The following is a 230,686-nucleotide window of genomic DNA, read 5'->3' as shown; positions in this document are numbered from 1 at the left end:
AATAATTCTCATTATTTAAAGGGGACGGGTTAACCTATGAATGAAGAAGGAATAGAGAAGGCTGTCTCGCCTAGCCAATTTTATCGATTATGTGGAATATGCGATATGAAAATTGCCCCCTTACAGCAGCATAAAGCGTTGAAGAATGAAAACTATCAAATGATAGTGATCATATCCGGTAAAGGGAGACTCCTTCTTGGCAAATCAGGCTATCCTCTGGAACGCGGCAAATGCTTTATCGCCGAGCCAGGACTAACGATTGCAAGCGAAGCGGGCGATCAGGGATTGGAATGGTATAAGTTGACTTTTGAGGTACTTCATATTGGAAACCTCAGATCACCTAGTGAGGAACTTCAGTCACCTGCTGTGTTTCCTTGTATTGGGGAAGTCGAATGTGGTCCTTTCTCTCACTGGCTGGAATGGGTTGAAGGGCTTTATCATCATTATCAATCGGAAACGAACGACGAGTTAGGCTTATTAGATCAGCATATACGTTTTCAAGAGCTGCTTCGTCATATATTTAAGCATAATCTCTCAGATTCTCTTGTTGCAAACAGCCGTCAAGCTGTGGAGGCTACGATCGAGCAGCTGCACTACAATTATGGCGACTTATGGACAGTGGATCGTATGGCGGCAGCTGCTAACATCGGTCGCTGGCAGTACACGCGTCTATTCAAAGAAATTACAGGTGAAGTTCCGCTGCAGTACTTGTCAGGTATCCGAATCAATCAGGCTAAGCATCTGCTGCAAGCAACGGATGACCGTTTGTACGATATTGCCCAGAATATCGGGTTTGGCAATGAATATTATTTCAATCGCCGTTTTAAGCAAACAGTCGGGCTCTCACCTGGGCAGTATCGTCGTCATTATCGCGAGGAAATTCGTGTTTTTGCTCCTTTTTTGGAGGATTTTCTCTTGGCACTCGGCATAATGCCGGCACTACAGGTTTCGTTCTCTAAATGGGGGACACAATCCTATTTGGGGCTCGATCATATTCCTGCTGTCGTACTTACGAATGAACCTCAAGCTCCTTTGGCCTGCAAGTTGGATTTTATTATGGTGGAATACGGTTTTCCTGCAAAATGGAATTGTGATCTCTTTGAGAAGAAGGTACCGCAATACATAATGCCCGATCTTGGCGAGAGTTGGCAGGAAACTTTACGAACAGTGGCGGATTTAATCGGAATAGGCAGCAGCACCAAGGTAACTGAGGTGATTGATCATTATGAACGAAAAGCAGATTTAGCCCGAAAGAAGCTTTATGCAATTCGACATCAAACGGTTGCTTTTCTGCGGATAAGTTCGGAGGCCATTATATTATATGCGGGTCCAGACAAAGGCTATACAGGTCCAATTCTATATAAAGATCTAGAGCTGACGCCACACCCACTCGTAGAGCAAGTAACGAGCGGTGTCCGAAGAGCGGAGCTGACCCCAGAATTGCTCGCGCAGCTGGATGCTGACCATTTGTTCGTGACCTTCGAAGTATCAGAGCAGGCGAAGAAGGAGCTATGTATGACTTCTATCTGGCAGTCGCTGCCTGCAGTCGTTCATAACCGCGTTTATGAGGTTGATTATCTCAGTTGGATGAATTACGGTATCCTCTCCCACGGTAAGAAAATTGATGATGTGCTGCGTGTGCTTGCTTAAGGGGTGATTGTGTTATATCGTCATGAATGCTAAACATAAGGATAGATATAGTTCCAAGGGTGTAACGATATATGCGCAGGCAGTGGTCGTATTCACCAGTGTTAATCTGGTGGAAACGGATACATAATTTCATTATTTACTGTTTTTTACATCAATCATCAGGTAAACTAAGTATACAGGACAACAGAGAAAGGGATGATGAATACCTTGCATGTGTTATTAGAGAAGTTAAAAGAAGTCTTTTACGCGGTACTACCCATTACCTTAATCGTTATTATTTTGCATTTTACCTTGTCACCGCTTGATCCCATGGTACTATACAGATTTCTTATTGGAGCCGTTTTCATTATTATTGGGCTCTCAGTCTTTCTGTTCGGTGTCGAAATTGGAATTACGCCTATGGGAAGTAAAATGGGCGCAGCCATAGCAAAGTCGAATAAGATTTGGATTGTCTTAATAGCTGGTGTCTCACTTGGCTTCTTTATTTCGATTGCAGAACCGGATTTACATATTCTTGCGGGTCAAATCGAACTTGTAACCTCTGGAGATATATCTAAGATAGGCATCGTGGTTATTGTATCCATTGGTATTGCGGTACTCCTCTCCGTTGGTCTGGCGAGAATCGTATACAATATTCCGCTTTATAAATTATTAACCGTGCTGTATTTCATCATTTTTGGACTAGCTTTATTCACTTCACCGGAGTTTCTAGCAATCTCCTTCGATTCTTCAGGAGCAACGACTGGCGCCTTAACGGTACCGTTCATGCTAGCTCTCGCCTTAGGTGTATCTTCATTGAAAAAAGATAGCATGGCCTCTGAGAAGGACAGCTTCGGTCTTGTTGCAGTCGTCTCTGCTGGCGCAATAATAGCTGTAATGATTATGAGCATCGTTACTAGACAAGACAAGGCATCTGGTAGTCTTGGGCATCACGAATCTTCTGCTGGCTCTTTAATGGGTCCATTCTTTCACAAGCTGCCTATCATTGCAGGTGAAATTACGTTGGCCTTGCTGCCGATCCTGATCATTTTTATTATTTTCAACAAAATCTCATTTAATTTGTCTAAGTTTGCTTTTCGAAAAATAATTATCGGTGTTCTCTTCACCTTTTGTGGTCTTGTTCTATTTCTTGTGGGAGTAAACGCAGGTTTTATGGATGCTGGCAGCTTAGTGGGATTCACATTGGCCGCCCTTGATAATAAGGCATATATTATTATTGTCTCGCTTTTAATAGGTCTAGTTGTAGTACTTGCAGAGCCTGCAGTATACGTACTGACTCAGCAAGTTGAAGATGTGACAAGCGGTTATGTAAGTCGTAGAATCTTACTCTTGACTCTCTCAATTGGAGTAGGCGCTGCTGTTGCGCTGTCGATGGTTCGGATCATCGTTCCTGAAGTTGAATTATGGCATTATCTACTGCCTGGCTACCTGATCTCGATTGCGCTTATGTATATTGTTCCTAAGTTGTTCGTGGGCATGGCATTTGACGCTGGAGGTGTTGCATCGGGTCCAATGACAGCGACATTTATTTTGGCCTTCGCGCAAGGGGCGGCCGAGTCCATCGATGGTGCAGATGTGCTGGTAGACGGTTTCGGAATAATCGCAATGGTCGCAATGACACCAATTATTTCCTTACAAATTCTAGGATTAATCTTTAAGATAAAATCTAAAAAAGGAGGGCTAGAACAAAAATGACTGAGCATACCGAATTAGAGAATATTGAGTTGCTTTGTATTATCGTCAACATTGGATTAGGAAACAAAGTTCTCCATGTTTCAAAGCAATGCGGGATTAAAGGTGGAACTATCTTTTTGGCCAGAGGCACTGTTAATAACCGTATTCTAAAAATGCTTGCACTCTCTGATGTTAAGAAAGAAGTCGTGCTCATGGTCTCTAATAAGAATGCAGTCGAACAGCTCGTGCAACTACTCGATCATGATTTTAATTTTGAAAAACCGAATCACGGAATTGCATTTACTACATCCATAACGAACATTTTCGGTGTTAGCAGCCTTAAAAGTGAAAAATCTGTAGAATGTAAGGGAGGAGATCTGCCGATGTATCATTCGATCACTGTGGTGGTGGATAAAGGGAAAGCCGAAGATGTCATTGATGCTGCAACCAAGGCGGGTTCTAGAGGCGGTACAATTATTAATGCTAGAGGCGCAGGCATCCATGAAACAAGTAAAGTATTCTCGATGGAGATCGTTCCAGAGAAAGAAATGGTATTGATTCTCTCTGAAGGTGAAAAAACCGATGCCATTGTTGACTCGATTAGAACTGCACTCAAGTTGGATGATCCAGGTAATGGAATGATTTACATTCAAGAAGTAAACAAAACTTATGGTCTGTATAAGTAGATGGGAACTATAGATCCTTGTTATTGTTGAGAAGGGCAAACAGAAGATCAATCCTGGACCAGAAGATAAACTGATGGTGGGAATGACAGTTGTTATAGCTGGAGAGAGAATACAAATTAAGCTGCTGCATGATTTGCTGCTAGAAGGATAACACAGGTTATGCTGTACATTATAAGGGGCATAGAATCAGTTTGAAGATTCTATGCCCCTTTTGTTGCCAACATGTCGGAAGACTGAAGGGAATGCAGCGCGGGGGACTATGCGATCGGCTAACACCGTAGTAATATCTTAGAGGGCCTACTAAGAGATTACATTAGAATATCGGAACTTCCCCACCTAAAGGGAAAGAATCCTCCCACCACGGTAGAAGGACTGCTTTTTATAAATGTTGTTCCGTCATTTCGCCGAAGGGTATTTCGATTTTTTGTCACTAGATATAGTGACAAAAGCCAGCTCATCGAGCCATTCCGGAATGAGATTGCTTTCAAGCCCTTCAGATTCATGTAAAGCGATACAATTGCTCGGCTTGCCGCTTCCTCAATCGCTTGACAGGCCCCTTGCCCCATATTTGGCGTAATTGCGTGCGCCGCATCGCCGATGAAAGCAATGCGATCAGCATAAAATTGTTCCATGGGTTCGATATCCACAACATCGCGATGAATCATTCGATTGCCTAGCGTGCTCTCCAGTAGACTTGGAATGGGTTCGTGGTAATTTCGGAACCGTTCGTACAAGTCCTGAGGCGAATAGGCCGCCAATACGGGATCATTGGCCTCCGCGTTCACCAGCGCATACCTGTACCTATTTTCAGAATAAATCGACTTGCGGATTGGGGAATGAATACCGTCAGCCGCGATTAAGAGCGCACCTTCCACAGCACTGTGATCGTGAAAGTGAACCTTTACACATTCATTGCCGTGTTCAATCTGATCGCATATCTTTCCCCATTTTACTGTTCCTGGCTTGAGTGCTTCTAATAAATGCCGATGAAGCTCGCTCCGATGAATGGCATACATCGATTGGAAACCGTTTGGAACGAGCATCTTTGTGATAAAACTCCCTTGATCCGTCAGCATATGAAATCCGTTGCTCTCGTAGCCTTCATCCATAATTTTCTCCGCGACCCCGAATGGGCCCAGCGCTTGTAAGGCGTTAGGAGCGATAATAATCCCCGCTCCAACGACAGTAGGATCTGGATTCCTTTCATAAACAATTGCCTCAAGCCCCAGCTTCTGCAGCGCAATGCCCGCACACAGCCCGGCAATTCCTCCGCCTACGATGATAATCGGTTTAGCTATGGCTCACCCTCCAATTGGAATTGAAGCAAGAAATGCTAGGGACAGAACAGCGCATAATGGTACGTACAGGTAGGTATCCATTTTTGCGAAAGCCGTTTCACGCTTTTTCTTAAAAATGCCGAAAAAATCAAACTCTCCGATCACCCTAAGCGCAAATATGGCCGCACACACCCATGCGCCCGAACGAACGATAAAAGAAGGGAGGAGCGCAGTCATAAGACCGGCTTCCATAAGCAGCAGTAGAGCTGCCGAAGCAACCAATATTGCCACAAGCACTGTTGCGGCAATTCCTGGAGCAATGGCGCGGCTCCCCTCCTGCTCCGGGAGAACGGCTTTCAATCCCCGCTTGCCGCCGAATGCCCAATAGATATGCCATAGGCTGATGACGAATAAAAGACAAGCAGCAATTACTACGAATACGATCGGCATGACTAAACCTCCGCTTTACAGCAGATGCCATTCCAGACGATATCCAGATGTTTCTCGAATCGATCGACGATGTTTGGGCTATCAGCGTCAAGCAGGGTCCATGTCATCAATGTATGAAAATAGGCACCGACCACTGCAGAAGCAATAAGCTCCGTCTCCAGTTTGCTGTGCAGCATTCCGGTTTGCTTCGCTTCGTTGATCATGTCCATCAGCATATGCTGCAGTTTCCTGACGCTATTGGATTCCAACTCCGCGAGGAATGCCGAGCGAACGAGTTCGCCGACGACCAGTCTCATCAGATCACCCCCCTCGCTGTATCGCTTGAGCAATCCACCGAGCAGAGCACTAATTTTTGTTTTCGGATCTTCGATCTCGCGATACCTCTCCAAGCTCTGATCCAGTAGTTGGAGCTGCGATTCGCCGAGATATAATAAGAGTTCTTCCTTTTTCGAAAAATAATTAAAAAACGTTCCTTTCGCAATTCCGCAAGCTGCCGCTATCTCTTGGACGGTAACCCCCTCATAGCCTTTCTCCTTAAACAACTGGATCGCCCGCATAAAAATATGTTCCTTTGTATCTTGTTTTCGAGCCTCTCTGAGCATGGACTCACTCCTTCAAGTATGACTTTAATTGTAAAATGACCATGGTCATTTTGTGACTATGGTCATTATAATATATTGGAGCGGTCGCCGTCTATCCAATGGAAGACAGTGAACAGAAAAAGAATTGTCATTGGAGATTGATATACGATTAACAAATACTAAGGCATCCAAGGGGTGCCTTATTAAATTGCCTATAATGGCTATTTGGTAATTATACATCCTTAACTAAAAATCCCCACATTCATGGAATGTCGATCAATTTGCTAATTATCCCTGTATTTGTGTAGACTATTCAGCTGATTATTATGACATTGCAAGTTTGTATGCCTCAGCGCCTTTTTGAAGGAAATCCGTGTTCTATAGCGCGCCACGCTACTAGCAGCGCAAGGATCAGTAGAATAAACAATGCCCACGGGAAGGAGCCGACGCCAAGTGTTTCGATCAGAATACCGCCTATCAGACCGCCGCCGCCGATGGCCAGATTCCATGACGTCACCAGCATCGACTGAGCCACATCTGCACTCTCACCGCTGGCTTCAGCAACTGCTGTCTGTAGCAAAGTCGCCGCTCCACCGAACGTCAACCCCCACACAGCAACCACTAGATAGATCACGATGGGCTGATTGCCACTTATGCCTAGTGCGACGGACGCCAAGGAGAAAGCAGTGAGGCTGATCAGAACCAATGGCCGCAATTTGCGGTCGATTAAAACACCGATGACCCAGATTCCAATAAGCGCTGTAATGCCGAAAATAAGAAGGACCAAGTCAACGTGCTGGGTAAGCCCAGCTTGGGCAAGATACGGTGCAATATAGGTATACAGGATGTTATGTGCCAGTACCCAAGCCAGAACGACAAATAGTATTGGCCGTACCCCTGGGGTGAGGAAGACTTTTCGGAGAGGAAGCCGTTTGTCTGCGGCCTCACCTGGATAGTCGGGCAGCTTCCAAAGCACCCAGGCAACCAGCATTAGAGCCAGCAACGACATGATTCCGAAGACAGAGCGCCAGCCTACAAGGTCACCGAGTAGTGTTCCAGCAGGGACACCGAGCGCCAGGGCGAGAGGCGTCCCGACCATCGCCACCGCCATTGCTCGTCCCTTAAGTGATTCCGGCACCATCCGGCGGGCATAGCCTGCTAGCATACCCCATAAGACACCAGCGGATACGCCCGCGAAGAACCGAGCTACTAGCGTCAATATATAGTTGAAAGAAAATGTAGTGAAGGTGTTGAATACGAGAAAACCAAGGATACATATGAGCAGCAGTGGTCGCCGCCGCCACCCGCGCGTCGCGGTGGTCAAGGGAATCGCGGCCAATAGTGAGCCTAGGGCGTACAGGGTGACGAGTTGACCCGCAAGGGCCTCTGAGACTCCAAGACCCTCACCAATCTGGAGCAGCAAGCCGGCCGGAATTGTTTCTGTAAGAATACAGATAAATCCCGTCATAGCTAGGGCGAGTAATCCAGCCCATGGGAGACGTTCAGAAGAGGGAATGTTGGAGACACTTTGTGTGGTAGAAGTTGTGTTTTGGCTCATTTCAGAAGCACCTTTCTTGTATAAGTTGCAGATTATATGATGCACGGCATAGCGATTAATCGGCTAATAGAATGAAGTGACGTATTAATGTTGTAATGTTATTTCTCTATGATCGTTTTCTATTTCTTAATTCTTTCATAAACGGCTTCACAAAGGTCAATGGTAAACTGACCTGACATGCCTTCCAGTGCGGTATTGGTGAACGCCACGACGCTGAGCCGCTGCTTAGGATCAACGAACCACGAATGACCATAGGTCCCCCCCATGCGCCATGTACCTGGGGATTCCGGGGTGTCTGCGGCGACAGGATTCTTTAGCAGCGTAATACCGAGGCCGAAGCCTCGCCCTGGCCAAAAGGCCATGGGTAGATCACCGATCTGGTTGGTAGTCATTTCGCGAACCAGGGACTCCGGCAGCAGGGGCGCTCCACCCTTGCGTAATGTTTCCAGCAGTTGCAAAAAGTCTCCGGCGCTGCCGACCATACCAGCCCCTCCAGAAGGATAGGCAGTTCCGTCAAATGCCCGCCCGGGGGCAAGTCGGAAGCCTGCCGTGTTCTCCACAAAGGCAACGCTGTCGGGATCATGTAAAGGTCGTGGTTCTGGAAAAGCATTGGCATAGGCAGTGGTCAGTCGTGCAGGGTTGACTGCGATAAAACAAGTGTCGTTCATACCAAGTGGCTTAGTCACCAGCGAGTGTATGGCTTCGCTGAGTGATGTTTCTGTTACCTTTGCAATTACTGCTCCCAACACATCAGTCGCGATGGAATATTTCCATTCAGTGCCTGGCGTATAGAGGAGCTGTACAGAGGCTAGACGACGCAGGTTCTCTTCCAATGTGATGCCGGACTGATCCATGCCATCCGATACCCCGGCTCGCTGATAGGAACCATCTTCTTCTTGGAGAAATCCGTAAGACAGACCCGCGGTATGCGTCATCAAGTGACGAATCGTCAATGTCGCGAACTCGCCGTTCTGCAAACGTGGCCGAAACTCTGGAAGCCAATGATCAACGCGGTCGTCCAGCTGTAAGCGACCTTGAGCAACTAATACTAGTGCAGCCGTTGAAACGATTGGTTTGGTAACCGAGGCGAGTCGGAATAAGTCATCTTCTTGCATGTGCAGGTTCATCTCACGGTCGGCAAGACCGGCAGCACGGCTATAAACCAGGACCCCATCTATCGCCACTTTAATAACAGCGCCGACCAAACGCTTGTCGGCAAGCGTTCGATCTATTACGTCATCAATGCGGCCTGGTAAACATTCTGAATTAATCTTGTTTGAATACAACATACTCAATATATTCATCCTTTCGGAATAGTTAAAGCATTGAATACTTTACTATTGTAATTATATTATATAAACTTAGTTACCTTGATTACATAAGGCAACTAAGTTAAATTAGCCTTTTAACAAGTAAAGACAAGTTAGTTCGAAGGGAAAACCTTAAATTTAAAGGAGGTGGTTTTGATGGACCACGTTGATAAGAAAATCCTTTTTCACCTTCAAAGCCAAGCGAGAATTTCTATGACGGAACTAGGGAAATGTGTTGGCCTATCACAACCCGCAGTAACAGAAAGAGTTAAGCGTATGGAAGAGAAGGGGATCATCAGCGAGTATCGCACCATTGTTTCCCCTGAAAAAATTGGAAAACATGCTGCTGCTTATATGCTGATTCATTCGAGGGATTGTAACGCATTTCTTGATTTCTGCCGCTCAACTCCCGATGTTGTCGAATGTCACCGTATTAGTGGGGAACATAACTACTTATTAAAAGTAATGACAGACTCCACAAAAGCCCTCGAGGAGTTCGGAAATCAATGTGATAAATACGGGACCTATACGATTCTAATCGTGATGTCATCGCCAATCGATCATAAATTTCTTATACCTTCACTTGAAGAAGCAAACTTAAACCTGCTGGGTTAGATGAACATAGTAAACAACGAAACGTTAGGGAATCGGTATCTAACGGTCAAGAAGCAATTAAAAAGACATTATGATTATAATCAGACAAGTTTTCTCTTAGGAGAGAGCTTGTCTTCTTTTTTTATCTGTGAGGAGAACGAAAGTATACCTGAATTCGACTAAGTTGCTACGTTCGGATAGTAGAATGTGCGAAAGCAAGAGGGGAATCTTAATTATGTAAGAAACGTGTTATCGAGATTAAAAAACTTAATTTACTGGAGGAATAATAACAATGTCCAATGAGAACGAATCAAAAGATTTCAAGATTGAAGATTTGGAGAAGCCGTTGACGGAAATGGAAATGAAAGAAACAACCGGCGGTGCGGGGAAATAGGGGCAGGAGGACAAGTTATCACCGTTGCTTCGATGGATGAGGTGATGGCGGCCGCCATGCTTGCAGGAGCCGACGAATTCATCATGACATTTCCGAATGGCTACGACACAAAGGTAGGAGAGCGGGGGGCAAGCCTATCCGGCGGGCAGCGCCAACGCATCTCCATAGCGCGGGCACTGATTGGAAATCCGCGAATTCTGATCTTCGATGAAGCGACGAGTGCGCTCGACAATGAATCCGAGAAGACGATTCAGCGGAATATGAGTACGATACTGAAAGATCGCACAACTCTCATCATCGAGCATCGACTGAGCACCATTCGGCATGCAGATCGCATTCTCGTTCTGGATCAAGGGGTTATCGCAGAGTCAGGTACTCATGAGCAGCTCATGATGGATAAAGGCCTTTATCATATGCTGGTTAGTCAGCCGTAAGAGTAGGTTTTAAAAAATATACACTATCGCAAGGAGGCAGGCTTTCTGTTTCCGGGAGAGCTGGTCTTCTTTTCTTTGCTTCTCTGAAGGCATGCCGACTTGGCATCCTCCGCCAAATTAGACGAATGAATCTTTGAAAGTTTCTTTCTTATGAATAGTCAGATCAGGCTTGATAGCTCGATCTTGGCGGGTTGTGCTTCTCTGATAGGCATTGTTTCGTATTAGTGCAAAGATAATGAGCAGTGTCCCGAAAAATTCATAAACACTGATATTGTAGCCTTGAAAAGCCATAATGATAAACGTGGTAATCGGAACGAAATTGATAAACAATATGCCATTCAGCGGCGATAATAACTTGATCCCTAAATTCCAGCTGAGCAAGGCCACTAGCCCTGGCAATAGGATCATAAAGGACATTTCGTATTTGATCGAGAGTATCGTTTGCCAGGTTGGAACAGGAAGCAGATTCGCGGAGGATGCGATTGCAACAATGACAAAAGAAACGGCGCTTCCTAGCAAGCAGGTTAAAGTAGAATAGCGCAATATCGACCAATCTCTAAACCGACTTCCCCCCATGGAATAGATTACCCACCCGACAACTCCTGCGAAAATGAGCATTAGCGGAAAAAGATGCTGCCCTGCCATCATGAAAAAAGTCATTTTTCCATTAGTGATGACTAGCAACGCTCCAGCTAATGCGATAGCTGTACTCGTAAACATGTATTTTTTTGGAGTGGTTTTATAAGTAATCCACAAGACCATGATGGATATTATGGGCATAAGCACTTCCATAATCGAGGCGGCTATCGTACCTGACTCCCCCATGAGCTGCTGTCCGAGAAAGACTGACATATTATAGACCGTAAATGCCATCGTTCCATAAAACAATAAAGCTTTGCCCCTTCCTTCCAAGCGAAATGCCGACTTTCCCTCTTTAAACCAAAGCAGCACACTGAGGATGATACCAACAATGAAGTAGCGGATAAACGAGAAATAGAACGGATCAATTTGTTGTAAAGCAAGATGTGCAACAGGAAACATTGCTCCCCAAGACATACTTGCGATGAGGCATAGCACTGACCCAATGATGATTTTTTTCGTAAGCATGAATACTCTCTCTCCCTAGCTGAAATTTGCCGTGTTATGGTGTAAGACTAATGATAGGGAGTTATAATGCTTTAGTAAAATGATTGTAAATAAAGTTTATCATCATTTATAATGATAGAAAGAAACGGAGATCATCATATCGGAGTGCGGGGGAGGGATCGTATTGGAGTTTAATGATTTGAAAATATTTCAGACTGTTGCAGCACATGGCAGTGTCAGCAAAGCTGCATTAGAGCTGAATTACGTTCAATCGAATGTAACAGCAAGAATTAAGCTGCTGGAGAAAGAGCTTCAGACGTCACTGTTTTATCGGCACAAGCGCGGGATGATCTTAAACACGGAAGGAAAACGGTTGCTGGAGCATACGAGAGACATATTATCAAAAATGGAGAAGATGAAGAGCAGCTTTTTAGATAAATCCTCCCCTTCCGGTGTACTCGAAATTGGTATCGTGGAGACGGTGGCTGCTTTGCCCAATATTTTATCCTCCTATCATAGCAAGTATCCAAATGTTGAAATATCATTAAAAGCAGGAGTAACAGATTTTCTACTGGATAAGGTCGTTGATATGAAGCTCGACGGAGCGTTTGTTTCAGGTCCCATCAAGCATCCGTTAATTGAACAGATTGAGGTTATTCAAGAAAAGCTGGTAATCGTCACTAAAGGAAGCAGTTTTTCTACGGAGGATATAAGAACTAAGCCTTTGTTGTTATACAATAAAGGCTGTGGTTATCGCGAAAGGCTGGAGGGCTGGCTAAAGGCGGAAGGTATTATTCCTAAGCAGATTATGGAGTTTGGAACGTTTGGGACGATTATAGGCAGCGTAGCTGCTGGCATAGGCATAACGATTATTCCGGAATCATCCATTGCCGATCTGGCTGCTAGTGGTACCGTATTTTGTCATCCTGTGGCCGAGCCCTATCGTGAAATCACGACGATTTTTATACGGCGCAAAGACTCGTATTTAACCAGCACTGTCAGCTGCTTTATAGATGAAATTATTGCTCGAGCTAGACTTTCCATTCCTAGTACCTGATGCTTCCGCTGCTTGACGGTAAGGGGCGAATACCCCAGATCATATTGAATCCTGACGCGGCTGTTCGGGATACGGGAAGAAGTGGCTGCGATATGACAATTAGGGCGGAAAGTTTCCGCCCTAATTGCATACAAAACGAGTAAATGAGCCTACATAGGCGAGGAAGTATAGAGGAATGTTCTTAAAATGAAGCGAAGACGGCCTATTTCATCAACGAAGAATAGTTTACAAATATCTTCGCAGCTTGTGCACGAGTCGTCGGGTCATTTGGCATAAACTTACCGTCTGTTCCACTTATAATTTCAAATTCATGAAGCATCGAGATGGCAGTTTGCGTTTCTGTATCTAAGCTTGCAATATCGGAGTAAGGAGCAAGTGCAGCTGCAGAGTAGAGCTCGCCTTTGGCAAGTTCATAAGAACGCTTTACCATAAGCGCTAGATGAGCACGCTTAATTGGTTCGTTTGGCTTAAAGAATCCGTCATTTTCTTTAACAATCCCGAACTGATAAGCGGCAGCAATTTCAGCTTGAGTATTTGAATTAAATTGTTGTATATCTTTAAATGGAGAAGCTTGGTCTGTTTTCAGACCGAATGCACGTACCAAAAGCGATGTAGCTTCTGCGCGTGTCAATACTTTTTCTGGTTTGAATGTGCCATCCGAGTAACCGAATACAATTCCTGCTTCTACTGCTTGTTCAATAAAGGGTTTCGCCCAATGTTGATCGATATCTGAGAATTGTGGAGTGGGTACATCACCTTCAGATGATCCTGAATTGTCAGCTAGCAGCTGTTTGCCAAATGCTTCTGCCACTGCTTTATATCCAGCTTCGCTCAGATGAATATTAGAGCTGTTTGGCAAGTAGGTTGGATAATCCTTCGAGATGATATCCATTGTGGGCACATAAATAGCTGTAGTGCCTTTCATACCAGCCTGTATAGCTCCATTTAGGCCATCCAGCAGTTGTCCAAGTTGTGGCTGGTATTCTGCAGCAAGATAAGGGAATGAATTATAATAGCCCATCACATAGATTTGAACAGTGGGATTAATCGTATAAATGCCTTGTAAAATCTGACTGTAGTTTACTCCTACATTCTGAATCGCAGCAGTGATATCTGCTAAATTAAAAGTCGGGGTTCCAGATGCTGGATCAATTTTAATGTTAGGCAATACATCATTTGAACCAATACTAATGGTAATAAGGTTAGCTTCGGCAATGGAATGATGAAGTTCAGCTTGTTGATTTTGGTGACCGATTCCAAGAATAGGTTTGGATACATTTTCTTTTAAGTCTTTTAAAATATCTGCTGTCGCATATCCAGGATAGGAGAAGCCTTTATTAGACGATTGTAAAAGATTTAAGGATTGTAATGAAGCTGCTAGAAAATCAGGGTAGCCATTTCCAGGCTGTCCTTCTGGAGTTATGCCGAAAGCCAGCGAATCACCGAGTGCCAGATAGTTAATCGTTGTAACTTTAGTCGGGGTTGCCGACTCGGCACCATCCGCCATAGCAAGCGTAGGGACAGCTACAAAAAGCAATAAAAGTGCCAGTGTGAAGATCGTACGAAATTTAAACATGAATTTCAAATTCCTCCTATTTTGGTTTGAATTTTTTAGCTCACTGCTGCTTCTATTATACAGGATGCTAGAGTGGCATTGACTATAGTCTATCAAATAAATCCAAAAGATTCTGTAATCTCAGTTACAGAATCAGATGAATGAGTCATTAAGTTTCGAATGTACTTCTTTAATCCAAAGCCGCACGCTGAGGATGATACTACGGTGTTTACTGACCGATTCGTTTCCATTCGTATTGCTTGGTCCTCCAATAACGCCGTCCTTTCCCCATCAAATGAAAACAACCGAACCCAATCAAACTACCGATGGCATATAAAATGACATCATCGATGTCTGCGACTCCAAGCCGAGTTATCAGTTGAACGCCTTCAAGCAATACAGCTGCGACGACTGATAGGCAGAGAAATCGAGACAGAGTAATTTTTTTCTTTGCCAATAAAGGAAGCAGCAATCCAAAAGGAACAAACAATAGCATATTTCCAACTAGATTATTAAAAATGATATCGGGATTATACTGGGTAAAATTCATAATATAATTAGCTGTCGATTTAAAGGGAATAATGTTTAGAGTGCCTCCATATCTCTTGCCAAATTGAAGCGTAATTCCATTGTTTATGAATTCTCCATACATCAACCTAGTAACCGTTCCAATAAATAAAATTTTAATTACGGTAAGGATGTAAATAACTGCAGCCGACCAGGCTAGTCCCTTAAATAACCGTTGGAGGGGATTTATAGCTGCCACCAGCTTATTCCGCAGCTCCTTCTCTTCACCAAAATCGTAGATTGCACATTTTTCTGCATCCTCTACACGATAGCCTATGTTTAAGTATTGTTTCTTGAGCTGCTGCAGATGATCGAATATTTCATCAAATAGTTCATCTTCTTCCTTTTCGGATACCCCATGACCTTTAACAATCCTTTTAGCATACAGTTCCAGCCGCTTCATGCCATTCCCCCCGTTACAGTTCCAATTAGCTTCGTGATTGTCTTCCACTCCTGCAGCTTATGCTCAAGCACCGTTTGCCCATGTTCCATTATCCGATAAAACTTGCGACGCCCGCCTTCATCGGACTCTCCCCAGTATGATTGAAGATAGCCTTTCCCTTCGAGCCGTTTTAATGCGGGATAAAGTGTACCTTCACTCATACTGTAATCGTCGTCACTATTTCTTTTTATTTGCTGTATAATCGCATATCCGTAGGTATCCTGTCTTGAGATCACGGACAATATCAGAATATCGATGCTGCCTTTCATTAGTTCCTTATCCATTTCAAATGCACCTCCATTAATTGACATTGTATAACACACTACCTCGTTATACAAGTTTTGAAGCAGGAAATTTAGATTTAAAAGAAGGAAGCACCGAAAGCAATGGATAAAATTGAACGTAATCAGTTGACATCTATATAAGTTGAACTAAACATTTACGTTTTGGTCGCTGCGCGAGTAGATCATTTCACCATACTTTCTCTATATTTCTCCGGAATGAAACGCGCTGGCGCCGCCGAAGGACGGCGATAGCCGTTTCACCTTGGTTCAAGGTATATCGTTTAATGAGAAGCAGCCTAGCCTGCACTTTGTACACTAGAAACCTCACATGAGAGCCGTTTCAGATGGCTACATTGTAATTATGCAGTAGAATTAACTCCAAACCAACGAATATCGCCCTAGAATAGGCCATCTATTGCACAAACTACAGTGTACGTATCGAGTCAGGCAAGTAACGTCGATTACATTATACAAACTGCAGCGTAGCCTCGTCCTATCGCGCTATTTCCTAAACGAACTAACCCAACTCTATCAGTTGAACCAAAGAAATCGGCGATGTCCTTGACTGATTTTCCTTTAAGATCTACATACAACGCTTGATAATGTTCATACCTGCCTGTTCAAATTAATTTCTTTCTTATTCGACATGCAGGTCGTTATTTCCCTACCATAGGTTTCTAAAACTTAAGTTCAACTTATATAGCCAGAGACAGGAAGAAAAAGCACAGGTGAAAGAACCTGTACTAGCTTTGATAGAAAGGCTGTAAGGAATGAATCGTTTAATGAGAATCAGCCAATGTCTGGACACTCAATAAGATGTGTTAAGTAAAAAGAAGATGGCTCCTGAATTCGTCAGGAGCCATCTTCTTTCATTCCCATTGATAGCGAGATTCACTGAGTATAGACGTAAATGTTAACTTTGCTAAGGGTTTTTGGGTGACAGCTAGGGGTCAGTCCACATTGATGGCTGCTGCGGCACCTCTCTTTGTAGCAGGAGAAAGGGAGGTCAGCAAAGCCATATAGCTGTCTATTCCATAGTACCGGCAATCTCTAGTGATCGATGCTTAATACGTGATTTTTCAACTGCGGATCCTAGCAAGTCTGCTACTTCAGTAGGTTTTCTTATATTGAGAAGCTTAAATTCGGAATGGCTTGTATCGGATGAAAATACCGTGATATCTCCTATTCTGAGGATCCGTTCCCATAAGCTTCGTTTTGAAGTAATATCTCTGATCCGGTAGAGGCGGATTTCATCACGTCTCTTTGTTAAGATTCCCTTTTCCACTATAATTCTTGATTCTGTAATCTGATATTTTGTAAAGCTAGGAAATCCAAAATTGAAGGGCTTTCCTTCCCACAATACTTCGTCCATTTTGTTCCTCCTACCGCTATAAACTCCAATAGTGAATTTAATTAATCATATTTTACCATAATATATGAATCTAGCGGCAATGAATATTATTTTCAAAATACTGCTGATCTTCCTGCCAGCCCCTGACCTGACTCATCATCCAACGTAGCGAGTAGCGATGATTAAACTCGCGCTCAATAAAAGCGGCAATGATTTCAAGTGTCCAGCTCTTAGAATGGTCGTACTAGTTCGATGGGTTCAGTGCTATAGGAAGAGGCTACGCTGCAGTTTGTACAACGTAATCGACGTTACTAGCCTAACAAGGAACGAATACTGTAGTTTTTACAATAGATTGTCTATTCTAGGGCGATATTTGTTGGTTTGGAGCTCATTCTCCTGCAAAATTACAATGTAGAGTTCTGAATCAGCTCTCATGTGAGGTTTTCATTGTACGAAGTGCAGTGTAGACGCTTCTCCTTCATCTAGCGGAAGCTTTAGTGCATGATCTAGCGAGTTCCGGGTCGTACACGGCTAAGGATGCTGCAAGGATAGCTGCGCATTGGAGTTTAGATGATCTACTCGCGCAGCGCCCAAAACGCAAATGATTAATTGGGGTGATCCCCCAGCCCTTTTTTTAATTTCGTATATAACCCCCTTTTCTTTCATAATTCTTTCATAGCGTTTTGTTATGCTTCCATTGGAGGGATTTCGTATTAATAATGAATATGGATGAAGGAGCGGGTGAAAAATTGTTATCTATTAAATGGAGAAAGACTGTTCGCCGTTCTTTGGTGTTTGTATTGTTGTTCAGCTTGATCGTTCCATTCAATCTCTATACGGCAGATGCAGCTCAGATAGTGACTGAGAGTCGGCAAATGGTACGGATCTCTGCGGGAGGTTTTCATTCGCTCGCATTAAAAGCGGATGGCACTGTTGTTGTATGGGGTGACAATAGTCTTGGTCAAACGACCGTGCCAGAAGGATTGTCAGATGTAGCCTCGATTGCCGCGGGATACAATCATTCACTCGCTTTAAAAGCAGATGGTACTGTTGTCGCATGGGGAGAAAACAATCACGGTCAAACGACCGTGCCGGCAGGATTGTCCGACGTGGCGTCGGTCGCCGCGGGATACGGTCATTCACTGGCGCTAAAATCGGACGGAACTATAATCGCATGGGGTCTCAATGATTATGGTCAAACGAGTATTCCAGCTGGACTGTCGAATGTGGTGGCAATCGCTGGGGGAGGATATCATTCGCTGGCTCTAAAATCGGACGGCACCGTCGTCGCATGGGGTTACAACGATTTTAGCCAATCGAGCGTGCCGATTGGACTAACCGGAGTGGTGTCAATCGCCGCGGGAGAGGCTCATTCGCTCGCATTCAAATCAGACGGCACTGTTGTCGGATGGGGGCTCAACGGTAATGGTCAAACGAGCGTTCCGGTAGGACTAACCGGAGTGACGTCGATCGCTGGGGGAGGACTTCATTCTCTCGCACTAATATCGAATGGAACCTTAGTCGGATGGGGCCTCAATGGTAATGGTCAAACGAGCATTCCGGCAGGACTAACCGGAGTGATGTCGATCGCGGGAGGAGAAAAACATTCGCTGGTGCTAAAAGTGGATGGCACGATCCTTGCGTTTGGAGATAACAGTAAAGGTCAAACATCCGTACCAACAGGGCTGGATTTGCCTGTGAAAGGTAACCGGATCGTCGCTGGAGGAAGCTTCTCCCTAGCGATAAAAGCGGACAGCACTGTCGTTGGATGGGGAAGGAATGCGTCTGGAGAAAGAGAACTACCGGTAGGCTTGAGCGGCGTCGTATCGATCGCCGCCGGTGACTATCATACTCTGGTGCTAAAATCGGACGGTACTGTGGTTGGGTGGGGAAACAACGATTATAATCAAACAATCATGCCGGCTGGAATAACCAAAGTGGTATCGATCGCCGCTGGAGCACTTCATTCGCTCGTGCTGAAATCGGACGGTACTGTCATCGGATGGGGACATGATTTATATGGTCAAAGCAGCGTACCTGCGGGCTTAAGCGATGTCGTATCGATTGCTGCAGGTTATTTTCATTCAATGGCATTAAAATCGAACGGTACGGTGGTGACATGGGGTAGCACTATTTATGGTGATACGACCGTACCAGCAGGATTAACCGATGTGGTATCGATCGCTGCAGGCGAATTTCATTCGCTTGCGCTGAAGGTAGACGGCACTATAGTCGGATGGGGAAATAATGTTTATGGTCAAAGCAGCGTCCCTGCGGGATTAAGTGATGTCGTAGCGATTGCTGCGGGAGCAAACCATTCACTTGCACTAAAGTCGGACGGCACGTTGGTTGCATGGGGACTAAATAATTATAATCAGCGCAGCGTACCGGACGGCTTAAATGATGTCGTATCGATTGCTGGGGGGAATTATCATTCGCTCGCATTACAAGCGGATGGAACGGTCATCGCTTGGGGGCGGAATTCCGACGGCGAAACGACCGTACCCGGTAATACCAATTTGAGCAGCTTAATGTTGCAGGAAGGGGGATTCACGCAGTCCTTTGATCCTACCGTGACAGCCTACACCTATTATTATGACGGACAATCGCTGCCTAGTATCCATGTGACACCGACACTTGAGGATACGACCTACTCGCAGTTGTATGTGAATAATGAGCTGGTGACGAGCGGCAGTACGAAGGCGATCAACATTGCGGGAGTGATCTCGGACATGGATGTACTTGTCCGAGTCGAACCATATTTACAGCTGAGTAAAACCTATACGATTACGCTATCGATTGATTCAACGGCTCCGGTCGTGCAATTCAGCACCAATGGCGGTGCGGCGGCATCGACGTCCGCAGCTAGTTTGGTGACGGTGAGCGATACGCAGAGCGGCATCGACTCTGCTTCCTTGAAATATGCGTGGACACAAAGCACCACTGTCCCTTCCAGCGGATGGACGGACTTCAGTGATGGAGATACGCTAAGTCAAGCCAGTGGTACTGGCAATTGGTATTTACACATTCGAGCCACAGACAAAGTCGGCAATGTGGTCGATAAGGTTTCCAATCCTTTTGTTCTGGATAACACTGCCCCGACTGCAGTCGTTTCCAGCTCGTCAGGCAGTACGGTCAACGCTTCTTTCCCTGTGACAATCTCCTTTAGTGAACCTATCCATGGCTTCACAGAGAATGATATGGTGATTGAGAATGGAACCGTATCGGATTTAGTTGCCGTGACCTCCTCGACGTATAAGGCTACCGTTAGCCCGACGACTAGCGGACAAGCTGTGAAGATAACGGTGGCTGCCGGAACTGTAACGGATGCGGCAGGCAATCTTAATACGATATCCAATACGCTGCTGTTACAATATGATACAACCAAGCCGGTTGTCACATTTGGAAACTTTACAGATAAACAACGGTTTATTGTTCAACCTACAGAGGTTACGGTTTCGGTTTCCGAAGCGGTATATTGGATTGCCGGTGGAGCCCAGTTACATGGAGGGGATGCACTGCAGCTCATCAGCATGCAGAAGGATGGAGAGGTATTCTCAGCCTATACAACAAGCTATGATGAGCTCTCACACACTTTTACCTTAAGTTTTAATGACCTGTTGAAAGATGGGGATTATGAGTTGCATGTTGCTGGAAATGTGGTCAGAAACGCCAATCATAATGAGCTGGACGCAGCAAGTGCGAGCTTTACCGTGGATGTGCCTGTGATCACGGGTATTTCCGCTCATCCAGCCAGCGTGGAAAGTTCGGGAGGCAGCATTATAGCTACAATAGCAGGCAGCAATCTGATCGGTCAGACCATCCAGATCTATGTAGATGGAGTCGAAACTGCTGCGGCCAATGTGGGAAGTGAGACGAGCGCGGAAGCCACGGTAACACTTCCATCAAACACGACTCAAGCGGTTAAAACCCATCTATTAACGATTTATCTAAACGGAGTAGAGGTGGCAGGCCAATCCGCTGCGGTTAGTGTGTTGTACAAGGTATCATCATCAACGGAATCAAGTAATGGATCAAGTAATGCCGATTTAGCTGCATTAAAGGTAATTGTAGCTGGCAAGGAACTCATTTTATCGTCTGCCTTCACGCCTGGGATTAAGGAATATAACGTAGAGACAGACGTGGACCAAGTAGAACTGCAATTGACTTCTTCTGATTCTAAGGCAATTGTCAAACTGAATGGCAATCGCATTAGTGAGACGACAAACGTGCAGTTGGCGCTGGGAGCCAATGTGCTTAGGATTATAGTCCAAGCCCAGAATGGTGCCTCTAGAACTTATACCGTATCGATTAATCGTATTGCGAATAAGGATACAGGCTCAACTGATTTTGCATGTCTATTTACAGATGTTGAGAATCACTGGGCAAAATCTGATATTTGTGAAGCGGCAAGCCTGGGAATCGTTGAGGGAGTTTCAGTACATTCCTTTGTGTCCGATCACTACGTTACAAGAACGGAGTTTGCGGCTATGCTGATGCGGACCCTCCAAATCAATATCAGTAATGATAAAAAGGATTTGCCGTTCAGCGACAAGGACAGTATACCTGAATGGGCGCGATTGATGATTCCGACAGCAGTAGATGAAGGAATCCTAGAGGGGTATTCCGACGGTAAGTTACGGCCAATGCAATCGGTAAACCGGTCAGAAATGGCTGCGATGATCTCAAGGTCAATGAAATGGAATGCTGGCAGTACAGAAAGTCCATTCTTCTCTGATGATGCAAGCATCCCAGCCTGGGCTAAGGCTGATATAGAAGCTGTCAGTGAGCACGGAATTCTAGTAGGACGAAGCGGCAATCAATTTGTACCGTATGGATTAACTACGAGAGCTGAAGCTGCTGTCGCACTTGTACGGCTTTGGAAAGTTCTTCATTAGTACTCAAACCAAGCAATGCATATGAAGTGTAAAACCCTCCACAGAGTTTTCTGTGGAGGGTTATTTGGATTTTCGTTCTATAAACGCTGTGGACAGGTGGATTTTTATAGGTTGCAAAAAAGTCGTCTTAACCTTGAATTTTGACCGCTTACGGTAAATGCATTTCTAAATCTTAAGCCATCGATTAGATTAATGTATGACAAGTACATGAAGCGAAAGGTGGTTCATATGAAAAAAGGAATTAAAATATTGCTTGGCGCAATCATCGTAGTTGTAATTGGATTTGGATTATTAACCTTTATCAATAGGCCAATATCTGAAGCGGCAGTTAATGAAAAAATTAAAACACACTTAACAAAAGTACTGAAAAAAAATGATTCGTTATCTAGCGTATTGTTGACCATTTACTCTAACCAGTCAGGGTACTTTGAACAATTTGCAGTAGGTACTAAAAATCAAATCTCAGATCAACCTGTTCAAACGGATAGTCAATATCATGCAGCCAGCATTGGTAAAACCATGTGTGCTGCCGTTTATGGCATATTAGTAGACGAAGGTAAAATCAGCTATGACGATAAGATTAGTTCTTGGCTAGACGAGGACATCCTTAAGGGATTATTTGTAATAGACAGCATAGATTATCGTGATCAGATAACATTAAGACACTTACTGAGTCATACATCAGGAGTGGGGGATTATTTTGAAGGGCCAGTAAAAAGCGGGAAACCTATAATAGAAATGATTTCATCTCATCCGGATCTTTCATTTACTCCAGATCAGTTGATTGCGTTTACTAGAGAAAACCAGAATCCTATAGGAAAACCAGGACAGCAATTTTATTATTCGGATACGGGGTATATTTTGCTTGGACTTATTCTGGAGGCGATCGAGGAAAAGCCATATTCGGATATTTTAGCAGAAAAAATATTTGAGCCTTTGGGTATGAATGATAGTTATTTAATGTTTTATAATGATGCACCGGCTGATATTGTTGGGGTTTATTTGAATGGCATTGATTATAGCGACAAAAACGCATTATCGATCGACTGGTCAGGCGGTGGTGTTGTGACTACTATGAATGATTTGTTAAATTTCATGAGGGCTTTAGAAAATGGGGTTTTACTGTCTGATGAAGTTTATAGACAGATGACTGACTTTAAGCATCGCTATGAAAAGGGTATTTATTACGGTATGGGCATGATGTATTTTGACTTTAGTGAGTTGTCATTCCTGCTTGGCTCAATGACAGACGTTTATGGTGGTGTCGGAGCAACAGGGACTTATATCTTATATGATAAGGAAAAGGATACCTTTTTTATTGCTAATTTTGGTTCACTTGATTTTGCGGAAAAAGGGATAGAAGAATTAGTAAAAATAAGAATGATTTATGATAGGATGATAGTTGAATAGTAGTTTAATAATGGTCATTAGGAGATATGATGGTTCAATTATTGTGTTCAACTAAAGTTTATGAAAAATTGAAACAAGAATTATCCAAATACCAAATAGAAATTAAGCAAGACAGTGAGTTGGTGCTCGTTGAAAAAGGATATGATATACCAAGTGGAAAGCTGAGTGTTGTATTTGATGCTATTGATTACATGGATGTAATCAAGCTATTGGTTTCTGGCGTTCGAGAAAACGTGCATTTTATGAATACTCTTACAGGGTTAAGCGATAATAAGTTTGCTGTTATTGAACCACGGGATGTGTTATATCTAGAAGCAGGTCCAGAAGGAATGATGGCCTATACAAAGTCTAATCACTATAGCATCAAAGAAACCTTGCAATATTATGAGAACATATGGGCAGCAAAAGGATTTATACGAATTAATAAATCACAACTCGTCAATTTGCTGCATGTAAAAGAAATTATTCCTTGGTTTAACTCCCGATATGTACTTAGAATGGATAATCACGCTGAATTAGAAGTATCAAAAATGTTCTCAAAAAAGCTGAGAAATACACTCAAGATGTAGGAGCACCATAATGGAAAATGTTAATTTGGAAAATATTATAAAATCCTTTTTTCTCGGTATCTTCATGGGCATTATACTACAGTTTTATGACAATGCAGATGGGCTATTCAGCTATAAGGTTTTAACGGTATTAGCCAGCGGAAGCATAGGGTTCTTTATTGGTTTTATTACAGAATGGCTAACATCAATACTCCCGATTAGTATGGCAAATGCTCGGATGTACTTCTTTATCAACAACCTTATTGCATTATTAGTTACTACATTCATTATGGCAGCCTTATTAATGATGACAAGCAGTGAGATGAAGAAAGAGCAGCAGTTTATGCCGATATTATTGATCGTGCTGGGCATTATATGTATAGCAAATCTAGTTGATTATATGATGTATCGACGAGCTCAAGCTAAATTGAAAACCTTTAAGGAAATAATTAAAGATAAATAAGTATTTCGTCGTTGGAGTGACACGGTTAACCGTATCCTAAGCGGTGGCAAGTTTTTTTGGGGAATCTTAATTCACTCGTGGGGTTTGGCGGAAATATCAAAATCAACATCTTCAATGAATTCGATAATTTCCCCATTGGGACTATGAATGATCGCGTTTTTTATTAGAAGAGGCGGTTCGCCAAGAGAAAGGTAATCCGGTTCTATAAAAGCCTTTGCTCCATGAGCAAGGGCTTTTCGATACATTTCATCTACATTATCCACGTAGAAGGCTAAATGCAATAACGCGCCGTGAGCTATATCTTCTTCAGATAATGCTTTCTTCCCTTGAGCGGGAATGACTGCATCGTTGTCAAAGATTTCAATGCAGGTTCTTTGGTCAGGTGAAATCAGCATGCAGGCTTCTTTGATTTGAAATAATGGTAGACTCCAATGATGGCCTAGCTTGAACCCTAAAACCTCAATATAAAATGTAATCGTTGCTTCATAATCTCTGGCTTGGATCGCTACATGTGATAGACCTTTTACACTCATTTATAATCGCTCCCTTATTAATAATATATATTTATTATAGTTGCATTAAAATGTAAAATACATATATAAAGTAAGGGTTTTAACGTAATATAGTTATTGAATATAAGGTATTTAAGTCGAATTGGTTTCATTAATTAAATTGGGTCAGGGGGCTTTTTAATATGGAATATCATATGGATGATATTGATAAAAAGATCATGGCATTACTTCAGTACAATGCACGAATGTCCATTGCTCAAATCAGTAAAGAGGTTTCGATGTCACAACCATCCGTAAAAGAAAGAATGATCAAATTGGAAGAAAAAAACATCATTTCTGGGTATAATACTGCTTTTAATTTACGGGATCTGAATCGAGGTACGACCACTTTTATTCTATTAAAAACAGAACATTGCCAAGAGATCACTGATTTTTGTCAGAACGCTATGGAAGTAACTGATTTATTTCGCATTAGTGGGGAATACAATTATCTCATTAAGGTGCAAACCGCTTCTATTGAGGAACTTGCTGAATTTCAAGATTCTCTTATAAAGTTCGGGCCTTCAAAGTCACATATTAGTTTGAAAAATATACTGGAAAATAGGGTTTTGCTATAAATTCCGTTATGGAATAGGATCTGTCGGAATTTGGCATATTACGTCTTGCACCCTATGCTTTCATATACTATATTCAATGGAGAGGAACGAATAAAGCTAGTCATCTTCTTACGTCAAACATAAAGGAAATTGTCATGAATGCCACAGTAGAGCTTGTCTTGATGATTGCTTCAGTCATCATGACGGGCATCATTTTATTCTTTGTATATGGGTTTAGAAAAGAACGCGGAGTAGGTTATCTCATCGGCTTGATCGTGTGCCGGATGATTTACTCAAGCAGTATCATTTTGGAGAAAAGCAGCCATTTATTAATGGAAAAGATGATTTTTCGCAATATTCAGAGTACAGCGCTTAATTTAATCGTACCTTTCTTTCTCCTATTCGTATATCAGTTGATCGGTCGCGACAAATTGCTAAGGCTTCGATGGAAGATCATGTTGCTCACGGTATTCGCGCTTTGGTCGCTGCTGTCGTGGTTCAATCCCGTGCTTCATATGATCTATCGAACGATAGAGCTTAATAACGGATATTTAATGACGTCGAGGACCATCTATTCAATAGCTTTCTCGGTCATTTGTTACTGTATTATGGCTGCATGTCTTTATTTTCTCTTTCAGTATATTCGGAACATCCGTAACGATTTTCGTAAGCCGGGGATGTGGATTCTTTTTCTCAGTTCATTTCCGCTTGTTCTTGAAATTATCAAACTTATGAATCCTGAATGGTCGTCTTGGTTGCTTCCATTATCGGTTTATTGTGGATTTACAGGTACATTGATGCTGGTTATTACATTCCGGATTAAATTTTTCTCAACGGTTCCGATTGCAAGGAATATTGTGCTTGATACGCTTCAGGAAAGTATTGTGATAGCGAATGCTTCAGGTAAGATCATTGACAGCAATAAACAGGCATCCAAATGGTTTTCGGAGATGGGTTATGCGGCTATTCATGGTCGGAATATGGCGGAACTATTGGAGCCTTGGCCGGAATGGCACGAGCTATGCAAGTCTATGCAACTGGGCCGTGCAGAAATTGCTATCTGGCTGGGTGGAGAAAGAAAAATATACAGCGTGAATGTCTATCCGTTGCATATACTGCGTAAACAGGGACAGGGCAGCATATCTCTTATCGTTGACATTACGGAGAAGGAGCAGCATCTGGAGCAGATTGCACAGCTGAGCCGATTGAAGGATCAGTTGTTTACGATCGTGTCGCACGATATTCGCAGTCCACTGGCATTGCAGTATCAGCTCGTTGAATTACTGGAAGAAGACAGGCACAGCTTCGATCCTGAGCATCGGGAGATCATTGAGACGCTTGGTGACCAAATTCGCAATACACTCGGGATGGCGAATAATCTATTAGAGTGGTTCCGCAGCCAGCGGGATGATATGGTACTTCGTCCACAGGTAATCGAGCTTTCTGAGGTTGTAGAGGATTGCTGTCATATGCTGCATATTACAAGCGAGGCCAAACATATAAGTGTAAATCATACGATTGCTTTAGGCACCCGGGTGTATGCTGACCGAGAAGCACTTGGACTAATTATCCGTAATTTATTATCCAACGCGATCAAGTTTACGGGACTGGGCGGGTCAGTCCAGGTGGATGCCCAGCTATCCGGCGATATGGTGATCGTTTCCGTTCGCGATAACGGGTTGGGTATGGAAGAGGAGCAGGTTCATCAGTTATTTGCTGAGAAACAGCTCAATTCATCGTCAGGCACACTCGGAGAGAAGGGATCGGGTCTTGGACTGCTTGTCAGCCGACAGTTCATACAACTGAGCGGCGGGAGAATATGGGTGGAAAGCATAGCAGGGCAAGGAAGCACAGTTCACTTCACCATGAGAGACGGAACAGCGGGATGAAAATTCTTAATGTATCAAGGCTCATATTTCATGTCGGACTTTTGGTGTACTGTGCTCGAGTTGGAATCATACGTGTTTTTCCAAGGTTGATCTTTGGCGGGTTTGCGTGTCTGCGCAGAACTCGCTTTTTTTTGTTTGTAACAATATTATTCGCGTTAAAGGATTGACAATGTAAAATCCTGTATAGTATACTCGCAACTAATAGTAATCATTACGATTTATGGAGGTTCATTATGGCACATCTTTTAATGATTGAGAGCTGGGTTGGAGCAAGCGGTAATCTGCTGCCTCCGCTCCTGAAGTCACTAGGTCACACGTACACCTTTGTTACACGTAAGCTTGAGCATTACCAGAGTGCGATACGTCCGGAGAAACATCCAGTGGTGCAGCATGCAGATTCTGTTCTGGTTACGGAAACAAATGATTATGCCAGCTTAATCGAGTTTCTACGGCCTTACTCTTTTGACGGGGTTATTACCGTTTGTGATTACTATATTGACGCCGTGAGAGAGGTTGCCAAAGCGTTTGATCTGCCTTGTCCGTTTCCGGAGACTGTAAACACTGTGCGGCATAAACATCTCATGCGGCAGGCGTTGGACCGTGCGGGACTAGCCAATCCGAAATATCGACTCGCACGCAGCTTGGAGGCTGCGGAGCTGGCTGCAGAGGAAATCGGTTATCCATTGGTGATCAAGCCGGTCGATCTGGCATCCAGTGCCTTTGTGAGCTTCATTCAAAATAAAAATGAATTGCAGGACGCTTATCAGGCTCTTGAAGACTTTCCGCTTAATTTCCGGGATCAGGAAAGAGACAGCATATGTCTTATTGAAGAGTTCATCGAAGGCGATGAGGTTAGCGTAGAGAGCGTCTCATTTAATGGCGAAATCACGATATTGGGCATTACAGATAAATCGATTACCGGGACTCCTTTTTTCATAGAAAATGGCCATATGTTCCCGGCAAAGCTAAGTGAAGAAACGCAATCTGAAGTCACTCAATTTGTTAGAGAAGCGCTGGGAGCTGTAGGCTACGACCACGGCATTGCTCATACGGAAGTGAAAATTACGGCTAATGGTCCGCGTTTAATTGAAATTAATCCAAGAACGGCCGGCAATTACATCGTAGAGCTCATCCAACGGGTGACAGACATTGATTTGCTCCATGCTTTTATCGATCTCTCCTTAGGGATCAAGCCTGTGCTTGTTTCTAAGGATAACGGAATTGTCAGTGCTGCCGTGATGTTCCTCGTTCCTTCTCAAGGAGGTACGATTACCCAACTGAAGGGGCTGGGGTCACTAGAAACGGATAGACACGTCGCCCGATACAAGCTTGAGAGCTGTGAGGGGCAATATGTTTCGCCTCCTATTGATAACGCCTGCTACCTTGGCTACGTTATCACTGAGGATACGGTAGGACAACAAGCCAGATGGTATGCAGAAGAAGCGCTTAAGCGCATTATCGTTAGCTTCGATAACCATGAGGCAACGGTATGATCCAAACGAAACAAAATGATTTTAGCTCGGTGGCTGAATTGTTGGATGGCATATTGGAAGGAAATCTGGGTCCTAAGCCAGAAACACTGATCGTCACAGGGGCATCCAATGTCTATCAAACGACGCAGTTCCCGTCCTCTACGACCAAATATCATAATTATTATTTGTTATTAAGAGTGGAAGCGTCCTTCGGTGCATGCTCACATACATCTGATCAATTGAATATGGAATCTGGAGCCGAGTTCTCAGGACTTCCTCTGGATGAGGTGCTGCGGGATAAACGGCTGCCTGTGCAAATTGCCGCCATGGATGCTTATCTCGGTGCTGTTTTTCCGCATCCGGAGTGCTGCTCCAGCATCATCGAAGTGGCTGGGGGCACTCCCATTCAGAAAGCGAAGCAGCGTGATATGTTGATTGCGAATACTGCAACTATTCAAGCAGGAGAGAAGGTTGCTTTAATTGGTGTAGTCAATCCATTAGTGGAAGCGATCAAACAAAGCGGAGGAACTTGTCTGCCTTGTGATTTGCACCTTAAAGAAACCCAGTGGGGAGAAACGGTGGAGAAGGATATGGACATCGTGCTTGATCAAGCGAATCGTGTCATTTGCACAGGTATGACTTTGAGTAATGGAAGCTTTGATCATATTTTATCGAGAGTCAGGGAAAGAAAGATTCCTTTAACCGTTTATGCCCAAACAGGTAGTGCGGTTATTGCCCAATTTGTGAAGCAGGGCGTCACTTCGCTAGTTGCGGAGCCATTCCCGTTCACCCAATTTAGTGCAACCGCATCACAGCTCTATTGCTATTCAAGCAGAGAGGAGCAGCAGCATGTCAATGAATATAAAGCTGGATACAGATAATTTTCTGCATACCAATCCCTCACTCTACTTGGCATTTAACGGGGAGCATGACCAGAGCATGGCTCAGTTCATACATAAGCTGTTTATTGAATACAACGTTGGCCAAAATGTGCTGGACGTAGGTTCGGGTCCGGGCCGCGAAGCGGCTTATCTAACCGAGAGGGGCTATGCGGTCACTGGTCTGGACAATTCTAAGGAAATGCTGTCATGGGCGAAAGAGCATTATCCTGAACTGCCATTTGTGTATGGGGATCAATCCGATTTTTCGATAAATCAACGATTTGATGCGGTGTATTGTGCAGGCAGCACGTTCTTATACAACTTTTCCAATGAAGCAGTTCTCTCCAGCTTGCAGTGCTTTCGCAAACATCTTCAAAGCGGCGGGCTTCTCTATCTGGATATGCGAAATGCTGCTTTCTTCCTGACAAAAGAGGGACAGCGCTGGCTTACGGAAGAACTGGTTGAACAGAGAATCGTTAATGAAACGGTCATTTCTCTTCAGACGCGATTTAGTATTGACTTGGCTAATCAACTATTGGAGCGGGATTATTGCTGGACAGTCAAAGGTATGAAGCCGGTAGTCGAACATTTAAAGCACCGTCTACTATTTCCGCAGGAGCTGGCTCATTATCTTGCTTTAAGTGGTTTTCGGCTTCTGCAGCTGTTCGATAAGCCAGCTCCTCATGTTCACAAATATGATCTGCAGGATTCTCTGATTTATAGCCATGACCTGCTCGGCACACGCATGCAGGTTATTGCACAAGCCATATAGGTATAGGAAAAAAAAGAACAAATCAAATCCAATCATTGGATATCGTGAAAAATGGGGGCCAATCATGAAGAAGTTAATTTTCTTAATCACCTTTTTATTCGTAATCATCATGGCAGCAGGCTGTGGAAACAACGCGGCTACAACGAATGTGCAATCAGACAGCATAGAAGATCAAGAGCTCGTTATTGTAGGGCAAGAAATTGCCGCAAGTTTAGATCCAGTCCAGCCTCTTACTTCCAGTTATTTAAGAAATAGCGGGGCAGCGGAAGCGCTATTTAAAGTCAACGCAGAAGGGAAAGTAGAGCCGGATTTGGCGGAAAGCGTCAAGGAAGTAGATTCAACGACATGGGAAATTAAGTTAAGGGCTAATGCGACCTTTTGGAGCGGCAAGGCCATTGATGCTAGCGCGGTAATCGCCTCTTTGGAGCGTTCCAGAGAGAAGGATCTGCAAGCTCAGCCATTTTTAGCTGATCTGGCATTCACTAAGCTCGATGATTATACGCTTCAAGTCAAAACAAGCAGCGAACATCTGCCAGTGCCTTTAAACCTTTCCTATTATCAGACCGTTATCCATAATGCCGATGCCAAGCAGGATGCTGTGGACACGATGGATCTCACGGGCATGTATAAAATGGTTGAGTTTGTTCCCAAACAAAAAATGGTATTGGAAAGCAATGAGAGCTACTGGGGTTCGAAACCAAAAATTAAAAGGGTAGTGTATGAAGAAATTACGGACGGACAGACACGAGTGCTTTCGGTATTAAGTGGACGAAGCCAAATTGCATTAAATATACCTGTAACAAGCTTGGAGCAATTTAAAGACAGCAAAGTGGCCAGATTGTCTGCTGCGCCGGTTGCAAACACACAAACGATTTATATGAATCAGCGCAGACCCCAATTGGAAGATGCCAGAGTAAGGCAAGCGCTATCTTGGGCACTTGACCGTGAGGAGCTGGTCGTTCTAGCGGCAGAAGGGCAGAGCATCCCCGTCTCTACCTGGCTCGGCTCTAACCCCGAATTTGCTGAAGCAAGAAATGCCGTATATACCAAGGCTGATCAAGCTAAAGCCAATCAGCTATTAGATGAAGCAGGATGGATAAAGGGTGATGATGATATTCGGTACAAGGATGGAACGCCGTTAACGCTTCGATTGATGACTTGGGGCGGCGAGAAAGCATTGGGGGAAGCTCTTCAAAACCAATGGACGCAAATTGGGGTGAAGGTGGAGGTTCAGCATGGTGATTACAGCTTAATTGAGGTTGCCCGTGAAAAAGGGGATTGGGATGCCTTGATCGAAGCATGGAACACCTTCGGTGACACATTCACCTTATTATCAGGCCAGTTTTCACCGGAAGGAAGCGCAAATTATGGCGGTTTTAACGATGAAGAAACCAATCAGCTGCTTGCACGCATGAAAGGGGAGTCCGACGCTGAGGCACGCCATGAACTGGCTCTTCAAATAAATGAGAGGGTTGCACAGCAAGCACCAATCATTTCTTTATTCCCACGTCCGCAAATTACTGCGGTAAGCGCAGAGCTGCAAGGATTTGAAGAGCATTTTAGACAATTTGAAAATACAGTGAATGCGGACTTGTCATTCAGCGCAGCCGGACAGAAATAGGAACATGTCATGTATAAGGCCATCCTCCGTAAAGGACTCGAAACGTTTATTACGTTATTTTGCGCGACACTTATTATATTTGTATTGACGCATTTGGCTCCTGGTGATCCTGTTCAAATGCTGCTAAACAAACAGATCGAAGTTGCCAGGAGTGATTCAGAGGCTTATCAGGTGAAGGCGGCAGAGCTGCGCGAGCAATGGGGCCTTGATCAAAACATCGTCGTGCAGTATGGATATTGGATCAACCGACTCCTTCACTTTGACTTAGGAAGCTCTATTCATACTGGCAGACTCGTCAGCTCCGAAATTGCGGAAAGGCTTCCGGCAACCATCATGCTGTCAATAGCAGCGCTCTTCATTCAAATCGTACTGGGATTATGGCTTGGAACAGTCTCTGCACTCCGTGCAGGAAAGGTTTCCGATAATATCATTAGGTTCATCTGTGTAGCGCTGGCTTCCATTCCGGGATTTGTAATCGGCTTGGTCTTGCTATCCTTGTTCGCAGTAAAGTTCAACGCCTATGAGATTAGCAGTCATGCAGGCCTGACAAGGCTGTGGCTTCCCGCTGTAACATTAGGCTTAATAGGTGCACCGCAAATTATACGAGTTGTCAGAGCTAATATGCTATCGGAATTTGGTCAAATCTATGTGACGGCTGCGCTCTCAAGAGGCTTGGCGATCAAGCTTATCGTCAAGCATGTAATCAGAAATGTTCTGCTTCCCGTCGTTACCATGGTAGCTCTATCTTTTACGACGCTCATTAGCGGGGCAGTAGTCATCGAAAGTATTTTTTCTTGGCCTGGCATTGGGAAGTATGCCCTCGATAGTATTTTGCTTAAGGATTATCCAGTCATTCAAGGCTACGCTTTTGTCATGGTGTCGGTCGTCGTGTTCACGAACTTAGTTATTGATGCAGTGTATGCGGCAATGGATCCCCGAATCCGCAGTAAAGGAGAAGCATGAGTTGAATAGGATACGCCAAACTAAACTTTCGATCAGCTTTGTGGCCGGTATCGCCATTTTTAGTATCATTGCCGTTCTCATCCTAGGTGCGCCATTATTTACTTCTTATGATCCGTTGGAGCAGAAGTCATCCGAGCGTTTGGAGAAACCAAGCGCTAAGCATCCGCTGGGCACAGATCGATTCGGAAGGGATGTTCTCTCACGAACGCTCCATGGAGGGAAAACGACATTGCTATCGTCCATTCTTGCTCTGAGCACAGCTCTGTTTATTGGACTTTTAGCTGGATTATTGGCTGGCATGTTTCATAAATCTATATTTGATGTTATCTTGATGCGTCTCATTGATGTGCTGTTGGCTTTTCCTGTTATGGTATTTGCAATGGTCATTGCAGGGCTATTCGGCACAGGCTTTATCCATCTGCTCATTGCTATCGTCTCTGTTTGGTGGGTATCCTTTGCGCGCTTAACCCGCAGTGTAGTCTTGCAAGCGAAGCACGAATCCTCTTTTGCTGCAGCAAAAGTATTGGGGGCGAAGAGCAGTGTAATGATGGTACGAGAGCTGCTTCCAAAAGCGCTGAGCCCTGTGCTCATCTTAGCGACTTTCGAGCTGGGCAGCTTAATTCTGTCTATCTCAGCCCTCTCGTTCCTTGGTTTAGGCGCGCAGCCTCCCAATCCTGAATGGGGCAGTATGCTAGCGGATGGGCGAGATCACTTTCTGCAGGCTCCGCACATTTTGTTGGGACCTACGGTATGTATTGTTTTGACCGTATTAGCGTTTAATTTGATTGGTGAGGGACTACGGGACCGGCTTGATCCTTATGAAATGACAGGACTTTAGGAGAATGCAGGATGCGGACTAAGAAAAGCGACAAGGTGCTGGAAGTCAAAGACTTGCAGGTGAAATATAAGCAAAATAACAGCTCAGCCATCATCCTGAAAAACCTTGCTTTTGAGATGAAGAAGGGTGAAATCGTTGCTTTGTTAGGGGAAAGCGGCTCTGGAAAGTCAACCATTGCAAAGGCGATTACTGGACTTTTGCCCCCCTCTGCTCATATAGGGAGTGGAATCCTGCAGCTTGGCTCAGGTTTTACTGCTGATCTTGCCGGAAAAGGTATCGAATGGAACCTCGTGAGAGGAAAGCAGCTTGCCTTGCTCTTCCAAGATGCGCAGCTGGCCTTAAATCCCGTGCTGAAAATAAAAGAGAATTTTAAAGAAGTTCTTCTTTATCACAACATGGCGTCTGCTGAGGAAGTTATGCCGATAACGAACAAATTGCTGAGCATGCTCAATTTTTCGGATACGGAAAGCGTTTTAGAACGTTATCCTTATCAACTCAGTGGAGGCATGTGTCAGCGTATTTGTCTTGCGCTAGCGTTGTGTCTCAAACCAGCGGTGCTGATTGCTGATGAGCCAACATCGGCATTAGATACGGTGAGTCAGCGAGAGGTGCTTGATTTGCTTAAAAGAATGCAGGAAGAGTTTGGATTGACAGTTCTTCTGATTACCCATGATATTGCCGTAGCGAACGCCATAAGCAATAGAGTCATTGTATTAAACAGAGGCGCGATTGAAGAAGAGGGGGATACCAAGCAGGTATTCTCCGATCCACAAGCTGCCTATACGCGTCATTTGCTTGCTTCCCGCTCTCGATTAACCCAAACCTCACCGACAGATCGAGTGCTGCCTCGTAATCAGCCTTTGCTTGAAATTAGCGGACTGAAGAAAACGTTTAAGGAAAGGTCTGTTTTACAGGATGTAAATCTTACATTAGCAGAAGGGGAGATCGTAGGGATTCTTGGGCAAAGCGGCTGCGGAAAATCCACATTAGCCCGGTGTCTTACCGGTTTGGAGAAACCCAGCGGAGGTCGTATTCTGTATCGCGGTACAGAAATTAGCCGTTTGCGTGGGAAGGCCAGACGCGAAATATGTAAGCATATTCAATTCGTGTTCCAAGATGCCAGAGCAAGTCTTAACCCCCGGCGTACAGCTTTGCAATTGGTCCAAGAGCCGCTTCAATATTTGCAGATTGGAGAGAGTAAGGAGCGGGAGATGCGGGCGAGATTTTATCTCCGTGAGGTAGGAATCCATGACGAAGCGCAGCATAGGAGACCACCTCAGCTTAGCTCGGGGCAATGTCAACGAATAGCGATTGCGAGAGCACTGGTGCTGGAGCCCGATATTCTAATTTGTGATGAAGCAGTATCAGCCTTGGATATGAGCGTTCAAGCACAAATATTGCACTTGCTGCAGCGTCTAAATAAACAATTTGGGTTTTCGATCCTCATGATTTCGCACGATATTAGAGTACTGCATTCCTTTTGCCATCAAATTGCGGTTATGCACAATGGAAGCTTTTGTGAAATTAAGCCCGTGGCGCACCTCTATGAAAGCGAGCAGCCTTATACGCAGTTGCTGCTCCAATGCGCGAACGATATGGAAGAGGGGTTATTGGAACAAAGCCGAGTACACTATGTTACAGCGGGAGGAACGGGTACCTATGATAGCTAGCATACTAGAGACCATCGGCAATACGCCGCTCATTACGATACCGAATAGCAACAGGGCAAATGAAGGGCAAGTTTTGTTTAAATATGAACGATACAATCCTGGAGGAAGCATTAAGGACCGCGCTGCTATTTACCTCGTTGAGGAAGCGGAGCGTAGAGGTTTACTTAAGCCGGGAGGCACAATTATTGAATCTTCAAGCGGAAACTTCGGCATCTCCCTGGCGATGATCGGTGCGGCCAAAGGCTATCGAGTCATCATTTTAGTAGATCCTAAAACGACCAGCGCGAATTTGGCGCTCTTAAAATGTTTTGGGGCAGAGGTTATTGTGGTGACGGAAAAAGACGATTGCGGCAGCTATCATAAAACAAGAATTTCGTTAGCCAACAAGCTAGCGCAGGAGATTGATAACTCGTACCGCCCAGACCAGTGCTTTAATCTGCTGAATAGTGAAGCTCATTATAAAAGCACGGCCCGCGAGATCATGGCAGATTGCTCCAACAAAATTACGGTCTTCATAACTGCAGTTAGTACCGGCGGACAGCTGGGTGGCATCTCCAAGTATTTAAAAACCTTTGCGCCGGAGGTGCAGATTATCGGTGTGGATGCTGTAGGCTCTGCTATATTTGGAGGACAATCGGATTCCTATCGCATACCCGGCATTGGCCTCGGCTGGACGCCTTCTAATTTGAATATGGCTCATGTCGACCGTGCCTATAAAATATCAGACGAGCAAGCCTTCCTCACTGCGAGGGCGTTTGCCCGTAATGAAGGTATATTGATGGGGCCCTCAAGCGGGGCATGTGCGCTGGTTGCTCTCAAATTAGCGCAAGCGCTTCAACCGGAGGAACGAATTGTTTGCATGGTTGCCGACGGTGGTGAACGCTATATTCCAACCTTATTCAATGATGAATGGATGGAGCAGCAGGGCTTTCCCACGAATATAGATATGGAGGCCATTCGGGGGATGGCACGACAGCTCCAGCCCTGGAGCGTTTGTCCCTCTACTACAGCGAATTATAGAACGGATCTAACCCAGAGCTTGGAAGTGCCAGAATCTACGCTGCGTATGAACTCCGAGTTGCTGGCCCGAGATTTTGTTGAACAAAACAGTTCCATTTTTATGGATTAAGCATTATGTTTTCGGGAGTTGTCTGCATTTGGGTACTCAACAAGCCACTTCATGGCCATTTATCCGTCTTTATACGCTTGCGTTTCTCTTCTTTAGTGCAAATTCCATCTTGAATGTGATCATACCGCTTAGAAGTGAAGCGATGGGTGCGAGCAATACGATGATCGGTTTGATTATGGGCACCTATATGCTGACTTGCATGTTTTTTCGTCCGTGGGCAGGTCATTACGTGTATAAGTATGGCCCTGTCAAGGTACTGCGCGTCTTGCTAATCGTGAATGGGATTGCGCTATTGCTTTATACCGTTACAGCATGGGAAGGCTTCTTTGTTGCCCGGTTAATGCAAGGCATATGCACCGCATTTTTCTCCATGGCACTGCAAATGGGGATCATTGATTCTCTATCAGAGAAGGAGCGATCTCAGGGTGTCTCATTGTACTCTCTTTTCACCTATATGCCCTCAATCGTGGGGCCGTTAATTGCTTTTGGAATTTGGGACTGGGGAGGAATGAATTCCTTCACGGCAGTGGTTATCGGAATCGTAATCATTACGGGTCTATTTGGATACAGTACGTCCATACAGAACGTTTCTCAAGAGAAAGGGGAGGAGCAGCATGCTAAAGGGATGTCAAAAAATATACGTCAAATGGTGTCGCATCCTTCCTTTCTCCTCTGTAGTGTAGTTATGCTTGCTGCTTCAGTTGTTTTTGGTTCGGTGGTCGTTTTTATTCCGCTGTATGCCAATCATATTGAATACGGGAATGCAGGCGTTTATTTAATGATCCAAGCTGCCGTGATCGTTTTGGCGCGGTTCTTGCTTCGCAAGCGGGTTCCTTCAGACGGAAAATGGCACTCTCTATTTATTATCGGTGTTTTGCTATTGGCCGCTGCCGCATCACTGCTGCTGTCATTTTCTGAATCCAAAGGGGCTCTATTGTTATATGCAGCTGCTATTTTAATGGGTATTGCCCAGGCGCTGTTATATCCAACCTTGATGACCTATTTAACTTTTGTTCTGCCTAGTTCTTCGCGCAATGTGTTAATCGGTCTATTTATTGCATCAGCTGATCTCGGCATCTCGTTGGGCGGCATTGCAATGGGGCCGATCGCCGATCAAATCTCTTACTCTGGGGTTTATACGGTATGTGCAGCCTTAGTTTTGATGACGGCCTGCTTTGTTGTCGTTTATCAAAAGCGATTAACTCTCGGAGAGGGTCGATCAAAATGGAGGAGTGAAGCAAGGAGCTGAACCTATGCTAAACTAGCAGGTACTTTAGTTCATGATACTTGGAGGTTAACCAGTTAAGTCTGGTTAACCTTATTTTGAAATATAGGAGAGTATAAGTTTCACATTCATCTCCGCCAAAAGACGGCGACAGCCGTTTCACCTTGATGCAGCCAACTTCATATTGAACATGTAGAGCATTCGCTTCATAGGCTTAGCTGCAGACAGGATTTCAAAAGAAGAGTCTCTTTTTCGAAAATAAAAATCAATTTTCAATTTTGGTGAAAATATTTTTCATAATTTAAAAAAATGGAGAAAACAATTCACAACATCTAAAATATATGTTATGTTGTTTTTGCCTAATACTGCAGAGCTCAAGAGGGATTGTCGCAATGGACGCGACGGCTCGTAACGAGGCCAAGGAATATAATAAAAAATTTGTAGAGGTTGTTGAATAACCTATGAGTATCAACATTTTAGCCGTAGATATCGGCGGTACAAACACGAAGATGGGCATCTGCGACAAACAGGGAAATATCGATCAATTTAAGGAATATTCAACTGAAGCGAATTTAGGTGGACCTCATCTAATGGATAGATTAATGGCCCAGATGGAAGCGTATAATAATTTCGATGCGATTGCAATCAGTACAGCCGGTCAAGTGAATGCGGAGGAAGGTTATATTTCTTATGCTAATGAGAATATTCCAAACTACACTGGAATGAACATTAGGGGGATACTGGAGAAAAGATTTCAAAGGCCTGTTCAGGTTGAGAACGATGTTAATGCGGCTGCGCTAGGAGAAGCCTACTTCGGTGCAGCCGCAGCGTATCATGATTTCTTATGTCTTACCTTTGGTACAGGGATCGGCGGCGCTATCGTAATCAATCATAAGATCTATCGAGGAGCTAATGGTTCGGCGGCCGAATTCGGTCATATCTTTACCCATTCGCTATCGCAGATGAATAGTGGATCGAGAACGCCTTACTATGAAACCTTTGCCTCGACGACAGCATTGGTCCGGATGGCTCAACAAGCTGATCCGGAAGTTGTGGATGGGAAAGTTTTTTTTGATAAAGTAGGCATAGGAAACGATAAACTGAGTCAAGTTCTGCATTCATGGGTTACTGAAGTATCAGCAGGGTTGGCTTCGCTCATTCATATTTTCAACCCGCCGGCTGTCATTGTAGGGGGCGGAGTAATGGAGCGGGATGATTTAGTTGAGTTAGTCAGGAAACAGACAAAGGATTTGATTATGCCAAGCTTTGCGGATGTGAAAATTCTTAAAGCAGCCCTTGGGAATAAAGCAGGTCTATTAGGCGCGGCATCTTTATTTTTACGCGGAACGGATTGAATAAGTGGAGGTGATGAGTTGCGTGCAATGAATATTTTTACAACCATTCATTCCAAGTACAATAACCTGACTAATGCAGAAGTAAAAGTAGCCAACTATGTTCTGGATAACGCGAAAGATGTCGTATACATGTCGATTACCGACCTTGCAGATGTTTGTGATGTAGGAGAATCTAGCATATTCAGGTTTTGCAAAGCGTTGAGCTACAAGGGGTACCAGGATTTTAAGATTGCACTGGCGCATAGCATTACGGTAGAGAATGAAATACCGCAGCTCACAGACAAGATTCTGATGAATGATACGATGGATCAAGTAACTTCCAAAGTGCTGGCGTCGAACATCAGTGCGTTGAACGAAACGTTTAATTTAATCGATCATGACAAAATGGATCAAGCGATTGACTATTTTGTTCAAGCAGAACGAGTCATATTTTTTGGCGTGGGTTCTTCATTAATGACAGCTATGGAAGCAAAAAATAAATTTATGCGTATCACGAACAAAACAGAATGTACGATTGATTCTCATCTCCAGATGATGTCCGCGGCTCTGATGACAAATCGGGATGTCGCAGTCATAATTTCTTATTCAGGCTCGACTAAGGATACGATTGAAGTGGCAAAGAAAGCAAAAGAATGTGGAGCTGCCGTCATTTCAATTACCCGATTCGTAAAGTCGCCACTTACCTCATATTCTGATCTTACGCTGCTTTGCGGTGCTAATGAAGGCCCTTTGCAGGGCGGTTCATTATCTGCGAAGATATCACAGCTCTATTTGCTGGATGTGTTATATGTTGAATATTTTAAAAGAACTTATCAAGAATCTATAACGAATAAGGAGCAAACCGCGGCATCGGTTACTGTAAAAATGCTTTAAGCTTTGCGACTGTTGAACTGTCTTCTGAAATAAGAGATACGATTCGAAAGCTGATTCCAGGCTGGCCTAGAATGTCATTCTTAATGACTTCATGGGTCAGTCTTTTTTGTCGAAATCTGAGATGTCTTGTCTTGCACACTATAGCTTCGTAGACTATTATGAAGAGAAACAAGTAAAAGGCTAATCTATTTTTTAGAGAGGCGGAATAGAGTAATGAAAGTTCTCATCGTAGATGATGAGCCTGCTATGCTGCTCGCTATGAAGCGGCTGCTTTCAAATATGGAAGATGTGGAGCTTGTCGGAAGCTTCCGAAATGCAGCAGAGGCTCTAGACTTCGTTCGGGACAGGGAAGTAGATCTCGCATTTTTAGATATTAAAATCGCTAAGGACGATGGATTAGAGCTAGCACGCAGCTTGCGCTTGATTCGTTCTAAACTTGACATCGTGTTTACAACCTCCCATTCAGAATTTGCGATGGATGCTTATGATGTTTATCCACTCGACTATATGGTTAAGCCGATTTCCAGAAAGCGTCTTGCCCAGACCATTACTAGAGCGGCTAGTAGACACAGTGCAACTGCTGAAGCTGCTGTTGCTGTTGCTGTTGATCTCACACCTAATAAACTGACAGTTAGGGCGCTTGGCTGTTTCGAAGCTAGCAGCATGCAAGCGGGTACGGTGAAATGGATATCCAAAAAAAGTAAGGAGTTATTCGCCTATTTGCTTTTTAATCGAGGACGCAGTGTAGCCAAAATTCGAATTTTGGAGGATATTTTCCCGGACATGCCTCTCAAGAATGCGGAAACCTACCTTAATACGGCGGTGTATCAGCTTAGGAAAGCGTTGTCACTGCATGGGTTTAAGGAGATGGTCATTTCATCGCAAGAGCAGTATCGGGTAGATTTAGATCAAGTAGATGTCGATTTCATTCATTTTGAACAAGGAGTGGAGGAGTTATCCGAAATCGACGCAGCAAATGAAGCAAGGGCAATCGATTTGGAGAAAACATTTTCTGGCGAGCTATTCGAGGAAAAATCTTTTGTATGGGCAACAGCGGAACGAGAGTTTTTAGCGATTTTATACGATATCTTTGCCAAAAGACTTGCAAGTTGGCTTCTTGCTCAGAAGCGATTTAGAGAAGCAGTACAAATTGCGACAAGAATTGTATCCCGTAATGAATTTGAAGAAGAGTCGAATCTGCTTCTGCTGAATATATTAGGTGCGATGGGTGATCGACAATCTCTACATAACTATTACGAGCACTATACGCAATCGCTGCTTCAAGAGCTCGGTCTCCAGCCTACGCCGAATTTTCATCAGATATATGAACAATATCGGTGATTGTTATTTAGAGGTGCAAAAGGCTAACTAGCAGATTAGTTTAATCATGATACGCTGAACTAAAAATGTGAATAATGTGATAGAATTGTTAAATTAAAGCATATTATCAACGGAAGGTGGTATATATATGAATATATTTATCGACCAAGTCGGTAATTCTAAGGTCGCAATTGTAGATAGCTCTGACATCATAATACATGATGTTCAAGATGCACTGGATTTAATGGCTTCTATTAGCTACAACTACAATGGATGCTATAAAATAATGATTAACAAATCGAACATAACTAAGGATTTCTTCGAGCTAAAAACCAGACTTGCAGGTGATGTACTGCAGAAATATGCGAACTACAATGTTAAGCTCGCTATTGTTGGAGATTTCGTTGAGCATAACAGCAAGAGTTTGAAGGATTTTATTTATGAGTGCAACAACGGCAAGCAGGTATTCTTTTTAGCAGATAAACAGGATGCACTTCACGCTCTTCACAGTATCAATTAATTCCGATTAATAATAGTGAACCATATCATTTGTCATTACGCTAACAGATTATGTTAGCTCAATAAAACAGCGACAGTCTATAATTTTATTTTCATCATACAGATATTCGATGCTAATGAAAGGGCACCCAATTGGGTGCCCTTAAATTACTTTATTAGGTATCGTCATCATTTCAAATGATTCAGTCAGCCGCCAACATCAGTTTCTCCAAAGCTAGCGGTTCAATGTAGACTCCGTCCTTGTATGCTCTCATATTACCGCCAGAAATTTCATCAATAAGTACAACCTGTCCATCTTTATTAATCCGGCCAAATTCCAATTTAATATCATAAAGCTCGATACCCTTCTTAGCGAGCTCGTCCTTCACGACCTGACTAATTTCCTTCGTTAGCTTCTCAAGCGTAGCATACTCCTCTGCTGACAATATACCCAGCATCTCAAGGGCAGACTTACTAATTGGCGGATCAAGTCGATCGTCGTCCTTAAGCGTCACTTCTACGAATGCATCCAACGATTGTCCTTCTTGTGCATATAAGCCATATCGACGTAGGAAGCTGCCTACTGCCCGATAACGACATATGACTTCAAGGCCTTTTCCGAATACAGTAGCAGGAGCTACAGTCATGGTTGCTTCCTCAATATTAGCATCTATGTAATGAGTGGGAATACCCGCAGTCTTCAGCTTCTCGAAAAAGAACTTCGTTAAGCTTAGTCCCGCACGGCCAGCACCTTCCATCACTAAACCGACTGTGTTAGCGCCTGGATCAAATACACCATTCTCTCCTGTAACATCATCCTTAAACTTCAGCAGGTAATCGCCATTTTCCAGCTCATATACATCTTTTGTTTTTCCTGAATAAATAAGATTCATGTTTTTAATCCCCTTTGAGCAATTATTAAATAGACTTAACATTTCATATTATAGCATTATCTTGGTTTACTCGCAGAAAGCTAATTTTGTTCATGTTAATTTAAATGTTCTTTTTTATCAATTAGTCAAGAGGTGTTAGTCTTGCTTCAATTTCTGCACGCCGTTCTTCTAAAAACGGTGGCAAATCCAGTGCTTTACCGAGCTCCTCGACCGTTGAATCTGCTGTAAAGCCAGGGCCATCTGTCGCTATTTCAAATAAAATACCGTTTGACTCACGGAAATATAAGCTTTGAAAGTAAAACCGCTCCACAATCCCTGTGGAGTGAAAGCCATGTTTTTTTACTGCTTCATCCCAATAGCGCAGCTCGGTTTCGTTTTTAACACGGATTGCTAAATGATGAATACTGCCTTTTCCTGGCTTCTCATTAGGACCTTCCTCTTGCTTGATGACAATCTCCCCAAATGACTGTCCGGCAACGGACTGATAAATGGCTTCTTTATCCGTGCGGGAAGCTTCTACATAACCAAACATATCTTTTAGCGTATTCGCTAAGCTCTCTAAAGAGTGAACGGTCATTTCGACTGGACCCATTCCTAGTATTCGGTGCTTTTGCGGAGCAGTGGATTGTTCCCAAGCTGACCAGTTTTCAGGAACCACGTCACCGTTATTATTTAACAGAATCATTCGCAAGCCTTCGGAGTCTTCAAAGTGCAAAGCATCCCGGTCGGCATAACTTGTGAGTTCATCATGCTTTACATCTAATGCCTCAAAGCGTTTTTTCCAATAGGTGAGACTTTCTATGGACGGAACTAGCAAACCAATTTGTGTAATTGCATTTGTGCCGCGAACGGTACTTCCTGCCATAGGCATTTCAAAAAAAGAAAGCTCTGTTCCTGCGCTGCCCGTTAAATCCCCGTAAAAGAGGTGATACATGAAAGGATTATCTTGATTGACCGTCTTTTTCACTCTACGCAGCCCTAGTATTTGTTGATAAAAATGATTGTTTATTTGAGCATTTTTTGTAAGCATCGAAATGTGATGGTGTCCAGAAATGATAGGCATGATATTTCCTCCTCTTTATAACTTGATTAGTCAAATGATAGAAGAACAAAATCACCTTACAGGTGAGTGGAAATCGCAGACGCGTTAGGAGATAATATAATGTTTGCTGTTCTTCATTATTTAATACCTCTGATATTACACCTCGATATCATTTATCGTCTATAAAGACAATTATGATTCGTACAAAAAGTAAGAGGTAAACGGTGAATTTTCGCAGGAAAAAACGGTGAAGTATTATAGTGATTTCTGTTAAAATACGTAATAGATACATATTGTAAACATACGGAGCTGATTCTTGTGATTTTAAGCACCAAACTTCACATCCCACAAGCTCGCATCTCCTTAGTTTCGCGGCCTAGTTTGATTGAAAAGTTTAATGCAGGTTTGAAGGCTAAATTGACATTTATTTCTGCGCAGGCTGGTTACGGAAAGACAACGGCGTTAAGTGAATGGGTGAAACAAAGCAGCGTACCTGCTGCTTGGATTTCGATAGATCAGCTGGATAATGATTGGGTTCAGTTTTGGAGTTACGTAACAGCATCCATTGAGCAGAAGATACCTGATTTCGGAAAATCGGTCTGGCTTGAACTAGAGAAGGGGCACTCGGTTTCTTCAGTACCCACACTTATAGCGCTGCTTAACGAATTAAATGCGATAACCAGCGAACTGGTAATCATTCTTGACGATTATCAGTTCATTGAGCTGCCTGCTATACATCGTTCGTTGGTTTATCTGTTGGAGCATTTGCCTGTACATATTCATATTTATATAGCCAGCCGTACTGATCTATCGATACCGACGACTAGGCTTTTGGCAAAAGGGGAATTACATACAATCGTTATGCAGGATTTGCAATTTCAATTGGAAGAGGGACTTGTCTTTTTCCGAGATACGACAAATTTATTGCTAACGAAGGAACAAGTGAAACAGCTGATCAATCAGACAGAAGGCTGGATTAGCGGGCTGCAGCTTGCAGCGATTTCTCTAAAGCACAGTTATAATATTACCGAATCCATCAATCAATTTAATGGACATCAGCATCATTTATCCGATTATTTATTGGATGAAGTGTTCCATCATTTATCGGACGAAAAGCGCGCTTTTTTATTGGAAACGTCTATTTTAGGTCGTATGAACGATTCCTTGTGCAACGCCGTAACAGGGAAAATGAACGGTCAAGAACAATTAGAGAAGCTAGAGCAGCTGAATCTGTTTATTATCCCTTTGGATAGCCAAAGGAATTGGTATCGATATCATCATTTGCTCTCTGGTTTTTTGCAAAAAATGTTTAGAAAAGATTCGGAAAAATGGGAGCAAGCACATATAAAGGCAGCGCTTTGGCTTGAGAATAGTGGATTTGATGTCGAAGCGGTGGAGCATTATATAGAGGGGAAACAGTACGGAGATGCTGTTCGTTTAATCGAGAAAAATCTCTTTATTTTGATGCAATCAAGGAGTGCTGCCCTGAACAGATGGTTGTCTGTTTTACCGGAAGCGACCTTTGCCGATAAACCTAACATTGAAATTTTTTATTCCGCAGTATTACTTGGTATCGGGGAATGGAAAGCGTCTTTTAGTCGTATGGAGCAAGCGGAAATGCGGTTTCAAGCGCTGCAAGGAAAAATGGCAGACAGAGACTGGAATCAAGTCATGGGCAATATTCATTTTTTTAATGCGGTTAAAGCCTATCTTCAAAAAAACCTTCACCAAACGAACGAATACTTCGAATTGGTTGAACAATATATGCCGGAAGGAAGCTTCTTCCAAACAATGGGACGAAACCGCTATCAAGGATATAGCTCGTTCGATGATCACCTAGCTTTTATCAACAATCTTCATGAAGCCGGCAAGTTCTTGTTGAAATGGATAAAAGCATGGGGAAATAAAAAGGAATACCCTTTTGTCGGTTATTTTTATGCCTCTTATAGTCAATTGCTGTTTGAATGGAACCGCTTGGAGGAGGCAGAGCTTTATGTGAGTCAGGGACTGGCCCGGGACGATGTAAAGCCCTTTGCGCGGATATTGATTCGTATTGTCATTAGTGCTTCTCGCATTCAACAGGCGGCTGGCCATCCGCGCCGAGCAGCAGAGCTGCTGGAGCAGTTGAAATGGCAAATAAATTCCCCAGATCAAGAACAATTTATGCTAGAAATTGAAGGACAGCAAGCTTGTTTATCTTTGCAGCAGGGCTCCACTAGTGGTGCTATGGATTGGCTGCAAAAGTTCGGACTGTCTCACACAGATGCGGTTTCACTCAATCGTATGGCAGATTATCTCGTTTTGGCAAGAGTGCTTATTGCATGTGAACAGCTGGAAGAAGCGCTGTATCTATTAGAGAAGCTCTACCTTTTACTAGTTAAGGAAGATCATCTTAGGGATCGCATTAAGGTATTAATTTTGCAAAGTATGGCGATGCAGCGCTTGGGTCAATTAGAGGCAGCTCTCGTTCCATTGGAGACTGCATTAATGTTAGGGGAGCCAGAAGGGTATATTCGCAGTTTCATTGACGAAGGAAGCTTGATGCAGGAGCTGTTAACCGCTTATTTGAAGTCTAAGCAAGGTAGTTATAGTTATGCGAGTAGTACTTCTGCGGTTTCTATCGTTTATGTTAAGCAGCTGCTTCAAGCTTGGAGTACGACACCAGATCAAACTTTGTTGTTTGAAATCCTCCTGACCGAGCAAGAAACTAGAGTACTGCAATTGATTAATCAGGGAATGTCGAATAAGGAAATTGCCTTTCAATTCCACATCTCGGGAGAAACCGTAAAGTCCCATATTAAAAGTATATATCGAAAGCTTGGAGTGAACAATCGCGTAAAAGTTCTACAGCGAGCTAAAGAATTTGAGCTTTTAATATAAATAGGGGGGTAATCCCCATACATCTATATCCCCCAAATGGGGGATGTTTTTGTTTTTGAAATAGGATTATAGTAGTGAATGTCATGAAAAAAGTCGAATGATAGGTTTAATTGGTATAAATTCGACAAATAAAACGATTAAGAGGAGTGAAAGAAGTACTATGCATGCAACAAGTATAAAGGTACTACTGCAGAAAAAGGTTTTCATTAGTTTATTATTGGGTTTGATGGTTTTTACCTCGTTTTCGTTTTCCACATCTGTATCAGCCATGCAAGAGGATATTACGCCTCCTGCCTATGTTGGATCAAGCTCTTATAGTGGAAATAACGTGAGATTGAATTTTGATGAAGCTATCACGATTAATTCAGGTGATGTAGATGCTAATACTTATTTGAGAAGTCAAATGAGTATTGCGACAGATGGCATTAATTTTATACCTTTATATGGTCGGGGTGCTATACAACTAAGTTATTCGAAACAAATATATCTCACTTACTATGATGAATTGAAAGTCATATCAGGAACGAAAACACTTATAAAAATCGCAAGCGGTACATTAAAGGATGCTGCTGGGAACCTCAATGAGGAAATGATTTTAGATGTAACGCCCCCAGTATTACAGAGTACTGAAATAAGCAATGACAATCACGATGTGACGATTACCTTCCACGAGGAGGTCATTGAGATTACAGGTAATGAATTAAAGGATTACATTTATTTACTGAAAAATAATGATCAAGTAAATTGGGCTGAGGGAGATACGGTTTCCATTGAGTCAGGAAAGCTTATCCTCCATTTTGAAAAGGCTCTCACAGGAGCGAATAATCGAGTCATTATCGATGGATGGGCCTTTACGGACAGTTACGGGAATATCGAAGGAAACTCAGTTTCAACTCCGTTTATTCTAATTAACTCAGGAGACGAAGAACCTATTCCGACTGATAATACTGCTCCTATATTTCTAGACTCTTATCTTTCAAATAACAACCAGGATATCGTAGTTGTTTTTGATGAAGAGGTGCTTAGCAATAAGGATACAGAAGAGAGTTTGAAGGCTCACATAAAATATATTAATCCAGCTACTTACTACTGGGAGAACATTCCTGTAGATTCAACAGTTACCTTCTCGGGGAAAAAAATCATTATTCATTTTAATTCACCACTGTTCACTGGAAATAATCAACAAACTAGGGTTAGTTTTGAAGGGAATACCATTAAAGATTCATCAGGCAATGTTATTCAATCGGATGTTTATGTAGACTATATGTATCGGATTGAACAACTTGATTTTGAATCTGGATACTTTTCTCATAGCGGTCAGTGGTTGAATCTGGATTTCAACAAAAAAATTGCAGATAATACTCTTGTTGATGGGATTTCTAATTTGAAAGAGAAGATTATGATTTCACTTAATAGAGGAATAACTTACTCCGCGCTAGGTGAACAGGATGTTGTGTACATTTCTGGAAAGCGATTAGTCGTTCAATTTCATGATCCGGTGAAGAGCGGTACTGTTAAGGTGAAAATTGAAGCTGACGCATTAAGTGATTTATATAAAACTATTACAAATAAAGTATTCGAACGAGAGTTTGCTTACAATACACCTGATATTACAGGATATTTCTTAAGCAATACGGCAAGTGAGTTTTTGTTCAAAGATAATGAGGACTGGAGAAGTAAAGTAAATGAAGTTCTCGTTTGGAATGAGGTAAGCGGTCAGAGACCATTGAATAATACTGAATACACACTAACTGCAGGTAAGCTTACGATTAATTCAGGTGTTTTTCAAAAAAATAAATACAATGAAATCTTTATTAATGCAGAAGGCTATAGCAGTAAGTATATAGAAGGAATAGCTAAAGCATCCTCTGAACTATTTTATATGACTACGCCGGTATTAACGAAAGAAAACGGAATTAATGCATCTATAAGCGTATTGAAACCATACACAAATTATAATGATGAATATTATAATAATTTGACAGGCAACCAAACGGTTCTATTTCAATTAATGAATGGAACAACACCTGTGAGTATAGTAACGGCTAATTTAAAAATAGGTACAGGAACGTATTCCGCTCATTTCAATGTTTCGGACGCGGCTACAAATGCTAATTATACGGTTAAGGCATTTATTATTAATAAATTCAATATGGATTTTACAAATGTAGGAATTAATATGGCGACACAAGTGACTCAAGCAGAATTCGATTTGAAACAAATTGAGTCGGATTATAGAAAAGATCAGGATGATAGATAATAGTTGAGAATCGTAGGAAAGCTTAAAATGTACAACTGAAAGTGAGGAATGTCAAAGTGAAATTTCGCAAGTTAAGTATGATGTTAATATTCGCGATTTGTTTGTCGCTGGTGCCGATAAGTGCATTTGCTGCTAATCCGGCTGTTATATTGAATCAGGTGGCTTCCATCAAGCAGGGCGGTTCTGTAACCATTTCGGGCACATCTACTTTAGATGAAGTAATTATTCAAGTGCTGCGTCCTGGTAATACCAGTACGGTTTATTATGACATTACGAAGGTAGTTGGCGGTGAATTCTCAAGCTCATTTTCTTTACTGAGCTCAGAGGCTGCAGGAACCTATAAGATTATTGCCGGTCAAGGCACTATTGTGGATACGAAGGATCTGGTTGTTACGCAATCCGATGTTATCGTACCGCCAGCTCCACCTATTGATTCTGTTATTACTCCACCTATTGATTCTGTTATTACTGCACCAAATGAAACGGCAGTGGAAGCAAACAATCTAGTAACTCCACCGCAAACGAATGCGAATATTGTGAATGTGGATGCAAGCAAGAATACAGTAACGCAGGGGGCAGCAGCGAATGGTCACGTGACAAATAATGTTACGCCAGATGCGAACGCACTTGCCGAAGCATTAGCGAAAGCAGCAGGTCAAGATAACCAAGGTGCTGCTCCCATCATAGCTCTTTCCTTCAGTAATAAGGCCGGAGAAGGCGTAACGTTTAATCTACCTGCCTCAGTTCTAGCCGATGCAGCGAAACTAGCGCCTAACACAATCATCTCACTTCAAACGAATGATGGCCAGTATTCCTTGCCCATTAGTCTAATCAATTTTGCTGTACTTGCAGAGAGCTTAGCAACAGGCGAGGCCAACATCAGCATCCAAATCAATATCTCGACCGTAGATATAGACCTGAACGCTAAGATCCAAGAAAGTGCGAAAGGAATTAACACCTCCCAAGCAGGCAGTGCGATTGTATATTTGATTTCTGCTGCAGGGAATGGGAAGTCGGTCGAGATTAATAACTTTGGGACAACCTATGTTGAAAGATCGATCATCCGAACGCTTCAATCAGGTGCCGACACATCGACTGTCGTCCTTTATGACCCGACTACAGGAGCATTCTCATTCGTACCTGCTGTATTCAATAAACAAGCAGACGGGACTTACAAAATTACATTCAAACGAAACGGGAATAGTATTTATACCGTACTAAACTCAGTCAAAACGTTTACGGATGTAAGTACGCATTGGGCTAAAGAAGAGATTGAGCTGTTAGCTTCCAAGCAAATCGTCACGGGAGCTACTAGTGATACATTTGTACCCAATAGTAATATTACTCGCGCCGAATTCGCAGCTTTGTTAGTTCGTTCTTTAGGCTTAAATGTGGATGCGGCTTCCGCATCCTTCACAGATGTCAAATCAACCGACTGGTATGCAGGAGCGGTTGGAGCAGCTGTGAAAGCGGATCTGGTTACAGGCTATCAGGACAACAGTTTTAAGCCGAATGCTACAATTACGCGTGAGCAGATGGCGGTTATGGTTGCCAGAGCGATTAGTGCAGCAGGCAAAACAACGAATTCTGCTGCAGCTAGCGGCGTTTTGGCTAAGTTTTCCGATCTTGCATTGATCAGCAGCTGGGCACAGGACGCTGTAGCAGAGGCCGTTGAGGGCGGCATTATTAACGGGAAAACGGATACGACCTTTGCTCCTTCAGAGAATGCAACCAGAGCACAAGCAGCGGTTATGCTGAAACGATTGCTGCAGTATACGAGCTTTATCAATTAAACAATAATGGATAATAAAAAAGCTGGAGGCATCTAATGCTTCCAGCTTTTTTTCTGTGTTTCAGGACGGGTAAGCCTCCTTTTTTAAGAAAGGTGAACATAGAAGGTGGTAGATTCCCCGACCACGCTTTTGGCGTAAATTCTCCCTTTATGCTGCTCTATAATGGACTTTGCGATGGCTAGGCCCAGGCCATAGCCGCCTTGCTTGCGTGTTCTGGAAGCATCCGTTCGGTAGAAACGGTCAAATATTCTTGTTAGATGCTCTGGATTAATGCCTTCGCCGGTATTTGAAACGGATAACACCGTATCATTATGCTGCTTTTTTAGTGAAATAGTTACGGAGCCCTTAGCATTCGTATATTTCACTGCATTGTCCAAGAGGATCATGACCACTTGTTTGATTTGTTCACTGCTGCCCTGTACAGTCAAATCAGGTTCAATGTCATAGTCAAGTGAAACATGCTTTTCAAACATAATGGCTTCCATCGTTAAAATGATATTTTCGACAGCTTCGCTAACATTAAATTTTGTAAAAACCATGCTTTCTCTGGAATCATCCATTTGGGTTAAGTACAGCAAGTCATTGGTCAGCCGTGTCATTCTTTCCGTTTCTGACTTAATATAGTGAAGCCACTTCGACTGATTGTGAATGGTGTCCTCGCTATTGGATAAGAGAACATCCGCATTGGTGTTAATTATAGTCAGCGGAGTTTTCAGTTCATGGGAGGCATCAGCAATAAATTGTTTCTGTTTATCAAAAGCTTCCTTCACCGGTGTAATCGACCGATTGGCGAAGAAGCGGCTCGCGAAGAACAGAATAATAAGCATCACCACCCCCACTACAGCGAACGTATAGATTAAATTGGACAAAATGTTTTGCTGGGCCGTAATATCCAAAAATACAAGCATAAATCCTTCATATGTTGGCTGCGTATTAAAGATCCAGTGACTCCCATCCATTGTGAATTGCCCAATATTCTTATTCATCGAGACGGCTTTCTGCAGCGCAAGCTCATATAAATCTTCATCCATACCGAATTGAGAGGTGGTAGTTGTAAGATTCCACTCTTTATCCGTTTGCACCATGAATGAAACAGAACGCTTCTGAGGTCCATTCCCATCGTCCATAGGTTTATTTTCTCCCGGTGCTGAAGGGGAGACTGGCTCAATAGAGCCTTTTCGCCCGGAATTACCTTGTGATTTCTGATAGGAATCCGAGATTCTGTGAAGATCCATGTTAATATCATTTTGCACATTTCGATAGGTAATGACATAAATAGAGGCGAAAGCCACTAGCATCATAATGGAGATGGTAACCAGATTAACAACAAGAAACCGGTTTCTGAGCCTTGTGAACATTAGGTTGTCACCTCTAATACGTATCCAACGCTTCTGATCGTGCTAATGCGGACAGTCGAGCCGAGGAAGGTTAGTTTTTTTCTTAGAAAAGAAATGTATACCTCGACATTATTATGTTCAGCCTCCGAATCAAAGCCCCATAGCTTCTCAATTATCTGTTCTTTGGAGGTTACTGCCTGTTTCCTCAATATAAGGAGCTCCAATAATTCACTTTCCTTTAAGTTCAGCTTGATCTCTTTTCCATTGACCGTGAGTCTAGGGTTCGCTGTGTTCAATTCAATATCCCCGAACTTTATAGCATCCTCCGGTATGACCTCGCCTTTACGTCTTAAAGCTGCTCTTATTCTTGCCAATAGTTCTTCCGATGAAAAGGGTTTGGCTATATAATCATCGGCACCATGGTCGAGCCCTGTCACCATATCTGTAATTTCTCCCTTCGCGGTAAGCAAAATAACAGGAGTAGATACGCCTTTTTGGCGAAGGGTCTTGAGCACAGCGATTCCATCCATTTCTGGCATCATAATATCGAGCAGCAGTAAATCATAAATCCCGCTTAGAGCATAATCTAGACCCGATCTGCCATCATGGACAGCGTCTACAGAATAATGATGCTTCTTTAATATTTGGGTTAAGGCCTCCGCAAGATGAAGCTCGTCTTCTACAATTAATATTCTCATAGGTTTGACATCCTCTGCATAAATTATGTGCTTGTTTTCTTCCTTCATTATAGCAACATTACCTTTAATCAACCTTAACTAATGAAATGATTGCGCGCAGATTAAGAATAGTTAAGGGATTGTAAAAAAAGATAGGGAATGTAATTGTATTTAAGATTCGTTAAAGGTTTGGGGGCTAAGATACATTCATAAGTACACGACACATTGATAACAGAAAGGATCTGAACCCATATGGCTATTGAAGTGTTCAATCGGTATGAGAACAAATACTTACTAGACAGCGAGGCCTACTACAAATTTTATAATCGATTACTTGAATATATGGAATTGGACGATTACAACAAGCAGCATGAGTTCTATTCCATAACTAATTTGTATTATGATACCCCGCATAATGCTCTAATTCGGAACAGTCTAGCAAAACCAAAGTATAAGGAAAAGCTGCGATTAAGAGCTTACGGTATTCCGAATCAAGATGCAAAAGTATATTTGGAAATAAAGAAGAAAGTGTTCGGTCTAGTCAATAAAAGAAGAACGTCACTCAAATTAAATGAAGCTTATGAATTTGTTCGCACGGGAATGGAGCCGGAATTCAAAGACTACATGAATAAGCAGGTTATCGAAGAAATCAAATACTTTTTAACTCGGTATGATTTACAGCCCAAAGTGTATCTGTCTTATGAACGAAAAGCGATGTTCTGTAAAAATAACCGCGATTTGAGAATCACATTTGACACCAATATAAGAAGCCGCCGCTACGATCTTAAGCTGGAAGACGGTACTTATGGCGAGCCACTGCTCGAACCGGGCCAATGGCTCATGGAAGTTAAGGCCGAGAAGACCATACCAGTCTGGTTGGCGAAAATGCTCTCGGAGCATCAAATGTACCGAACCAGCTTCTCCAAATACGGCAATGAATACAAAAAAATGCTGAAGAACAGCAAAACAGGACAGGAGAGTATCCAATATGCTTGATTCTTTATTTTCGACAGATTTGACAAGTACAACCTTAACCTTTACTAACGCACTGTTAACCATTTTTTTATCGATAGTACTCGGTGGAATCATTAGCTATACCTATATGAAGACTAATCCAAATGGCTATTCACAAAGCTTCACGTTAACGATGGTATTGCTGCCAGTCATTGTGGCGATCATTATTTTGCTCATTGGCAGCAATATAGCCAGAGCCTTCAGCCTTGCCGGAGCGTTCTCCATTATTCGGTTCAGAAGCGCGCCAGGCGACCCGAAAGATATTACCTTTGTCTTGTTCACCATGGCAGCCGGACTCGCCTGCGGAGTCGGTTCATTCGGCTACGCCGCATTGTTTACGATTATTCTGTGTGTGCTTATGTTTATCCTTAACCGTACTAACTTTGGCGTAAGAAAAACATTGCAGAAAACACTGAAAGTAACTATTCCGGAAAGCTTGGGATATGAGGATGCTTTCGCTGAAGTCTTTGCCAAATTTAAAGTCGGATATGAGCTTAAAAAGATTAGAACGACCGAACTTGGCAGTTTATATGAGCTGGTCTACACGGTCACGCTTGATGAATCCGCAAATCAGAAGGAATTTCTTGATGCAATTCGCTGCCGCAATGGCAATCTGGATCTTTCGTTAACGATGAGTCCAACCGTAGCTGACTATTAAAATAAGGAGGGAACGATGAGATATGAAAAATTTATTAACAGGCTTTAAGATAGGTATGGCGCTGCTGGTTGCTGCTGCCATGACGGCTTGCAGCACGAATACCGGAACAAAAGCAGATGAGGTAACTACATCAACGATAACGACGGTACAGAGTGAAACAGGAACTACTTCTACTGTACAGCTAGCCAGCATTAAGCTGTCCGATCTAGTAAAGTTTGACGAAGATGACTCTGCTACAGCTTGGAGCGTGGACAATTCAACAGCGATTGAACTGAACGGAACGAACGCGACGGTTAGCGGTTCCGGCGCTGAAGCAACAAATGGGACGGTGTCGATTACAGCAGCAGGAACCTATGTCCTTAGCGGGACGCTCAGCGATGGGCAGATAGTGGTCGATGAACAGGCTGAAGGGACCGTCCAATTGGTGCTGAACGGCGTGAATATTCATGACAATGACAGTGCAGCGATTTACATTAAAGAAGCGGGAAAAGTGATCATTACTTTGCAAGAAGGAACGGAAAACTTCGTATCAGATGGAGACAAGTATATTTTCGCTGATGCTTCTACCGATGAACCGAGTGCAGCGATCTTTAGCAAAGCTGATCTGACGATCAATGGAACCGGCAAGTTATCGGTTACTGGTAACTATAATGATGGAATAACAAGTAAAGATGACTTGAAAGTGATGAGCGGTACTTTTGAGATTCAAGCAGCTGATGACGGATTGATCGGAAAAGATTTGGTTGCTGTTCAAGACGGGAAGTTCACCATTGTAGCTGGAGGTGACGGAATTAAATCGACCAACGACACTGATGAAGGTAAAGGATTTATCGCCATTGCGGAAGGCGAGTTTGACATCCAAGCTGGAAGTGACGGCATTCAGTCCGAGAACGCACTGGTGGTTGATGGAGGGATTTACACAATAGTTACAGGCGGAGGCAGTGAGAATGGTGAAGTGAAAATGGGTGAGATGGGACAAAATCCGCGAGGCAACAGTGCTTCCGAAACCAGCAATTCAGCCGATGATACCGAAACAACAAGCGCTAAAGGACTGAAGGCCGGAGGGAATATTAACATTAATAACGGAACGTTCACGATCGATGCTGCAGATGATGCCATTCACAGTAACAGCAATGTTGGTGTAGCAAATGGAGAGTTCAATATCATGTCTGGTGACGATGGCATTCATGCAGATTCCTTAGTATCAATAGACGGTGGAACGATCAATATTACGAAGAGCTATGAAGGAATTGAAGGAGCCAATATCACGATTACAGACGGAGAAGTGCATGTTGTTTCTTCTGATGACGGAGTAAATGTTGCGGGAGGCAATGACGAAGCTACTGCAGCTGGCCGTCAGGATCAGTTTAGCGAGTCTGCGACCAACCTGCTTACCATTAGTGGAGGAACACTAACCATTGATGCGTCAGGTGACGGATTGGATTCAAATGGATCAATTGTGATGACGGGCGGTACCGTCATTGTGAATGGCCCAACGACTAGCGGCAATGGACCATTGGATTATGACGGAAGCTTTGAGCAGAGCGGCGGAATATTAGTGGCCGCTGGTAGCTCCGGAATGGCTCAAGCTCCATCTGATAATTCGAGCCAATTCTCGGTCAGCATGACTTTTCCTCAGACACAGCAGGCTGGCACGATCGTTCATTTGGCAGACAGCGAAGGCAATACGATTATGACCGCTGCTCCATCCAAGAATTATCAATCCGTGGTGATTAGCTCGCCGGATCTGAAAGAGGGTAGCTCTTACACGCTTTACTCAGGAGGAACATCGACAGGTGCTGGAGTGAACGGGCTTTACACGGATGGAGAATATACGGGAGGAACAAAGGTAACGGAGTTTGAGATTTCAAGCAGCGTAACTTGGTTGAACGAATCGGGGGTAACGACCGGCAATGCTAATCAAGGCCCAGGTGGAGGGGGAACTAGACCCCAAGGCGGAGGCAGAAGGTAAAAAGGTATTGAAATAAGCTGATGTACTATACAAAGAGATCACTCCTAACTTTGGAGTGGTCTTTTTTTCTTTGATGTATTTTGAAAAAATAATCGAGGCGGATCACAAGAATCTATCACAAAACAACCATTCAAGCTCTTAATGAAAGCACCACGCACGAAGAAAGTGCCTTTTATTTATATCGAGTTTTAAAGACAATATCCTTTATCGATTAAATAATGGCTGCGGATACTATGATAGCTTGACTGAGAGAAATTTAATAGAAAAAGATGAAGTGGGTATCCAAAAAGGTCATTGCTCAAGACTGGATAGCCACTTATGAGGTGGAATTATCGGCGAGAGATGGTCACATCGTGCGGATAAGCACACATATGGTCTTATGAGGTGGAATTATCGGCGAAAGATGGTCATATCGTGCGGATAAGCACACATAGGTGCTTAATGCCACGTAGCAGCAGGCATTCTTGCGCGATAAGCAGGTAACAAAGGAAAATGGCGCTGCAGGAATCGACTTTGAACTGCGCCCCGTCAAGTAGACAGTACAAAAAATAAAAGTTAGTTAAGCGGCCTTTGTCCTGAATTCCATGGGACTGAGGCCGTTTAGTTTTGCCTGAAACCGTTCATTATTGTAAAAGTGAATGTAGTCATCGATATCCTTCTTTAGTTCCTCATATGTGTGATAGGTATGCAAATAATACTTTTCACATTTCAGGGTCCCCCAGAAAGATTCCATCGGACCGTTATCAATGCAACGGCCCACTCGGGACATACTCTGCGTCATTTCAGCCTTGTCCAGCATTTCTTTAAACCGCAGTGACGTGTACTGGTAACCACGGTCGCTATGAATCATAGGTTTGCTATGAGGTGCTGCCTGCAAAGCCAACTCCAACGTTTGAAAGACGAGAGGATTATTATTCGAGTGACCGAGTACATAGGAAACAATCGATTTATCATGAAGATCGAGGATGGCGCTTAAATAAGCCTTCTGGCTATGGCCAAACTTAAACTCCGTGACATCCGTAACCCACTTTTCATTCGGCGCTTCCGCTTGAAAGTTGCGGTTAAGCACGTTTTCAGCTACTTGCTGCGGCGTAGAACGATTATACTTCTTTTTCTTTCTGCGGATGACAGACTGGATCCCCTTAATTCTCATCAGTCTTTGCACTCGCTTATGATTAATCGGATGTGGCCATTCTCGACGCATATGCAACGTTAATTGTCGGTAACCAAAGGTACCCTCAACCTTCTCGTACAAAGACATCATTATCTCCGTCAGCTCTCTGTTCTCCACCTCACGTGTACTAGGTGTTCGATTAAGCCACTTGTAATAGCTCGACCTCGGAATCCCAGCAACGCTGCATAAGAGCTGTATGGTTATTGACTCCGTTTGCTGGATGGCTTGAATGGCAAGGTAGATGTTCTCTTGTCGGTGTTGGCTTAAGGTCGCCCCCTTTCGAACTCCTGTAACTTTTTTAAGAAAGCATTCTCAGCCCGGAGTCGCTCGATTTCGTACCCCAGCTTCTTCATCGCGAGCTTTTGCTCATCAACTTCGGTTAACTCTTCAGGCGTCTTGGTACGCCCTCTACCATCTTGCAAAGCATCCTGGCCGCCCTCTGTATACTTTCTCATCCATCCGTACACTTGCTGGTAAGATACCTGGAAATACTTTGCTGTCTTCGTGTAGTCTTGTCCATTCGCAAGGCAGTACAGTACAATGTCGATCCTCTCCTGCCATGTTGTCTTGCGTCCCGTGGTCATAGCTGTTGTTCCCCCTGTATAGGTTTTTAAGCTGCTATGACCATTATACTTATTAATCCAATGAAAGAGAGCTGCTCGACTAGCGATCCTGTACTTATCTATGACTTGGTTCTGCGACAACCCCCCGTTTAGATAATCCATAACCGCTTGATGCTTAATTTCTTTGGAATAACTACGATTGTGTGTGCGGATCTCTAATCCCTCGTAACCGTATAACCGATAACGACGTTGCCAATTTGCAAGCGTAGACATGGCACAGCCATACTTCTTAGTAGCTGCCCTTACTCCAATGTGACCAGCTTCGATCTCTTGAAGGATAGCCAATTTTTCCGAGGCGTTCAGTTTATTTCTAGGCATAAAAAAATGCTCCCCTACAGTAAACAGGCTTTAATTATTTCACCTGTCTACCGTATGGGGAGCATATCACTTCTGCACCGCCATCTTCTTTAAATTCCACTTCTCTCCACTAACAGCGAGCTTATCACTTTTCATTATTTCGGCAGCAAAGCGGCATATTGCTTGCGCATGGCGTGAAGCTGCTTAAGCTTGTCCATCGCAGCCTCGCCACGCTGCCCGGCTAGAGATACGGATAGACTTTCCACTATGGCCATGGGAGCGACAAGGGAATGGAATGCGTCTCTGTCACCCCGGTCTACTTGAATAACAATATCGCTTTCGTTGATCATGTCCGAGAGCAGAAGATCAGTAATTAGTATGGTCGTATATCCGGATTCGGAGGCTTGTTCCAAGATAACAGTAGCCTCAGGTGATTTGCGAACAAAGCCGAAGAAAAGAACAACATCCTGCGGGCCAGCGTGGACGAGACTCTCTAGTAATTCATGTCCGCTCTGAGGCATAATCCTAATTTCTATTCCAATTCGATTCAGTCGGAACCGCAGCAAATCAGTTAAACAGGAGGTAGAGCCTGGCCCGTGAACGAATATTTTATTCGCCGTGTTTAGTGTATCGACTGCTCTATCGAACGCTTGAAGGGAAATTCGTTTTGCAGTTTCCTCCAAATTGACCGCAGCGGAGGAAATCATCTGAACGACGACCTCACGCTCGGTTTTTTCCAATACATGCTGCATTTTACGAGCAGGGGTCGAATGCTGTGTTTCCTGTAAATATTTTTTGAATGATTTTAAATTGTCATAACCGATCGATTTCCAAAATCGTGATACGGTGGCGATACTAACGCCTGCCTTGATCGCGATATCCTCTTCGGTATAGAAGGGAATGCGTTCAGGTGACTTTACGATAAAATCAGCAATTTTTTGTTGGCTTTTGGACATTTGATTGAATGGAATTTCGAATTTGAGCTGGTTCATGGGTATCCTCCCACCGTGTATGCAATCAACGAGGATGATCGCGAAAGTAATACTCCTATTGTATCTTTTTTAGCACCTATTTCCAATCTGGTTATTTCACAATGACATTTCCACTCTGCTTCAAAATTTTCTTTACCCACGTAGCTGCTTTAACCTTCGTCTCCAAGCAAGGAGATACTTTAATATGATAACGCCCTTCTTTGATGCATGCAGCTAATTCAGCGACAGTATTATAATCATGATCAAATTGGTTCATGATGCTTCCGAACTGAAGCGGGTGATGCGTATCGCTGCCTGCTACAACTGGTATGCCGATGGCATGAGCCAAGTCTGCGACAGCGTTTTTCATATCTGGACCGTAAGTATACATATCTTTGGCGTTGAGATCGAAAGCATCGAGCCGCCTTAAAAGCGAATCATCATGTTGGGTGAGGGGATTACTCTCGCGATGAGGATGTGCGCCGATTCTAAGCAAAGACAATTCATCACACCAATCGAGCAGCTGTTCAAAGGGTACAAATGCATCCGCCTTGGTGTGGGGCTCCAGCCTTGAACGAAGCTCCAATACAGAAGCTCTCATACCGATCACTAGAATATGGCCTCCGAACTTGACATCAACCTCCATTCCCGGGAACAACTTGAATCCCTCTACGTCGTAATAGTCCTCTTTGTAAGTGTAATGACGGTCTAATTGTTCATAGATGTCATAAAATCGGTGGGTATTAAAATGTTCAGTCATGGCAATGGCGTTCAGGCCGTTAAGTCTAGCCTCTTGGATGGACTCTTGGAAATATTCAATCGTAAACTCTGTTTTTTTGGACAGTTTAATATGGGAGTGAAGATCTATTTTCATTAAATATGTCTCCTGTCGTTATAATTTGAATTGGCTGCCGATCCAGAACAATAAGGCTACATAGATAGCGGAAATCGCTAAAAATGCATAATCACGAGGCATAATCTTTAAATAGGCTAGCTTTATCCGTTTAACCTTCGGGTCATTGATAGCATAAGTAAATCCTTTTACTTCTAACGCCTCGACGGTTGTCCGTGTGCGTTTTGCCGTATTTAGAATAAGCGGGTAAAAGGCCAATATCGATATTTTCCCCATATAGACAATCGTTCGCCATCCTAACAGCCCTTTGCTGAGGGGAGCACGTCCTCGGAGCCTGTAAGAGTAAAGAAGATTGTTGTACTCTTCGATAAGAATGGGCAGCATGCGATAGCCGTAAGCTACGCCGAAGCTAAACTGTGCCGGCATCCCGAGGCTAAGCAGCGCATCGCTTAGCTTCTCGGGATCCATGCTGGAGAATACCGCAATGCTCGCAAGCGCGATGACAAGAAGCTTTAATGTAAGAGTAGAAAGCGCCCATGCGGCAGCGAGTCCACCGCCGAAGGCGAGTGAGACGATCAGCATATAAGCGGTGTCTGAGACAAGGCCAAGAGCCAGCACGATAAGCACGAGAACACTTGGCTTCGAGGTGTAGGTAAGGATCGTAATGGCAAGGAGCATGCCGATAAGCACGGTCTTGTTATGAATGAACCAAGGAGCGATTGCAAAGAAGGAATACCATCCAATGAGCATTCGCGGATCAAACTTCGAGAGAAACGTCATGGAGTGGCCAAAGGCTGTTCTCAGCAGCTCAATCTTGATTCGCTCCACGCTCAGTTTTTCCCAAAGTGTTGGTTTAGGGGCTTGTTCAGCTAATTCCATAAGAAAACTCCTCACTTGGCATATGCTGCTGGATATGACTCACAAATTCATCTACAGATAAACACGGTGGTTCAATGCCCAGACGGCCGCATAATTGTACGATCTGTGGCGCAATTAAAGCTGCTTTCTCAAGTGCGCCTGCATGCTGAAATACCGTTCGGCTGTCTGTGTCGAGGAGAATCTGGCCCTCGTTCATCACGATAACCCGAGTAGCCCAATCAGCGACAAGCTGCATGTCATGCGTAGCTACAACGACAGCCTTGACATGATCGCGAAGCTGATCGAACAGCATCGTCATTTCTCTGCGGCTGGCGATGTCGAGGCTGGCGGTCGGCTCGTCAAGCAGCATAATGGTGGGGCGCATCGCCATGCCAATCGCGAGTGTTGCGCGGCGCTGTTGTCCTCCGCTAAGCAGGCGGCCATCTCGTGCTTGCAAATCCGTCAGCTTGAATCTTTGAAGCACATCATCGACAAAGGTATCGATACCCTGCAGCTTTCTAGCCTTCAGGAAAAAAGCTACGTCCTCACGAATGTTATCTGCGATGAACATTTCCTCAGGATTTTGAAAGAGAAAGGATACTTGGTCAGACAGCTGCTCTGGCGTCGTTTTTTGTGTGTCCGTTCCACAGACGATTACTTTGCCTTCCCATGGGCGGCGAAGCCCTGAGATTAATCGCAATAATGTGGATTTACCAGCCCCGTTATTGCCAATCAGCGCAATGCGATCACCTTCGTTAATACATAAATCAATTCCTCGAAGGATCGGCTTCTTCTTGCGGTCTATTCCTTGATAGCCGCTTGTCACACCTTCGAAGCGGACGAGAGGTTCACGGGGCGATCCATAAATAGGCTGCTCTTGAATGACAGAAAGCCGAGAGATGCGAAGATCAAGTGGTGCAAAATGAGCGACAGCTTCCTCAATGGTCGTCGGATAGACGATTCCTTGCTCTGCTGCTCGTCTGCCAAGCAGAGCATGAACCGCTTGGGTTACTTGCGGTGGCTGAATATTCATCTCCACCAGCTCAGACACCGCTGACAATCCTTCAGAGACGGATTTTACCCAGCGAACCTGTCCGCCAGCTTCCATCAGGACGATTTTGCGGCAATAATCGGCAATGAATTCGGTATGATGCTCAATAACGATGATTGTTTTTCCATATTTTTCATTTAGTAATTTGAGCTTTTCATAAATAACCCGTGCGTGGGCGGGATCAAGCTGAGCAACGGGTTCATCCACTACGATGACATCAGGGTTAAGAGCCAAGGCTGCGGCTAATGCAGTCATATGCTTCTGTCCTCCGCTTAGCTGCCATATCCACTCCTTCTGCAGATGCTCAATTTCAAGCATCTGCAGTGCGAGCATGCCTCGTTCCTTGTAATCCTCGTAACCGAAATTAAGCGGTGCGAAGCAGACCTCATCATATACGGTAGGACGAACCAGTTGATTCTCGAAGTCCTGGAATACGTAGGCGACAAGCTTAGAAAGCTCAGCAACGCTCCGATCGGATGTGAGATTGCCGTCAATTCGAATTGTGCCTTCCAAATCACCTGAATAATAGGTTGGAATTAGCCCGTTAAAGCATTTGCATAATGTAGACTTTCCACTCCCGTTACTGCCTGCGATTGCTATGAAATCACCGCGGTTTATCGTTAAATTCACCTGATTCAGAGAATTGACTTGTGCGCCTGGATAACGGAAGGTTACGTCGCTGAGCTGGATAATCGGCTGATCTTTCGTTAGTTGGTCCTCCGGTGATTGATTCGTCATTAAGCGGCTTCTCCTTTCCGTTTGCTTGCTCTACGATTCACGGCCCATACTATCGTAATGATGAAAATAACTGCCGCTACGCTCATACTGATCCAAATAGCTCCATTTCCCATTTCGGCTATAAATTCGGATTCCCAGTCAATAAAGTTAATGTCTGATTCAGCCAAAAATTCTGCAGCGCCTGCAAACACAAACAATAAAATAGCGATAAGGAGCAATCTTGGCCCTACAAAGTCGGTTAGAGAGGTTGCTGCACGGCCATCACGTGGTTTCATTCCCAGCAGCGGTTCCACTTTGCCATATAGACGGGGAACCAGATATAACGTTGGAAGCAAAGCGAACAATGTTCCGGAAATAACCATCGCATTCAGAAAAGCAACACCTTCAATAACTAGTATGCTTTCAGGAAGGCCGGAAACCGCTTCGAATTCTTCAATTCCAAAATATACTTTGCCGATATCGACTATAGTGCCAAGAAGCTGATCAATCCCTATTGCAACATAAGCTGCAATGGCCAGCTGACGTTTATTAGAAGGGTCCTTAACAAGCATGCCAGCGATAAAGATAGCGAGTGCAAATTCGATGAACTTCTCCAGCTCGCCTAATCCTCCGAATTGACCCAGCAGCAGCTCGCCGAAAATAACCTCACCTACACAAGCGCCTAGAGCGGCATAAAGCGGATTAAATAGAATGGCGAATAGAAGTGGGATGAAAATAAAATATTCGACCTTTAGCTCAATGGGACCGAACTTAAATTCCGGTATGAGCTCCGTAATCATGTTGGAAATTCCGTACAGTGACATAGACAATATGAAAATCATAAGCTTTTGCTGCGAGGTTAGCTCCCAGCGTTTGGACGTTAATCCCTTGTTCATTTTCGTTCCTCCTCATATTCTTCGTCTTCTTTAACAGAATAGAATGAATTTGTTATCAGATCGTTAACGCAATGTACATTTTGTGTTAATTTTTTTCAAAATGTTTTACATGAAAATAAATTATCAATATAATAAGCTTATCAATCATACGCGTTTGGAGTAAAGGAGCCGTTATATTATGAAAATTGATTTACACACACATGCAAAGTGGTCCAAAAATATTGAGTTTTCCTATGATTATTATCGAGGGATGATGGATGGAGCGAGTAAGTATTTAGATGCTGTAGCGTTGACAGAGCATTTTAACACATGTAATTTTCAAGATATCTATAATACTTTAGATCAGCATTGCCCATATAAAGGAGACTATTATATGGTTGAAGGGGTGAAGGTATTTCCTGGAATTGAGGTGGATGTGCGTGAAAAGGGCCATATTCTTCTAATTGGTGCGAGGGAGAGCATTATTGCGCTGCGTTCAAGGCTGGAAAACCATACGCTGGAAGGTGAATATGTAGAATTGGAGCATTTATTAGACCTGAGTGAGGAATATGATTGTCTTCGTATTGGAGCACATCCGTTTCGCGAGGCAAACCCGCTATATCAAGTAAAGCCGGAGCTTCTTGCAAGATTAGATGCCTTCGATTTGAACGGTAGAGATTTGCACCATTACGGACAGGAGATGGAGGAGAGAGTGAAAGGTCTGGCAGAGCTCATCGCCTTGCCAGTCATTGCAGGCAGTGACACCCACCAGCCGCTTCAGTTCGGAAGTGTGTATAATCGGTTTGAGCAGAGCTGCGATACGATTGAGCAGCTGCGAGATGTCATTCGAAGAGGGGCATACGATTATCAGATTTCACAGCATTTTCATCAGAAGGTACAATTAGCAGAAGTAGAGCAGGCTCGATACAAAAGAAATAGGATAGTCAATCCATACTGAGGTTGTAATAATTGCAGCAAAGGATAGATGAAAAAGAGATTATTCTAAAGGGCAGTTAAATGAGCTGCCTATAGAATAATCTCTTATTTAAAATATAGGAAAGTATATCATTTCGCCATACCTTGATTTATATAATCAATCCGTCCTTCATCGTAATCGTATGATCAGCATAGGAGAGCATTTCTTCATCATGGGTTACGAGCAGGGTCGTAATATTTAATGTTTTTGTCAAATTTCTGATGAGTGTCATGACATCTTTAGATCTTGTCGAGTCCAGACTAGCCGTCGGCTCATCCGCAAATAGTATTTTGGGCTTGTGGATGATTGCGCGAGCGATGGCAACCCGCTGTTTCTCCCCTCCTGATAAGGAAGAGGGGTAGGCATCCTTTCGATGCTCCATGCCTACGAGTCTGAGTATCTTTAGTACTTCCTCTTTTTGCTTCAGTTTATTCATTTTTGATTCGGAGACGTCAAGCATCAGCAGCAGCTGATCTTCTACAGAAAGGAAAGGAACGAGATGTGAGGATTGAAAAATAAATCCATATTTTTTGGCGCGGATTTTCCGGATATCCTCCTGCGTCATTTCGGACATGTTTTTCCCTTCGAAAATGATCTTTCCGCTAGTTGCCCCTTGAAGGCCAGCAGCGATGGTGAGGAGTGTGCTTTTTCCAGATCCAGAGGCGCCTACGAGAGCTGTTATTTCTCCTTCTTGCAAGGTGAGATTAATCCCGTTCAATACCTGCTCGTTAACCTCGCCGCTCGTGAATGTTTTTTTGACGTCATGTATGGTGAATGCTGTCATATTAGTTGTCTCCTTGTTGTATGGCTTGTAGAGGCTCGACTTTTTTAATTTGAATGCCAGAGAGTGTCGCGCCGACAAATCCAATGACTAAGAACAGAACAGATAATTGAACGGTTGTTGCAAGTGTTAGGCTGTAAGGCATCCCTTCCGGTGCGATTATATTAAAGCCCTGACTGAGCGCAATGGATATGACGAGGGCAATCGTTGTGATGAACAGCATTTGAGACCACATCATACGGAATAATGTGCTTGTTTTTACACCGATCGCTTTTAAGATACCGTATAATCCGATTTTTTGAACATTCATCATGTAGAAGAATATAGCAAACAGCATCCCGCTGATGGCGACTAAAAACCAAATAATCATATTGAGAGACAGCTGTTCCGCGCTATAGCTTGCAATCGTGTTAAGAAACTCTTTTTTTGAAAATGATTGCAAGCCGTCAATGGTCATTGCTTGATCCTGTCCTGGAATGAACACTAATTGCATATCATTTACACGGTAAATTTCTTTATAGTTATCCATATGGATATAAGCGACGGGAGCATGGCTATATTTTTTTTGATCCACAAATCCGCTAACTTTGAATTCGCCATTGAATTGATTGTTCGTTAATACATCGCCAACCTGAATCCCTTCTTTTTCAAGAGTACGGTCTAATATGATTTCACCTGGACTGACCTTCTCAAACCATTCGGAATCCGTTGAAGTCACAAAAGCTACGCTATGCTGCTTGTCTTCGTCATCGTTGACAAAGCCCATCTGAATCGAAAGCGCTGCTGCAGCCTTCTGTTCTTGTAGGAGGGTAGTTTGTACTGCAGGATCTATTTTTGAAAAGCTATACTTTTCATCCGCATCGGCATTCATATAGAAATGGCCAGCAGGCAAGTCCTTGATTAAAGCGGCATTATCTTGTGATAAGCCATTGGCCAAACCCGATATAATAAAGGTTAAAAAACTAACTAGAAAAATAATTGATCCTAAAATAATAAACCTCGCTTTACTCCTCTTAATTTCCTTCCATGCCATATTCATCATAGCGCCTCCGTTTCTTTGGTACAGCTTGAGTATATTGCTGCACTATGAACGGACCATGAACGGACAATTACAAATGAGGTCCCGCTATAATTTTATTCGTATGAGTTCCTAACGTTTGAATGCTGTAGGCCATGCAGTACTGAGCGGTGTAATAGGTAGTCATAATGAGTACGCCTGAGAAAGCTACGTCGGATACAAAGAGGTTCCAAGACAGGATAGAATCTGAAATGGTGAATAAAATACTTCCGATAATCGCCCATTTGTGACCGGTCATAATGGCAGACCAGGTCATGAGTGAAATGACGAGTATGTAGAGTAGAACCGGAATAATCAAATCATCTTTGCCGTTCCTAATTAAGGCATGAATAAGCTCCGAGCCCATAAATAAGCCGAATACGGCAATTGGAGCTAGCGTTGCGAAGCGAATTTTCGAGAAGCGCCAATTGCCGAAAAAGCTGGTCATATAAAACAGGTGACCGATGAGGAAAGCAGATAACCCAACAACAAACCATTCGAGCAAACCATCGCCCAGCATGCAGAAAAATAAGCCGGTTAATAGAATCCAATGATTTCTACGTCTAGGGGCTGGAATATGGAGGTATGCATACGCCAGGATAAGCCACATGGGGAGTAGCTTGAACAGAAGCTTGACAACATGAGGATCAGACGGAATAATAAAAATGTAGAGTAGGCTCATCAACAGTATAAGTGCGGGTAATAGATACTTCTTCAAAGAAATTGCCCCTTTATCAGTAGAATAATCTTGCAGGCACCACGGTGAATATTATGTTAAACCTAGCGTGTATAATACTAGAAAAAGGAGTGTGTTAAATGGCTATTGATGTATATCTGAACTTTAATGGAAATTGTCGAGAAGCGGCTGAATTTTATGCAGAAGTGTTTAAAGTAGAAAAACCGCAAATTATGACTTTTGGTGAAGCACCGCAAAGTCCTGATTACGAATTGCCTGAGGCGGCAAAAGATTTAGTCATGCATACGAGGCTTAACATTCTTGGCAGCAATGTCATGTTCTCTGATGTTTTTCCAGGGTCTCCTTTTATTTTGGGCAATAATATAAGTCTTGCAGTCGTTTCGCGGGATGAAAAACAAATTAGAGATGCCTATGAAGGATTAAAAGAAGGCGGCCATGTAAACATGGAGCTTCAAGAAACATTTTGGACCAAATGTTATGGCAGTTTAAAGGACAAGTTCGGTATCGAATGGCAATTTAGCGTAGAAAACGTAGAAGCATAGGTGATCGTGTAAGGTGAATGTGATCATAAATCGGTAGAGGCAAACTAGGAAACAACTCATGCAGTCATGAGTTGTTTTTTGTTGTTGTATAGGAAACTAGGGATTCTCCTCTCCGAACCTGTTAATAATGATGCTGCACGAGCAGCCGGAGAGGGGATAAGGAAAGCTAACGGAAACCAGAGACGCTAAAGTGCCATTTTTGGTTAGCGTCACATTTTAACGGAAGTGGGAGACGCTATTACGCAGAAATGAAGCGATATCGTGTATCTTTTGTACAAATAGAGGCCTGTGTTTCCGTTACAATCTTGAAACGACATATATAGGCGATTTAGCGTCTCTGGTTTCCGTTAGAGGTCCGAGCTGACGCGTCTGCGATGTGCAATCACCTGTAAGGGTGATTTTGTTTCGTTGCTCCCTAGGTTTAACGCTTGTTGTGAAAATCAAGCTAGTGGAGCATACGCTAGAGCATTCTTGATTAGTGAAGCAGTTCATAATGATGCTAACCTATTAAGATTAAAATATAGCTATCCTGCACTTTTGCAGGATAGCAGCTGTTTTAACGCCCTCTCGGGTGACTATGTTGTACGCGCGCATTATAGACGCCCCTATTGGAGCTAATTTAGCTGAAACCTGCCTATTCTATTGCATATGTGCAGGATAGCCACCTCTAGGTTACTCAAAAGCGCGAAGTTAGTGCATATGTGCAGGATAGCTTGCGTATGGCGGGAATCGGCCTGCAGCAGAAAACTGGAGTTAGTGCTTCCTCATCTACATTAAGGGGTACACTTCAAATGACTAGATGCGAGCATTGACGCTAACATTTAAGTCTCAAACAATATTTCCCCCGTGCGGGACAGGTCATAGCCGGCAATATTTTGAAGCTCGTTTTTGAATTCCTTGGATCTAAGAATTTGCAGCAACGAATGAATCCATGCTTGGTTTTGTGCGGTTTTGAGCATGACAAGGTCATAGCGCTCTTGAATGAGCGGAATAAAATCAATTTGACCGACAATCGAGGCGGCTTTCTCGATACCAACGCCAACATCGGCTTCACCTGATGCCACTTGGGATGCGACGCCTAGATGGTTGCTTTGTTCAAGCTCATAGCCAGCAAGCTGCTCCGCTTTAATACCATGAAGACGGAGCTGTTCATCAAGCAATACTCGGGCGCCTGATCCCTTCTCGCGATTCGCAAGCCGAAGACCTTGGCGGGCGAAGTCACTCCAGCCTTTAATGGAAAGGGGGTTGCCTTGCTTAACGTACAACCCCGCATTTCTCGACAGCATATTAACGACCATATAAGTGGAGCCGACGAGCAGCTTCTTAATATAAGGAAGATTGTATTCTCCCGTGTCTCCATCGAGCAGATGGGTGCTGACGATATCTGACTCACCGCGATACATAGAGATTAAGCTATCAAGGCTTCCGACATAGGAGCGAAGCGGTCTTATCCCCGAAATGTTTTTCTCCATATGCTTAGCTAAAATATCCAGGCTGAGATCCTGTCCTGTAATAACAATCGGACGAGGACTATGAAAATTGGCTGCTGGAGGGGCGAGGGGAGAGGGAGTTGAATGTTCTTTGATCTGCATCCCCTTTGCTCGCTGCTTGTAAGCTTCCAAGTCTGCGGGATCTACGCGCATTTGTTTGCCTACACGATAAGAGGCAAGCTCGCCTTTTTTTATAAGATCGTATACGGTCAGTTTGGATATTTTTAATAGCTTGGCTATTTCTTCCGTGGTGTAAGAGATGTCGGCGGACATGGGACTCCTCCTTGCTAGTGTTTATGACTGATTTATTCTAAATCTAATTGTATCATATTTAAATGGGAAGGTTATGTTAATTAAGTTTACAAAACGAATGATTGCTATGTATAATTATAATCAAATCTATCTATTTATAACTAGATATAACTTAGGAGGAGAAACATTGTTTAAAAAGATTAAGAGTTATGTGATTTTGTGTGCTTTGATTTCTATTGTATTAGTAATTGCGGGATGCGGGGCTAAGCAAAATACAAGTCAAAACGATAGCAATGGAACGAAAGCGACTAGTACGACCGAACAAACGCAGCAGCCTGCAGAAGCAGTGGAACTTATTGTATCAGCGGCGGCAAGCATGACCGATGCCTTGACAGAGATTGAGAAGGCCTATGAAGCTAATCATCCTAATATCGAGCTAAGCTTCAATTTCGGTGCATCTGGAGCGCTTCAGCAGCAAATCGAACAGGGGGCACCTGCCGATTTATTTTTATCCGCAGCAGTTAAGAATATGACAGCACTTGTAGATAAAGAGCTCATTGATACGAACCAACAGATCAATCTACTGGCCAATGAGCTTGTTGTTGTTGTTCCAGCAGATGGGGCTTTAGCCATTGAGAACGTTTCTGATCTTGCCAAAGCCGAAGTAAAGACGGTTGCGATCGGCATTCCAGAGAGCGTGCCTGCCGGCAGCTACGCCAAAGAAGTATTGACAAGCGCTAATCTGTGGGACGCTTTGCAGTCGAAATCGGTGCAGGCGAAGGATGTTAGACAAGTGCTGCAATATGTAGAAACTGGAAATGCAGACGCTGGCTTCGTATACAAAACGGATGCATTAACCTCAGACAAAGTAAAGGTCGCCTTTGCAGTTAATGCTGCATCCTATAAAGCGATTCAATATCCAATTGGAATAGTAAAGGCAACGAAGCACAGCAAGGAAGCAGAGGAGTTTTACACGTACTTGCAATCACAAGAATCACTGGATGTATTTATTAAATATGGCTTTTCAGTTCCTAATTAAATATGATGTTTTTGAACTGGCATGAATTTTGGCTGCCGATTAAATTATCTTTGCAGGTAGCTTTATTATCAAGTGTAGTGGTTATTACTATTGGAACAGGCGTGGCATGGTGGATGTCACGGCGTACTTTTAAAGGAAAGACAGCTCTTGAAACGGCATTTATGCTGCCGCTAGTCCTTCCTCCAACGGTTGTTGGTTTCTTGCTTCTCATCATGCTGGGTCGCAGAAGCTGGTTCGGCGAGGTAATCGAGTGGCTGTTTAATGCTCCTATTATATTTTCATGGTGGGCAGCCGTAGTTGCTTCCATCGTAGTGTCATTCCCACTGGTCTACCAAACGATGAAAGTAGGCTTTGCTTCTGTCGATCGTGATTTGGAGGATGCTGGACGCTCCATTGGCGCCACCGAGTGGGAGGTATTTAGGTTCATTACGCTGCCGCTCGCATTCCGTTCACTCAGTACCGCGTATATTCTTGGATTTGCACGCGGTTTGGGTGAATTCGGAGCGACATTAATGATTGCGGGCAATATTCCGGGTCGCACTCAGACGATTCCAACAGCCATTTATGTCGCGGTAGATTCAGGGAATACAGCAATGGCATGGGCCTGGACGATCGCGATAATTATCATTTCATTTATGCTGCTAATGCTTACGGGACGCAAAAGCGCATAGCATAGCTTATGCAAACAAGCCTTTCCTGCTTTTTGAGGGAGGGCTTGTTTTGTTGTTGGACAGTATGTCCTGCTGTGTTACGCTATCTTTAAGAAGCATTGGGCCATTTCTTAAAAATGGCTGAAAGAGGTGGCAAGCAATGATGTGGCGGCGATTACGAATAGGAGCAGCGGTATGGGAGAAGAGGATACGCTATCTGAGGCGGAAGCTGCAAAACGTTATGCAATTCAGCATAAGGTAAATGAAGAGGATATTATTATGGAGGAGGAGTCAAGCATCACCGAGCAAAACCTTAGCAATGCGTACGCAATTGCGCAGCGGCAACACATTAATTCGTTTACGATAGTTAGCGATCCGCTTCATATGAAACGGGCTCTTACAATGGCAAAGGACCTCGGGATGGATGCCTATGCATCGCCAACCCAAACTTCTGCTTACCAAAGCATAAGGACCAAGCTTCCATTTCTGCTGCGAGAAATTTTCTTCCTCATCGGCTATCAAGCCAAAACACTACTTTAATTAGTCGGTACGTTCCGCGTACGGCTGTGCGTGAAATAGGTTCAATTAACATGCAACGGCGGTGCTGGGTACATAGGATACGAAGCTTTGACAGGAGAATTATCCTGTCAAAGCTTCGTAGTATTTGTTTACTTCACAAGTCCTTTTTCTTGCTTGAACTTATCCCACTGCGCCTCGGCTTCCTTTTCGATTTTCTCTTGGCCGGAGGCAATCATTTTATCACGATATTTCGGAAGCTCCTTGGCTGGATCAACAGAGCCTGATTCCAGAGCAGCCTGATATTCGTTGTTAACGGCTGTTACATTGGCAATCTCGGCTTTAATATTCTCTTCGTTTACACCAAAACCGTTTGTAGCAGGGACGATAGCACTATCGTTCAGCTCAATGGTTCTCTCCCACGTGTCCGCTGCCTGACCAGGCTTAAGGTAAGCGTTGAACTGATTGCCGAATACCCAGTCACCATTCGGGGCATAGCCGGAATCCTTGATAGGCTCGATATAGTTACCGTCAGTTTTATTGTAATGCTTGCCTTCAATCCCATTACAGATCAGGTTGTAAAGATAGGAATCCGTGTTAAGCAGGTTGATCAGCATCAACGTACGCTCCGGATTTTTGGAGCCTTTGTTAATGACATGCATAGCGCCGGCAATTCCGGTGAAGTAGCTATCGGAAATCGGGGCATAGACGACCTCATTACCGCCGTTAACCGCTAATTCTCCAACCTCGCCGCCGGGCTTCGATGTAAATTCAAGTCCGACAGCCACATTGCCCTTGCTCTTGAGATCGTTGATGTTCTGAATGATAGGCGCATCATCATTGATATAGCCGGCTTGGTACCAGCTGCGCATCGTATCGAAATACTCCTTCTTCTCCTCCAGCCCTTGCAGATAGCCGATGTACTTGAGCGAAGGATCATCCTTCTTATAGCTAAGGACAAGGCCCTCGCCGACCTTTGTACGATCTGTATATAAGCCCCATGAGTTCTGAGCGAGTCCAAGAGGAATGATGCCAGGCTCATTATCCTTCAACGTTTTTAGGAATGGCTCAATGTCCTTATAGGATTGGATCTTGCTGATATCCAAATTATATTTTTCAACAAAACGTTTTTGAATGACTAGACTCTTTGATTTCGCAGCTACCTGATAGATCGGGAATCCGTATACTTTTCCATCAACTGCCAGCATGTCTGGCCAAAATTTATCAGGAATATTGGCGCGGGCTTCTGCTGCATATTGGCTGATCATATCCTCTGTAATTTCCAAATACGCTCCTCTATCAATATAAGGCTGATAATTGCCTAGCCAGCCCTTAGAGCTCCAGGCTAGGTCAAAGTCTTCCCCTGCTGCAAGCATAGCATTAAGTTTAGGCTCGTATTCATCGAAGGTGAGCGGTTTAAGCTCGACGGTTGCGTTAATTTTATCTTTCAAATATTTGTTGATCTCATCGTTGACAAGCTTCTGGTCCGGTCCGGGATTAGCGGAAACGGGATAGATGAAGGTGAGCTTAGCTTCAGGAAGTGAAGGCGCCTCTGAAGCAGGTGTGTCCGGCGTTTTTTCACCTGCGTTGCTAGGAGTATTGGTTGAGCTAGCGGTGTTGCCGTTGTTCGAGCATGCAGCGATGATCGCAAGGCATAGAATGATTGCAAACCATTTGACCATTAGGGATGCTTTTGTTTTTCTCACTTAAGAACCCTCCATTTATGATTTATTTTATATCTGGCACAATAGTCATTCCTTATCCTTTCAAGGAACCTACTGTAATACCCTTCACGAAATACTTCTGGAAGAAAGGAAATATAATCAGCATCGGTCCGCCTGCAAGAATTGCCATTGCCATCCTGACGGACAGGGTTGGAAAATTCGCATACGCCAGCTTATCAGCCACTTGGGCAAGCGGGGAGTTTGCTAAAAACTCAATTTGAGACAGAATGCGAACAAGGAGCAGCTGAAGCGGAATATATTTATCATTGTCTATGAACAGCAGCGCGTAGAACCATTCGTTCCAATAGCCAAAGGCGATGAATAATCCAAGCGTTGCAAGAGCAGGGGTGGACAGCGGCAAAATAATTCCAAAAAAAATTCGGAATTCCTTCGCGCCATCTACCTTTGCGGATTCAATAATTTCCTTCGAAATTTTGTCCATGAAGCCTTTCATAATCATGATGTTGAATGGACTGAGCAGTGTCGGAATAATTAAAGCAAGCAGAGAGTTTTTCAAATGCAAATACTGCGTCATCATGATGTAGAATGGAATAAGGCCGCCATTGAACAGCATGGTAAAGAAAATATAGAAGGTAATCGGTCTGTTGTACCGAAAGTCGAGGCGAGAAATGGGATAGGCCGTCATCGCAGTCAGAAGAAGCGATATGACGGTGCCGACAACGGTAATCAGAATCGTCACTAGGTAACCCTTGAGCAGCGGATCAGGTTTTTGAAATACAATTCGGTAAGCCTCCCAGCTCCATTCCTTTGGAATGAATTGATAGCCATTCATTACAAGGCTATTCTCAGAGGTTAGAGAGATAATGACAACGAGAACGAACGGCAGGGCGATCATTATGCATAAGATGGCTAAGAAAACGATGATGAAACCATTCATAAGGTTAAAGCCTTTTGTATTGGGCATAAAAGAACTCCTCCATTTTTTAGAACAGCGCGTTATCCTTATCTGCTTTGCGAACAAGATAGTTGGCGGATACAACGGTAATGAGACCGACCACCGATTGCAGGAAACCGACTGCTGCCGCGGAATTAATGTCACCTAGCTTCGTCAGTGAACGATATACGTACGTATCGATGATATCTGTTGTTGGAAAGTTTGGTCCTACGTTGTTTGGCACGAAATAATGCAAGCCAAAATCGCCGCGGAATATATTGCCGAGCCCTAGTATGAATAGAATAATGACAAGCGGCTTGAGGAGCGGAAGCGTAATGCGCCACATCATCTGAATACGGGAAGCACCGTCTAGTCTGGCGGCTTCATAAAAATCGGTATTAATTCCAGTAATGCCTGCGTAATAGACCAGAGTAGAGAAGCCAATTCCTTTCCATAAAGCGACAAGCGGAAGGATGAAGATCCATGGGGTGGTCTCTAGGTACCACTTATGCGGCTCGAATCCAAACCAGCTGATAATTGTATTGAGAAATCCGCCCTTATGATCGAGGAAGGCGTTCGTAATATAGCCGACAAGCACGAATGAGATGAAATAGGGCAAAAACATCGTTGTTTGATAGATCTTGATTAATCGCCCGCTAAGCTCATTAAGCAGCAGTGCAAGGAGCAAGGCAGTTATTGTACCCAGCACAATGTAGGACATGTTATAGAGCAGAGTGTTGCGGATAATACGGAGGGCATCCTGTGCTTTAAATAGAAACTCAAAGTTGTTGAAACCAACCCATTTGCTGCCGAAGATGCCTTGGTCATATCTGAAGTACTTAAAGGCTAGAATAAGCCCGATCATAGGGATGTAGGCGATGACAAATTTGAATAATATGCCGGGCATTGCGAGCAGCAGCAGTTCTCGATTTTTGTTAAGATGCTTCCATTCCTTGCTTAGCAAGCCAGGCAATGACTTACTTTTCTTCGTCTTCATGTCGGGTGCTTCGAGCTGTGTATTGGCCACTCATGATCTCCTCCATCTGAAGTATTCCTGTTCTGATGCCCATCATGCCATGGAGAAATGATGATGAATAGAATAGGTTTTGCGAATTACTGTAATTCGCTAGTGTAAAATAATCGATTTAGTGAATATTTGCTGATATGCAGGCATGAGAGAGGCCCTTCGCTCACTGGAAGCAGTGAACGAAGGGCCTTATGGCCTTTATAATGGGGCTTAGGATATTGATTTTTTCATGCGGTACTCCTTTGGTGTACTGCCAACCTTGCCTTTGAAAAGGCGGAAGAAGTAGCTTTGGTTGGCATATCCGCATCTATCCATAATTTCTGTAATCGTATAGTTGTCCTGCTCCAGCAGTATTTGAGCATGTTTCAGTCGAACTTCATTGATATATTCCGTTATAGACATTTTATAATTTTCCTTAAACAGCTTGCCGATATAAGCGGAGGATAGCTTTACGGTCATGGCAATGGATTGCTGGCTAAGATTAATATCAGAAAATTTCTGTTCAATCAGCTCCTTTACCGTCTCCAGCATCATTTCATTTCGCTCCATATTCGCTGGACGCTGGCCCTCGCATATTTTCGCACAAAGCGATAGGAGAGAGAGGTACATTTCCTCAAGCGTTTCTTTCTCCTTTGCAATCTGATGTATATAATCGATATCAACGGAAAAGGAAACAATCCGATTATCGCTAATATCGCTGGCTGCTTTTCTTATTATCCAAGCCAGATTCGATACGGTGCGGATCATATCATCATAATTAAAGCTGGCGATTAGAGAGAAGGCTTTCTCAAGCTCGGTACCAACATTGGTCAGCTGGCCTTTCTTCAGTGCTTCAGCAAGCCTTCGCTCTACGATGTCCGGAAGCGACATTTGCTTGCTCGCTAAATTTTCTTTAATATCCTCTGATCTAATGATCGCCTTGCGTCCTTTCACGATCATATATTGACTTAAGCGAAGCGCTTGTGTGTAGGCTGTCGATAGAAACGGATATTGTGTAATGATGTCACTAATACCGCAGGACAGAGAGATGCTGTAATAGCGTTCGATTGTGTCTTGAATCTCTTGAAGCAGCGGAGCAACTTGCTCGAACAGCAGCGTCTGATCATACACACTTCTTGAGAGAATAAGCACGACATGATCTCCCCTGATCTCAACAGCCTCACAAGGATAGTGCCTACTCATAATTTCCTGTGAAATATTTACGATTGCAAAATTGTACAGCTTTTTGGAGGCACCTGTCATCATGTTATCGTAAGCGGCAAAGTTATCGATTTTCATGACACAGACGAGCATCTCTTCTTTGACGGATATATTCAGCTCATGCTTCTCGATCAGATGCTGCATATCATGATGCGAGAACAGCTGGCTGTCAGTCAGAAACCTTCGAATATAATATTTGCTCACAATCTGCTCGGAGCTGATTTCATTAAGCCTTTCTGTCAGCTTCATGTAGTTGTCTCCCATCATGCCTAGCTCATCCACCGTGTTGATGCCACTATCCCTCTCGTTTGGAAGATGCGGCCGGATACGCTTAAGCATGTTTTCAATCGGATTGTAAAGCTTGTAGGACAACCATATAGATATCCCGATAGCAAGGAGCAGGAATAAGCCGGATAGGAGCAGCGATTGGTTGCGTGTTTTGGTGACTTCCTCCATTAGCTTTTCGTAGGATTGGATATAAAGAATGGTCCAGGAGCCAAGCCCATCGTCCATATAGGTAACCATTTCCTTTTGATTAGATAGATGATCAATGACGAAACCAGACGTGTGGCTGCCGGCAGCTTTATCCGTAAGGACGAGATCCTTGATATGCGCCTGATCAAGATCGCTCATAAAGAAACTGTTTGGATTGGAGGATAATAATTGACCATTTTGCGTTTGAATGTAGATTTCACCCTGATCCCGATTGCTTGCAACATTCATTTTCCTTAAGCTGTCGAACACCCACTCCGATTTAATGAACAAGATAATAGCAGACTGACTGCCTGTAAACGATTTCAAAGAATCTGTTACAATAAAGGCGAATGTATCGATTCGACCGTCTTCCTTCTCAAGGCTCATCGGTATTAGACGATTGGTAGGCTGGGGGTGGCTGGGATCAAGCAGCACGCTTCTGATCTTATCCTTCGTAACACCACCATCGAGCAGAAGACTGCTGCTTGTGCCGTACAGTTCTGATTGGGATTTATTATAGATGACCATAGAGTGAAGGAAGGAGGAGCTTTCCATAATATTAGACATTTGGCGATGGCCGCGGATCAAGTCCATTTTGGGCAGGTCATCATTGAACATTAGCGGAATTAGAAAATGATCGCGATAAACAAAATTAGAAAGCCTTGTAATAATGTCGTTCATATAAGACAGATTATATTGAATTTGAGAGAGGACTTTCAGGTTGGATTCCTCTTGGATGCTTTTTACAGACTTTTCAAGAATATACGTATTGGACACAGAGGATGCGATTAGAACAATCACCATGGAAGCCATAATGGAGAACATGACTCGTTGCAAATATTTTTTGGATTTGTAAAATCCGAATACTTTCATCCGATCCAAGCCCCCTAGTTGTGTATCAATTTATTTTGGCCCTATCCGTGCGAGCTCGATGTCAGACCACCCTAATGAATAAGCGGGTGATTCAGGATGAAGCTGGTAATCCCCTGATTCTGGCTGCATAAACAGCGGGTCGGCATGAAGGGTACGTCCATCGTATTTGCCGCTTGCTAGCATTCGCCATTGCTCCCAGCTGTATTCGCACCTCTCAAGCAGATCGTTTCCGCTTGAAATCAGAGGCAGGCATCCCGCAACCTTGCAAGGCTCCTCGTTTCTCCAGTAGAGATTGCGGTCAGCAGCCGTGAAACGTTCCTCGCTATAATTAACAAAATAATATAGATATCCAGAATTGTAAACGATATTGCAAGCAATATCGATATGTTTATTCTCCTCGTTTGCCATTTCCTGTGAGCCAATCGCAGCAATGGCATCGGGATTAGACACCAGCAGGTTGTTATGAATACGATTGCCGATCCCCTTTGAGAAAATAAGCATCCACAGCTTGCCTTCACCTGTGCTGTATAGATTTCTAATCACATTGTTTGACACTGTGAAATCATCTGCTGCATCATCTAAGTAAATCCCGAAGCCGAAGGAGAAATGAATTCCACTATCATGCAGGAGATTAGCGTGAATCACATTTCCTCTTCCAACACCCCACGCTTCGATTAGTCCGCCATCCTGGCTATCCGTCATCACACCTGAAATGTCGTTGTAGGCAATGTAATTATGACTGCTGTGCAGAAAATCCCAATGGTTATCCCAAGTTACCGGAATGCCATAGAGCTCTGCTGGCATTGCTTTATGTCTTAATCCCTTCATGGAAATCCCATAGCGCGGCATATCGGCGATGTAATTGTGCGAAATATCGTTGTTTCCGCTTTGGTAGAGCAATATTCCGCAGCCGTGACCGACCAGCTCGCCTCCATGTTTGATTCGGTTATTCGTTATGCTGTTGCAGCAGTTTGTATAGGAAGCGGATGGGTCTGTGAAAGGACCTGCTCCTGGAGCGAATCCGTTCAAGCTGATACCGATGTAGCCGAGGTTTTGAATGAGGTTGCTGTCTATGACGATATGCTTCGAATAATGATCAAGATAAATGCCGCAGCTGCCCGATTGCTGAAGCGTACAGTTCTTAATATGAATATGCTCCGCATGATTGATGTAGATGAGGCCTTCGCGGTGCTCCAGCTGCTCAACGTTGTCGTCCATCATTCGATACTCCCGAAAAAAATCGGTACATGCAAAGAATAAGTTCGAGAAGCTTAGATTACATACAGGCTGCTGCGGGTTCAATCCGCTAATATCCAGCAGCCGTTTAACTGTAGGAGCAATGATAAGCTGTTCATTAGGATTCACCGTTTCATCTGCTGGCCAATAATAGACGATACCCGCGGATGAATCCAAATGGAATTGTCCTGGAGACTGGAGAAAGTCCAATGAGCCTTGGATATAAAAACGGGAGCCAGACTCGATCGGCCAAGTGGAAGGGCTCTCGAATTGTAAGTATCGATTCTCTCGATGAATGGACGCCACTGGTTTCGTCTCTGAGAACCAGTTCCATTCACCTTTTCCTGGCCAGACGAATACCTGTGCTCCTGTCAGATTGGAAGCAGACGGAAAGTCTTCTGAGCGAACGGTTATGCCTTGCTGTCTTGAATGCTTCACCTCAAAGTGAGAATCATCTGTCATATAGTAGCCTACAGCAGGCAAGCGAGCCTGTTTAACGCGTACTCCATCCGCATACAGCGTATGAAAGCATATGCCCTTTTTCAACTTCGTTTGCCAAATATTACGGTTATAAGGAGTCCAGCCCGTCAAACGTTTGCCGCCTATAATAGACGCTTCTTCGCCGGGAAGTCCGCTGTAGCGGACTTGAAACCCATCTCGTCCTGAATCTCTATTATCGAAGCGAAGCGAGGTTTCAAGCTCGTATAGACCGCCACGCACATACACAGCTGCGTCTTGATTCATGCCATTCTCGATATGTTTGCGTACTTCCTGCTGCGCTCTTTGAAGTGTACGGAAGGGGGCCTCCATACTGCCGCATTGTTCGTCGTTCCCATTGGTTGCAACATAATAAACGGTATTCATTTTGAAAACCTCCTCTTTCGTTCGATAAGAAATGAACTCTACATTATAGTTATAAAGCTGATCAATAAAAGGGTGCAAGTGCTTTCAAATAAAGTACACTTAATCGTTTTTTTCACAGTAGGCTGCTCACTGGCGGAAGGGATACATCGATAAGGAGGCGGTTTGTCCCCTACAAGCGATAATTAAAGTGGAGTTGTCACAGTAAAAAAGCAGAGTCTTCCAAAGGCTCTGCTTTTTCTGTATGAATTTTATCTGTTCACGATATATATTTGAGAAGGGCGGGGGATATTAATTACTTTTGTTTGATTTCGATATAGACTTCATTGACAATTTCTTTTTGAGTGTAGCTGTCTAGTGAAAGCTCGTTGGCAATGAAAGAGTGAACCTCGCGCTGCTCGATAGCATACATCACTTCAATTTCCTTTGAAAATAAACGAATTTCCTGATCAAGTAGGCTGGCTAACGGAGGCACGGGTCTGCTTTGAACCTGATCAACTTCCATCCCCAGCGCTTGTGCCTCTCCGCAAACACCCGTTTCGATATCACAAATTATATTATTTCTGCTCATTTCTGTGATCCTTGCCTCATTAGATATCTTTGTACTGCTGAGCCCATCTTTGAACCGGCTCAAGCGCTGCTGCTAGAGCTTTTCCCTTTTCCGTTAGCTCATAGATGACGATAACCGGCATTGCTGCCGTAACCTTCTTCTCGATTAAGCCAGAATCGATCAGCTCTGTAAGCTTCAAGGATAAGGCTCTCGGTGTAATGTTTGTGAGACTGCCTTTCATTTCTGAGAAATGAGACGCATCTCCCGGACATAGCGAAAGATAGTGCAGTATTAATCCGTTCCACTTCTTGCCTAATATTGAGAATGAAAATTCTAAATAAGGACAAATGTCCATAAGCAGCACCAACCTTTATATAAATAATATATAAGATGTAAAAAATATATCAAGCGGTTTGGCGATTTTGCTTATATAACAAGATTTTTTTAGTCGATTCAAGAGAATTGCAAGTATTTTTTAATGAGTTCAAGCTGCACGGGATCTATAGTAAGGGTTAGTTGCTGAGCATTGACTAAGCAAGCAGCAGATAGAGGAGTGACTAACCATTGAAAGTGAATGTAGAGAGTAAGTATGCAGTGAAGGAAGCAATGAGCTTGCGGATTCGATTAAAAAACAAACTATTGTCTGAAGGCAAGCTTCTCAGAAGAGATTTGTTTCTATATCTATTAGTATTTCCCGGGCTATTGTATTTCCTTGTATTTAAGTACATACCCATGTGGGGCGTACTCATTGCCTTTCAGAACTATTCGCCTTACTTAGGCTTTTTGCACAGTGAGTGGGTCGGGCTTGAGCATTTCCAACGATTGTTTTCGAATGCTGAATTTTACAGAATATTCAGAAACACGATGGCTATTAATCTGCTGAGCCTTATATTCTTCTTTCCACTACCGATTATTCTCTCTTTAATGATGAATGAATTGAGGCTGCAATGGTTTAAGAAAACGATTCAATCCATCGTGTATTTGCCACATTTTCTATCGTGGGTTGTTATTGTGGGAATGAGCTTTTTGATGCTTTCCCAATCGGAGGGGGTCATTAACCAGCTGCTCGTCGCGTTCGGATTTGAAAAAATCGATTTTCTTACGAATCCTGATTATTTTTGGCTGCTGTTAACTCTTCAATCGATCTGGAAAGAGGTCGGTTGGGGGACGGTGCTCTTCCTTGCTGCAATTGCGAGTGTCGATACGCAGCAGTATGAAGCGGCAAAGCTGGACGGAGCAGGCAGACTGCGCCAGATGTGGCATGTAACGCTGCCGGCTATTCGAAATGTCATTATCATTCTTCTTATTTTGAGAATCGGGCACATCATGGATGTTGGCTTCGAGCAGGTGTACTTAATGATGAATGGAGCCGTATCAGAGGTGGCTGAGGTTTTCGATACGTATGTTTACCGTGTCGGCATATTGCAGGCGCAGTTTAGCTATAGTACGGCTGTTGGTTTGTTCAAGTCGGTGATCGGCGTAGCTTTAGTCGTTTTTGCGAACTGGCTTGCGAAAAAATTTGGAGAGGACGGTGTTTATTGATGCGTGAGAGCTCTGTGTCGACAATAAAAGAAAGTCGATTGGATCGACTATTTGGCGCATTAAACGTTACGGTTTTGCTGTTCGTTGGGGCGATATGTCTATTTCCTTTCTATTATGTATTCGTGATTTCATTTACGACGCCGGAGGAATACCGCCAGGGAGGACTGCTGCTGTTTCCTGAAACGTGGACACTCGTTTCCTATAAGTATCTGCTATCGACTTCAACCTTTCTAAGAGCATCTGGAGTAAGTGCCTTTCTAGCGATTGTTGGAACCTTGTGCAGCTTGCTTATTACGTCATCCCTGTCCTATGGACTCTCTCGCAAACGGATGAGAGGCAGAAAGCAGCTGATGTTTTTAATTTTATTAACAACATTATTTAATCCAGGCATTATTCCAGGCTATTTGGTCGTCAAAGAGCTGGGGATGATTGATAGTTTGTGGTCGCTTATTATTCCGGTCATGACGAGCGGTTGGTATGTTCTTCTGATGAAAGGGTTCTTCGATTCCATTCCTGTTGGGTTGGAGGAGGCGGCTCGAATCGATGGCTGTAATGATATGAGCGTATGGTTTCGCATTATTTTACCTCTTTCATTGCCATCGCTTGCAGCATTTGGCCTGTTCTATGCCGTCTCCTATTGGAACACGTTTTTTAACGCGGTGCTGTTTATTAATGATACAGCGAAGTGGCCGCTCCAAATTTTGCTGCAAAATATGCTGATTGATTCTTCTACGTCCATGGGCGGGGCAGCAGCAAGCGATACAAGTATGGGAAGCATTCCGTCAGAAACCAAAAAAATGGCGGCTGTCATCATTTCCACCATACCTATTCTTCTGGTATATCCATTCCTGCAAAAACATTTTGCAAAAGGGGCTATGGTTGGCTCTGTAAAGGAATGAGAGATATAATAAAAAGAATCATCAGGGAGGCAAAAAGCATGACTAGAAAGAAAGCTAGGTTGGGTTGGTTTACAGCTATTTTGGCAATAACGGTTCTGATTGTAGGCTGCGGAGGCAATAACGATGCAGTGAACAAAGGTGCCGCAGGTGCAGAATCGGAACAAGGTCCAACGGACATCAGTGTGTTGACGATTTATTATCAGAAGGAGCCGCCAGCACCAGACAACCGGATATTGAAGGAAGTAGAGAAACGGACCAATACGAAGCTGGATGTTACTTGGGTAACACCTAACAACTTTAATGAGAAAGTCAACGTGACACTTGCTTCTGGGCAGCTTCCAGATTTGATGCTTGTAACGGATACAGGAAATGCTGCATTCCAAAACATGGCTAAGCAAGGCGCGTTTTGGGACCTTGGTGAGATGATTAAGGACTATCCTAATTTAATGAAATTTCCTGATATTACTTTTACAAATAACTTAGTTGAGGGTAAACTTTACGGGGTGCCGCGCGTAAGACCAACAGAGGGGAACGCCCAGCCGCTTATTCGTACGGATTGGCTCGAGAAGCTGAACCTTGCTGTGCCGACAACGATGGACGAGCTGTATGCGGTTATGAAAGCATTCAAAGAAAATGCGCCTGATGGACAAAAGGGTACCGTGGGCTTGTCAGGTTACGTGAATCAATCGGATATGGGCCAATTCACCTTTGTTCAAGAAGCATTCACTGGGACAGGCGGTAAATATAAAGTTGTTGACGGGAAGCTTGTGGATACTACATTTGATCCGTCGATGAGGAAATCACTGGAATGGCTGAACAATGCTTACGAAGAGGGCTTGATTCCTCAGGATTTTGCACTTCTTAAGCATGATCAAGCGAAGGATATGGTGTATGCGGGCAAGGCAGGTATTTTTCCAGATAAGCCGAACCAAATTCCAACGATGGTAAAAGAGCTTCAAGCTGCGGGCAAGGCGGATGCTGATCTGGAATGGACGCCTTATTTGGAAAGTGAAAACGGGAAATACGCATCTAAGGGGACAGGTCACTTCGGAATGTTCGTCATCATGAAGAGCGTGAAAGAGGAGAAGGTAAGAAAGCTGCTCGAATTTCTAGATTATGGCGCGTCAGATGAAGGGCATGAGCTTGCTGCCTATGGTATTGAGGGTGAGGATTTTACAAAGGACGGCGACAATTATGTACTAACGGAGTCGGCTTCTAATGATCTAAGCTTTCAATTTATGCAAAATATATTTATGAAGTATGACAAATACGGGAATTTGGGCACAGGCATCGCTGCTGAAAAGCTTAAGCATGAAAGAGGGCTAATTGATCAAGCAGCGGAAGTGAGTGTATCCAATCCTGCTTCTGGACTTATTACGGAGACGGGCTCCAAGCTTGGCAGCGATTATGATAAAAGAATTCAGGATTTGAAGACAAAAATCATTATGAGCAAGGCTGCACTTGAGGACTGGGACAAGCTGGTTGCAGAGCTTCAGACAGATCCAAACTACCAAAAAATAATTACTGAAATCAATGAGGCATATCAAGCGAGAAACAGCGCGCAATAATCAAGGACACCCTCATCAACTCTTAGGAGAAGGTGAGGGTATATTGGCTTCTGGATTGTTTCTCCACTAATTCGCAACTGTTCGGGGGTATTTGGTTGAGACAGAAATGGTCTATTTGGCCTAAAACAGGAATGCTGCGAGGAGAATACTTCCGAAGGAGCCTGGTGCTCGTACTTATCATTACAAGTATTCCATCCTTTATTATAGCAGTTAGCAATTATATGATTGGCGTTAATCAAATTGAGAAGCAGGTGTTCAAGACGCATGCGCTTCGCATCGAGCAATTCTCTGATATGATGAACAGCCAGTTCGATCAAATCTCCTTGCTGATGAGCAGATGGTCTAATAATCCAATGTTCGGCACTTATTTGGAAAACTATGATTTTCTAAGCCATGTCAGCGAGATACAGGAGCTTATGCAAACGATGACCGTTGTTGGCGGGTCTAGCTTATTAGTGAGTGACGCTTATTTATTTTTAAGCGAACAGCAGGCGCTTTTATCAGCTGACGGCATTGAATACTTGAATGAATCCAGTATGAAGGCATATCAAGCCAGCTTGGACAGCAAATCAGGTTTATTTCTGTATTATAAGCTGCCGATCAATAACAAGGGAAACCGTTCACCGGTATCGATTGTATTTAAGCTGCCTTGGCATTCTCAAAATCCGTTCGGCGCTTTTGTACTTACGATCAGTCCGGCTGAAATGAATAGAAATATCGCTTATTTGCAGGCTGGGGAGAAGGGGACCTCTTTCCTGCTTCAAAGCTCAGGAGAATTTGTGCTGGAGCCGGCGGCTATTGAAGCGGAGTTGTCGGCTGCATTAAGACAGTATCTGCTTGCCAATAGCCAAACAGAAAAAACCTTTCCGTTTCAGTGGAAGGGTGATGCGTATATCGTATCGCTCGGCAATGTGTCGCTTGCAGGCTGGACCTATGTAACAGCAACGCCGCTATCCGAGCTGACTAGGCCGGTGGCCGTATCCTCTCGGTGGATTTTAGCATGCAGTCTGGGAGGCTTATTGATCGCTTTATTACTGTCATGGTACGCATCACTACGCCTATATAAACCAATTGGCCGTTTACTCGCGCTGCTTGGAGCAGATCGAAGCAATACTCAAGCTGCTGTCAAGCATGAGATGGCGTTCATAGAGCAGAAGTGGATGACGGTCACAAATGAAACGAGAACCTTAAAGGAGAGGCTGCAGCAAGCTGTTCCATCCTTGCGTGAGGGCTTTCTGCTCCAGCTTGTTCAAGGACATTTGTATGCTAGCAATGAAGCGAGTCTGCGCCTAAGAATGGAAAGCCTGGGCTGGCAAACGGACAATAGGCAGTTCTCGCTGTTGATCATTCAGCTGTCTGGTCTTGCTGAGAATAGATCGAATTTCAAAGAGGATGATCGTCAGTTGATTTCCTTTGCAGCCGGAAATATCTCAGAGGAGCTGGCAGTAAACCACAATATCGAAGCGCATTTAATTAACTTTCAAGATATGTCTGTTGGTTTATTGTGTACGGCAAGCATAGATAGCAGCGCCAAGGACAGGCGAGAATTACTTTATGATTTGTCGCAGGAGCTCATATCCACTTTATCCAGCGTGCTCCGGCTGCATGTGACTGTTATTATTTGCAGGTGGACAGAGAAAATTGGCCATATTCCAGAATTATTGGAGCAAACGCGTCATGCAATAAGCTATCGTGAGCTTCAGGAAACTCATCAAATCATTGATATGGAAGACAAAAATCCGATGCAAACGGATAGTATCCAATATCCATTTGTTCAGGAGAAGGAACTGCTGCATGTGATGCGGCTCGGTCTAACAGAGGAAACGGAGCTTCGTTTCACGGAATACATGGTCGAGCTTGAACGGATCAGCATGCGAGAGATGGCTGTTCGTCAAGCGCTGCTTCAACTGCTTGGCAGTGTACGTCATATGCTGATTGAGCTTGGTTTTGTGCAGCATCCTTTATTTAAGGAAGGCAATGTTTACGGTGATTTGTTAGGGCTTCCCGATGTTTCGGCCATGCGCTCTTGGTTTAGAGACAAAATTATTGGACCTTATCTTGATGAGTTCAATAAAGCTCAGAACATCGGTGCACGGCGAATTGTAGAGGAAGCTTCCCTGCTGCTGAACAAGGAATATATGCGAGATATCGCGTTGGAGGAATGTGCAGAGCGATGCCGAACAAGTCCTTATATGCTGAGCAGATCGTTCAAACAGGTGACCGGAATTAATTATGTGGATTATATTATGAGGCTAAGGATCGACAAGGCAAAGGAGCTTATTTCCTCCACACCCATGAAGATTAGTGAAATCGCAGAGGCGGTTGGCTACCAGCATTCGTATTTTAATAAAATTTTTAAAGGTGAGACAGGAATGACACCAACAGAATACAGAAAAAAATTCAGTAACTATGAATAGGAGGAAAGCAAATGACTCGATTGTTTCAGACGAATGAGCTTCGGAAGGTGCAGCTGCTGGATGGCAGTTGGGATTTTACAGCTATAGAAGGAAATGAGCCTAATCTTGAGCAGCTTACTTATTCCTATAAGCTGACAGTTCCAGGCTGCTGGGAAATGCATCCTGATTTTCTGACGTATAGAGGGAGCGGGGCTTATAGGAAGCGAGTAACGGTAAAGGAAAAAACAGCGCTTCGTTTTGTATTCAAAGGCGTGAGTCATACGGCCAAAGTCTATTTTGACGGAAAGCTCGTTGCTGAGCATTATAATGCGTATACGGCCTTTCATGCTATCGTGAATGAGGCTGAGCCTGGGGAGCATGAGCTTGTTGTGCTTGTAGACAATAGCTTTGGCGAATTCTCGGCACTGCATATTCCAAATGATTATTATACATACGGAGGAATTAATCGGTCTGTCTACATGGAGGAAGTCAAAGCTCTCTTCGTGGAACGAATTGCGTTTACGCCTGTTTGGGAGAATGGCGGATGGAAAGCTTCGGTTAATGCTTATATTCATCAATTGAGTCAAGATGTGCTGAGCTATCGTTTGATCTTTGAGCTGGATGGAAACGTTTTGGAATTAGGTGCAGGCAAAGCTGCGGGGAGTGGGGTATCTGTGCTGAGCGGCGTAATTGATTTTGCTGAGGCTCAGGCATGGTCGCCGGAGAATCCTGTTCTGTACCAGCTAAAAGCACGTCTGCTCGTAGACAATGTGGAGGTCGATGATTTAATCGAACGAGTGGGCTTTCGCGTTTTAACGACTAATGATGGAAAAATACAGCTGAACGGTCAGGACATTGTATTTAAAGGTGTAAACCGTCATGAGGATCATCCGATGGTAGGCTCCGCGATTCCGCTGCAATTAATGGCGCTGGATATAGACTTAATAAGTGATATGGGCTGTAACGCTGTTCGGACAAGCCATTATCCAAATGATGAGCTCTTCCTTGACCTATGTGATGAGAGAGGTATTCTTGTATGGGAGGAGAACCATGCGCGAGGACTTAGCCTGGATCAAATGCGCAATCCGAATTTCCGCTGGCAGTGCGAGCAGGTGAATCGTGAAATGGTTGAGCAGCATTTTAATCATCCCTCCATTGTGATATGGGCGATTTTGAACGAATGCGCTAGCGATACAACAGAGGGCAGAGAGATGTACAAGGAACAGCTTGAGCAAATCAGAGCACTTGATGCGAGTCGACCGTTGACGTTTGCTTCACACCACAGAGAGAGGGAGCTTTGCTTCGATCTAGCGGATATTGTCTCGTTTAATTTGTATCCAGGCTGGTATGGTGATGAGGATCCAGGGCAGCTCAGTGATTTGGCAAGAGGGTGGGCAGATACAAGCGGAGGTCTAGGAAAACCGATGATTATGAGCGAGTTTGGCGGTGACGGTTATTATGGACATCGGGATGCGAGCAGAGTGCGGGGAACAGAGGAGCGGCAAGCTGATATTATTGAAGCCAATCTGTCGGCTTATACGTCAAGGCCATTCATCTCTGGCATGTTTATATGGCAATATTGTGATTGCAGAGTGACGGAAGGAACGGATTGGCTTATTACGAGAGCAGGTACGCAGAACAGTAAAGGGATCGTTGATCGGTATCGGAGACCAAAGCTGGCGTATGCAACAGTACAGCGTTATTTTAAAGACTAGTCTCGCAGTAAAAGTCGTGTCCATCCGGATGCGGCTTTTATTTTGTGACTAGTTATATAAAAGCCGTTTTTGGGAAAAACTGCTCCTAAATTAGAGCGGAGATTACATTTCATAGAAAATAATGGGTTGAAAATACGTTAAATCGCAGTAACGGTGCAGATCAAATGTATGTATGGTATTATATGAATAACGAAAAACAAGCCTGAAGTAAAGCTGCCAAAATGAAGGAGTTTTTATTTTGAATGATGCGATGATCATGTTGAAGAAAACGAGCCGTACCTTTTATATTCCTATTAGTCGCTTGAAAGATGGATTAAAAGATGCGGTAGCGGCTGCCTATTTGTGTATGCGAGCAATTGATGAAATTGAAGATCATGAAACGTTATCCGATGATTTGAAAGCGAAGCTATTGCTTGGTATTCATGATGCGTTTGAATCTTCAAATGTCGTCGATAATTCTCGGAAGCTGCTTGCACCTTATCAGGATGTACTGCCGGAAGTTACGATGAAGATTGATGAATGGGCTCTTCTTTGTCCGCCTACTGCTGCTGGAGTCGTATATCGCAATACGGCTAAGATGTCTAAGCAAATGGCAGAGTGGGTTCATGAAAGCTGGAATATTCGCACGGAAGATGATTTGGATCGATATACTTATAGTGTTGCAGGCATGGTCGGAGAAATGCTCTCTGAGCTATGGCTCTGGTTTGATGGAACAAAAACCGATTCATCGAAAGCGATTGCTTTCGGCAGAGGGCTGCAGGCAGTCAATATTTTGCGTAATCAGAAAGAGGATATGGAACGAGGCGTGAACTTTTTCCCAGACGGCTGGGGCCCGAAGGAAATGATTAAATATACGCGCCGCAATCTAAAGATCGCTGATGAGTATCTTATGGAACTAAAGGGCGGTCCAGCATTAGAATTTTGCAAAATACCATTGACGCTGGCGCATGCTACCGTTAATTTAATCGCTGCAGGCGGCAATAAGCTTACAAGAGATGCGGTTATGAAGCTTGTGGGCAGCATTAATTAAATAGCAGTTGAACAACAAATAAAACGCAAAGCCTATGATTCTCTTGGCTTTGCGTTTTATTTGTTTGCGGGCATGAGCGGTTGATATTTTCACCTGAGCCGTTAGGCTTGTACCACATTTGATCCGCTCATGGAAGACGGGAGCAGCGAGTAGACATTTTGAAGAATCAGCAGCTTTGGGCTTAGCTTAAACTTTGAACCTGCAAACGTGCAGCGATCATAGTTGAAGCTTAGCGATTGGATATGAATAGTACAGTTCGTGAAGGAGCATCCGATATAGTGCGACCCGTCAAAATAAACTTCTTCATCTTTATATTGTTTGTTCAATATATATTCCATTGTATAGTTCCTCCTTCTATTAAAAGCAAATCTATTAAATCATATGCCTCAAACTTATTTTTAATGTCTATAACCTCTTCTCTAGCATTTGAAACATTTCTGCTACATGCTCTGCTGTATTGCTGTCATATGCCGGAAGGCGAGTGCAAGCTTTAATTGCAGAAGATGATCGGTGTTTTTGAAATCCAATCGAAGCAGCTCGCTAATCTTCTCCATGCGATACAGCACCGTATTGCGATGAATGAACAAATCCTTTGCAGTTTCATTAATATGGCCATGATGAGCGAAATAAGCTTCTAGCGTTCTTAGCATCTCAGCAGCATATTCCTCCTCCTTCTGTAGAAGAGGGCGCAGGATGTGGTCCCCGAACCTTGTTCTAATTTCTGATGGAATATGACGAAGCAAATAGACGAATTCCAAGTCGGGAAAAAAGATAGTCGGCAATCCAAAATCGAGCTGCTCACTGATTCGCTGCGCCTCCAAGCATTCGCGATAGCCCTCCAGCAGCTCATCTGCTCCATGCTTGATTTTACTAATGAAGCAGCTGGCTTTGCCTGTGACTGTAACGACGGAAGCAGTTATATCGCCATAGGCTTGTGCAGCTTGCCGAGCGAGTATGCGGTTTTTGGCTATTTCTTCTGATAAAGGGAACAGGGAGAGCAGAGTGTCTGCAACAAAAAAATGATGTGATTTTATATCAGTAGTATTCGGATGCTCACTCAGGCGGCTGTGTAGGTCGCGAAGCGTTTTGAAGCGCCGATCGAGATCTCCGCTATGAATCGTTAAATCAGATACAATACAAATATAGGCTCCGTCGAAAATAGGACTGCCTATGCCGCTCGCGACCTCGCGGAGCGGTTGCTGCAATGCTTTTCCCTCTAATATGAACTCTATTGTCTTGCCAAGCCGATTTTCTGCTGCCGCATATTCCTGATCTTCTATTTGCTCAAGATGATAGGAGAGAATGACTGCAGCCTGATGGAAGATGCCTTCCTTCTCAGTAGCCTCAGCCAAATTAGCGGAGCTGACGATAAGATATCCGTAGGATCTTCCATTTTTCAGCAGCGGAATGCACGATAGAATAGATCCGCCCACATTCAGCAGCACTTCCTCATCCTCCCAGGGCCATCCCTTAAGCAGCTGCTCCTCTGTACAAACCGTCGTGTTGTGAAGCAAATGCCCAGATCTGCCGACGACAGCAAGCGAATGATCTAAAATCGATGCGATGGTTTGAAAATAAGGTGTGTATTCATCGGCGCGCATAGCAAAATCAACGAGTTTTTTTTGTGTTTCGAGTAAATCATTCAATCGCTGAGTGCCTCGTCTAAATTCATTTTGAAACAATGCAGTAATTTGCTCAGAGAAGGTGAAAGCAAAGGGCAGCTCGATGAGCGGCAGATGTAGTCGGTCTGCCTCTTGAAGCACAACGTCAGGAATTTCTCTCCAGTAGCGTCCAAGCTTAATGCCAAGCCCTGCTGATTTTTTTTGATTCAGCTTTTGCAGCAATTGAATGAATTCTTCCTCTGAATCTTTAATCGCATAGGCGGTCGTCAGAAGGAGCTCGCCTTCCTTCATCCAGTTAATAATATCCGGAGCATCCATTAAATTGATCGCTGTGATCATCCGTGATATACCCAGTTTGCCGGCTACCAGCTTGCCCTCCGATAATGGATATATACTCAGTGCTTCTTTTACGGACAATTCCATCCTCAACAGCTCCTATTTCTTGATGAATTTAAGCAATCCTTTGTATTTAGCTCTAATGGCTAAACGGAACAAATTAGATGAACTATGGATGAATCTTAATGAAATTGCATTATCATGTTATATAATATAACACACAATCCGATATTTTTGTATTTAAAACCAAAACAAACCCATTTACATTGGTTTCACAACTGATTTTGTGTTAGGTTTATTTACATTGTTCAAATATGCGTTTATGATAGGAAACAACTTCACATCACGCTACCGTGATTGAATTCAAGAAGAAGGGAAGCGATCGAAATGCTATTAACCCAAAACGGCGCCACACCATTGTCTACAGAGCGGAATACAGGGTCAATGCTATCGTTAAAGGATGTTGGCAAAATATATCCTAACGGTACGGTTGCTGTACAGCATGCGGATTTGCAGGTGCAGGAAGGCGAGTTTTTATGCTTTGTTGGACCATCTGGCTGCGGTAAATCGACGATCTTTAACATGATTGCTGGGCTTACATCACCTACCTCAGGAGAAATGTCCGTACTCGGCACATCGCCGAAGGACGCCCGGAAGCAAAATGATATTGCCTTTGTATTCCAAGAACATACGCTGCTTCCATGGTCGAAGCTGATTGATAATGTAACACTTCCCTTGACGCTTCGAGGGGTGCCGAAGAAAGAACGAATAGCAGAAGGTGAGCGTGTGCTGGAGCTAGTGGGATTAAAGGATTATATGAAGGTGCTGCCTAGAGAGCTATCAGGTGGAATGAAAATGAGGGTATCCATTGCAAGAGCGCTCATTTCAAGACCAAAGCTGCTGCTAATGGACGAGCCATTTGGAGCACTGGATGAAATTACACGTCAAACCTTGCAGGATGAGCTGTTAAATATATGGCAGCAGGATCAGAGGATGTCGGTGTTGTTTATTACGCACAACGTTTTCGAAGCCGTATTTCTCTCCACTCGTGTTGTAGTCATGACCTCTCGGCCTGGGAAAATATCAAATATTATGGATATTCCAGCTGGGTTTCCGAGAGAGGAAGAATTTAGAACTCAGCCTGAATTCGGAGAGTATGTAAGAACAATTTCCAGCATTCTTAAACATTAATATCAGAAAGGGAGAGGGGATGGATGAAATGATGAACAAAGTAGCAGTCAACGGCACTTCAGGCACATCAGTATCGGCGAATGCAGCTTTAATGAAGAAGGAAGGTGTTAATGTATCAGAGCAAGCAAGTAGGCTTTTGAACAAAATTATGCCGCCGCTTGTCGTATTCATTCTTTTTGTTGGAGGCTGGGAGCTAATCGTCAGGCTGATCGGTACACCGGCCTATATTTTGCCTAAACCATCGGATATCGCCCAATCGGCAGTGAACAATTGGTCTAATCTTGTATCCTCAGTATCGACGACCATTGTAGAGGCTCTGATCGGTTTTGCACTCAGCGTAGTGCTCGGCATCGGAACAGCCATTATTCTGGCATTGTCTAAAACGGTCGAGAAAAGTGTGTACCCATACGCCATCATTCTACAGACGATTCCAGTTGTTGCCGTCGCACCGATCATCGTCATCTGGTTCGGAGCTGGAATCAATGCCATCGTTATTATATCGTTCTTGATCAGCTTTTTCCCTATTCTTTCAAATACTTTAATAGGTCTCAATTCGACAGATCAAAATACGAAAAACCTCTTTTATCTTTACAATGCAGGAAAGCTGCAAACGATTTGGAAGCTGCGCTTTCCAGCAGCCCTTCCTTATATTATGGCTGGCTTGAAAATTTCCTGCTCCAGCGCTGTTGTAGGAGCCATCGTAGGGGAATATATAGCTGGAATCGGAGGCGGGAAAGGCGGGTTAGGCTACGGCATTACCGTTGCGGCGAATCGTCTGCAGACCCCTTATCTATTCGCTTGTGGACTTGCGGCATCACTGCTTGGCATTGTGTTTTTCTTGATCATAAATTATTTTTCTAACAAGCTGCTGCAATCGTGGCATGAATCGGCCATGAAATAAGCTAACGATCTATACAAGTTGAACTAAACATTTACGTTGTGGTCGCTGCGCGAGAAGATCATTCTTACGATCGCTGTTGCAGCCAGATTCTTTGATTTCCTAAGACATTTAAGGGTAAGAATCCGGCTGCAAAGGCGAACACTTCGTTTCTCCAGAACGATTTTCTCGCTTCGCTTACACTTCATTTTTAAGTTCAACTTATTAAATCAATTAATTACAAAAAAACGATGAATTATGGGGGAGATTTTAATGATGAAGAATACGAAAACTTGGTTTGCCGCAGGTTTGGTTGCCATGACGATGACTGTTGCAGCTTGTGGGAATAACGCTAGTGAGCCAGCTTCTGGTAGCGACGCGGCTGATGCTGGAAATACGAGCGTCAAGCTTTTAGAAGGCTGGTTCTCCAAAGGTGAGGATGGCGGTTATTTTGCAGCACTTCAACAAGACTACTACAAGGAAAGCGGCATTGACATGACGATTCAGCCGGGCGGACCGGAAGTTTCGGCGATGCAATTGGTCGCTTCAGGCAAAGCAGACTTTGGTATATCCTATGCGGATGAAATTTTGAAGGCGAGAGAGCAAGGGATTCCGGTAGTGGGCATTTTGGCTGGCTTTCAGTATACGCCGCAAGTGCTGATCTATCATAAGGGTGAGGAAATTAACGGATTCGAGGATTTGGATGATAAAACAGTTTACATGGGCACAGCAGTTCCATATTGGGAATATATTAAAAACAAATACGAGCTGTCGACTGTGCAAGAAATGAAATACACAGGTCAATTGGTTAACTTCATTAATGATAAGAATGCATTGAATCAAGGATATATAACGAATGAGCCGTATGTCCTTGCACAGCAAGGCGTGGATGTTGATGTTCTTAAAATTGCGGATTCGGGTTATGCCAACTATGCTGACGTTCTATTCACGACGGAGGACTATATTAAGAAGCATCCTGAAGTCGTCAAGGCAGTTGTACAAGCAAGCCAAAAGGGCTGGAGCTATTACTTGGATAACTATAAAACGGTTAATCCGCTTATTCAAACGTACAATCCAGATGTGACACTAGAAGCATTGGATTATGAGGCTGAGCATCAGAAGGAATTTATTTCGACAGATGAAACGACAACGAACGGAATTGGTTTTATGACTAACGAGCGGTGGACGGAATTGCTCGAGCAAATGCTGGATGCCAAAGGTTTGTCGAAGGAGCAGGATGTGTCCAAAGCATTTACAACCGAATTTTTGGCTAAACCCTAATTTCATAGAGAAGAGGAGAGCCTATGAATCGTATTGGAAACAAGAAGAACCATTGGAGAGTATCTGAGACCAGAGCTGATCTGCGGCGTTTACAGCAGCCTGTTCATTCCATCGCAATGCAGGCTAAGCCGCAGGAAGTCATGATTGATCTTGAACGAACAGCGATTATTGTTATCGATATGCAAAATGATTTTTGCTCGCCAGGCGGCTGGCTCGACTCTATTGGAGTCGAGACCTCCGGGCTGCTAAAGCCGGTAACACGCTTGAATAAGCTGCTGCCTGAGCTGCGCAAAGCGGAAGTGCCGGTGCTATGGCTGAACTGGGGAAATCGTGAGGACCAGATGAATTTGCCGCCCTCCGTGCTCCATGTATACAACATCGACGGCAAGAGTAACGGCATTGGAATGCCGCTTCCGGGCAATGGCTCCAAGGTGCTTGAGAAAGGAAGCTGGGGTTCAGCGTTGATCAATGGGCTAGAGGCTGCGGCAGGCGATATTCATATCGATAAATACCGCATGAGCGGATTTTGGGACACGCCGCTGGATAGTATTTTACGCAACTTGAACATTCAAACGCTGCTTTTTGCCGGGGTGAATCTGGATCAATGTGTGATGCACACGCTGCAGGACGCCATCAGTCATGGCTACGATGGCATTCTGCTCCAGGATTGCTGTGCCACAAGCTCCCCGAAGTATTGTGTGGAAGCAACGATATACAATATTCAGCAATGCTATGGCTTCGTTGCAGATTCGGAGCAGCTTACTGAGCAGCTATTAACGAAGACAACCGAACGTAGCACAGCTAACGTATAAAATGAGAACAAAAGGTGGGAGTCTAATGTTTCAACGGTATGAAGGAACAGCATGGGAAAAGAGATTTTTACCGAGATTGACGAGCAAGCAGATCCATGAGCTGCCAAAGGAGCACGCACTAGTCATTTTACCGATTGGAGCTGTTGAACAGCATGGCCCGCATCTCCCTGTGTTTACGGATACGCTGATCGGTGAAGCGACACTTACACAGACGCTTGAACAAGTGAAGTCTGACAAAGAAATATGGGTACTGCCGCCAATTCCATACGGAAAAAGCAATGAGCATATCGGCCTTCCAGGTACGATGTCTCTCTCGGCCAATACACTTCACGGCATCATTATGGATTTGGCCAAAAGCGTGCAAGCAAGCGGCTTCCGCCGATTGCTGCTGTTCAACACCCATGGAGGGAATGTGGATCTGCTCAATACTGTAGCCCGCGAAATACGAATCGATACAGGTCTTATGGTTTTCTACTTAATGCCAGGCAGCTTAAATGATGTTACTGATATTATTTCTCCTGCAGAGATGGAATACGGCATTCATGGAGGAGATTATGAAACATCCATTGTTTTATCCGTAAAACCGGATTGGGTACAGATGGAGCTTGCACCAGATGAAGTGCCGGATATGTCACGTTATCAATTTCTAACGCTTGAAGGGAAAATTCGCTTCGCTTGGAAAATGGCTGATATTTCAGCAAGCGGAGTAGCGGGTAATGCTAGCGTGGCTAACGTGGGCAAAGGCGAGATTATTCAGAGCAGAGTGGCAAATGTGCTAAGCGAGGCGCTGGAAGAGCTGTGTGACTTTGAAATTACAGATGTGAGAAAAAAAGGCAGAGAGGCTGATGTAGGATGATTCCAGGCTTGGTAGCAGGAAATTTCGAGGATTGTCCCGTATATAAAATTGCTGAGAAAGACACGAATAAATTTGTTCTGCTCTGTGATCGGGAGCAGGTTCCGTTCACGTCGTTTGTAGAAATATTTGAACCCGGCGGTCGCACGCCTTCGAATGAGCATCGTGAGGCTTATGAATACTTTTATGTGCTGAGGGGTGAGGGGGTTGCGAAGGTAGGAGATTTCACGACTGAAATCAAGCAAGGCTCGTTTATTATCGTTCCTCCAGGCAATCATCACGATATTATTAATACTGGAGCCGAGCGGCTCTACTGCCTGACGACGATGATTCCGGATGAGAATTTCTCGGACTTGATTAAATCAGGACCAAGAGCGAGCTTGGATGAGGAAGACCTGAAAGTGCTGAAAGCTCTCCTGCCTTTGCGGTAATCGATTGATGCGTAGGTAACAAAGCGTTGTCCTGTTGGTTATCCAGCCGCAGAGACGACGCTTTTTTTTCGTTACTTATAGAATAAATTGATTAGTGAAAATATCTGGCCCGTGCTAGAATTTGTAGTTACTTAGATGCGTGTTTACTTGCGAATTACCATTACTTGAGTATAAGGAGAGAATGAAATGAGCACACCATTATTAGTTATTATAGGTGCAGGGCCGGGGGTAAGCGCGGGTGTTGCAAGGCGGTTTGGGAAGGAAGGCTTTCGCATCGTATTGGCAGCAAGACGAGCTGAAGCCCTGGAGATATACACGAAGGAGCTTACGGAACTTGGTATTGAGGCTTATCCTATAACAGCCGATGCCGCAGACCCAGCTTCATTAATTGCAGCTTTTGAAACGATTAAGCAGAAGTATGGAGCGCCCGATGTTCTCGTTTATAATGCAGCGGTCATTTCAATGGTTAAGCCAACGGATTTGACGGAGTCGCAGCTGCTGGATGAGTTTAAAGTTAATGTTGTCGGCGCGTTAACGAGTGCGAAGCAAGTTATACCGGATATGCTTACACGTAAGCAGGGTACGCTGTTATTTACGGGTGGTGGACTGGCACTTGCTCCTTCAGCAGCCGTATCGTCCTTATCCATCGGAAAAGCAGGCATTCGCTCGCTTGCATTTACATTAGCGGAGGAGCTTAGGCCGCATGGTATTTATGTCGGTACGGTCACGATCGCTGGCTATGTAGCGAAAGACAGCTATTATGATCCAGATGCGATTGCAGAGCAATACTGGTTACTGCATACGAACGGAAATGAGACAGAGTTTTTATATTCGCAAGTCTAATTTGTCATCGTAAGAAGCATTCTTGAGCTCATAAAGCTCGGAATGCTTCTTTTTTTTTTACAAAGTTATAGTTGCTTTAGTACTAAAGTTATTGTAATATCATAAAATAGGTTGGTAACCTAACTAAAATAAATGATAGTTCAGTCGCCAATTGGTAATAATAATTTAAAATGTTTGGGAGTGCAGAGCTTATGGAGAATTTAACACAAAAGAAGAAAGTTACTATTATGGTTGCTCTGATGGCAGCTATGTTCTTCGCAGCTATCAATCAGACAATCGTAAGCACGGCAATGCCGCGCATTATTGCTATGCTCGGAGGTATCGAATATTATACTTGGGTCATTACCATTTATATGCTTACCTCCACGATTGCTACTGTTCTCGTAGGAAAGCTGTCGGATATATATGGACGTAAGCCGTTTTTGCTATTTGGAATTATAATATTTAGTATCGGTGCCTTTCTTTGCGGGACATCGACCTCTATTTTTCAGCTTATTACTTACCGAGGCATTCAAGGTATTGGGGGCGGTATTCTAATGTCCGCTACCGTTACAGCTGTAGGCGATTTGTTCGCTCCGAGGGAAAGGGCTAAATGGACGGGTATTATGATGGCAATATTCGGTTTCTCAAGCGTAATTGGACCAACATTAGGCGGATTCATGGTCGATCATATTGCTTGGAAGTGGATTTTCTGGATTTTCCTTCCTTTAGGTGTTGTAGCATTCATTATGATCTCAATGATGTTTCCGAAAACCGCTCGTAAAACGACAGAATCGATTGATTATGCAGGCTCCTTGCTTCTTTCGCTGGGACTTATCGCATTATTGCTGGGCTTCTCGTGGGCAGGTACAAAATATGCTTGGGACTCTGGGCAAACCATCGGTTTGTTCGGAGCAGCGGTCGTGCTGCTTGTCGTATTCATTCTTGTTGAACGTACCGCAAAAAGTCCAGTTCTGCCTTTGTCGATGTTTAAGAACAGCATCGTTACGGTTTCAAATTCAATCGGCTTCCTAATGAATGCAGGTATGATGGGGGCAATGATGTATCTGCCGTTTTTCGTACAGGGTGTATTAGGTATCTCACCAACCGCTTCTGGATTTGTTAATATGCCGATGTCGATTGCAATGATCTTCTTAAGTGCATTATCTGGACGCTGGATTTCGAAATCAGGCAAATACAAACGGTATGCGCTTATAGGTATGCCATTTATGGTCATTGGCATGCTCATGATGGCCTTTATGACCAATGTTGGTGTCGCTGTTGCGGCAATGATCGTTTTTGGTATCGGACTTGGTATTTCAATGCCAGTTTTTACATTAACTGTACAAAATGCAGTTGCTCCTACAGAGCTTGGGGTTGCAACGGCAACAGCTACATTGTTCCGTAATCTTGGCGGTACGATTGGTATCGCAGTTATGGGTACAGTAATGAACTCTACCTTATCAAGCAAGCTGAAGGACGCCGTGCAATCAGGCAAGGGTCCAGATTTATCGACAGTTGATCCAGAAACAGCAACGCAATTGTCCAGCTTTCTAAATCCACAAATGCTGCTTGACCAACCGAAGCTGGAGCAGCTGCATGAGACGCTGCCGGCAGATGTTCAGCCGTTGTTTACGCACATTATTGAGCTCGTGCGCTCTGTATTGAGCGATTCTTTAACGGTAGTATTCCTGTTCGGGATGGCGCTCCTAGTCATTGCTTCTGTTCTCGTACTATTCTTGAAAGAAATTCCGCTTCGTACATCGAATGATATGAAAGCTAAGCAAGGCGAAGAGCCGGCAGACCTATTAAAAAAAGAGCCAGCTCTTAGTTAGTAAATAAGAACGGCTCATAGAAAAGGGATTCCGCCTGCTGCAGTTGCTGCGCTCAGTGGAATCCCCTTTCTTCATTGATAGTCATTTTTTTGAGCGGCATCGAGATAGATGAAAACCTCGTTTAACAGTTCTATCAGCTGATCACTTTGCTCCTTGCCCAAGTGGTCGATTAATCCCTTGAAGATCGTACGATGTCTCTCAAGAGCTTTTTGGGCGATGAGATCGCCTTTTTCGGTTAAAGACACTTCTGTTATTCTGCGGTCGTTCTGGTCGGTAGTTCGAATCATATACCCGGAAGCAATTAAACTATTGAGCATTTGAGTCACAGTAGGTGAAGTGACCTGCAGCATTTTGCTAATATCGGATACGTTTGTACCGGTAATTCCTTTGTCAATGTTTTGCTGAACACATACGAGCATTCTAACTTCACTGGGCTTTAGCCCGTCCCACATCGACTTTTTGCGCCAGTCTGCTTTGGCAAACTGCTGGAACACTGCTGCAAGAGCGGCAACATTTTCATACTTATCTACGCTCATTTGATTCACCTCGGTGAATTTATTTTATAATTAATTAGGTTACCAACGTAATTATAGTAATTTCTACGCAAAGAAGTCAATAAAGAAAGAGAAATGAGGTGCGGCATGAAAGAATATGACGAATGGCAGGAATTATTTCCTCTTCTCAAGAGTGTTTACAAAAAAATGAAAATAGAATGGCATAAAGGCACTGACTGCAGCTTTTCTATGAATCAAACGAGAATGATATTATACTTGAATAATCAAAGTCCGATGATGTCTACAGAGCTGGCTGAATTGCTCTTCATTACAGCTGGCGGTGTAACGCTTATGGCGGACAAGTTGATTGATAGAGGTTTAATAAGTAGAATTAGAGGTGAAGCTGATAGGCGCGTCGTTTATCTTGCCATTACAGATGAAGGCAAAAAATATATTGATGCTTTCATCAAAAATGACGCGGCGATTATTCGGTATATGAACGAGCGGATCTCTACAGAGGATCTAATGCAATTGAGAAGAATATTTACTTTGCTAAATGATTAGTTAGCAGCAGCATTTGGAAGGGGAACAAGAACTAATGGCTATGGATCAAATGCAGAAAATGAAGGAAATGAAGCAGCAAATTACACGATTTTTAATGATGTACAAATTTGCGATTCAAGAATTAGAGACAAAGATTGACATTTTGAAAGAGGAATTTCATTTATTGCATGATTACAATCCGATCGAGCATACAAGCTCACGTTTGAAGTCTCCTAAGAGCATCCTAGAGAAGCTGCATCGGAAACAAATTGAGCTTAGCATTTCCAGCATTCGCAACAATATTAAGGATATAGCGGGGATTAGAATAACCTGCGCCTTTATATCGGATATTTATCGCATTAAAGAAATGCTTTGCAATCAGAGTGACTTGAACGTAATTGAGATCAAGGATTACATCAAGCATCCCAAGCCTAATGGCTATCAAAGTCTTCATTTGCTCATTGAGGTGCCCGTATTTATATCGGATCGCCGTGAAAATGTATGCGTGGAAATTCAAATTCGAACGATTGCGATGGACTTTTGGGCCAGCCTTGAACACAAAATATTTTATAAATATCAGAAGACGATACCTCCTCAGTTGATTGCTGAGCTGAAGGAGGCGGCGGACTCCGCGTCTGCGCTGGATCAGAAGATGGAACGTCTTCATAATGAAATTGCTGCGATCAAAGTAGAAAATGAATATGATATTGCAGATGAAATGATCCAGCTCGTTATGAACAATCAGCGCGTTTCCATTCCAACGATGCTTATGGATTTGTTCGATGATGATCAGATGAAATAGTAGTCGTGAACCTTCATTTAGCGTCATAAAGTGAAAGTAGTGCAATCATTGCTACTGAGCAAAATGCGCTCGTGAAGGGTGGTCCTGCGGCGATGGTCATTGCTAGCTTTCAAGCATTTATTGAAGTATTTGGCTTATCGATTTCGATGAGCCTGGTGGGCGGATTAATCGGACATTTTGTGAAAAATGGGATTATCGAGCTGCCGAAGCTCGTTATAGAATATGATGAAGAGGATTTAACGCTTTCCTCGAACTGGTTGATGAAGTGGATGCAGCGCTTGTATTATTTTGTGATTTTTGTAATTGGATTTAGGGATCATCGCAATGCAAAAAAGAAGATCTTTTTTGATCTTGGTTTTTTAGGTGATTTATTGATTGCGATTGGGACGGGGATACTCGCGAAGACAGCACTCTCCATGGCGAATACAACGGACAATTTTGCAGTAGTAAGCAGCTCCTTGCTTGCAGGTTATGCGGGCTTATCCTATTTGAAGAGCAAACAAAATAAAGAGTTCGCAGATTTGTTTCCTGAGGAAATGGATGATCCAAATCCGCGAACGCCTTCAAAATAACATGCAAGTTTGCTTTAGTTTTGCGTATAATGACCGTAGAACATAAACGGAGACTTACGATAGCAGCTATTTATCCGAAATGAATGCTAAGGAGGATCGAGCTTGTGGGGAAAAAAACGGTCAAAGTGACTACTGAAGAAATGCAGGAGCTTAAGATGTTAGCTGAGATTGTCAAAAACCCTCGTCTTCCAATGTCTGATCGTCGTATAGCCAAGACACAGTACGAATCCATCATTAATTATGCAAAGAACAGCAAACGCGGGTCCATCACATCATCAGTTTAATGCTAAGTCAAGCCTAGTTAAGCCGCTCTCGGCGAGAGCGGCTTTTTTTTTATGACTGACAGCCTTCGATACCGCTTAACGTTTCTATAATTTGTTGTCGGCCCAAGGGTGTCCAGCTCATGGCATACCAATTGGGAATGAAGCGAATTCGATTATGGCGTACAGCCTCATGCTGCATCCAGAAAGGGCTGGAATGAACTCGTGTCATGATGTCAGCACCATTCGCTCCGAAAAATCGATTCTGAATAAACAAAAAATCCGACTGCATGGAGAAGGATGACAGCTGATCCGGAGAAAGCTCAATCTTGCTTGTAATGGCAGGTGTCATACTTCCTGCGGAAACATCCAGCTCCGTGAACAATAAATCATTCAGCGGGTGCTCAGGACTGCCTACAATTCGAATAGCATCAGGCGTGATCCGTATTAGTGACAGACTGCCGTCGCCCAGCGTGCTGCGGATTTTTCTTCTCGACTGATGTACGGAGGCTTCGAGTTGGTTTATTACATGTTCGGCTTTATTTTCACGGCCGAGTATTTCTGCGAGTTTCCTATAGGTTACTTTCCAATCCAAATCATAATCGAGGCAGATGGTAGGAGCAATATGCTTCAGCCGGTCATACATGTCTAGATGATAACGATCAATAATAATTAAGTGGGGTTTCTTTAAGGCTAAGGTATGAAAATGAATCGCTAAATTGCGCTGATGCTCCTGTTCATTCATTCCTGGGTAGCGAAAGCAATTTACACTGACAACGGGTTCTACGTCCAGTGAGCGAAGGCTGTCGCTGTAGCTATTGCAAGCGACGGTCGCAATGGATAACTGATGTCGTTTAATATATAGTGCGGGCGCGATGCCTACTGTTTCCTTAAATACTTTGCTGAAATAAAACTCATTGTTGAAGCCTACTTTTGCAGCTATCTCTTTAACATTAGCCCTTCCGCCAGTCAGTCGTTTTTTTGCTTCGTCCATCCGTATGCGATTAACGTATTCCAGAGGTGTTTCGCCAATAATTTGTTTGAATTTACGTGAGTAGGATGTGGGAGTGAGCTTGGCGATGGAAGACAAGGTTTGCAAATTTATTTTTTGCTGGATATGAGCATGGATATACTGAATGCTTTCTTGCAAGCTTTCATCCGAAGATTGCGTATGTTCAACTATGCTGAGCTCCTGAACGAGCGTGCCATATACTTGCTGAAACATGGCTTGAATGAATAGATCATCAGCGTCATGGATTCTTTCAAGCGCTGCGCGATGAAGTCGCTCAAGCTGCTCTATTATGTTTTTTTCCTTGTGAAGCGAAATACCGTACTGCAGAAGGAGGGGAGGCAGGTCAGCCTGCGCTGAAAGCTGCCATTGCTGCTGTTTATTTACCGTGACCACATCAAGCAGCAACAGATAATAGTCGACCTCCTCGCTTTCGGATAAGAAGCTTACGGTCATGCCGGGTGTCAGAATGAAAAATTGCAGTGCCTCTATCGAATAAATGGTGTCGTTGATAATAAGGCGCCCTCTGCCCTTGGTGATGAATCCCATAAAATAGGCTGGAATACGTCTATTCAGGCTGGAATATTGGTTTGTCCTTCGATATGAGCGAATGGAAGAAAGAAATAACATCGTCCTTTTCATTGTAGGTGCTCCAGTCAATCAGTTTGTATGTTTATACTAAATGAAAATGATTCTCACTGTCAAATGAAAAGGGAAATAACAGCATCGCAAGACAAGGCTGGGCAATACAGAGATAAAATAATATATGAAAGAGGGTAAAATCATAGATGTACAAAGGTTAGGAAACAAACTATTATTTTAGTGAGAATAGTTCTCAAGAAGTCGGAGGCTTATTGCCGATAAATAAACGCAGGGGGTTTTTGTATGTTAAGGTTAATTTCACAAAAAACAGCAATGCTGATGCTCATCGTATTGCTGATTGGTGTAATCGCGGGATGCGGTTCAAACGGGGCGGAGCCAAAGACTTCTAATTTGGCTTCTGAGGCGCCTGCAGCAACAAATGCGGTAACTGAGGAAACACAATGGCAGACGATTAAACATGCAAGCGGGGAAACGGAGATTCCTGTTCATCCTCTTAAGGTTGTAGTACTTGATAATGGTGCTCTTGATAATCTGTTAGCTTTAGGCGTTAAGCCAGTAGGCGCTCCCTCAATTATTGCAGTAGAGGACGGTTTTGCAAAGTATTTAACGAATACAGATGGTATCGTTAATATTGGTACAGTAGAGCAGCCAAGCTTGGAAACCATTGCTTCGTTGAAGCCAGATTTAATTATTGGAATTAAGGATACACAGGAAGCCGTGTATAAACAGCTTGAGCAAATAGCACCTACCGTATTCACAGAGGTTGGCGGTGCGGATTGGGAAAATAATTTGAGCTTCCATGCAAAGGTTGTCGGAAAAGAGGAAGAAGGCAAGAAGCTGATCGAGCAGCTTGATCTTCGGATCGCGGATTTGAACGAGGAGCTGGGGGACCGTATCCAATCAACTGAAGTATCGCTGCTTCGTCCAAGAAAGGATCGAGTGTCCATTTATTTAAAGCCGTCGTTCACAGGCGGTGTTGCAGAGCGTATCGGAGTTAAGCGTCCAGCAGCACAGGATCTGGATGATGATTTTAATTATAATGTGACGGATGAGCAAATCGCCGAGTTGGACGGTGATGTTATTATTTTGTTCGGTCGTGAAAGTGAGCAGCAATATTTTAATGATAAGATCAAGGGCAATCCGCTTTGGAATACGTTAGAGGGCGTTAAGCAAAATCGAGTATATACGGCAAGTTGGGAAGTATGGCTGAGCGGACACGGCATACAGGCTGTCAATAAGATGCTTGATGATCTTTCTGCATTTTTAGCTAACTAAATGCTAAGCAGGGAAATGGAGCGGAATCTTCTTCGTTTTCCTGCTTCATTGTTATAGGTACGGGAGGTTTGGCTTTGAAAATAAGGCTTTTGGGTTTGTTGATCGGATGTATGGTAGTTGCTGCATGCTTTGCCGTCAGCATTTCCATAGGGAAAACGACAATTCCGCTGCGCATAGTGATAGAGGCTTTTATATCCTTTGATGGTTCAAGAGAGCATCTCATAATTCGTTCTGTTAGGCTGCCTCGGGCAATGATTGCGGTACTAGTAGGCTGTTCACTATCCGTGGCTGGCAGTGTCATGCAGGCGATCAGCCGCAATATGCTTGCTGGGCCGGAAATTCTTGCAAGCAACAATGGGGCCGCGATGCTGCTTGTCATTTGGCTGTTTCTATTTGGCTACACCTCTTCGATTACACAATTATGGGTTGCTCTAATTGGTGCAGGTGCAGCCAGCATGATCGTTTTTCTACTGGGCTCGCTAGGTCGCGGTGGACTGAGTTCCGTGAAGCTTATTTTGGCAGGCGCTACGATAAATCTGCTGTTGTCAGCCTTGGTTCAGGGCGTTCTTATATTCAGTGAACAATCCTTGGACGAAATGCGTTTTTGGCTCGCAGGTTCGTTAACAGGCGGCAGTTTGGAAATGCTATCTCATGTATGGCCCTATATGGGATTGGGGCTGGCTGGAGCGATTGTGTTCAGCAGGCAAATTAATTTACTTAGTCTGGGCGAGGAGATTGCTCAAGGATTAGGCCTAAGAACAAGCTGGATCAAGCTAGGAGCGCTGGCCATCATCATGTGTTTATCCGGAGCTTCCGTAGCTCTTGCTGGACCTATCGGTTTTATTGGTTTAGCGATTCCGCATTTAGCAAGATTTTTGGTAGGCATGGATTATCGATGGATTATTCCCTACTCGGCTTTACTAGGGGCAGCGATATTATTGCTTGCGGATATTGGCGCGAGATTTATTTATCCTCCGCAGGAGTTAGCCGCTGGTGTTGTTACTGCTTTATTGGGAGCTCCTTTCCTCATTTATTTGGCACAAAGGAGGAAGATCTGATTTGACATTACGAACAGCGAATATACGCTTCTTAGCCGTTATTTTCGGATTAGCAGCAGCCAATCTTGCAGTGCTTCTACTGACGATTATGATGGGCGAGTATTCAGTCCCCATAGCAGAAGTGTGGATGGCTTTAATCGGACGGGGCCAAGCGGAGTATAACTTTGTAATTAATGAGCTGCGTTTTCCAAGAGGTCTTGTTGCTTTCTTAGTAGGCTGCGGCTTAGCGCTGTCTGGCGCTATTCTACAAGGGATTACACGTAATTTGCTTGCTGCGCCAGGTGTAATGGGCATTAATGCAGGAGCTGCGCTTATGGCAGTCACGATTATCATTGTACTGCCTGCTGTTCCAATAGGCGTACTGCCCTTTGTAGCTTTTTTTGGCGCACTTGCAGCAGCGGGGCTTACGTATATGCTTGCATGGCGAAGAGGAGTCTCTCCCCTACGGCTGCTGCTGGTTGGTGTGGGAATATCCGCGATGGCCAATGCGTATATCACCTTCCTACTGACCACACGTCAAATAGAAAATGTAAAGCAGGCTTTGTTATGGATGACTGGCAGCGCTTATGGGCGCAGCTGGGAGCATTTCTGGCCCTTGCTTCCTTGGCTTTTTGTACTATTTCCATGCGCATTGTTTATGTCCCGCAAGCTGGACATATTACAGCTGGGTGATGAACTTGCTATTGGTTTAGGGGCTCGTATAGAGCGAGTTCGAGGCATTTTGCTGTTGATTAGTGTCAGCTTGGCGGGTGCCTCGGTTGCGATGGCAGGCACGATTGGCTTTGTCGGACTCATGGGGCCGCATATCGCAAGGCAGCTTGTAGGAGGGACGAGCCGTATGCTGCTAACGGCATCAGCACTAGTTGGAGGATTAATTGTCATGCTCGCCGATTTAATTGGAAGAACGATTTTTCCGCCTATTGAAATTCCATGTGGGATCATTACCGCTGCAGTAGGAGCACCATATTTGGTCTTTTTGTTGTATCGTAACCGGAACAAGCCATAAGAGGAACGAATTCCCGACGAGAGGGTGACCCCAAATTGAAAATTGAAAAACCAGCAAGCATGGCTGCTCTAATTCAAGAGAGGCGCAGCGTCAGATTGTTTAAGCCAAAACCAGTATCGATTGGGCAGCTTACTGCATTGCTCGATGTTGCGGTATGGGCACCGAATCATAACTTGAGAGAGCCTTGGCGTTTTATCGCTTATCATGGGGCTGGTCGCGAGTTGTTTGCCAATGCAATGATCGATACGTATACGAAGGAAGAGAAGGAGAAATACGAAGAGCAGAGACGGAAGGAATATAGGAATACTCCGATAATTTTGATCGTTGCATTAACAGAAGATCCTAGACAGAAGCAGTGGGATGAGAATTTCGCTGCGGTATGCTGTCTCATTCAAAACTTCCAGCTGGCAGCATGGGAGCAGGGAATCGGCATGGTGTGGAAATCGAATCCATACATGTACAATCCAAGCTTTCGCAAAGCGGTTGGTGTACAATCAGGTGAAAAAATCGTAGCCGTGCTTCATATCGGCTATCCGCGTATTATTCCGCCAGCCGCACCCCGGACAGCGGCGGTGGAGCTTCTGTCCGTTATAGATGGCAGGCCGCAAGGGCAGACCTTCTGATAGGGGAATTATCCATATATCCAAAAAATGGGAATTAAACAGGGCTGGCACCGCCAAAGGACGGCGACAGCCCTGCTTCACCTTGAGTTCAGCTTATCTAGATGGAATTTCTCCCTCTATTTTAAGGGATTTTAGCTTGTTTTGGCATTTAGATGGAATTCCTCCCTCTAATTCCAAGGAATCAGCCGAATTCATGAGAAATAGTAAAATTAACGGGAGAAATTCCATCTATTTTATCTGCCAAGCGAAAAACGCTATTTTAGCGGGAGAAATTCCATCTAAATTCAAGGCATGTATACATGTGAAGGTAAAACGAAGCGAGTAGCCTATTCCTTGCGATCGCGGTTGCAGCCAGATGCTTTGATTTCCTTAGACCTTTTCCAATCTATTGCACAAAGTACACTTTACGCGGGTTGACCTTAATTTTCAGCAGATTTGATTGTACAAAGTGCACTGCAGAAGCAACACGGTCTGCTCATCAGTATCTAGAACCTCATCAGCATGTCATACAACGCAAGGACTCGAATCCGGTTTTCACTCGATGTACAGAAAAAAGGCTGACTTAAAAGGATAATATCTCTATCCCTTTAAGACAGCCTCGTTTTTTAATAGATAAGAATTGATAAGTTTTTAATTTATATAGGCTGATCTATCACTGCGAAACGGGCTTTGCCCTTGAAAGGACGGCGACAGCCGTTTCACCTTTTTATGGCAATTCAATCGTTACTTCTCGCTTGCTTGCTGCGGAACGGAGAACACCGTCAATAATAGCTTGATTGTACAATATTTCAGCTCCAGGAATAGGCGCAGGACGATTATCAGTAATCGCAGCTACAAAATCTCTTACCTTCTCATCAAACAAATTTAAACCGTGCTCAATAACGGGAATGTTGGATTGGGTGTGCTGATTAACGACGTCATGATAAAGAGTCATACTGCCCACGCTGCCATCCCATACTCCGCTCCAAGGTCCGATTCCTGCTGGCGTAACTTTGAGACCGCCATCTGTACCAAGAAACATCGTTGCCCCTAGCGAATCCATATGCATTGCCCAGCTAATTTTGTAATTGAGTACGATATCGCCTTCCAAACGAATCATCGCTACGCCAAAATCCTCAACGTCAAAATTGGACGCTTCTTTATGATAAAGAGGATTGGTTCCAAAATGGTTCGAGGTATATGCCGATACGGTGAGCGGCTTAGGGTAGCCCAGCGCATTAAGCGCCATATCAAGGGAATAGCAGCCGATATCAGCCATCGCGCCTGCACCCGCAAGCTCCTTGCGAATAAAGGTGCCGCCTGGCATGCCGCGCCGTCTGCCGCCGCCCGTTTCGACAAAATAAACTTTGCCGAGCTTACCCGATTGCACGATTTCTTGAATCAACGACATATTCGGGTCGTACCTTGGCTGAAAGCCTACGGTGAGCATTTTTCCGCTGCGCTCCGCAGCTTCAACCATATCAATGGACTGTTGAAGCGTCACGGACATTGGCTTCTCAACGAGCACATGCTTGCCGGCATTTAGCGCGTTTACAGAGGTTTCGTGATGGGCGAAGTTGGGAGTGCAAATGCTGACGCCGTCTAAGTCCAGCTCCAGCAGCTTTCTATGATCCTCAAACGCGAGAGCATTGGGAAGCTCCTCCTGCTCTATAAAAGCTTGTGCTCTTCCCGGCAAGCTGTCGGCTACGGCAACGATTTCCACTTGATAAGGCATTTTCTTATAGGCAGAAGCATGAGCTCTTGCAATGCCGCCGCTTCCGATAATTCCGATTCGAATTGTTTTAGTCATCTTGTTCCCTCTTTTCACTGTGTTGCTTTTACTTTAGCATAGCTCTGCGGCGCATGATATTGCGAGAAAAGGACATGGAAACTACAAAATTATGACATCGATATCATTTTTCAAGAGGGTTTCTTTTTGTACAAAAAAATGCTCACGTTTGTCCATTGCTCTATACCGTAATTTTGCTATACGATAAGGTGGATGTAAATGATAACGATTTTCATTACACTTATATTATTGATGAAAGAGGAAGGAAGTTGGTTATGCTGCGCCGTTTTTTTGCTTATTACAAGCCTTACAAAAAGCTGTTCATTTTGGATTTTTCTTGTGCGATTTTAGCTGCATTGCTGGAGCTGGCATTTCCGCTGGCCGTTAATCGTGTCGTCGATGATTTGCTGCCAAGCGGAAATTGGAAGTGGATTTTATATGCTTGCATTGCTCTGCTGGTTATTTACATATTTAGCTCTGCTTTGCATTATGTGGTTACGTATTGGGGACACAAGCTGGGTATCAATATAGAATCGGATATGCGCAAGCAGCTGTTTGATCGTGTACAGAAGCTAAGCTTCCGATTTTTCGATAATAACAAGACAGGACATCTCGTATCAAGGATGACGAATGATCTGATGGACATTGGCGAAATTGCCCATCACGGACCGGAGGATTTAGTCATTGCCATTATGACACTTGCCGGGGCGTTCGGGATCATGCTGAGCATTAATTGGCAGCTTGCGCTAATGACCTTTGTTATTATTCCGCTTATGATTTATTTATCACTCTATTTCAGCCGTAAAATGTCAGCGGCGTTTAATCGGATGTTTTCCGATATTGCAGATTACAATGCTCGTGTAGAAAATAACGTAAGCGGCATTCGCGTAGTTCAAGCATTTGCTAATGAAAAGCATGAGATGGCTCGTTTTGCTGAAAATAACGGCCGTTTCCGCTTGACCAAGCTGATCGCTTATCGCGTGATGGCATGGAATTCTTCGATTAGTTTTATTTTGATGAGACTGATATCGTTGTTCGTTCTGGTATGCGGCACGTGGTTTGTTATTCAAGGGCAAATGAGCTACGGCGAATTTATTGCATTCGTTATGCTCTCTAACGTATTTTTAAGTCCGATCAAGCAGATTAATTCCGTTATTGAGACGTATCCGAAAGGAATCGCGGGCTTCAAGCGTTATCTGGAGTTGCTGGAAACAGCGCCTGATATCGACGATGCGCCAGATGCAGTAACGATGAGCAATCTTAAAGGTGATATTCAGTTTACAAATGTTACGTTTGGCTATGAGAATAAAGACAAGGTGCTGCAAGGCTTGAATTTATCGATTCGTGCCGGCGAAACGGTAGCGCTGGTTGGTCCATCAGGTGCGGGTAAAACGACGCTTTGCAGTCTGCTGCCGCGTTTTTACGATGTGGAAGAAGGCTCAATCGCAATAGATAAGATGGATATCCGTCAAATGACGCTTGAATCGCTGCGCTCGAACATTGGGATTGTGCAGCAGGATGTATTCCTCTTTGATGGCAGCATCCGTGAAAATATTGCATATGGAAAGCTTGGGGCTTCGGATGAAGAGGTGATGCGCGCAGCCCGTCAAGCACAGCTCGAGGAGCTGGTGCTATCACAGCCGGAAGGGCTTGATACCCTTATTGGTGAAAGAGGCGTGAAGCTCTCAGGTGGTCAAAAGCAGCGGCTCTCGATTGCTCGTATGTTTCTGAAAAATCCGCCGATACTTATTTTGGACGAAGCGACCTCCGCTCTGGATACTGAAACGGAAGCTGCCATTCAGCTTGCGCTTGCGGAGCTGTCTCGCGGTCGTACGACGCTTGTCATTGCGCATCGGCTAGCAACGATTAGAAATGCTGACCGTATTATAGTTGTTGCAGAGCAGGGGATTGCCGAGCAGGGCAAGCATGAAGAACTGCTTGCTGCTCGGGGTGCTTATAGTCGTCTTCATCAAGCTCAGTTTGGCACATAAGGATACTTAGGAGGATTGGATGAGCAGCTCAGGCAGCATGGAGAGCAGCTTGTCCCGGGAGGAGGCATCCTCGTAGTTCCATTCCTGCTCATCAAGCAGGTAGCTAAACCCATTTTGGACAGCGGGCAGGCTATTCCAAATCGAGCCGCGCATTAATTCCTCCATAGCCTCTCTGGACACAGCGTCCTTAGGCAGCATCATAAACACGCGGTCGCCAGCATATTGATGAATGGTTTTGGCTGTAATTTCTTTATAAGGTCTGCCAGATTTCAAAATGTCCCCTACCTTGCCTGTGGGACGGAAGCCATTAGGATGATAAAGGGTCGATGCTAAACCAATATTGCCCATGACAAATAAACGTTTTCCCCGATGGAAGACGAAGACAGACGCGGTTTCATCTTTACGGATAAGAGCCTGAAGCTGCTGCCACATCAACAATGTATTGCTATGATGAAGAAGAAGCCAATTCTCGGCTTCTTTTTTTTTACCGAACCAATTACCAAGCATAAGCAGCCGCTTATCAAGCGTTCCTCGCGAATTATATGCAAGTGTTGGGGCGATCTGAGATATTTGCGTATAAAGACCCTCGTCTTTATGGTCAAAAATAATCAAGTCAGGCTTAAGATTGGATGCATGCGCTAAGTTATAGGTGGTATCTTTGCCGAGCAGATCTTTGCCGACTAGCGGAATGCCTAACGTCTTAATATCGCCAGTGGATTCTCCATAATAATAAATACGGTTTGGCCGCGCCGGGATACTGATCTCATGATTGTTCCAATCCTTAACGAGAATATTTTGACGCATAGAAATCGCATATTGTCTTGGCGAGTAGCCAGTCATCAGACGAAAGCGGCGACTGAAATAGTACTCATCGGTAAAGCCAACACGCTCTGCAATATCACGGAGTGGATTTTCTGTATGAAGCAGCCATTCCTTCGAACGATTAATTCGCAGCTCAGTCAAATAATCCAGCGGTTTCTTCCCCGTTAACTCCTTGAAGATTGAAGTGAATTGCCAAGCGGGAACATTGGCCATGTGAGCAAGCTGTTTAACGGTAATGTTGTCTTGGAAATTGGTTTGCATATATTGAATCGTTTGTTCAACGGTTTGCGTAGAGCTTGGCATACGATCGACTTGTAAATTATGCTCAAACAGAAATCCAATGAGCTTCTGGAACTGGAGCTGCTGACGATGAGCTTCAATGTCGTTAGGGCTGGTATTTCCAATGTAAAGCTGATTCAGCAAATCGATCCATTGAGCAAGGGGGTAGACACGAAGCTCCTGACGATCAGGAAATAAATCCTTGTCATAATGTAGGGCAGCACCCTCTTGCAGTTGAAACACCTGAAAGGAGATTTGGTAGTATTCCATTTTGCTGTCGTCCGTACTTTCGAATTGATAGACGGTGTTTGGCGGAAGAAGATAGGTACTGTATGATGAGAAATGCGAGCAGCGCTCCTCGGCAAAGAGTGTTCCGCTGCCGCTCTTAAAAATAAGCAGCATATAGTTTACTGTCATTTCTTCGGCTAACACTGCGCCAGCCGAATGCTTGAACAGCTCCATGTTTGAAAAATGAAAGAGCAAGGATCGAAGCGGTAAAGCAGGAAGTGTGGGATCAGACATGGCCAAGCCTCATTTCGCTATTGAGAATTATTATCATTTGAATTCATTATAGTCAAAAAGAAGAAGCTTTTCAACCTTAGTTGAAGAGCTTCTTCTTAATTATCGACATATAGGAAAGTTTTATTTATTCAAAAGTATTTTTGGCAGCTCATCAACAAGCCATTCTCTACTCGTAGCGTCGCTGGATGCCTTCAAGATGTCAATATTGTACACCTGACCCTTCTGAACAGCAGGGAGCTTAAGCCATATTTCGCTCTTCATTAAATCATTGCTTGACTGAACGGCAGCTGGATCAACAGGGTTAAGGATGAAAATACGATCAGCGGCATATTCAGGCAATAGCTCTGCGGAGATTTCAACAAAGCCGATTTCTTGATCAATAATATCTTGAATGATTTTGGTAGGCTTAAATCCGCCTTCCTCATATAAGAACTGTGGTAGACCAGCACCAGCCATAATGAATAGGCGATTGCCCGGGTACATGGTGAAAACAGAAGCAGTTTCGCCCTCAGCTATACCGTTTTCATTCAGATTTTTCCACATGGCGGCTGTATTAGCTGCGTGAGCGGCCAACCAGTCCTCAGCTTCTTGTTTTTTGTTTAACAAGTCGCCAAGTGTACGCATTCTCTCGGAAATGCTAGCGAAGGTGTTGAAGGTTACCGTTGGAGCTACTTTGGATATGGTTTCGTATTGCTGCTCATCTGCATTGCCGAAAATAATAAGATCAGGCTGAAGCGTTAGCGATTTCTCGACACTAAGCGGGAAGCCAACATCCTCCACATCGGCTAGCTGCTGTTCGAGCACAGTTCCAGAAGTCTGACTTTTTATGATCCCAATGGGCTTGACGCCAAGGGCGAGCAAATCTCCCGTTGTTTCACCATGAAAAATAATACGCTGTGGATTAACGGGTACTTCGACGTTATGATTCGTCCAGTCGGTGAAGACGCGGCTAGTTTCTTCGGCCTGTGCGGTAGCAGTTGGTGCAGGTGCTTCTGTTGCAGCAGCGTTGGAACTAACTGCGTTGCTGTTCTTATCTGCGTTGCTGCCGCAGCCTAGCAATAATCCCCCGATTAATGCGAATGTAGCCAAAAGAGCAGCTGGTTTTGTAGCTTGATACATGATGGTTCTCCTCCGATAAATAGTATGATTTAGATAATGAGAATCATTATCAATTTATTCTATCGTAATGGATTTTAAGTCGCGACTCAATGGACAAATTAAAGCAGCTTATTTTGATTTGTCCAAATGAGTCAGATGCCCTATATGCCGTATAGCTTGCGATATACGGTTGGTGTCATGCCCTCATGCTCCATGAATCGTTTGTTGAAATAGCTAACGCTTGGGTACCCTGCATCGCTGGCAATTTGCCCGATATTAACCTCTTTGCGCTCAAGCAGCCATTGCTTGGCCATTTGCAGACGGGTGCGTGTAATAAAATCCATAGGTGTCATCTCCATAACACTGCGAAACAGCTTGCAAAAATAATGGGGGCTGACGCCGGCTTGCTCAGCCCAGTACTCAAGAATGAATGGCTGCGCGGCCTCCTGCTGCAAGAGCGGAAGCAGCTCTAAAATACGGTTGCCGGCATTGCTGGCCTTACTTCCTGATATGGGTACGGCTTGCTCGACAAACACAGCAAGTATGGCGAACGTCAGTGAGGCAAGCTTTGTTGGATGCAGCATACGATAGCTCTCTGCTTCAACAAGCAGCTCTTCATGCACTTGCTCCCAAGCGGCTGGCTGGCGAATCGTCCACAGCTGACTTTTGTGAAAGCCTCTTTCAATCATATAATCCTGAAGCCCCGTGCCATAAAAATGAACCCAACGAATATCCCACGGATCATCCTCGCTGCTATAGTAATGCTGACGCTGCAAGGGGAAATACAGCACAGCTTCTCCTGCTTCAAGCGTATGGACGACGCCGTCCCATTCTACATACCCTTTGCCGGACACAACAAAATGAATGTTGAAGTTATTTAATGAATCTGCAAGCCGCAAGGTGTGATGATCGGGCTGATCCCAGTAATTTCCGACCGATTCGGGGAAAATAAAGAACGGATTTTGCGGCAATGTGAGCAGATGGCTTTGTCGCTGCATTTCATTCACCTCGATGACAATATTGTTTTAACGTATGACAAAATAATATCATTTTATTTTCAAGTCATCTACCTTAAACTATAAATAGAAACGTTAATTCCTATGTTATCTACTTGCATGAGCATATGTGATCAGCAGGGATGAAGTGCGTTTGAGATAGCTCTATCTTTTTTCTTATCACAATATAATAATAAAAACAGGTTGGAGTGACGATGTTATGACGAAGTCAAAGCTGAAATGGGGCATTATGGGCTGTGCAGGAATTGCCAAACGGGCAATGATCCCCGGCCTTCATCTTTCTGAATTGAACGAGGTGGCGGCGATTGCAAGCCGCAATGTTGACAATGCGAAGAAGACAGCAGAAGAGCTCGATATTCCAGTCGCTTATGGCAGCTATGAAGAGCTGCTGGCGGATTCTTCTATTGATGTCGTATACATTCCGCTTCCAAACCATCTGCATAGGGAATGGGCGATTCGGGCAGCTGAGGCAGGCAAGCATATTTTATGCGAGAAGCCTCTGGCTTTGACGGCGAGCGAGGCGGCTGAGATGGAGGAGGCTGCTGCGAAAGCAGGCGTTCTGTTATCCGAAGCGTTTATGTATCGCTATCATCCTAGATATGACTTGATTAAGAAGTTGATTGATTCAGGAGAAATAGGTGAGGTTCGCGGCATTCGCAGCGCATTCACATTCAATAATGCTGGGCATAAAGAAAATGTTAGATACCGCAAGGAGTGGGGCGGCGGCTCGATTTATGATGTCGGCTGCTATCCGATTAACGCGGCTAGGTTGCTTCTTGGCAAAGAGCCGGAAGCGGTGACTGTACAGGCATTGTTTTCGCCGGAGCATGATCATGTTGATATGATGGCATCTGGATTGGTGGAGTTCGAGGGAGCTGTGTCGCTTACCTTTGATTGTGGGATGTGGGCAGCGTTCCGCAATCCGCTTGAGGTGCTGGGCACCGAGGGTGTGATTGAGGTTCCATCCGCATTTGTGACTAACGAGCTTGGAAGCGGCAATTTCTTCGTAAGCAATAAGGGAGAACGCCGCGAAATTGAAGTGCCGCATGTGAATGCGTATACAGCACAGGCCGATCATTTGGCGCGTGCCATACAAGGCGAAACGCCTCTGCAGTTCGGAGGAGCTGATGCGGTGAAAAATATGAAGGTAGTCGATGCTTGTCTGCAGTCTGCTCATGAACGTACGAGAATTGTGCTATAACAAAAAGATCATTTGAGGAGGATACTACAATGGAATATATTCAAATTCAAGGTTCACCAAAGCCGGTTTCGCGTTTAATGAAAGGCTCGGATTATTTCTTTCATCATAGCTTTGAAAAAGCGGCTGCTAATCTCGATGCATTCTTAGCGATCGGCGGCAATTCAATTGATACGGCACATATTTATTGCGGCGGGCAGAGCGAGGAGGTCATCGGCCGCTACATGCAGGAGCGAGGCAATCGTGAGCAAATCGTTATTTTAACGAAAGGTGCACATCATGATCAAAACGGACCGCGAGTGAGCAAGGAAGCGATTCAAGCAGATCTCGAGGTTAGTCTTGCACGCTTGCAAACCGATTATATCGATCTGTATGCGCTGCACCGGGATGATCCAGCTGTTCCAGCAGGAGAGGTTATCGAGATTTTGAATGAGCATGTGCGGGCGGGCAGCGTTAGAGCGATTGGCGTATCGAACTGGACTTGGCAGCGGATCAAGGAAGCGAATGAGTATGCTGAAGCTAATGGGCTTGTAGGCTTCTCTTTCAATAGTCCGAACCTTAGTCTTGCTAAAGCAAATGAGCCGTTCTGGGCGGGCTGTGTTTCTGCTGATGAAGAGACTTGTGCATGGCATGAGGATCAGCAATTCCCACTCCTTTCCTGGTCCTCGCAGGCGAGAGGGTTCTTCACGGGCAGATTCTCCCCTGAGGTTCGCGACAATGCCGATTTAGTGAGAGTGTTTTATAGCGATGACAACTGGGAAAGGCTGGAGCGCGCGAAGCAGCTTGCAGAGAAGAAAAACGTTAGTGCTATCCAAATCGCACTAGCCTACGTGCTTAATCAGCCGTTTCCAACCTGTGCATTAATTGGAGCACAATCGGCGGAGGAGCTTCACTCCTGCGATGCGGGCTCGCTTATTCAGTTAACTAAGGAAGAAATGGATTGGCTCGATCTTGCTGTGCAAAAGGTTTAATTCATTTATTACTAGCGATATTAATATGGGGCTGTCCACAAGTAGCTAAAGCTGCTTGTAGGATAGCCCTATTTTTGCTGTTAGCAATCCTATCCAAAGTAAGGTTGAGCAGCAATTAGGCATACATTATAGCAGAATACCGATAGTTTTCAGCAGTAATCATTCTTTCTAAGACATAGTGAAAATCGTATGATGATGTCAAGAAGAACGAATAACTCTGCAAAGGAGCAGCCTGCTATGACGAATCCAATAAAAGTATTAAGCGAAGAGCAAATGAATCATTTTCGTACAGAAGGCTATTTAATTGTAAAAGGATTATTTTCTGAGGAGGATGTCCGCATCATTGAAGATAAGTTTGAGGAAATCAGTCATCAGGTGATTCCTGGCCTGTTCGAGCCGGTGCTTGATGGAAGCACAGATGATCCTCTAAAGCGATATCCACGTGTGATGCATCCACATCGATTTGACGAGACGGCTAAACAATATTTGCTCCATAAACCCGTAATGGAGGTGTTAGCCGATTTATATGGTGAAGAGGCGCTGGCAGCCCAAAGCATGTTTTATTACAAGCCGCCGGGCTCGCGAGGCCAAGCCTTGCATCAGGACAATTTTTATTTGCAGGTAGAGCCAGGCAACTGTATCGCAGCATGGACGGCAATCGATGCCGCAAATGAAGAAAATGGCGGTTTGTTAGTCGTTCCAAAAACGAGCGAGTTCGAGCTTAGCTGTCCAGAGCTGGCTGATTCCAATGAATCCTTCACGACGCATTATGTAAAACCGCCGAAGGATCAGAAGGCTAAGCCAGTCATTATGGATAAGGGAGATGTGCTGTTTTTTAACGGGAATCTCATTCACGGCTCCTATAGGAACAAAACGAAGGATCAATTCCGCCGTGCCTTCATTTGTCACTATGCGAATATGTCGGCTACTCATATTAATATGCATTACCGCCCGCTGTTCAAGCAGGATGGAACGATCGTTGATTTGGAAGCTAATTCAGCTGGAGGCCCTTGCGGAATTGATTTCGAGATGGCTTATCCGCATTAAAGGATGGGCGATATGAACAGTAAGCTACAGGTTGAAATGTCTTGGTGGGGAATGAACGGCTTGCAGGGAACGGCTGGGCACGCTGAGGAAACAAGTGAGAAGATTAGGCTCATTGCAGAGAACGGCTTCGATGGCATCAACGCTTTTGTGCCTGCACCAGAGGAGCGCGGGCTATGGAAGGAATTGCTTGAGCAATACGGCTTGTCCTTTAGCGTTAATGCGTATCCGGCCTCTCTAACGGAAATGTCTGACTTTTTGGAGGAAGCTGCGGCGTTTGGCAAGGTTAGCTATATTAATGCGCAGGTGATGAGGCCGTTTCTTACTGGTGAATCCGCAATTGAGCTGCTCTCTGGCATAGACGCGCTTTCACGGGAAGCGGGCATTCCGGTCTATATAGAGACACATCGCGGGACGATTACACAGGACTTGATCCGGATGCAGCAATTTTTGCAGTCGCTGCCAGAGCTTAGGCTTACGATCGATTATTCCCATTATGTCGTTGCAGGCGAGCTGCATACCATATCTCCTGAGGCAGAGCAGCTGCTGCAAGCTTTGCTCCCGAACGCTTCCAGTATTCATACACGCATATCAAATGGGGAGCAGATTCAGATTGATGCGGGGCCTGAGGGCAATCATCCGATGCTGCCTCATTTTGCGGGATGGTGGGAAAGCGCGATGAGACATTGGCGAATGGCATCCAAGGCAGAGAATAGAAATTTCCCCGTGGTCATAGAGCTTGGACCAGCCCCTTATGCAATAACTGTCGATGAGGCTGCTTCCAGACAAGTAGAGATTAGTAACCGCTGGAGTCAGTCGCTTTATTTGAAGGGGCTCGTACAGCAGCTATGGGAAAAATCAAGCTTTTAGAAAAAAATCGGCCTAGACATTGAACAAATGTCTAGGCCGATTTTTTTCTATATAATTTCTATATAGGTTGAACTAAAGTTTTAGAAACCTATGGTAAGGAAATAAAGACCTACATGTCGAATAAGAAAGCAAATAATTCGAATAAGCAGATATGAACGTTATCAAGCGTTATATTTATATCTTAAGGGAGAAGCAGTCTAGGACACCGCCAATATCTTTGGTTCAACTGATATAGTTGGGTTAGTTCGTTTAGGGAATAGCGCTATGGGACGAGGCTACGCTGCAGTTTGTGCAACGTAATTGACGTTACTTGCTTGACTCGATACGTACATTGCAGTTTGTGCAATAGAATGCCTATTCTAGGGCGATATTCGTTGGTTTGGAGCTCATTCTCCTGCAAAACTACAATGTAGCCAGCAGAAACCGCTCTCATGTGAGGTTTCTGTTGTAATAAGTGCAGTCTAAGCTGCTTCTCCTTAAACGATACAAGTTGAACCGAGGTGAAATGGCTGTCGCCGTCCTTTGGCGGTGCTGCGCGTTTTATTCCGGAGAAACGAAGTGTTCGCCTTTGCAGGTGGTTTAAAATAGTCCAATAAAAACGTTTAATATTATCCAATAATACCTATACATGGTCAGGATATAATGATTAAAGCGTTTACAAAAAAATATGATTGCAGTAAGGAATCGAATGGAAACCGCAGCATAGCGACTAACGCCAGCTTTATTAGGGGCGTTAGTTTTTTTGCGCCCGACTCGGTTATGCTATAAGTAGAAAGAGAAAAGGGAGGTGCACAGCAGCTATGTTGGCCAAGCTTATACGTAAACTGATCGATCCTTTTCGGCGTAGCATTCGCAATAAATTGATTTTTACGATGATTATATTATCCGTCATGCCGATCGTCGCAGTAACGTTGCTTGCAGCTGAGAATAATCGCAAATCGATGGAGGCGGAAGTGATCGGTACCAACCTCTCCAATATGAAATGGACAGGCGTTTATTTGGAAGATCAATTCACTCTATTAAACAATTTGATTTACACCGTGTTAATCAGCCCGCATATCAATGATTACCTGCTCAGTGTAGAAGGATCGACCATCTATAATCAATTCGCGGCGCAAAAAAATGTTTTGGACACGCTTAGTAATTTATTTTATTCCGCAGGCAATCAGGTTATCGGTGCAGAGCTTTATTTAAGCGAGCCGAACAAATTATTTACGATAAGTTCTTCGCAATATGATCTCGAAACTCCGCAAAGAGTACCAGCACCCTATGATAAGCTATTTGAGCAGCAGAAGGATTTTGTTATCCAGTCCAACGTGGAAAATGGACAATTCCAGCTTATTCGCAGCATTAATCGGTTTGAAAACCGGGAGAAGCTCGGCGGCATTTCCTTGAATATTCAGTGGTCGATGCTTGATCAAACGCTTGATTTAATTGGCAGAGGCGAGGAGCATAAAGTATTGATCGCTGGTGAAGACGGAAGCATTATGTACCAGCCCTTTGGGGAAGAGCCCTCTCAGGAAATAATGTCGCGAGTGCAGCAGATGGAGGATGGACAAGGCTATTTCAAAACACCAATGGAATATGTCTTCTATAATACGATCGATCCAGTGGGCTTAAAGCTGGTGACCATAATACCGACAAGTTTTATTAACAAAAGCGCACAGTCTACGATGCATTTTGGACTTATTGTCGGAGCCATATCTATTATATTGTCCATCTTGATCGCTATTTGGCTGGCATGGCGTACAGCGACGCCGATCGTAACACTAGCAAGATCGATGCAAGGGCTTGGCATTATCAAAGATACAGAGCTGGTGCAAACCAATCGTGTAGACGAGATAGGCCTGCTTGAATCGAAGCTGTATAACATGTCCTATCGCATAAGGGAGCATATTAAAACGGAATACAGTATGAATCTGGAGAAGAAGACAGCAGAGCTAAAGGCGCTTCAAGCGCAAATTAATCCGCATTTTTTGCAAAATACACTTCAAATGATAGGCAGCATGCTGTTTACGAAAAAACCGATCGAGAGCTATGAAATTATTCGCTCGCTTAGTGATATGTTTCGATATATCATTCGAGATCCGAATGATCTTGCAACCTTAAAGGCGGAGATGGATCATCTCAACAATTATTTGCTCATTCAGAAGCAGCGGTTTTCTTCTAAGCTGATCTACACCATTAGCGTGGATGATTATGCAATGAACAGTCCCATTCCGAAGCTGACGCTGCAGCCAATAGTTGAAAACTCTTTTATCCACGGTTTAGAAAACAAATCAGGCGAGTGGCAAGTCCATTTAGCAGTAGCTTGTGTGCAAAATACGATTCGTATTCAAATCAGAGATAACGGTGCAGGAATAAGTGCATCCAAGCTTAGTGAATTGCAGAGACGTTTGAACAATCAAAATGGTCAATTATGGACGCATGGCAATCGAATCGGTATCCAAAACGTAGCTTCTCGCATCCAGATGCATTTTGGCTTGGCATTCGGTGTTTCCATTGAAAGCGAGCTAGGAGCAGGAACGACAGTAACGGTAACCATTCCGATGGAATCAGGAGGCGGCTCAGTATGATTAATGTATTAATTGTGGATGATGAAAGCTGGACAAGAGATATTATAAGAGCGTTTGGTGAATGGCAGGAGCTTGGGATGCACATTATAGGAGAAGCAGAGGACGGGAAGGAGGCGCTTAGACTAACCGAGGAATTACAGCCGCAAATTGTTATTACGGATATGCGGATGCCTGGGCTCGATGGGGTACAGCTGCTGCAGCAGCTGAATGAACGGCATAGTCAAATCCTGACGATTGTCATTAGCGGCTATGATGACTTTGAGTATGCCAAGCATGCGCTTCGCAATAAAGCGATTGATTATTTGCTTAAGCCAGTTGACCCGAAGGAGCTGAACGCAGCTCTACTAAATTGCAAAAAAATACTGGAGACAGCCCTTATTGAGCGCAGTCCATTATCTTTGGATCTCTCTTATGCGTTGTCTACCTATAAGCAGTTGCTTAAGTCTCACTATAATGACCTCAACCTAGAAGGTGTAACCACTACGTTAGGTCATATGATGAGGGAGCTTGAGACTAAGGAAGCAATTAATTCCGCGATGAGAGAACAGGTTGTGCAGGAGCTGCTTCTGCTGCTGAAGGAGCTTATGAACGCGAACTCACAGGATAGTGAAAGTCTGTCCGCGCTATATGCCCAAGAAGCAGTGGAATCGAGCTCGAATACAAAGCAATTTCTCACTCAGCAATATGTCTATGTATTAGAGCAGCTAATTCAGCGACGGAAGTTTAAAAATAAGCTGAACTTGGATGAGGTTAGACACTTTATGGAGGAGCATTACACGGAATCGGTCACGTTAGAGCAGCTTGCAAGAGCCTTTTTCGTAAGCAAGGAATATTTGAGTAAGATGTTCAAGCAGGAATTTGGCCGTAATGTAACGGACTATCTGCTGCATTTGCGTATGGTGAAAGCGAAGGAGTGGCTGCTCGATGAGAGCATCCCGATCAAAACGATTGCGGAAATGGCAGGGTATGAGGATTTAACTTATTTTTACCGCGTATTCAAAAAACATTTTGGCATCGCTCCGGGTGAGATGAGAAAAAATAGCGAGGTTTAAAATTATCCATAAAAAGAGTCTAATTCTGTCCAATAAAACGCTTTCAAATTTTAGATACAATGAAAGCGTAAACAAAACAAGCTTCTGGGGGGTCAAATGAAATGAAAAAAATGATTAAAGGTCTACTGATCACGGTACTTGCAACAACCTTGCTGGCTGGCTGCGGAAATAACGCAAACAACTCGGGCGATGCAGAAGGAGCACCAAACGTCGGAGAGGCGAAAAGCGTCAAGCTCAAAATGTTTATCGCTCAGCCAAGGTTTAAGGAGCACTACGATAAATATGTGAATGATTTTATTGCCAAAGAGAAAGCAGAAAAAAATATCGATGTTTCGATTCAGCTAGAGATGCCGACAGCAGACAACGCAGCGCAAATTTTAAAAACGAGATTGGCTTCAAACGATGCGCCGGATATTTTCGCACTGCATGCGATAAACGAAATTCCATCCTACTATAAGGCGGGATACCTGGAAGATTTATCGGATCAGCCGTTTGTTGGCAAGCTTTTGGATAGCGTAAAACCATCCGTCACAACGACAGACGGTAAAGTAGTTGCCGTTCCTTTGGAAACCTTATCGTGGGGATACCTCTACAACAAAAAGATGTTTTCGGATCTCGAACTCACACCGCCGACAACGTTGACTGAAATGAAAGCGGTTGTCGAGAAGCTGAAAGCGAACAATATCTCGCCATTTGTACTGTCGTACAAAGAATCATGGATACCGCAGCTTGTCCTGCCGCTTGCTGCAGGCGCAATAATCAATACGGAAAACGCTGATTTTATTGACCGCATGAATAAGGATGAAGGCTCTTTTACAGAAATGAAAGCGATGTTCGATATCTTTGATCTAATTAATGCAAACGGTACTGATAAAGCTACTGAGGTCGGTGGCGATGACGGTGCGGCAGCGTTCGCTACGGGCAAAGGAGCGATGTGGCTGCAAGGCCCATGGTATGCGGAAACGATTCTCAAATCAAATCCAGATCTTGATTTTGGAGTAGCGGCATTGCCTATCAATGACAATCCAGAAGCGACATTAATTAATCTAAGTGCTTCAACATCTTTGGCTGTATCGAAGAGCACCAAAAACAAAGAGGTTGCACTCGATTTTATCAATTATGTACTGGATGACACCGCTTCAAATGACTTTTTCCAAGCACTCAAGTTTAATCCAATCTCGGCGGTTCACACGTATGACAGCTATCCATGGGTAAATGATGCAATGGTCTATGTAAAAGAAGGGAAATCTTATCAAGATCCTGCTATTCCACAATCCGTGAAGGATGAGGTTGGCAAAGGATTACAAGCGTATTATGCGGGTCAATTAACGCAGGACGATGTAATCAAAGCGCTTGACAAAGCTTGGAAGTCGTACAACAAAGTAAATAAATAATGACCTTTGGCTTGGGATGAAGTGGAGAAGAACATCCATCTTCGCTTCATCCCTTTACTTAGTAGAGACAAATAGGAGAGGGGCGGATACTATGCCGGTCAAGAGCTACAAAAAGTATATCTCATTATTAATGTTTGTTGGACCTGCATTCATTTTGTATGCCATCTTCTTGCTAATTCCAACGCTCGGAGGCATGTTTTACAGCTTTACCGATTGGAATGGCTTAAATAGGGATTATGACTTCATTGGCTTTGGAAACTTTGTCGAGGCGCTTGCCGAAGATCCCGATTTTGTAGGCTCCTTGTTTTTCACTCTGAAGTATGTCGTATTTATGGTTGTTCTACAAAATCTATTTGCTTTGCTGCTGGCTGTTTTTATAGAATCCCGCCGCAAAAGCAAAGGCTTTTTCCGTACTATATTTTTTATGCCGAACATGATAAGCACCATCATTAGCGCATTTATGTGGACGTTTGTATTCGCTCAAGTATTGCCTCAGATAGCTGAGAAGACAGCGTTTGCTTTCTTGGATCAAGCATGGATTGGGGATCCAAAGGTTAGCTTTTTCTCCATTCTGATCGTATCGCTTTGGAATGGTGTCGGATATATGATGATTATTTATTTGGCAGGCTTGCAGGGCGTTCCGCAAAGCTTAAAGGAAGCTGCAATGATTGATGGAGCATCTCCATTCCAAACGTTTCGCAATGTCACGCTGCCGATGATTACACATGCGATTACGATTTGTTTCTTCCTTACACTTAACGGTGCTTTTAAAGTATTTGAGGTTGTATACGGCTTGACTGGCGGAGGTCCAGGACGAAGCACGCAGGTCATCACGATGAATATATTCGAAGAAGCGTTCTCGAACAATTTCCGTTACGGCTACGCGAGTGCCAAGTCGGTCATTCTATTTCTCGTTATTTTAATTTTCACCTTTATCCAAATTCAAGTTATGAAGAGAAAAGAGGTGGAAGCATGAATAATAAAAAATCTAGCTCCTTTCTCATTACCATTATACTTTCAATCTGTGCCGCCATTTCCTTTTTCCCAATTTACTTAGCGGTTATTAATTCGTTCAAGACGCAAGGAGAGATGTTCAGCTCGTTCTTATCGCTGCCTACAAAAATTAATTTCAACAATTATGTCGATGCGTTCAAGGCAATTAATTTGTTGAACAGCACGCTTAATTCGATCATTATCTCCGTGCTTGGCATTGGAGGAATCGTATTATGTGCTTCATTGGCTGGTTATAAGCTTTCTCGCACTACCGGAAGGTTGAGCAATCTCATTTTCTTCTTATTTATCGCATCAATGCTCGTTCCGTTTCATTCGATTATGATCCCATTGACTAGAATGGCCAAAACGATGTCGGTACAAGGCAGCACGTATGGGCTTGCAATCATATATATTGGCCTTGGCGTCAATATGGCGATTTTCTTATACCATGGTTTTGTGAAGTCGATCCCGAGAGAGCTGGAGGAAGCTGCACAAATCGACGGCTGTAATGAATATCAAACCTTCTTCAAAATTATATTCCCGCTGCTTGTGCCGATCACGGTCACGATCGCGATTCTTGATTTTTTATGGATATGGAATGATTTCTTGCTGCCGCTGCTCATGCTGACGGATACAAGCAACTATACGCTTATCTTGTCTACAAACACATTGTTTGGTGAGTACAACAAGGAATGGTCGCTCATCCTGGCAGCACTTGTGCTGACCGCAATCCCTGTCATTATTATTTATTCTTTCTTTCAAAAATTTATTATGCACGGTATAGCTGAAGGGGCTATTAAAGGCTAGCTCCAAGTAGGGTGCGAATGCAAATTATCGAATTAAAGAAGGGGTTTATCTCATGAACAAATTGATGTATGGCGTTGCTTATTACGATGAATATATGCCTTATGAGCGTCTCGATGAAGATATCCGAATGATGAAGGAGGCTGGCATCAACGTCGTTCGAATTGCAGAATCAACGTGGAGCACACATGAGCCGCAAAACGGCGTATTTGATTTCTCTTCTGTTGATAAGGTGCTGGATGCGATGCACCAGGCAGAAATAGCGGTGATCGTAGGAACCCCCACCTATGCAGTGCCGGCTTGGATGATCAAGGAGCATCCAGATGTGCTTGCGGTTACACCTAGAGGTCCAGGGAAGTATGGGGCTCGTCAAATTATGGACATTACCAATCCGGCCTATCTTTATTATTCGGAGAGAATTATTCGCAAGCTAATTAGCCGCGTAAGCAAGCATCCAGCTGTAATTGGCTATCAGACGGATAATGAGACGAAGCATTATGATACGGCAGGGCCCAATGTTCAGCTGCAATTCGTCAAGTATATGCGAGAAACGTATGAAACGTTAGAGCGTGTAAATCGGATGTTCGGTCTGGATTACTGGAGCAACCGAATCAATAGCTGGGAGGAATTCCCGTCTGTAGTCGGTACAATTAACGGCAGCCTTGGTGCTGAGTTCGCTAAATTTCAGCGAAAGCTCGTCAACAACTTCTTATCCTGGCAAGTGGGTCTTGTAAATGAATATAAGCAGCCTGGACAATTCGTAACGCAAAACTTTGATTTTGAATGGCGAGGTTATTCATTCGGTGTTCAGCCTTCTGTAGATCATTTTGCAGCTTCAGAGCCTTTCGACATTGCAGGTGTAGATATTTATCATCCCTCGCAGGATGATTTAACCGGCATTGAAATATCATTTGGGGGCGATATGACGCGGTCGTTGAAACATGACAATTATTTGGTGCTTGAGACGCAAGCACAGGCTTTCCCGAATTGGACGCCGTATCCCGGTCAATTGCGGCTGCAAGCCTTCAGTCATATTGCATCGGGAGCGAACATGGTTGCTTATTGGCACTGGCATTCGATTCATAATTCATTCGAAACGTATTGGAAGGGATTGCTTAGCCATGACTTTATGCCGAACCCCGTTTATAACGAGGCCAAAACGATCGGTGCTGATTTCGCTAAACTGAGCAGCAAGCTTGTTGGTCTGCGGAAAACGAATCAAGTTGCCGTAATGGTCAGCAATGAAGCACTTTCTGCGATGGAATGGTTTAAGCTGCCTGATGGCAAAACGTACAATGATGTGGTCCGATCACTATATGATGAATTGTATGGATTGAATGTTGAAGTTGATTTCATTCAGCCGTCGTATAAGACGCTGAATGATTACAAGCTCATCATCGTCCCTGCATTGTACTCCGCTGCTTCCGAGCATCTGGAACGATTAAATGAATATGTTCGCGCAGGCGGACATGTCGTATACACCTTCAAGAGCGGCTTCACGGACGAGGTCGTTAAGGTTCGAGACTCGGTGCAGCCAGGTATCATTCATGAGGCATGCGGCATATCCTACAACATGTTCATAAAGCCAAATCAGGTTGGACTCAAAGGCAAGCTGATCGCTGAAAATGGTATGGATGCTCAGGTTGAATCCTGGATGGAGTTGATTATACCGACGACTGCGGAGGTGCTTGCCTATTACGATCATTCGCAATGGGGCGAATATGCAGCAATCACACATAATCAATATGGTGAAGGTACTGCAACCTATATAGGCTGCATGCCGGGAGCAGCTGTAGTTCGTGAGGCGCTGAGCCGCGTGTTGCGAGTTGCAGGGCTTTGGGAAGTGAATCAAGAACTAGCCTTTCCAATGATCACTAAGACAGGTGTGAACAGGAGCGGGAAGCGCATACGTTATTATTTTAACTATTCGAATGCGGCTGTCACACTCGTATATCAGCATCAAGGGGGCCTAGAGCTGCTTACGGAAAGCCCAGTTGAAACCGGTCAGCAATTGAACCTTGCACCATGGGGCATACTTATTATAGAAGAGTAGAATACAAAATAAGGCTGAAACAAGCGAGACTTGTTTCAGCCTTATTTGCGTACGCTAAATAGGGGATAAGCAACCAATTTCTGACCGTTTAACTTGACGTAACTTAATAACTTATGTAATATTACTTACGTAAAGTAACTAAGTGTTTCGGATAAAGACGTCATACGTCTTTCGATATAAATCGACGAAAGCGGTGTTTGTCATCAAAGAGGAAACAACGATTAATGGTCTAAAAACGAAGGAGCATATAGAAGAATTCGAATTTGGCATTTATACATTAGGCGATCTTAGCACTGATCCAGTAAATGGTACTTCTCTGAGCCCGAGAGACCGTATGAAAGAAATTATTGAAGCAGCGAAGCTTGCTGATGAGGCAGGTATTAATGTGTTTGGAGTAGGCGAGCATCATCGATTGGATTTCGTTGTAACATCACCTCCTGTCGTATTGGCAGCCATTGCTCAAGTAACGAAACAAATTCGGCTGACTAGTGCAACTACGGTGCTTGGAACCTCTGATCCGGTAAGAGTTTTTGAAGATTTCTCTTCTTTGGACCTGCTGTCCGATGGACGAGCAGAAATGATTGCTGGGCGGGGAGCCTATGTAGAATCGTTCCCTTTGTTCGGTTATGATCTCGGCGATTATAAGGAACTATTTTATGAGAAAATCAACCTGCTTCTAAAGCTCAATGAAACCGAGCGAATGACCTGGAGCGGTCGTTTTCGTTCTGCGCTTAACGATGCTGAAATTGCGCCTCGTCCGCTTCAAGCTCGTTTGCCGGTATGGATTGGTGTAGGAGGTACTCCTCAGAGCGCTGAGCTGGCCGGCAGTCTGGGAGCAGGAATGGCGCTTGCGATACTTGGCGGCAATCCTGAGTATTTCAAATCGCTTGTTGACGTTTATCGTACTGCGGGCATACAAGCAGGGCATAAGCGGGACACTCTTAAAGTGGGGATAACTAGCCATGGTTATATTGCCAATACAACGGAGCAGGCTAAGGATGAATATTATCCTTATTATGCGAATTACTTGCACGAATTTATGGGTGGCAAAGAACGAGGAGAGAAGCTGTCAAGAGAACGCTTCGAGCAGCTGGCAAGTCCTGTGAATGCACTCGCGGTAGGCAGTCCGGAGTTGATTGTTCAGAAAATTTTGGCGCAGCATGAGTTGTTTGGCCATACAAGGTTTATGGCGCAGTTCGATATTGGAGGCATTCCCTTCTCCAAAGTAGCGACTTCTATTGAATTATTCGCTGCGAAGGTGATGCCGGTTGTTCGCAAAGAGCTGGCAAAGAAACATTCCAACTAATAAAATGGTATGACAAATAGACTGCCGCTGGCTTCCTAAGCCCGCAGGCAGTTTTTTTTCTTCTCACGAAAGCTTATAGCCGTTTGAGTGAAGGAGATGGTACAATCGTAAGAAAACAGCATGCAAGGGAGATTAATATGGAAGCTTCCAGACTAGATGAATTAAGACAAGGCATTGATCATTTGGATCAACAAATTATTTCTTTGTTAGCCAAACGGTTTCAATTGACAGAAGAGGTTGGTATATATAAAGCAAGCAACAAGCTCGCTGCGCAGGATTCGAGCCGGGAGGCTGAGCAATTTGATAAAATCGAGGGTCTAGCTGCATCGTGCGGTCTGAATCCACAATATGCGAGCGCAATTTATAGACGCTTAATGGACGTTGTTATTACGCGGCACATAGAAATAGAGAATGGTAGGAAGGACTGATATCGATGATCGTATACGAGAAGGAAGAGTCGTTTATTCTGATCGCGCAGCATGATCATGCTCGTATTTCGGGAGATCTTGTTTCTGCATGGCAAGATGAATTGTTTCATAGCGCGGAACGCAGAGAAGAGCTGGCGTATGCCGCTTATGAGCATGATAGCAGCTGGATTGACCTAGACCGTATTCCGTTATGGAATGATGCCGTGCAGGCCCCCTTTTCGTTTCGCGATTATCCGGGCAATATTCGATTTTTCTTTTATTCCAGAGGACTGGACCGCGTGCAAGAAACAAGCGAATATGCGGCATTGCTCGGCAGTATTTTGTATACGACGCTGGCTGAGAGGTTCAGAAATGAAGATACCGTTCCTTTTGTTGAACGAGAGTTCTCTCGTCAGAGTGCGATTATCGAGCGGCTTCAGCTGGATGTGAAGCTGCTTCAGCTGCATGCGAAGGCGCTGCTGCTTTGTGATGAGCTTTCCTTATTTGTATGTATGGATCAGCCAGGCACGCCAAGACAAAATTACGAATGGTTCGCTAACGGATTCCCGTATTGGTTCGATCGATCAGGCCAAACGTCCTTGATTGCCGATTGGAAGGATCATTCAACGATTACACTAGATCCGTTTCCTTTCAGTAAAGAAGTCGAAGCCTCGCTCTTCTATAAGGAGGTAAGCAAGGCTTCCATTGGCGCAAACGGTATCGCAGCTGCTTATCAGCGCGAGCAGCTGAAGGAGCATAAGCTAATATTTCGATCAAAGCGGATCGAATAAATCGTAAGAACTTCTACTTAATGGGTCCCATCGCGCGGATGGTTAAATCAACCTTTATATTGATGTCAGCATCCGCCAGGGCCTCCCCCCAATGGTCCTCTACTTTCATAAATTGCTTGTAATGATAGGCTCTGGCATATACACCTAATCCAATGGGGTCCAAATTATTTTTTTGCAGCTTTTTTATTAGAGCTTCATATTGCTTTTGCATAAGATTGTTCAATTCCTTCTCAAGCCAAGTCGATTCACTTGAAATGTCGATTGGGAATAGATGCTCTGAGAGTCCCACTGTTGTTTTGACCAGAATATTAAAAATAAATCTGTCGTTTTTATAAGCGGTTTTGATTTTCAACTTTACTTTTCCACCTGTGAAGCTGACGGTATCCGTCGCGAAAGGCCCGCTGACAGACTTGCCTGGTATCCGGTAGGATAAGCTATATCCAGCGTCTGCTTGCTTCTGCAAAATATTTAGCAGCACGGTTTCTTGTGCACCTAATGAAAGGACATATTTTCCTCTTGAATTTAATAGAGCAGAGCCTTTGAGCACAACTTTTTTGTTTACTAACTTCACCTCTGCGATGTAGGGGGTGAGTCCTTTATCATAAAATTGCCGGTGAAATTCTTGGACAGTTGTCGCATACGTCTCTGATCTTTTTGTTTTGGTGTCGATCATGTTGCGGAGTAATATAGGCAGCAGCGGTTGATCAGGCGGATTCAAATAAATGAGATCCTTTACAGGACCATCAACAGCAATAACGCGGTCCGTAACCGTATTTCGTGCATCACGAAAAAGGACATCAAGCATTGGAAACCAATCCTCGTATTTCAAAAAATGTCTGCCAAGCAAAACCACCTGATAATTTCGGCCTTGGTTTGACCCGCCTGTTTGGGCATCCTGAATCGATCTCGACTGGCGAAGCGTGTCAGCCTCACCAGCAATTTCTTGGCCTTTTTTCTTAATGTTTTTGCTAAATACGGGAATAGAGGAGTAAAAATGGAACTTCTCATTTTCATCTAAATCCATGCCGAGAGCGAGTGGAGTAGCAGCCTCTTCCAAACTCAGCTGATCAGTGCATGCGGATGATGCAAGGCAAACGGCAAGCAGTATTAGGCTAGCCCCCACGGTTCGCAGTTTCATAAGCGACTCCTCCTGTGAAGCTTTTTATAAAGCAAAATATAAATAAGCAAGAGGGAAGGCAGGATATATTCCATTCCAAATCCAAAAATAGCAAGCCATGTTACCAGCGTATTGCTCTGATTAAAGGTAGGCATATAAAAGTATGTGCCGATTGCGAGTAGGATACAGAGAAGTCGAAGCGGCACACGATGATCCTTTAATCCAAAAGCATAGGATACGCAGAGGGAAACGAAATAAGGGATGGAATCCATACCATCGAGAATACAAAGATATAAAAAGAAATGAAAGGCACCTCGATACGTTCAATGAAACGAAATTCTATCGTTTTTAAAATACTGATAATCGGATCATTAAACAAAGTCGCTTCATGCGGGCTGAAGTAGATATAGCAGATGATCGTAATAAAGAGATATACCGCCATAGTAAGTGTATTGGATATAAATAGAGCAGGAGCGGCTTTTTCTTTATGTTTTAAATAGGGATACAAAATAAATACCGATGAAATGCCAAGGCTTGGGTAAACCGTGGCACTCACTGCAGAAAGAACGGGCATGAAGCCTGCTTTGAATAGCGGCAGTAAATTGAGCCAATGGGCATATTTTAACGTGAACAAGTAAACAAAGGGCAGCCAGCAGGAAATAACAACAATGAGCTCTGCATATCTGCCAATAATGCGCGGACCGGCGATGGCTACTTTATAAGCTGGAATTAAAAGTAAAATTAATAATACATAGCCCTGGGTATTTGGCATTAGCCATGTTTTTATAATAAGGATTGCGCGTATCAAGCCATCGTATAGAAGATGCAGAAAAAAGAGGGCTAGCACAAGCGCAAAGCCTTTGCCGAACCATTTTCCTACCATTGTGGATAACGCATCCATCAATGTTTTGCCAGAGCAATTTTTCATGACCATAACGATAATATAGCTGCAAAAGATGTTTATGGCATAGCCAAGCGGAATGGCAAGCCAACCATCGGTGCCAGCAATCTCGGCTAATTTTCTCGGCAAGGATAGGACGGCAACGCTGATTTGAATGCCGGAAATGATAAAAATGAATTGCATGGAGGTGATGGTGTCTTTCGCCATACTTTTCAAAGGTCGTCCTCCTGTTGTGGGGTTGTAGTTTGACGTATGTCTTGTAACGGCAATGTGCTTGTGGGTCGTTTTTTCATTAACCAAAGTGGTGCGCGAATCAGGGTGTCCTTCCAATCTGAGAAACGAACAGGGGCAAACGGGGTACCATAGGGCATGCCCAGTGATTTGAGAGTCAATAGATGAGCGATCATGACCATCAAGCCAACAATAATTCCAACAAAGCCGAACAAGGAAGCAAGAATCATAAGCCCAAAACGAATCAGGCGGACGGCTGCAACCATATCGTAGTTTGGCAAGATAAAGGATGATATCGCGGTGAACGCTACAACAATGACCATTACGTTGCTTATTAAGCCTGCTTGAACGACAGCTTGTCCAAGCACGATCCCTCCTACAATGCCAACGGTCTGACCGACGGGAGCCGGAAGTCGAACCCCTGCTTCACGCAGCATTTCAAGAGTGATTTCCATAATAATTGCCTCTACAAACGGAGGGAAAGGTACTTGACCGCGTGATTCGCCTAATGTTAGCAGCAGCTTCATCGGAATAATTTCAAAGTGATAAGAAACAATACCGATGTAAACTGCAGGCAGAAATGCAGCGGTTATAAATGCGAATAGCCGCAGCAATCTCAAAAAAGTAGCGATAGACCATCGGGAGCTGTAATCATCTATATTTTGAAAATAGGAAAAGAAGCCAACAGGAGCTACAAGCACGCTTGGTGAGCGGTCAACAACAACGACACATCGCCCTTGCAAAATTTGCGAAGCAGCTGAATCAGGCCTCTCTGTTAATACAAACTGTGGGAAGAGGGAGTATGGATTATCCTCGATAAGCTCCGCCAGCTCACCTGTATTCAATATGACGTCTACCTTGACTTTCTTAATCCGATCTTCAAGCTCGTCTATTAAGCTGGGGGTTCATAACATCTGCCAGATACATAATCGTTAGACTCGTTTGACCTCGTTCACCGATGACCAATCTTCTCATTTTCAGCTGATGGCTCGGGATATAGCGACGTACCAGTGCAATGTTGACCCCGCTGGTTTCCACGAAGCCTTGATGGGCGCCTTTCAAAGAGGTTTCTAGTTGCGGATCCTCGATTGCACGCTGCGGCCAGCCGCTAGTGCCAAGAATATAGGCGTACTCTCTTCCCTCAATAAACAGCACGCTGCTGCCAAGTAGAATAGATAGCTCGATAGATGTAAATTCGGACTCTTTCTCCATATGGCCAACCGCCAGGATAGGCTCATCGCCAGGCTTTCCATCATTGGATTCGAGCTGCAGCGGACGAAGCACATCATTATTTAATGCAGGTCGATCGGTCAATCCATTGAGATAAATAAGGGCGGCGGATTCGCTAGTATGCTTGATCGTAAGCTTTCTAATTACCATATCTGGTGTTTCGGAAAAGATGCTTTCTATCCGGAGTATATTTTCTGTGAGGTCTGAGCGAATTAGATCTGAGGGATCGGATGTTTTTTTCTCGGTTTTATTGTTTTTCAAGGAATAGTCCTCCATTTCTCATCGCAGACATCGTTCGCTTGTTTATTTTGCCACGGTTTTCCATAGCTATACGCAGTCAATACAAATACCCTCTTGCTTCTCAGCAAGAGGGTAAGAGGATCAAATATGAGTAAAAAGCAGTCGTGAAAACCTAGGAGGAGCCTGCTTTGAATAAGGTCGCTATCGAGCCGCCTTCTGTAATAATCTTGATAGCAGTAGCAAGCAACGGTGACATTGGCAATACTTTAAACTTATCAGAATGCACTTCGCTAATTGCAATCGTGTCCGTTATGATAACTTCACGAATGTTAGGATGATCAAGCTTCTCAAGCGCATTGGCAGAAAATAGTCCATGCGTTGCACATATGTAAGAATCATGAGCGCCTTTTTTCTTAAGCGCCTCAACAACATTGACAATTGTGCTGCCCGTATCGATTAAGTCTTCAATAATGATAGGCGTCATATCCTCAACATCACCGATAATATGCGTAATTTCAGACTGGTTATGAGCAGGACGATTTTTAATCATGATCGCGAATGGGCAATCAAGCAGCCCTGCTAGCTTCTCAGCGGTTGTTGCTCGTCCCGCATCTGGCGATACGACAACGGGATTCTTAATTTTTTTGTCTCTTAGATAGGAAATGATCAAATCGAGCGCCGTTAAATGATCGACGGGAATGTCGAAGAATCCTTGAATTGGATCGGCATGTAAATCAACAGTAACGATCCGATTAGCACCAACGGTTGTCAATACGTCTGCAACCAGCTTAGCGGAGATCGGCTCGCGCGGGGCGGATTTTCTTTCTTGACGAGCATAGCCGTAATACGGCATCACGATATTGATGGTTTTGGCTGATGCACGCTTTGCGGCATCAATCATAACGAGCGTTTCGATTAAGTGCTCATTTACGGGATGAGAAAGTGATTGTACGATAAATACATCACAGGTACGTATGGATTCACCATAGGAAACATGAATCTCACCGCTTTGCAGCCTCGATATGGCAACATTGCCTAGTGGAAGTTCAAGTTCCTTGCACATCTCTTCTGCCAGCTTTGGATTTGAAGTGCCGGAAAAAATTTTAACCTTTTGCATGAGAGCCTCCTTAAAACTACGATAAGCGACATTCTTCGTTCAATCATAACAAACTAAGCGGTGGAGAACAAATTATAACTGCTTTATTTAAGGATGGGTACCCATAACGAATGGGGATAAGTACTTTGGTGCTGTAGGTTTGGAAGCAAAAAAGAATTGACTTTAATAGCAGAAACATGCTTTTATTATGTAGACCAATCGTTATAATTAAGGAGGAATTGAATGTCGGAAAAACAAAATACACGCAATATGATTATTGATACAGCGTCAAGGCTGTTTTTCACAAAGGGGTATCACGCCACGGGGCTAAGCCAAATTATTAAAGAGAGCAATTGTCCGAAGGGCTCCCTTTATTATTATTTTCCGAACGGAAAGGAAGAGCTTGTACTGGAGTGCATTAATAGTACAAGAGAACACGTTATGGAGAAATGGAAAATTAAATTTGCTGCTTATGAAGATCCAGCTGAAGCTGTACAAGCATTCGTTGTAGCTATAGCGGAGGAAGCAGAGAAAATGGATTACCAAGGCTATATGCCATTCAGCTTATGGATGGCGGCAGAAACCTCTTGTATCAGTGAGACGCTTAGAGCTGCTGGACAAAACGTATTTACATCATGGCAAGGTTTAATATCCGAGCGTTTGTCCGAGAGAGGGATGGATGAGCAAAGAGCGGCGGATGTAGGGATTGTTCTTGTTTCTTTGCTTGAGGGTGCTCTGATCTTAGCGATTACGAGCCGGAACAAGCAGCCTTTATTAACCGCAGCCAAAACCATCCCGTACTTGATTAACAAATGTCCTACTCTCTGAGAAGGAAACATGACTAGAAAGTTAGATTATAGGAGAGTGAAATGCTTGCAAGCATCGATGTCAAAAACACAACAAAATACGGGACAAAAATATAAAGTACTCCCTATTATGATCTCATTATTATTAAGCGGATTTATTGGAATGTTCAGTGAAACCGCCTTAAATGTAGCTTTAACTGACCTCATTCAAATATTTAAAATTACTGCACCAACGGTACAATGGCTGACGACAGGATATTTGCTTACACTTGGTATCTTAGTGCCTTTATCGGGTTTATTGCTCCAGTGGTTCTCGACAAGGCAGCTATTTATTGCAGCTGTAAGCTTCTCTATTTTGGGCACGCTTATTGCGGCGCTTTCGCCGAGCTTCGAGCTGTTGATGACGGCACGTGTTATTCAGGCTATAGGCACAGCGTTATTGCTGCCTCTGATGTTTAATACGATACTGATTATTTTTCCAGCAGAGAAACGTGGAGCAGCAATGGGTGTAATCGGACTTGTCATTATGGTCGCGCCTGCAATTGGTCCTACGATTGCCGGTCTCCTGATTGAGAACCTTAGCTGGCATTGGATTTTCTGGGTATCGCTTCCCTTTCTCGTGATTGCTTTGCTGTTCGGCATACTCTATATGCAAAATGTATCCACCATTACGAAACCGAAAATTGATATTTTTTCACTCGTGTTTTCTACACTTGGCTTCGGCGGCATCGTATTTGCTTTTAGCAGCGCTGGAGAAGATGATGGCGGGTGGGGCAGTACGAAGGTAGTTTCCTTCATGATCATTGGTATAGCAGCACTGATTATTTTCGCGATTCGCCAATTGACGATGAAGCAGCCAATGATGAACCTGCGAGCTTTCAAGCATCCCATGTTTGTTGTTGGTACACTTATGGTTTTTATTTGTATGATGGTTATTTTATCGTCGATGCTCGTGCTGCCAATGTATTTGATCAGCGGACTCGGACTAAGTGCACTAACTGCAGGTCTTGTCTTGCTGCCTGGGGGTCTTATTAACGGTATTATGTCTCCGATTATGGGAGGCCTGTTCGATAAATACGGTCCAAAATGGCTGGTTATTCCAGGACTGGTTATTGTAGCTGCGGTGCTTTGGTTTTTCTCGGGCATTACAACAGCGTCAACTTTAACGCTAATAATCATACTTCACTCTTGTTTGATGATCGGTATTTCCATGGTATGGATGCCAGCGCAAACCAATGGTTTGAATCAGCTGCCGCGGGAGCTTTACCCTGATGGAACTGCGATTATGAATACCCTCCAGCAGGTTGCCGGCGCTATTGGTACGGCGGTTGCAGTTAGTATTATGACGGCTGGCATGACCAGCTTCATGAAAAATGCAGCAGATCCTACAGATCCGGCAAATGCTCCGCTTGCAATGACTGCGGGTATTCAGAATGCATTTATTTTTGCCATGATCGTTGCGATTGTAGGCTTAATCGTCTCTTTCTTCATTAAACGCGTGATTGTAAGCAAGCAGCATTAATATTCTCCAAACCAAGAGGCAGTCCGTGTGAGGACTGCCTCTTGGTTTTATTTTCTTTTCTCCTGTACTTTGGAAAGCAAATCAATGAATTGGTTGGGGCAATAACATGCCAATTGGACGGTTACAGCAAGGAGTGATCGTTATATGATGGTGCTATACAGTAATGAAAGTACAACTTTCTTGGGAGTAAAAGAAGGAGACAGCGATTATGAGCGAACGAAATGTAAGGGTGGCAGTCGTTCAGGCGGCTCCAATTTTATTTGATAAACAATCAGCCTTTCAGAAAGTCGCTGCCAGTGCAAAGGAAGCGCAGGCACAAGGCGCCAAATTGCTAGTATTTCCTGAAGTATTTATTGGTGGCTATCCAAGAGGTCTGTCCTTCGGTGCCAGAGTCGGCAGCCGTACGATGGAGGGGCGCAAGGATTGGGCAAGATATTGCGATAGTGCGATTGCTATTCCTGGAACAGATACTGATTTGCTAGCGGAAATCGCCAAAGAAACGGGGTTATACTTAATCGTTGGTGTCGTGGAGCGCGATCAGGAGTATAGTGGCTCTACGTTATATAACAGCATTGTTTATATCGGTCCAGATGGACAGCTGCTTGGCAAGCATAGGAAGCTGATGCCAACGGGCTCAGAGCGGCTTTTATGGGGCAATGGTGATGGAAGCACACTTACGGTCATCGAAACGCCGTTCGGGCGGATTGGCGGATTGATTTGTTGGGAAAACTATATGCCACTGGCCAGAACGGCCATGTATGCAAAGGGAATAGATATTTTGGTGACGCCGACAGCGGATGCGAGAGATACATGGCAATCGACGCTTAAGCATATTGCATGCGAAGGAAGATGTTATGTATTGTCGAGCAATCAGTATGTGACAAAGGCGTCGTACCCGATCGATTTGAACGGTTATTCTGAGCTTGAACAGGATTCTGATCCTCTTTGCCGAGGCGGGAGCGCGATTGTAGATCCCTTAGGCGAATATGTAACGGAGCCGGTTTATGGGCAAGAGACTATTATATATGCGGATTTGGATATGTCGCTCGTAACAGCAAGCCGTTTTGACTTTGATGTTGTTGGGCATTATAATCGACCTGATGTGTTTAAGCTGTCCGTTAATGAATCGAAGCAAAGCATTGTTACTTTCAATTAGATAAGTTAAACAATAAATTTACGTTTTGCTTCACAAAACTAAGCATATGCTTACGAAGTAATTTTTTCTTCAAAAAAATTTTCAGGAGGAGATCAAATGGGAGTACCAGTTGGCGTTTGGGTCGCCTCGGCCATCATTGTAATCGTGTTAGTGTGGATGACCATTTGGATTACAAATAAAGCTTATTCGCGCAGATGGGAAGATTCGGACAAAGAGGATAAGGGCAGGCACTATTAGTCACCTTGAGTAATCCAAATCAGGATGCCGGGTATGAAATTCCCCTCATCATGCAAATAATGCTACAATAGTAGAAAAACATGAGGGGAAGAGATCGGGCGTGCAGTACGAGCTGTACCTCGGATAACTAATGGATGATACGGAACCTCTTGAAACGAAGCAATGTGCAAATTGCAACGAAATAAAACCCATTACACATTTTTTGCGTCGAACGGGTAAACGCTCAAGCACTGGATCACGCCGTGGTACTTGCCGAGCTTGCAGGCAGGTGAAGCTCGCTGCTATTTCATCGCCTACCCTACAAATCATAGACCTCAAAGCGATAAGCAGGAAAGCACATGCGAGCAAGCTGTTGCTCTCGCCCTCACCGCCTAGCAGCCTGCTGCCGAAAGATGCCTCATCGTTAAGAATGACTCGTCAGGGGACAATCTGGATGAGAGGCAGGACGGACAAGGGACGACGCTGGTATCAAGAAATCGAGTTAGCGCTTGCGGTAACACTGGTGGAGGAGCATGCTGCGGTAATCATTAATCGACACACCATTCGCCGTTTGTACAGCAACAAAGATTTTCGTCGCTATATTTTGGAGCGGGATCGATTTATTTGTTATTTTTGCGGGGAATTCGGTGACACCATCGACCATCTGCTGCCGCGCGCCAAAGGCGGTCATACGACGCCAATCAACTGTGTCTGTGCTTGTAATGCATGCAATCAGTCGAAGGCTGATCAGGATCTGAATGCGTTTATGAAATTTGAAGACAATTCCGATTCATCAAGCATGTAATAAAAAGATGATTAATCATCAAATAATATAAAGAGGAAGAGCACTAACGATACCTTCGTTTATGCTCTTCCTCTTTGTTTTATCAGCTTCTAGTCATAAGCTCAGCCTTAGTGATAGATAGAATGGTTACTTTTTTCCTTGTTTGTTATTTTGTTATGTTCTTAAAATATAAAGTTTATCTTGAGTTTACAAGTGATTTATACGAAAAATACGGCTTTTATCGTTATTATATTTTTAATTTGAATAACAAAAACAAAACAATTGACCATATTTGTTTGTGGTGATATGTTTGTTATGTTCTATTTTATGAGATATTAGTGAAATTGCTAGGAAGACATAGATTTCAGGAGGATACGATGAAAAAATCACAGCTATTGCTTAACAATTGGAAATTTAAAGCTTGCCAAGATAACGAATGGATGCAAGCTATCGTACCAGGGTGTGTACATACGGATCTGCTTCGCAATGGGGTGATCAAAAATCCATTCTATGGGACTAACGAGCATGATTTACAGTGGATCGACAAACTTGATTGGGAATATGAAGCTCGGTTCGATGTGGAGACGGACTTGTTCCACGCATCTTCATTAGAGCTCGTGTTCGATGGACTGGATACCTACGCAGACGTTTATGTGAATGGTACACCTATTTTGTCCGCAGATAATATGTTTAGAACGTGGAGAGCCGATGTCAAAGCAGTAGTTGCAGAGAAGGATAATCGTGTATTAATCAAATTCCGCTCACCTGTGCAAGAGGATCTGCCGAAAATCGAGAAGCTTGGCTACAATTTGCCGGCATCGAATGATCAATCAGAGCTAGGAGGGCTTGGCGCTCAGAAGATTAGTATTTTCGCAAGGAAAGCGCCTTATCATTACGGATGGGATTGGGGTCCTAGGTTTGTTACGAGCGGAATATGGCGTGAAGCTAGACTTGAAGGCTGGTCAGACAGCCAAATTATTGACGTATATGTGAAGCAGGAGCATGTAAGTGCTTCGCAGGCCAGCTTGATCGTTGATGTTGAAATTGAGTCAGCGAATGTTTGGAACGGTTTGGTGAAGATCAGCACAGAAGGTCAGATTTGGGAGCAGGAGGTTCATTTGCAGCAGGGCATCAATGTGGTTCATGTTCCAGTTGTGATTGAGGGGCCTAAGCTGTGGTGGAGCAGAGGTCTCGGCGATGCTTATCTGTACACCTTTCAGGCGGAATTGTTTGAGGTGAAGCAATGTGTAGCTGCCAAAACCGTTCGAATTGGACTCCGCTCGATTCGATTGGTACGTGACAAGGATGCAGCAGGAGCAACGTTTTATTTTGAGCTGAATGGCGTACCTGTGTTTGCTAAGGGCGCTAATCATATTCCGAATGACAGCTTCATCACTGATGTGTCGGATGAGCGCTATCGACATGAAATTGTGACAGCCGCTGAATCCAATATGAATATGCTGCGCGTTTGGGGCGGCGGTATTTATGAGCAATCTGTTTTTTATGAGCTATGTGATGAGTATGGCATTTTAGTGTGGCAGGATTTTATGTTCGCATGCAGCATGTATCCGGGAGATCAAGCTTTTCTCGACAATGTCCGTATTGAAGCGGAGGAAAATGTAAAGCGCCTGCGCAATCATCCTTCGATTGTGCTCTGGTGCGGCAATAATGAGATTGATTCGGCTTGGGCGGAATATGATGAGGAAGGCGGCTGGGGCTGGAAAAAGGACTATACGAAAGAGCAGCGCACAGTGATCTGGGCTGATTATGAGGCGTTGTTCCATCATATTTTACCGGAAGCGGTTGCTGCCTTCGCTCCTGGAACTCAATATTGGCCATCTTCGCCGCTCATTTCTCTAACCGGAGATATTAATCAGCATGCTCATCCGTTATCCACAGAAGGAGACGTTCATTATTGGGGTGTATGGCATGCGGTTGAGCCGTTTGAGAACTATAAGCTGAAAATCGGACGCTTTATGAGTGAATATGGCTTTCAGTCGTTCCCTGAATATGATACGGTTATGACCTTTGCAACGGAGCAAGACTTGGCACTTGATTCGAAGGTGATGCGTGCCCATCAGAAAAATGGCGATGGCAATCGTCTTATTAAAGAGTACATGGATATTTATATGAGCGAGCCGAAGGACTTCACTTCGTTTCTCTATATGAGCCAGGTTCTGCAAGCGGAAGCAATGAAAATGGCCATTGAAGCACACCGCAGGAGCATGCCTTATTGCATGGGGACACTGTATTGGCAAATGAATGATTGTTGGCCGGTTGCCTCGTGGGCAGGTATGGATTATTACGGCAAGTGGAAGGCGATGCAGTATTATGCCAAAAAAAGCTTTGCCGATACGATGATATCCTTCGATAAGCTGGCTGACGGAATGATAAATATACATGTCGTAACGGATTCGCTTGCGCCCGTTGCAGGTGAGCTGCGGATAACATTATATGATTTTTCCGGTGTACAGCTTAAGCAAATTACGGCCAAGGCAGAGGTACCGGGCAACAGCGCCGCAATTGTCAGTTCAATTAACGAGCAGGAATGGTTGACTGGCCTTGAAGAAGGCAGCGTTGTTCTGTATGCAGAGCTAGTTCAGGGCAGCTTGCTGGTAGATAGCAAGGAGTATTATTTTGTAAATTCGAAAGATCTGAAACTGACCATGGCTGCTGTTAGCATAAAAGAGGTGGAAGGCAGCGACGGCACTGAGTTTGAGCTTGCGTCAGACTCTCTGGCGAAGCAGGTTTGGCTTACTGCAGAGCATGAGGGCATGTTCTCTGACAACTATTTTGATCTTATTCCGGGCGTGACGAAGCTGGTGGAGTTCCGATTGCGGGACAGCGGCGAAGCGGCAAGCAAGCCGGCAGCAGCAGGCAGGATAGGGGCTCGTTCCATGATTGATTTTTTGAAAATTATTGAAAAATAAGCGTTTCGCTGAGGATGAGAGCGAAGCTTTGATGTAAGTAGGCGCTAGAGAGTGGCTGTGTCATCTCGAGGCCACTGAAAAAGTCCTTTAATTAAAAACAGGGTACTCTTCCGCAGAGATGCGGAAGAGTACCCTGTTTTCTTGTATAATAGAGGTAACAATAAACAGGCGGTGACCCGGATGATTTCAAATCAACAAAGCTTAAACCTTAGTCCTTATATGGGCATATACGATATCGTTGTCCCTAAAGATAATATGCTTCGAGAGATTAATGACCTTGTGGATTTCTCTTTTATCCATGAAGAGTTAGAAGTGAATTATTGTTTGGACAATGGTCGAAATGCTGTTCCCCCTATTCGGATGTTTAAATATTTGTTATTGAAATCCATCTTCGATTTATCGGACGTAGATGTGGTTGAACGCTCAAAATACGACATGTCTTTTAAATATTTCTTAGATATGGCGCCAGAAGACGCAGTTATCAATCCCAGTTCATTAACGAAGTTTCGCAAGCTTCGCTTGAAAGATATCCTTCTGCTCGATATGCTTATCCAAAAAACAGTAGAAATCGCCTTGGAAAAAGAACTCATTAAAAGCAAATCAATCATCGTAGATGCGACACATACAAAAGCAAGATATAATCAGCAATCGCCGAAGGAATTCTTAATCGAGAAATCAAAATTACTTCGCAAAGCTGTCTACCAGATCGACGAATCGATGAAAGAGAAATTTCCATCGAAAACAACAACCAACGAATTAACAGATGAATTGGCGTATTGTCAAAAAGTGATTGCGGTTGTTGAAAAGGAAGAAGCCATCAGCCAATATCCAAAAGTTCAGGAAAAGCTGAACTACTTGAAAGAGATAGTAGCGGATCATCATGAGCAATTGCAACTCTCAAACGACACGGATGCTCGTGTGGGACACAAGTCAGCCGATTCTTCCTTCTTTGGTTACAAAACACATATTGCCATGAATGAAGAGCGAATCATCACTGCCGCTATCGTGACAACGGGAGAAAAGAATGATGGAAAGCAATTGCAAACCTTGATTGAGAAGAGTATAGAAACAGGTATGGAGATTGACACCGTTATTGGGGATACCGCTTATTCAGAAAAGGATAATATCCAGTACGCCAATGAAAACGAACTTAAACTGGTATCCAAATTAAATCCAATGATTTCAGATGGCGCTCGTCGTAAAGAGGACGAATTTGATTTCAATAAAGATGCAGGCATGTACGTGTGCAAAGCTGGACATATGGCCATCCGCAAGGCAAGAACTGGAACAAAGAATGTAGCGAAAAACCAAGTCAACACCTTTTATTTTGATATAAACAAATGTCAGCAATGTCCTTTCAAAGATGGCTGCTATAAAGAAGGAGCAAAGACAAAGACGTACTCGGTTAGCATTAAATCAGCAGAACATAGCGGACAAAAGGAATTTCAAGATAGTGAGTACTTCAAAGAGAAGGCAAAAGAACGCTATAAAATTGAAGCGAAGAATAGCGAACTAAAGCACCGACACGGGTATGATGTAGCCGATGCCTCGGGTTTATTAGGAATGGAGATGCAAGGTGCCGTGGCGATATTCACGGTCAATGTGAAGCGGATATTGAAACTAATGAAGTAGAATAGGGCAGAAAATGCATAAAACAAGGCTAATTCTCATTCAATCTCGAATGGAATTAGCCTTTGTTTTGTGCAGAGACATGCTTGTGCATTTAAAAACGACAGATTTTCAGTGGCCTGTGTCATCTCTGGCGTCTTTTTTTTTGAAATATAGGAAAGTAGATCAATTCGCCGTACTTTCTCTATATTTCTCCGGAATGAAACGCGCCACCGCCATAAGGACGGCGAAAACCGTTCCACCTCGCCTCACAACTTTACCGCGACACAGAATTAATGTATTATCATAATAAAGCAATATGACTATATTAGATGAAGGTGATTTTATTTATGAAAGAGAAGCTTGAGGTTCAGCCGCGCAAAGCATTGGATATCATGAAGCCGTATTCGCCAGGAAAGCCGATATGGGAGGTGCAGGAGGAGCTTGGATTGGAGCGAGTAATTAAGCTTGCGTCTAATGAAAACCCGCTGGGGCCGTCTCCGAAAGCGCTGGAAGCGATACAAGGGGTACTTACAGATCTTCATCGCTACCCGGACGCTCAGACGATCGGTTTGAAGCGTAAAATTGCAGAGCATTATGATCTTAGCAGCAATCAAGTTATTGTAACGAATGGCGGCGATGAGCTGATTACGCTCGTATCGGAAGCTTTTTTGGATGCTGGTGATGAAATCATCATACCGGGACCTACGTTTAGTGAATATGAATTCGGTGCACAGATCATGGGAGCAAGAGCGGTAACGGTTCAGCTTAAAGAAAATTTTGATTATGATCTAGCGTCTATTTTATCTGCTGTAACTGATCGCACAAAAATCGTATATTTATGCTCGCCCAATAATCCAACAGGTACCATATTGTCCAAAATAGTGCTAAAGCAGCTGCTTGATGCGTTGCCCAAACGAGTTCTCGTAATGCTTGATGCAGCGTATAGTCATTTTGTTTCAGTAGAGGATTATTCCGATGGGATGGAATTTGTACGGGCGGGCTATCCTTTGCTGGTCTTAAAAACCTTCTCTAAAATTTATGGACTTGCCGGCATTCGGGTTGGTTTCGGAGCTGCATCTGAACAAATTATTCAAAATATCCTTCAGGTGAAGGAGCCTTTTAACGTAAATGCTCTGGCACAAGCGGCGGCCGCAGCTGCAATTGATGATATTGATCATATCTCGCGTTCGCAAGCGCTAGTGAAGGAAGAGCGTGAACGATTATATGAAGCTTTCCGCCAGCTCAGCATTGAGTATACGGTTAGTATGAGCAACTTCGTGCTCGTCAAGCTAGGAGAAAGAGCAGAAGCTATTTATGAGCAGCTAATGGCACGAGGAATCATCGTTCGTCACGCGGGAATTTGGTCACTGCCGGCGTATATTCGTATTTCTATCGGAACGGCTGAGGAGAACGATATTTTGGTATCAGTGCTCAAAGAGCTTCTATAATGACGAAGTAAGTTAGAGAGCAAGGTGAGAAGAGCGGGACAGAGCCGCAGTCTTTCTAAAGTGCAGGATAGTGCCGTAGTTGGTTAGATGGTTAGTTGGGAGAGCCCGCTGAAAGGAGCGTTGGCGGACTGGCTGGTGGGTTTGTTATAGGTTATTCATAAATTCACCCCGAGCACGAACCCCGGCTTCCTCCACACGCCAGCTATCCTGCACATTAGCACTAACTTCGCACTTTTTAGCCTCATCGAGCAGCCTATCCTGCACCTATGCATTAGAATAGCTTAGTTTCAGCTTAAGACATGTCTGTAAGGCTGCCTATATTGCGGGAGTGCAACATAGTCACGTGAGAGCTCGAAGAAACAGCTGCTATCCTGCGAAAGTGCAGGATAGCTTCAGAGAGCGGGCTGTTAGACAGGCCTAAGAAGAATGAATCGATGACAGCGACATGGCTGATCAGCCGGTAAATTCTTGCGCCCATGTACCTTTAAAATAAGCGATGCCAACTTTAGTGAAGCTTTTATTTAAAATATTAGCTCGATGGCCTGCGCTATTCATCCAATCATTCATGACCTTCACAGGGGTAGGCTGGCCCTTCGCAATATTTTCTCCAGCCACATCATAGCTGATTTTGAATTTCTCCATCATTTGAAATGGTGTTCCGTAGGTCGGAGAGTTATGATCGAAATAGCGATTGTTGTGCAGATCCTGAGCTTTTACCAAAGCCATTTTGGTTAATGAATCGTCCATAATCAGAACCTGCAAGCCGAGTTTAGCTCGTTCAGCGTTCACGAACGCTAATACTTCCTGGTCATAATGGATAGAGGTTTTGGCTTGATCGGCTGTGTAAGCTTTCGACGATAGATCTGTTGAAGTCCATTTGGATTTCAATGAAAGCGACGTTGGGGTAGATGCCTGTGAGGCAATCGATGAGGCTTGTGTGACGTTGGGTCCGCTTCCCTTGGGAGTAATGGGAGTAGCAGAGCAGCCAACAGCACATAATAAGGCGACAAATACAATAAGCTTCTTCATAGTTTCAACACCTTTATTATTTAATCGAGTGAATCTGGATATCTTTATTTATTCCCGAATGCAGTGGGGTTAACCCGTGCGCAATTAATTTTAAAATTTTTTAAAAGATGACTTGCTTATTGTAAATGCCTATGGTATATTATCAATACAAACAAACAACAAATCTAACCTTGAAATCACGTGTTGAAAAAGGTTGTCATTTGTATGATGATATCTTTTTCAATGTGTGATTTTTAGTATTCCTGGAAAAAACATGTTAATAACTTATTGGAGGTAATCAATTATGGAACAAGGTACAGTAAAATGGTTTAACGCAGAGAAAGGCTTTGGCTTTATTGAAGTAGAGGGCGGCAATGACGTATTCGTTCATTTCTCCGCTATTCAAGGCGAAGGCTTCAAATCACTTGACGAAGGTCAACGCGTTGAGTTCAACGTAACTCAAGGCAACCGTGGACCACAAGCAGAAAACGTTGTAAAACTATAGTATTAAAATTAAGAGCTCTTAACCTTCGGGTTGAGAGCTTTTTTTTGAAATATGGGAAAGTATACGTTCCACCTGTATACTCCACCTATAATTTTGCAAGAAACTTCTTGCCCTTAGATAAGGCAGACGTATTCGTTTCTTCTTATATCTGAAGCATTGAGAAAAAAAGCCCATTCAAGCGAATCACGCTTGAATGGGCTTTTTGTTGTAATTGTTATTTAAGATTAGTGATGTTAACATCCGGATTAACATCTGCTTCGTAATCAATGCCGTCCGTTTCAAAGCCGAACAGTTGGAAAAACTCACGACGGTAGCCTTCAAGATCAGAAAGCTCATATACGTTCTCCGTTGTAAGCTTAGCCCAAACCTCTGCAACCTCAGCTTGAATTTCAGGGCGCATTTCCCAATCATCTACACGGATAAGACCTCTCTCGTCAACGAGCGCGTCATCTTTACTGTATAGGCGATCGGAGAATAGGCGATACATTTGCTCGATACAGCCCTCGTGAATGCCTTTTTCCTTCATTACCTTGTACAGTGCAGAAATATAAAGCGGAACCACTGGAATAGCGGAGCTTGATTGTGTTACCAGTGCTTTATTAACCGATACGAAAGCACGTCCGCCTTGATGGCTAAGCTGCTCGTTGAGACGGTGAGCTGTTGCTTCCAGGTCGTTTTTGGCAGCACCGATCGTACCTTCGCGGTAAACGGCATGCGTAATTTCCGGTCCAATATAGGAGTAGGCTACGGTCGTTGCACCTTCTGCAAGTGCGCCTGCTTGCGATAGCTCGTCAATCCACATTTGCCAGTCTTCGCCGCCCATAACAGCTATCGTTTGACGAAGCTCGTCTTCTGTAGCAGGCTCAATCGTTGCTTGAGTAACGTCTCCGCTGTGGAAGTTAACCGTTTTGTTCGTATAGGTGCCGCCAAGCGGTTTAATAACGGAAGAGAAGGTTTCACCCGTTTTTGGATGTGTACGCCGAGGAGAAGCGACGCTGTATACGACGAGATCAATTTGACCAAGCTCAGTACGAATAAGATCAATGGTTTTTGCTTTAATCTCATCCGAGAATGCATCGCCAACGATGCTGTAGGATTTGCGTCCAGCGGCAGCTGCTGCCTCTTCGAATGCGGCGGAATTATACCAGCCAGCCGATGCTGTGCGAGCGCCTTCAGCAGCTTTGTCGAAATAAACGCCAATCGTATTGGCGCCTGCTGCGAAGGAGGAGACGATACGGGAAGCGAGACCGTAGCCTGTTGATGCGCCAATGACTAGTACGTTTTTAGGCCCTTTAATGGGCGGCTGTGCACTTACATAATTGATTTGGCGCTGTACCTGCTGCGCGCAGCCCTCTGGATGAGCTGTTGTACAAATAAATCCGCGTGTTTTTGGTTGAATAATCATATTAGAATATTCCTCTCTGTTATGGAATTTGCATAATAACGTTATGTAGCATGGCAACTCTATTTCATTTTACCGATTTTTGCAACAGAAGGGAAGTTTTCCGTTCATGATAGAATGGATTTTTTCAAAACATAGGAAAATAGAACATTTCGCGATACTAACTCTATATTTCTCGGAATGAAACGGCTGACGCCGCCAAAGGACGACGACAGCTGCTTCACCTTGTGACGACTATTTTTTTGCAAATAAATAAGCGTCGAATCCGCATCTCTGCATTCTCGGCGCTTAGCAATTAATTACGAGTGACGGCTTGTGAGCTGCTGCTCGGCCATTTGAACAAGGCGGCGAGTAATTGATCCGCCGATGGAACCCATATCGCGTGTGGTCATGTTTCCGTAGTAGCCATCCTGCGGAAGTTGTATCCCTAGCTCTTGAGCAATTTCATATTTTAGCTGCTCCAGCGCTGCACGTGCTTGCGGGACTAAAAGTTGATTGTTTCGGTTTGCCATTTTTTTATCAGCCTCCTTCCTGAACTATTATGTGGAATAGGCACAGAGATTATTCGCTAATTCGACCTGAATTTACCGCCGATTTTTGGGATGAGTCCATGTTAAAATGGATACACAGGAGATGAAGCGAATTGTTTATGAAACCAATGCTCTTGACCGAGCACGACAAGCCCTTTGATGATCCTAATTATATTTTTGAGCCGATTATTGATGGTCACCGTTTGCAGCTTTCTTTATTTGCGAGCAAAGTAAAGCTATATACTAGACACTTTAATGAAGTTACACGGCAATATCCTGAATTACATAATGTTCCTTTGGGACAGCCCGCTGATGTTATTTTGGACGGCGAGGTTGCTTATGTAAATCCGGAAACGGGAGCCGTGGAGTTTGAAACATTGCAGGAGAGGTACAGAATGAACAAAGATCCGCGCATCCGCGAGGCTAAGCGAAGCAATCCTGTTATTTTTTTTGTATTCGATATTCTTTATTACAATGGCATGGATTTGCGGAAGACACCGCTGCTTGCACGTAAGAAGCTGCTGCAATTGGTTTTGGAGGATAATGCTTTTTACAAAAAAATGCTTTTTGTAGAGGACGAGGGCGTAGCTTTATTTGAGCTCGTTAAGCGCTCGGAGCTCGAGGGTGTAGCGTGCAAAAGAAAGGACAGCTTGTACGCCGAAGGGCGAGGGAATAGCTGGATAAAAGTTAAAAATAACGAGTATCATTCGATTGCATGCCATAGCCACGCTCAGGGAAGTTAGTTTCGGGATAGAGATACAAGCGAGGCGGCAATAGACACTTTTACTTTCATTTTCGGTCTTCGGCTAACAGGCTATGAATAGTTCTGCAATGGACTCGAAGTTACTCGATAAGCTGTTCGCTTACACTGCACTTTCTGCAGTAGTATACCTATAATTCGCTATAAATCATTTGTTAGGAGCTAATACTATTGCATTAGTACATTGTAGCCGGAGGAATTGGCGTTCATGTGAGGTTTCTGTTGCAAAAAGTACACTGTAGGCGGGAAGTGTAGGCAGTATCGTTTTATGCGGACAGGTAGCCTTGTTCGTTCTGCGCGGCAGTGAGAGTCTGCAGCCTGAGTACTTGGATTAATAATTTGATGAAAAGGATGCCTGCAGCTGTAGTCGCAAGCATCTTTTTTTTGTGAATTTTCAAATTAAAGCTTTGCAAATCTTTATAAAGTTGTAATACTAGAGATAGAAATGTTGTTATCTTGTTATCGTGGGGTGCTGCATGAATTTCTTATTCGATCCTGTCAAATTCGAAGGCCATAATTTTTTGTGGTCGCATACGGTACGAACGGATACTGCTTATCCAGGCTTTTATCACTGGCATCAATGCATGGAGCTTCTTTATATTCATGAAGGTGAAGGCAGTGTTATCGTAAATCAACATAGCTATGAGCTGAGGCGAGGCATGCTGTTTTTATTTCAGCCCTTCCAATTGCATAAAGTGTTTGCGAGCGTAAGCGAAGAGACGCCTTATACACGATCCATCTCTTTCTTCGATCCGTCGGCTGTGGCGGAAGGTATAGTGTCCTTTCCACTGCGGCACAGCTTGCTGATGAAGGTATGGCAGGGTAAAGAGGTTGGACCGGCCTTTGATTTACTGACGGTAAGTGATGAATTAGAAGATTGCTTCATACATTACGAGGAGATGAGCCAGCAGGGGAGAGGGCAGACGCAGGAAGAGGTAGCGATGCTGCTGCTGCAGATAATGGGGCTTATCCATAGATCGCAAGGCGATAAGCAAATTCATGAGAATATAATAACGAGTGGAAGAGCTCTTCGTTACTCAGAACAGATTATGCAATGGATTGAGGGGCATTATGCGGAGGAGGTTAGCCTTGAACAGCTGGCTGAGCATATGCATTTATCCAAGTTTTATGTTTCTCGCGTGTTTCATGAGGAGACCGGGAGCAATATTACGGATTATTTAACGGCAAGAAGAATTAAGCAAGCAAGCAGGCTGCTGCAATCGACGGCATATTCAATTGAGCAAGTAGGGATTCAGGTTGGCTATCCGAATGATTCTTATTTTATCCATACGTTCAAAAAGGTCGTCGGTGTTACTCCATTGAGGTATCGACAACGGCATAAAGGAAGCCTGATATAGATGTTTTAGCTGGCATATTAACAACAAAGAAGCTGCCATCGCAATTGCGAGAGCAGCTTCTTTCTTAAATATATAAGAATTTATAAGTTTTCAATTATAAATAGGCTTATATATCACTGCGAAACGAGCTTTGCCTTTAAAGGACGGCGACAGCCGTTTACGCTTGGCATATTTGAAATCATAATTAGCTTAAAACACGTTTTGCAGTCACGTAGCTTTTGGCCCAATAGCTGGTGCCTAGGCTGGAAACGGTGACGCCTTGACTCGTAGAGCTGTGAATGATTTTGTTATCTCCTGCGTAAATCGCTACATGACTAATGGATTTTCCATTGGTTTTAAAGAAAACAAGATCGCCCATGCTCAGAGAGCCCTTCGCTACGGTCTTGCCAACTGTCGCCTGTGCTGATGAAGTACGCGGGAGCTTAACGTCAAGACCTTTGAATAAGAACTGAGTAAAGGATGAACAATCAAAAGCGTATGTAACGCCAGCGGGTGCACCGAATTTATAAGGTGTTCCGAGATATTGTTTGCCTTCAGAGATAAGATTGATAGTTTCTGGTGTCGCTGCACTTGCCTTCTGCGCAAATGAGCCGAAAGTGATTGCCGATAGTACGATCGCGCTGCATAAGCCTGCTTTGGCAATCGATTTCATAATGTTTAATTTTCTCATGCTGTCAGGTTGTCCCTCCGCGTTTCGGTTTATGTATTTGACTATAACATAATTGAAACAGGGCTATTTGGGCTTATTAGAACGCGAAGCTAGCAGCAGAAGGGATTATGAGCGATTATGAGAATATAATGAAAAATTATTAATAATTATTGGCTTGTAATAAATATTACGGCATATTAACGCCGCGAGCGCTTACAAGTAGGGAATACCACTGCTCCCGAGTCATGATATCAGCTTGTTTAGCTGCGTCCTTGCAGGAAAGAATTCGCGTAGCGTTAACCGTTCCAATGACAGGCTGAATACGCGCAGGATGCTTCATCAGCCAAGCTAGCACAATGGCCACTGTAGTGGTTTCATTCTCTTCTGCGATCTGTTTCACTAAGGCGGATGTTTTTAATTCTGCCTCAGAAGCAGCCTCGGATACTCTGCCAGAGAATCTGCCTTGTGCAAGCGGACCCCATGCTTGCATTTGAATATCTTCCATTTGCATAAATTCCACTAGACCTTCAGCGAAATTATCTTTTAAGCCAGCCTTTTGGTTGACATGGATACCTTGATCAATAAAGTCATGACGAAGGAGACTAAGCTCAAGCTGGTTTACGACAATGGGATCAGGGAGTGAACGCTGAAGGAAGCGAATTTGCCCAGGACTCATATTGGATACACCGAAATTACGCACCTTGCCTGACAGCTTTAGCTTCGTGAATGCTTCTGCAATGTCGTCCGGCTCCATGAGAGGATCTGGGCGGTGAAGCAGCAGCACATCTAAGTACTCCGTTCCAAGCCGTTCTAAAATACCGTTCACCGATGGCAAAATATGCTCTTTCGAGAAATTGAAACGTCCTGGCAAAGTGCCATCAGCGAGCTGAATGCCTACTTTGGATTGAATAACGATTTGCTCTCGAAGCTTGGGCTGCTGCTTCAGTACTTGTCCGAATACAGATTCAGCCTTGCCTCTTGTATAAATGTCCGCGTGATCGTACATCGTAATGCCGATGGATAAAGCAGCTTCAACAGCTTCCTCCGCTTGACGGATATGATTAGTCGTAATAGGGTCTGCGAGATCCCAGCTACCGCCAAGTCCCATGCAGCCCAGAGCAAGACGGCTGTCCGATATTCCACGACGCTCAAGTGGCATCAATTTCATTTTTGTCAACCTCCGCTTATTTGATTTATCTATTCGACGGATACTATTATACCTTGATCTTCCAAATGATAGAAGTACTGAAAAAAAGTTCACTAACTAACTTTGCTACGTACTAAATTGATACTGCATTTCAATAGATAATTAAGGTAGAATAGATCATTATGTAGATATAATAGATTTTAATTTAGATCTCCTAGGGAGGAATATCAATTGGCGCTCATTACCTGTCATTTTTATTCAGAAGCATTAGGCCTTAGTACGTCAATGACTGTCATTTTACCGCAGCAAACGACCTCGCAAATTGGACTAAACAATCGCAGTGGCAAAAAGCTGCATAAAACGCTGTACTTGCTGCATGGCTTTTCTGATGACGATACGATCTGGGCTAGACGAACCTCTGTCGAACGTTATGTTGCGGAGCTTGGACTTGCTGTTGTTATGCCTAATGTGCATCAAAGCTTCTATACCGATATGGAATACGGCAACAAATATTGGACCTTTCTAACCGAAGAGCTTCCTCAAGTCGCTAGATCCTTCTTTCCTTTATCAGACGCTAGAGAGGATAATTATGTTGCAGGCTTGTCTATGGGCGGCTATGGAGCGTTCAAATGGGCTTTAAGCTATCCTGATCGTTTTGCTGCTGCGGGAAGCTTGTCTGGTGCGCTGGACATGGCTAATCATGTGAAGGACCCTGCAATGCCGCATATGAAGCCGTACTTTAATCTCATCTATGGCGAGAAAGAGATTTTAGGAACGGATAATGACTTGCTGCATCTTCTCTCTACGAAATCGAAGTCGATGGTGAAGAAGCCGGCACTTTATCAGTGCTGCGGTACCGAAGATTTCTTGTACAACGATAATATCGCTTTCCGAGATGCGTGCACACAAGAAGATTATCCATTAACGTACGTAGAGGGCCCGGGCAGTCATGAATGGGGCTACTGGGATACACATATTCAGCATTTTTTAGCTTGGCTGCCATTATCGGATCAATAAGCGTTTGAATTATATATATATCAATGAAGAAGGAAGCTATCATGCCGAGGGGCAGGTAGCTTTTTTTCATTGTATAGGAAACTATGCATTCTCCGAACCTGTTGATAATGATGCTGCGGAAGCAGCCAGTGAGCAGATAACGAAAGCTAACGGAAGCCAGAGACGCTAAAGTTGCATTTTGGGTTAGCGTCACATTTTAACGGAAGTGGGAGACGCTATTCCGCAGAAATGAAGCGAAATCGGGCATGTATGGTACAAATAGGGGCTCGTGTTTCCGTTAGAATCTTGAAACGAAAAATAAAGGCGATTTAGCGTCTGTGGTTTCCGTTAGAAGTGTGAGCTGACGCGACCGCGATTTCGAATCATCCGTAAGGGTGATTTTGTTCTGTTCATAAATAAATAGCCGATAAAATGATTTTTAGGGTTGCAAAATGTATCCGCTCCCATTATGATTTGATTAGGATTAATATATACATTACTGGATGAATAAATATATTAATCCAAAGAACTGATAAAGATATTATATTCTAAACATACAGAATTGAGGCGAAGCAATTGGCAAACCGAGTAACGATTAACGCAGATTTGGCAGCAGGCACAATTAACCGTAATATTTACGGGCATTTCTCCGAGCATTTAGGCCGTTGTATTTATGAGGGCATTTGGGTAGGCGAGGATTCTCCGATTCCGAACACGAACGGCATTCGCAATGACATCGTAGCAGCTCTTAAACAACTGAAGATTCCTGTTCTTCGCTGGCCGGGCGGCTGCTTTGCCGACGAGTATCATTGGAAGGACGGCATTGGACCGCGCGAAGCACGTAAACGGATGATCAATACCCATTGGGGCGGCGTAGTGGAGAACAACCATTTTGGAACCCATGAGTTTTTGATGCTTTGTGAAATGCTGGAGTGCGAGCCTTATATTTCGGGTAATGTGGGAAGTGGTACCGTTCAGGAAATGTCGGAGTGGGTGGAATACATGACCTTCGATGGAGTTTCCCCGATGGCAGAGCTTCGTCAGGAGAATGGCAGAGAAAAGCCGTGGAATGTGAAATATTTTGGCGTAGGCAATGAGAACTGGGGCTGCGGCGGCAATATGCGTCCTGAATATTATGCTGACCTTTATCGAAGATATCAAACCTATGTACGCAATTATGGAGAGAACAAAATTCATAAAATCGCGTGCGGACCGAATGTCGACGACTATCGCTGGATGGAAGTTCTTATGCGCGAGGCGCACGGGATGATGGATTCGATTTCCTTGCATTATTACACAATTCCGGGTGAAACCTGGCATGAAAAAGGCGCAGCGACAGGCTTCAATGAGGATGAATGGTACAGTACGCTTAAGAAAGCACTTACGATGGATGAGCTGATCGAGCGTCATTCCACGATCATGGATCGTTATGATCCAAGCAAGCGTATCGGGCTTATCGTTGACGAGTGGGGCACTTGGTTCGATGTTGAGCCGGGAACGAACCCTGGCTTCCTGTACCAACAAAATACGATTCGGGATGCGCTTGTTGCAGGTGTAACGCTTAATATTTTCCACGATCATTGTGATCGGGTTCAAATGGCTAACATTGCGCAAGTTATCAATGTGCTGCAATCTGTAATTCTGACCGAGGGTGAGAAGATGGTTCTGACACCAACGTATCATGTGTTCGATATGTATAAGGTGCATCAGGATGCGACGCTTCTTACAACGTCGATCGACAGCCAGGATTATGCGCATAATGAGCAGAAGATACCTCAGGTTTCCGTATCTGCTTCGAAGGATGCAGAAGGCCGCATTCATGTCAGCCTTTGCAATCTGGACAATCAGTCAGGTGCTGATGTGGAGATCGATCTTCGCGGTTTGGCAAGCGCTGGCCTTAAGGTTACAGGAACGGAGCTTACAGCTTCTATAAAGGATGCACATAATACGTTTGAGCAGCCGGATGCGGTGGTACCGACCGCTTATCAAGCCTTTACTGTAAACGGTACAACCATTAGCGCGAAGCTCTCGCCGATGTCGGTTACTGTGCTTGAGCTGATTTCGGAATAAGGAAGCCTTTAGATGAGCAGCAAAAGTCAGTGCAAGGGCTGTCGTGACGAATACCGTGTAACAGACGAGCAGATTGATCGTATATTGGCAGCGCCGATGTTCCAAACTGACATTAGCGTACCCAATGATGTGTATGAACGGCGGCTTGCAGAATGCAGCGGCTGTCCAAAGTTTCAATATGGCACGACGTGTTCGATATGCGGCTGCTTCGTAAGAATTGCTGCTAAATACAAGGATCGAGCTTGTCCAAAGCCGGGCGACAGCCGCTGGGCGAAATACGCGTAGGAACAATATTATATGGATGAAGGGCCGCTTTCCGTTTTATCGGAGAGCGGCTTTTTTTGTTTCTTCTATCGTCATGGTCGCAAATAAATGCTGAAAACCTTAAATTTTTGCTTAATATTGTAAATACTTTCTTAATTTATGTTTGTACAATGTAGCTAGTTGAGCTAGGTTTCACATTCCACCTAATAGAAAGGACGATTCCAATGACGAATTGTAAGCGTTTTATTCTTGCTGTTTTATCAGTTTTATTGCTGTCCTCAGTGCTCGCCAGCTTGGCAGGGGCAGCATCTGCTGACGCGCCAGTGTTTATTCTTTCGCAGCATAAGCAGGACAAGCAAATTAGGATCGACATTACAGGAGATAAATTAAAGGATGTGTACGCGTTTGAGCTAAAGGTGGAATTTGATACCAAGCAGCTCCGTTTCGAGAGTGCGAGCTCAAGCATTACAGGCTATTCTATTAAACCTATTGTTGAAGACAGCCAAGTGATATACGCCTCGACCAAAATAGGCCCAAAAACAGGCGACAATGGGAAAATTACGTTAGGCAGCTTGAACTTTTCAGCTTTAGGAAAGGGAAAAGCGGTCATAAATCTTACCGCTGTGAAGCTCGTAAATAGTGCAATGGAGTCCGTCACATTGGAGCCTAAAATGAAATTCGAGGTACAGCTTGAAGGAGTGAATATTTCTTTTAAGGATGTTGCGGGACACTGGGCTGCAACGTCAATTGAACGAGCTGTGGAGCTTGGTTTCGTTAACGGCTATACGGATGGTACATTCCGTCCCAATTCACTAGTAACTCGAGCTGAGTTTGCGGCAATGCTAGCTCGAGCTCTTTCGATGCCGACAGAGATAAGTGAGAGCTTATCGTTTAAGGATACTGGGAGCATACCGGCATGGGCAGTTGGTTATGTAACAGCTGCGGTGAATGCGGGCATTATTACCGGCTATGAGGATGATACGTTCCGGGCTAGCACACCAATTAAACGCAGTGAAATTGCTGTAATGATTACTCGAGCACTGAAGTGGGAAGTTGATCCGGCTAAAAAACCAACTTTTGCTGACGCTGAAGATATCCCAGCATGGGCGCAGCCTTCAGTAGCAATGGCTGCCGAAGCAGGCATTCTGAAAGGGAGGGGCGCGAATCAATTCGTTCCTAACGCAATAGCGACACGTGCTGAGGCAGTAACACTGCTGCTCTCCTTAATTGATTTGAAATAATAGAGAATTAAGCAGGGAGGAGTAGAGTGGATGAAAGCCTCGATTTGGACTGTTGCAGCGCTGGTGCTGGCTACTGCCTTTGGTACAGCTTTAATCTTTTATTCTAGTCATTCTAGCAGCAAAGAGGGATCGAAGCTAAATGCTGCCTCTCTGGAGCGTATCTTAAGCGTGGACCAAGACTCAGCTTTGCATCGCAGCGACGCAGCAGGTGTCAAAGCTCCTATCGTTACATTAAAAGCGCTTGATGGCAACACGTACACCATTGGAGGAGAGAATAGCAAACCGATTGTTCTGCAATTTTGGGCAAGCTGGTGCGAGGCTTGCACTGTGGAGGCGCCAACGATGAAGAGGCTGCACGAGGCATATCAAAATAATATCGACTTCTATGGTATTAACCTGTCCTCGGAGGAGAAGCAAGCCGACGATATTAGCGCATTTGTACAGCAAAATCAATGGGGTTTTATAAACCTGCTGGATGCTAATAAACGCGCTTCTTACTTATACGAGCTGCACGCACTTCCAACCACATTCATTATTGATACAGATGGAACGGTGCTTGATACCTTTCATCTACTAGACCCTCTGGAATTCAAGCTCAAGTTGGATCGAATAACAGAGGGGAGGTGACAGGGGAAGGATGCCTTCTTGGGACGAGCAGATGATTAAACACTGCCTTGCCTATGCCTTGTAAAACAAAGTCTGAAGGAGTGGAGCAAGATGAAATTCGGAGCAAAGTTGAAAACGCCAATGGTCATCATGCTGATTATCAGCATGTATGTCAGTTTGTTTTTGCCTGCTGTTCACGTGGATGCCTCAGCGGAAGAGGAACCTGGATTTTTTGAAGATCATTTTAATAGATCCGTTATTAATGATCATTGGAGTGTGATTGACGGCAATTGGTCAACGTCGAGTGGACAGCTGACTGTAGAGAGCGGCTCCGGTTCGAAAGCGTTAGTGAAGCAAGCGGAGTTCGAGAATGGAAGTGTTGAAGCAGATATCAGTTTCACAAATCGCAACGGAGATGCAGGCATACTGTTTCGCACAGTCAGCGCAGAGCCAGGCGCGGATAATGTTAAGGGATATTATGCAGGCATTTCCGCTAAAGATAACGGCAGCGTTTTTCTAGGGCAAATGAACAACAATTGGACGGAGCTGAAGCGTGTAAAGTTGACCGTTGATCCGAACACGGTTTATCGATTTAAAGTTAGTGCTGAAGGCTCGCAGATTAAATTTTATGTGAATGACCAGCTGGTTTTAGAGCAAACGGACTCGATGTTTGGAAAGGGACAGGTTGGCGCAAGAATCTATCAATCACAGCCGACGTATGATCTTTTTCAAGTATGGGATGACAAGCAAGAGCTTGTATTCACAGATTCGTTTGATACAGAGGTCGAAGGAATAGCGCTCCCCAATTGGCAAGCGAGTCAAGGGGACTGGAAACTGCAATCCGGTGGTGTAACGGTTGGTGACGGAGCTAATCAAACGCTGCTTGTAAAAGATACCCGGTTTCATGACTTTACAGTGGAGACAGATGTTCAGCTAACGGCAACAGCTGGTGCTGCCGGGCTTTTGTTTAGAAGCCAATCTAGTGAAATAGGAAAATCAGTTCAAGGCTACTATGCGGGATTGAGAGGGGATGGGAGCCTGATTCTTCGCCGTCTGAGCGAGGAATGGACCGATCTCCAAGTTGTTAAAGTATTGGATGTAGTCTCTACGAGCAAGCTCTATCAGTTGAAGGTTGTTACCTATGGTAATGGGATTAAAGTATTTTTGGATGATATGCACAACGCGGCTCTGGAATACTATGACGACGATAGCGGGCAATTTGCTTCAGGCGGCATCGGCTTATGGGATGACGGCGCTAAGCCTCTTTTCGACAACTTTATTGCCAGTGATTATTATGTTCCATCCGAGTCGTTTAAGGAGCCTGTTGCCAATAAGGAGCCGCTGCTTCAAACACCATTCCTACCTCTCCCTTTAGGCTCTGTAAAGGCGGAAGGATGGCTGCTTAAACAGCTTGAGCTCATGAAGGAAGGAGCAACAGGCTATGCGGAAGATTTGTACGGCGAGCTAAACACCAATTCGGAATGGCTAGGCGGCACGGCACCGGAGTCGAACTGGGAACGCCCCATTTATTATGTGAAGGGCTTAATCGCACTAGCCTATACACTGAATGATCCGGACCTGATTGCGAAGTCTCAGAAGTGGGTCAACTGGATGCTGGAGAGCCAGCGTGATGACGGCTTCTTCGGTCCTGCCAGTGATAATGACTGGTGGCCGCGAATGGTAGCCATTTATGTGTTGAAGGATTATTACGAGGCGACAAACGATGAGCGGGTCATCTCCTTCTTAACGAATTATTTTCAATACCAGCACAGCCACTTGGATCAGCGACCTTTACGGGATTGGGGACAAATACGCAGCGGGGACAATTTAAATGTTGTGCTTTGGCTTTATAACCGCACTGAAGATGCCTTCCTGCTTCAATTGGCAGAAAAGCTTAATACTCAAGGCACAGATGTGACTGATATTTTAACTAACAACAATTTTCTCGAAGCGGCCAAGAGCAATCCTGCAGATTTTTACTCACAGCATACGGTCAATGTGAATGAATCCATTAAGACACCAGCTATTTATTATCAATTATCGAAGGATGAAGCGGACAGGGATGCTTTTCATGCAGGTGTAGAGCATTTGGATCAGTCACATAACCAAATTACTGGAATGAATTCGGGAACAGAAATGCTGGCTGGACTATCCTCGACGCAAGGGGTTGAGCTTTGTGCCATTGTAGAGAGGATACACAGCAATGCTGTTGCGGCGATGATAACGGGTGATCCTTCTATGGGGGACGCACTGGAGAAAATTACATTCAACTCGCTTCCAGGAGCCATGAGCAAGGATATTAAGACTCATCAATATTTCTCACTGCCTAATCAAGTACAGAGCTCACCTACTGATAATGGCTTTAAGCAAAATTATGGGAACGGCACAGTACAATCACCTTATTCGGGATTCCCTTGCTGTCGCTTTAATTTGCATATGGGCTGGCCGTATTTTGTGAAGGATATGTGGTCGGGCACAGGAGATGGGGGGCTTGGTGTCATCGCATACGGGCCTAGCCGCGTCTCAGCAAAAATTAAAGGGGCAAATATTACGGTAAAAGAAACGACGAATTATCCGTTTGAGGATCAAATTCGCTTTACGATCGAAGAAGCGTCGGAGAGTGTTAAGTTCCCGCTTAAGCTGCGAATTCCAAGCTGGACGGAAAAGGCAACCATCACCGTGAACGGGCAGCCGCAGCAAGCGGTGAAATCTGGACAATATTTCACGATTGATCGTACATGGGAAAAGGGAGATACCGTTGTACTCACTGTACCAATGGAAATCAAAACCTCAACATGGGTAAACAATTCTATTGGAATTGAGCGCGGACCACTCGTGTTCTCTTTGAAAATCGAAGAAAACTGGGTGGAGCAATTCAATCCAGCGCCTCAAGTAAATGCACCTGGGTTTAAGGAATATAACATTCATGCCGCATCGCCGTGGAATTATGGACTATTGATTGATCGCGAAAATCCTGCCGCATCGATCGAAGTGATCACGTCTCCGATGCCGGAAAATCCATTCATACAGGAGACGACTCCGATTAAGCTCATAGCTAAAGGGAAGCGAATACCGTCATGGGGCAAAGCGAATAACGGTGTGTCAGCGGCAGAGCCGCCAGTCGGACCAGTTTACTCCGCAGAGGCTACCGAAAATATTACGCTTGTGCCTTTCGGGGCAGAAAATCTGCGGGTGACTTATTTCCCTGAGGCAACTGACGATATGGACACACAGCCTGCTAAATATGAAGCAGAGAAGGCTCAGCTGTTTAAAACGGAAGCACGCACAAATAATGTCTATGCATCCGAATCAAGCTACGTAGGCGGAATCGATTACGCAGATAGCTATGTTAACTTCGATCAAGTAAATGCTCCAAAAGCTGGGGCGTATAAAATGTTCTTTTGGTACGCTCAGCGCACAAATGACTACCAGCCAGCGACAGCGAAAATCGTCGTAAATGATGATCAGGAGCTATCTGCTAAGCTCGCAGGAACGATCAACTGGGGCAGATTTATGGCAACGAGCGTAAACGTTGAGCTGAAAGAAGGCGTTAACTCGATTAAGTTCATGAGGGGAACAGGCGCAAGCGCGGGCTTTTATGAGCTCGACTATATTGCCTTATCTGAATTAAAACCTGAAGTTCTAGAGCCTGTGGAAGAGCCGGTGGCAAAGCTAACAGGCGCTGCAAATGCGCAGAGCGGGCAAATGATCGATCTCTCATTTGGGGTGAGCGGGATAATAGACAGCGCTTATCAAAATGTTAATGTTCAGGATATTACGGTTAACTTTGATTCTGAAAAGTTAAGCCTTGCCGGCGTATCCTCGCTTAAAGCAGGAGAGAGTGTGATCGAGCGGCAAGAGCTTGAACCTGGAAAGGTTCGTATTCTAGTTACTGCGCAAGGAGAAGGCTTGGCTGCTAACGGTGATTCGCTGAAGCTGACCTTCCAAACGAGTGTGTTGCAGGAAGCGGGAGAAGCAATTGTTACCTTAACGGGCACTACCTTTGAGAGTGGCAATGGGGCTAAGCTTACGTTTAATGATGCTAATCACAAAATACAAATAGCGGCTGCATCATCGTTATCTGGAGATGTGAACGGTGATAGCAGAATATCAGTCGGCGATCTTGCTATTGTAGCTGCGGCCTATGGCAAAGCTAGCGATCAGCCGAATTGGGCGCAGTACCAGAAGGCAGATTTAAATCACGACGGTAAAGTGGATATTGCAGATCTAGCTATACTTTCAAGACTAATCATTGGGTAAATGAATCTGGGAGGAAGGGACATCACTTCCTCCTTATAAAGGATGCTTTATTACTATGATTTATTGGAGGTTCAATTTATGTTAACAAGAAAAAAATCAATAAGTATGCTGCTTGCAATTACTATGGTTTTTAGTATTGTCTCATCCGCTTTTTCATTTGTACCGCGCGCTGCAGCGGCAGAAGCAGAGACAGCTCCTCAATATCATGGACTGAAGTCGGAATATTACACAGTAGGAGGGGGGCCTAACTTTACGTTTGAAACCTTTAAGGGAGTAGGTTTTGATCCGCATTTGGACATTTCAAATCTTGAACCAGCGATAAAAATGTTCACAGGACAAGAAAATCGTGTTGGTATACGGTGGACGGGATTTATCCAGCCTGAATTTTCGGAGGACTATACCTTTTATATTACAGCAGATAATGGTTTCCGGCTTTGGATTGACGAGAAGCTAACCATCGATCATTGGGTTGCCGATTGGGACAAAGAACAAACCTCGATGCCAGTAAAGCTAGTCGCAGGACAGAAATACAGCATGAAGCTTGAGTTTTTTGAGGACAATGGCGGCTCTAATATGCATATGTACTGGGCGAGCCCCAGCGTAACGAAGGAAGCCGTCCCTTCAAAAGCGTTTTATTTGCCTGACGGCTTTGTACCTGGCGGAATGGTACAGGAGGATGGTATCCACGCTGAGCTGCTGTTTGAAAATTCATTAAAGCCTGTATCCGCAGAGCTGATCAATCATCTAAAGCTGAATATAGAGTCAGGCAGCTTGCCTATCGCCTCTGTCGCTTTGAAGGAAGGCAATGACAAGATCGTTGTCGTTACGCTGCAGCAAGCGCTGTATTCGAAGGATGCAGGAAATGTCAAAGTTATTTATGACGGGCAAGGCGGTCTGGAAACGCTGGTAGGCGTTGTCGTAGCAGGCTTCGATAAGCCGCTCGTGAATGGCTCGAAATATCAGATCATGTCGCCATGGGCAGAGGATGTGGATGTCCAAAATGTGCTGCCGGAATATCCAAGACCTCAATTAGCGCGGGAGGCTTGGAGCAATCTGAATGGCGAGTGGGAGTTTCAAGCGGCTAGGAAGGGCGAGGCAGTACCTTTCGGCCAAACGCTGAAAGAAAAAATTGTCGTTCCCTTTGCGGCAGAAGCGAAGCTCTCGGGCATTAATCGCGTGGAGGATCTGATGTGGTATAAACGTTCCTTCACCATTCCTGACAATTGGAGCGGGCAGCGTGTCAAAATTAATTTTGGCGCAGTTGATTATTTGGCAACGGTCTATGTGAATGGTCAAGAGGTAGGCAATCACAAGGGCGGTTATACTTCCTTTAGCTTTGACATAACCGATTATCTTGTCCCAGGCGACAATGAGCTTATCGTTCATGTGCTTGATGAGACGGATATGGGTGCAGACCAAGCGGTTGGCAAGCAAACGGTTAAAAAGCTAGGCGGCATTTGGTATACTTCAGCGTCGGGCATCTGGCAGACCGTATGGCTAGAGCCTGTTGCCGCAGCGCACATCGACAAGCTGGATATGGTGACCGATATTCATGACGGTGTCCTGAAGTTGAACGTTGCCGGCAGCGGCATTCAAGGTCAAACGGTTGAAGCAGTTGTTTTTTCCAATGGACAAATAATTGGCTCTGCTGCTGGCGCAGTGGGCGCGGAGATTAATGTCCCTGTACCGAACGCGAGGCTATGGTCTCCCGATGATCCCTATCTTTATGATTTAAAGGTTTATTTGAAGGCTGGAGCGCAAACCGTTGATGAGGTCTCAAGCTATTTTGGCATGAGAGAAATTAAACTAGGCAAAGTCGATGGTATTACTCGGCCGTTATTAAATGGTGAATTCGTGTTCCAAATGGGACCGCTTGATCAAGGGTACTGGCCGGATGGTATTTACACAGCGCCTACAGATGAAGCTTTGAGGTTCGATATCGAAGCGGTAAAGCGTGTCGGAATGAACACAATCCGCAAGCACATTAAGATCGAGCCTGCCCGTTGGTATTATTGGGCTGATAAGCTTGGCGTACTTGTATGGCAGGATATGCCGAGTCTTGAGGATAGACAAGATAAAAAAGGATCAGACATTACACAGCCTACGAAGACACAGTGGTTTGCCGAATACAAGGAAATGGTAGATCAGCTTCGAAGCGTTACCTCTATTGTCGTATGGACAGTGTTTAACGAGGGTTGGGGTCAATTTGACCAAGGCGGACAGCAAACGAGGGATGCTACAGCCTATGTGAAAGGACTTGATTCGACTCGTCTGGTCAACAGCACAAGCGGCTGGTGGGATGCCGGCGCAGGAGATTTACTGGATATGCATCGTTACCCGGGTCCAGGCTCACCGGAACCAAGCGACACAAGGGCAGCGGTTCTAGGTGAATATGGGGGTCTTGGCTTGCATGTGCCCGGACATGAATGGAGCCCGCTCGTATTCTCTTATCAATTAATGAACAGCAAGGAGCAGCTGACATCCACCTATATTGCTTATATTAATACAATTAAGCAATTGAAGGAGACAGGACTCAGCGCAGCTATTTATACGCAAATTACAGATGTAGAGTACGAGATTAATGGCTTGCTGTCATATGACCGTAAGGTTGAAAAGATGGATTTTGATCTCATTACAAAGGCGCATCATGAGCTTATCGGTACGGTTACGGCAGCGGATTTGCTAGCTGAAATTGCCAAAGCTGAAGCGTCCCTTCAGCATGCAAAGGCTGGAAATGGGGCTGGCGAGTATAAGCAAGCAGTCCAAGATGCATATCGCAGCGCTGTGCAATCTGCTCGTGATGCAGCTGAAAAACCGAATGTTAGGCCAGATGAATTACAGACAGCGATGAAGTCACTTCAGAATGCGCGTGAGCAATGGTTTATATCTGTGAATGATCCGATCCCAGCAAGCTCAACGGTTGATCCGTTTGCAGCTGCGGTACTGGATAAAGCATGGACCGTATTCAAGGCCGATAACAGCAAGTGGTCACTGACGGGTAAACCAGGATTTTTGAGCCTAGAAACGTCGGCGGGCGATACTTTCCAAGGACAAAATAACTTATCGAATATATTTTTGAAGGATGCGCCATCGGGCGACTTCGTCATCACAGCCAAAGTAGAAGCTCCCGTAAGCAGAAATTTCCAGCAGGCCGGACTTTTTATTTGGCAAAATGAAGATAATTACGTCAAGCTTGGCCATGTTTGGGATACGGAGGGTGCGAGCGGAAAAAGCTTGGAAACGGCCTATGAGAAAAATGCGAAGTATGTAAAAGCGACCAATATGGCCAGCCACCCAGGCTACGACACTTCTTATTTGCAAATGAAGAAGGTCGGCAATGTGGTTTCAACCTTTTATTGGGACGGTATCGCTTGGAAGCCAGCAGCAGATCCAATGACTGTAGATCTAAGCAATTTGAAGGTGGGCTTCTATGGCCTATCTTCGACGGATAAGGTTGCGATTCATGCGAATTTTGATTATTTCTCGGTTGGACCAGTAGAAACCGTTGACAAGGCGACTCTTCAATCTACGGTTGCCGCGGCCGAGCTTGAGCATGATAAAGCAGTAGTGGGTACGGAGCCGGGGCAATATTCACAAGCGTCAAAGATTGCTTTTGCAGCAGCTATTGCCGCGGCTAATGGCGTATTGGTTGACATGAATGTTAATCAATCAGCTGTTGAGGCGGCGGTAACAGCATTGAATGAAGCGTCGGCAGTATTTGCAGCTTCCGTTATACCTGCAGCTTCCGATGAGCCTACGGCTGTAATTACGGGTGCTGCACAGGTGAAAGCAGGGGAAGCCTTTGATTTAAACGTTGCATTATCCAAAATTACAGCTGAAAAATTCCAAACGCTGTATGCACAAATTTTGACGATCAGCTTTGACCCTAATCTGCTCGAATTATCGGGCGCGTCTTCCTTGAAGGAAGGATTCGGCATTGTTGAGCAGAAGCTCATAGAGCCAGGCAAGGTTCGGATTATTGCAGCAGGTCAAGGCAGCGGCATAGCTGCTAATACAGAATGGCTGAAGCTTAGCTTCTTGACGAAAGCAGCAGCAGCTTCATCTCTCGCAGAAATATCGATTGGCAATATAGAGGTGGCAAATCACCTGGGCAATGAGCTTATGGTGACTGGTGCTGCTCATACAGTACAGATCGGTGCTTATGTGGATTTGACGGCATTAAAAGCTGCAATTGCAGCAGCAGAGGCCACCTATAATGGAGCGACAGCAGGTACACAGCCTGGCCAATATCCAGCAGCAGCCAAAGCAGCGCTTGGTCAAGCGATCTCTAAAGCTCAGACAGCAGCGGCTAATCCAGATACCTCTGAAGAACAAGTGAAAACGGCAATTACGGAGCTTAACGACGCCGTTAGCGTATTTAAGGCTTCGGTAATATCAGGCGATATTAATAACGACCAGAAGGTAACGATCGGAGATTTGGCTATTGTGGCTTCTGTCTATGGCAAGAAAAGCACGGATGCTGATTGGTCGCAGTACAAGAAATCAGATCTGAACGGCGATGGTATTGTAGATATCGTGGATATTGCTATGCTGGCGAGATGGATTTTGGGATAAAGATAGAGGAGCCTACCTTTGAATCGAAAACGGGTGATCGACAGCCACTGGCTGCTGATCACCCTTTTTACTTGAAATATAGGAAAGTAGCTCATTTCGCCATACTATCTCTATATTTCTCGAAATGAAACGCGCTGGCATCGCCAAAGGACGGCGATAGCCGTTTCCTTGTATACCATTGCAACACTACTAATATTATCACCTATTGAACTACATACCTGTGAACTCGATAGATGCTTCCCGATCATCATATTAATTTTCTTAGTTACAACTAACACTGCTCCAATGCTATCCTGCACTATAGCAGGATAGCAGCTGGTTTTTCGAGCTCCCGCGTATCTATGTTGCACGTCCGCACTATAAAGGGCTTCATAGGTGTGTCTTAAGTCGAAATCAGTCAATTCTAATGCATAAGTGCAGGATAGGCAGCTCAGAGAGGCCAAAAAGCGCGAAGTTACTGCTAATGTGCAGGATAGCCTGCGTGCGGAGGAAGCGGACGTTCGTGTTCGGAGTAAATGTATGACTAACCTAGATCTAACCCTCCAACCCGTTCTCCAAGGGGCTCTTCAACTAACCAACTACTGCGCTATCCTGCACTATAGCAGGATAGCAGCTGGTTTTTCGAGCTCCCGCATATCTATGTTGCACGCTAGCACTGTAGAGGGCTTCACAGGTGTATCTTAAGTCGAAATCAGTCAATTCTAATGCATAAGTGCAGGATAGGCTGCTCAGGAAGGCCAAAAAGCGCGAAGTTACTGCAAATGTGCAGGATAGCCTGCGTGCGGAGGTGAATCTACTGTGTTCGGTGGATAGTCTGTTACTGCAAATGTGCAGGATAGACAAGCACATTTGCGATAGGACGGAGGCTCGTGCGCTAAACGAAGCTGCGAATAACTCGTAGTTTGACTGTTTCAGCGTTGTCTTGCCTGTTCGTGTTGGTTCTATATAGTAGAGCTAGCTCTAGTTGATGGTGGTGGAGTTACCTCATAATTAATACTGCTGGCGGTGATGATGTCCGTACATAGGGTAATGCTGTCCTCCGTATGGCTGTGCCTGATTAACCGTCGCCTGCTGCATAAGAGCTTGATTAGGTTTTTGATTAGCGGCCATTTGACCATGAATAGGATTGTAACTGCAATTGGCTGGCGGGCCCAAAATTACCGTATTCGTTAACGGAGCCAGTGCGGTTTTTAATTGTGCTTCATCCAGGCAGTACGTATAAGCTAACACATTAGCAGGGGTTAATCGCAAAATATCTGAGCCGAAGATGACATCAGGTGTAGGAGCATCGAAGATCGCAAGGAGGTGAGTATCGTCAGTTAGAGCAATCTCATAGTGCCACCAGCCGTGAGGCACATTCACGACCTGTCCGGGTTCGATATAGAAATTCAGATACTTATTAAGAAACGGATTGAGTAGGGCGATTTCTGCTGAACCAGCGATACAATAAATGAGCTCGGTGGCATTTTGATGATAATGGGGTTCAATCACATTTCCTTTGGTCAGATAGATATCAAGCAAAGACAAATTAGGGAGCGTGTTTAATTGCTTTACAGATAATAAATTGATGTAATTGTAAGGATCTTTTTTGAAAAAAGTATTGTTGCTCAAATCATAAGTAAATTGCGTCCCTGGAGACGTGTAGTCTGTGTAGGAAGTCATACGGATATCCTGCCCTCTTTCAGAAGCGATTTATAGTCTTACGAGGTTAGGATATGTGTTAGCCTATGTTGAGGTGAGTGATATTCAAAATAAAACGCGGCCATTCAAGCATCTAATGATGCATAGAACGGCCGCGCTTTCGTTTTTCGTTATTTGTAAGCAGGGAGCCAGCTGCCATGGGCTTCAATCAGCTCATCGCAAAGGGAGACGATATCATCCATAGAAAGCTCAGCGGAAGTATGCGGATCAAGCATTGCTGCGTGATAAATATGATCGCGCTTGCCGGTAATGGCAGCTTCGATCGTAAGCAGCTGTGTATTGATGTTAGTACGGTTTAAGGCAGCGAGCTGCGGCGGCAGGTCACCTACAAAGGTAGGTGTAACGCCATTTCCATCAATTAGACAAGGCACCTCAACACAGGCCTCCTTAGGGAGGTTTGTGATCAGCCCCGTATTCATCACATTTCCGCCGATTTTGAACGGATTGTTCGTTTCGATAGCTTCAAGAATATAGGACGCATATTCATGGCTGCGGCAATGCTCAAGGCTCGTATCGTTGACGAGTGAATCGCGCATCGACTTCCAGCCTTCAATTTGGTTCACGCAGCGGCGCGGATATTCATCCAGTGGAATATTGAAGCGCTCGATAAGCTCAGGGTAGTTTCGTTTAATGAAGTAGGGATGATATTCTGCGTTATGCTCAGATGATTCGGTAATATAGTAGCCAAATTTGAGCATGAGCTCGTAACGCACCATATCATGATGCTGCTCCTTCTGCTTCTCCGCTGCGCGGCGTTTAATTTCAGGATAAAGATCGACGCCGTCCTTGCTAGCTTCAAGCAGCCAAGCCATATGGTTGATGCCTGCAATTTTATATTTTACGCCGGTAGGGTCCAGATCCAAATGCTCGAATAGATGCGGAACACAAACCTGGACACTATGGCATAGGCCGACGGTTTGGACGCCTCCATAGGTGTTCATAACGTTGGTTAGAACTGCCATCGGGTTCGTATAGTTGAGGAACAGCGCATCCGGACAAACCTCATTAATATCACGTGCAAAATCAAGCATAACAGGAATGGTACGTAGATTTCGGAAAAGACCGCCGATGCCGACCGTATCAGCTATCGTTTGACGGAGTCCGTATTTTTTCGGAATTTCGAAGTCAGTAATAGTGCACGGATCATATCCGCCTACTTGGATGGCATTGATCACATACTTGGCACCGCGAAGAGCCTCTTTTCGGTCGGTATAAGCTTTAATTTGACAGGTGCTTTCGCTAGTTTGTTTAATATTGAGCAGCATTTGCTCGGAATCATGAAGACGCTGGGCATCAATATCAAATAAAGCGATTTCAAAGCCTTGCAGAGCTGGTGTTTGCATGACGTCGCCGAGAATGTTTTTGGCAAATACGGTGCTTCCTGCACCGATAAAAGTAATTTTAGGCATGAATGTACGGCCTCCCAAAAAATATTTGCTGACTCTTATAGTATAAGGATGCAAACAAAAAAAGAATATGGAAGGAACGAAGCATTATATGGATAAATGTTGCATCATTTTGTATGATGAATGGAGCTAAATTGTCGGAGGTGTATCGCCTGGAAACACATCATAGTCATTCCCTGAGTATTAATGCAGCCCCCTTGAAGGGCGAAATGTCGGTATTGTTCAGCGGCAAGGGGCAGCCGGTGGAGGGTCATTTTATCGGACCGGCGGTTCATGATTACTATTTAATCCATATTGTGCTTGACGGAGAGGGCGTATTTGAAACGCTTGGAAAGTCATACTCCTGTGGGGCTGGCGACGCATTTGTTGTTTTTCCGGATATTCTAGTGAAGTATGAAGCTAGTATGACCAAGCCTTGGAAGTATATGTGGGTAGGATTCTCAGGAGAGCTGGTAGAGTCTTCGCTTAGCTCTGTCGGCATTACGCCGGATTTTGCAGTCATTCGCGATTGCTCGTTGTCTGTCATGCAGAGAATGTTTAGAAGCATCCGCAAAAGCATGGAGAAATCGAATGTCCCCTCGCTCGGAAATATGGAGGCCTCAGGCTGGCTAAGACTTTTGCTGCATGAGCTCGGACGTTTGCAGCTATTGGAGAACACCGAGATACATAGGCCAGTGGCACGCTCCTATCGGCAAATCGATCAGGCCATTCGTCTGCTGTCCTTACAGTACGGGCAGCAGCTGTCGATCGAGGGGATTGCTCAGTCGCTGGGCTATCATCGCGCTCATTTAACGAGGCTGTTCAAGGAGGCGACAGGGATGCCGCCGATGCAGTATTTATTAAAGGTACGGATGAAGAAGGCCGAGGAGCTGCTGGAGAGCGAGCTTACCGTTGCCCAGATTGCAGCCTCTGTAGGCTTCAACGATCCTCTTTTCTTCACAAAGCAATTCCACAAATGGAGCGGCCAATCTCCAACAGATTTCCGCAGAGCGCTAAGAGGAAGGGTGTCTCCATAATCAGCCAAATGTGATACCAAACTAAGCGCAGATCTGCGCTTAGTTCCGAATGCGGAGACTGCATGCACACAATAGGTGTAGTTAGGAAATGAACGTCCGCGTTAGTAACGAACGAGCTATAGGCTTCTCACAGATCTTCGTATGATCAAATCCGCTGGCAAAACAATTTTCTTCCACGGCAATATTGTTTCCTTTTCTTGAATGCGCTCAACGAGCATTTGCATCCCCATATAACCGAATTGATACGCTTGCTGTGCAGCTACCGTTAAGAAGGGCTCCACCTCCGAGTAGGGTCCGAGATCATCAAAGCAAACGATCGACATTTGCTCAGGCACGCTTATTCCGCGGCTGCGAAGGAGGCGCAATATTTCGACGGCGAGCACGTTGTTGCCCGCAACAATTGCGGTTGGAGGCGGGTTTAGCTGATCCAGCCACTGTCCCATTTCAGTCAAATCGTTAATCGGACCGAAGCTGCTCTCAAAAACGTATTGCTCGTCATACACAAGGTCGCTGAGCTTTAATCCGTCTTGAAATCCTTGCAGCCGCAGGCGTGCGCTTGAGATGGATGGTGAGCCGTTCACCATGGCAATGCTTCTATGACCGTGCACGGCAAGATGCTCGACAAGACGTCTTGCGCCGTCCTTGCTATCGCCTAGCACGATGTCGCAAGCAATGCCCGGCACTTCACGGTCGAGCAGCACGAATGGGACGTTATGCTTGCGCAGCGATTCGAGATGGGGAAGCGACGGGTCGCCGGCAGGCGCAACGAGCACGCCGTCCACGCGAGTCGTCAAAATCGTTGTGACATAATCGGCTTCCTTCTCCAAGCTTTCATCGCTATTGCCAAACAGCAGTCTGTAGCCGGAACGTTTGGCGGCATCCTCGGCTCCGCGTGCAAGTGTTGTATAGAACGGGTTCATAATATCGGTGATGAGCAGGAAAAGCAGCTTGGTCTGCTGGAGTACGAGGCTTCGAGCCGTTTGATTCGGCACATATCCTAGCTCCTCCATAACGCGCTGTACCTTTGCTCTTGTTTTATCGCTTATTTTGCCAGTGTTATTGATAACTCTGGAGACGGTCATTGCGGAGACGCCGGCCTTGGCCGCAACATCGTATATCGTAATCATTTCATAGTCCCCTTATTGATAAATCATAGTTTCTATCATACAAAAAAGTAGTCATTGACAGCAACCTTTTTTATTGTTATTTTGATGTTATCGGTAACATTATTATAACTTAATGGAGGTTTTATTCATGACGGATACAAATTTGCGTTTCCAAAGCAGCTTTCCAAAGATCGGAATTCGTCCTACGATTGACGGCAGAAGAAAAGGCGTTCGCGAGTCGTTAGAGGAACAGACGATGAACATGGCTATCGCAACCGCAAAGCTATTGTCGGAAAATTTACGTTATCCAAATGGCGAGCCTGTCGAGTGTGTAATCGCAGATACTTGTATTGGTGGTGTGTCTGAAGCAGCAGCTTGTGCAGATAAATTTGTCAAAGCCGGAGTAGGGGTATCGATAACCGTAACACCGTGCTGGTGCTACGGAACCGAGACGATGGATATGGACCCTTCCGTTCCTAAGGCGGTATGGGGATTTAACGGAACAGAGCGTCCTGGTGCTGTGTATTTGGCCGCAGTTTTGTCCGGTTATGCGCAAAAGGGGCTTCCTGCATTTGGTATTTATGGCGAGCATGTTCAGGATTCCGGCGATACCTCGATTCCATTTGATGTGAAAGATAAGCTGATTGGATTTGCGAGAGCGGGTCTTGCAGTTGCTTATATGCGCGGCAAATCATATTTGTCGATGGGCTCGGTTTCTATGGGGATTGCGGGATCGATCGTAAACGATGCCTTTTTCCAGGAGTATCTCGGCATGCGTACGGAATATATTGATATGAGCGAGTTTGTACGCCGTATGGAAGAAGGAATTTATGATGGCGCAGAGTTCGAGAAAGCGCTTACGTGGGTGAAGGAGAACTGCATCGAAGGTCCGGATAACAATGCTGCACATCTCCAGACCTCAAGAGAGCAGAAGGATGCGGACTGGGAAACGGTTGTGAAAATGACTCAAATCGCCAGGGATCTCATGGTTGGCAACCCAAGGCTTGCTGAGCTTGGCTTTGGTGAAGAAGCGGGAGGCCACAACGCTATCGTAGCCGGATTCCAAGGCCAGCGGCAATGGACGGATCATTTTCCAAATGGCGATTTCATGGAAACGGTGCTGAACTCCTCCTACGATTGGAACGGCAAACGTGCTCCGTATATCGTGGCAACGGAAAATGACAGCTTGAACGGCGTGATCATGCTGTTTGGTTACTTGCTAACGAATACAGCACAAATTTTCGCAGATGTACGCACATACTGGAGCGCTGAATCGGTGGAGCGTGTTACCGGACATAAGCTGACGGGCGCAGCTGAGAAGGGCATCCTTCATCTCATTAACTCAGGTTCTGCAACGATGGACGGTACGGGCGAGCAGTCGAAGGACGGTCAGCCTGCGATGAAGCCTTTCTGGGAAATTACAGACGAAGAAGCACAGAAATGTCTGGATGCCACATCTTGGCGTCCGGCTTCCGTAGAATATTTCCGCGGCGGCGGCTATTCCTCTGATTACTTGACGCGCGGCGGTATGCCGATGACGATGTCTCGGATTAACCTTGTGAAAGGAATCGGTCCAGTGCTTCAAATTGCCGAAGGCTATTCCGTTGATTTGCCGCAGGACGTGCATGACACGCTGGACAACCGCACAGACCCAACTTGGCCGACCACTTGGTTTGCTCCAACACTGACAGGCGAGGGCGCTTTCCACTCCGTTTATGAGGTTATGGACAATTGGGGGGCGAATCACGGCTCGATCAGCTATGGGCATATCGGAGCTGATTTGATTACGCTCGCATCGATGCTTCGTATTCCGGTTAATATGCACAATGTTCCTGAAGAGCAAATTTTCCGTCCAAGAGCATGGGGCTTGTTCGGCACAGCGAATGCGGAAAGCGCGGATTACCGGGCTTGTCAAAATTTTGGACCCATCTATAAATAAATTGGAGGCATCACAATGAGCAGTGCAGACATTCGTAATGAGCTATGCAAATATGCGCGCAAAACAGTAGCAAATAAGCTGGTTGTAGGACCAGGCGGTAATATAAGCGCTAAATTCGAGGGTAAAATGTACCTTTCGCCAAGCGGCTTCGCGCTTGATGAGGTGGAACCGCATCAATGGGTCGAGGTAGACATCGATTCTGGAGAAATTACCGATATTGGTCTTCGTCCATCGTCTGAGGTGCTGATGCATCTTTATGCATACCGCGCGAATCCAGATATTGGGGCGATCGTTCACACGCATCCGCCTTATTGTATCGCTTTTACATTAGTGGAGCAGGAGCTTCCCATCATGTTCCCGGACCAAGCGGCACTCGTGGGTAAAACGGTTTACGTTCCGTATGTTCTTCCAACGACAGATAAGCTTGCTGATGCTTATGTAGCAAAGGTGAATGAAGCGAGCTCAGTGCTGCTTGGCAACCACGGCTTAGTAACATCCGGGCGCAATTTGCGTGAAGCCTATTACCGGACCGAGGTCGTAGAGGAAAGCACGAAAATATATTTGATCGCCAAAGCCATTCGCGAGCCTAAGGTGCTGACAAAGGAAGAGTTTGAAGAAATCGCATCGCTTGAAAGCGAAGCGTACCGCATTGAATTGCTGCAAAAGATGAAGTAATTGGCTGTCGCCGCAAGGCATACGTCAGTCATCAAGCAAGGAGGATCTAAGCATGACGAAGCTTGCGACTGTGCTCGCATTTGATCTAGGCGCCAGCAGCGGCAGAGCGTTAATCGGCGAGCTGCTGCCTGATGAGGCAAGCGGACGGAAACAGCTGAAGGTAACCGAAATTCATCGTTTTCCAAATGAACCGATAGCAGTGCGAGGTCATTTGCACTGGGACATTTTAAGGTTGCTGCAGGAGCTAAAGACTGCTATTCGCAAAGCCTTTCAAGAAGGCTTTGCTCCTCAGGCTTTTGGTATTGATACCTGGGGCGTAGACTTTGGATTGCTCGATGCGAGTGGAGAGCTGCTCGGCAATCCTTATCATTATCGCGATTCCCAAACAGAAGGGATCGTAGAAGAGCTTAGCGAGCTGATCGGCAAAGATCGCTTGTATGAGCAGGGCGGCTTGCAGTTCATGCCCTTTAATACGATCAATCAGCTGTATGCGATGAAAAAGGCGAATTCGCCTAAGCTCGATGTGGCTAGCACGCTGCTGCTTACACCTGATCTGCTGGCGTATTTCCTGACAGGCGAGAAGGTATGCGAATTTACAATGGCTACGACGACGCAGCTGTACCACCCAAAGGAGCAGCAGTGGAATACAGCGCTAATGGATCAGCTCGGCATTCCGAGCCAGCTGTTTATGGAGCCGATTCATCCGGGTACGATCTTCGGCACCTTATCGCCCGACATTTGTGCGGAACTGGATGCTTCGCCAATGGCTGCGGTTGCAGTCGGTACGCATGATACAGAGTCTGCAGTTGCCGCTGTTCCTGCGAAGGGGGATCTGCCATTTGCTTATCTCGTATGTGGGACGTGGTCGCTGCTCGGTACCGAGCTTGAGCACCCGATTGTTACACCAGAGGCTCAGGCGCTGGATTTTTCTAACGAGGGCGGGGTCGGTGGAACCTATCAGCTGCTCAAAAACATAATGGGGCTGTGGATTTTGCAGGAGTGCAAGCGGGAGTGGGATGAGCAGGGCAGCAAGCTTTCGTTTGCGGAAATCGTTGTTCAAGCACAAAGCGCAGAGCCGTTCCGCAGCTTCATTCATCCTGATGATCCTTCCTTTTATGCGCCATCCGGCATGATAGGCCGTATTAAAGCCTACTGTCGCCAAACGTCACAGCCAGTTCCAGAGTCGGTTGGGGAAATCGCCCGCTGTATATTGGAGAGTCTAGCACTTCGATATCGTCATGCGCTTACTCAAATGGAGGAATTGACGGAGCAGTCGTTCAGCGGACTGCATATGGTTGGCGGCGGCATTCAGAACAAGCTGCTTTGCCAGCTAACGGCGAATGCGATTGGTCGCTTTGTTTGGACAGGTCCGGTAGAAGCGAGCGCGATCGGCAACATGCTCATGCAGCTCGTCGCGCTGGGAGAGTGCGCTAATTTGCAGGAGTCGCGCGAGCTTGTTGCCGCCTCGTTTCCGATCGAGGAATATGCACCGGAACACTCTGAAGCATGGAATATAGCGTATAAAGCGTTTGAGAGCCTAACTATGGAATAAAGCTAGATTTAGGAAAGGAAGAGTCTAGTATGCTAATCGGCATTTCAAAATTGATTTCCCCAGAGCTGCTTAAGGTGCTTAGTGAGATGGGGCATAGCGATGAAATCGTTCTTGCAGATGGCAACTTTCCAGCTGCCAGCCATGCGCAGCGCCTCATTCGCGCGGATGGACATGATGTGCCTGAACTGCTGGATGCTATTTTAAAATTATTTCCACTTGATCAATATGTTGAGAAGCCAGCTGCACTCATGCAGGTCGTTCCTGGCGACGATGTGCAAACGCCGATATGGGAGCAGTATCGTTCCATTATCGAGCAGCGTACCGGTCTGATCAAGCCTTTCGAAGAAGTAGAACGATTTGCCTTTTACGAGCGAGCGAAACAAGCATATGCCGTCATCGCAACAGGAGAAAGTGCGCTTTACGCCAATCTTATTCTGAAGAAGGGCGTTATTAACGACAGCTAGTTAAGGCTGCGTCTACACTGCAATTAGTACAATGGAAACCTCCCATGAGAGCTGTTTCAGACGGCTACATTGCAATTATGCAGTAGAATTAGCTCCTAACCAACGAATATCGCCCTAGAATAGGCATTCTATTGCACAAACTACAGTGTACGTGCCTTAGTTAGGCTAGAAACGTCGATTACGTTGTACAAACTGCAACGTAGCCTCTTCCTATAGCGCTGAACCCATCGAGCTAGCACGTCCAATCTAAGAACCGGAGAAAGAAAGCTAAAGTATTCCAACTAGATAAGTTGAAAAATAATCAGTATTAGAAGCATAAAGGCTGTCTATCGGTTTAATACCGCGGGCAGTCTTTTTCTAAATATAGGAAAGTATAAGTTTCATATTTATACTCCGCCTATATTTCTCCGGAATGAAACGCGCCACCGCCATAAGGACGGCGAGAGCCGTTTCACCTTGGTATTTTGCAACCTATGAGAAAACTTTACGCGAATGAAAATGGGATGTTATGATGAAGAAGCATATTTTAAAATGAAAACGCTATCATTAATGTTCTATTTTGTTGGCAGGAGGCAATTAGGTTGCGTAAAACGATCATAGTTAGCTTATTTGCAGGTTGTTTAGTCATTTTGTTTTTTACATTGACCTCAATGATTAAAGTGTTTTCCTCAGAGCTGATTGAGCCCGCATTAACAGTGGAGCAGCATAACACCTATCGCCTAGTGCTCATTACACGTGAGCTTGATACCCCTTTTTGGGCGAAGGTAGAGCAAGGCGCGATGGCTGCAGCCGAGAGCTACGGTGTCAGCCTCGAGGTATGGGGGACTTACGGAACGAACCGGGATGATTTTCTGAAAAATATTGAGATTGCGATCGCTTCCAAGGTAGATGGCATCATCGTGCAGGGGCTGGATACAGACGAGTTCAAAAGCTTGACTAAAGTAAAAGCAGCAAGCGGCGGCATTCCTATTATTACCGTTGCCAATGATGTGCCAATGAATGAAAGTTTGCGCCGAACGTATGTTGGCTCCGATCATCTAGAAGCAGGCAGCATGATTGCTCGGCAGCTTGTGTCTGACATGGGCTTTGTTGGCAAGGTGGTATTAATGGTCTCGGATCGTCAGGAGCATTTCCAGCGCTCTCGTCTGACAGGCATATTAAATGTACTGAATCCCTATAAGGATATTGAGACGATCATCGTTGCGGCAGGAGAATCGCGTGTGGATGTGGCGGGCGCAACGACTAAGCTGTTAAATGAAGTGCCGGATGCGGATGCCTTTATTGCGGTTTCGGCGAATCATGCAGGTTCAATTATTCAGGAAATTGGAAAACGGATGCAAGTAGATCCATTCTTCATCTATTCCTTCGATGATTCTCCAGAAACGCTGACGCTTATGCAGCAAGGCAAGATCGACGCTTTAATTGCTCAATCTCCGAGTGCGATGGGAGAGAAAAGCGTTGCCTACATGATCAAGTGGCTGACCGGAGAGCTGGTTCCGCTGAACCCGGACGGTTATTTTACAGACATTAGAGTCCTTCGGGCGGAGGATGTTAGATGAACAGTATTCAGCGGAAAATATTAACGATGTCGGTTATCGTGCTGTTTATTATGGTGACGATTTGGGTGGTTCTCACCTATTACAATCAGAAAACGCAAGAGCAGTATAATGATATATTGCAGCGTTATTTGCGCATGAATGAAGTAACGGATCGCAGCCATCAGACGATTATTGCTCTAAATGACTACTTGCAGAAGCCATCGGCTCTTAAGCTCGATAAGCTTGCTCAAACGAAGGAAAGCATGATGATAGCGAAGCTGCATTCTGTGACGCTGCGCAACAGGGACAACGCTTTTACACTTGCGAGCTATATTAATATGATTGATAGCTTGGTGGCGACAGCAGACTTGTCGGTCATGTTTCTAGAGCAGGGTAATACCGATCAATCGGCGGAGAGATTTGAAGAGGCCACCCGAATTGATAAATATATCGCCGAGACGACCATTACGCTTATCGACAAAGAGGTTCGAACCTATGATACGTTTTACCGCGGCATTATTGAGCAAAGCACAGAGCTGAAGCGGCTGGGCGTATGGTTGCTCTCGTTAATTACAATTATTTTGCTGTTATTTACGTATTGGTTTTCTCTTAGCATTACAAGACCTATCTATAAACTTACCATTGCCGCTAAGGAGCTGTCTCGCGGCCGTTTCGATAAGCCAATTGAAGTACACTCCAATGATGAAATTTCATTCCTCGCGAAGACCTTTGACCGCATGCGCGTAAATATTAACAATCTGATTTCCGAGATTCAACAGAAGGCACAGCTTGAAAGTGAGCTGCAGCAGAGCAAGCTTCTCCTTAAGGAGAGCCAGCTCATTAGCTTGCAAAGCCAGATAAACCCCCACTTCTTATTTAACACCTTAGATACTCTCTCCAAAAAAGCATATCTGGACGGCTCCGAGGAAACGAGCGATTTGATCGCTAGTGTTGCGGGCTTGCTTCGCTATAATCTCCGCCGCTTGGACCGGGCAGTTACCCTTGAAGAGGAGCTGTCCGTCGCTTTAAAATATATCGAAATTCAGAGCGCCCGCTTTACGGATCGGCTTAGATTCACGCAAGAGGTAGACGAAAGCTGTTTGCAAATTAAGCTGCCATGCTTAACGCTTCAGCCCATTATAGAAAATGCAGTTATTCATGCGGTTGAGCCGCTTGTAGATGGTGGTTCGATTATGCTTCGCATTTACGAGAAGGACGATTGGGTTCAGATTGAGATTGAAGATGACGGCGCAGGGATGACGGCAGAGAAGGCCAATCATATTTTGCTGGAGGGCGGCAATGCTGACGGCTTGGGACATTCAACAGGGATAGGATTCAGCAACGTCGTTAAGAGGCTGCGTTTATTCGTTGGTGACGATGATGTCATTGACATTGTCAGCGCGCCTGGACACGGTACGAAGGTCACGATAAAAATTCCGAGCATCAGGGGAGAATGAGTAGTCATGCTAAAAATATTAATCGTAGATGATGAGCAGGTTGAGCGCGAAGGGCTGCAGGCTATTTTGCAAAAAGGATTTCCTGCCTGCGAGTATAAACAAGCTAGAAATGGTGCTAGGGCGATTGAAATTGCTAACGAATGGCAGCCGGATCTTATTCTCATGGATATTAAAATGCCTGGCGTAAACGGTATAGAGGCGATTGAGCAAATTTCGGTGTTTTTGCCGGATGCCAAATTCATTATGGTTACCGCATACGATTCTTTCGATTATGCAAGAAAGGCAATTAAGCTTGGGGTTAAGGACTATTTGCTCAAGCCGAGCAAGGCAAGCGAAATTGCAGCAACGATTGGCAAAGTAATCGACGAGATCATGCTCGAAAGAAGGCTGAGGGAGCAGCATCTATATGAGGAGACAGCTCTGCGCAAGGTGATGCCGCTCATAGAATCCGATGTTGTCACTCAACTGCTGTTCGACCATGTCCATGATGTGCATATTGATGATATGCTGCGCCTGCTTGGCGGTGATGCTACAAGCGAAGCGTTTGTTATGCTCGTTGTATTGCCTAAAGAAGCCGCAGCCGATGTGCTTTACTGCGCTCTTAAAGCGAAGCTGAGAGAGACGGGAGGCGGCTGGGTCGGCGCGATGTCCGGCAGGCAAATTCCAATCATTATTTTCCGGGAGGCCGGAAAAACGTATCGCTCGCAAGCGGTATCGCTAGTTCAGACATTGCTGCTGCAGCGCCTTGGAGCCGGCGATTTCTTCATAGGCATTGGGGATACCTATACGGGTCTGGATAATGTTAGGTTTTCGTATCAGGAGGCTTTGCTCGCGACAGCAAACGTTGATCAACCTGTGAAGCATCAATTTTATGGGGAGATGCAGCTGCAGGCGACAAGCCTCGGCGGTTATCAGGACAGAGCAGCCGAGAAGCAATTCATTGATATTATCCGTTTAGGGAAATGGGATGAGGTTCGGAATACCGTTATGGATCTAATTGCAGTCTGCGATCAACGTCATGCGGCATTGGCTGAGGCGGGGCAGTGGGTGCTGGAGCGACTGTGGATTATTGCCCGTGTTGCAATGGAAATGGGAATCGAGGTAGAGAAGCCGCTATTTTCGTTTCAAGTGAGGCAGTATCAGCAGCTTCGTGCAGAAACAGAATGCTTGCTCAGCAAGCTTATCGAGCGAGTCAAGGCTCATCAGGAAAGTGTGCAGCCCGATGCGGTTGCGCAAATGAAGCAATATATTATCGCAAATTCCGATCAGGATATTTCACTGGAGCTGATGGCGAAGCGGATCGGCCTCAGTCCGTTCTATATGAGCAAAATGTTCAAGGATCAGGAAGGCATTAATTATATCGATTTTCTTACCGAGTGCAGAATTGAGAAGGCAAAGCAGCTGATGGCGGACCCGGAGCGCAGCTTCAAGGAAATTACGTTTGAGGTGGGTTATAACGATCCGAATTACTTCAGTAAGGTGTTTAAGAAGGTATCGGGGGCGTCGCCTACCGATTATCGCAGATCGATTATTGGCAGCAAAAGATAAAGGAGGCTGTCCGTCGTAAAAAAATGCAGACGATCGCAAAAGAGTGCTGGAATTGCACGACTTCGCTCTTCCATTTAAATGCTATATTTGAAAATGTAAGCAGTTACATTTTGTGAGATGAGGGAGCGGGGAAAATGAGGAAAAGATTTAAAAGAGGCGGGGCTATATCGTTAGTATTGGCGTTAGTGCTCGTGTTGGCGGCTTGCTCAGGAGGCAACGGGAATGAAGGGGCTTCTAAATCGAATACGAAGGGATCGACTGCAACAAAGAGCAACGTAAAGTCAGGCGATGAACAGCTGGTCATCGGCTTCTCGCTGGATACACTGCAGGAGGAACGCTGGCAGCGTGATCGTGACTTGTTCATTGCAGCAGCGGAGGCGCTAGGCGCGAAGGTTGAAGTACAGGCAGCCAACAGTGATGATGCGAAGCAAATTTCGCAGGCAGAGAACCTGATTAGCCAAGGTGTGGATGTTCTTGTTGTCGTTCCTCATAATGCGGAAGCAACGGCTGCAATTGTAGAAAAGGCTCATGCAGCTGGCATTAAAGTACTTGCTTATGACCGCTTAATTAAAAACTCTGATTTGGATTTATACATTTCCTTTGATAACGAGAAGGTAGGAGAAATGCAGGCGGAAGCGATTGTTAAGCTAGCTCCTAAAGGTAAATTTGTTTACATCGGCGGCTCGGAAACGGACAATAACGCGCATTTATTCAAGAAAGGCGCCTTTAATATTTTGCAGCCGCTTATTGACAGCGGTGACATTCAAGTCGTATTCGATCAATGGACGAAGGATTGGAATCCTGCGAATGCATTAGCGAATATGGAGAATGCACTTACGGCAAACGACAATAAAGTGGATGCGGTAGTTGCAGCGAATGATGGTACAGCAGGTGGAGTAATTCAGGCGCTTGCAGCACAAGGAATGGCTGGTAAAATACCGGTATCCGGTCAGGATGCGGAGCTTGCAGCAGCACAGCGCATCGTTGAAGGCACACAAGTCATGACCGTGTATAAGCCGATCAAGGATTTGGCCGAGAAAGCTGCGGAGCTTGCTGTAAAGCTTGCTAAGGGCGAGGATGTTGGAGCGGATAAATCAGTGAACAATGGCAAGATCGATGTACCCTCTGTTTTGCTTGATCCAGTAGCCGTAGATAAATCGAACATCGATGCGACGGTCATAGCGGATGGCTTCCACTCCAAGGAAGATGTTTACAAAAACGTGAAATAGCTGCTTTTGATGGGGCGCTAGGGGGATGAAGCGACGGGCACTCTGACGCTCATCCCTCTCTTTCTTATATTCGGAGGTGGAGGCAAGATGGCGGCAGCATTAGAAATGCGCAAAATAACGAAGCAATTTCCAGGCGTTAAGGCGCTTGATGAAGTAACCTTTTCAGTGAAAAAAGGCGAGGTGCACGCGTTATGCGGTGAGAATGGTGCGGGTAAATCGACACTGATGAAGGTGCTTAGCGGATTGTATCCGCATGGTACCTATGAAGGTCAGATTCTCATTAACGGGGAAGAAAAACGGTTCAATAAAATAAAGGATGCAGAGGAAGCAGGCATCGCCATCATCTATCAGGAGCTTGCTTTGGTTAAAGAGCTGTCCATTGGCGAAAACTTATTTTTGGGCAAAGAGCCAGCTGTTTTCGGCGTTATTAACTGGGAGCGTGTGTTCAAGGAAAGTGAGCGTTGGCTGAAGGAGGTCGGTCTGCACGATGTTAATCCGGAGCAGGTGATCGGCGGCCTTGGCATTGGCAAGCAGCAGCAAATTGAGATTGCCAAGGCATTGTCCAAGAGGGCTAACATTCTTATTTTAGACGAGCCGACTGCGGCTTTGACGGAGCAGGAGGTCGAGATCCTGCTGGGGATTTTGCAAGAGTTCAAGAAGCGGGGCGTGACCTGCATTTATATTTCCCATAAGCTCAATGAGGTTTTTGCAATCGCAGACACCGTTACGGTGCTGAGGGATGGCCAGACCGTTGGTACCTATGCGATTGAAGAGATGAATGAGGATAAAATCATCGCGCTTATGGTGGGACGGGAGCTTAAGGAGCGGTTTCCCCGCATCGATTCAACTCCGGGCGGGGTTATGCTGAAGGTTCAGAACTATTCGGTGATGAATCCAGAGCGGCAGGGAAGGCGGGTCATCGACAATCTGAGCTTTGAGCTGCGAAAGGGTGAAATTCTAGGCATCGCGGGTTTAATGGGGGCTGGGCGTACAGAGCTAGTCATGAGTTTGTTCGGCTCTTATCCAGGTGAGAGCATGGGAAAAGTCGAGATTGAAGGAAAGGCAGTCAGGATCAAAAATACGCAGCAAGCGATTAAGGCGGGCATGGCGCTCGTATCGGAGGACCGTAAAAAATACGGACTAGTGCTCGGCATGGATATTAAGAGCAATATGAGTCTTGCCAGCCTAGGCTCGTTATCCTCTGCGGGTGTTCTTAATCACAATGCGGAAATCGCCGCAGGCAATCAATATTTGCACTCGCTTCGTGTGAAAGCAAATTCGGTAGAGACGATAGTTGGCACGTTAAGCGGGGGCAACCAGCAGAAGGTAGTGCTTGGCAAATGGCTGATGACCGTTCCCAAAATATTAATATTGGATGAACCTACTCGCGGTATTGATGTTGGGGCCAAATTTGAAATTTACAATATTATGAACGAATTAATTACGCAGGGAGTTTCCATTATTATGGTATCCTCCGAGCTTCCAGAGCTGCTCGGCATGAGCCATAGAATTATCGTCATTGCGGAAGGCAAGCAAACAGGTGAATTTACAGCGGATGAAGCAACGCAGGAGCTGATTATGACGGCTGCAACGGGAGGAAAAGGAAGATGAGCATGAATCAAGAGACGCTATTGAACCAAACAAAAGCGAAGCGACGACCGAACTGGTTTAAGTTTGATGCGCGGGCGTACACGATGATCGGTGCCTTATTGTCGATCTGGGTATTATTTTCACTGCTGCATGACCGCTTCTTGTCTCCGACGAATATTTCGAATTTATTTTTGCAAATGTCAGTCACTTCGATTTTGGCTATTGGCATGGTGCTGGTCATCGTTGCTGGTCAAATCGATTTGTCGGTAGGCTCGCTAGTCGGGCTGACGGGCGGTATCGCGGCCATTCTGAACGTATGGTATGAGTGGAATTTGATTCCAGTTATTATTGCCACGCTCGGAATAGGTGCGGCTATTGGATTTATACAGGGCTGGATTATCGCTTATCGAGCAGTTCCGGCGTTTATTGTCACCTTGGGCGGTATGCTTATTTTTCGAGGCGTGTTATTCGGAACGACAGGCAGCGTTACGATCGCACCGCTGACACCTTCTGTGAAGGCGATAGGACAGTCTTATGTAGGAGATATGATCGGTTGGATTTTTGGGATAGCCGCATTAGCAGTTGCTGGTTATTTGGTCATGCGCAAGCGGGCAGCTAGAGCTAAATTTGGCTTCGATGTGGAACCGTTTGCGGTAAGCGTACTGCGGCTTGGTGTCATTGGGGCGCTCGTTATTGGTTTCGTTTATTTAATGAACAGCTATAAAGGCATCCCCGTTCCATTCGTAATGGTGATCGTACTGGCACTTATTTTCACATTCATATCGAAAAATACGACGTTCGGCAGGCAAATCTTCGCAATCGGGGGCAATGCTGAGGCAGCTCGTCTATCCGGCATTAACATTAAGCGGCGCATCCTGCTCGTGTTTGTACTTTGCAACACATTGGCAGCGATTGCTGCGCTTGTCTTGACTGCCCGCTTGAATGCGGCGACGATGAGCGCAGGACAAAACTATGAGCTTGATGCGATAGCGGCATGCGTCATTGGCGGAACGAGCTTAATGGGCGGGACGGGCAGCATCGTTGGCGCGATTATTGGCGCACTGGTGATGGCTAGCTTGGACAATGGGATGAGCTTGATGAATCTGGAGTCGTTCTGGCAATATATCGTAAAAGGAGGCATTCTCATTCTAGCGGTGTATGTGGACATTTATACGCGGCAGCGGAAGAAAGCATAGTTATGTTGAAGGGGGCGTGGCGCCCCCTCAGATATGCAGTATTTTCCTTAAAAGGTGGGTTTTCCCAACAAGTAAATGTTTAGATCAACTTATATAATTAAGAGAGCTTCAAATATTCCTCGCGCAAAATACCGTAATAGTCGATGTCCTCATACGCATCCCACTTCAAGTAATGCTGACGAAGGGTACCTTCGTATTTCATCCCTGCTTTTTTCATTACGCTGGACGAAGCGGGATTTTTGGTCATAGCAGCTGCATGAATTTTATGAAGCTTAAGCTCATCAAAGCCAAAAGCAGTAATTCGTTTTACGCCCTCCGTAACAAAGCCTTGGTTCCAAAAGGGTTTACCCAGCCAGTAGCCAAGCTCGGCTCTGTTATTATGATTGTCGAGCTGCATGCCGATGGTTCCCATAAATCCATTGGTTTCTTTGTTAATGATGCCAAACGAGTAGCCAGCACCATCCCGTAAAACCTCGGCTCGATGGCGAATGAATGAAAGAGCTCCGCCCTTCGGATAAGGATAAGGGATATTTAACGTTGTGCGAGCTACGTCATAATCATTAATTAATCGTTCCAATTCATCGGCATCGCCTTCTTCCAGCTGCCTAAGGATTAGCCTTTCTGTCGTTAATACAGACACGGCACACACCTCCTAATGGTGAATTTCTTTTCATTATAAACCATCTGCTGGAGAGAGGCTGTGCTAAGAGCAAATTTTTCTTTGAAATTATTTCTATTTAGCGAAGAAGCTATTGAATATATCGGCTGTTTTTTTCTGATCGGGCGAAATGGAAAACAGTACAAAGTCTCCATTTCGGATAATTTGATAGTTTGTCGCTTGCTCATATTGATCCTGCAAATACGCTTCATAAGCCTTTTGCACCGTTTCAGCACGCTGCTTGAAGGCTGCTTCGATATCTGAAAAGCTAGTATCCGATTTTAGCTGCACGACTGAAAACTCTCCAGCTTGTATCATCATTTTAGGCTGATAGAAGCTGCCAGCAATAAGCTGTGTTTCCGGGTCAATCCCAAAGATTTCTTTAATCTGTTCTCCTTCAACCGCCAAGAGCGGACCGAGTCCAGAATCGGCTTCAAGTTTCGCTGCAATAGAAGCTGTGGTAACCTCTGAACTAGAATCTTCGTCACCTAGTTCGGCTGTTGGTTTCGGCGAAGGCGATGTCGTTGCAATCGGCAGCATAGATGGCTGCGGTGTTGCTGTCGGCTTAGCGCTTGGTGTCGGTGTTGGTTTTGGTGTTGACGATGGCAGCACAATAACCGGTGGCTTGACTGTCGCAGATGGCTTAAGCGTCTGGGTAGGTTTTTTGGTCGGTTTTGCCGTCGGTGCTGCTTCATGACCAGATCCGGTTACAGGCTCCTGAGTCGCTTTCGGTTTCTCTGTTTCAGGTACAGCTGTTGGCTCTGCCGCAGCAGTTGGATCGATAGCGGCAGATGGCTCGTCCGATACTTCCGGCTCATCCGATGGAGGGGCCTCACTCGGCTGCTCCGTCGTAATCGTTTCAGCCGATATATTAGAGGTATTTATTGTTGAATTTTCATTATTGCTGCAGCCAACAGCTAATATGACTATTGCTGCTGCCAGCAAGGCAACGCATAAATAGTTGTTTTTAGACATAAACACCCTAATTTCCCCTTTTATTGTTGTTATAGGTTTAGACGCTAAGGAATGATAATAGTTGCAGTATCAATCATTTTAGGTTAGAATTTTCGCGCCTGCGAAGGTGTCATTCCCTTATATTGCTTATACAGCTTTGTAAAATAGTTCGGATTCTCGCAGCCGACCTTGGCGGCAATTTCGGTAATCGTATCATTGCTCTGGCGAAGCAGTCTTTCAGCCTCGTTCATTCGACTAACGTTGACGTATTCGACGAACGTTCGTCCGGTCAGCTTCTTGAACAGCTTGCAAAAATGGTAAGGGTTAAGGCTAACCTCTTTGGCTGCTTGTGTAATTGATATTTTCTCGACAAAATCAGACTCGATGCGTTGAATGAGCAGCTTGAAACGGTCGCGGTTCACGAAATAGGGCTCCGCAGGTTTGTTTGCAAGCTGCTGCTCTATAAAAGTGCGCGAGAGCAGTGTAAACAGAGCATACAGCTTTGATTTTACGACAAGCTGATAGGCGGGAGGCTTCATCTCAAGCTCGGCAATGACCTCGTCAAGAATCGGGTAGTAGCTAAGACAAGCTTCATCTTGATCAGAAGGCTTAACCGGAAGGTGAAGCCTTCCTTCAAGATATGGAGCGACAAACTGCGCGTGCACCGGATCATGAACCCAATCATTGAAGAGTGACGAATTAAGTACGATGCAGTCGTAATGAACATTTTCGTACCGAAGGGCGTAACCGACATGAAGTCCGCCGCCGGGTATGATAATGACATCGCCGCTATTCAAGAGATAAGGGCGGCTGTCGATATGGAACATCGCGCTGCCTTCTCTCATGACGATGATTTCGAAATGCTCATGCCAATGCAAATAAAGAATGCAGTCATTTGGTTTGACAGAATGACAGCGATTTCGAAAAAGCTGAATCGGATACGTTTTATGTTCTAGACGGGTATTTTCCCAAAGTTCCCTTGGATAGGTCATTCCCTGCTCACCACCACAAGATTAGACTATTATTACGCAAGATTGTATAGAGTCATATGCAAAACTGCTAGCTATAATGGAGTTATTAAGAACACTATAAGCCAATATTGGAGTGATATACAAGGATGGAAAATAAATTGCGAATTGGAACACTTGTAGGCGGAGGAAATGCGGATCATGTTATTCCACAAATTGTAAAGCATGGCTTTGAATCGTTTAATCTTACCTTTTGGCAGACGACGGGCAGTACAGATCTTGTGGAGATGGCGAAACGGGTAAGCGCGCTCGCGGAGGAGCATGATTTTGTTGTGCCAGCTGTAAGCGTTTTCGGAAATCCGTTGACTGGGGAAGGCAATAACGCGGATACGCTCGCGAGCTGGGAGCGTCTTATCGATCATGCTCATTTGTTTGGAGCGGATATTGTATCCGGCTTTACAGGACGTTTGACAGGGCAATCGATCGACGAGTCGATTCCGAAATTTAAAGAGGTGTTCGGTGAGCTTACGCGCAGAGCAGCAGAAAAAGGTGTTCGAATCGCTTTTGAAAACTGTGATATGGGCGGTACTTGGGCTACCGGAGACTGGAATATCGCACATAACCCTACAGCGTGGGAGCTCATGTTTGATGCGGTGCCTGAGGACAATATCGGACTAGAGTGGGAGCCCTGCCATCAGATGGTCAGCTTGATTGATCCGATTCCACAGCTTCGCAAATGGGTGAACAAGGTGTTTCATGTACACGGGAAGGATGCGACGATTGCTTGGGATATTGTAAAGGAGCATGGTGTCCACGGCAAGCAGCCATTCGTATGGCACCGGACACCGGGCTTCGGAGACACGAACTGGACGGATATTATCTCCATCCTGAGACAGAATGGCTATAAAGGAACGATTGATATAGAAGGCTGGCATGACCCAGTTTATAAGGATGAGCTGGAAATGACAGGACAAGTACATGGGTTGAATTACTTGAAGCGCTGTCGCGGTGGAGATTTTGTTCCAAATCCAGTCTAACGAATAAAAAGAGAAGGCGAGGAGAGAAGAGGATGACGATAAAGCATCGAGTGGTTGTTGCTGGCTGTGGCGGTATGGCCAATACATGGGTGGATTATGCCAAGGAAAGAGCAGATACGGAAATTGTAGCGCTTGTCGATATCAAGTTGGAGTTTGCGCAGGCGATGGCGGAGCGTAAAGAACTGGCCTGTCCAGTCTTCACTGATATCAGACAAGCAATCGCAGAGACAGGTGCGACGATGGTATTCGATGTAACGATTCCAGCGAGCCATTATACGATTAGCACCTCTGCATTGGAGCATGGCTGTCATGTGTTTGGAGAAAAGCCGTTAGCGGAAACGATGGAAGACTGCAGCGCAATTGTACGTATTTCTCAGGAATCAGGCAAAACGCATGCCGTCATGCAAAATCGTAGATTTGACCCGCGTATTCGCGCGTTTCATCAGCTCATTGCGGACGGAACGATCGGCAAGCCAGGGTTTATAGGTGCGGATTTCTTTTTGGGAGCTCATTTTGGAGGTTTCCGTGATGCGATGGAAAGTCCGCTGCTGCTTGATATGGCGATTCATACCTTTGATCAAGCGAGATATATTTCCGGTGCCAATCCAGTATCTGTCTATTGTCATGAATATAACCCGCCGGGCTCATGGTATGCTGGAAATGCTATGGCGATTTGTATTTATGAAATGTCGGATGGCTCGGTCTTCAATTATCGCGGCTCTTGGTGCGCGGAAGGTGCAACAACCTCATGGGAGGCGTCATGGCGGGTAACCGGTGAGCATGGTACGGCAATTTGGGACGGTATTGGAAATCCATATGCGGAAGTTGTGGCGGCTGGAGATCAGATAGGCAAGTTTATTCGCGATTACGAGCGCGTAGAAACAGAGCTTCCGGAAATGGCGAATACGTTCCATAAGGGCTGCCTAGATGACATGTTCGCCTCACTTGAAGAGGGCCGCAAGCCGGAAACGGATTGCAGCGACAACATCTACAGTATGGCAATGGTTCTAGCAGCACTAGAGAGCGCTGAAAAAGGCCAGAAGGTGAAAATTGCCGACTTTATAGGTGCGGCTGCCGTTAAATAACAGGAAAATAATAGAAGCGGCTCCATCCCTTGACTTAAGGAATGGAGCCGCTCTTTATTCTCAAGCTGTTATTTAGAAATTAAAATTATCCGGGTCTGAACCAAATCGTTGATCGCGGTTAAGCGCACTAATTTGTGATATTTCCTCAGCTGTCAGTGAAAAGTCGAAAATATCTGCGTTTTCCTTGATACGTACTGGGTTAGTTGATTTTGGAATCGTAATGACTCCGTTTTGAAGATCCCAGCGAAGCACAACCTGTGCAGGAGATTTGCCGTATTTTGCACCAATCTCTGCAAGTATGCTGTGGTCAAGATTGCCCTGCATAAGCGGGCTCCAGGCTTCGAGCTGAATCTTGTTGCTCTTCGTGAAGCTGAGAAGCTCTGTCTGGGTAAGAAGTGGATGAAACTCCACTTGATTGACCATCGGAACGAACTCGCCGGAAGCGATAACATCACGCAAATGATGAATTTGAAAGTTGCTGACACCAATAGCGCGGACGTAGCCGTCGCGGTAAAGCTTTTCAAGCGCGCGCCAAGTCTCCTTGTACTTCTCTTTCACAGGCCAGTGGATGAGCAGCAAATCAACCACATCTAGGCCAAGTTTTTTTCTGCTTTCCTCGAAGGCAGCTAGGGAGGACTCATATCCTTGTGCGGAATTCCAAATTTTTGTCGTTACAAAAATTTCATCACGTGTGATGCCGCTATTGCGAATGCCTGCGCCTACGCCTTCTTCATTATTATACGCTGCTGCTGTATCAATGCTTCTATAGCCAGCCTCAATAGCAGAGGTTACTGTTCTTTCTGCTTCACCGTCATCCTTTACCTTCCATACGCCAAGGCCGAGCCAAGGCATCTTAACACCATTGCTTAATATCGTCGATTCTGTTCGCGCGTTAGTCATTAGTGAATAACCTCCTACTAAAGTGATAATTCCAAAATCGCTTTAACATCCTGTTTCTCTAAACGTTTGAAAGAGCCAATCGCGCCATAGCGAACAGCTTCCTCTGCCATCCGATCAAGCTTGTCGCTGCCAATCTCGAAGTCAGCCAGACGCGACTCGGCGCCGATTCGTGTGAAGAAGTCACGAGTGGCTTGAATTCCTTCAAGCGCTACTTCTTTATCTGATTTGCCCTCTGGATTTACGCCCCATACGCGTGTTGCATATTGCACGAAACGATCGATCCGCTCCTCGTGGACGTATTTCATCCAGTTCGGGAATATAACAGCAAGGCCTGCACCGTGCGGAATGTCGTAAATGGCACTCACTTCATGCTCAATACCATGAGACGCCCAGTCGTTCGCCATCCCGACGCTAATAAGTCCGCCGTTCAATGCGATCGTGCCGCTCCACATCAGATTGGCGCGAGCCGCAGCATCCTGAGGGTTCTCCAAAGCGATTTCTACATTTTCAATAACCGTTTGCAAAATTGACTCACAAAATCTTTCCTGCAGCGGTGTGTTTTCCGTTAAGCTGAAATATTGCTCGAATACATGCGACATGATGTCGACTGAACCATTAACGGTATGATTGCGAGGCACCGTGTAAGTAAGCGTAGGATCGAGAATCGAAAATTTAGGATACATATGTGCACTGCCTGCGCCGCGCTTCAAGTTTTCCTCCCAATTCGTGACAACCGAAGATCCGTTCATCTCTGATCCTGTTGCTGCAAGCGTAAGGATCGTTCCGAGCGGAAGCGCCTGCTGGATGACTGCTTTTCCAGTAAAGAAATCCCAAACGTCGCCCTCATAGGGAACGCCAGCTGCAATGGCTTTGGATGCATCAATAACGCTGCCTCCCCCGACAGCTAGTATGAAATCAACACCTTCTGAGCGGCAAATGTCAATGCCTTTGTTTACCGTAGTCAGGCGCGGGTTGGGTTCAATGTTAGGAAGCTCATGCACCGTAAGACCTGCTTCATGTAGCTGGCTAAGCGTTTTATCGTACAAGCCTGTTTTTTTCACACTGCCAGAGCCGTATACGAGTAGGACGGTTTTGCCATACTTTGCGGATAATTCGCCTACTTGGCTGACCGTACCTTCACCAAAGATAATATGAGTTGGGTTTACAAATTGAAAAGAGTTCATTCTTAAACCTCCTACGGTTGATTGGATAACCTTTTAAGTAACTAAAAGAGTTGTTTAGATATGTATGTGCCGTTTATTTTAGTGAAAAGAGTGTGAAAAGTCAAGGAAATCGAAAAATAAGATTGAAAGGATAACCTATTAGTTATATAATGAGTGGCAATGAGCTAGTAGCAAGGGGGCAGCAGCTATGGAAGTAGAAGTAAACAGCAAAAATATGAAGTTTTTTGAATGCTTCTCATCGCAAACGAGAGTTAAAATGATTGAATTGCTCGGTGTTCAACCGTTGAATATAAAGAGCTTATCTGAGGCGCTTGATATAAAGTCTCCTATTGTAACGAGACATATTCATATGTTAGAGGAAGCGGGCATCATCCGCTGTGAGAATGTGCCAGGCAAACGAGGCATGCAAAAGATTTGTCATTTGCAGCTAACTCAGGCGATGCTTCTATTCAAAAGCATACCGGAAAAGGCTGAGACGAAGCGCTACGCGGTGTCCGTTCCCGTCGGCCATTATTCTGCATATCAGATTAAGCCGACATGCGGTCTTGCCTCGGATTCAAAAATGATTGGCATGTGCGATGACCCGCGTTATTTCGCCGATCCGGAGCATGTCCATGCGAGAGTCATATGGTTTGGCTCTGGTTTTGTTGAATATCGCATACCTAATTATATGGTGAACAATGAAACGCCGGACTCATTGGAGATTTCAATGGAGATATGCTCGGAAACTCCTTGTGCGGTTAATCATCTGCCTTCCGATATCGCTTTTTCCATAAATGGTGTGGGTATTGGCATCTGGACCTATCCAGGCGATTTTGGCAACACGCGAGGCACGCATACCCCTGAATGGTGGTATAAAAATATTCAGCACGGGTTAATGAAAACACTTCGAATTAATAAGCAGGGCTCTTTTATAGATGGAGTTCAAGTGTCGGATGTGACGATAGAGCAGCTCATGCTTGCCTATGATAAAGAAATATTATTCCGAATTTCATGCAGCGCGACAGCGAAAAACTGCGGTGGCGTGACCCTCTTCGGCAAAGGCTTCGGTAATCACAATCAAGATATAGAAGTCACGCTTCGCTGTTTGTAATTGGGGAGAGGGTGGGCTAAAGCGATGAAAGGGGGCTTGCAAAGTCCCTTCTTCGTGTATTCATCACCTATGGCGTAGAACGTTGCTGCTTTCCCATCCAAGACGATGCTACCAACTACATTTTCAGCCTAAAACGATGCTACCTCCGCCTCGCCCCGCCCCGCCTACAGTGTACTTTTTGCAACAGAAACCTCACATGAAAGCAGATTGGCATCTCTACAATGCAATAATGCAATAGGATAGTGGTTAAACGAACGACTTTACGATTAAAACAGCTAATCCGTTGTAAAAAGTACAGTGTACGGTAAGTTTAAGTCGAGTTATCGCCCATTTCGTTGTAAAAAGTGCAGTGTAGCCTCGCTAGTACATCGCTCTCAGCACGAAAGTGTCTCTAGATTTGCCCGCTGCTCAGTCTCTCACGCGCATACGAAGTTCATTCCTCTCCAGCTTGACATCATCTGTTAGTATTCGTTATTGTTGAAGTCTTAATGATAATGAAAATCATAATCATTACATGAATATTAATTTTGAAATACTTATTTCGGAGGAGCGATCTGATGGACAGGAAGGATAACGTCCGTTACGTGGCATTATTATGAACATAAGCGAGCAAATTCTACTGTGGAATCAAGTTATCGTTAGGGTGCTGGATGTTCGGGTGATAGGAATTGGACGCGGCGACGAAATTCGTGACTATATAACTCCGGCAAGTACATTTATATTTGCGGCTAATGGATATGCTGAACTGTGGGCGGACGGCGATGTGTGGTTGTCCGAGCGGTTTCATTTGCTTCATATCGGAAAGGGAAAACGGGTAAATGTTCGAGCAGTCGGCTCGCTTGACGTCTATATGGTTTCATACAATGCCTCGTTGCCAGCTTCAGCGTTGCGGGAGTTTCATATGATGATGCAAACTGACAATCCATTTATGGAAAGTTGGGGGTTGTCGCCGTCAGAACCGCTCGTTTTGCTGGAGATGCTCGAAACCATGCTTGACGGCTGGCAAAAAGCGGATGATGGGATCAACGGGCAGCTCGACACAAAGATAAACATTGGGAAGGTAGACGGATTGAGGCGGTTGAAGGCCAAAGGGGATTTCATCCATTTCGCGCATGCGGCGTTGCGGGAGCGGACGGAGCATGCGGGCATGCCTTCGTTGGCAGAGCAGGCTATTCGTTATATGGCAAGGAATTATCGTGGATTGATTTCCGTGGAACGGTTGGCTCAGCAAATGAATTATACCCCGCAGTATGTTTCGAGGAAATTCAAAGAGCAGATGGGATGTAGTCCGCTAGATTATGTGATCCGGCTGCGCATGGACTTGGCGCGAAAAATGCTGCGTGATACCGCAGCGACGCTGCAGGAAGTAGCTGCTTATGTTGGTTATCAGGACAACATATATTTTAACCGTATGTTTAAGAAACAAACAGGCATAACGCCAGGTCAATACCGCAAAAAATATCGTAATGCAGTTTCGAAAGATACAACGAATTGGTCAGATTTATCTGATGTTGCAGCTCATCCAGCAATGTATGATGTAATTAGTAATGATAATCATTATCTATTAGAAATGGATGGGGGAAATGGTATGGCAAGCAGGAAAAGAAATCTATTGGCGACGGCGCTGTTATGTCTGACTATGGCGGCGACGGGGTGCGGGACAGCATCGGAAGGCGCAGGAGGAAATAGCGGAGCAACCAGTAAAACAGAGAATCGTACAGCAAATAGCGCATCGAATTCGAACCAATCAGAGGCGGAGGCTCCTGCCAACGTTGAAAAGCGAACAATTACGACATCGGTTGGCGATGTGGAAGTGCCTGTGCACCCGCAGCGTGTTGCGGCACAGGCATATTTGGGAACCGTGTTGGCGCTTGGCGTCCAGCCTGTTGCAGCTGAAACTTTTTTGATGAATAGTCCCTATGTGAAAGGGAAGCTTGACGGTGTGACTGATGTGGGCGATTCGCTGGAAGCACTGCTTGAAATGGAACCGGATTTAATCATTACGCAAATTAACGAAATAGAAAAAGTGGACAAGTATTCGCTGATTGCACCGACGGTGGCTATGCCTTACAACAGCTTTACGTCCATTCAGGAGGAAATGCGTTATTTTGGAGATGTGCTGGACAAAAAAGATGTTGCTGAACAGTGGGTTGCTGATTTTGAAAGCAAGATAGGCAATTTGCACGAAAAGGTACAGTCCGCACTCGGTAAGGGCGAGACCGTGTCCGTCATGCAAGAGTATGATGGCCTGGCATTTATATTCGGGCCGAAGTCCGGACGCGGCGGTCGAATTATGTATGAAATGCTGGGCACGAAGCCGCCCTCGGCAGTTCCTGATTATATGCTGACTGAATCATATTATGAACTTTCGCTGGAGTTGCTGCCTAAATATACTGGGGATTACTTGATTCTGACGACGGAATCGTCATTGGAGCAGTTGCAGGCCGATCCGATTTGGGGCAAGCTGCCGGCGATTCAGAATGGAAAAGCGTACCTATGGAATGAAAATCAGTCATGGTTTCGCGACCCGATTGCCGTTGAAGAACAAATAAACAGCTTGGCTGATTGGATTATTGAAGCCGCCAGAAAGTAGAGGGAGATCATGATTGAAGATCAATTATATGATGTAACGATAGTTGGTGGTGGCCCCGCAGGATTGTATGCTGCATTCTATAGCGGCTTGCGCGAGATGAAAACGAAGTTGATTGAATTTCAGCCTTTTCTCGGCGGTAAAGTACATCTGTATCCGGAAAAGATGATCTGGGATGTAGGCGGCATGCGTCCGGTCTCTGGTGAGCAGCTCATTGAGCAGATGACGGAGCAAGCATTAACATTCGAGCCTGAAGTTGTACTAGGCGAGAAGGTGACATCGATATCTAAAAAAGAAGACGGACAATTTGTGCTGCACACTTCGTCAGGTCAGAATCATTACTCGAAAACCGTTATTCTAGCCGTCGGCTACGGCATTTTTCAACCGACAAAGCTGCAAATTGACGGGGCAGAGCGATTCGAAGTTTCGAACTTGCATTATACGGTAAAATCGCTGGCCCGTTTTAAAGACAAAGTTGTTCTCATCTCGGGCGGAGGCAACTCGGCCATCGATTGGGCGATTGAGTTGGAATCAATAGCGAAAAAAGTGTATCTGACGTACAGGAAAGATATGTTGAACGGACATGAGGCTCAGGTGACGTTACTGCGTGAAAGCTCGATTGAATGCTTGTTCAACGTGACGATTCAGCGATTGGTTGCTTCCGAAGATCATGAGCATATTTCTACAGTTGTGCTGCATCGACAAGATACTGATGCCGAGACTGAATTGGAAGTTGATGAAGTTATTATCAGCCACGGTTACGATCGGGATCGGGATTTGCTGGATAATAGCGCGATGCGTATTGAGATGACTGATGATGGGGGAGTCAAGGGAACTCCAATGAGCGAAACATCTGTAGAAGGTTTATATGCTACCGGGGATATCTTGCACCATGAAGGGAAGCTGCACTTAATTGCCGGTGCCTTCCAGGATGCCGCAAATGCGGTAAACCGGGCCAAGCAGTATATTACGCCTGAAGCCTGGGCATGGGGATCAGTGTCATCCCACAACGATTTATTTGCCCAGAAAAATAGGGAACTACTGAAGCATTTATATTCAAAATAAGTGGAGCCTCATGCGCTGCAATTCGAAGTACCGCCGTCATATATTGGTTGATAGACTCTCCACTCTTATCTATGATTTTGCATTCTTCTTTAGTAAAGTCCACCTTTTGGTGGACTTTTTATTATATAGGGGACTATGTATTCTCAGAACCTGTTGATAACGATGCTGCGAGAGCAGCCGGAGAGCGGATAACGAAAGCTAACGGAAGCCAGAGACGCTAAAGCTCCATTTTTGGATAGCGTCACCTTTTAACGGAACAGGGAGACGCTATTACGCAGAAATGAACTGAAATCGGGCATGTAGGATACAAATAGAGGCGCGTGTTTCCGTTACAATCTTGAAACGAAAAATAAAGGCGATTTAGCGTCTCTGGTTTCCGTTAGAAGTGTGAGCTGACTCGTCTGCGATTTCCCATCACCCGTAAGGAGGATTTGTTCAAATATAGGAAAATATAAGTTTCACATTTATACTCCACCATGTAAATCCACAATCGTATCCGGTTGTGGATTTTTCTTATTTTGAATTGTTTGTTTTTTGTTTATTTCCGTTTTTCTTTGAAATTCTTATATTCAAACATAAACAAATATGATATGATCAATTCAAACAAATACAAAACATCATTCGGAGGTATATCCATGGTACAGAGTTTATGGGAAAACGAAAAAGCATCACAGCTTGAAGGCGGACTAGCAGAGCTTGTCTACCGCTCCAACATTATTGGTACAGATCGTCGGGTTTGTAATTTTGGCGGCGGCAACACATCGAGCAAAACAACCGTTAAGGATTTTCGCGGCCGTGACGTTGAAGTGATGTATGTGAAGGGCAGCGGCTCGGACCTTGCATCGATGAAGGCGGGCAACTTCACAGGTCTTCGCATGGATGATATTCGTCCTTTGTTCGAACGCTCTGAAATGCCTGATGAGGAAATGGTTGCTTACCTCGTCAACTGTATGATCGATTCGAAGCACCCGCGCGCGTCTATTGAAACGCTGCTGCATGCTTTCCTTCCATTTAAACATGTGGATCATACACACCCGGATTCTATTATTAGCCTCTGCTGTGCAGATAACGGCAAAGCGCTTGCGAAGGAAATTTTCGGCGACCGCTTCGTATGGGTTCCTTATGTTCGTCCTGGTTTTAATCTATCCAAAATGATCGCAGAGGGCGTTCTTGCTAATCCGAATGCAGAACTCGTGCTTATGGAGAAGCATGGTCTTGTTACTTGGGGTGAAACAAGCGAAGAGTGCTACGCACAAACGATCAAAATCATTTCTGAAGCGGAAGCATTTATTGAATCCCGTTTTGACGAAGCGTCTTTGTTTGGCGGCGTAAAATATGAAGTGCTTGATGCTGACGCTCGCAGAAGCGTTGCTGCACAAGTAATGCCAACGATTCGCGGCGCAGTAAGCGATGCGAAAAAAATGATTTTGACCTTTGATGATGAAGCGGATGTGCTTGCATTCGTCAGCGGACAAGATTCCCCGCAGCTGTCCCAGGTTGGCGCAGCTTGCCCGGATCATTTGGTACACACGAAAGTTGTTCCATTATTTATTGACTGGACGCCTAATGCAGAGGATATCGATGGCTTGAAAGCGAAGCTAACTGAAGGTATCGCTGCTTATAAAGAGCAATATAAAGCCTATTTTGATCGCAACAAAAACGAAGGTGACATCATGTTTGAAGCAGCGCCTCGTGTTATTCTAATTCCAGGTATCGGCATGATTAATACAGGCAAGAGCTGGGCTATGGCACAGGTAAGCGGCGCGCTTTATCACCGTGCAATCGCGGTTATGCGCGGTGCAACAGCACTTGGCGATTTCGTATCGCTTAGCGAGAATGAGTCATACAACGTGGAATATTGGCCGCTTGAGCTTTACAAATTGTCACTTGCTCCAGCTGAAACTGAGTTCTCACGCAAGGTTGCCTTCATTACTGGCGGCGCTGGCGGTATCGGAAGCGAAACAGCACGCCGTTTAGTATCTGAAGGCGCACATGTTGTGCTTGCTGACCTTAATCTTGAAGGCGCACAGAAGGTTGCTGCAGAAATTAATGAGCAATACGGCGATAACCGTGCAACAGCTGTGAAAATGGACGTAACGAGCGAGGAGCAGGTGGTTGCTGCTTATGCGGCTACGGCACTTGCCTACGGTGGTGTAGATATTATCATCAACAATGCAGGTCTTGCGACTTCAAGCCCGTTCGATGAAACGTCGCTTAAAGAGTGGAACCTGAATATGAACGTGCTGGGTACGGGCTATTTCTTGGTAGCACGCGAAGCGTTCAAATTGATGAAGCAACAAAGCATCGGCGGCAATATGGTATTTATCGGCTCGAAAAACTCGATTTATGCAGGTAAAAATGCTTCTGCATACAGCTCGGTAAAAGCGCTTGAAGCACATCTAGCTCGCTGTATCGCAAGTGAAGGCGGCGAATTCGGTATTCGTGTAAACACGATTTTGCCGGATGCGATTTTGCAGGGATCGGCAATTTGGAACGGCAGCTGGCGCAATGAGCGTGCAGCAGCTTACGGTATTGAGCCGGATCAGCTCGAAGAGCATTACCGCAAACGTACGACGCTGCTCGTTAACATTTATCCGCGTGACATTGCTGAAGGAATCGCATTCTTCGCATCCTCCAAATCGGACAAAACGACTGGCTGTATGCTGACTATTGATGGCGGCGTTCCTGCTGCTTTCACACGCTAGGAGGCGGCTGCGATATGTTTCAAGCGCGTGGAGAAAAGCATTGGTTTATTCCGGATGGTTATATTCCGCCGGATAGCACAGGAGCTCTCACCAGCCATGAATCGATATGCGTACTAAACTGTTCCTCAGAAGAAGCACTTATTAATATTACGATTTATTTCGAGGATCGCGAGCCATTGGAAAATATATTGGTTGTCGTACAGGGCAGACGCACGAAGCATATTCGCACTAGCTCATTGATGAAGGAAGGAGCGTCGATACCTATCGGCGTTCCTTATGCCATCGAGGTGCAGAGCGATATTCGCATTATTGTACAATATAGTCGACTAGATTCCACACAAGCAGAGAACACGCTGATGTCTACGATGGCTTTTCCAATAAAATAATAACTACACATTTGAAAGGGTGTTCGATATGTCCGATCGCGCATACGCGTTTTTTGAGGAGCAGCAGAAAGCAAGAGGAATTAATATAGATGAAGTGAAAGCAAGATTGAAAGCGCTCAAAATCGAAACTCCATCATGGGGCTACGGAGATTCTGGTACTCGTTTCAAGGTGTTCCAAAAGGAAGGCGTTCCTCGCAATCCATTTGAGAAATTTGATGATGCAGCGCAGGTTCATAAGCTAACAGGCATTGCTCCTTCAGTAGCGATTCATATTCCTTGGGACAAGGTGGAGGATTACAGCAAACTTAAGAGCCATGCTGAAAATCTAGGACTATCGATTGGAGCAATTAATCCGAATTTGTTCCAGGATGAAGATTATATGCTAGGTAGTGTAACGAATTCAGACAGCGCTATTCGCCGGAAAGCGATAGCTCACTTGCTGGAATGCGTAGACATTGCGAAGGAAACAGGATCAAATGAATTCAGCTTGTGGTTTGCTGACGGCACCAACTATCCAGGTCAAGGCCATATCCGCAAGCGTAAAGCGTGGATGCAGGAAGCATTAGCTGAAATGTATAGTGCGATGACGCCTGAAATGCGTATGCTTATTGAATACAAATGCTTTGAGCCTGCGTTCTACCATACAGATATTGCCGATTGGGGTATGGCTTACAACCTAGCGCAAAAGCTTGGACCGCAGGCGGAAGTGCTTGTAGATACAGGCCACCATTTGCCGGGCGCCAACATTGAGCATATCGTTGCTTATCTGCTAGATGAGAAGCGTCTTGGCGGTTTCCACTTCAACAGCCGCAAATATGCCGATGATGATCTCATTGTGGGCACGGTCAATCCTTATGAGCTGTTCTTGATTTTCTATCAAATTCTAAGCGCTGCTGGAGATGCTGATGCGGCTGTTCGCCAAAATGCTGAAAATATCACTTATATGATCGACCAATCACATAATATTGAACAAAAAATTCCAGCAATGCTTCGTTCCGTACTAAATGTACAAACTCAGCTTGCAAAAGCATTGCTTATCAACCACGACGAAGTGAACGAAGCTGCAGAGCGCCATGATGTTCTAGGTGCTGAGGATGCAGTTCGCCGTGCATTCGAATTTGACGTAACTCCGTTATTGCACGCGATTCGCGAAGAGCAAGGCTTGCCGCATGATCCGATGAAAGCATACCTTAGCAGCAGCTATGGCAATGATATTTTGGTGAGAGGCAAGGGTGGTGCCAGCTGGTGACCATTCTCGCTTATGATCTCGGGGCGAGCAGCGGCAGAGCGCTGCTTGGCCGACTGAATAACGGCAAGATCGAGGTTGAGGAGCTGCACCGGTTCTCGAATGATCCGGTGCAGGTCGGCGATCGGCTGCAGTGGGATGTTTTACGATTGCTGCATGAGCTTAAGCAAGCACTTTTGAAGGTTAAGCATCGTGATATTAAGCTGGACAGCATCGCGATAGATTCATGGGCGGTCGATTTTGGCTTGATCGGCAGCAATGGAGAGCTTCTCGGAAACCCTTATCATTATCGCGATCATCATACGGATGGCGTAATGGAAGAGGTTGTAGAAGAGCTTACCAAATCGGGTATTTTCGAGAAAACGGGTATTCAGTTTTTGCCGTTTAATACGATTTATCAGCTCGCCGCTTTGAAGAAGGCAGATTCTCCACTTCTTCGCGATGCAAAGCATTTTCTGATGATTCCGGATTTGCTGCGTTATTTCTTGACCGGAGAAATGTTCAATGAATTCTCCAACGCTACGACAACTCAGCTGTATAATCCGGTAACGGAAAGCTGGGATGAAGAGCTAATCCGCGCAATCGGCATTTCGCCGGAGCTGTTTGGTACGGTCGTCCAGCCAGGAGCGAAGGTTGGCAGCTTGAGGCAATCGTTGTGTGAGGAGCTTAGCGTTGATTCCGTTCCAGTCATTGCAGCAGCGGAGCATGATACAGGATCAGCAGTTGCAGCCGTACCTGCGCTTGACCGATCATTTGCCTACTTAAGCTGCGGAACCTGGTCACTGATGGGGACAGAGGTTGATTCCCCAGTAATTAATGAGCTGGCGGAGCAGTTGAACTTCACGAATGAAGGCGGTGCTTACGGCACTTATCGCTTGCTGAAGAACATTATGGGCCTATGGATTTTGCAGGAATGCAGACGTTCATGGGAGCGTGCAGGAATTTCGTACACCTTCCCAGAATTAGTTAAGCTGGCAGGTGAAGCGAAGCCGTTCGTTTCGTTCATCGATCCTGATGATCCATTATTTCTCCATCCGGGCGATATGCCTGCTCGTATAACCGAATATTGTTTGCGTACGGGTCAAGAGGCCCCTGCGGAAGCCGGTGCGATCGTTCGCTGTATTTTAGAGAGCTTAGCATTGAAATATCGTTACGTACTGGAGCTTACCGAGCAATTGTCGGGTCAAGCGTTTGGCGGCTTGCATATGGTTGGCGGCGGCATTCAAAATACACTGTTGTGTCAGTGGACGGCCAATGCGATCGGTAAACCGGTATGGGCAGGACCCGTAGAGGGCAGCGCGATTGGCAATATGATCGTTCAGTGGATTGCAAGCGGAGCGCTTGCGGACATTTGGGAGGCGCGTAAAGTCATTCGCGATTCCTTCCCTGTTGATGTATATGAGCCAGAGCAGCCGGAAGCGTGGGAGAGCGCATACAGTCTATTTAAGCAAAAAACGGGAATCGTTTAAAAGACGAATTCAAATATAAGTAAGGAAGAGGTACGCTATGCTGGCCCAGGAACGATACGACAAAATTGTACAGCTGGTAAATGAGAGAGGCAGCATCCGTGTAACGGAGCTGAGCGAGCTTTGTCAGGTGACCGAGGAAACGATTCGGCGTGACCTTGACCGCTTGGAACAAGCAGGACGTTTGCGCCGCTCCCATGGCGGTGCGGTTAGCGTGAAGGATCAGCAGCCGGAAATCCCCTATTTTGAGCGGGAGATTACGCATGCCGAGGAGAAGAGGCGTATCGCTGAGGAAGCGATAAAGCTCATTCAACCGAAGGATCGTATTCTGCTTGATGCGAGCTCGACGGCTTGGTATATGGCGGCTAGCATGCCGGATATTCCGCTGACGGTGCTAACGAACTCCATTAAGGTTGCGATGGAGCTGAGCAGCAAGGAGAAGATCGAGGTCATCTCAACGGGCGGTATTCTAGCTTCACGTTCCTTGTCCTATGTCGGTCCGCTAGCAGAGCGTTCCCTCGATGCGTATCATGTGGATAAAGCATTTTTCTCGTGCAAGGGCGTTCATTTGGAACGCGGCATAAGCGAGTCGAATGAGCTGCAAGCACGCATCAAGCATAAAATGGTAGGTATGGCCGATCAGGTTATCCTGCTTGCCGATTCCAGTAAATTCGGCGTTCAAGCGTTCACGCATGTCGCTGATTTGAGCGGGGTTGATATTATTATTACCGATGGACAATTGTCTCCTGAGCTGCGTGTGCAGCTCAAGGAACGGCAAATTTCGGTTACAACGGTTTAAGCGGTTCGGCGCTGGCTTCAGTTGAAGCGCAGCGCCGTTCTTCATTGATCTATGTGGGCTGGGTGCTTATTGAGCTAGAACGTAGTAGATTACTCGCTGAAATTTTTATTTAATTTTTCTTTTTAATCAAACTTGTCTGACAACCTGATAGAATAGAATGATAAGCAACGAAAGGGGTGCGGGTATGAAGGTATCATTATTTATTACTTGCTTAAGCGATGCGCTATATCCAAGGGTAGGAGAAGCGATGGTACGCTTGCTGGCGAAGTATGGTGTTTCATTGGAATTTCCGACGGTACAAACCTGCTGCGGACAGCCTGCTTTTAACAGCGGCTATTGGAAGGAAGCAAGGGATTCGGCAAAAACGATTTTGGATGCTTTTGAGGACAGTGATTTCGTTATTTCACCGTCAGGCTCGTGCACAGGCATGATCCATCATTATCCGAAGCTATTTGAAGATGATCCGGTTATGCTCAGTCGTGCTAATAAGCTGCAAAGCAAATCGTTTGAGTTTACTCAATTTTTGGTGCAGGTGCTGGGCGTTACGGATGTTGGCGCTTCATTTCCACATAAGGTAACTTACCATCCATCGTGCCACGGCAGTCGAATTCTTGGCGTTAAGGCAGAACCGATGGCGCTCATGCAAAACGTGAAGGGACTTGAGCTTATACCGCTGCCATTCGCGGAGGATTGCTGCGGTTTTGGTGGAACGTTTGCGATCAAAATGGCTGATATTTCCGGCGCGATGGTAACAGAGAAGGCCGATCATGTATTGGAGACGGAAGCAGAGGTACTGGTCGGTCTCGACATGGCATGTTTGCTTAATATCGCTGGAAATCTTCGCTATCGCAACGAGCCGGTTCGCGTCATGCATTTGGCTGAGCTTCTATATGAAGGGGTGAAATAAGGATGGCTGCAGTAAAATCGGATGCTACTGTAAAAGCAAGAGCGGAACTCGCCCTTAATGACGAATTTCTGCGCAAAGCGGTTAGATTTACAACGGAGCGACTGCGCAACGGCAAGAAAAAAGCGACAGATGAGCATGGCAACTGGGAGGAATGGCGGGAGCGCGGCAAGCAAATTCGTCTTCATACGATCGCACATCTGGATTATTATTTGGACTTATTCGTAAACAATGCCCGTGCCAACGGTGTTCATATTCATTTTGCGAGTACGGCTGAGGAGGCTGTCAAGCTTACGCTCGACATCGCCGAGCATGCGAATGCCAAGTCCGTTGTAAAATCAAAATCGATGGTATCGGAGGAGCTTCATCTCAATCATGCGCTTGAATCGATCGGTGTAGAAGCGGTTGAAACGGATCTCGGTGAATACATTATTCAGCTTGCAGGCGAGATGCCCTCCCATATTGTAATTCCAGCAATTCACAAAAATCGCTATCAAATTGCCGAGCTTCTCTCGAAGGAAGCAGGCTACACCTTGCCGCCGGATACGACTGCGCTTGCAGGCTTTGTTCGCAAGAAGCTTCGCGAGAAGTTTCTAGATGCAGAGGTTGGCATGACCGGCTGCAACTTTGCGATAGCAGAGACGGGATCGATGGTGCTTTTCGAAAATGAAGGCAATGCTCGTATGGTTACTACCGTCCCCAAAACTCAAATTACGCTTATGGGCATGGAGCGCATCATTCCCTCATGGTCTGACCTCGAGGTGATGGCGACGCTGCTGCCGCGTTCGGCAACAGGCCAGAAGCTGACGATGTATATGTCCGGAATTACCGGACCGCGCCGCTCCGACGATGCGGACGGTCCTGACGAAATGCATATTATCATCATCGACAATGGGCGCTCGCTGCAGCTCGGTGATCCGGAATTTCAAGAGCTGCTCAACTGTATTCGCTGCGGCGCTTGCTTAAATGCATGTCCTGTTTATCGCCACATTGGCGGTCACGCATACGGAAGCACCTACAGCGGTCCGATTGGCGCAGTGCTAACGCCATCCTTGAACAAAAATATTGCGGAGTGGGATGATGTCGCGAACGCTTCAAGCTTATGCGGGGCATGTTATGAGGCTTGTCCGGTCAAAATACCGCTCCATGATATGCTCGTTTATTTGCGAAGACGCAAGGTGGAGAGCGGCAATGGCAGCAAAATCGAATCGATAGGCATGCAAGGCTTTGCTACAGTCATGGGCAATTCCTCCCGCCTTGGCGGTATGCTGCGCTTAGGGAAGCTTGGTCAAAAGCTGGTCGTTCGCAGCGGTGTCATTAAAACTAAGCTTGGGCCGCTCAAAGGCTGGAACACGTACCGTGTTACGCCTAGCTTGCCGAAGGAATCGTTCCGTGATCGCTGGGATACGCTTGATCAGGAATTAAAGCAGGGTCTTAAACAGATGGAGCCATCGATGGAAAATCGGATGGAGGAAATAGTGCGCAAGCGCGAGCTGGAAGAGAAGCAGGGCAAAGGGGGCCACGGACATGGCTGATACGCATAAGCAGTGGCTGGATAAGCTGGAAGCAGAGTCAAGGGCGAAGCAGGAGCTCTTTATGAATGATATTTCAGCTAAGCTAAGACATCCAAGAATGTATGAGAAGCCGCAGCATCCGTTCCGAGGCGCTCCTGATTTTTGGAACGCTTTTGAATGGACGGAGGAAGAGCGGATTAAAGGCTTTACCGACAACTTCCTATCGGTAGGAGGACATGTCGCCCGTCTTCAGACGATGGAGGAAGCGAAATCCTTTATTGTGCAGAAGGCGGAGGAAATGAGCGCGAAATACGTCATCCGTCAAAATGAGCCGGAGCTGGATGCGCTTGATCTTGAGGGCTCCCTTTCAGACTCTCAGGTGTCGGTATGGAATACGGATGAGGAGCAGTATTGGCGCGCCCGAGCGGCTGAGGCCGATTTTGGCATCGTGATGGCAGATCATGCAGTTGCCTATACGGGCTCGGTTACCGTATTGTCAGCTCCGAGTAAAGGCCGCTCGGTCAGCTTGCTGCCTACGGTGCTTATTATTATTATCCCGATTGAACGCTTGAAAACAAGACTCGGTGAGGTGCTAGTGAAGTTTGACGAGGCAGGCCGCGAGCAGCTGCCGGCGGGAATTCATTTTATTTCTGGCCCAAGCCGCTCGTCCGATATTGAAAACGACCTAACCATAGGAGTTCATGGACCTGGTATTGTGTATGCTTTGCTGGTAGGTTAAAATACATTCCAAACATGGACGTATAATTGGTCACGAATGCCGCCGCAGATTTGCATCAGCCGTTTACGCTTGGGAGGTGACTGGCTATGCCGTCATTAGAGGTAGAAAAGCTTTCGAAACGCAACCATTACGAGGAAATAACCGAGCAGGTGAAACGGCTTATTTTGGACGGAAAGCTGAAGGTAGGAGATAAGCTGCCTTCTACGAAGCAGATGTCCGAGCAGTTTGGAGTTGGACGCTCGACAACGCGTGAAGCACTCAGTGCGCTAAAAGCGATGGGACTGATCGACATTCGGCAGGGTGGCGGCTGTCGCGTCATACGCAGCTTGCCTGTTGAAATGGAGCTCCCGGAGCTGAAGTCTCTGCGAATGAACCGCAAAACAGTGCTGGAGCTGTTAGAGGCCCGCGAATCGTTAGAGGTGTCTAATGCGGCTATAGCAGCCGTAAAGCGGACCGAAGAGGATGCTGCTCAGCTCGCCAGCCTTATCGCTGAGATGAGGCGTACTGCCGGCGACGAAGCGGAGGGAGAGCGGCTAGACCTTCAGTTTCATCTCACTTTAGCCAAAGCTACTCACAATACGATAATGGTCCGTTTATTTGAATCGATTATGAATCATATTGAAACGGCGATCCACGATATTAGGCGCGTCGAGCTTTACGCAAGCACAGCGGTTGCAGAACGGCTTTATACGGAGCATTCTGCTATATTTGAAGCGATCAAGCAGCAAAATTCTGAGCTTGCAGCGGAGCGGATGAAGCAGCATTTGCAGCATATTGAAAGTATTGTGCGGAAGCATTTAGGCAATAGCTAGCGGATAGCCCGTCGGATGCAGCGCCATCGGTTATGCAGGTAGGAAACAGGCTGGTCAGAGGAATCTGATTGGCCTGTTTGTGGTTGTTTTTATGAAAACCAACTTCAGCCAGCTATTAATTGCTTTTCTGGTTTCTGTAAAAAGGTAAATCCGCGGAACATACAGAATGTATCAATAGCAAAGGATTACATCTAAACAACCATTCAATAGGAGTGATTAACCATGAATTTGGAAAATAAAAAAGAGGTTCTTACAGTACTGAATGCTGATATTACAGAATCCAGCTTCGAAAATGTTCGAGCAGAGCAGTTGAAGCTTGAATGCTGCAATCTCAGTGGAATGAGTATGAATGATGTGAATTTGACAGGCTTAAATATCTCTGATGCGAATTTGAGTGAGCTTCATATTAATGGCGCGCAGTGGGGCGGCGCACGATTTCAATGTATTGGCTTCGGAAACCCCAGTCAACCAGAAGTAGAATTCAACAGTACACCTGTGCAGTTCACCAATTGTCTTTTAGAAGGAGCCGTGTTTCATGATTGTAATTTAACGAATGCTAATTTGGAGAACTGTAATATTTCTGGTTTGGTCATCAATGGCGTAAATATCGAGGAATTAATAAAAAAGTATGCATCTGCTGAATAACGAAATAGCAGGGGACGAAAATAGTATAAATAAAGACTGCATCTGGCTAGTTCACCTTATATAGATTGTTCAATCCATGAAACAACTTTTTAAGACGAGGCTACGCTGCACTTTATACAATATAAGCGACCTTACTCGCCTAACTTCCTGCATACATTGCAGTTTGTGCAATGACTTGCCTATTTTATGGCGCAATTCGTTGGTTTGGAGCTAATTCTACTGCATAACTACATTGTAGCCGTCCGGAACAGCTCTCATGTAAGGTTTCTGTTGCACTAAGTGCAGTCTAGGCTGCTTCTCCTTAAACTAGTGGGGGATTTTACAGTGTGTGATACAGCGAATATGGGGTCATACGCAGCTAACGATGCTGCAAAATTAGTTCTATGAAGCAAGGAAGCCGCTGTCCTCCTTATGGAGGGCTGCGGCTTCCTTGCTTTCGTCATGTTATGCTATTTTATCGTAGCTAAATAATGTTTAATAAATTCCTTTGCTTTTTCCGGGTTCTTGCTGTCGGGACGGATACCGACGATCATGCTTTGCTTGTATAATGGAATATCATCAACAAGGGCGCTGTCGCTAATATCGATGCCGTAAATATGCTCGCCGTCATCTTCTGTGTTCAGCGTCATTGCAAGATCGTCCTTCATTAATGGCTTGAAATCACCATTCACGAGATCATCAAGCTCGATCAGGACACCTTGTCCGCCTATCCAATTAAAAATGTTTTTGTCCATAATGTAAATATCAGGATGCTCGGTAGCTAGAATAAGCACCGCCTTCTGTAAATAGGCATATTGCTGTGCCTCATCAGAAGGGACCATCGTTAGATTCGATACAAACCTTTGCCATTCCGGAAACGCTGTCAAAAGTGCGTTTTCAATCGGCTCTTCCTTAGGTGCATCCTCCGTCAGCATGTAATTGCCCATAAAAGAAACATCCAAGTCAACCGGAGGCAAGTTGGCTAGCCGCTCCTGCTCTTCCCGATAATTCACAAAGCTGAATATGCCGTAAATGATAAGTGCAACCGCTAACACAGCTCCGAATGTGTGGAATTTGTAATAGCGCCAAAAATGATCCATTTTCTCAGCTTGTCCAGCCATTTTCTTGTATTTACCATATTCCTGTTCATTGAACGCATCGGTCAGCTTACGATCCTCATACTCAAGAATAAGCCTGTACGCCTGCGTTATCTTTGCAAATGAATCCTCCGCGTCCGTCGTGTTTTCCTTTTGCCGCTGCGCTCTAGAGCGGGTTTGGCGCATAAGTGTCGTATAGCGCTTCTCCACTTCCTCTTTCGCCGCAAGCTCAGGTAGTCCCATAGTCTGATAGGCTTGTTTCAATTCTTCCACTTGTGTCACCTCAATTAGTAAGTAGCTCCTATATGATTCCTATCTATTAGTATACGGAATTCTACAGCTAACGCAAATTTTGACGGTTATATGAATGCATGGTTTGCAGAGGCTCCTCCACATCCCTGTGCGACGTGACTGAATTTCGAACAAAATAGTTGGAAAATTAACTTCACATTCTACCATGATTTGCTATTCTTAGAATAGGACAACTTTGACTGAGGATGGTGTACACATGACAGTTTCGTTAAAATTTGATTTTGGAATTGGAAGCGCGCCTGCTTCGCCCTATGTACAAGTGCTTCCAAGCACGCTATATGACGATGTGACGGGTTATGGCTTCGAGTCCAATGATCGAGTCAGCTCGCGTAATCGTGATGAGTCTGACCGTCTGCACGGCGCTTTCTGCATCCCGTTGGAGGCTGTATTTACGGTTGATCTGCCAAATGGGCTATATACGATAACAGCTACCATTGGAGATGCAATAGCGCCTACGAGCACCACTTTAAAATATGGCGTAGGCCGCATCGTGCTAAACAAGGCTGCGACCTCGGCAGGTCAGTATATGGTGCACAGCTTTACAGTTAAAGTAACGGATGGACGTGTGCGCCTTGCATTCTCAGGCATTGCACCGCGTATCAATGCGCTTCAGATCGATGAGGCGAAGCAAGCGACGACGATTTATCTCGCAGGCGACTCTACAGTAACGGATCAGGACACCTTTCCTTATGCCGGCTGGGGACAGATGCTTCCGCTCTATTTTAAAACGGAGATCGCAATTGATAATCATGCGAAGTCGGGGCGGAGCTCAAGAAGCTTCATTAATGAAGGCAGACTTGCTGCTATACTGGAGCAAATAAAGCCGAGCGACTATTTGTGGATTCAGTTCGGTCATAATGATCAGAAGCAGGATGCGGAGCGCGCTACAGATCCTTTCGGCAGTTATAAGGAAATGCTGACTGTGTATGTGGAAGAGGCGCGCGCGCGCGGAGCAAGACCTGTACTTATTACGCCGATGCATCGCCGCAAGTTTGATGCACAGGGCCTAATTATTGATACACATGGCGATTATTTACTCGGGATGAAGGAGCTTGCGGCTGAGCTGAATGTACCGTTAATTGATTTGGCAGCGAAGAGCAAGGCATTGTATGAGAAATGGGGCGATGAGCCCTCAAAGTCATTGTTCATGTGGGCTTACCCTGGAGAGTTCATACATTTTCCAGAAGGAGCACAGGATGACACTCATTTCCAAGAGCTTGGCGGTATTGCTATTGCAGGCTTGGTGGCGGAAAGCGTACGTGAGCTGCAATTATCGCCTCTGTCTTTATATTTAAAGGGGATTTAACTAGGCAATTGGCTGAGGTATTCATGAGGAAGGGATTAACCTGATCGCAGGGTTGATCTCTTTTTTTACGTCAGCATGCCTCAATAAATATCTGTTGACACCCAATAATATAGGGATTAAAATATTTTCAAACCTCTTATGAAACCCATTTCAGGAAATCGGTTTCATAAGAGGGCTGAAAATGAGGAAAGGAAGCTTTCGGCTCTTATTTTCTAGGATAGTTTCCGTAGGATGGATTTAATGATGTTGTGATTTCCTCACTTCATGATTAAATTAAGAATCTTCTACTTGAAGTTTGAAGGTGGTGGGGCGGGGATATAGTGGAAAGGTGACAAGAACAGAGCCTTTACGGAGAAAAGTAAGCGCATTCATTATTGATATGAAAGGGAGATAATATGATGCTAAGACGATTCGGGATAGGAGTACTTTCCCTGTTAGTTGCTTCATCGATGTTAAATATTCAACCGGTAGCTGCAACTGCTGAATCACCGATATCCGTAACTATTGATGCGAGTCAAATTAATCAAACGATTGAGAATTTCGGAGCCTCCGATGCTTGGTCGATGGATCCCCTTGGTAAAGAATGGTCTGAAGAAAATAAGAACAGAGTAGCAGATTTATTATTCTCCGTTGAAAAAGGAATTGGATTATCGTCTTGGCGTTTCAATATTGGAGCGGGGTCTACGGAAACCGATCAGACCATTATTTCGAACCCATGGCGTCGTTCAGAGTCCTTTAAACAAACGGAATCAGGTCCATATGATTGGTCCAAGCAAGCAGGACAGCAATGGTTCTTGGATGCAGCTGAGGCTCGAGGCGTTGATACCTTAATTGCTTTTGTCAACAGCCCTCCAGTTTGGATGACCAAGAATGGTCACGCACAACCGGATGCAAGTGTAGGGTCAACAAATTTAAATCCGAGCTATATTGATGATTTTGCAATATTTGTATCCGATGTTCTGGAGCATTTTAAAGATGAAAAAGGTATCGAATTTGATTACATCAGTCCTATCAATGAACCTACGTGGGATTGGAATAAAGCGGGTCAAGAAGCCAATCGGTATAACAATGAGGATATTAAGAGTGTTATTCATGCACTCTATGATGAACTTTCAGAACGAAATCTTGGAGCCAAAATAAGTGCGCCTGACGGAGTGGAGATCACTTCATTGCTTGATGATTCGTATTATCAACAATTCATGGCGACATCGACAAACGCTAATGACAATAAGCAACAATACTCAGGAGGAGCCAATTCACTGAATGTTGGTAAATACCGCGAGTATATCAAAGATCTGTTGGGAGACAGCGAAATTGCAGGTAAAATTGACCATAAAATTGCGTCTCATTCCTACTGGTCTGACCATAAAGATGCTGTGAACGGCGATCGGCTAGGCTATTTGCGTGATTTATTATGGGAAAATTTGCAGGAAATGGACCCGTTGGTACGATATTGGGTGACAGAGTATTGTATTCTAGGTAGCGGAGGGGACTTGCCTGGCAACGGCAGAGATTTGGGGATCGACCCGGCATTAGTTATGGCAAGGACGATCCACTATGATTTGACAAGGGCTAACGCATCGGCATGGCAATGGTGGACTGCGGTATCGAAGGAAGATTATAAGGACGGTTTGATCTATACCGATTATAAATTGCCTGGCGATGAGCAGACCATTTATGAATCCAAGATGCTGTGGGGTATGGGGAATTTCAGCAAATTCATTCGGCCAGGTGCAAAGCGCATTGGTGTACTGGGTCTAAACGATAACGAACCTTATGGACTTATGGGATCTGCCTATATCCACGAGCAGGACCGGAAAATCACCAACGTATACGTGAATAATTCCAATGAGGCCAAGCAGGTTTCGATTCAAATTGAACAATTGCCTGAAGGATATGAAGTTTATCAATTAACCCCTTACGTCACATCGGAATCACTGGATTTAGCGGAGCAATCGATGATTTTGCCTAATAAAGAGGGATCTTTCGTTTACACGCTTCCTGCTAAATCCATCGTAACGCTTCAGGGGGAGTATTATCCCGTCGATGAAGCGCCTAAACAACCGAACGTGATTTCTATTGTTCCGCTGAATAAGGCTGCTCAAATTAAGATCGATGGTGTGGCAGGCGCGCAAGCGTACAAAGTGAAATACGGCACAGCGCCTGGAGATTTGACACAAGTGAGCGAATCGTTTCTCAGCACCACCTTTACCCTTTCGAATTTAGTGAATAATACGAACTATTATTTAGCTGTCACAGCGCTAAATGAAAACGGAGAAAGCTTGATCTCTAACGAAGTGATGGTCACCCCTTCATTAATCGCGCCTCAGGATGTAACGGTTTTCCCATCGGATGGCGGTTTTGAAGTTACATTCACTAGTGACCCTAATGTGCCTGATTATGTCATTCAATGGGGAACTGAGAGCGGTAAATATCAAGATTCGTTTACTGCAGCTGTAAATGGGAAAACTAAACTTTCCCACATTGTAAGAGGCTTGGAGAACGGATCGACGTATTATATAGCCATTCATGCCCAAGATGGGGACGAAGAAGGTCCTGTATCGACAGAAGCTGAGGTTGTCCCGAAAATTGATGCGCCGAATAAGCTATTTGTAATACCTGGAAATGAGAAAGCTCAAGTTGAGTTCTCGGATGTTGAAGGCGCAGAAAGCTTCGAGCTTGAGTATGGTTTGTCAGAGTTAAACACGATGACTGATTCCGAGTATTTAGTGAAAAACAATATGACCATTTCAAACTTAACTAATCAGCAGGAATATGCCTTCCAGGTGACTTCAGAAGGGGTTGGCGGTTTTGGAGCACCGACACAGCCTGTAATCATTACTCCTACTAATGAGATTGTGATCTGGGAAGATACATTCAACGATACGGTTTTATCAGCTGATTATAATCAAGATGTAAGCAAGTGGGGTGTGGAGGAGGGAATACTAAAACACCAATCCGGGGGAGATCATCAAGGGGAGCTCTCCATTAAGAACAGAACAATCATTGACGGCACGATTACCGCGATAGCTAAACATAGTTCTCCAGGAGCGGATTGGGGTATTGTCTTCCGAGGAACGGATTATAAACGCGCCTATTCCTTTGGATTTGAAAATGATGTGTTATTTATGAGGAAGAACGGCGAAAACATACTTGCCCCATTGCCGTATACAGTAAAGCTGGGCGAAATATACGAGTTAAAAGTTGAGCTGGAGGGCAGTCATATCCAAGCCTATTTGGACGGGGACTTGAAATTTGAACTGGAAGATACGATGTATTCCAGTGGCATGATAGGCTTTCATAGCTGGGCTGACGCAGCGTTCACTTATTTCAAAGCGAGCCGTCCGGCAACCCCGATGAAGGCACCGCAATTGTATGCAGTTAAGCCGGGTGATCATCGTATGCAGCTCACCTATTCCGAGGTAGAAGGCGCTGAATCATATAAGGTCAAGTACGGCACCCAGAGCGGTGTATACACACATGAAGCTGAAGGCAGCCTTGGAAATGCTGTTATTAACGGACTTGAAAACGAACAGCGGTACTATTTTGTAGTTGAAGCTGTTCAAGGCTCTACAATTACTACCTCTAACGAGCTTTCTGCAACGCCGCGTGCATTACGTGATCCGCAGCTGATGTATTATGTTGATGCCGGGGATGGATCTGTATTTGAGTTGGAAGAAGGGGAAGCCTTCGGTGTATATAATGGAACGGAGGATCAGGCTTACGGCGAGGATCCGGTTACCGGTGCAGCATGGGGATATGTGGCCGATGATGATAAAACCTGGGCAAAGTCGGATATGCTGGATGCATACGACACGATACGACAATATGATGGTGATCAGAACGGCAAGGGATTATCCTATAAATTCACATTGCCAAATGGTACGTACAAAGTGATCTTAGGCTTTGACGATCCGTGGGATGATAACAACCGGGCTATGGATATCCTTATTAACGGAACAACAAAAGCATCCAATTATATTATTGGAAGCAAGCGAGAAAGCAAGCAGTTTGATGCCGTAGTTACTAATGGAGAGCTTACGGTGAAAATGGTAAAACAATCAAATACGAAGCCAATGATAAGCTGGATTAAAGTTGAGAAAGAACTGTTGTATTACGTTGACGCCGGAGACAGCAGCAAGACTACTCTTGAAGAAGGCGAGGAATTTGGTGTTAGGAATACGGTAGAGGATCAGAGTTACCAACAAGATCCGACTACAGGCTATAAGTGGGGATATATTGCTGATGAAGGAAAAACTTGGGCTAACGAAAATGAAACGAAGTGGGAAAGTGTTAGGCAGTATGACGGAGATACCAATGGTAATGGACTGAGCTACCAGTTTGAAGTGCCGAATGGCAAATATAAGCTTGAGCTAGGTTTTGATGACCCATGGGATGATGCAAATCGTATGATGAAGGTGAACGTTGAAGGAGAGGACGTATTAGTCGATTATGTTATTGGGCAGGGCAGAGACATTAAACGGATTGTTGATGTCGAAGTTAGTGATGGCGAGCTTAATGTTAAGATCATTAAATCCGGCAACAGTAAACCGATGATCAGTTGGATAGCCGTTTATTATGATCAAGGTACATCGGGCATACCAACAATTAAAAGTATAAAATCAGGGGAAAATCAGGCCACATTATATTTTGACGAAACGATTAATGCTTCTTATCAGATTGAATACGGCACGGCAGCAGGACAATACACTCATTCTGTTGTTGTACCTGGGAATTTATCGCAGTACACCGTTAGTGGTCTAGATAATAATGTAACCTATCATTTCGTGATGAAAACGATTCGAGTTGATCACGTAAGTGAGGCGTCGCAAGAATTAACAGCAAAGCCAACTGGATCTTCTGACCCAAATGTTTATTATTATGTTGACGCAGGAGCTCAAATTATTCAAGACGGTGTCTTAATCGGCATAAAGCAGTCACTGGCAGACCAACCATTTGGGAAAGATTCGGTTACTGGATTTTCTTGGGGGTATATTGCTGATGATGATTTAACTTGGGCGAAAAGTGATGAAACCGATCCGTATCTATCCATCCGTCAATATGATGGGGATGAAATGGGAAAAGGGCTTGCTTACCATTTTGAAGTGCCAGAAGGGAAATATAAGATCGAATTCGGTTTTGATGACCCTTGGGACCACAGCGGCAGGATCATGGATATTTTGATCGAGCACGAGTTGGTACTGGAGGAATATGTTACTGGCGACAAGCGGGAAATTAAAGAATTCATAGCAGAGGTTAAGGATGGTTTGTTAGAAGTAAAGCTTGTAAAAAGGGGAAATGACAAACCTGCGGTAGGTTGGATAAAAGTAACTTATCTTAGTCAGATAGATCCAACAGATCCAACACCAACACCAACGGCAAGTCCAGAACCAACAGACGCAGTACCGACACCGACGGCAAGTCCAGAACCAACATATGTAGCACCGATACCGACTGCTAATCCAACTCCAGTTGCTCCTAAAGCTGAGATCGATAGCAATGGTGAAGTGAATGTGCAGCCTGTGATCGATGCCAAAGGTTCGACTACGGTTCAACTAGCTGCGGAAACGCTAAATAAAGCGTTGGAGCGTATTTTAGACGGGAAGTTGAAAATTAAGGTTAAAGGCACGGAAGACGCAAGGGAAGTAAAAGTGGATGTTCCAGTGGAAAAAATTCTGGCAAATGAGAGTAAGCTGAATCAAAGCATTGAAGTGGATACTGGACTTGCTGCGGTAACCATCTCAACTGATTTTATAGCTAAACATGCAGCGGATGCGCGAAGCGTCAGCATTACTGTAATAAAAGTTGATATAACCCGCTTGCCGGCAGATATTCAAGCGAAGCTGGGGGGAGTTAATGTCTATGATTTTACTCTCGAGATAGATGGTAAGAAGGTTAGTCAATTTAATGGCAGTAACGACGTTCAAGTCGCACTGAGTTACACACTTCAAAACGGGGAGAATCCGCATAAGCTGATCGTTTATTACATTAATGACAGCAGTGAGCTCGAGACTGTGATGAATGGCAGATACAATCCGGAAACGGGCAAGGTCGAATTCAAGCCTAAGCATTTTAGCAATTATGCAGCAGCATATTCGGACATTAGCTTCAAGGATGTGAATGCTGCGTGGGCAAAGGACCCAATTGAAGGCTTGGCAGCAAGAGGAATCATTCAAGGCATAGGAGAAGAACGTTTCTCGCCAGAAGGACTCGTGACAAGAGCAGAATTTATTACGATGCTTATGAATTTGTTTGATTTGACTGATGCGAATGCGACCTCGACATTTAGTGATGTGAAGGAGGGCGCATGGTATTATGATGAAGTTGCGACTGCCTCTCAATTAGGCATCATAAGCGGCAGACCAGACGGCAGCTTTGGTATTCAAGACAAGATCACAAGACAGGATATGGCTGTGATGGCTTATAAAGTGATGGAGCATATTGGGCTAAAAACAAGTGAAACGGGAGAGTCCACCTTCATCGATCATAGGAGCATATCGAAATACGCACAGAGGAGTGTAGCCGTAATGCAGGCTGCAGGAATTATCAACGGTAAGGGTAATGGTATATTTGCTCCGTTATCTGAAGCAACAAGAGCAGAAGCAGCCGTAGTTATTTATAAAATTTTCATGAGAATGGATTGACTAGCAAAATGAATTGAAAAGAACAGTTGAACAGGGTTATCCCTGCTCAACTGTTCTTTATTATTGATTTATTGCTGCAACTTTGTTGATTCGCCATGGTCGATGAAGCAGGCAGCTTCATGCTAGGCTGGGCCTCATTGACGTGCTGAAGTTTAGAGCTTCCAAAGAAGTCTCGATTATACTGTCCAAATGGTCTACAATAGCTAAGATGATATGCAAAGAAAGAGTGAGGAAAATATTATGTTTGATCCAACTGTATTTGAAAATTTGAAAATAGCGTTTGAGAATCAGCTTTACGATCTGGACACGCTGGATCGCAAGATTGATATTATTAATCGGGTTGACCGTTTGGAGCTTGCGGTGATGTCTCGGGAATTCTCACTTCAGTTCAAGCTGGCTGAGCGTTCGGAGGTATCCGCAGAAATTCAGCTTACGGCCTCGCTTAAGGAGCTTGCGGCTGAAATTTTGGAATTAGAGGGAGAATCTCCAGCTAGCACATTAAGGCTGCGTTTCTATATGGAGATCAACAATGTTGACGAGCAATGCCGGCAGATTGAGCAGGTAATGCAGCGTATTTGGGAGCCGGACCAAACTCCAACGCAAACGATCAGCTATTTATTTGGCTCGGATACACCTATTTATTCGAATGTTATCGAGCTAAGCTTCAACCGCAAAATTAGCGAGGAGCAAATGGATGATCTTCCGGATTTGATCAAGCATATGCTTCAGACGCTGACGAAGCTGGGAGAGCTGCTTCCTGAACAATAAGGAAAAAGCAGTATGAACTCATGTTATCTCGTAAATACTAGCGGTTTCCATTCTGCTTGCTCTATGCTATAGTACAGAAGAATGAACAACTGAAGATGAAATTCCGGCCCCTAGTCTTAGGACTTTATTGGCAGCCGGGAGAGGTTCGCGAACTCCCTCTATAAAAAACTATGCGAAACGATTGTCCCGTCAGGTGACATCGTCGTTTTTGCGTTCGGCGTGAAGCGGTACTCACCGTTTCGCGCCGTTTCTTTGGTTTTTTTAATGTATCAGAAGGATGTCAGGCGAGCTCTGTCTTCTCAAACCAGAGAGGAAGATGCAGCATGAAAAAAGAAAAAGCAGTTGTCGTATTTAGCGGCGGCCAGGATAGCACGACTTGCCTGTTCTGGGCTATGGAGCGTTTCACGGAGGTAGAAGCCATAACGTTCAACTATGGGCAGCGCCATAAGCTTGAACTCGATTGCGCGGCAGATATCGCTAAGGAGCTTGGGATTAAGCATCATATTCTAGATATGTCGCTGTTAAATCAGTTGGCGCCTAACGCGCTGACTAGGGATGATATAGCCATAGAACAGAAGGAAGGGGAACTTCCTACGACTTTTGTTGATGGGCGAAATCTCTTGTTCCTCACCTTTGCAGCCGTGCTCGCTAAGCAGCTTGGCGCCAAGCATATCGTAACAGGCGTATGTGAGACGGATTTTAGCGGATATCCGGATTGCCGGGATATATTCGTGAAATCACTGAATGTGACGCTTAATCTATCGATGGATTTTCCATTTGTCATCGATACACCGCTGATGTGGCTTACCAAATCCGAAACATGGGAGCTGGCCGAGACGCTCGGCGCATTCGAATTTGTCCGCGAGAAAACGTTAACTTGCTATAACGGAATTATTTCTGACGGCTGCGGGCATTGCCCTTCATGCCAGCTTCGAAAGAAAGGGCTGGATGATTATTTGGCCTCGCGTATTTGGAGGATGAAGTCATGATGCTCCAACAGATTTATCCCGCAGCGTTGCATGAATATAGCTACGAGCTGAATAAGGATTTTCATTTTGCCGCGGCACATTACATCCCCGTCGAGGAAGCAGGCAAATGTCGCCAGCTGCACGGGCACACGTATTATGCGAATGTTACCGTAGCTGGAGATGAGCTGGATTCGGCAGGATTTCTAGTTAATTTTGCGATAATTAAGCAGCTTATTCATGATCGATTCGATCACTCCCTGCTGAATGACGATAAAGAGAGCTTCAATAACACTGAGCCAGAGCGTTACCCTACAACGGAAGTCGTGGCGCGCACAATCTATGAAATCGTTCAACAGTATTTGGATGGTATGGTGAATCGTCCGCAGTGTATTCAGGTGTATCTGCGAGAAACCCCAACGAGCTATTGCATCTATCGGCCGAAGCGAAAGGCGGGATCGGATGCAAGCTAACCAATCCAGCAAGCCAATTAAACGGATTCCTGTACTGGAAATGTTTGGACCGACGGTTCAAGGGGAAGGTATGGTCATTGGCCGGAAAACGATGTTCGTTCGTACAGCAGGCTGTGATTACAGCTGTTCTTGGTGCGATTCGGCATTTACATGGGATGGCAGCGCCAAATCTGATATACGCATGCTGAGTGCAGATGAAATTATAGAGCAATTAAATGAAATCGGCGGCAATGCCTTTGATCATGTGACCATTTCAGGTGGAAATCCTGCCTTATTGCCTGGGCTGAGCTTTTTGATAGATGAGCTTCATAAACTTAATATCAGTGTAGCGTTAGAAACCCAGGGCAGCCGCTGGCAGGATTGGTTTTGGTCGATTGATGACCTGACCCTGTCTCCAAAGCCGCCAAGCTCCGGAATGAAGACCGATTGGAGCGTGCTTGACGACATCGTATCCAAGCTGAATAATCGAGCAACCAGCTTTTGCTTGAAGACCGTCGTTTTTGACGATGAGGATTTGAAATATGCAACCAGTGTCCATCTGCGTTATCCTAACGTTCCGTTCTATGTACAAGCGGGCAATGGGCAATTGCAGGAAACTGAGCCGCAGCGTATGCTGCCGTATTTAGTGGAGCGTTATGAATGGTTGATTGATCGCGTCATGCCGAACCCGGAATTGAAGCGGGTGCATGTGCTCCCGCAGCTGCATACTTGGGTATGGGGCAATAAGAAGGGCGTTTAAGCAATAGAATAGAAAGGGAGATAGTTAATGGACGGAAGAAGCAAGGAAGAGCTCAGCGGCGTGACGCTGCTCGGTAATCAGGGCACGCAATATTTATTCAATTATTCGCCGGAAATTTTGGAGGCATTCGATAATAAGCATCCTAATCGTGACTATTTTGTCAAATTTAATTGTCCGGAATTTACGAGCCTTTGTCCGATGACGGGACAGCCGGATTTTGCGACAATCTATATATCTTATATTCCTGGTCTCAAAATGGTGGAAAGCAAGTCGCTTAAGCTGTATTTGTTCAGCTTCCGCAACCACGGCGATTTTCATGAGGACTGCATGAATATTATTATGAATGATTTAATCAAGCTTATGGACCCAAGATATATTGAGGTATGGGGTAAGTTTACGCCTCGCGGGGGCATCTCTATTGATCCTTACTGCAACTGGGGCCAGCCCGGCACGAAGTTTGAACAAATGGCTGACCATCGCTTGATGAATCATGATTTGTATCCTGAGAAGATCGACAATCGTTAGTTATATAGGAGCCCTTCCTCGGATGAGGAAGGGGCTTTTTTTTAGTGTATAATCCAAGGTTATTCTTGGACTGGCCAACACAGGAGAACAGCGGCTCATTAAAGGCACCTTCATATCGGTACGTCCAGTACGAAGTTCCGTTCACGGTCACAAGGTGAACGGCTTCTTTGCGGATAGATCATGCGATTGGTTTTGAGACCGCCAATGAGGTGATATCCCACGGCAGCATAGCTATGGATCACACGGGTGCAGGTAAAGCAGGAATCCACTAGCGCATAGCCGCCATGAGACGGAAGTGGCAGCGTAGCGGCCGTTTGAAACGCCGCAGCACGACTTTGAAACAGGGACTTCCGTTTGAGAATAGCTCCCTTTTTTCGTGGACGGCCTCTTTCCTTATTCGTCATGGAAGGAGGCTCATACGCCACAGCGTTTGACTTGGCCTTTGTAACGATGTGCATCCTGCAAATTCATGAACAAGGGTAGGCAAAACCACTGTTGCGGCGTTCCCATGAGAATGCCGATGGCCCCAAACAGATGCCCGAAGATAGACTCCGCCTTGGAGGAATTCTCAGATTCCTGATGAAGTTTCTTAACGCCGGGCATCCGGCGAGCTTCTTTGGCCTATTTCATCCCATCGCCCATGAGGACCACGCTCGGATGGACGTACAGAAGAGGGGCTGCGCTTCGAACCACCTGAAGCCATGTCAGTAGAAGCAATTCCAGAGACCATGCCGAGGAACGGAAAAAGTGAATAAGGGTCTCGCAGCCACGGGTCTGCAAGCTGCTCTACCGGAAGGAAGAATCGATTCACGAAGGCGAAATGACCATAAATCAGCATTGATCCACGTTCGGCGTATCGTGTCACCATTACCAGACAGCCATTTAATCGCCTCCACAGCTTACAGTGAAGCAATAAATTCTACCGTGGGGGAAAGAACGCCTACTGTATCACAGGTAGCCGATCCCTCTTCCTCTTCAGATTCGCCAATCAAGCATCGTAAGCACGCAGTACGTCCTAGAATGAGCGCTGCGCTCATTCCCTGGGACCACCGTATAGGAATGGAATGCGCTGCCGAAAGCATACATCGCTTAATAGCAAACGAGCAGCCGCATTATCCGTACCGTCAAGCACGAGGTTCGCCCCTTTGACGAGCGGGACAACGTTTGATTGATTAACATCATGTACATCCGCAAGAATGCATATCTCACTATTAATAGTACGGAGCTTATTCACAGCTGCGACTGCCTTCGGCAGGACAGCAATCGCGTCCGCTTCATCGAATAACGATCAGACCATTCGTGATCAACGACTTCAGCCATATAGTGCACTCCCCGAGGCTTTGAAGGCATCCGACTTCTCCTTCATGCCTGCTTCGATTGCCTCAGCCGTTTCCAATCCATTTTTTGCCGCGTATTCTCGAATATCTTGGCTTATTCGCATACTGCAAAATTTCGGCCCGCACATCGAACAGAAATGTGCTGATTTTGCTGCTTCGGCCGGAAGAGTCTCATCGTGATACGCTATGGCCCGTTCAGGATCAAGCGATAAGTGAAACTGATCACGCCAGCGAAACTCGAAGCGCGCTTTGGACAGTGCATCATCGCGCAGCCTTGCACGCGGATGCCCTTTAGCCAAATCCGCCGCATGTGCCGCGATTTTGTAAGTGATAACACCGTCCTTAACATCATCCTTGTTAGGCAGGCCTAAATGCTCCTTCGGTGTGACGTAACAAAGCATCGCAGTTCCGAACCATCCGATCATGGCTGCACCGATTGCCGAGGTGATGTGATCGTACCCAGGCGCGATGTCCGTCGTTAAAGGACCAAGTGTATAGAACGGTGCCTCGCTGCAAACCTCTAGCTGCCGATCCATGTTTTCTTTAATCAAATGCATCGGCACATGACCAGGCCCCTCAACCATGACCTGTATATCATGTTTCCAAGCGATCTTAGTCAGCTCTCCGAGCGTATCCAGCTCCGCAAACTGTGCAGCATCGTTGGCATCCGCAATGGAGCCCGGCCGCAATCCATCGCCTAGCGAGAACGATACGTCATACGCCATCATAATTTGGCAAATATCTTCGAAATGCGTGTATAAGAAATTTTCTTTATGATGAGCAAGGCACCACGCAGCCATAATTGAACCGCCGCGAGATACAATGCCTGTCATCCGCTTTGCCGTCAGAGGTATATAACGAAGCAGCACACCCGCATGAATTGTAAAATAATCAACTCCTTGCTCCGCTTGCTCAATTAGGGTGTCGCGAAATACGTCCCAGCTCAGATCCTCCGCTTTGCCGTTTACTTTCTCCAAAGCCTGATAAATAGGCACTGTTCCCACCGGAACCGGTGAGTTGCGAACGATCCACTCTCGTGTTGTATGTATGTTTTTGCCCGTGGACAAATCCATAATCGTATCTGCACCCCAGCGTGTCGCCCATGTCATCTTCTCGACCTCCTCCTCGATCGAGGAAGCTACAGCAGAGTTTCCAATATTCGCATTAATCTTTACATGGAAATGGCGTCCAATAATCATCGGTTCACTCTCAGGATGATTAATATTCATTGGTATGATCGCGCGTCCCTCAGCAATTTCACTTCTTACGAACTCTGCGCTCAACCCTTCGCGTATCGCGATAAATTCCATCTCCGGTGTCACAATACCTTTGCGGGCGTAATGCAATTGGGTGACATTGTATCCTTCTTTGGCGCGCAGCGGCTGTCGCTTTAGTCCAGGATATCGCTCCTCGCCTCGCTGCTCTACCTTTTCTTCCGTTACAAAACCATTGTCTACAGGGAGAACCATCCTGCCTTCATAACTCTCTACGTCACCACGACTTGTTATCCATTCACTTCGAAGAGCGGGCAATCCAGTTCTAATATCTGCCTCATATTGCAAATCAGTATAAGGACCGCTCGAATCATATACAAATACGGATTCGTTCGGCACCTCTTCACCATTTCTGTCTGTGCTCGGCTCGAGTACAATTTCTCGCATTGGAACACGGATACGATCATTATCACCTGACACATACGTTTTTTTGCTGCCTGGCAGCGACGTCGTTACTATCGTCATAACTCAAAAAACCTCCCAACGGAATAGTGGAATTCCACCTGGAGGTATACACGCACACAAGCAGAAACGGTTTGATCGTCCTTGTCTTAGGACGATTCCGTTTCGCGTAGAAAGTTAGTCGCTCTATCATAAGTCTCCACATCCACAAAGATGAGAAGATGCTTTCAATGGGGGCAGCGAAAGCTTGTTTCGCAATGACCTATAAGTCAAGTATATAAGCATAAACGGCTTTACCGTCATTTGGCGGCATTGCGGCGTTTAGCGCTGAAATATAAGCGTTCGTATAAGAGTGAAACCTATACTTTCTTATATTTGGAGAAAACCATATACTTCCTTACAAATCAATAAAAAAACCGCCCCCAACGAAAGGAGCGGTTGAAATGTGTCGTCATGCGCAAGTATTCTGCAAGGGTCCGAAACAACCGACCCTTGGCTCTGCCATCCGGTCTCATTCCTGCTAAAATACAGCCGAATGCGGCATAGCACACCTCACGCGCATTTAAAATAAACGCACAGTCCCACTTTCCTACGCTGGCATGACCCAGATCAGGTTCAAAGGGACAAAAGCATATCGCTTTATCTCAGCCGTGATGGCGCCCCTAGTGGATTTCCTTGTTTGACTATAACGTTAATGCAAGAAAAGTGTCAACTCTATTTTCCAAAATTAAGAAATCATGATTTTCAATCCGCTATCCATAGACAGCTTGACGGACCTTACTAAAGCTTAAATTTCACTTGGAATAGTCCTGCTTTACGTGCAGCCATGTAAATAATAACGACCAGCGGTCCGATGAAAACGCCGCTGTTCTCCTATGTTGGCCAGTCCAAGAATAACCTTGGCTTTGATATGTACCAGGTTCGTTGAGCAACCGCCTTTATCCGATTGTGGGCGCTGCTAGCCTGGACGCATTTGTACTGTACCACCGGTATCGGACAGCCTTGTCCGTTTGGTGATGGATTGTGTGCTATTCGTAAGCAAGTCCAATTGGATAGTTCTGTATCCGCTTTTGCTCATTTATAGGTATAGGAAACTATGGGTTCTCCGAACCTGCTGATAACGATGCTGCGGCAGCAGCCAGTGAGCAGATAACGAAAGCTAACGGAAGCCAGCGACGCTAAATTTGCATTTTGGGTTAACGTCATATTTTAACGGAAGTGGGAGACGCTATTACGCAGAAATGAAGCGATATCGTGTATCTTTTGTACAAATAGAGGCCTGTGCTTCCGTTACAATCTTGAAACGAAAAATAAAGGCGATTTAGCGTTTGTGGTTTCCGTTAGAAGTGTGAGCTGACGCGACTGCGATTTCCAATTGTACTGAGGCTGTTGATTTGGCCCGCCTAAAGTCCAGTATGCTGTCATACCACAAGTCCATTTCATTTGAAAGCAAATCATCTATACTTATTTTTATTATAGAAAAGTTGAACTTAAAAAATGAAGTTTAAGCGAAGCGTGAAAATCGTTCTGGAGAAACGAAGTGTTCGCCTTTGCAGCCCATATTCTTACCTTTAAAGGTCGTAGGAAATCAAGAATCTGGCTGCAACCGCGAGCGTAAGAATGATCTTCTCGCACAGCGCCAAAAACGTAAATTTTTAGTTGAACTTATTATAGATAAAGAATGGGTGAGAAGATGAGCGGAAGGTCCATTATAAGAAATGCGTTGTGTATGTCGGTATTGTTTTACACCATTGCGGCGGCGTTAACGAGTTACGGGGTCGCACCGGAAAAAGCTCATGCAGCGGAGAGTGATACAGCAGGCACGGAATATACCAAGATCGATCGCTATATGCAGTCAGCGATGGAGAAGCTGGACATTCCAGGGGCTGCGCTAGGTATCGTTCACAAGGATGGCCCCTTATACATAAAAGGTTATGGAACAGCAGATTCCAAGAACAGTCAGATCACGCCACAGACACCATTTATAATAGGCTCGATGAGTAAATCCTTTACGGCTATGGCGGTTATGCAGCTGGTGGACTCGGGAAAAATAGAGCTGAACGCTCCTGTACAGCGATATTTGCCGGAATTTCGTGTAGCGGATGAAAAAGCTTCAGAAGCAATGACTGTTCGGAGCTTGCTAAACCAAACAAGCGGTATTCCAACGATTGCAGGTTTAAAGCTCCCAGCGCCAGAGCTAAAGCTTGAGCTTTATCCAGCGGCACAGCTCCGCACTAAACTTAGCGAGCCGGCAGGAAGCTTATTTCAATATTCGAACGCCAACTACAATGTGCTTGGGGCATTGGTACAGGCCGTTTCAGGTCAGCCCTATGGGGAGTATATGAAGTCTCATATCTTTGAACCGCTAGGGATGAAGAATACAGCGGCGTCCTACGTGGAGGCTGTCAAGCTAGGGCTGTCAGATGGACATCAATCGCTGTTCGGTTGGATGATCACGACAAGCCCGAAGGAGAGGCCCGCTGACATACCATCAGGGTATATTAAAGCAAGCGCGGAGGATATGACAAGGTATTTAATCGCGCAGATGAATGGCGGTGCTTTCGCGGGCAAGCAAGTTGTATCGACGCAAAGTATAGCTTTAATGCAGGGTGAGCAGGGTGTTTTAATAGAGGATGACAGGTATTACGGAATGGGCTGGATGAAGCGAGGGAATTCGATTTCTCATGATGGCGGGGTTGAAAATTTCCAATCTAATATGTTGATCGATGGGGACATCGGAATCGTGATTTTATTGAATAAAAATGATGCTTTTGTTTTTGGTGCCGAAGTTATGACTGAGGGTGTGCGGGCAATTATGGATGGTCAGGAGCCATCGCTTGAAGAGCTCCCAACCGCTAGCGGAGGCAGCTGGGCAATGCGGATAATTGGATTATTAATTATATTGTTCGTAATTCGATCCATTTATGTTGCTGCTGCTTGGAACAAGGTCTTTAAATACACGCACATATCGATTACGCTGCAGGCCGTTTCTATCGGACTTTTTCATCTCATTATTCCTGTATTTATATTGTTTGTGCTGCCAACGCTTCTACAAACGCCTTGGCAGCTGATGTTTGCCATGATACCGGGTATATCGCAGCTGGTGTATATGGCGTCCATTACTCTGCTAGCATTCGGAACAGCCAAATTAATGCTGCTTTTCAAGAGTATTAGCTTGAAGAAGGTTTGATTCCATTATCGGTCCCTTACCTGAGGAAGGAGCAGCCGTGTTGTTGTGCACATTTGGTGAACGCCAGGTGGTATTAGGTCTATTTTGCTATTATTAGCACTAGACCTGCTGCCCCGCCCGTAATCTGCGCTGATACGCAAAGTGATTCGTTGGACCATGTCCAGCACCAAAGCCAAGCTGATCTTCAATAGCGGCTTGAATGAAGGCTTTGGCTGTCACTATTGCTTCGTGTACGGATTTTCCTTGTGCGATCTCAGCGGTTGCGGCAGCAGAGAAGGTGCATCCAGTACCATGCGTGTGGACGGTGTTAATTCGAGTGCTCTCCAAATACTCGAAGCTTTGCCCATCGTAGATCAGATCGACAAGCGGCTCGCTTTCTTTGGTATGACCACCCTTAATGACGATATAACGAGAGCCCATTTGAAACAGACGTTTCGCTGCTTCCTCGCGGTCTTGAAGCGTACGAATGGGCATCCTTGCGAGCAGCTCAGCTTCAGGGATATTGGGTGTAGTGATGAGCGCAAGCGGCAGCAGATGCTTGATCAGGGATTGAATAGCTTCCTGCTGAAGGAGGGGGGAGCCGCCTTTGGCTACCATAACAGGATCAATAATTAGGTTCTGCCATTTATATTGTTTGATTTTGGCGGCGACGATCTCAATGATTTCTGTACTAAAGAGCATTCCCGTCTTAAGCGCGTCAGGCTCCAAATCCTCCCCGATGGCATTCAGCTGTCCACGAACGGCAGCAGCGTCCATGGGATAGACACCTTGAACACCGAGTGTGTTTTGCGCGGTTACAGCGGTAATGACAGACATGCCAAAGGCACCGAGCTCCTGAAAGGTTTTTAGATCGGCTTGGATGCCTGCGCCGCCGCCGCTGTCTGAGCCTGCTATGGTTAATGCTTTATATATTTTCATTATGCTTCCTCCTTAAATAGCTGCTTGAGTCTAGCTTCTCGCTTAAGTGTACAGGCAGATATGATTGACAATTGGTCAATAAATGCTGTTTGAAAGCTGCCGGGCCCTTGTTCCTTGCTCGCTTCATAAGCCTTCTCAGCAGCAAGGCCATAGAATGCTACTGCTTCGGCTGCTGCAACAACGCTGGCATTCACGCCGACGGCCAGAAATGCGCCAACTACTGAGCTTAGCAAGCAGCCTGCTCCGGTGATTTTGGTTAGAAGCGGATGGCCATTGCTAACGAGAAAGGTGACCTCGCCATCGGTAATAACATCCTCTTTGCCGGTAATGACAACGATACATCCGAGCTTGCGTGCTGTTATTTGCGCTAATGCGACAGTGTCACCATCCCCAGTGCCGGCGTCTACCCCCTTGATCGTCCAGCTCTCGCCAGCAATATGAGCGATTTCGGCAACGTTTCCTCTCAATACAGCAATCTTTACGCCCGCAATAATTTTGTGGGCGGAGGCGGTACGATAAGCTGTAGCCCCTGCTCCAACAGGATCAAATACGACAGGAACATGATGTTCATTGGCCGACTTACCGGCAATCAAGCAGGCTTGTACGATTTGCTCATCTAATGTGCCGATATTAAGGACAACGGCACTTGCCATTTTTGCGACATCGGCGACCTCCTCGTGGGCATAAGCCATAAAGGGAGATGCGCCTAAAGCAAGCAGCCCATTAGCGGTAAAATTGGCGACGACGATGTTGGTAATGTTGTGAATGAGTGGATTTTGCTCGCGAACCTTATTTAGAAAATTCATGTAATGGTTCCTCCTGATTGATTAGAGTAAGCTCTAATGACTGACTAGAAGAAGTATTTTCTCCAAAAATGAATAAGACCCGCTCATTTCCGAAGGGAAATGAGCGGGTCTTATTATCCAGCTAGGTTCTAAGCGCTTGGATGATCCTGCTCCACTTCCCTCCGCTGGAATGATCCAGATCAGGTTCCAAGGGTCCAGAGCATGCGCTCTATCTCAGCCGTTAAACTCCCCTAGTGAATAAAATATTCAATTTGTATTTTTTCTACTATAGCATACACTGGAGAGATGTAAACCATATTTATATGAAAAGGTGATATAACATTGAAAAATTTACTCGTTACCGGCTATCGTGCGCATGAGCTTAATATTTTCAGCCAGAAGCATGAAGGAATCGTTTATATAAAAAAAGCGCTGACCAGCAAGCTTATACCCTTCATTGAGGATGGACTGGAATGGGTCATTACCCCTGGTCAATATGGGGTTGATCTTTGGGCGTGCGAGGTGGTCATTGAATTAAAAGAAAAATATCCGCAGCTGAAGCTTTCTATTATTACGGCCTATAGCAATCAGGAAGAAAAGTGGAAGGACGATAAAAAAGAGTTTTACGAGCAGGTATTAAAAGGAGTCGATTATTATGCATCGATAAGCAATCAGCCGTATGACGGCATATGGCAGTTCACAGCACGGGACGAGCTGCTGTTCCGGAAGACGGATGGCATTTTGCTCGTTTATGATGAGGACGCAGGCGAGGGCAGCCCAAAGTTTTTCAAGCAAAAAGCGTTAAAGAAGCAGCAGGCAGAGGGCTATGAGTACATTAGCATCAGCTCGGAGGATATCCAAAGCATTGCTGACGATGACCGGCTTTATTCAGAGAATTAAAGAAGGCCGTAGAGAGGGGGAATTAACCCCTTCTCACCCAATCCGCTGCATGAACTCCCGAGGGGAGACACCTTCTACCTTTTTGAAAACCTTGCTGAAATAAAAGGAGCTCTCGAACCCGAGCTTCTGCGAAATTTCATATACTCGCCCTTCGCCGCGCAGCATCAT

The 230,686-nt window shown here is 44.9% G+C and carries 187 protein-coding genes, 3 pseudogenes and 3 riboswitches (1 of these 193 running past the window's edge); of the genes and pseudogenes, 125 read left to right on the top strand and 65 right to left on the bottom strand.

Annotated elements, in window-relative coordinates; translation table 11 throughout:
* Nucleotides 1-36: 36 nt before the first annotated feature.
* The 3 genes from MHI37_RS20930 (at nucleotide 37) to MHI37_RS20920 (ending at nucleotide 4,010) form a co-directional block, all read left to right on the top strand.
* Nucleotides 37-1,650, top strand: coding sequence for an AraC family transcriptional regulator (locus MHI37_RS20930; RefSeq protein ID WP_256710620.1), 1,614 nt, complete (start codon nucleotides 37-39; stop codon nucleotides 1,648-1,650).
* 195 nt (nucleotides 1,651-1,845) lie between these two features.
* On the top strand, nucleotides 1,846-3,345 hold the full coding sequence (locus MHI37_RS20925) for a DUF1538 domain-containing protein (protein ID WP_256710621.1): 1,500 nt from the start codon (nucleotides 1,846-1,848) through the stop codon (nucleotides 3,343-3,345).
* Nucleotides 3,342-4,010 carry a P-II family nitrogen regulator gene (locus tag MHI37_RS20920; RefSeq protein ID WP_076338309.1) on the top strand — a complete coding sequence of 223 codons (669 nt, stop codon included), beginning with the start codon at nucleotides 3,342-3,344 and terminating at the stop codon, nucleotides 4,008-4,010. Before MHI37_RS20925 ends, MHI37_RS20920 begins: the two co-directional genes overlap by 4 nt.
* A gap of 308 nt (nucleotides 4,011-4,318) precedes the next feature.
* Here MHI37_RS20920 and MHI37_RS20915 read toward each other — a convergent pair whose 3' ends face one another.
* From MHI37_RS20915 to MHI37_RS20895, 5 genes are all read right to left on the bottom strand, one after another.
* Nucleotides 4,319-5,290, bottom strand: a complete 972-nt coding sequence (locus tag MHI37_RS20915) for an FAD-dependent monooxygenase (protein ID WP_256710624.1) — start codon at nucleotides 5,288-5,290, stop codon at nucleotides 4,319-4,321.
* 21 nt (nucleotides 5,291-5,311) lie between these two features.
* Nucleotides 5,312-5,737 (bottom strand): DUF3995 domain-containing protein, encoded by a 426-nt coding sequence (locus tag MHI37_RS20910; protein ID WP_076338311.1) that lies wholly within the window; start codon nucleotides 5,735-5,737, stop codon nucleotides 5,312-5,314.
* A 2-nt stretch (nucleotides 5,738-5,739) separates the two neighbouring features.
* On the bottom strand, nucleotides 5,740-6,339 hold the full coding sequence (locus MHI37_RS20905; protein WP_076338312.1) for a TetR/AcrR family transcriptional regulator: 600 nt from the start codon (nucleotides 6,337-6,339) through the stop codon (nucleotides 5,740-5,742).
* A 328-nt stretch (nucleotides 6,340-6,667) separates the two neighbouring features.
* The gene (locus tag MHI37_RS20900; protein ID WP_076338313.1) at nucleotides 6,668-7,876 is read right to left on the bottom strand and encodes an MFS transporter; all 1,209 of its coding nucleotides are present in this window, start codon (nucleotides 7,874-7,876) and stop codon (nucleotides 6,668-6,670) included.
* Nucleotides 7,877-7,995: 119 nt separating this feature from the next.
* On the bottom strand, nucleotides 7,996-9,165 hold the full coding sequence (locus MHI37_RS20895; protein ID WP_076338314.1) for a serine hydrolase domain-containing protein: 1,170 nt from the start codon (nucleotides 9,163-9,165) through the stop codon (nucleotides 7,996-7,998).
* A gap of 177 nt (nucleotides 9,166-9,342) precedes the next feature.
* Between MHI37_RS20895 and MHI37_RS20890 the strand changes: the two genes are divergently transcribed.
* Nucleotides 9,343-9,801, top strand: a complete 459-nt coding sequence (locus MHI37_RS20890) for an Lrp/AsnC family transcriptional regulator (protein ID WP_076338315.1) — start codon at nucleotides 9,343-9,345, stop codon at nucleotides 9,799-9,801.
* A 399-nt stretch (nucleotides 9,802-10,200) separates the two neighbouring features.
* A pseudogene (locus MHI37_RS20885) lies at nucleotides 10,201-10,608 on the top strand (ATP-binding cassette domain-containing protein); the annotation flags it as partial.
* A gap of 117 nt (nucleotides 10,609-10,725) precedes the next feature.
* Here the strand turns inward: MHI37_RS20885 and MHI37_RS20880 are convergent.
* Complete coding sequence (locus tag MHI37_RS20880) at nucleotides 10,726-11,715, bottom strand: DMT family transporter (RefSeq protein ID WP_076338317.1); 990 nt, start codon at nucleotides 11,713-11,715, stop codon at nucleotides 10,726-10,728.
* A gap of 163 nt (nucleotides 11,716-11,878) precedes the next feature.
* Here MHI37_RS20880 and MHI37_RS20875 point away from each other — a divergent pair, with 163 nt between their 5' ends.
* A complete protein-coding gene (locus MHI37_RS20875; protein WP_076338318.1) occupies nucleotides 11,879-12,751 on the top strand; it encodes a LysR family transcriptional regulator in 873 nt (290 codons plus the stop codon).
* Between the two features lie 202 nt (nucleotides 12,752-12,953).
* Here MHI37_RS20875 and MHI37_RS20870 read toward each other — a convergent pair whose 3' ends face one another.
* The 4 genes from MHI37_RS20870 to MHI37_RS20855 all read right to left on the bottom strand — a co-directional run bounded on the left by MHI37_RS20870 (nucleotide 12,954) and on the right by MHI37_RS20855 (nucleotide 16,971).
* A complete protein-coding gene (locus tag MHI37_RS20870) occupies nucleotides 12,954-14,327 on the bottom strand; it encodes an S-layer homology domain-containing protein (protein ID WP_076338319.1) in 1,374 nt (457 codons plus the stop codon).
* Nucleotides 14,328-14,535: 208 nt separating this feature from the next.
* Complete coding sequence (locus tag MHI37_RS20865) at nucleotides 14,536-15,276, bottom strand: VanZ family protein (protein WP_076338320.1); 741 nt, start codon at nucleotides 15,274-15,276, stop codon at nucleotides 14,536-14,538.
* The gene (locus MHI37_RS20860; RefSeq protein WP_076338321.1) at nucleotides 15,273-15,599 is read right to left on the bottom strand and encodes a PadR family transcriptional regulator; all 327 of its coding nucleotides are present in this window, start codon (nucleotides 15,597-15,599) and stop codon (nucleotides 15,273-15,275) included. The genes MHI37_RS20865 and MHI37_RS20860 overlap by 4 nt, the downstream gene beginning before the upstream one ends.
* Nucleotides 15,600-16,626: 1,027 nt before the next feature.
* Nucleotides 16,627-16,971: a PH domain-containing protein gene (locus MHI37_RS20855; RefSeq protein WP_076338322.1), complete on the bottom strand. Its 345-nt coding sequence runs from the start codon at nucleotides 16,969-16,971 to the stop codon at nucleotides 16,627-16,629.
* Nucleotides 16,972-17,669: 698 nt separating this feature from the next.
* Here MHI37_RS20855 and MHI37_RS20850 point away from each other — a divergent pair.
* The 4 genes from MHI37_RS20850 (at nucleotide 17,670) to MHI37_RS20835 (ending at nucleotide 24,269) form a co-directional block, all read left to right on the top strand.
* The gene (locus MHI37_RS20850; RefSeq protein WP_076338323.1) at nucleotides 17,670-21,848 is read left to right on the top strand and encodes an S-layer homology domain-containing protein; all 4,179 of its coding nucleotides are present in this window, start codon (nucleotides 17,670-17,672) and stop codon (nucleotides 21,846-21,848) included.
* Between the two features lie 228 nt (nucleotides 21,849-22,076).
* A complete protein-coding gene (locus tag MHI37_RS20845) occupies nucleotides 22,077-23,258 on the top strand; it encodes a serine hydrolase domain-containing protein (protein ID WP_076338324.1) in 1,182 nt (393 codons plus the stop codon).
* A gap of 26 nt (nucleotides 23,259-23,284) precedes the next feature.
* Nucleotides 23,285-23,827, top strand: a complete 543-nt coding sequence (locus MHI37_RS20840; RefSeq protein ID WP_256710622.1) for a LytTR family DNA-binding domain-containing protein — start codon at nucleotides 23,285-23,287, stop codon at nucleotides 23,825-23,827.
* Between the two features lie 10 nt (nucleotides 23,828-23,837).
* On the top strand, nucleotides 23,838-24,269 hold the full coding sequence (locus tag MHI37_RS20835; RefSeq protein ID WP_076338326.1) for a hypothetical protein: 432 nt from the start codon (nucleotides 23,838-23,840) through the stop codon (nucleotides 24,267-24,269).
* A gap of 71 nt (nucleotides 24,270-24,340) precedes the next feature.
* Here MHI37_RS20835 and MHI37_RS20830 read toward each other — a convergent pair whose 3' ends face one another.
* A complete protein-coding gene (locus MHI37_RS20830; RefSeq protein ID WP_076338327.1) occupies nucleotides 24,341-24,802 on the bottom strand; it encodes a VOC family protein in 462 nt (153 codons plus the stop codon).
* Nucleotides 24,803-24,963: 161 nt separating this feature from the next.
* On the opposite strand from MHI37_RS20830, the gene MHI37_RS20825 reads away from it, so the two are divergent.
* From MHI37_RS20825 to MHI37_RS20755, 15 genes are all read left to right on the top strand, one after another.
* Nucleotides 24,964-25,398: an Lrp/AsnC family transcriptional regulator gene (locus MHI37_RS20825; protein ID WP_076338328.1), complete on the top strand. Its 435-nt coding sequence runs from the start codon at nucleotides 24,964-24,966 to the stop codon at nucleotides 25,396-25,398.
* 134 nt (nucleotides 25,399-25,532) lie between these two features.
* Nucleotides 25,533-27,266, top strand: a complete 1,734-nt coding sequence (locus tag MHI37_RS20820) for an ATP-binding protein (protein ID WP_076338329.1) — start codon at nucleotides 25,533-25,535, stop codon at nucleotides 27,264-27,266.
* 233 nt (nucleotides 27,267-27,499) lie between these two features.
* Nucleotides 27,500-28,759, top strand: a complete 1,260-nt coding sequence (locus tag MHI37_RS20815) for an ATP-grasp domain-containing protein (RefSeq protein WP_076338330.1) — start codon at nucleotides 27,500-27,502, stop codon at nucleotides 28,757-28,759.
* Complete coding sequence (locus MHI37_RS20810; protein WP_076338331.1) at nucleotides 28,756-29,619, top strand: DUF364 domain-containing protein; 864 nt, start codon at nucleotides 28,756-28,758, stop codon at nucleotides 29,617-29,619. The genes MHI37_RS20815 and MHI37_RS20810 overlap by 4 nt, the downstream gene beginning before the upstream one ends.
* The gene (locus MHI37_RS20805; protein WP_076338332.1) at nucleotides 29,588-30,391 is read left to right on the top strand and encodes a class I SAM-dependent methyltransferase; all 804 of its coding nucleotides are present in this window, start codon (nucleotides 29,588-29,590) and stop codon (nucleotides 30,389-30,391) included. The genes MHI37_RS20810 and MHI37_RS20805 overlap by 32 nt, the downstream gene beginning before the upstream one ends.
* Before the next feature lie 64 nt (nucleotides 30,392-30,455).
* Entirely contained in the window at nucleotides 30,456-32,012 is a 1,557-nt protein-coding gene (locus MHI37_RS20800; RefSeq protein WP_076338333.1) for an ABC transporter substrate-binding protein, read from the top strand.
* Nucleotides 32,013-32,021: 9 nt separating this feature from the next.
* Nucleotides 32,022-32,975 carry an ABC transporter permease gene (locus tag MHI37_RS20795; RefSeq protein WP_076338334.1) on the top strand — a complete coding sequence of 318 codons (954 nt, stop codon included), beginning with the start codon at nucleotides 32,022-32,024 and terminating at the stop codon, nucleotides 32,973-32,975.
* 1 nt (nucleotide 32,976) lies between these two features.
* The gene (locus MHI37_RS20790; protein WP_218638946.1) at nucleotides 32,977-33,813 is read left to right on the top strand and encodes an ABC transporter permease; all 837 of its coding nucleotides are present in this window, start codon (nucleotides 32,977-32,979) and stop codon (nucleotides 33,811-33,813) included.
* Nucleotides 33,814-33,824: 11 nt separating this feature from the next.
* The gene (locus MHI37_RS20785) at nucleotides 33,825-35,483 is read left to right on the top strand and encodes an ABC transporter ATP-binding protein (RefSeq protein ID WP_076338335.1); all 1,659 of its coding nucleotides are present in this window, start codon (nucleotides 33,825-33,827) and stop codon (nucleotides 35,481-35,483) included.
* Nucleotides 35,473-36,612 (top strand): cysteine synthase family protein, encoded by a 1,140-nt coding sequence (locus MHI37_RS20780; RefSeq protein ID WP_076338336.1) that lies wholly within the window; start codon nucleotides 35,473-35,475, stop codon nucleotides 36,610-36,612. Before MHI37_RS20785 ends, MHI37_RS20780 begins: the two co-directional genes overlap by 11 nt.
* A gap of 22 nt (nucleotides 36,613-36,634) precedes the next feature.
* Nucleotides 36,635-37,861, top strand: coding sequence for an MFS transporter (locus MHI37_RS20775; RefSeq protein ID WP_144023741.1), 1,227 nt, complete (start codon nucleotides 36,635-36,637; stop codon nucleotides 37,859-37,861).
* Nucleotides 37,862-38,298: 437 nt separating this feature from the next.
* Nucleotides 38,299-39,192, top strand: coding sequence for an ROK family protein (locus tag MHI37_RS20770; RefSeq protein WP_306010682.1), 894 nt, complete (start codon nucleotides 38,299-38,301; stop codon nucleotides 39,190-39,192).
* A gap of 27 nt (nucleotides 39,193-39,219) precedes the next feature.
* Nucleotides 39,220-40,065 (top strand): MurR/RpiR family transcriptional regulator, encoded by an 846-nt coding sequence (locus tag MHI37_RS20765; protein ID WP_076338355.1) that lies wholly within the window; start codon nucleotides 39,220-39,222, stop codon nucleotides 40,063-40,065.
* Between the two features lie 213 nt (nucleotides 40,066-40,278).
* On the top strand, nucleotides 40,279-41,406 hold the full coding sequence (locus tag MHI37_RS20760; RefSeq protein WP_076338338.1) for a response regulator: 1,128 nt from the start codon (nucleotides 40,279-40,281) through the stop codon (nucleotides 41,404-41,406).
* 127 nt (nucleotides 41,407-41,533) lie between these two features.
* Entirely contained in the window at nucleotides 41,534-41,905 is a 372-nt protein-coding gene (locus MHI37_RS20755; RefSeq protein ID WP_076338339.1) for a DUF4180 domain-containing protein, read from the top strand.
* A 181-nt stretch (nucleotides 41,906-42,086) separates the two neighbouring features.
* On the opposite strand, the gene MHI37_RS20750 is transcribed toward MHI37_RS20755, so the two are convergent.
* A complete protein-coding gene (locus MHI37_RS20750) occupies nucleotides 42,087-42,776 on the bottom strand; it encodes a phosphoribosylaminoimidazolesuccinocarboxamide synthase (protein WP_076338340.1) in 690 nt (229 codons plus the stop codon).
* A gap of 121 nt (nucleotides 42,777-42,897) precedes the next feature.
* Nucleotides 42,898-43,839 carry a ring-cleaving dioxygenase gene (locus MHI37_RS20745; RefSeq protein WP_076338341.1) on the bottom strand — a complete coding sequence of 314 codons (942 nt, stop codon included), beginning with the start codon at nucleotides 43,837-43,839 and terminating at the stop codon, nucleotides 42,898-42,900.
* 396 nt (nucleotides 43,840-44,235) lie between these two features.
* On the opposite strand from MHI37_RS20745, the gene MHI37_RS20740 reads away from it, so the two are divergent.
* The 3 genes from MHI37_RS20740 to MHI37_RS20730 all read left to right on the top strand — a co-directional run bounded on the left by MHI37_RS20740 (nucleotide 44,236) and on the right by MHI37_RS20730 (nucleotide 50,751).
* Entirely contained in the window at nucleotides 44,236-46,698 is a 2,463-nt protein-coding gene (locus MHI37_RS20740) for a LuxR C-terminal-related transcriptional regulator (protein ID WP_144023740.1), read from the top strand.
* A 160-nt stretch (nucleotides 46,699-46,858) separates the two neighbouring features.
* On the top strand, nucleotides 46,859-48,958 hold the full coding sequence (locus MHI37_RS20735; RefSeq protein ID WP_076338343.1) for a hemoblobin-interacting domain-containing protein: 2,100 nt from the start codon (nucleotides 46,859-46,861) through the stop codon (nucleotides 48,956-48,958).
* 56 nt (nucleotides 48,959-49,014) lie between these two features.
* On the top strand, nucleotides 49,015-50,751 hold the full coding sequence (locus tag MHI37_RS20730) for an S-layer homology domain-containing protein (protein WP_076338344.1): 1,737 nt from the start codon (nucleotides 49,015-49,017) through the stop codon (nucleotides 50,749-50,751).
* An 83-nt stretch (nucleotides 50,752-50,834) separates the two neighbouring features.
* Here the strand turns inward: MHI37_RS20730 and MHI37_RS20725 are convergent, their stop codons facing one another.
* Both MHI37_RS20725 and MHI37_RS20720 read right to left on the bottom strand, forming a co-directional pair.
* A complete protein-coding gene (locus MHI37_RS20725; RefSeq protein WP_076338345.1) occupies nucleotides 50,835-52,109 on the bottom strand; it encodes a HAMP domain-containing sensor histidine kinase in 1,275 nt (424 codons plus the stop codon).
* On the bottom strand, nucleotides 52,109-52,786 hold the full coding sequence (locus MHI37_RS20720) for a response regulator transcription factor (RefSeq protein ID WP_076338356.1): 678 nt from the start codon (nucleotides 52,784-52,786) through the stop codon (nucleotides 52,109-52,111). Before MHI37_RS20720 ends, MHI37_RS20725 begins: the two co-directional genes overlap by 1 nt.
* Nucleotides 52,787-53,017: 231 nt before the next feature.
* Here MHI37_RS20720 and MHI37_RS20715 point away from each other — a divergent pair, with 231 nt between their 5' ends.
* The 3 genes from MHI37_RS20715 to MHI37_RS20705 are packed head-to-tail and all read left to right on the top strand — an operon-like array spanning nucleotide 53,018 to nucleotide 56,409.
* Complete coding sequence (locus MHI37_RS20715; protein ID WP_076338346.1) at nucleotides 53,018-53,761, top strand: polyphosphate polymerase domain-containing protein; 744 nt, start codon at nucleotides 53,018-53,020, stop codon at nucleotides 53,759-53,761.
* Nucleotides 53,754-54,437, top strand: coding sequence for a DUF4956 domain-containing protein (locus MHI37_RS20710; RefSeq protein WP_076338347.1), 684 nt, complete (start codon nucleotides 53,754-53,756; stop codon nucleotides 54,435-54,437). Before MHI37_RS20715 ends, MHI37_RS20710 begins: the two co-directional genes overlap by 8 nt.
* A 22-nt stretch (nucleotides 54,438-54,459) precedes the next feature.
* Nucleotides 54,460-56,409 carry a carbohydrate-binding domain-containing protein gene (locus MHI37_RS20705; protein WP_083676418.1) on the top strand — a complete coding sequence of 650 codons (1,950 nt, stop codon included), beginning with the start codon at nucleotides 54,460-54,462 and terminating at the stop codon, nucleotides 56,407-56,409.
* A gap of 559 nt (nucleotides 56,410-56,968) precedes the next feature.
* Here MHI37_RS20705 and MHI37_RS20700 read toward each other — a convergent pair.
* The 6 genes from MHI37_RS20700 to MHI37_RS20675 form a co-directional block, all read right to left on the bottom strand.
* Nucleotides 56,969-58,524, bottom strand: a protein-coding gene (locus tag MHI37_RS20700; protein WP_342556506.1) for an IS3 family transposase whose coding sequence is annotated in 2 segments (ribosomal slippage) — nucleotides 56,969-57,894 and nucleotides 57,894-58,524 — 1,557 coding nt in all. Because the reading frame shifts where the segments join, the coding sequence is not laid out codon by codon here.
* Nucleotides 58,525-58,658: 134 nt separating this feature from the next.
* Nucleotides 58,659-59,495 carry a MurR/RpiR family transcriptional regulator gene (locus MHI37_RS20695; protein ID WP_076338152.1) on the bottom strand — a complete coding sequence of 279 codons (837 nt, stop codon included), beginning with the start codon at nucleotides 59,493-59,495 and terminating at the stop codon, nucleotides 58,659-58,661.
* 91 nt (nucleotides 59,496-59,586) lie between these two features.
* Nucleotides 59,587-60,348, bottom strand: a complete 762-nt coding sequence (locus MHI37_RS20690; RefSeq protein WP_076338151.1) for a PHP-associated domain-containing protein — start codon at nucleotides 60,346-60,348, stop codon at nucleotides 59,587-59,589.
* An 18-nt stretch (nucleotides 60,349-60,366) separates the two neighbouring features.
* Nucleotides 60,367-61,206, bottom strand: coding sequence for an energy-coupling factor transporter transmembrane component T (locus MHI37_RS20685; protein WP_076338150.1), 840 nt, complete (start codon nucleotides 61,204-61,206; stop codon nucleotides 60,367-60,369).
* Nucleotides 61,193-62,974: an ABC transporter ATP-binding protein gene (locus tag MHI37_RS20680; protein WP_179090256.1), complete on the bottom strand. Its 1,782-nt coding sequence runs from the start codon at nucleotides 62,972-62,974 to the stop codon at nucleotides 61,193-61,195. The genes MHI37_RS20685 and MHI37_RS20680 overlap by 14 nt, the downstream gene beginning before the upstream one ends.
* Nucleotides 62,974-63,849 (bottom strand): cell division protein FtsQ, encoded by an 876-nt coding sequence (locus MHI37_RS20675; RefSeq protein WP_076338149.1) that lies wholly within the window; start codon nucleotides 63,847-63,849, stop codon nucleotides 62,974-62,976. Before MHI37_RS20675 ends, MHI37_RS20680 begins: the two co-directional genes overlap by 1 nt.
* Before the next feature lie 178 nt (nucleotides 63,850-64,027).
* On the opposite strand from MHI37_RS20675, the gene MHI37_RS20670 reads away from it, so the two are divergent.
* A complete protein-coding gene (locus MHI37_RS20670; RefSeq protein ID WP_076338148.1) occupies nucleotides 64,028-64,786 on the top strand; it encodes a PHP-associated domain-containing protein in 759 nt (252 codons plus the stop codon).
* 127 nt (nucleotides 64,787-64,913) lie between these two features.
* Here the strand turns inward: MHI37_RS20670 and MHI37_RS20665 are convergent, their stop codons facing one another.
* The 3 genes from MHI37_RS20665 to MHI37_RS20655 form a co-directional block, all read right to left on the bottom strand.
* Complete coding sequence (locus tag MHI37_RS20665; protein WP_076338147.1) at nucleotides 64,914-65,588, bottom strand: ABC transporter ATP-binding protein; 675 nt, start codon at nucleotides 65,586-65,588, stop codon at nucleotides 64,914-64,916.
* Nucleotide 65,589: 1 nt separating this feature from the next.
* A complete protein-coding gene (locus MHI37_RS20660) occupies nucleotides 65,590-66,624 on the bottom strand; it encodes an FtsX-like permease family protein (RefSeq protein WP_076338146.1) in 1,035 nt (344 codons plus the stop codon).
* 70 nt (nucleotides 66,625-66,694) lie between these two features.
* On the bottom strand, nucleotides 66,695-67,360 hold the full coding sequence (locus tag MHI37_RS20655; RefSeq protein ID WP_256710608.1) for a lysoplasmalogenase: 666 nt from the start codon (nucleotides 67,358-67,360) through the stop codon (nucleotides 66,695-66,697).
* A 98-nt stretch (nucleotides 67,361-67,458) separates the two neighbouring features.
* Between MHI37_RS20655 and MHI37_RS20650 the strand changes: the two genes are divergently transcribed.
* Complete coding sequence (locus MHI37_RS20650) at nucleotides 67,459-67,881, top strand: VOC family protein (protein ID WP_076338145.1); 423 nt, start codon at nucleotides 67,459-67,461, stop codon at nucleotides 67,879-67,881.
* Between the two features lie 821 nt (nucleotides 67,882-68,702).
* Here MHI37_RS20650 and MHI37_RS20645 read toward each other — a convergent pair.
* On the bottom strand, nucleotides 68,703-69,644 hold the full coding sequence (locus MHI37_RS20645) for a helix-turn-helix transcriptional regulator (protein ID WP_076338144.1): 942 nt from the start codon (nucleotides 69,642-69,644) through the stop codon (nucleotides 68,703-68,705).
* Nucleotides 69,645-69,810: 166 nt separating this feature from the next.
* Between MHI37_RS20645 and modA the strand changes: the two genes are divergently transcribed.
* The 3 genes from modA to MHI37_RS20630 all read left to right on the top strand — a co-directional run bounded on the left by modA (nucleotide 69,811) and on the right by MHI37_RS20630 (nucleotide 71,852).
* Nucleotides 69,811-70,662, top strand: a complete 852-nt coding sequence (gene modA / locus MHI37_RS20640) for a molybdate ABC transporter substrate-binding protein (protein ID WP_076338143.1) — start codon at nucleotides 69,811-69,813, stop codon at nucleotides 70,660-70,662.
* Between the two features lie 2 nt (nucleotides 70,663-70,664).
* Complete coding sequence (gene modB, locus MHI37_RS20635; protein WP_076338142.1) at nucleotides 70,665-71,333, top strand: molybdate ABC transporter permease subunit; 669 nt, start codon at nucleotides 70,665-70,667, stop codon at nucleotides 71,331-71,333.
* 144 nt (nucleotides 71,334-71,477) lie between these two features.
* Nucleotides 71,478-71,852: a YdcF family protein gene (locus MHI37_RS20630; protein ID WP_256710607.1), complete on the top strand. Its 375-nt coding sequence runs from the start codon at nucleotides 71,478-71,480 to the stop codon at nucleotides 71,850-71,852.
* A gap of 128 nt (nucleotides 71,853-71,980) precedes the next feature.
* On the opposite strand, the gene MHI37_RS20625 is transcribed toward MHI37_RS20630, so the two are convergent.
* The 7 genes from MHI37_RS20625 to MHI37_RS20595 form a co-directional block, all read right to left on the bottom strand.
* Complete coding sequence (locus tag MHI37_RS20625) at nucleotides 71,981-73,534, bottom strand: ABC transporter substrate-binding protein (RefSeq protein ID WP_076338140.1); 1,554 nt, start codon at nucleotides 73,532-73,534, stop codon at nucleotides 71,981-71,983.
* A 52-nt stretch (nucleotides 73,535-73,586) separates the two neighbouring features.
* Nucleotides 73,587-74,477, bottom strand: coding sequence for a carbohydrate ABC transporter permease (locus MHI37_RS20620; RefSeq protein ID WP_076338139.1), 891 nt, complete (start codon nucleotides 74,475-74,477; stop codon nucleotides 73,587-73,589).
* 19 nt (nucleotides 74,478-74,496) lie between these two features.
* Entirely contained in the window at nucleotides 74,497-75,474 is a 978-nt protein-coding gene (locus tag MHI37_RS20615) for an ABC transporter permease subunit (protein ID WP_256710605.1), read from the bottom strand.
* Between the two features lie 210 nt (nucleotides 75,475-75,684).
* Entirely contained in the window at nucleotides 75,685-78,021 is a 2,337-nt protein-coding gene (locus MHI37_RS20610) for a helix-turn-helix domain-containing protein (protein ID WP_076338138.1), read from the bottom strand.
* 30 nt (nucleotides 78,022-78,051) lie between these two features.
* Entirely contained in the window at nucleotides 78,052-80,121 is a 2,070-nt protein-coding gene (locus tag MHI37_RS20605; RefSeq protein WP_076338137.1) for a right-handed parallel beta-helix repeat-containing protein, read from the bottom strand.
* A gap of 292 nt (nucleotides 80,122-80,413) precedes the next feature.
* On the bottom strand, nucleotides 80,414-80,689 hold the full coding sequence (locus tag MHI37_RS20600) for a hypothetical protein (protein ID WP_076338136.1): 276 nt from the start codon (nucleotides 80,687-80,689) through the stop codon (nucleotides 80,414-80,416).
* 19 nt (nucleotides 80,690-80,708) lie between these two features.
* The gene (locus MHI37_RS20595) at nucleotides 80,709-81,023 is read right to left on the bottom strand and encodes a helix-turn-helix domain-containing protein (RefSeq protein WP_076338135.1); all 315 of its coding nucleotides are present in this window, start codon (nucleotides 81,021-81,023) and stop codon (nucleotides 80,709-80,711) included.
* 251 nt (nucleotides 81,024-81,274) lie between these two features.
* On the opposite strand from MHI37_RS20595, the gene MHI37_RS20590 reads away from it, so the two are divergent.
* The 6 genes from MHI37_RS20590 (at nucleotide 81,275) to MHI37_RS20565 (ending at nucleotide 89,818) form a co-directional block, all read left to right on the top strand.
* On the top strand, nucleotides 81,275-82,210 hold the full coding sequence (locus tag MHI37_RS20590) for a sugar ABC transporter permease (RefSeq protein WP_076338162.1): 936 nt from the start codon (nucleotides 81,275-81,277) through the stop codon (nucleotides 82,208-82,210).
* Nucleotides 82,210-83,109 carry a carbohydrate ABC transporter permease gene (locus MHI37_RS20585; protein ID WP_076338134.1) on the top strand — a complete coding sequence of 300 codons (900 nt, stop codon included), beginning with the start codon at nucleotides 82,210-82,212 and terminating at the stop codon, nucleotides 83,107-83,109. The genes MHI37_RS20590 and MHI37_RS20585 overlap by 1 nt, the downstream gene beginning before the upstream one ends.
* A gap of 38 nt (nucleotides 83,110-83,147) precedes the next feature.
* Nucleotides 83,148-84,677 carry an extracellular solute-binding protein gene (locus MHI37_RS20580; RefSeq protein WP_256710604.1) on the top strand — a complete coding sequence of 510 codons (1,530 nt, stop codon included), beginning with the start codon at nucleotides 83,148-83,150 and terminating at the stop codon, nucleotides 84,675-84,677.
* Nucleotides 84,678-84,772: 95 nt separating this feature from the next.
* Complete coding sequence (locus MHI37_RS20575; protein WP_076338133.1) at nucleotides 84,773-87,094, top strand: AraC family transcriptional regulator; 2,322 nt, start codon at nucleotides 84,773-84,775, stop codon at nucleotides 87,092-87,094.
* Between the two features lie 11 nt (nucleotides 87,095-87,105).
* Nucleotides 87,106-88,788, top strand: a complete 1,683-nt coding sequence (locus MHI37_RS20570) for a glycoside hydrolase family 2 TIM barrel-domain containing protein (RefSeq protein ID WP_076338132.1) — start codon at nucleotides 87,106-87,108, stop codon at nucleotides 88,786-88,788.
* Nucleotides 88,789-89,038: 250 nt separating this feature from the next.
* Entirely contained in the window at nucleotides 89,039-89,818 is a 780-nt protein-coding gene (locus MHI37_RS20565) for a phytoene/squalene synthase family protein (RefSeq protein WP_076338160.1), read from the top strand.
* A 101-nt stretch (nucleotides 89,819-89,919) separates the two neighbouring features.
* Here MHI37_RS20565 and MHI37_RS20560 read toward each other — a convergent pair whose 3' ends face one another.
* Nucleotides 89,920-90,156, bottom strand: coding sequence for a hypothetical protein (locus MHI37_RS20560; protein WP_076338131.1), 237 nt, complete (start codon nucleotides 90,154-90,156; stop codon nucleotides 89,920-89,922).
* Nucleotides 90,157-90,258: 102 nt separating this feature from the next.
* The gene (locus MHI37_RS20555) at nucleotides 90,259-91,863 is read right to left on the bottom strand and encodes a PucR family transcriptional regulator (protein ID WP_076338130.1); all 1,605 of its coding nucleotides are present in this window, start codon (nucleotides 91,861-91,863) and stop codon (nucleotides 90,259-90,261) included.
* Between the two features lie 300 nt (nucleotides 91,864-92,163).
* Between MHI37_RS20555 and MHI37_RS20550 the strand changes: the two genes are divergently transcribed.
* The 8 genes from MHI37_RS20550 to MHI37_RS20515 all read left to right on the top strand — a co-directional run bounded on the left by MHI37_RS20550 (nucleotide 92,164) and on the right by MHI37_RS20515 (nucleotide 99,878).
* Nucleotides 92,164-92,967, top strand: a complete 804-nt coding sequence (locus MHI37_RS20550; RefSeq protein ID WP_076338129.1) for an ABC transporter ATP-binding protein — start codon at nucleotides 92,164-92,166, stop codon at nucleotides 92,965-92,967.
* 91 nt (nucleotides 92,968-93,058) lie between these two features.
* Entirely contained in the window at nucleotides 93,059-93,868 is an 810-nt protein-coding gene (locus tag MHI37_RS20545) for an ABC transporter permease (RefSeq protein ID WP_076338159.1), read from the top strand.
* 249 nt (nucleotides 93,869-94,117) lie between these two features.
* Nucleotides 94,118-95,125 carry an ABC transporter substrate-binding protein gene (locus MHI37_RS20540; RefSeq protein WP_076338128.1) on the top strand — a complete coding sequence of 336 codons (1,008 nt, stop codon included), beginning with the start codon at nucleotides 94,118-94,120 and terminating at the stop codon, nucleotides 95,123-95,125.
* A 23-nt stretch (nucleotides 95,126-95,148) separates the two neighbouring features.
* Entirely contained in the window at nucleotides 95,149-95,937 is a 789-nt protein-coding gene (locus tag MHI37_RS20535) for a cysteine hydrolase (RefSeq protein WP_076338127.1), read from the top strand.
* 25 nt (nucleotides 95,938-95,962) lie between these two features.
* Nucleotides 95,963-96,793, top strand: coding sequence for a creatininase family protein (locus tag MHI37_RS20530; protein WP_076338126.1), 831 nt, complete (start codon nucleotides 95,963-95,965; stop codon nucleotides 96,791-96,793).
* Nucleotides 96,790-97,221 (top strand): cupin domain-containing protein, encoded by a 432-nt coding sequence (locus tag MHI37_RS20525; RefSeq protein WP_076338125.1) that lies wholly within the window; start codon nucleotides 96,790-96,792, stop codon nucleotides 97,219-97,221. The genes MHI37_RS20530 and MHI37_RS20525 overlap by 4 nt, the downstream gene beginning before the upstream one ends.
* A 186-nt stretch (nucleotides 97,222-97,407) precedes the next feature.
* The gene (locus MHI37_RS20520; protein ID WP_076338124.1) at nucleotides 97,408-98,064 is read left to right on the top strand and encodes an SDR family NAD(P)-dependent oxidoreductase; all 657 of its coding nucleotides are present in this window, start codon (nucleotides 97,408-97,410) and stop codon (nucleotides 98,062-98,064) included.
* Between the two features lie 191 nt (nucleotides 98,065-98,255).
* The gene (locus tag MHI37_RS20515; RefSeq protein ID WP_076338123.1) at nucleotides 98,256-99,878 is read left to right on the top strand and encodes an MDR family MFS transporter; all 1,623 of its coding nucleotides are present in this window, start codon (nucleotides 98,256-98,258) and stop codon (nucleotides 99,876-99,878) included.
* Nucleotides 99,879-99,949: 71 nt separating this feature from the next.
* On the opposite strand, the gene MHI37_RS20510 is transcribed toward MHI37_RS20515, so the two are convergent.
* Nucleotides 99,950-100,414 carry a MarR family transcriptional regulator gene (locus MHI37_RS20510; RefSeq protein WP_076338122.1) on the bottom strand — a complete coding sequence of 155 codons (465 nt, stop codon included), beginning with the start codon at nucleotides 100,412-100,414 and terminating at the stop codon, nucleotides 99,950-99,952.
* A gap of 105 nt (nucleotides 100,415-100,519) precedes the next feature.
* Between MHI37_RS20510 and MHI37_RS20505 the strand changes: the two genes are divergently transcribed.
* The 4 genes from MHI37_RS20505 (at nucleotide 100,520) to MHI37_RS20490 (ending at nucleotide 102,573) form a co-directional block, all read left to right on the top strand.
* Nucleotides 100,520-100,936 (top strand): MarR family transcriptional regulator, encoded by a 417-nt coding sequence (locus tag MHI37_RS20505; RefSeq protein WP_076338121.1) that lies wholly within the window; start codon nucleotides 100,520-100,522, stop codon nucleotides 100,934-100,936.
* A 34-nt stretch (nucleotides 100,937-100,970) separates the two neighbouring features.
* A complete protein-coding gene (locus tag MHI37_RS20500) occupies nucleotides 100,971-101,717 on the top strand; it encodes a GTP pyrophosphokinase family protein (RefSeq protein ID WP_076338120.1) in 747 nt (248 codons plus the stop codon).
* Between the two features lie 92 nt (nucleotides 101,718-101,809).
* Nucleotides 101,810-102,289, top strand: coding sequence for a hypothetical protein (locus MHI37_RS20495; RefSeq protein ID WP_076338119.1), 480 nt, complete (start codon nucleotides 101,810-101,812; stop codon nucleotides 102,287-102,289).
* 104 nt (nucleotides 102,290-102,393) lie between these two features.
* A complete protein-coding gene (locus tag MHI37_RS20490) occupies nucleotides 102,394-102,573 on the top strand; it encodes a hypothetical protein (RefSeq protein ID WP_076338118.1) in 180 nt (59 codons plus the stop codon).
* 49 nt (nucleotides 102,574-102,622) lie between these two features.
* Here the strand turns inward: MHI37_RS20490 and MHI37_RS20485 are convergent, their stop codons facing one another.
* Nucleotides 102,623-104,200: a helix-turn-helix domain-containing protein gene (locus tag MHI37_RS20485; RefSeq protein ID WP_076338117.1), complete on the bottom strand. Its 1,578-nt coding sequence runs from the start codon at nucleotides 104,198-104,200 to the stop codon at nucleotides 102,623-102,625.
* 243 nt (nucleotides 104,201-104,443) lie between these two features.
* On the opposite strand from MHI37_RS20485, the gene MHI37_RS20480 reads away from it, so the two are divergent.
* The 4 genes from MHI37_RS20480 (at nucleotide 104,444) to MHI37_RS20465 (ending at nucleotide 108,123) form a co-directional block, all read left to right on the top strand.
* The gene (locus MHI37_RS20480) at nucleotides 104,444-105,436 is read left to right on the top strand and encodes an iron-siderophore ABC transporter substrate-binding protein (RefSeq protein ID WP_076338116.1); all 993 of its coding nucleotides are present in this window, start codon (nucleotides 104,444-104,446) and stop codon (nucleotides 105,434-105,436) included.
* Nucleotides 105,437-105,510: 74 nt separating this feature from the next.
* Entirely contained in the window at nucleotides 105,511-106,494 is a 984-nt protein-coding gene (locus MHI37_RS20475) for an iron ABC transporter permease (RefSeq protein ID WP_256710603.1), read from the top strand.
* Between the two features lies 1 nt (nucleotide 106,495).
* Nucleotides 106,496-107,500, top strand: coding sequence for an iron ABC transporter permease (locus tag MHI37_RS20470; RefSeq protein ID WP_256710602.1), 1,005 nt, complete (start codon nucleotides 106,496-106,498; stop codon nucleotides 107,498-107,500).
* A 35-nt stretch (nucleotides 107,501-107,535) separates the two neighbouring features.
* Complete coding sequence (locus MHI37_RS20465) at nucleotides 107,536-108,123, top strand: nitroreductase (RefSeq protein ID WP_256710601.1); 588 nt, start codon at nucleotides 107,536-107,538, stop codon at nucleotides 108,121-108,123.
* A 706-nt stretch (nucleotides 108,124-108,829) separates the two neighbouring features.
* Here MHI37_RS20465 and MHI37_RS20460 read toward each other — a convergent pair.
* Entirely contained in the window at nucleotides 108,830-109,912 is a 1,083-nt protein-coding gene (locus MHI37_RS20460; protein ID WP_076338114.1) for a Gfo/Idh/MocA family oxidoreductase, read from the bottom strand.
* A 254-nt stretch (nucleotides 109,913-110,166) separates the two neighbouring features.
* Between MHI37_RS20460 and MHI37_RS20455 the strand changes: the two genes are divergently transcribed.
* Nucleotides 110,167-111,882, top strand: a complete 1,716-nt coding sequence (locus tag MHI37_RS20455) for an ABC transporter ATP-binding protein (protein ID WP_076338156.1) — start codon at nucleotides 110,167-110,169, stop codon at nucleotides 111,880-111,882.
* Nucleotides 111,883-111,888: 6 nt separating this feature from the next.
* Here MHI37_RS20455 and MHI37_RS20450 read toward each other — a convergent pair whose 3' ends face one another.
* From MHI37_RS20450 to MHI37_RS20440, 3 genes are all read right to left on the bottom strand, one after another.
* Nucleotides 111,889-113,505, bottom strand: coding sequence for an AraC family transcriptional regulator (locus tag MHI37_RS20450; protein WP_076338113.1), 1,617 nt, complete (start codon nucleotides 113,503-113,505; stop codon nucleotides 111,889-111,891).
* A gap of 120 nt (nucleotides 113,506-113,625) precedes the next feature.
* Nucleotides 113,626-114,624, bottom strand: coding sequence for an ABC transporter substrate-binding protein (locus tag MHI37_RS20445; protein WP_076338112.1), 999 nt, complete (start codon nucleotides 114,622-114,624; stop codon nucleotides 113,626-113,628).
* Between the two features lie 140 nt (nucleotides 114,625-114,764).
* A complete protein-coding gene (locus MHI37_RS20440) occupies nucleotides 114,765-115,601 on the bottom strand; it encodes an AraC family transcriptional regulator (protein WP_076338111.1) in 837 nt (278 codons plus the stop codon).
* Between the two features lie 217 nt (nucleotides 115,602-115,818).
* On the opposite strand from MHI37_RS20440, the gene MHI37_RS20435 reads away from it, so the two are divergent.
* The 13 genes from MHI37_RS20435 to MHI37_RS20375 all read left to right on the top strand — a co-directional run bounded on the left by MHI37_RS20435 (nucleotide 115,819) and on the right by MHI37_RS20375 (nucleotide 131,078).
* On the top strand, nucleotides 115,819-116,820 hold the full coding sequence (locus MHI37_RS20435) for a Gfo/Idh/MocA family oxidoreductase (protein WP_076338110.1): 1,002 nt from the start codon (nucleotides 115,819-115,821) through the stop codon (nucleotides 116,818-116,820).
* A gap of 29 nt (nucleotides 116,821-116,849) precedes the next feature.
* On the top strand, nucleotides 116,850-117,788 hold the full coding sequence (locus MHI37_RS20430; protein ID WP_076338109.1) for an aldo/keto reductase: 939 nt from the start codon (nucleotides 116,850-116,852) through the stop codon (nucleotides 117,786-117,788).
* 237 nt (nucleotides 117,789-118,025) lie between these two features.
* Entirely contained in the window at nucleotides 118,026-118,835 is an 810-nt protein-coding gene (locus MHI37_RS20425; protein WP_076338108.1) for a phytanoyl-CoA dioxygenase family protein, read from the top strand.
* Between the two features lie 12 nt (nucleotides 118,836-118,847).
* Entirely contained in the window at nucleotides 118,848-119,702 is an 855-nt protein-coding gene (locus MHI37_RS20420; protein WP_256710600.1) for a sugar phosphate isomerase/epimerase, read from the top strand.
* Nucleotides 119,703-120,502: 800 nt separating this feature from the next.
* A complete protein-coding gene (locus tag MHI37_RS20415) occupies nucleotides 120,503-122,278 on the top strand; it encodes a sensor histidine kinase (protein WP_076338107.1) in 1,776 nt (591 codons plus the stop codon).
* On the top strand, nucleotides 122,275-123,330 hold the full coding sequence (locus MHI37_RS20410) for a response regulator (protein WP_076338106.1): 1,056 nt from the start codon (nucleotides 122,275-122,277) through the stop codon (nucleotides 123,328-123,330). Before MHI37_RS20415 ends, MHI37_RS20410 begins: the two co-directional genes overlap by 4 nt.
* Nucleotides 123,331-123,431: 101 nt before the next feature.
* Entirely contained in the window at nucleotides 123,432-124,724 is a 1,293-nt protein-coding gene (locus MHI37_RS20405; RefSeq protein ID WP_076338105.1) for an extracellular solute-binding protein, read from the top strand.
* Between the two features lie 91 nt (nucleotides 124,725-124,815).
* The gene (locus MHI37_RS20400) at nucleotides 124,816-125,700 is read left to right on the top strand and encodes a sugar ABC transporter permease (RefSeq protein WP_076338104.1); all 885 of its coding nucleotides are present in this window, start codon (nucleotides 124,816-124,818) and stop codon (nucleotides 125,698-125,700) included.
* A complete protein-coding gene (locus MHI37_RS20395; protein WP_076338103.1) occupies nucleotides 125,697-126,524 on the top strand; it encodes a carbohydrate ABC transporter permease in 828 nt (275 codons plus the stop codon). Before MHI37_RS20400 ends, MHI37_RS20395 begins: the two co-directional genes overlap by 4 nt.
* A gap of 52 nt (nucleotides 126,525-126,576) precedes the next feature.
* The gene (locus MHI37_RS20390; RefSeq protein WP_076338102.1) at nucleotides 126,577-128,574 is read left to right on the top strand and encodes a beta-galactosidase; all 1,998 of its coding nucleotides are present in this window, start codon (nucleotides 126,577-126,579) and stop codon (nucleotides 128,572-128,574) included.
* A gap of 220 nt (nucleotides 128,575-128,794) precedes the next feature.
* Nucleotides 128,795-129,880, top strand: coding sequence for an LLM class flavin-dependent oxidoreductase (locus tag MHI37_RS20385; protein ID WP_076338154.1), 1,086 nt, complete (start codon nucleotides 128,795-128,797; stop codon nucleotides 129,878-129,880).
* A 137-nt stretch (nucleotides 129,881-130,017) separates the two neighbouring features.
* Entirely contained in the window at nucleotides 130,018-130,308 is a 291-nt protein-coding gene (locus MHI37_RS20380) for a chorismate mutase (RefSeq protein ID WP_076338101.1), read from the top strand.
* Nucleotides 130,309-130,313: 5 nt separating this feature from the next.
* Nucleotides 130,314-131,078 (top strand): DUF3891 family protein, encoded by a 765-nt coding sequence (locus tag MHI37_RS20375; protein ID WP_076338100.1) that lies wholly within the window; start codon nucleotides 130,314-130,316, stop codon nucleotides 131,076-131,078.
* A gap of 13 nt (nucleotides 131,079-131,091) precedes the next feature.
* Here the strand turns inward: MHI37_RS20375 and MHI37_RS20370 are convergent, their stop codons facing one another.
* The 4 genes and pseudogenes from MHI37_RS20370 to MHI37_RS20355 form a co-directional block, all read right to left on the bottom strand.
* Entirely contained in the window at nucleotides 131,092-132,216 is a 1,125-nt protein-coding gene (locus MHI37_RS20370; protein ID WP_076338099.1) for a Ger(x)C family spore germination protein, read from the bottom strand.
* Between the two features lie 196 nt (nucleotides 132,217-132,412).
* Nucleotides 132,413-133,303, bottom strand: a complete 891-nt coding sequence (locus MHI37_RS20365) for an endospore germination permease (protein WP_256710609.1) — start codon at nucleotides 133,301-133,303, stop codon at nucleotides 132,413-132,415.
* A 5-nt stretch (nucleotides 133,304-133,308) separates the two neighbouring features.
* A pseudogene (locus tag MHI37_RS20360) lies at nucleotides 133,309-134,833 on the bottom strand (spore germination protein).
* Between the two features lie 136 nt (nucleotides 134,834-134,969).
* Nucleotides 134,970-135,914, bottom strand: coding sequence for a ribose-phosphate pyrophosphokinase (locus MHI37_RS20355; protein WP_076338098.1), 945 nt, complete (start codon nucleotides 135,912-135,914; stop codon nucleotides 134,970-134,972).
* A gap of 222 nt (nucleotides 135,915-136,136) precedes the next feature.
* On the opposite strand from MHI37_RS20355, the gene MHI37_RS20350 reads away from it, so the two are divergent.
* From MHI37_RS20350 to hisC, 8 genes are all read left to right on the top strand, one after another.
* On the top strand, nucleotides 136,137-136,721 hold the full coding sequence (locus MHI37_RS20350; RefSeq protein ID WP_076338097.1) for a TetR/AcrR family transcriptional regulator: 585 nt from the start codon (nucleotides 136,137-136,139) through the stop codon (nucleotides 136,719-136,721).
* 57 nt (nucleotides 136,722-136,778) lie between these two features.
* A complete protein-coding gene (locus MHI37_RS20345) occupies nucleotides 136,779-138,221 on the top strand; it encodes a DHA2 family efflux MFS transporter permease subunit (protein ID WP_076338153.1) in 1,443 nt (480 codons plus the stop codon).
* Nucleotides 138,222-138,429: 208 nt separating this feature from the next.
* The gene (locus MHI37_RS20340) at nucleotides 138,430-139,377 is read left to right on the top strand and encodes a carbon-nitrogen hydrolase family protein (protein WP_076338096.1); all 948 of its coding nucleotides are present in this window, start codon (nucleotides 138,430-138,432) and stop codon (nucleotides 139,375-139,377) included.
* Between the two features lie 96 nt (nucleotides 139,378-139,473).
* Nucleotides 139,474-139,614, top strand: a complete 141-nt coding sequence (locus MHI37_RS20335) for a hypothetical protein (protein ID WP_179090255.1) — start codon at nucleotides 139,474-139,476, stop codon at nucleotides 139,612-139,614.
* Nucleotides 139,615-140,047: 433 nt separating this feature from the next.
* On the top strand, nucleotides 140,048-140,398 hold the full coding sequence (locus MHI37_RS20330; protein WP_342556505.1) for an HNH endonuclease: 351 nt from the start codon (nucleotides 140,048-140,050) through the stop codon (nucleotides 140,396-140,398).
* A gap of 356 nt (nucleotides 140,399-140,754) precedes the next feature.
* A complete protein-coding gene (locus tag MHI37_RS20325) occupies nucleotides 140,755-143,307 on the top strand; it encodes a glycoside hydrolase family 2 protein (protein WP_076338094.1) in 2,553 nt (850 codons plus the stop codon).
* A gap of 180 nt (nucleotides 143,308-143,487) precedes the next feature.
* Nucleotides 143,488-144,939, top strand: coding sequence for an IS1182 family transposase (locus MHI37_RS20320; RefSeq protein WP_076340179.1), 1,452 nt, complete (start codon nucleotides 143,488-143,490; stop codon nucleotides 144,937-144,939).
* 326 nt (nucleotides 144,940-145,265) lie between these two features.
* Complete coding sequence (gene hisC / locus MHI37_RS20315) at nucleotides 145,266-146,366, top strand: histidinol-phosphate transaminase (protein WP_076340081.1); 1,101 nt, start codon at nucleotides 145,266-145,268, stop codon at nucleotides 146,364-146,366.
* A gap of 453 nt (nucleotides 146,367-146,819) precedes the next feature.
* On the opposite strand, the gene MHI37_RS20310 is transcribed toward hisC, so the two are convergent.
* On the bottom strand, nucleotides 146,820-147,395 hold the full coding sequence (locus tag MHI37_RS20310; RefSeq protein WP_076340080.1) for a CAP domain-containing protein: 576 nt from the start codon (nucleotides 147,393-147,395) through the stop codon (nucleotides 146,820-146,822).
* A 283-nt stretch (nucleotides 147,396-147,678) separates the two neighbouring features.
* Between MHI37_RS20310 and MHI37_RS20305 the strand changes: the two genes are divergently transcribed.
* Nucleotides 147,679-147,879, top strand: coding sequence for a cold-shock protein (locus MHI37_RS20305; RefSeq protein ID WP_053377054.1), 201 nt, complete (start codon nucleotides 147,679-147,681; stop codon nucleotides 147,877-147,879).
* Between the two features lie 214 nt (nucleotides 147,880-148,093).
* On the opposite strand, the gene fabV is transcribed toward MHI37_RS20305, so the two are convergent.
* Nucleotides 148,094-149,284: an enoyl-ACP reductase FabV gene (gene fabV, locus MHI37_RS20300; RefSeq protein WP_076340079.1), complete on the bottom strand. Its 1,191-nt coding sequence runs from the start codon at nucleotides 149,282-149,284 to the stop codon at nucleotides 148,094-148,096.
* 296 nt (nucleotides 149,285-149,580) lie between these two features.
* Nucleotides 149,581-149,793, bottom strand: a complete 213-nt coding sequence (locus MHI37_RS20295; RefSeq protein WP_076340078.1) for an alpha/beta-type small acid-soluble spore protein — start codon at nucleotides 149,791-149,793, stop codon at nucleotides 149,581-149,583.
* 137 nt (nucleotides 149,794-149,930) lie between these two features.
* On the opposite strand from MHI37_RS20295, the gene MHI37_RS20290 reads away from it, so the two are divergent.
* Together MHI37_RS20290 and MHI37_RS20285 are read left to right on the top strand one after the other, a co-directional pair.
* The gene (locus MHI37_RS20290; protein ID WP_256710733.1) at nucleotides 149,931-150,554 is read left to right on the top strand and encodes an ATP-dependent DNA ligase; all 624 of its coding nucleotides are present in this window, start codon (nucleotides 149,931-149,933) and stop codon (nucleotides 150,552-150,554) included.
* Nucleotides 150,555-151,047: 493 nt separating this feature from the next.
* Nucleotides 151,048-151,929, top strand: coding sequence for an AraC family transcriptional regulator (locus MHI37_RS20285; protein WP_076340076.1), 882 nt, complete (start codon nucleotides 151,048-151,050; stop codon nucleotides 151,927-151,929).
* A gap of 184 nt (nucleotides 151,930-152,113) precedes the next feature.
* On the opposite strand, the gene MHI37_RS20280 is transcribed toward MHI37_RS20285, so the two are convergent.
* Nucleotides 152,114-152,599 (bottom strand): C40 family peptidase, encoded by a 486-nt coding sequence (locus MHI37_RS20280; protein WP_076340075.1) that lies wholly within the window; start codon nucleotides 152,597-152,599, stop codon nucleotides 152,114-152,116.
* 166 nt (nucleotides 152,600-152,765) lie between these two features.
* Nucleotides 152,766-153,746 (bottom strand): aldo/keto reductase, encoded by a 981-nt coding sequence (locus tag MHI37_RS20275; protein ID WP_076340074.1) that lies wholly within the window; start codon nucleotides 153,744-153,746, stop codon nucleotides 152,766-152,768.
* A 210-nt stretch (nucleotides 153,747-153,956) separates the two neighbouring features.
* On the opposite strand from MHI37_RS20275, the gene MHI37_RS20270 reads away from it, so the two are divergent.
* From MHI37_RS20270 to MHI37_RS20240, 7 genes are all read left to right on the top strand, one after another.
* Nucleotides 153,957-154,742: an alpha/beta hydrolase family protein gene (locus MHI37_RS20270; RefSeq protein ID WP_076340073.1), complete on the top strand. Its 786-nt coding sequence runs from the start codon at nucleotides 153,957-153,959 to the stop codon at nucleotides 154,740-154,742.
* 555 nt (nucleotides 154,743-155,297) lie between these two features.
* Complete coding sequence (locus MHI37_RS20265) at nucleotides 155,298-156,791, top strand: alpha-N-arabinofuranosidase (RefSeq protein WP_076337740.1); 1,494 nt, start codon at nucleotides 155,298-155,300, stop codon at nucleotides 156,789-156,791.
* A gap of 12 nt (nucleotides 156,792-156,803) precedes the next feature.
* Nucleotides 156,804-157,076 carry a DUF6171 family protein gene (locus MHI37_RS20260; RefSeq protein ID WP_076337739.1) on the top strand — a complete coding sequence of 91 codons (273 nt, stop codon included), beginning with the start codon at nucleotides 156,804-156,806 and terminating at the stop codon, nucleotides 157,074-157,076.
* Between the two features lie 203 nt (nucleotides 157,077-157,279).
* A complete protein-coding gene (locus MHI37_RS20255) occupies nucleotides 157,280-158,296 on the top strand; it encodes an S-layer homology domain-containing protein (RefSeq protein WP_076337738.1) in 1,017 nt (338 codons plus the stop codon).
* A 30-nt stretch (nucleotides 158,297-158,326) separates the two neighbouring features.
* The gene (locus MHI37_RS20250; protein WP_076337737.1) at nucleotides 158,327-158,923 is read left to right on the top strand and encodes a TlpA disulfide reductase family protein; all 597 of its coding nucleotides are present in this window, start codon (nucleotides 158,327-158,329) and stop codon (nucleotides 158,921-158,923) included.
* Nucleotides 158,924-159,013: 90 nt separating this feature from the next.
* Entirely contained in the window at nucleotides 159,014-163,162 is a 4,149-nt protein-coding gene (locus MHI37_RS20245; RefSeq protein ID WP_076337736.1) for a beta-L-arabinofuranosidase domain-containing protein, read from the top strand.
* Between the two features lie 78 nt (nucleotides 163,163-163,240).
* Nucleotides 163,241-167,737, top strand: coding sequence for a sugar-binding domain-containing protein (locus tag MHI37_RS20240; protein WP_179090246.1), 4,497 nt, complete (start codon nucleotides 163,241-163,243; stop codon nucleotides 167,735-167,737).
* A gap of 990 nt (nucleotides 167,738-168,727) precedes the next feature.
* Here MHI37_RS20240 and MHI37_RS20235 read toward each other — a convergent pair.
* Nucleotides 168,728-169,399: a cupin domain-containing protein gene (locus MHI37_RS20235; RefSeq protein ID WP_083676347.1), complete on the bottom strand. Its 672-nt coding sequence runs from the start codon at nucleotides 169,397-169,399 to the stop codon at nucleotides 168,728-168,730.
* Between the two features lie 149 nt (nucleotides 169,400-169,548).
* Nucleotides 169,549-170,847 carry an alpha-glucosidase/alpha-galactosidase gene (locus tag MHI37_RS20230; RefSeq protein ID WP_076337734.1) on the bottom strand — a complete coding sequence of 433 codons (1,299 nt, stop codon included), beginning with the start codon at nucleotides 170,845-170,847 and terminating at the stop codon, nucleotides 169,549-169,551.
* Between the two features lie 206 nt (nucleotides 170,848-171,053).
* Between MHI37_RS20230 and MHI37_RS20225 the strand changes: the two genes are divergently transcribed.
* On the top strand, nucleotides 171,054-171,860 hold the full coding sequence (locus tag MHI37_RS20225; RefSeq protein ID WP_256710578.1) for an AraC family transcriptional regulator: 807 nt from the start codon (nucleotides 171,054-171,056) through the stop codon (nucleotides 171,858-171,860).
* 116 nt (nucleotides 171,861-171,976) lie between these two features.
* Here the strand turns inward: MHI37_RS20225 and MHI37_RS20220 are convergent, their stop codons facing one another.
* Nucleotides 171,977-172,987, bottom strand: a complete 1,011-nt coding sequence (locus MHI37_RS20220) for a LacI family DNA-binding transcriptional regulator (RefSeq protein ID WP_076337733.1) — start codon at nucleotides 172,985-172,987, stop codon at nucleotides 171,977-171,979.
* Nucleotides 172,988-173,114: 127 nt separating this feature from the next.
* Between MHI37_RS20220 and MHI37_RS20215 the strand changes: the two genes are divergently transcribed.
* The 10 genes from MHI37_RS20215 (at nucleotide 173,115) to MHI37_RS20170 (ending at nucleotide 186,154) form a co-directional block, all read left to right on the top strand.
* Nucleotides 173,115-174,905 carry an L-fucose isomerase gene (locus MHI37_RS20215; RefSeq protein ID WP_076337732.1) on the top strand — a complete coding sequence of 597 codons (1,791 nt, stop codon included), beginning with the start codon at nucleotides 173,115-173,117 and terminating at the stop codon, nucleotides 174,903-174,905.
* Between the two features lie 15 nt (nucleotides 174,906-174,920).
* Nucleotides 174,921-175,580 (top strand): class II aldolase/adducin family protein, encoded by a 660-nt coding sequence (locus MHI37_RS20210; RefSeq protein ID WP_076337731.1) that lies wholly within the window; start codon nucleotides 174,921-174,923, stop codon nucleotides 175,578-175,580.
* Between the two features lie 52 nt (nucleotides 175,581-175,632).
* Entirely contained in the window at nucleotides 175,633-177,132 is a 1,500-nt protein-coding gene (locus MHI37_RS20205) for a rhamnulokinase family protein (RefSeq protein WP_076337730.1), read from the top strand.
* A 29-nt stretch (nucleotides 177,133-177,161) separates the two neighbouring features.
* A complete protein-coding gene (gene fucU, locus MHI37_RS20200; RefSeq protein ID WP_076337729.1) occupies nucleotides 177,162-177,596 on the top strand; it encodes an L-fucose mutarotase in 435 nt (144 codons plus the stop codon).
* Nucleotides 177,597-178,177: 581 nt separating this feature from the next.
* A complete protein-coding gene (locus MHI37_RS20195) occupies nucleotides 178,178-179,155 on the top strand; it encodes a substrate-binding domain-containing protein (RefSeq protein WP_076337728.1) in 978 nt (325 codons plus the stop codon).
* Entirely contained in the window at nucleotides 179,152-180,591 is a 1,440-nt protein-coding gene (locus MHI37_RS20190; RefSeq protein ID WP_076337727.1) for a histidine kinase, read from the top strand. Before MHI37_RS20195 ends, MHI37_RS20190 begins: the two co-directional genes overlap by 4 nt.
* Nucleotides 180,592-180,597: 6 nt before the next feature.
* Nucleotides 180,598-182,139 (top strand): response regulator, encoded by a 1,542-nt coding sequence (locus MHI37_RS20185; protein WP_076337726.1) that lies wholly within the window; start codon nucleotides 180,598-180,600, stop codon nucleotides 182,137-182,139.
* A gap of 134 nt (nucleotides 182,140-182,273) precedes the next feature.
* The gene (gene xylF / locus MHI37_RS20180; protein ID WP_076337725.1) at nucleotides 182,274-183,368 is read left to right on the top strand and encodes a D-xylose ABC transporter substrate-binding protein; all 1,095 of its coding nucleotides are present in this window, start codon (nucleotides 182,274-182,276) and stop codon (nucleotides 183,366-183,368) included.
* An 87-nt stretch (nucleotides 183,369-183,455) separates the two neighbouring features.
* Nucleotides 183,456-184,979: a xylose ABC transporter ATP-binding protein gene (locus MHI37_RS20175; RefSeq protein WP_076337724.1), complete on the top strand. Its 1,524-nt coding sequence runs from the start codon at nucleotides 183,456-183,458 to the stop codon at nucleotides 184,977-184,979.
* Nucleotides 184,980-184,981: 2 nt separating this feature from the next.
* Nucleotides 184,982-186,154, top strand: coding sequence for a sugar ABC transporter permease (locus MHI37_RS20170; RefSeq protein ID WP_076337745.1), 1,173 nt, complete (start codon nucleotides 184,982-184,984; stop codon nucleotides 186,152-186,154).
* A gap of 97 nt (nucleotides 186,155-186,251) precedes the next feature.
* On the opposite strand, the gene MHI37_RS20165 is transcribed toward MHI37_RS20170, so the two are convergent.
* The 3 genes from MHI37_RS20165 to MHI37_RS20155 all read right to left on the bottom strand — a co-directional run bounded on the left by MHI37_RS20165 (nucleotide 186,252) and on the right by MHI37_RS20155 (nucleotide 188,758).
* Entirely contained in the window at nucleotides 186,252-186,794 is a 543-nt protein-coding gene (locus MHI37_RS20165; RefSeq protein WP_076337723.1) for a GNAT family N-acetyltransferase, read from the bottom strand.
* Nucleotides 186,795-186,887: 93 nt separating this feature from the next.
* Entirely contained in the window at nucleotides 186,888-187,787 is a 900-nt protein-coding gene (locus MHI37_RS20160) for a DUF4358 domain-containing protein (protein ID WP_256710579.1), read from the bottom strand.
* 83 nt (nucleotides 187,788-187,870) lie between these two features.
* The gene (locus MHI37_RS20155; RefSeq protein ID WP_076337721.1) at nucleotides 187,871-188,758 is read right to left on the bottom strand and encodes an AraC family transcriptional regulator; all 888 of its coding nucleotides are present in this window, start codon (nucleotides 188,756-188,758) and stop codon (nucleotides 187,871-187,873) included.
* Between the two features lie 125 nt (nucleotides 188,759-188,883).
* Between MHI37_RS20155 and MHI37_RS20150 the strand changes: the two genes are divergently transcribed.
* Both MHI37_RS20150 and MHI37_RS20145 read left to right on the top strand, forming a co-directional pair.
* Entirely contained in the window at nucleotides 188,884-189,771 is an 888-nt protein-coding gene (locus tag MHI37_RS20150; RefSeq protein ID WP_076337720.1) for a sugar phosphate isomerase/epimerase, read from the top strand.
* Nucleotides 189,772-189,803: 32 nt separating this feature from the next.
* On the top strand, nucleotides 189,804-190,856 hold the full coding sequence (locus tag MHI37_RS20145; RefSeq protein WP_076337719.1) for a Gfo/Idh/MocA family oxidoreductase: 1,053 nt from the start codon (nucleotides 189,804-189,806) through the stop codon (nucleotides 190,854-190,856).
* Nucleotides 190,857-190,928: 72 nt separating this feature from the next.
* Here MHI37_RS20145 and MHI37_RS20140 read toward each other — a convergent pair whose 3' ends face one another.
* Both MHI37_RS20140 and MHI37_RS20135 read right to left on the bottom strand, forming a co-directional pair.
* A complete protein-coding gene (locus MHI37_RS20140; RefSeq protein WP_076337718.1) occupies nucleotides 190,929-191,756 on the bottom strand; it encodes an aldo/keto reductase in 828 nt (275 codons plus the stop codon).
* A 17-nt stretch (nucleotides 191,757-191,773) separates the two neighbouring features.
* Nucleotides 191,774-192,940, bottom strand: coding sequence for an iron-containing alcohol dehydrogenase (locus MHI37_RS20135; protein WP_076337717.1), 1,167 nt, complete (start codon nucleotides 192,938-192,940; stop codon nucleotides 191,774-191,776).
* 187 nt (nucleotides 192,941-193,127) lie between these two features.
* On the opposite strand from MHI37_RS20135, the gene MHI37_RS20130 reads away from it, so the two are divergent.
* The 13 genes from MHI37_RS20130 to MHI37_RS20070 all read left to right on the top strand — a co-directional run bounded on the left by MHI37_RS20130 (nucleotide 193,128) and on the right by MHI37_RS20070 (nucleotide 208,904).
* On the top strand, nucleotides 193,128-194,033 hold the full coding sequence (locus MHI37_RS20130) for an ArsR family transcriptional regulator (RefSeq protein WP_076337716.1): 906 nt from the start codon (nucleotides 193,128-193,130) through the stop codon (nucleotides 194,031-194,033).
* Between the two features lie 595 nt (nucleotides 194,034-194,628).
* Nucleotides 194,629-196,626 (top strand): AraC family transcriptional regulator, encoded by a 1,998-nt coding sequence (locus tag MHI37_RS20125; RefSeq protein WP_076337715.1) that lies wholly within the window; start codon nucleotides 194,629-194,631, stop codon nucleotides 196,624-196,626.
* A gap of 9 nt (nucleotides 196,627-196,635) precedes the next feature.
* On the top strand, nucleotides 196,636-197,688 hold the full coding sequence (locus tag MHI37_RS20120) for an NAD(P)/FAD-dependent oxidoreductase (protein WP_076337714.1): 1,053 nt from the start codon (nucleotides 196,636-196,638) through the stop codon (nucleotides 197,686-197,688).
* A 635-nt stretch (nucleotides 197,689-198,323) separates the two neighbouring features.
* Nucleotides 198,324-200,393, top strand: a complete 2,070-nt coding sequence (locus MHI37_RS20115) for a bifunctional aldolase/short-chain dehydrogenase (RefSeq protein WP_076337713.1) — start codon at nucleotides 198,324-198,326, stop codon at nucleotides 200,391-200,393.
* 14 nt (nucleotides 200,394-200,407) lie between these two features.
* The gene (locus MHI37_RS20110) at nucleotides 200,408-200,779 is read left to right on the top strand and encodes a sensory rhodopsin transducer (protein ID WP_076337712.1); all 372 of its coding nucleotides are present in this window, start codon (nucleotides 200,408-200,410) and stop codon (nucleotides 200,777-200,779) included.
* Nucleotides 200,780-200,807: 28 nt separating this feature from the next.
* Nucleotides 200,808-202,028, top strand: coding sequence for an L-rhamnose isomerase (gene rhaI, locus MHI37_RS20105; protein ID WP_076337711.1), 1,221 nt, complete (start codon nucleotides 200,808-200,810; stop codon nucleotides 202,026-202,028).
* The gene (locus MHI37_RS20100; protein WP_076337710.1) at nucleotides 202,025-203,494 is read left to right on the top strand and encodes a rhamnulokinase family protein; all 1,470 of its coding nucleotides are present in this window, start codon (nucleotides 202,025-202,027) and stop codon (nucleotides 203,492-203,494) included. Before rhaI ends, MHI37_RS20100 begins: the two co-directional genes overlap by 4 nt.
* A 37-nt stretch (nucleotides 203,495-203,531) precedes the next feature.
* Nucleotides 203,532-204,290 carry a DeoR/GlpR family DNA-binding transcription regulator gene (locus MHI37_RS20095; protein ID WP_076337709.1) on the top strand — a complete coding sequence of 253 codons (759 nt, stop codon included), beginning with the start codon at nucleotides 203,532-203,534 and terminating at the stop codon, nucleotides 204,288-204,290.
* A 184-nt stretch (nucleotides 204,291-204,474) separates the two neighbouring features.
* The gene (locus MHI37_RS20090; protein WP_076337708.1) at nucleotides 204,475-205,197 is read left to right on the top strand and encodes a (Fe-S)-binding protein; all 723 of its coding nucleotides are present in this window, start codon (nucleotides 204,475-204,477) and stop codon (nucleotides 205,195-205,197) included.
* A gap of 2 nt (nucleotides 205,198-205,199) precedes the next feature.
* Nucleotides 205,200-206,729 (top strand): LutB/LldF family L-lactate oxidation iron-sulfur protein, encoded by a 1,530-nt coding sequence (locus MHI37_RS20085; protein WP_076337707.1) that lies wholly within the window; start codon nucleotides 205,200-205,202, stop codon nucleotides 206,727-206,729.
* The gene (locus tag MHI37_RS20080) at nucleotides 206,722-207,447 is read left to right on the top strand and encodes an LUD domain-containing protein (protein ID WP_076337706.1); all 726 of its coding nucleotides are present in this window, start codon (nucleotides 206,722-206,724) and stop codon (nucleotides 207,445-207,447) included. The genes MHI37_RS20085 and MHI37_RS20080 overlap by 8 nt, the downstream gene beginning before the upstream one ends.
* Before the next feature lie 86 nt (nucleotides 207,448-207,533).
* Nucleotides 207,534-208,259: a FadR/GntR family transcriptional regulator gene (locus tag MHI37_RS20075; protein WP_076337705.1), complete on the top strand. Its 726-nt coding sequence runs from the start codon at nucleotides 207,534-207,536 to the stop codon at nucleotides 208,257-208,259.
* Between the two features lie 222 nt (nucleotides 208,260-208,481).
* Nucleotides 208,482-208,904 carry a pentapeptide repeat-containing protein gene (locus MHI37_RS20070; protein WP_076337704.1) on the top strand — a complete coding sequence of 141 codons (423 nt, stop codon included), beginning with the start codon at nucleotides 208,482-208,484 and terminating at the stop codon, nucleotides 208,902-208,904.
* 449 nt (nucleotides 208,905-209,353) lie between these two features.
* Here the strand turns inward: MHI37_RS20070 and MHI37_RS20065 are convergent, their stop codons facing one another.
* A complete protein-coding gene (locus MHI37_RS20065; RefSeq protein ID WP_076337744.1) occupies nucleotides 209,354-210,253 on the bottom strand; it encodes a hypothetical protein in 900 nt (299 codons plus the stop codon).
* 235 nt (nucleotides 210,254-210,488) lie between these two features.
* Between MHI37_RS20065 and MHI37_RS20060 the strand changes: the two genes are divergently transcribed.
* From MHI37_RS20060 to queF, 7 genes are all read left to right on the top strand, one after another.
* Nucleotides 210,489-211,598, top strand: a complete 1,110-nt coding sequence (locus MHI37_RS20060; protein ID WP_076337703.1) for a rhamnogalacturonan acetylesterase — start codon at nucleotides 210,489-210,491, stop codon at nucleotides 211,596-211,598.
* A 395-nt stretch (nucleotides 211,599-211,993) separates the two neighbouring features.
* On the top strand, nucleotides 211,994-218,242 hold the full coding sequence (locus tag MHI37_RS20055; protein WP_083676345.1) for a glycoside hydrolase: 6,249 nt from the start codon (nucleotides 211,994-211,996) through the stop codon (nucleotides 218,240-218,242).
* Nucleotides 218,243-218,482: 240 nt separating this feature from the next.
* Complete coding sequence (locus MHI37_RS20050; RefSeq protein ID WP_076337701.1) at nucleotides 218,483-219,010, top strand: hypothetical protein; 528 nt, start codon at nucleotides 218,483-218,485, stop codon at nucleotides 219,008-219,010.
* A gap of 134 nt (nucleotides 219,011-219,144) precedes the next feature.
* Nucleotides 219,145-219,188, top strand: a riboswitch (PreQ1 riboswitch).
* Nucleotides 219,189-219,333: 145 nt separating this feature from the next.
* The gene (queC, locus tag MHI37_RS20045) at nucleotides 219,334-219,999 is read left to right on the top strand and encodes a 7-cyano-7-deazaguanine synthase QueC (protein WP_076337700.1); all 666 of its coding nucleotides are present in this window, start codon (nucleotides 219,334-219,336) and stop codon (nucleotides 219,997-219,999) included.
* Nucleotides 219,999-220,448: a 6-carboxytetrahydropterin synthase QueD gene (gene queD, locus MHI37_RS20040; RefSeq protein WP_076337743.1), complete on the top strand. Its 450-nt coding sequence runs from the start codon at nucleotides 219,999-220,001 to the stop codon at nucleotides 220,446-220,448. The genes queC and queD overlap by 1 nt, the downstream gene beginning before the upstream one ends.
* On the top strand, nucleotides 220,438-221,187 hold the full coding sequence (queE, locus tag MHI37_RS20035; protein ID WP_083676344.1) for a 7-carboxy-7-deazaguanine synthase QueE: 750 nt from the start codon (nucleotides 220,438-220,440) through the stop codon (nucleotides 221,185-221,187). Before queD ends, queE begins: the two co-directional genes overlap by 11 nt.
* Nucleotides 221,188-221,214: 27 nt before the next feature.
* Complete coding sequence (gene queF / locus MHI37_RS20030; RefSeq protein ID WP_076337699.1) at nucleotides 221,215-221,712, top strand: preQ(1) synthase; 498 nt, start codon at nucleotides 221,215-221,217, stop codon at nucleotides 221,710-221,712.
* A gap of 94 nt (nucleotides 221,713-221,806) precedes the next feature.
* Here queF and MHI37_RS20025 read toward each other — a convergent pair.
* From MHI37_RS20025 to thiC, 4 genes and pseudogenes are all read right to left on the bottom strand, one after another.
* Nucleotides 221,807-222,035 (bottom strand): annotated as a pseudogene (locus tag MHI37_RS20025) (IS701 family transposase); the annotation flags it as partial.
* Between the two features lie 266 nt (nucleotides 222,036-222,301).
* Complete coding sequence (locus tag MHI37_RS20020) at nucleotides 222,302-222,580, bottom strand: hypothetical protein (RefSeq protein WP_076337696.1); 279 nt, start codon at nucleotides 222,578-222,580, stop codon at nucleotides 222,302-222,304.
* Nucleotides 222,581-222,745: 165 nt separating this feature from the next.
* A complete protein-coding gene (locus MHI37_RS20015) occupies nucleotides 222,746-222,946 on the bottom strand; it encodes a ThiF family adenylyltransferase (protein ID WP_076337695.1) in 201 nt (66 codons plus the stop codon).
* 78 nt (nucleotides 222,947-223,024) lie between these two features.
* A complete protein-coding gene (gene thiC, locus MHI37_RS20010; protein WP_076337694.1) occupies nucleotides 223,025-224,788 on the bottom strand; it encodes a phosphomethylpyrimidine synthase ThiC in 1,764 nt (587 codons plus the stop codon).
* A gap of 506 nt (nucleotides 224,789-225,294) precedes the next feature.
* A riboswitch (TPP riboswitch) is annotated at nucleotides 225,295-225,399 on the bottom strand.
* Between the two features lie 1,055 nt (nucleotides 225,400-226,454).
* Here thiC and MHI37_RS20005 point away from each other — a divergent pair.
* Nucleotides 226,455-227,915: a serine hydrolase domain-containing protein gene (locus MHI37_RS20005; RefSeq protein WP_076337693.1), complete on the top strand. Its 1,461-nt coding sequence runs from the start codon at nucleotides 226,455-226,457 to the stop codon at nucleotides 227,913-227,915.
* A 99-nt stretch (nucleotides 227,916-228,014) separates the two neighbouring features.
* Here the strand turns inward: MHI37_RS20005 and thiD are convergent, their stop codons facing one another.
* Together thiD and thiM are read right to left on the bottom strand one after the other, a co-directional pair.
* The gene (gene thiD / locus MHI37_RS20000) at nucleotides 228,015-228,833 is read right to left on the bottom strand and encodes a bifunctional hydroxymethylpyrimidine kinase/phosphomethylpyrimidine kinase (RefSeq protein WP_076337692.1); all 819 of its coding nucleotides are present in this window, start codon (nucleotides 228,831-228,833) and stop codon (nucleotides 228,015-228,017) included.
* On the bottom strand, nucleotides 228,833-229,639 hold the full coding sequence (thiM, locus tag MHI37_RS19995; protein ID WP_076337691.1) for a hydroxyethylthiazole kinase: 807 nt from the start codon (nucleotides 229,637-229,639) through the stop codon (nucleotides 228,833-228,835). Before thiM ends, thiD begins: the two co-directional genes overlap by 1 nt.
* A 139-nt stretch (nucleotides 229,640-229,778) precedes the next feature.
* Nucleotides 229,779-229,881, bottom strand: a riboswitch (TPP riboswitch).
* Between the two features lie 79 nt (nucleotides 229,882-229,960).
* On the opposite strand from thiM, the gene MHI37_RS19990 reads away from it, so the two are divergent.
* The gene (locus tag MHI37_RS19990) at nucleotides 229,961-230,518 is read left to right on the top strand and encodes a DUF1273 domain-containing protein (RefSeq protein ID WP_076337690.1); all 558 of its coding nucleotides are present in this window, start codon (nucleotides 229,961-229,963) and stop codon (nucleotides 230,516-230,518) included.
* A gap of 33 nt (nucleotides 230,519-230,551) precedes the next feature.
* Here the strand turns inward: MHI37_RS19990 and MHI37_RS19985 are convergent, their stop codons facing one another.
* Nucleotides 230,552-230,686: the end of a response regulator gene (locus MHI37_RS19985; protein ID WP_076337689.1), read on the bottom strand. Its footprint extends 1,470 nt past the window's final position; only the last 135 of its 1,605 coding nucleotides appear in the window; the start codon falls outside the window, past its right edge — the gene reads right to left on this strand; it ends in the stop codon at nucleotides 230,552-230,554.

The organism is Paenibacillus sp. FSL H8-0548, from assembly GCF_038630985.1.
In the GTDB taxonomy this organism is placed as follows: domain Bacteria; phylum Bacillota; class Bacilli; order Paenibacillales; family Paenibacillaceae; genus Pristimantibacillus.
The sequence above is the reverse complement of the archived record's forward strand: the minus strand, read 5'-3'. Positions and strand labels throughout refer to the sequence as shown.

Coding starts and splice junctions, on each gene's coding strand:
- MHI37_RS20930 (WP_256710620.1), top strand. CDS start 37: ATGAATGAAGAAGGAATAGAGAAGGCTGTCTCGCCTAGCCAATTTTAT.
- MHI37_RS20925 (WP_256710621.1), top strand. CDS start 1,846: ATGATGAATACCTTGCATGTGTTATTAGAGAAGTTAAAAGAAGTCTTT.
- MHI37_RS20920 (WP_076338309.1), top strand. CDS start 3,342: ATGACTGAGCATACCGAATTAGAGAATATTGAGTTGCTTTGTATTATC.
- MHI37_RS20910 (WP_076338311.1), bottom strand. CDS start 5,737: ATGCCGATCGTATTCGTAGTAATTGCTGCTTGTCTTTTATTCGTCATC.
- MHI37_RS20905 (WP_076338312.1), bottom strand. CDS start 6,339: ATGCTCAGAGAGGCTCGAAAACAAGATACAAAGGAACATATTTTTATG.
- MHI37_RS20900 (WP_076338313.1), bottom strand. CDS start 7,876: ATGAGCCAAAACACAACTTCTACCACACAAAGTGTCTCCAACATTCCC.
- MHI37_RS20895 (WP_076338314.1), bottom strand. CDS start 9,165: ATGTTGTATTCAAACAAGATTAATTCAGAATGTTTACCAGGCCGCATT.
- MHI37_RS20890 (WP_076338315.1), top strand. CDS start 9,343: ATGGACCACGTTGATAAGAAAATCCTTTTTCACCTTCAAAGCCAAGCG.
- MHI37_RS20880 (WP_076338317.1), bottom strand. CDS start 11,715: ATGCTTACGAAAAAAATCATCATTGGGTCAGTGCTATGCCTCATCGCA.
- MHI37_RS20870 (WP_076338319.1), bottom strand. CDS start 14,327: ATGTTTAAATTTCGTACGATCTTCACACTGGCACTTTTATTGCTTTTT.
- MHI37_RS20865 (WP_076338320.1), bottom strand. CDS start 15,276: ATGAAGCGGCTGGAACTGTATGCTAAAAGGATTGTTAAAGGTCATGGG.
- MHI37_RS20860 (WP_076338321.1), bottom strand. CDS start 15,599: ATGGATAAGGAACTAATGAAAGGCAGCATCGATATTCTGATATTGTCC.
- MHI37_RS20855 (WP_076338322.1), bottom strand. CDS start 16,971: ATGGACGAAGTATTGTGGGAAGGAAAGCCCTTCAATTTTGGATTTCCT.
- MHI37_RS20850 (WP_076338323.1), top strand. CDS start 17,670: ATGAATATGGATGAAGGAGCGGGTGAAAAATTGTTATCTATTAAATGG.
- MHI37_RS20845 (WP_076338324.1), top strand. CDS start 22,077: ATGAAAAAAGGAATTAAAATATTGCTTGGCGCAATCATCGTAGTTGTA.
- MHI37_RS20840 (WP_256710622.1), top strand. CDS start 23,285: ATGATGGTTCAATTATTGTGTTCAACTAAAGTTTATGAAAAATTGAAA.
- MHI37_RS20835 (WP_076338326.1), top strand. CDS start 23,838: ATGGAAAATGTTAATTTGGAAAATATTATAAAATCCTTTTTTCTCGGT.
- MHI37_RS20830 (WP_076338327.1), bottom strand. CDS start 24,802: ATGAGTGTAAAAGGTCTATCACATGTAGCGATCCAAGCCAGAGATTAT.
- MHI37_RS20825 (WP_076338328.1), top strand. CDS start 24,964: ATGGAATATCATATGGATGATATTGATAAAAAGATCATGGCATTACTT.
- MHI37_RS20820 (WP_076338329.1), top strand. CDS start 25,533: ATGAATGCCACAGTAGAGCTTGTCTTGATGATTGCTTCAGTCATCATG.
- MHI37_RS20815 (WP_076338330.1), top strand. CDS start 27,500: ATGGCACATCTTTTAATGATTGAGAGCTGGGTTGGAGCAAGCGGTAAT.
- MHI37_RS20810 (WP_076338331.1), top strand. CDS start 28,756: ATGATCCAAACGAAACAAAATGATTTTAGCTCGGTGGCTGAATTGTTG.
- MHI37_RS20805 (WP_076338332.1), top strand. CDS start 29,588: ATGTCAATGAATATAAAGCTGGATACAGATAATTTTCTGCATACCAAT.
- MHI37_RS20800 (WP_076338333.1), top strand. CDS start 30,456: ATGAAGAAGTTAATTTTCTTAATCACCTTTTTATTCGTAATCATCATG.
- MHI37_RS20795 (WP_076338334.1), top strand. CDS start 32,022: ATGTATAAGGCCATCCTCCGTAAAGGACTCGAAACGTTTATTACGTTA.
- MHI37_RS20785 (WP_076338335.1), top strand. CDS start 33,825: ATGCGGACTAAGAAAAGCGACAAGGTGCTGGAAGTCAAAGACTTGCAG.
- MHI37_RS20780 (WP_076338336.1), top strand. CDS start 35,473: ATGATAGCTAGCATACTAGAGACCATCGGCAATACGCCGCTCATTACG.
- MHI37_RS20770 (WP_306010682.1), top strand. CDS start 38,299: ATGAGTATCAACATTTTAGCCGTAGATATCGGCGGTACAAACACGAAG.
- MHI37_RS20765 (WP_076338355.1), top strand. CDS start 39,220: ATGAATATTTTTACAACCATTCATTCCAAGTACAATAACCTGACTAAT.
- MHI37_RS20760 (WP_076338338.1), top strand. CDS start 40,279: ATGAAAGTTCTCATCGTAGATGATGAGCCTGCTATGCTGCTCGCTATG.
- MHI37_RS20755 (WP_076338339.1), top strand. CDS start 41,534: ATGAATATATTTATCGACCAAGTCGGTAATTCTAAGGTCGCAATTGTA.
- MHI37_RS20750 (WP_076338340.1), bottom strand. CDS start 42,776: ATGAATCTTATTTATTCAGGAAAAACAAAAGATGTATATGAGCTGGAA.
- MHI37_RS20745 (WP_076338341.1), bottom strand. CDS start 43,839: ATGCCTATCATTTCTGGACACCATCACATTTCGATGCTTACAAAAAAT.
- MHI37_RS20735 (WP_076338343.1), top strand. CDS start 46,859: ATGCATGCAACAAGTATAAAGGTACTACTGCAGAAAAAGGTTTTCATT.
- MHI37_RS20725 (WP_076338345.1), bottom strand. CDS start 52,109: ATGTTCACAAGGCTCAGAAACCGGTTTCTTGTTGTTAATCTGGTTACC.
- MHI37_RS20720 (WP_076338356.1), bottom strand. CDS start 52,786: ATGAGAATATTAATTGTAGAAGACGAGCTTCATCTTGCGGAGGCCTTA.
- MHI37_RS20715 (WP_076338346.1), top strand. CDS start 53,018: ATGGCTATTGAAGTGTTCAATCGGTATGAGAACAAATACTTACTAGAC.
- MHI37_RS20710 (WP_076338347.1), top strand. CDS start 53,754: ATGCTTGATTCTTTATTTTCGACAGATTTGACAAGTACAACCTTAACC.
- MHI37_RS20705 (WP_083676418.1), top strand. CDS start 54,460: ATGAAAAATTTATTAACAGGCTTTAAGATAGGTATGGCGCTGCTGGTT.
- MHI37_RS20695 (WP_076338152.1), bottom strand. CDS start 59,495: ATGAACCAGCTCAAATTCGAAATTCCATTCAATCAAATGTCCAAAAGC.
- MHI37_RS20690 (WP_076338151.1), bottom strand. CDS start 60,348: ATGAAAATAGATCTTCACTCCCATATTAAACTGTCCAAAAAAACAGAG.
- MHI37_RS20685 (WP_076338150.1), bottom strand. CDS start 61,206: ATGGAATTAGCTGAACAAGCCCCTAAACCAACACTTTGGGAAAAACTG.
- MHI37_RS20680 (WP_179090256.1), bottom strand. CDS start 62,974: ATGACGAATCAATCACCGGAGGACCAACTAACGAAAGATCAGCCGATT.
- MHI37_RS20675 (WP_076338149.1), bottom strand. CDS start 63,849: ATGAACAAGGGATTAACGTCCAAACGCTGGGAGCTAACCTCGCAGCAA.
- MHI37_RS20670 (WP_076338148.1), top strand. CDS start 64,028: ATGAAAATTGATTTACACACACATGCAAAGTGGTCCAAAAATATTGAG.
- MHI37_RS20665 (WP_076338147.1), bottom strand. CDS start 65,588: ATGACAGCATTCACCATACATGACGTCAAAAAAACATTCACGAGCGGC.
- MHI37_RS20660 (WP_076338146.1), bottom strand. CDS start 66,624: ATGAATATGGCATGGAAGGAAATTAAGAGGAGTAAAGCGAGGTTTATT.
- MHI37_RS20650 (WP_076338145.1), top strand. CDS start 67,459: ATGGCTATTGATGTATATCTGAACTTTAATGGAAATTGTCGAGAAGCG.
- MHI37_RS20645 (WP_076338144.1), bottom strand. CDS start 69,644: ATGTCCGCCGACATCTCTTACACCACGGAAGAAATAGCCAAGCTATTA.
- modB (WP_076338142.1), top strand. CDS start 70,665: ATGATGTTTTTGAACTGGCATGAATTTTGGCTGCCGATTAAATTATCT.
- MHI37_RS20620 (WP_076338139.1), bottom strand. CDS start 74,477: ATGCCCAATACAAAAGGCTTTAACCTTATGAATGGTTTCATCATCGTT.
- MHI37_RS20610 (WP_076338138.1), bottom strand. CDS start 78,021: ATGAAAGTATTCGGATTTTACAAATCCAAAAAATATTTGCAACGAGTC.
- MHI37_RS20605 (WP_076338137.1), bottom strand. CDS start 80,121: ATGAATACCGTTTATTATGTTGCAACCAATGGGAACGACGAACAATGC.
- MHI37_RS20600 (WP_076338136.1), bottom strand. CDS start 80,689: ATGAGCAGAAATAATATAATTTGTGATATCGAAACGGGTGTTTGCGGA.
- MHI37_RS20595 (WP_076338135.1), bottom strand. CDS start 81,023: ATGGACATTTGTCCTTATTTAGAATTTTCATTCTCAATATTAGGCAAG.
- MHI37_RS20590 (WP_076338162.1), top strand. CDS start 81,275: ATGAGCTTGCGGATTCGATTAAAAAACAAACTATTGTCTGAAGGCAAG.
- MHI37_RS20585 (WP_076338134.1), top strand. CDS start 82,210: ATGCGTGAGAGCTCTGTGTCGACAATAAAAGAAAGTCGATTGGATCGA.
- MHI37_RS20580 (WP_256710604.1), top strand. CDS start 83,148: ATGACTAGAAAGAAAGCTAGGTTGGGTTGGTTTACAGCTATTTTGGCA.
- MHI37_RS20570 (WP_076338132.1), top strand. CDS start 87,106: ATGACTCGATTGTTTCAGACGAATGAGCTTCGGAAGGTGCAGCTGCTG.
- MHI37_RS20565 (WP_076338160.1), top strand. CDS start 89,039: ATGATCATGTTGAAGAAAACGAGCCGTACCTTTTATATTCCTATTAGT.
- MHI37_RS20560 (WP_076338131.1), bottom strand. CDS start 90,156: ATGGAATATATATTGAACAAACAATATAAAGATGAAGAAGTTTATTTT.
- MHI37_RS20555 (WP_076338130.1), bottom strand. CDS start 91,863: ATGGAATTGTCCGTAAAAGAAGCACTGAGTATATATCCATTATCGGAG.
- MHI37_RS20550 (WP_076338129.1), top strand. CDS start 92,164: ATGCTATTAACCCAAAACGGCGCCACACCATTGTCTACAGAGCGGAAT.
- MHI37_RS20545 (WP_076338159.1), top strand. CDS start 93,059: ATGAAGAAGGAAGGTGTTAATGTATCAGAGCAAGCAAGTAGGCTTTTG.
- MHI37_RS20540 (WP_076338128.1), top strand. CDS start 94,118: ATGATGAAGAATACGAAAACTTGGTTTGCCGCAGGTTTGGTTGCCATG.
- MHI37_RS20535 (WP_076338127.1), top strand. CDS start 95,149: ATGAATCGTATTGGAAACAAGAAGAACCATTGGAGAGTATCTGAGACC.
- MHI37_RS20530 (WP_076338126.1), top strand. CDS start 95,963: ATGTTTCAACGGTATGAAGGAACAGCATGGGAAAAGAGATTTTTACCG.
- MHI37_RS20525 (WP_076338125.1), top strand. CDS start 96,790: ATGATTCCAGGCTTGGTAGCAGGAAATTTCGAGGATTGTCCCGTATAT.
- MHI37_RS20520 (WP_076338124.1), top strand. CDS start 97,408: ATGAGCACACCATTATTAGTTATTATAGGTGCAGGGCCGGGGGTAAGC.
- MHI37_RS20515 (WP_076338123.1), top strand. CDS start 98,256: ATGGAGAATTTAACACAAAAGAAGAAAGTTACTATTATGGTTGCTCTG.
- MHI37_RS20510 (WP_076338122.1), bottom strand. CDS start 100,414: ATGAGCGTAGATAAGTATGAAAATGTTGCCGCTCTTGCAGCAGTGTTC.
- MHI37_RS20505 (WP_076338121.1), top strand. CDS start 100,520: ATGAAAGAATATGACGAATGGCAGGAATTATTTCCTCTTCTCAAGAGT.
- MHI37_RS20500 (WP_076338120.1), top strand. CDS start 100,971: ATGGCTATGGATCAAATGCAGAAAATGAAGGAAATGAAGCAGCAAATT.
- MHI37_RS20495 (WP_076338119.1), top strand. CDS start 101,810: ATGGTCATTGCTAGCTTTCAAGCATTTATTGAAGTATTTGGCTTATCG.
- MHI37_RS20485 (WP_076338117.1), bottom strand. CDS start 104,200: ATGAAAAGGACGATGTTATTTCTTTCTTCCATTCGCTCATATCGAAGG.
- MHI37_RS20480 (WP_076338116.1), top strand. CDS start 104,444: ATGTTAAGGTTAATTTCACAAAAAACAGCAATGCTGATGCTCATCGTA.
- MHI37_RS20460 (WP_076338114.1), bottom strand. CDS start 109,912: ATGACTAAAACAATTCGAATCGGAATTATCGGAAGCGGCGGCATTGCA.
- MHI37_RS20455 (WP_076338156.1), top strand. CDS start 110,167: ATGCTGCGCCGTTTTTTTGCTTATTACAAGCCTTACAAAAAGCTGTTC.
- MHI37_RS20450 (WP_076338113.1), bottom strand. CDS start 113,505: ATGTCTGATCCCACACTTCCTGCTTTACCGCTTCGATCCTTGCTCTTT.
- MHI37_RS20445 (WP_076338112.1), bottom strand. CDS start 114,624: ATGTATCAAGCTACAAAACCAGCTGCTCTTTTGGCTACATTCGCATTA.
- MHI37_RS20440 (WP_076338111.1), bottom strand. CDS start 115,601: ATGCAGCGACAAAGCCATCTGCTCACATTGCCGCAAAATCCGTTCTTT.
- MHI37_RS20435 (WP_076338110.1), top strand. CDS start 115,819: ATGACGAAGTCAAAGCTGAAATGGGGCATTATGGGCTGTGCAGGAATT.
- MHI37_RS20430 (WP_076338109.1), top strand. CDS start 116,850: ATGGAATATATTCAAATTCAAGGTTCACCAAAGCCGGTTTCGCGTTTA.
- MHI37_RS20425 (WP_076338108.1), top strand. CDS start 118,026: ATGACGAATCCAATAAAAGTATTAAGCGAAGAGCAAATGAATCATTTT.
- MHI37_RS20420 (WP_256710600.1), top strand. CDS start 118,848: ATGAACAGTAAGCTACAGGTTGAAATGTCTTGGTGGGGAATGAACGGC.
- MHI37_RS20415 (WP_076338107.1), top strand. CDS start 120,503: ATGTTGGCCAAGCTTATACGTAAACTGATCGATCCTTTTCGGCGTAGC.
- MHI37_RS20410 (WP_076338106.1), top strand. CDS start 122,275: ATGATTAATGTATTAATTGTGGATGATGAAAGCTGGACAAGAGATATT.
- MHI37_RS20405 (WP_076338105.1), top strand. CDS start 123,432: ATGAAAAAAATGATTAAAGGTCTACTGATCACGGTACTTGCAACAACC.
- MHI37_RS20400 (WP_076338104.1), top strand. CDS start 124,816: ATGCCGGTCAAGAGCTACAAAAAGTATATCTCATTATTAATGTTTGTT.
- MHI37_RS20395 (WP_076338103.1), top strand. CDS start 125,697: ATGAATAATAAAAAATCTAGCTCCTTTCTCATTACCATTATACTTTCA.
- MHI37_RS20390 (WP_076338102.1), top strand. CDS start 126,577: ATGAACAAATTGATGTATGGCGTTGCTTATTACGATGAATATATGCCT.
- MHI37_RS20380 (WP_076338101.1), top strand. CDS start 130,018: ATGGAAGCTTCCAGACTAGATGAATTAAGACAAGGCATTGATCATTTG.
- MHI37_RS20375 (WP_076338100.1), top strand. CDS start 130,314: ATGATCGTATACGAGAAGGAAGAGTCGTTTATTCTGATCGCGCAGCAT.
- MHI37_RS20370 (WP_076338099.1), bottom strand. CDS start 132,216: ATGAAACTGCGAACCGTGGGGGCTAGCCTAATACTGCTTGCCGTTTGC.
- MHI37_RS20365 (WP_256710609.1), bottom strand. CDS start 133,303: ATGGCGAAAGACACCATCACCTCCATGCAATTCATTTTTATCATTTCC.
- MHI37_RS20355 (WP_076338098.1), bottom strand. CDS start 135,914: ATGCAAAAGGTTAAAATTTTTTCCGGCACTTCAAATCCAAAGCTGGCA.
- MHI37_RS20350 (WP_076338097.1), top strand. CDS start 136,137: ATGTCGGAAAAACAAAATACACGCAATATGATTATTGATACAGCGTCA.
- MHI37_RS20345 (WP_076338153.1), top strand. CDS start 136,779: ATGTCAAAAACACAACAAAATACGGGACAAAAATATAAAGTACTCCCT.
- MHI37_RS20340 (WP_076338096.1), top strand. CDS start 138,430: ATGAGCGAACGAAATGTAAGGGTGGCAGTCGTTCAGGCGGCTCCAATT.
- MHI37_RS20335 (WP_179090255.1), top strand. CDS start 139,474: ATGGGAGTACCAGTTGGCGTTTGGGTCGCCTCGGCCATCATTGTAATC.
- MHI37_RS20330 (WP_342556505.1), top strand. CDS start 140,048: ATGAGAGGCAGGACGGACAAGGGACGACGCTGGTATCAAGAAATCGAG.
- MHI37_RS20325 (WP_076338094.1), top strand. CDS start 140,755: ATGAAAAAATCACAGCTATTGCTTAACAATTGGAAATTTAAAGCTTGC.
- MHI37_RS20320 (WP_076340179.1), top strand. CDS start 143,488: ATGATTTCAAATCAACAAAGCTTAAACCTTAGTCCTTATATGGGCATA.
- hisC (WP_076340081.1), top strand. CDS start 145,266: ATGAAAGAGAAGCTTGAGGTTCAGCCGCGCAAAGCATTGGATATCATG.
- MHI37_RS20310 (WP_076340080.1), bottom strand. CDS start 147,395: ATGAAGAAGCTTATTGTATTTGTCGCCTTATTATGTGCTGTTGGCTGC.
- MHI37_RS20305 (WP_053377054.1), top strand. CDS start 147,679: ATGGAACAAGGTACAGTAAAATGGTTTAACGCAGAGAAAGGCTTTGGC.
- fabV (WP_076340079.1), bottom strand. CDS start 149,284: ATGATTATTCAACCAAAAACACGCGGATTTATTTGTACAACAGCTCAT.
- MHI37_RS20295 (WP_076340078.1), bottom strand. CDS start 149,793: ATGGCAAACCGAAACAATCAACTTTTAGTCCCGCAAGCACGTGCAGCG.
- MHI37_RS20290 (WP_256710733.1), top strand. CDS start 149,931: ATGAAACCAATGCTCTTGACCGAGCACGACAAGCCCTTTGATGATCCT.
- MHI37_RS20285 (WP_076340076.1), top strand. CDS start 151,048: ATGAATTTCTTATTCGATCCTGTCAAATTCGAAGGCCATAATTTTTTG.
- MHI37_RS20280 (WP_076340075.1), bottom strand. CDS start 152,599: ATGAGAAAATTAAACATTATGAAATCGATTGCCAAAGCAGGCTTATGC.
- MHI37_RS20275 (WP_076340074.1), bottom strand. CDS start 153,746: ATGAAATTGATGCCACTTGAGCGTCGTGGAATATCGGACAGCCGTCTT.
- MHI37_RS20260 (WP_076337739.1), top strand. CDS start 156,804: ATGAGCAGCAAAAGTCAGTGCAAGGGCTGTCGTGACGAATACCGTGTA.
- MHI37_RS20255 (WP_076337738.1), top strand. CDS start 157,280: ATGACGAATTGTAAGCGTTTTATTCTTGCTGTTTTATCAGTTTTATTG.
- MHI37_RS20250 (WP_076337737.1), top strand. CDS start 158,327: ATGAAAGCCTCGATTTGGACTGTTGCAGCGCTGGTGCTGGCTACTGCC.
- MHI37_RS20245 (WP_076337736.1), top strand. CDS start 159,014: ATGAAATTCGGAGCAAAGTTGAAAACGCCAATGGTCATCATGCTGATT.
- MHI37_RS20240 (WP_179090246.1), top strand. CDS start 163,241: ATGTTAACAAGAAAAAAATCAATAAGTATGCTGCTTGCAATTACTATG.
- MHI37_RS20235 (WP_083676347.1), bottom strand. CDS start 169,399: ATGACTTCCTACACAGACTACACGTCTCCAGGGACGCAATTTACTTAT.
- MHI37_RS20230 (WP_076337734.1), bottom strand. CDS start 170,847: ATGCCTAAAATTACTTTTATCGGTGCAGGAAGCACCGTATTTGCCAAA.
- MHI37_RS20225 (WP_256710578.1), top strand. CDS start 171,054: ATGTCGGTATTGTTCAGCGGCAAGGGGCAGCCGGTGGAGGGTCATTTT.
- MHI37_RS20220 (WP_076337733.1), bottom strand. CDS start 172,987: ATGATTACGATATACGATGTTGCGGCCAAGGCCGGCGTCTCCGCAATG.
- MHI37_RS20215 (WP_076337732.1), top strand. CDS start 173,115: ATGACGGATACAAATTTGCGTTTCCAAAGCAGCTTTCCAAAGATCGGA.
- MHI37_RS20210 (WP_076337731.1), top strand. CDS start 174,921: ATGAGCAGTGCAGACATTCGTAATGAGCTATGCAAATATGCGCGCAAA.
- MHI37_RS20205 (WP_076337730.1), top strand. CDS start 175,633: ATGACGAAGCTTGCGACTGTGCTCGCATTTGATCTAGGCGCCAGCAGC.
- fucU (WP_076337729.1), top strand. CDS start 177,162: ATGCTAATCGGCATTTCAAAATTGATTTCCCCAGAGCTGCTTAAGGTG.
- MHI37_RS20190 (WP_076337727.1), top strand. CDS start 179,152: ATGAACAGTATTCAGCGGAAAATATTAACGATGTCGGTTATCGTGCTG.
- MHI37_RS20185 (WP_076337726.1), top strand. CDS start 180,598: ATGCTAAAAATATTAATCGTAGATGATGAGCAGGTTGAGCGCGAAGGG.
- xylF (WP_076337725.1), top strand. CDS start 182,274: ATGAGGAAAAGATTTAAAAGAGGCGGGGCTATATCGTTAGTATTGGCG.
- MHI37_RS20175 (WP_076337724.1), top strand. CDS start 183,456: ATGGCGGCAGCATTAGAAATGCGCAAAATAACGAAGCAATTTCCAGGC.
- MHI37_RS20170 (WP_076337745.1), top strand. CDS start 184,982: ATGAATCAAGAGACGCTATTGAACCAAACAAAAGCGAAGCGACGACCG.
- MHI37_RS20160 (WP_256710579.1), bottom strand. CDS start 187,787: ATGTCTAAAAACAACTATTTATGCGTTGCCTTGCTGGCAGCAGCAATA.
- MHI37_RS20155 (WP_076337721.1), bottom strand. CDS start 188,758: ATGACCTATCCAAGGGAACTTTGGGAAAATACCCGTCTAGAACATAAA.
- MHI37_RS20150 (WP_076337720.1), top strand. CDS start 188,884: ATGGAAAATAAATTGCGAATTGGAACACTTGTAGGCGGAGGAAATGCG.
- MHI37_RS20145 (WP_076337719.1), top strand. CDS start 189,804: ATGACGATAAAGCATCGAGTGGTTGTTGCTGGCTGTGGCGGTATGGCC.
- MHI37_RS20140 (WP_076337718.1), bottom strand. CDS start 191,756: ATGACTAACGCGCGAACAGAATCGACGATATTAAGCAATGGTGTTAAG.
- MHI37_RS20135 (WP_076337717.1), bottom strand. CDS start 192,940: ATGAACTCTTTTCAATTTGTAAACCCAACTCATATTATCTTTGGTGAA.
- MHI37_RS20130 (WP_076337716.1), top strand. CDS start 193,128: ATGGAAGTAGAAGTAAACAGCAAAAATATGAAGTTTTTTGAATGCTTC.
- MHI37_RS20125 (WP_076337715.1), top strand. CDS start 194,629: ATGAACATAAGCGAGCAAATTCTACTGTGGAATCAAGTTATCGTTAGG.
- MHI37_RS20120 (WP_076337714.1), top strand. CDS start 196,636: ATGATTGAAGATCAATTATATGATGTAACGATAGTTGGTGGTGGCCCC.
- MHI37_RS20115 (WP_076337713.1), top strand. CDS start 198,324: ATGGTACAGAGTTTATGGGAAAACGAAAAAGCATCACAGCTTGAAGGC.
- MHI37_RS20110 (WP_076337712.1), top strand. CDS start 200,408: ATGTTTCAAGCGCGTGGAGAAAAGCATTGGTTTATTCCGGATGGTTAT.
- rhaI (WP_076337711.1), top strand. CDS start 200,808: ATGTCCGATCGCGCATACGCGTTTTTTGAGGAGCAGCAGAAAGCAAGA.
- MHI37_RS20095 (WP_076337709.1), top strand. CDS start 203,532: ATGCTGGCCCAGGAACGATACGACAAAATTGTACAGCTGGTAAATGAG.
- MHI37_RS20090 (WP_076337708.1), top strand. CDS start 204,475: ATGAAGGTATCATTATTTATTACTTGCTTAAGCGATGCGCTATATCCA.
- MHI37_RS20085 (WP_076337707.1), top strand. CDS start 205,200: ATGGCTGCAGTAAAATCGGATGCTACTGTAAAAGCAAGAGCGGAACTC.
- MHI37_RS20080 (WP_076337706.1), top strand. CDS start 206,722: ATGGCTGATACGCATAAGCAGTGGCTGGATAAGCTGGAAGCAGAGTCA.
- MHI37_RS20075 (WP_076337705.1), top strand. CDS start 207,534: ATGCCGTCATTAGAGGTAGAAAAGCTTTCGAAACGCAACCATTACGAG.
- MHI37_RS20070 (WP_076337704.1), top strand. CDS start 208,482: ATGAATTTGGAAAATAAAAAAGAGGTTCTTACAGTACTGAATGCTGAT.
- MHI37_RS20060 (WP_076337703.1), top strand. CDS start 210,489: ATGACAGTTTCGTTAAAATTTGATTTTGGAATTGGAAGCGCGCCTGCT.
- MHI37_RS20055 (WP_083676345.1), top strand. CDS start 211,994: ATGATGCTAAGACGATTCGGGATAGGAGTACTTTCCCTGTTAGTTGCT.
- MHI37_RS20050 (WP_076337701.1), top strand. CDS start 218,483: ATGTTTGATCCAACTGTATTTGAAAATTTGAAAATAGCGTTTGAGAAT.
- queC (WP_076337700.1), top strand. CDS start 219,334: ATGAAAAAAGAAAAAGCAGTTGTCGTATTTAGCGGCGGCCAGGATAGC.
- queD (WP_076337743.1), top strand. CDS start 219,999: ATGCTCCAACAGATTTATCCCGCAGCGTTGCATGAATATAGCTACGAG.
- queE (WP_083676344.1), top strand. CDS start 220,438: ATGCAAGCTAACCAATCCAGCAAGCCAATTAAACGGATTCCTGTACTG.
- queF (WP_076337699.1), top strand. CDS start 221,215: ATGGACGGAAGAAGCAAGGAAGAGCTCAGCGGCGTGACGCTGCTCGGT.
- MHI37_RS20020 (WP_076337696.1), bottom strand. CDS start 222,580: ATGGTGACACGATACGCCGAACGTGGATCAATGCTGATTTATGGTCAT.
- thiC (WP_076337694.1), bottom strand. CDS start 224,788: ATGACGATAGTAACGACGTCGCTGCCAGGCAGCAAAAAAACGTATGTG.
- MHI37_RS20005 (WP_076337693.1), top strand. CDS start 226,455: ATGTCGGTATTGTTTTACACCATTGCGGCGGCGTTAACGAGTTACGGG.
- thiD (WP_076337692.1), bottom strand. CDS start 228,833: ATGAAAATATATAAAGCATTAACCATAGCAGGCTCAGACAGCGGCGGC.
- thiM (WP_076337691.1), bottom strand. CDS start 229,639: ATGAATTTTCTAAATAAGGTTCGCGAGCAAAATCCACTCATTCACAAC.